The organism is Siphonobacter curvatus (assembly GCF_002943425.1).
In the GTDB taxonomy this organism is placed as follows: Bacteria; Bacteroidota; Bacteroidia; order Cytophagales; family Spirosomataceae; genus Siphonobacter; species Siphonobacter curvatus.
Genome location: NZ_PTRA01000004.1, coordinates 173,015 through 391,412, shown reverse-complemented (window position 1 = coordinate 391,412; position 218,398 = coordinate 173,015). Strand labels below are relative to the sequence as shown.

General features: G+C 47.6%; 156 protein-coding genes and 1 tRNA gene (1 of these 157 only partly in view). 111 read left to right on the top strand and 46 right to left on the bottom strand.

Translation table 11 applies throughout. From position 1 onward, the window contains the following. Positions 1-237 (top strand): ATP-binding protein (locus tag C5O19_RS20165; protein ID WP_133163407.1); only part of this gene is annotated, 237 nt, incomplete at its 5' end. A gap of 217 nt (positions 238-454) precedes the next feature. Next, the gene (locus C5O19_RS20160; RefSeq protein ID WP_104715178.1) at positions 455-2,410 is read left to right on the top strand and encodes a sialate O-acetylesterase; all 1,956 of its coding nucleotides are present in this window, start codon (positions 455-457) and stop codon (positions 2,408-2,410) included. A 129-nt stretch (positions 2,411-2,539) separates the two neighbouring features. On the opposite strand, the gene C5O19_RS20155 is transcribed toward C5O19_RS20160, so the two are convergent. The 3 genes from C5O19_RS20155 to C5O19_RS20145 form a co-directional block, all read right to left on the bottom strand. Continuing rightward, the gene (locus C5O19_RS20155; protein WP_104715177.1) at positions 2,540-5,290 is read right to left on the bottom strand and encodes a M14 family metallopeptidase; all 2,751 of its coding nucleotides are present in this window, start codon (positions 5,288-5,290) and stop codon (positions 2,540-2,542) included. A gap of 268 nt (positions 5,291-5,558) precedes the next feature. Next, on the bottom strand, positions 5,559-6,584 hold the full coding sequence (locus C5O19_RS20150) for an aldo/keto reductase (RefSeq protein ID WP_104715176.1): 1,026 nt from the start codon (positions 6,582-6,584) through the stop codon (positions 5,559-5,561). 151 nt (positions 6,585-6,735) lie between these two features. Continuing rightward, complete coding sequence (locus C5O19_RS20145) at positions 6,736-7,200, bottom strand: MarR family winged helix-turn-helix transcriptional regulator (protein WP_104715175.1); 465 nt, start codon at positions 7,198-7,200, stop codon at positions 6,736-6,738. Positions 7,201-7,679: 479 nt separating this feature from the next. On the opposite strand from C5O19_RS20145, the gene C5O19_RS20140 reads away from it, so the two are divergent. The 11 genes from C5O19_RS20140 to C5O19_RS20090 all read left to right on the top strand — a co-directional run bounded on the left by C5O19_RS20140 (position 7,680) and on the right by C5O19_RS20090 (position 18,328). Then, on the top strand, positions 7,680-8,642 hold the full coding sequence (locus C5O19_RS20140) for a TIGR03885 family FMN-dependent LLM class oxidoreductase (protein WP_104715174.1): 963 nt from the start codon (positions 7,680-7,682) through the stop codon (positions 8,640-8,642). Positions 8,643-9,150: 508 nt separating this feature from the next. Continuing rightward, entirely contained in the window at positions 9,151-10,269 is a 1,119-nt protein-coding gene (locus C5O19_RS20135; RefSeq protein ID WP_104715173.1) for an NAD(P)/FAD-dependent oxidoreductase, read from the top strand. Beyond that, positions 10,250-10,969 carry a methyltransferase domain-containing protein gene (locus C5O19_RS20130; RefSeq protein WP_104715172.1) on the top strand — a complete coding sequence of 240 codons (720 nt, stop codon included), beginning with the start codon at positions 10,250-10,252 and terminating at the stop codon, positions 10,967-10,969. The genes C5O19_RS20135 and C5O19_RS20130 overlap by 20 nt, the downstream gene beginning before the upstream one ends. Beyond that, on the top strand, positions 10,960-12,012 hold the full coding sequence (locus C5O19_RS20125) for a type III polyketide synthase (RefSeq protein WP_104715171.1): 1,053 nt from the start codon (positions 10,960-10,962) through the stop codon (positions 12,010-12,012). Before C5O19_RS20130 ends, C5O19_RS20125 begins: the two co-directional genes overlap by 10 nt. A gap of 17 nt (positions 12,013-12,029) precedes the next feature. Then, entirely contained in the window at positions 12,030-12,467 is a 438-nt protein-coding gene (locus C5O19_RS20120; protein ID WP_104715170.1) for a 3-hydroxyacyl-ACP dehydratase FabZ family protein, read from the top strand. Then, complete coding sequence (locus C5O19_RS20115; RefSeq protein ID WP_104715169.1) at positions 12,460-13,728, top strand: beta-ketoacyl-[acyl-carrier-protein] synthase family protein; 1,269 nt, start codon at positions 12,460-12,462, stop codon at positions 13,726-13,728. Before C5O19_RS20120 ends, C5O19_RS20115 begins: the two co-directional genes overlap by 8 nt. Next, positions 13,725-13,976: an acyl carrier protein gene (locus C5O19_RS20110; protein ID WP_102202727.1), complete on the top strand. Its 252-nt coding sequence runs from the start codon at positions 13,725-13,727 to the stop codon at positions 13,974-13,976. The genes C5O19_RS20115 and C5O19_RS20110 overlap by 4 nt, the downstream gene beginning before the upstream one ends. Further along, entirely contained in the window at positions 13,969-14,529 is a 561-nt protein-coding gene (locus C5O19_RS20105; protein WP_104715168.1) for a 4'-phosphopantetheinyl transferase family protein, read from the top strand. The genes C5O19_RS20110 and C5O19_RS20105 overlap by 8 nt, the downstream gene beginning before the upstream one ends. A 79-nt stretch (positions 14,530-14,608) precedes the next feature. Then, a complete protein-coding gene (locus tag C5O19_RS20100) occupies positions 14,609-15,067 on the top strand; it encodes a (2Fe-2S)-binding protein (protein WP_104715167.1) in 459 nt (152 codons plus the stop codon). 4 nt (positions 15,068-15,071) lie between these two features. After that, complete coding sequence (locus C5O19_RS20095) at positions 15,072-17,222, top strand: xanthine dehydrogenase family protein molybdopterin-binding subunit (RefSeq protein WP_104715166.1); 2,151 nt, start codon at positions 15,072-15,074, stop codon at positions 17,220-17,222. Between the two features lie 74 nt (positions 17,223-17,296). Next, positions 17,297-18,328 carry a PDDEXK nuclease domain-containing protein gene (locus C5O19_RS20090; RefSeq protein WP_104715165.1) on the top strand — a complete coding sequence of 344 codons (1,032 nt, stop codon included), beginning with the start codon at positions 17,297-17,299 and terminating at the stop codon, positions 18,326-18,328. A gap of 18 nt (positions 18,329-18,346) precedes the next feature. Here C5O19_RS20090 and C5O19_RS20085 read toward each other — a convergent pair whose 3' ends face one another. Continuing rightward, positions 18,347-19,108 (bottom strand): ThuA domain-containing protein, encoded by a 762-nt coding sequence (locus tag C5O19_RS20085; RefSeq protein ID WP_104715164.1) that lies wholly within the window; start codon positions 19,106-19,108, stop codon positions 18,347-18,349. Between the two features lie 193 nt (positions 19,109-19,301). Continuing rightward, positions 19,302-19,787, bottom strand: a complete 486-nt coding sequence (locus tag C5O19_RS20080) for a hypothetical protein (RefSeq protein WP_104715163.1) — start codon at positions 19,785-19,787, stop codon at positions 19,302-19,304. Between the two features lie 400 nt (positions 19,788-20,187). Here C5O19_RS20080 and C5O19_RS20075 point away from each other — a divergent pair, with 400 nt between their 5' ends. From C5O19_RS20075 to C5O19_RS20055, 5 genes are all read left to right on the top strand, one after another. Then, positions 20,188-23,079: a ligand-binding sensor domain-containing protein gene (locus C5O19_RS20075; protein ID WP_104715162.1), complete on the top strand. Its 2,892-nt coding sequence runs from the start codon at positions 20,188-20,190 to the stop codon at positions 23,077-23,079. Between the two features lie 335 nt (positions 23,080-23,414). Further along, positions 23,415-26,531 (top strand): SusC/RagA family TonB-linked outer membrane protein, encoded by a 3,117-nt coding sequence (locus C5O19_RS20070; protein WP_104715161.1) that lies wholly within the window; start codon positions 23,415-23,417, stop codon positions 26,529-26,531. Positions 26,532-26,605: 74 nt separating this feature from the next. Continuing rightward, on the top strand, positions 26,606-28,141 hold the full coding sequence (locus C5O19_RS20065) for a RagB/SusD family nutrient uptake outer membrane protein (RefSeq protein WP_104715160.1): 1,536 nt from the start codon (positions 26,606-26,608) through the stop codon (positions 28,139-28,141). Between the two features lie 53 nt (positions 28,142-28,194). After that, positions 28,195-29,049 carry a glycoside hydrolase family 16 protein gene (locus tag C5O19_RS20060; protein WP_104715159.1) on the top strand — a complete coding sequence of 285 codons (855 nt, stop codon included), beginning with the start codon at positions 28,195-28,197 and terminating at the stop codon, positions 29,047-29,049. A gap of 36 nt (positions 29,050-29,085) precedes the next feature. Then, complete coding sequence (locus C5O19_RS20055) at positions 29,086-30,822, top strand: cellulase family glycosylhydrolase (RefSeq protein ID WP_104715158.1); 1,737 nt, start codon at positions 29,086-29,088, stop codon at positions 30,820-30,822. Between the two features lie 59 nt (positions 30,823-30,881). Here the strand turns inward: C5O19_RS20055 and C5O19_RS20050 are convergent, their stop codons facing one another. Further along, entirely contained in the window at positions 30,882-31,304 is a 423-nt protein-coding gene (locus C5O19_RS20050) for a DoxX family protein (protein WP_094814418.1), read from the bottom strand. Positions 31,305-31,687: 383 nt separating this feature from the next. Between C5O19_RS20050 and C5O19_RS20045 the strand changes: the two genes are divergently transcribed. From C5O19_RS20045 to C5O19_RS19990, 9 genes are all read left to right on the top strand, one after another. Continuing rightward, positions 31,688-32,557: an SMP-30/gluconolactonase/LRE family protein gene (locus C5O19_RS20045; protein ID WP_243406457.1), complete on the top strand. Its 870-nt coding sequence runs from the start codon at positions 31,688-31,690 to the stop codon at positions 32,555-32,557. A 587-nt stretch (positions 32,558-33,144) separates the two neighbouring features. Beyond that, entirely contained in the window at positions 33,145-34,089 is a 945-nt protein-coding gene (locus C5O19_RS20035) for an AraC family transcriptional regulator (protein ID WP_104715155.1), read from the top strand. Between the two features lie 271 nt (positions 34,090-34,360). Continuing rightward, complete coding sequence (locus C5O19_RS20030; RefSeq protein WP_104715154.1) at positions 34,361-35,206, top strand: aldo/keto reductase; 846 nt, start codon at positions 34,361-34,363, stop codon at positions 35,204-35,206. Positions 35,207-35,365: 159 nt separating this feature from the next. Beyond that, positions 35,366-36,967: an alpha-amylase family glycosyl hydrolase gene (locus tag C5O19_RS20025; RefSeq protein WP_104715199.1), complete on the top strand. Its 1,602-nt coding sequence runs from the start codon at positions 35,366-35,368 to the stop codon at positions 36,965-36,967. A gap of 55 nt (positions 36,968-37,022) precedes the next feature. Beyond that, complete coding sequence (locus C5O19_RS20020; RefSeq protein WP_104715153.1) at positions 37,023-38,111, top strand: AI-2E family transporter; 1,089 nt, start codon at positions 37,023-37,025, stop codon at positions 38,109-38,111. Between the two features lie 84 nt (positions 38,112-38,195). Continuing rightward, positions 38,196-38,747, top strand: coding sequence for a pyridoxamine 5'-phosphate oxidase family protein (locus C5O19_RS20015; RefSeq protein ID WP_104715152.1), 552 nt, complete (start codon positions 38,196-38,198; stop codon positions 38,745-38,747). A 751-nt stretch (positions 38,748-39,498) separates the two neighbouring features. Further along, a complete protein-coding gene (locus C5O19_RS20005; RefSeq protein WP_104715150.1) occupies positions 39,499-42,723 on the top strand; it encodes a S41 family peptidase in 3,225 nt (1,074 codons plus the stop codon). A 661-nt stretch (positions 42,724-43,384) separates the two neighbouring features. After that, complete coding sequence (locus tag C5O19_RS20000; RefSeq protein WP_104715149.1) at positions 43,385-44,233, top strand: hypothetical protein; 849 nt, start codon at positions 43,385-43,387, stop codon at positions 44,231-44,233. Between the two features lie 645 nt (positions 44,234-44,878). Further along, complete coding sequence (locus C5O19_RS19990; RefSeq protein ID WP_104715147.1) at positions 44,879-45,274, top strand: hypothetical protein; 396 nt, start codon at positions 44,879-44,881, stop codon at positions 45,272-45,274. Positions 45,275-45,426: 152 nt separating this feature from the next. Here the strand turns inward: C5O19_RS19990 and C5O19_RS19985 are convergent, their stop codons facing one another. Continuing rightward, positions 45,427-45,891, bottom strand: a complete 465-nt coding sequence (locus C5O19_RS19985) for a hypothetical protein (RefSeq protein ID WP_104715146.1) — start codon at positions 45,889-45,891, stop codon at positions 45,427-45,429. A 223-nt stretch (positions 45,892-46,114) separates the two neighbouring features. Between C5O19_RS19985 and C5O19_RS19980 the strand changes: the two genes are divergently transcribed. The 6 genes from C5O19_RS19980 (at position 46,115) to C5O19_RS19955 (ending at position 53,133) form a co-directional block, all read left to right on the top strand. Beyond that, entirely contained in the window at positions 46,115-46,480 is a 366-nt protein-coding gene (locus C5O19_RS19980; protein WP_104715145.1) for a DUF2200 domain-containing protein, read from the top strand. A gap of 122 nt (positions 46,481-46,602) precedes the next feature. Further along, the gene (locus C5O19_RS19975) at positions 46,603-47,421 is read left to right on the top strand and encodes an alpha/beta hydrolase (RefSeq protein ID WP_104715198.1); all 819 of its coding nucleotides are present in this window, start codon (positions 46,603-46,605) and stop codon (positions 47,419-47,421) included. Between the two features lie 224 nt (positions 47,422-47,645). Continuing rightward, positions 47,646-48,191 carry a cupin domain-containing protein gene (locus C5O19_RS19970; protein WP_104715144.1) on the top strand — a complete coding sequence of 182 codons (546 nt, stop codon included), beginning with the start codon at positions 47,646-47,648 and terminating at the stop codon, positions 48,189-48,191. Between the two features lie 226 nt (positions 48,192-48,417). Further along, complete coding sequence (fdhD, locus tag C5O19_RS19965) at positions 48,418-49,287, top strand: formate dehydrogenase accessory sulfurtransferase FdhD (RefSeq protein WP_104715143.1); 870 nt, start codon at positions 48,418-48,420, stop codon at positions 49,285-49,287. Between the two features lie 215 nt (positions 49,288-49,502). Further along, positions 49,503-51,866 carry an FdhF/YdeP family oxidoreductase gene (locus C5O19_RS19960; protein ID WP_104715142.1) on the top strand — a complete coding sequence of 788 codons (2,364 nt, stop codon included), beginning with the start codon at positions 49,503-49,505 and terminating at the stop codon, positions 51,864-51,866. A gap of 787 nt (positions 51,867-52,653) precedes the next feature. Beyond that, the gene (locus C5O19_RS19955) at positions 52,654-53,133 is read left to right on the top strand and encodes a hypothetical protein (protein WP_104715141.1); all 480 of its coding nucleotides are present in this window, start codon (positions 52,654-52,656) and stop codon (positions 53,131-53,133) included. 507 nt (positions 53,134-53,640) lie between these two features. On the opposite strand, the gene C5O19_RS26555 is transcribed toward C5O19_RS19955, so the two are convergent. From C5O19_RS26555 to C5O19_RS19940, 4 genes are all read right to left on the bottom strand, one after another. Next, positions 53,641-53,808, bottom strand: coding sequence for an integrase core domain-containing protein (locus C5O19_RS26555; RefSeq protein ID WP_108724068.1), 168 nt, complete (start codon positions 53,806-53,808; stop codon positions 53,641-53,643). Positions 53,809-54,375: 567 nt separating this feature from the next. Continuing rightward, positions 54,376-55,236, bottom strand: coding sequence for an SDR family oxidoreductase (locus C5O19_RS19950; RefSeq protein ID WP_104715140.1), 861 nt, complete (start codon positions 55,234-55,236; stop codon positions 54,376-54,378). Positions 55,237-55,313: 77 nt separating this feature from the next. Continuing rightward, a complete protein-coding gene (locus C5O19_RS19945) occupies positions 55,314-55,883 on the bottom strand; it encodes a Crp/Fnr family transcriptional regulator (protein WP_104715139.1) in 570 nt (189 codons plus the stop codon). Positions 55,884-56,736: 853 nt separating this feature from the next. Next, the gene (locus C5O19_RS19940; protein ID WP_104715138.1) at positions 56,737-57,633 is read right to left on the bottom strand and encodes a helix-turn-helix domain-containing protein; all 897 of its coding nucleotides are present in this window, start codon (positions 57,631-57,633) and stop codon (positions 56,737-56,739) included. A gap of 167 nt (positions 57,634-57,800) precedes the next feature. On the opposite strand from C5O19_RS19940, the gene C5O19_RS19935 reads away from it, so the two are divergent. Both C5O19_RS19935 and C5O19_RS19930 read left to right on the top strand, forming a co-directional pair. Beyond that, positions 57,801-58,787: an aldo/keto reductase gene (locus C5O19_RS19935; protein WP_104715137.1), complete on the top strand. Its 987-nt coding sequence runs from the start codon at positions 57,801-57,803 to the stop codon at positions 58,785-58,787. Between the two features lie 174 nt (positions 58,788-58,961). Continuing rightward, on the top strand, positions 58,962-59,762 hold the full coding sequence (locus tag C5O19_RS19930; RefSeq protein ID WP_104715136.1) for an aldo/keto reductase: 801 nt from the start codon (positions 58,962-58,964) through the stop codon (positions 59,760-59,762). Between the two features lie 156 nt (positions 59,763-59,918). On the opposite strand, the gene C5O19_RS19925 is transcribed toward C5O19_RS19930, so the two are convergent. Beyond that, a tRNA-Met gene (locus tag C5O19_RS19925) sits at positions 59,919-59,991 on the bottom strand. Between the two features lie 189 nt (positions 59,992-60,180). Here C5O19_RS19925 and C5O19_RS19920 point away from each other — a divergent pair. The 5 genes from C5O19_RS19920 to C5O19_RS19900 all read left to right on the top strand — a co-directional run bounded on the left by C5O19_RS19920 (position 60,181) and on the right by C5O19_RS19900 (position 68,067). Continuing rightward, positions 60,181-60,894, top strand: a complete 714-nt coding sequence (locus tag C5O19_RS19920; protein WP_104715135.1) for a hypothetical protein — start codon at positions 60,181-60,183, stop codon at positions 60,892-60,894. Positions 60,895-61,199: 305 nt separating this feature from the next. Continuing rightward, the gene (locus C5O19_RS19915) at positions 61,200-62,126 is read left to right on the top strand and encodes an SRPBCC family protein (RefSeq protein WP_104715134.1); all 927 of its coding nucleotides are present in this window, start codon (positions 61,200-61,202) and stop codon (positions 62,124-62,126) included. Between the two features lie 171 nt (positions 62,127-62,297). Further along, positions 62,298-63,089, top strand: a complete 792-nt coding sequence (locus C5O19_RS19910; protein WP_104715133.1) for a glucose 1-dehydrogenase — start codon at positions 62,298-62,300, stop codon at positions 63,087-63,089. Positions 63,090-63,375: 286 nt separating this feature from the next. After that, positions 63,376-66,549, top strand: a complete 3,174-nt coding sequence (locus C5O19_RS19905) for a SusC/RagA family TonB-linked outer membrane protein (RefSeq protein WP_104715132.1) — start codon at positions 63,376-63,378, stop codon at positions 66,547-66,549. 27 nt (positions 66,550-66,576) lie between these two features. Beyond that, complete coding sequence (locus tag C5O19_RS19900) at positions 66,577-68,067, top strand: RagB/SusD family nutrient uptake outer membrane protein (protein ID WP_207766476.1); 1,491 nt, start codon at positions 66,577-66,579, stop codon at positions 68,065-68,067. Positions 68,068-68,209: 142 nt separating this feature from the next. On the opposite strand, the gene C5O19_RS19895 is transcribed toward C5O19_RS19900, so the two are convergent. Further along, positions 68,210-69,103 (bottom strand): NmrA family NAD(P)-binding protein, encoded by an 894-nt coding sequence (locus C5O19_RS19895; RefSeq protein WP_104715131.1) that lies wholly within the window; start codon positions 69,101-69,103, stop codon positions 68,210-68,212. 78 nt (positions 69,104-69,181) lie between these two features. On the opposite strand from C5O19_RS19895, the gene C5O19_RS19890 reads away from it, so the two are divergent. Continuing rightward, positions 69,182-69,553, top strand: coding sequence for a winged helix-turn-helix transcriptional regulator (locus C5O19_RS19890; protein WP_104715130.1), 372 nt, complete (start codon positions 69,182-69,184; stop codon positions 69,551-69,553). Positions 69,554-70,437: 884 nt separating this feature from the next. Here C5O19_RS19890 and C5O19_RS19885 read toward each other — a convergent pair. Then, positions 70,438-71,220: a hypothetical protein gene (locus C5O19_RS19885; protein WP_165796078.1), complete on the bottom strand. Its 783-nt coding sequence runs from the start codon at positions 71,218-71,220 to the stop codon at positions 70,438-70,440. Between the two features lie 247 nt (positions 71,221-71,467). On the opposite strand from C5O19_RS19885, the gene C5O19_RS26480 reads away from it, so the two are divergent. After that, positions 71,468-71,617, top strand: a complete 150-nt coding sequence (locus tag C5O19_RS26480) for a hypothetical protein (RefSeq protein WP_317046513.1) — start codon at positions 71,468-71,470, stop codon at positions 71,615-71,617. 1,189 nt (positions 71,618-72,806) lie between these two features. Here C5O19_RS26480 and C5O19_RS19875 read toward each other — a convergent pair. The 5 genes from C5O19_RS19875 to C5O19_RS19855 all read right to left on the bottom strand — a co-directional run bounded on the left by C5O19_RS19875 (position 72,807) and on the right by C5O19_RS19855 (position 85,482). After that, positions 72,807-73,925, bottom strand: coding sequence for a DNA cytosine methyltransferase (locus tag C5O19_RS19875; RefSeq protein ID WP_133163404.1), 1,119 nt, complete (start codon positions 73,923-73,925; stop codon positions 72,807-72,809). A gap of 1 nt (position 73,926) precedes the next feature. Next, entirely contained in the window at positions 73,927-75,015 is a 1,089-nt protein-coding gene (locus tag C5O19_RS19870; protein WP_104715127.1) for a PD-(D/E)XK nuclease family protein, read from the bottom strand. Further along, positions 75,015-81,161, bottom strand: a complete 6,147-nt coding sequence (locus C5O19_RS19865; RefSeq protein WP_104715126.1) for a DEAD/DEAH box helicase — start codon at positions 81,159-81,161, stop codon at positions 75,015-75,017. The genes C5O19_RS19870 and C5O19_RS19865 overlap by 1 nt, the downstream gene beginning before the upstream one ends. A 12-nt stretch (positions 81,162-81,173) precedes the next feature. Next, on the bottom strand, positions 81,174-84,005 hold the full coding sequence (locus C5O19_RS19860; protein WP_104715125.1) for a hypothetical protein: 2,832 nt from the start codon (positions 84,003-84,005) through the stop codon (positions 81,174-81,176). Positions 84,006-84,987: 982 nt separating this feature from the next. Beyond that, positions 84,988-85,482 (bottom strand): hypothetical protein, encoded by a 495-nt coding sequence (locus C5O19_RS19855; protein ID WP_165796077.1) that lies wholly within the window; start codon positions 85,480-85,482, stop codon positions 84,988-84,990. A 1,608-nt stretch (positions 85,483-87,090) separates the two neighbouring features. On the opposite strand from C5O19_RS19855, the gene C5O19_RS19845 reads away from it, so the two are divergent. The 6 genes from C5O19_RS19845 to C5O19_RS19820 all read left to right on the top strand — a co-directional run bounded on the left by C5O19_RS19845 (position 87,091) and on the right by C5O19_RS19820 (position 93,238). After that, positions 87,091-87,435 (top strand): helix-turn-helix domain-containing protein, encoded by a 345-nt coding sequence (locus C5O19_RS19845; RefSeq protein ID WP_165796076.1) that lies wholly within the window; start codon positions 87,091-87,093, stop codon positions 87,433-87,435. A gap of 22 nt (positions 87,436-87,457) precedes the next feature. Further along, positions 87,458-88,210 carry an ImmA/IrrE family metallo-endopeptidase gene (locus C5O19_RS19840; RefSeq protein ID WP_165796075.1) on the top strand — a complete coding sequence of 251 codons (753 nt, stop codon included), beginning with the start codon at positions 87,458-87,460 and terminating at the stop codon, positions 88,208-88,210. Continuing rightward, positions 88,197-88,727, top strand: a complete 531-nt coding sequence (locus C5O19_RS19835) for a hypothetical protein (protein WP_104715120.1) — start codon at positions 88,197-88,199, stop codon at positions 88,725-88,727. The genes C5O19_RS19840 and C5O19_RS19835 overlap by 14 nt, the downstream gene beginning before the upstream one ends. A 301-nt stretch (positions 88,728-89,028) precedes the next feature. After that, a complete protein-coding gene (locus C5O19_RS19830) occupies positions 89,029-90,144 on the top strand; it encodes a ComEC/Rec2 family competence protein (RefSeq protein ID WP_104715119.1) in 1,116 nt (371 codons plus the stop codon). Between the two features lie 4 nt (positions 90,145-90,148). Continuing rightward, a complete protein-coding gene (locus C5O19_RS19825) occupies positions 90,149-92,500 on the top strand; it encodes a ThiF family adenylyltransferase (RefSeq protein WP_104715118.1) in 2,352 nt (783 codons plus the stop codon). Positions 92,501-92,536: 36 nt separating this feature from the next. Further along, on the top strand, positions 92,537-93,238 hold the full coding sequence (locus C5O19_RS19820) for a hypothetical protein (protein WP_133163403.1): 702 nt from the start codon (positions 92,537-92,539) through the stop codon (positions 93,236-93,238). Between the two features lie 1,309 nt (positions 93,239-94,547). On the opposite strand, the gene C5O19_RS19815 is transcribed toward C5O19_RS19820, so the two are convergent. Then, positions 94,548-96,404, bottom strand: coding sequence for a DUF2075 domain-containing protein (locus C5O19_RS19815; RefSeq protein WP_104715116.1), 1,857 nt, complete (start codon positions 96,402-96,404; stop codon positions 94,548-94,550). A 9-nt stretch (positions 96,405-96,413) separates the two neighbouring features. Next, positions 96,414-96,752 carry a nucleotide pyrophosphohydrolase gene (locus tag C5O19_RS19810; RefSeq protein ID WP_104715115.1) on the bottom strand — a complete coding sequence of 113 codons (339 nt, stop codon included), beginning with the start codon at positions 96,750-96,752 and terminating at the stop codon, positions 96,414-96,416. An 865-nt stretch (positions 96,753-97,617) separates the two neighbouring features. Here C5O19_RS19810 and C5O19_RS19805 point away from each other — a divergent pair. The 3 genes from C5O19_RS19805 (at position 97,618) to C5O19_RS19795 (ending at position 101,572) form a co-directional block, all read left to right on the top strand. After that, a complete protein-coding gene (locus C5O19_RS19805) occupies positions 97,618-98,772 on the top strand; it encodes a helix-turn-helix domain-containing protein (protein WP_104715114.1) in 1,155 nt (384 codons plus the stop codon). A 57-nt stretch (positions 98,773-98,829) separates the two neighbouring features. After that, the gene (locus C5O19_RS19800) at positions 98,830-100,185 is read left to right on the top strand and encodes a serine hydrolase (protein WP_104715113.1); all 1,356 of its coding nucleotides are present in this window, start codon (positions 98,830-98,832) and stop codon (positions 100,183-100,185) included. A 721-nt stretch (positions 100,186-100,906) separates the two neighbouring features. After that, the gene (locus C5O19_RS19795) at positions 100,907-101,572 is read left to right on the top strand and encodes a hypothetical protein (RefSeq protein ID WP_104715112.1); all 666 of its coding nucleotides are present in this window, start codon (positions 100,907-100,909) and stop codon (positions 101,570-101,572) included. A gap of 1,406 nt (positions 101,573-102,978) precedes the next feature. Here C5O19_RS19795 and C5O19_RS19790 read toward each other — a convergent pair. Next, a complete protein-coding gene (locus C5O19_RS19790; protein WP_104715111.1) occupies positions 102,979-103,257 on the bottom strand; it encodes a hypothetical protein in 279 nt (92 codons plus the stop codon). 770 nt (positions 103,258-104,027) lie between these two features. On the opposite strand from C5O19_RS19790, the gene C5O19_RS19785 reads away from it, so the two are divergent. After that, a complete protein-coding gene (locus tag C5O19_RS19785; protein ID WP_104715110.1) occupies positions 104,028-106,262 on the top strand; it encodes a sialate O-acetylesterase in 2,235 nt (744 codons plus the stop codon). A gap of 437 nt (positions 106,263-106,699) precedes the next feature. Here C5O19_RS19785 and C5O19_RS19780 read toward each other — a convergent pair whose 3' ends face one another. Beyond that, positions 106,700-107,812, bottom strand: coding sequence for a Fic family protein (locus C5O19_RS19780; protein ID WP_104715109.1), 1,113 nt, complete (start codon positions 107,810-107,812; stop codon positions 106,700-106,702). An 819-nt stretch (positions 107,813-108,631) separates the two neighbouring features. On the opposite strand from C5O19_RS19780, the gene C5O19_RS19775 reads away from it, so the two are divergent. From C5O19_RS19775 to C5O19_RS19765, 3 genes are all read left to right on the top strand, one after another. Beyond that, positions 108,632-109,759, top strand: a complete 1,128-nt coding sequence (locus tag C5O19_RS19775; protein ID WP_104715108.1) for an acyltransferase — start codon at positions 108,632-108,634, stop codon at positions 109,757-109,759. A gap of 52 nt (positions 109,760-109,811) precedes the next feature. Next, a complete protein-coding gene (locus tag C5O19_RS19770; RefSeq protein ID WP_104715107.1) occupies positions 109,812-110,348 on the top strand; it encodes a pyridoxamine 5'-phosphate oxidase family protein in 537 nt (178 codons plus the stop codon). 164 nt (positions 110,349-110,512) lie between these two features. Then, entirely contained in the window at positions 110,513-112,039 is a 1,527-nt protein-coding gene (locus C5O19_RS19765; protein ID WP_104715106.1) for a carbohydrate-binding domain-containing protein, read from the top strand. A 60-nt stretch (positions 112,040-112,099) separates the two neighbouring features. Here C5O19_RS19765 and C5O19_RS19760 read toward each other — a convergent pair whose 3' ends face one another. Next, positions 112,100-113,080 (bottom strand): GlxA family transcriptional regulator, encoded by a 981-nt coding sequence (locus C5O19_RS19760; RefSeq protein WP_104715196.1) that lies wholly within the window; start codon positions 113,078-113,080, stop codon positions 112,100-112,102. A gap of 217 nt (positions 113,081-113,297) precedes the next feature. Between C5O19_RS19760 and C5O19_RS19755 the strand changes: the two genes are divergently transcribed. The 7 genes from C5O19_RS19755 (at position 113,298) to C5O19_RS19725 (ending at position 124,935) form a co-directional block, all read left to right on the top strand. Continuing rightward, positions 113,298-113,726 carry a VOC family protein gene (locus C5O19_RS19755; RefSeq protein ID WP_104715105.1) on the top strand — a complete coding sequence of 143 codons (429 nt, stop codon included), beginning with the start codon at positions 113,298-113,300 and terminating at the stop codon, positions 113,724-113,726. Between the two features lie 456 nt (positions 113,727-114,182). Continuing rightward, positions 114,183-114,770: an RNA polymerase sigma factor gene (locus C5O19_RS19750; protein ID WP_104715104.1), complete on the top strand. Its 588-nt coding sequence runs from the start codon at positions 114,183-114,185 to the stop codon at positions 114,768-114,770. A 118-nt stretch (positions 114,771-114,888) separates the two neighbouring features. After that, positions 114,889-115,827, top strand: coding sequence for a FecR family protein (locus C5O19_RS19745; RefSeq protein WP_104715103.1), 939 nt, complete (start codon positions 114,889-114,891; stop codon positions 115,825-115,827). A gap of 253 nt (positions 115,828-116,080) precedes the next feature. Then, positions 116,081-119,611, top strand: a complete 3,531-nt coding sequence (locus C5O19_RS19740) for a SusC/RagA family TonB-linked outer membrane protein (RefSeq protein ID WP_104715102.1) — start codon at positions 116,081-116,083, stop codon at positions 119,609-119,611. 22 nt (positions 119,612-119,633) lie between these two features. Further along, entirely contained in the window at positions 119,634-121,238 is a 1,605-nt protein-coding gene (locus C5O19_RS19735; protein ID WP_104715101.1) for a SusD/RagB family nutrient-binding outer membrane lipoprotein, read from the top strand. A gap of 223 nt (positions 121,239-121,461) precedes the next feature. Then, the gene (locus tag C5O19_RS19730; RefSeq protein WP_243406453.1) at positions 121,462-122,100 is read left to right on the top strand and encodes a hypothetical protein; all 639 of its coding nucleotides are present in this window, start codon (positions 121,462-121,464) and stop codon (positions 122,098-122,100) included. A gap of 69 nt (positions 122,101-122,169) precedes the next feature. Next, positions 122,170-124,935, top strand: coding sequence for a M14 family metallopeptidase (locus C5O19_RS19725; RefSeq protein ID WP_104715099.1), 2,766 nt, complete (start codon positions 122,170-122,172; stop codon positions 124,933-124,935). Positions 124,936-125,164: 229 nt separating this feature from the next. Here C5O19_RS19725 and C5O19_RS19720 read toward each other — a convergent pair whose 3' ends face one another. Further along, complete coding sequence (locus tag C5O19_RS19720) at positions 125,165-125,989, bottom strand: AraC family transcriptional regulator (RefSeq protein ID WP_104715098.1); 825 nt, start codon at positions 125,987-125,989, stop codon at positions 125,165-125,167. A gap of 205 nt (positions 125,990-126,194) precedes the next feature. Beyond that, positions 126,195-128,645, bottom strand: a complete 2,451-nt coding sequence (locus C5O19_RS19715; RefSeq protein ID WP_104715097.1) for a phosphocholine-specific phospholipase C — start codon at positions 128,643-128,645, stop codon at positions 126,195-126,197. Between the two features lie 138 nt (positions 128,646-128,783). Between C5O19_RS19715 and C5O19_RS19710 the strand changes: the two genes are divergently transcribed. The 15 genes from C5O19_RS19710 to C5O19_RS19640 all read left to right on the top strand — a co-directional run bounded on the left by C5O19_RS19710 (position 128,784) and on the right by C5O19_RS19640 (position 149,469). Next, complete coding sequence (locus tag C5O19_RS19710) at positions 128,784-129,554, top strand: DUF72 domain-containing protein (RefSeq protein WP_243406452.1); 771 nt, start codon at positions 128,784-128,786, stop codon at positions 129,552-129,554. 43 nt (positions 129,555-129,597) lie between these two features. Continuing rightward, a complete protein-coding gene (locus tag C5O19_RS19705) occupies positions 129,598-130,281 on the top strand; it encodes a 3-keto-disaccharide hydrolase (RefSeq protein ID WP_104715096.1) in 684 nt (227 codons plus the stop codon). Between the two features lie 34 nt (positions 130,282-130,315). Beyond that, positions 130,316-131,275, top strand: coding sequence for a Kelch repeat-containing protein (locus tag C5O19_RS19700; protein WP_104715095.1), 960 nt, complete (start codon positions 130,316-130,318; stop codon positions 131,273-131,275). Between the two features lie 569 nt (positions 131,276-131,844). Beyond that, a complete protein-coding gene (locus tag C5O19_RS19695) occupies positions 131,845-132,786 on the top strand; it encodes a bifunctional helix-turn-helix transcriptional regulator/GNAT family N-acetyltransferase (RefSeq protein WP_104715094.1) in 942 nt (313 codons plus the stop codon). 65 nt (positions 132,787-132,851) lie between these two features. Continuing rightward, entirely contained in the window at positions 132,852-133,361 is a 510-nt protein-coding gene (locus C5O19_RS19690) for a GNAT family N-acetyltransferase (RefSeq protein WP_104715093.1), read from the top strand. Positions 133,362-133,533: 172 nt separating this feature from the next. Then, positions 133,534-135,675, top strand: a complete 2,142-nt coding sequence (locus C5O19_RS19685; RefSeq protein WP_104715092.1) for an outer membrane protein assembly factor BamB family protein — start codon at positions 133,534-133,536, stop codon at positions 135,673-135,675. 417 nt (positions 135,676-136,092) lie between these two features. Continuing rightward, positions 136,093-137,100 carry a glycoside hydrolase family 5 protein gene (locus tag C5O19_RS19680; RefSeq protein ID WP_104715091.1) on the top strand — a complete coding sequence of 336 codons (1,008 nt, stop codon included), beginning with the start codon at positions 136,093-136,095 and terminating at the stop codon, positions 137,098-137,100. A gap of 53 nt (positions 137,101-137,153) precedes the next feature. Further along, a complete protein-coding gene (locus tag C5O19_RS19675) occupies positions 137,154-140,345 on the top strand; it encodes a SusC/RagA family TonB-linked outer membrane protein (protein ID WP_104715090.1) in 3,192 nt (1,063 codons plus the stop codon). 15 nt (positions 140,346-140,360) lie between these two features. After that, entirely contained in the window at positions 140,361-142,046 is a 1,686-nt protein-coding gene (locus tag C5O19_RS19670; protein WP_104715089.1) for a RagB/SusD family nutrient uptake outer membrane protein, read from the top strand. A 168-nt stretch (positions 142,047-142,214) separates the two neighbouring features. After that, a complete protein-coding gene (locus C5O19_RS19665) occupies positions 142,215-143,072 on the top strand; it encodes a sugar phosphate isomerase/epimerase family protein (protein WP_104715088.1) in 858 nt (285 codons plus the stop codon). 3 nt (positions 143,073-143,075) lie between these two features. Next, complete coding sequence (locus C5O19_RS19660; RefSeq protein WP_104715087.1) at positions 143,076-144,236, top strand: Gfo/Idh/MocA family protein; 1,161 nt, start codon at positions 143,076-143,078, stop codon at positions 144,234-144,236. Between the two features lie 16 nt (positions 144,237-144,252). Next, positions 144,253-145,146: a phytanoyl-CoA dioxygenase family protein gene (locus tag C5O19_RS19655; RefSeq protein ID WP_104715086.1), complete on the top strand. Its 894-nt coding sequence runs from the start codon at positions 144,253-144,255 to the stop codon at positions 145,144-145,146. An 18-nt stretch (positions 145,147-145,164) separates the two neighbouring features. Continuing rightward, positions 145,165-146,061 carry a sugar phosphate isomerase/epimerase family protein gene (locus C5O19_RS19650; RefSeq protein ID WP_104715085.1) on the top strand — a complete coding sequence of 299 codons (897 nt, stop codon included), beginning with the start codon at positions 145,165-145,167 and terminating at the stop codon, positions 146,059-146,061. Between the two features lie 79 nt (positions 146,062-146,140). Next, a complete protein-coding gene (locus C5O19_RS19645) occupies positions 146,141-147,499 on the top strand; it encodes a glycoside hydrolase family 140 protein (protein WP_104715084.1) in 1,359 nt (452 codons plus the stop codon). An 11-nt stretch (positions 147,500-147,510) separates the two neighbouring features. Continuing rightward, on the top strand, positions 147,511-149,469 hold the full coding sequence (locus C5O19_RS19640; RefSeq protein ID WP_104715083.1) for a sialate O-acetylesterase: 1,959 nt from the start codon (positions 147,511-147,513) through the stop codon (positions 149,467-149,469). A 318-nt stretch (positions 149,470-149,787) separates the two neighbouring features. On the opposite strand, the gene C5O19_RS19635 is transcribed toward C5O19_RS19640, so the two are convergent. Further along, positions 149,788-150,810 (bottom strand): LacI family DNA-binding transcriptional regulator, encoded by a 1,023-nt coding sequence (locus tag C5O19_RS19635; protein ID WP_262509735.1) that lies wholly within the window; start codon positions 150,808-150,810, stop codon positions 149,788-149,790. 430 nt (positions 150,811-151,240) lie between these two features. On the opposite strand from C5O19_RS19635, the gene C5O19_RS19630 reads away from it, so the two are divergent. The 6 genes from C5O19_RS19630 (at position 151,241) to C5O19_RS19605 (ending at position 161,095) form a co-directional block, all read left to right on the top strand. Further along, positions 151,241-151,942 (top strand): response regulator transcription factor, encoded by a 702-nt coding sequence (locus C5O19_RS19630; RefSeq protein WP_243406451.1) that lies wholly within the window; start codon positions 151,241-151,243, stop codon positions 151,940-151,942. A gap of 43 nt (positions 151,943-151,985) precedes the next feature. Next, positions 151,986-153,716, top strand: coding sequence for a sensor histidine kinase (locus C5O19_RS19625; RefSeq protein WP_104715081.1), 1,731 nt, complete (start codon positions 151,986-151,988; stop codon positions 153,714-153,716). A gap of 512 nt (positions 153,717-154,228) precedes the next feature. Further along, positions 154,229-157,360 carry a SusC/RagA family TonB-linked outer membrane protein gene (locus C5O19_RS19620; RefSeq protein ID WP_104715080.1) on the top strand — a complete coding sequence of 1,044 codons (3,132 nt, stop codon included), beginning with the start codon at positions 154,229-154,231 and terminating at the stop codon, positions 157,358-157,360. A 23-nt stretch (positions 157,361-157,383) separates the two neighbouring features. Then, entirely contained in the window at positions 157,384-158,949 is a 1,566-nt protein-coding gene (locus tag C5O19_RS19615; protein ID WP_104715079.1) for a RagB/SusD family nutrient uptake outer membrane protein, read from the top strand. A gap of 19 nt (positions 158,950-158,968) precedes the next feature. Then, on the top strand, positions 158,969-160,042 hold the full coding sequence (locus tag C5O19_RS19610) for an IPT/TIG domain-containing protein (RefSeq protein ID WP_104715078.1): 1,074 nt from the start codon (positions 158,969-158,971) through the stop codon (positions 160,040-160,042). Between the two features lie 69 nt (positions 160,043-160,111). Further along, positions 160,112-161,095 (top strand): glycoside hydrolase family 5 protein, encoded by a 984-nt coding sequence (locus C5O19_RS19605; RefSeq protein ID WP_207766474.1) that lies wholly within the window; start codon positions 160,112-160,114, stop codon positions 161,093-161,095. 83 nt (positions 161,096-161,178) lie between these two features. On the opposite strand, the gene C5O19_RS19600 is transcribed toward C5O19_RS19605, so the two are convergent. Then, positions 161,179-161,505, bottom strand: coding sequence for a hypothetical protein (locus tag C5O19_RS19600; RefSeq protein WP_104715077.1), 327 nt, complete (start codon positions 161,503-161,505; stop codon positions 161,179-161,181). 290 nt (positions 161,506-161,795) lie between these two features. Here C5O19_RS19600 and C5O19_RS19595 point away from each other — a divergent pair, with 290 nt between their 5' ends. The 4 genes from C5O19_RS19595 (at position 161,796) to C5O19_RS19580 (ending at position 168,786) form a co-directional block, all read left to right on the top strand. Beyond that, complete coding sequence (locus tag C5O19_RS19595; RefSeq protein WP_104715076.1) at positions 161,796-162,929, top strand: sensor histidine kinase; 1,134 nt, start codon at positions 161,796-161,798, stop codon at positions 162,927-162,929. Between the two features lie 20 nt (positions 162,930-162,949). After that, positions 162,950-163,675, top strand: coding sequence for a LytR/AlgR family response regulator transcription factor (locus tag C5O19_RS19590; protein WP_104715075.1), 726 nt, complete (start codon positions 162,950-162,952; stop codon positions 163,673-163,675). 419 nt (positions 163,676-164,094) lie between these two features. After that, a complete protein-coding gene (locus tag C5O19_RS19585; RefSeq protein WP_243406450.1) occupies positions 164,095-166,449 on the top strand; it encodes a mechanosensitive ion channel domain-containing protein in 2,355 nt (784 codons plus the stop codon). A 579-nt stretch (positions 166,450-167,028) separates the two neighbouring features. After that, a complete protein-coding gene (locus C5O19_RS19580) occupies positions 167,029-168,786 on the top strand; it encodes an SGNH/GDSL hydrolase family protein (RefSeq protein ID WP_104715074.1) in 1,758 nt (585 codons plus the stop codon). Between the two features lie 123 nt (positions 168,787-168,909). On the opposite strand, the gene C5O19_RS19575 is transcribed toward C5O19_RS19580, so the two are convergent. Beyond that, complete coding sequence (locus C5O19_RS19575) at positions 168,910-169,752, bottom strand: winged helix-turn-helix domain-containing protein (RefSeq protein WP_104715073.1); 843 nt, start codon at positions 169,750-169,752, stop codon at positions 168,910-168,912. 266 nt (positions 169,753-170,018) lie between these two features. Between C5O19_RS19575 and C5O19_RS19570 the strand changes: the two genes are divergently transcribed. The 3 genes from C5O19_RS19570 (at position 170,019) to C5O19_RS19560 (ending at position 173,147) form a co-directional block, all read left to right on the top strand. After that, positions 170,019-171,116 (top strand): ligand-binding sensor domain-containing protein, encoded by a 1,098-nt coding sequence (locus tag C5O19_RS19570; RefSeq protein WP_243406449.1) that lies wholly within the window; start codon positions 170,019-170,021, stop codon positions 171,114-171,116. A 197-nt stretch (positions 171,117-171,313) separates the two neighbouring features. Continuing rightward, positions 171,314-172,183, top strand: a complete 870-nt coding sequence (locus C5O19_RS19565; protein ID WP_104715072.1) for an alpha/beta hydrolase — start codon at positions 171,314-171,316, stop codon at positions 172,181-172,183. A gap of 124 nt (positions 172,184-172,307) precedes the next feature. Beyond that, positions 172,308-173,147: a ThuA domain-containing protein gene (locus C5O19_RS19560; protein ID WP_104715071.1), complete on the top strand. Its 840-nt coding sequence runs from the start codon at positions 172,308-172,310 to the stop codon at positions 173,145-173,147. A 55-nt stretch (positions 173,148-173,202) separates the two neighbouring features. Here C5O19_RS19560 and C5O19_RS19555 read toward each other — a convergent pair whose 3' ends face one another. Beyond that, the gene (locus C5O19_RS19555; protein WP_104715070.1) at positions 173,203-173,895 is read right to left on the bottom strand and encodes an HAD family hydrolase; all 693 of its coding nucleotides are present in this window, start codon (positions 173,893-173,895) and stop codon (positions 173,203-173,205) included. Positions 173,896-173,998: 103 nt separating this feature from the next. Further along, positions 173,999-176,284 (bottom strand): GH92 family glycosyl hydrolase, encoded by a 2,286-nt coding sequence (locus C5O19_RS19550; RefSeq protein ID WP_104715069.1) that lies wholly within the window; start codon positions 176,282-176,284, stop codon positions 173,999-174,001. Between the two features lie 172 nt (positions 176,285-176,456). Here C5O19_RS19550 and C5O19_RS19545 point away from each other — a divergent pair, with 172 nt between their 5' ends. After that, a complete protein-coding gene (locus tag C5O19_RS19545) occupies positions 176,457-177,116 on the top strand; it encodes a DUF6766 family protein (RefSeq protein ID WP_104715068.1) in 660 nt (219 codons plus the stop codon). Here C5O19_RS19545 and C5O19_RS19540 read toward each other — a convergent pair. The 3 genes from C5O19_RS19540 to C5O19_RS19530 form a co-directional block, all read right to left on the bottom strand. Further along, positions 177,113-177,952, bottom strand: a complete 840-nt coding sequence (locus tag C5O19_RS19540; RefSeq protein WP_104715067.1) for a DUF1206 domain-containing protein — start codon at positions 177,950-177,952, stop codon at positions 177,113-177,115. The genes C5O19_RS19545 and C5O19_RS19540 overlap by 4 nt on opposite strands. A gap of 90 nt (positions 177,953-178,042) precedes the next feature. Beyond that, complete coding sequence (locus C5O19_RS19535) at positions 178,043-178,921, bottom strand: YsnF/AvaK domain-containing protein (RefSeq protein ID WP_104715066.1); 879 nt, start codon at positions 178,919-178,921, stop codon at positions 178,043-178,045. A 49-nt stretch (positions 178,922-178,970) separates the two neighbouring features. Beyond that, positions 178,971-179,381, bottom strand: a complete 411-nt coding sequence (locus C5O19_RS19530) for a YsnF/AvaK domain-containing protein (protein WP_104715190.1) — start codon at positions 179,379-179,381, stop codon at positions 178,971-178,973. Positions 179,382-179,863: 482 nt separating this feature from the next. On the opposite strand from C5O19_RS19530, the gene C5O19_RS19525 reads away from it, so the two are divergent. The 4 genes from C5O19_RS19525 to C5O19_RS19510 all read left to right on the top strand — a co-directional run bounded on the left by C5O19_RS19525 (position 179,864) and on the right by C5O19_RS19510 (position 183,666). After that, positions 179,864-181,060: a glycosyltransferase gene (locus C5O19_RS19525; RefSeq protein ID WP_104715065.1), complete on the top strand. Its 1,197-nt coding sequence runs from the start codon at positions 179,864-179,866 to the stop codon at positions 181,058-181,060. Between the two features lie 262 nt (positions 181,061-181,322). Continuing rightward, positions 181,323-182,111, top strand: coding sequence for an SDR family NAD(P)-dependent oxidoreductase (locus C5O19_RS19520; protein WP_104715064.1), 789 nt, complete (start codon positions 181,323-181,325; stop codon positions 182,109-182,111). Continuing rightward, positions 182,108-183,112 carry an NAD-dependent epimerase/dehydratase family protein gene (locus C5O19_RS19515; RefSeq protein ID WP_104715063.1) on the top strand — a complete coding sequence of 335 codons (1,005 nt, stop codon included), beginning with the start codon at positions 182,108-182,110 and terminating at the stop codon, positions 183,110-183,112. Before C5O19_RS19520 ends, C5O19_RS19515 begins: the two co-directional genes overlap by 4 nt. 11 nt (positions 183,113-183,123) lie before the next feature. After that, positions 183,124-183,666 (top strand): DUF4833 domain-containing protein, encoded by a 543-nt coding sequence (locus C5O19_RS19510; RefSeq protein WP_104715062.1) that lies wholly within the window; start codon positions 183,124-183,126, stop codon positions 183,664-183,666. A 198-nt stretch (positions 183,667-183,864) separates the two neighbouring features. Here the strand turns inward: C5O19_RS19510 and C5O19_RS19505 are convergent, their stop codons facing one another. From C5O19_RS19505 to C5O19_RS19470, 8 genes are all read right to left on the bottom strand, one after another. After that, positions 183,865-185,763: an STN and carboxypeptidase regulatory-like domain-containing protein gene (locus C5O19_RS19505; protein WP_104715061.1), complete on the bottom strand. Its 1,899-nt coding sequence runs from the start codon at positions 185,761-185,763 to the stop codon at positions 183,865-183,867. 36 nt (positions 185,764-185,799) lie between these two features. Then, complete coding sequence (locus C5O19_RS19500; protein WP_104715060.1) at positions 185,800-186,804, bottom strand: FecR domain-containing protein; 1,005 nt, start codon at positions 186,802-186,804, stop codon at positions 185,800-185,802. A gap of 28 nt (positions 186,805-186,832) precedes the next feature. Further along, positions 186,833-187,447: an RNA polymerase sigma-70 factor gene (locus tag C5O19_RS19495; protein ID WP_104715059.1), complete on the bottom strand. Its 615-nt coding sequence runs from the start codon at positions 187,445-187,447 to the stop codon at positions 186,833-186,835. A gap of 268 nt (positions 187,448-187,715) precedes the next feature. Next, on the bottom strand, positions 187,716-189,056 hold the full coding sequence (locus C5O19_RS19490) for a DEAD/DEAH box helicase (protein WP_104715189.1): 1,341 nt from the start codon (positions 189,054-189,056) through the stop codon (positions 187,716-187,718). A 138-nt stretch (positions 189,057-189,194) separates the two neighbouring features. Continuing rightward, a complete protein-coding gene (locus C5O19_RS19485; protein WP_094811591.1) occupies positions 189,195-189,767 on the bottom strand; it encodes a YceI family protein in 573 nt (190 codons plus the stop codon). Positions 189,768-189,815: 48 nt separating this feature from the next. Next, complete coding sequence (locus C5O19_RS19480; RefSeq protein WP_104715058.1) at positions 189,816-190,358, bottom strand: YceI family protein; 543 nt, start codon at positions 190,356-190,358, stop codon at positions 189,816-189,818. A gap of 76 nt (positions 190,359-190,434) precedes the next feature. Then, positions 190,435-191,034, bottom strand: a complete 600-nt coding sequence (locus C5O19_RS19475) for a TetR/AcrR family transcriptional regulator (protein WP_104715057.1) — start codon at positions 191,032-191,034, stop codon at positions 190,435-190,437. A gap of 900 nt (positions 191,035-191,934) precedes the next feature. After that, positions 191,935-192,564, bottom strand: coding sequence for an MCP four helix bundle domain-containing protein (locus tag C5O19_RS19470; RefSeq protein ID WP_104715056.1), 630 nt, complete (start codon positions 192,562-192,564; stop codon positions 191,935-191,937). A 386-nt stretch (positions 192,565-192,950) separates the two neighbouring features. On the opposite strand from C5O19_RS19470, the gene C5O19_RS19465 reads away from it, so the two are divergent. Then, entirely contained in the window at positions 192,951-193,385 is a 435-nt protein-coding gene (locus C5O19_RS19465; RefSeq protein ID WP_104715055.1) for a RidA family protein, read from the top strand. A 186-nt stretch (positions 193,386-193,571) separates the two neighbouring features. On the opposite strand, the gene C5O19_RS19460 is transcribed toward C5O19_RS19465, so the two are convergent. Continuing rightward, complete coding sequence (locus tag C5O19_RS19460) at positions 193,572-194,672, bottom strand: LamG domain-containing protein (RefSeq protein WP_133163401.1); 1,101 nt, start codon at positions 194,670-194,672, stop codon at positions 193,572-193,574. A 329-nt stretch (positions 194,673-195,001) separates the two neighbouring features. Between C5O19_RS19460 and C5O19_RS19455 the strand changes: the two genes are divergently transcribed. Beyond that, complete coding sequence (locus C5O19_RS19455; protein ID WP_104715053.1) at positions 195,002-196,297, top strand: hypothetical protein; 1,296 nt, start codon at positions 195,002-195,004, stop codon at positions 196,295-196,297. A 46-nt stretch (positions 196,298-196,343) separates the two neighbouring features. Here the strand turns inward: C5O19_RS19455 and C5O19_RS19450 are convergent, their stop codons facing one another. Continuing rightward, a complete protein-coding gene (locus C5O19_RS19450) occupies positions 196,344-198,998 on the bottom strand; it encodes an outer membrane beta-barrel protein (protein WP_104715052.1) in 2,655 nt (884 codons plus the stop codon). 593 nt (positions 198,999-199,591) lie between these two features. Here C5O19_RS19450 and C5O19_RS19445 point away from each other — a divergent pair. Then, complete coding sequence (locus tag C5O19_RS19445; protein WP_104715051.1) at positions 199,592-200,626, top strand: OmpA family protein; 1,035 nt, start codon at positions 199,592-199,594, stop codon at positions 200,624-200,626. Between the two features lie 76 nt (positions 200,627-200,702). On the opposite strand, the gene C5O19_RS19440 is transcribed toward C5O19_RS19445, so the two are convergent. Both C5O19_RS19440 and C5O19_RS19435 read right to left on the bottom strand, forming a co-directional pair. Next, the gene (locus C5O19_RS19440; protein WP_165796074.1) at positions 200,703-201,203 is read right to left on the bottom strand and encodes a thioredoxin-like domain-containing protein; all 501 of its coding nucleotides are present in this window, start codon (positions 201,201-201,203) and stop codon (positions 200,703-200,705) included. Positions 201,204-201,205: 2 nt separating this feature from the next. Next, positions 201,206-202,408, bottom strand: coding sequence for an ROK family transcriptional regulator (locus C5O19_RS19435; RefSeq protein ID WP_104715049.1), 1,203 nt, complete (start codon positions 202,406-202,408; stop codon positions 201,206-201,208). A gap of 223 nt (positions 202,409-202,631) precedes the next feature. Here C5O19_RS19435 and C5O19_RS19430 point away from each other — a divergent pair, with 223 nt between their 5' ends. From C5O19_RS19430 to C5O19_RS19370, 13 genes are all read left to right on the top strand, one after another. Continuing rightward, positions 202,632-205,940: a SusC/RagA family TonB-linked outer membrane protein gene (locus C5O19_RS19430; RefSeq protein WP_104715048.1), complete on the top strand. Its 3,309-nt coding sequence runs from the start codon at positions 202,632-202,634 to the stop codon at positions 205,938-205,940. A 33-nt stretch (positions 205,941-205,973) separates the two neighbouring features. Beyond that, positions 205,974-207,683, top strand: coding sequence for a SusD/RagB family nutrient-binding outer membrane lipoprotein (locus C5O19_RS19425; protein WP_104715047.1), 1,710 nt, complete (start codon positions 205,974-205,976; stop codon positions 207,681-207,683). A gap of 90 nt (positions 207,684-207,773) precedes the next feature. Beyond that, complete coding sequence (locus tag C5O19_RS19420) at positions 207,774-209,105, top strand: c-type cytochrome (RefSeq protein WP_207766472.1); 1,332 nt, start codon at positions 207,774-207,776, stop codon at positions 209,103-209,105. 160 nt (positions 209,106-209,265) lie between these two features. Continuing rightward, complete coding sequence (locus C5O19_RS19415; protein ID WP_104715046.1) at positions 209,266-212,631, top strand: VCBS repeat-containing protein; 3,366 nt, start codon at positions 209,266-209,268, stop codon at positions 212,629-212,631. Further along, the gene (locus C5O19_RS19410) at positions 212,628-213,947 is read left to right on the top strand and encodes a vanadium-dependent haloperoxidase (protein WP_104715045.1); all 1,320 of its coding nucleotides are present in this window, start codon (positions 212,628-212,630) and stop codon (positions 213,945-213,947) included. The genes C5O19_RS19415 and C5O19_RS19410 overlap by 4 nt, the downstream gene beginning before the upstream one ends. A 43-nt stretch (positions 213,948-213,990) precedes the next feature. Continuing rightward, positions 213,991-214,893, top strand: coding sequence for a serine hydrolase (locus C5O19_RS19405; protein ID WP_104715188.1), 903 nt, complete (start codon positions 213,991-213,993; stop codon positions 214,891-214,893). 55 nt (positions 214,894-214,948) lie between these two features. After that, on the top strand, positions 214,949-215,149 hold the full coding sequence (locus C5O19_RS19400) for a hypothetical protein (protein ID WP_104715044.1): 201 nt from the start codon (positions 214,949-214,951) through the stop codon (positions 215,147-215,149). 118 nt (positions 215,150-215,267) lie between these two features. After that, complete coding sequence (locus tag C5O19_RS19395; RefSeq protein ID WP_104715043.1) at positions 215,268-215,690, top strand: hypothetical protein; 423 nt, start codon at positions 215,268-215,270, stop codon at positions 215,688-215,690. A gap of 58 nt (positions 215,691-215,748) precedes the next feature. Beyond that, a complete protein-coding gene (gene rpiA, locus C5O19_RS19390) occupies positions 215,749-216,426 on the top strand; it encodes a ribose-5-phosphate isomerase RpiA (protein WP_104715042.1) in 678 nt (225 codons plus the stop codon). A gap of 80 nt (positions 216,427-216,506) precedes the next feature. Beyond that, complete coding sequence (locus C5O19_RS19385) at positions 216,507-217,445, top strand: ring-cleaving dioxygenase (protein WP_104715041.1); 939 nt, start codon at positions 216,507-216,509, stop codon at positions 217,443-217,445. Between the two features lie 3 nt (positions 217,446-217,448). Next, positions 217,449-218,069: an alpha/beta hydrolase gene (locus C5O19_RS19380; RefSeq protein ID WP_104715040.1), complete on the top strand. Its 621-nt coding sequence runs from the start codon at positions 217,449-217,451 to the stop codon at positions 218,067-218,069. A gap of 11 nt (positions 218,070-218,080) precedes the next feature. Continuing rightward, complete coding sequence (locus tag C5O19_RS19375; RefSeq protein WP_102202943.1) at positions 218,081-218,371, top strand: GNAT family N-acetyltransferase; 291 nt, start codon at positions 218,081-218,083, stop codon at positions 218,369-218,371. A gap of 1 nt (position 218,372) precedes the next feature. Continuing rightward, a protein-coding gene (locus C5O19_RS19370) for a cupin domain-containing protein (RefSeq protein WP_094811690.1) crosses the window boundary here: on the top strand, positions 218,373-218,398 show its beginning. The gene runs 331 nt beyond the window's last position; 26 of the gene's 357 nt are visible here — the first part of the coding sequence; it begins with the start codon at positions 218,373-218,375; its stop codon lies off the right edge, out of view.

Sequence of the window (218,398 nt, the reverse complement as noted above, 5' to 3'; positions counted from 1 at the left end):
CTTCGCTTTGAAGTGCAGGACACGGGCATTGGCATTCCCGAGGAGTCGTTAAAGCAGATTTTTGAGGAGTACTCCCAGGCTTCACTTGACACGACCCGCAAGTTCAAGGGCACGGGGCTGGGCTTGGCCATTGTGCATTTGCTGCTGAGTCTGCACCAGAGTCAGATTTTTGTGGAAAGTCAGCAGGATCAGGGCTCCCGCTTTTACTTTGACATTGCCTTTCCGAAGGCCGTTTAATCGTATTTGGAAAACGATACTACCATTAATAACCCGGAAGCTTTCGGGTTATTTTTTTATTCCTTAAACGGTTAAATGTCTTTACGCGTACTAATCTTTTCCCATCAAAATCGCATACGTAGTCGTAGAGGTAGTGGAAGCCATGTGAACTTCTTCTATTTTTGAAAACTTGCTTCCAAAGGGAAGAAGCCTATACCATTTACTCGACCATTATTTTATGTCACGGCTGCTTATTGTTCTGCTGTTATGCCTAGCAAACATCGGTTTTAGTCAGGTTCGGCTCAACCGTTTATTCTCCGATCACGTCGTACTTCAACGCCAAAAGCCGATCCCGGTCTGGGGCTGGGCCCAACCCAAAGAAACGGTTAAAGTGACGCTGGCTGGACAAACGCAATCCGTACGGGCGGCGGCTGACGGAAGCTGGAAAGTTCTTTTTAAGCCCCTGCAGGCGGGCGGGCCGCATACGCTGAGTGCCCAGGCCAAATCAGGACGGATCGCGGTCAACGATGTACTGATTGGTGAAGTATGGCTGTGTTCGGGCCAGTCGAATATCGAATGGCCCGTGGCCCAATCCAATCGGTTTGCTGAGGAAAAGATAAACGCTGATTTTCCGCAGATTCGTCATTTCAAGGTTGAACACGAAGTTAGCCTAGAGCCAAAAACGGATCTTACGCAGGGGGAATGGCAAGTTAGCTCTCCCGAAACGGTGGGCGGTTTTACGGCCATTGGCTTTTTCTTTGCCCGTGAGTTATACCAAAAGCTGAAAGTCCCCATTGGTCTGGTTCACTCGTCCTGGGGTGGCTCTCAAATTGAAGGCTGGATCAGCAAAGAAGGCATGGCGGGGAATCCAGAATTTCAGGCTTACGCCCAGCGGTTGCCCAAAACCTGGGAAGAAGCCGATGCCCAACACGATCAGAAGCTAAGAAAACAATTGTTCAAGCGGGAAGGCGTACAACCCAGTCGGGCCGATGAGGAAGCCTATCTCAAGCCTGGTTACGATTTCTCGTCCTGGCATAGTACCGATAATCCCATTGGTCAGTGGGACTGGAAGGGGATCTGGGCGTTTCGGGGGCAGGGCTATATGGCCCGCGTGATTGAGCTGCCTGCCGAGGCCCGTACGCAGGAAACAACGCTGGTGCTTGCGGAAAACGATAGTCCGAACGACATGTATATTAACGGTACACTGGTCTCGAAAGGCGTGTTGAAGGGCGTACGTTCCATCAAAATTCCGGCGGGTACCTGGCAGGAAGGAGCGAACCGCCTCGTTATCAAATTTGGTAATCTGGTCCACCTGCCCTGGTTCGGGCTCGGATTGGAAGGCTCAACCAGCGATTTGTATGTTCAGGTAGGAAATCAGAAAATCAGCCTGTACGACCAATGGAAACTGATGCCTTCGTTTGCCGAACCGCATACCTACGTTCATTTGAGTAACAATGTGGCGACGAGTTTATACAATGCCATGATTGCTCCGCTGGTACCTTTCGGAATGCGGGGAACGCTCTGGTATCAGGGTGAAACCAATGCGGGGCGGGCCTATCAGTATCGGGAAGCTTTTCCTTTGCTGATCACAGACTGGCGGAAAAAATGGCAGGATGAGTTCTCCTTCTATTTCGTCCAGCTTTCCAGTTATGGAGCCGAGCAAAACAGCAATCAGGGTAGTAACTGGGCTGAACTGCGGGAAGCCCAGACGATGACGCTACGGCTGCCGAAAACGGGAATGGCCGTCACGACCGATGTGGGGAATCCCAAAGATATTCACCCAACCAATAAACAGGATGTAGGTCACCGTCTGGCATCAGAGGCTCTGGTGCAGGACTTTAACCAGCCAGCCAACCCCCGTTCGCCGCTGTTTACCAACGTTCAAATGAACGGCAACCAGGCGGTTATTTCCTTCAAATACGCGGATTCAGGTTTAGAGATCCGGGACAAATACGGGTATTTAAAAGGATTTGAAGTGGCCGGCGACGATCACGTATTCTATTACGCCAAAGCCGAAATAAAAGGCAACACGGTGGTCGTCAGCCACCCCAAAGGACAGAAAATCGCGTCGGTTCGCTACGGCTGGGCGGATTCACCGGTGGATGCCAATCTGTATGGTGCAGACGGTTTCCCAGTAAGCCCCTTCCGAACGGATGACTGGCCGGGGGGGACCGTGAAAGCGAAGTTTGAATGAATGGGGGGCGGATTTTAATCCGTTCCGATTCTTAAAGTTGGGTTTTAACCCAATCCAATGCTTAAGCAAAAATCCCGGTCGTTTTATACGACCGGGATTTTTGCTTGATAAAGAGATCCTATGCAATACCTACTTCAAACCATACAACTGATTAAACAGCAGTTTGAAGGTACCCTGAGCCTGAGCCCGGAAGGTAATTTCAGGACCGAAAGCATACAGCGTTCCTTTGCCCACTGGAGCTTCAAAGGCCGTTACGCCGCCCTGAAGGTAGGACTGTCCCCAAGCCCAGCCACTGCGGAGCGGCTTGTTAGAAGCAAACCAGGCGAGTGGTTTTACCGTACCCTTGGCAATAGCATCCGGAGCCAAATTAAATACAGGACTTGAATCAAAGTAGACATCCGAGAGGTTCGACATACCCCAGGTCGCCTGTTGGGTCGAATCCAGATTTACCTGAAGAATACTGCCGGGAATGAAGTATTTCTCGTTCGGTAGGGAACGCTCGGTTCCGCTGGCCGTCATTTCCACCAGTGCATTTTTTACGGGTAAATCCAGGTGATACGCCAAATTGGTACTCGTACCAATCGTAACCACTTTACCACCATTTTCCAGGAATTTCTTGAGTTGCGGAATCGATTTCTCGGGCGTGATCCGACCCAGCGTCGAGCGGTATTCCGCCGGAATCTCGTCGGCTTTGGGTTCCCGCATCATGTAGCCACCGTATTCGCCAGCACCTGACGTCCGTACGGCCGGAATCGCCCGCGTCACGAAGATGATCACGTCATATTTCTTGTTCAGATCACCGCCGTCAATTTCCTGAGCGAAGAGTAACTTCATGGGGAAATGGTACTGCTCCATCATCCAGCGTACCCAGCCCGAAGGCATCGATCCACCGTAGGTATCCCATAAAGCAATTCGCATGGGGGACACTTTCACCAGCGAACCCGTCGGCTTCTTGCTAACCCCCGCTACGTCAAGTCCCAGGTCTTTTACCGACTTGTCCAGCAACTGCTTGGCTTTGGCTGAAGCCGGAACAAAGAAGGTACCCGCTTCTTTACCCGAAATACCCTGTGGCAAACGATACACGTCAACCCCGGCCTGTAACAAATCATTAACGGCGATGAATGAATAGTTCTCCTTCGCACTCAGGGTATAACCCGCCGCCGCCGAAGCTGCCAGCTTACCTGGAGCTTTAACTAACTCACCGTAGGGCAGAGCTTTAAAAGGACCGTCGAATCCATCCAGAATCCGATCAAATTTAATACCCATCTGGAAGGCCAATGTCCAACCCGCTGCATCGTAGGGACGGATCGGAGGGCCACCGGGATACTGGAAATCATTGGGGTGGTCTTGTGGTTCAAACATATCCAGCACGTGCGGACGGAACGACTGAGCCGTCTTCACAATGTATGAACCCGCTGGGTATTTCTTACCCGCAACTGTAAAGTCAGCCGTAGCCTGATGAATCTGAATACCCGTGCGAATCAGAGCATTGACAAACGTTGTAGCGTTTGAAAACCCTTCCTGATCGGCGGGGATAATAAAGCCACGGGGATCGCGAAGCGTTGGGTTTTTGAAAACGTTATCGTAATACTTCATCGGTACGCCGCCTTCCGAACGACCTTCGGAACGACCACCTTCTTTTTTCTGATCGGCCTGATACGCCTGCGTCAGGGCATCTACGCGTTTGGGCAACAGCGACCAGTAGTCCTTACTACCCCGATCGATGGAGTTTTTGCCCATTTTGTAAATGTTGTACAAAAGCTCATCGGCGTGTCGCGAAGCGTAATCCAGTACGGCATAGTTCAACGAAACCGAATAATCAATGGATTGCTTGAAGTGCCATTTTTGCGGCGTAACGGGCAGAGGCGTATTCCCATTCGGAATCAGACGATTGGGTACCAACGGGACTTCCGCTGGTGTTGGGTTACCGATCATTTCCGTCAGCAGACCAATCATGTTGTGGAAGTGCGTCGTTGTCCGCAGACCGCCGTTGTACCAGGTCGAAAACACCGATCCGCCGAGACGCGTAAATCCGGGTTTATCTTCCACGTTCAGCCGGTTAATCATCGAAGCTCCTACGGCGTCGATCCCCGTAATCATCAGCGGATCAAAAACGTAGTTGAAGGGATCACGGTACGGAGGCCCCGCCACGACCGCACCCGCCGGGGCCGTCTGGTGGTGGTTGTACATGATTTGCGGAATCCATTCCACGAACAACTGCCGACCAATGTTCTGCGATTCTTTCATGTTTTGAATGAAGAAATCGCGGTTGTTATCGTGACCTACGTACTTCTGATATAGCCGGGGCAAGCCGCTTTGCGAGCGTTTCTCGGGCATTTTTTCCCGCATATACCAATTGCCCACCAGTTCATGGCCGTCGGGATTGGCGTGCGTGAGGAGGATCACGGTTTTATCCAGAATCCGCATCGTTTCGGGATCTTTCCGATTGACGAGGTTCCAGGCCGTTTCGATGAGTTGCATCGTACCCACGGTTTCCGTTGAGTGAAGTCCGCCATCAATCCAGACCACGGCTTTTCCTTCGTTCGCCAACGCATGAGCCTGCTCTTCGCTGAGACCTTCGGCCCGGGCCATCTTCGTAGAGATTTCCTTATACCGATCCAGTTTTTTCAGGTTTTCCGGCGACGAAACGATCAGCATATACTGATGCCGACCTTCTTCAGTCATTCCAATGTCGACGAGTTTAACCCGATCCGAGGCGGCTAGTTTTTTGAAGTACGCTTCGGTTTGCGTGTAGTTCGACAGGTGGTAGTCATCGCCAATCGTGAAGCCGAAATGCTCTTTGGGCGAAGGAATGGTTTGTGCCTGAGCGAGCGTGACCGCCAGTAAAAATGCACTACCCAGTAAAAATTTACGGATCATAGATGAAAAGGAATGTTGGGAAAAAAGCAATGGGAAAGGAATTCGTCAGCAAACCGTACAAAAGTTCGTTTTTTTACTATTCGCCAAAGAAAGATTGGTTAGAATCCCGTTTTGCCCAAGACAAGATAGGGCTTCAGTAGCGTTAGGCAAGCGAAATACGCCAAACCGCTTTATTGTATCTACTAAATCCCGGTTTTGAGGGGTTGTATCCGGACTTTGAAAAGCAATGATCCGTACCCGCGAACGGATACGGATCGTCCCGGAAGAATCATACGGGCAATGGATTCAGTTGTGGTGATTTTCGCTGGTGCCAGTACGGATACACGGGATATCGATCACTGGCAGCATCGAGTTTCTTGACTTGCTCCGGGGACAAATTCCAACCCACAGACGCCAGGTTTTGCTGGAGTTGTTCGGGCGTACGGGCTCCGATGACGATGTTACAAACGGTGGGTCGCTGTAAGAGCCAGTTTAGAGCAACCTGAGCGACCGATTTTTCGGTTTCAGCGGCTACCTCGTCGAGTACATCGAGCAGATTATATAGAAAATCATCGGGAATGGTTGGTCCTTCACCACCGCCCTGAGCAAGGCGGCTATCGGCGGGGAGGGGATTATCCCGGCGGTACTTACCACCCAGTCGCCCGGCGGATAGCGGACTCCAGACGATGGTGCCAATCTTCTGATCGATACCCAGCGGCATGAGTTCCCACTCAAATTCCCGACTGATCAGGGAATAATGGGCCTGATGAGCCACGTATTTCGACCAGCCGTAGCGTTCCGAAACGGAGAGCGATTTCATTAAATGCCAACCCGAAAAATTGGAACAGGCAATGTACCGAACCTTCCCACTTTCAACGAGATCATTCAACGCGTGCAGCGTTTCCTCTACTGGCGTATGGGCGTCAAAGCCGTGCATGTGGTAAATATCGATATAATCAGTACGCAGCCGACGCAGACTGTCTTCGCAGGCCTTGACTAGATGATACCGCGAGGAGCCGAAGTCGTTCGGGCCATCGCCCATTTTGAACGTGGCTTTCGTAGAAATCAGTGCCTGATGCCGAATACCCGACAAGGCCTGTCCTAGAATTTCCTCGGACATGCCCCGGGAGTAAACGTTAGCCGTATCAAAGAGGGTGACTCCTGCGTCGAGGCAAAGGTTTACCATCCGACTGGCTTCTTCCAGTTGGGTATTACCCCAGGCCTTGAAAAACTCAGTTCCGCCGCCAAACGTAGCCGTACCAAAACTCAGGACGGGGATTTTAAAACCAGTGTTTCCTAAGGTTCTGTATTCCATACAGGTTTTGAATAAGAGGTAGAAAAAAGGACCAGCCCTGACCTTCAAGGTTGAAAGAAAGGGCTGGTAAAGCTGAGAAAATTATCGTACAATGGAATTGTTAAGGGCTTTCAAAGCGGATTTTACTAACAAAAGTCACGGGATACGTTACTCAACGGGAGTAGTTGAGTAATAGCTGCAACGTTTGCCGGAGGTCTTCGTTTTTATCCTTAAATAGATTAAAAAACTGTTCTTCAAAGGCTTCTACGCTCTGAATCGCCTTTTCCAGGGTATCTTTTCCTTTGGGTGTCAGTTCCAGGGCTTTGGCCCGCGTATCCGTCGTATGTTCGGTACGGGATATGAATCCCTTTTTTTCTAACGTTCGAACCACTGTTGAGGTAGTCATCGGATCGATTCGGGTGTGTTCGGAGAGATCAACCTGCGTAACCTGCTCTTTAAACTGATTATTCCAGTAGACGCTGGCCAGTAAAGAGAACTGGCAATGGGTAAGTCCGAAAGGATCCAGGTGGTTTTTCAACTCCCGCTGCCAAAGATTACTGACTTTCCAGAGTAAAAAGCCATTGCTATCTTCAGACATACTGAAGGTATTGATACTCACATGGGTTTCATTTTCCATACGAAGAAAGAATACTAACTGTATACAAATTTGAGATACGTCTACGAGTCGTTCAGACGGAGCCGTAAACGCTGAAAAAGAAAGAGTACGGGAGGACGATTCAAGAATCTTCGTTATGCTACCAGATTCAAGACCGGAAGCCTGCTCCTTCAGAAACGGGCTCGATACAGAAAACTCGCCCAACGTCGCGGAGGGAATGACTCCGGGTTAGGTACTCATGAAGTAGTTTCATAGGATTAGATAAAGAGGTCATTTTAAGACCCGGTTTCAGGCAGCGAACCCTTAGTTGCTACGGAGAGGTCTTAACGAACAAATATCCTTAATGTTAATGGAATAAAGGAAGTGGGGAAGAATGGGAATAACCGTTTTTTAATCCCGTTTTTAGATTTCGATAATTTAGTCTTTCTCTGGGTGGCATAAAACTTTCACCAGAAGGATGCTTTACACGCGTTGTATCACCCACTAATCTGTTTGTATCCATGCTTAAACTAGGCTACCACTGCTCTCACGAACAATTCAAACCCAGTGAACTATTAACGTTTGCTCAACGGGCTGAACAGGCTGGCTTTACTGCCGCTCTGTCTTCTGATCACTTTCATCCCTGGACGACCCGTCAGGGGCAAAGCGGTTTTGCCTGGTCCTGGCTCGGAGCGGCCATGCAGGCTACTTCGCTTAGCTACGGCATAGTGAATGCTCCCGGTCAGCGGTACCACCCGGCCATCATTGCTCAGGCGGCGGCTACGCTGGCGGAGATGTTTCCCGAACGATTCTGGATTTCGGTGGGCTCCGGTCAGGCTCTGAATGAACTCATTACCGGTGACGGCTGGCCCATGAAAGCCGAACGAAATGCCCGTCTGAAAGAATGCGTTGATATTATGCGGGCTTTGTGGGCGGGTGAAACCGTAACGCACAAAGGCTTGGTGACGGTGGAAGAGGCAAAGCTATACAGTCGACCGAAAGTAAACCCGCTCATTTTCGGAGCGGCGATTACGCCGCAAACGGCCCAGTGGATCGGCGGCTGGGCCGATGGGCTGATTACGGTTTCCCAGCCGAAGGCCCAGCTTCAAAAAGTGGTTGATGCGTTCCGGCGGGGTGGGGGTGAAGGCAAGCCCATGCATTTGAAAATTCAGATTTCTTATGCTCGTACGCAACAGGAAGCCAAACAATTGGCCTACGAACAATGGCGAAGTAACGTATTACCCAATACGGTACTTACCGAAATCCGGAATCCTGAACAGTTCGATGCCTTGGGCGATCAGGTGAACCCGGCGGTAGTGGAAGAAATGATTAATATTTCGGCGGATATTCAGCAGCATATCGCCTGGCTGGAAGAGTACCGGTCGCTGGGATTTGAACAACTACTCATTCATAATGTCAACCGCGAACAGGAACTTTTCATCGATACGTTTGGAGAAAAGATAATCCCGCAAGTTCAGGGGTAGTTTCCAGTTTCCAAAGGTATAAACTCGTAAAGGCACCGGGACAGATTGTCCGTAGCCAATGCTACGGACTTTTTTAATTAATAGGCTTTGCCTACTGGGCTGGACGCACCCCCGCATTGCATACGGGGCTATGGCTATTGAACCCCTTTGGGATTGGCGGGTTTGCCAGGGGTAGCTACAACTGGCAAAGTAATGAGAATGGGGTTACATCGTACAAACAAACATTCATTAGTCCATAGCAACCCATTGAAAATCGAAGCCTGCTTAGTATTGGAAGGAATGTACTTGGTTTAAGGAAAACGTATTACCTGTGAACTTTACCGATTCTCGTTAGTCCACCTACTAGCTTACTGCGTATGAAAGTAGCAGCAAAAGCCAGAGTCTGAGCGGTGATCCGTTCGAAGAAGACGAACCGAAGTGCCTTTTTAATTTAGAGATAGTGAAACAATTTTTCCGAAAAGCTCTTTATCGGTATACAACAAGCTCCTAAATCCTCGAAGCCCGTACGATGCCCACACAAACGGATATACTCATTGCTGGCGGGGGCCTGGCCGGACTCACGGCGGGGTTGCATCTGGCTCGGCAGGGGTTTGGGGTGGTTGTGCTTGAAAAGCAGCCGTACCCGCAACATAAGGTGTGCGGAGAATACATTTCCAACGAGGTGCGTCCGTATCTGACTTCGCTGGGAATTGAAGTGGATACGTTGAACCCGGCCCGAATTTCGAAATTTTTACTGACTACGCTGGAAGGAAAGTCCTTACGCAGTGCTCTGCCGTTGGGTGGTTTCGGCGTTAGTCGTTATCGGCTGGACGCCTATCTGTATCAGCAGGCTCGTAAGGCGGGGGTACAAATCGAACAGGCTCACGTACAGCGGATTGACTTTGACGGAAATCGCTTTACCGTCACTACTTCAGAAGACTATCTGTATGAAGCTCCGGTCGTTATTGCGGCGTACGGAAAACGCTCCCGGCTGGATTCGCAAACACCCCTTTCGCCCTGGATGGCCGTGAAGGCTCATTACCGGGTTCCCTTTCCGGATGATCTGGTATCCCTGCATACCTTCCGGGGCGGTTATTGCGGTATATCGCAGGTGGAAGACGAAGTAGTGAATGCTTGTTATCTGGTACAGGCGGAAGTCTTTAAGCCTTATAAAAATCCGGAAACGTTTCAGCAACAGGTGCTTTCGCAAAACCCCTTTCTTCGGGATTTCTTTGAACGAGCCGAGCCGCTTTTTGATAAACCATTAGCAATTAGCCAAATATCATTTGCGTCTAAACCAGCCGTCGAGAATCACGTCTTACGCTGTGGCGATACGGCTGGCCTCATTCATCCCTTGTGTGGAAATGGAATGGCCATGGCGATCCACAGTGCCAAACTGGCGGCGGAAGCCATTACGGCCTTTTTCCATCACGCCGACCGATCGAAGCTCGAAGCGGAGTATACCCGTCAATGGAACCAGAATTTTAGAAACCGACTCACGGCCGGACGTCTTGTACAGTCCCTGTTACAGCGACCCGTACTGACTTCGCTGGTGATGAAATCCGCTCCGCTTTTCGCTGGACTGCTTCCTGCTATCGTCCGGCAAACGCACGGCAAACCCTTTTCGTATGCCCCTGAATACTCGTAATCGCAGCCGTGAACCCGAAGTGATGGATGATTTTTCGCTGGAAGGTGAAGAATTGCGGGATACCCTGGACGAAATCGCTGCCATCAATCGCTGGCTGGGTGGCAACGCGGTTACGCTGAACGGTGTCAAACAGCTACTTCGGGAGGTAGATCCTCAGCAAACAGTGACCATCCTGGATATAGGTTGTGGCAATGGCGATATGTGCCGGGCCGTAGCCGACTGGGGTCGAAAAACGGGCCAGTCTCTACAAATCATCGGGGTGGATGCCAATGCTTTTACCATCGATCACGCTCAGCAGTGTTCGTTGGATTATTCCGAAATTTCCTATGAAGTACTGGATGTGTTTAGCTCTGATTTCCAAGCTCTGAATTATGATGTGGTGTTAGCCACGCTGACCCTCCATCATTTCAGTGACACTGAAATTCGGTATCTGTTGAACCTGTTTAACGCTCAGGCCCGAATCGGTGTAGTAGTGAATGACCTGCATCGCAGTACCTGGGCTTACCGCCTGTTTGAACTCGTCTGCTGGGCGTTCCGACTGCATCCCATGACCCGACAGGACGGACTTATTTCCATCCTGCGGGGCTTTAAAAAATCAGAACTCGAAGCCTTTTCCAAACAGGTTTGCTTTGCTTCGGTTCGTATCACCTGGAAGTGGGCGTTCCGCTACCAATGGATTTTGAAAAACGTATGCCTGTAACCATTACCACGGTAGCCAAAGCCTCCCCGCCGCATTCCAGGGCTACTAAAGAGATTATGCCTTTTCTGGAAACCTGGCTGGCTGGTCAGGAACCTCGTTTTCAGCGAAAAGTCGTAAAAATTTTCGAAAACGCGGCGGTCGATCAGCGGTACTCCATCATGGACCCGGAAGAGGTATTTACCCGTACGTCTTTTGAAGAGAAAAATCTGATTTATCGGCGGGAAGTCGTCAAGCTGGGTGAAACCGTTGTCAGTCAGGCACTGGCTCAGGCGGGTTGGCAGGCAACCGATCTGGACTTTCTCATTACGGTGAGCTGCACGGGCATGATGATTCCGTCGGTAGATGCTTTTTTGATCAATAGCCTTCAGATGCGGCAGGATATTGTACGCCTGCCCGTCACCGAAATGGGTTGTGTGGCGGGGGTATCCGGACTGATTTACGCAAAGAATTTCCTGAAAGCTAATCCTGGCAAACGGGCGGCAGTACTGGCTATCGAAGCTCCAACGGCAACCTTCCAGCTCGATGATTTTTCGATGGCAAACATCGTCAGTGCGGCCATTTTCGGCGACGGTGCGGCCTGCGTACTCGTGTCTTCGCACCCTGACGACACAGGCCCCGAAATCATCGATGAAGAGATGTATCACTTCTACGATGCCATCGACATCATGGGCTTTGACCTGACCAATTCCGGCCTGCAGATGGTACTCGATAAAGCGGTACCCGAAACCATTGCTGCTCATTTCTCGGCCATTGTCGAGCCTTTTCTGGCTAAAAACGGGCTGACGCTCGGTGACGTTTCACACCTGATTTTTCACCCCGGTGGTAAGAAAATCGTGGAGACGGTAGAAGAGCTATTCAGTGCCTGGAATAAAAACCTGGATGATACGAAAGAGGTGTTGCGTCAATTCGGTAATATGTCGAGTGCCACGGTTCTTTACGTGCTCGAACGGTTCCTGCAAAAACAGCCCGAAAAAGGCTCCATTGGGCTGATGCTAAGTTTTGGTCCCGGTTTTACAGCCCAGCGGGTCCTGCTTCGCTGGTAAATTGAAACAATTGATTCATGAAATCCGAGGAAATTCTGGCCCTGCTGCCGTACCAGACGCCTTTTTTATTCGTAGATGCCTTGCAACACGTGGACGAAAACGGCGTGGAAGGGACCTACACGTTCCCGGCTGATTCGTATTTTTATAAGGGTCACTTCAAGGATTTACCCGTGACGCCCGGCGTCATTCTGACCGAAGTGATGGCTCAGATTGGGGTGGTATGCCTGGGTATTTTTTTAGTAGCCTCGGTACAGGGCATTCAAATGGCTCTGTCATCCGTTCAGATTGACTTTTTCATACCCGTGTATCCCGGAGAAACCGTAACCGTTCGTTCAAAGAAAGACTATTTTCGTTTTCATAAATTAAAGTGTCAGGTACAACTGTTCAACAGTGGGGGCGAGTTAGTAGCCCGGGGCAGCATTGCGGGCATGATTAAACCAGAGGCTTATGCGTAAACGCGTCATTATTACGGGTTTGGGGGTCGCTGCTCCCAATGGCGTAGGGATCCCGGCTTTTACGCAGGCCTTGCAGGCGGGGGAGAGCGGCGTCCGCTTTCAACCCCAGCTAGCTGAGTTGAAATTCTCCTGTCAGATCGGCGGTATACCGCCCGTCACCGAGGAACAGAAACAACAGTACTTCAGCGAATTGCAGTTAAAACAGCTCAATAGTAGCGGCATTCTCTACGGTGTCATGGCCGGCGTTGAAGCCTGGCGAAAGGCTGGTTTGCCCGAACAACCGACTGAACCGGACTGGGACAGCGGCATTGTCTTTGGTACGGGGATGTTGGGCGTAGACAAATTTCGGGAAGCCATTTATAAAGTAGATGAAGGGCAGGTACGGCGACTGGGCAGTTCGGTCGTGACGCAAACCATGGCCAGCGGCATCAGTGCCTATTTGGGTGGTATGCTGGGTTGCGGGAATCAGACGACAACCAATTCTTCCGCCTGTGCCACGGGCACGGAAGCCATTCTCTGGGCCTACGACCGCATTGCCAGCGGTCAGGCCCAGCGGATGCTGGCGGGCAGTTGCAACGATCACGGACCCTACATCTGGGGCGGGTTTGACGCCATGCGGGTGATGACTTATCAGCACAATGACTCACCCGAACGCGGCTCCCGACCGCTGAGTGCTACGGCCAGCGGTTTTGTACCCGGCAGTGGAGCGGGTGCTTTAGTACTCGAATCGCTGGAAAGTGCCCTGGCCCGGAATGCGGCGATTTACGGTGAAGTACTCGGCGGCCATGTCAATGCCGGTGGGCAGCGGGGCGGTGGTTCTATGACGGCTCCCAATCCCACGGCCGTACGCCGCTGCATTGAACAGGCATTGGCTCACGCAGGGGTATCTCCGGAAGCCGTGGATTTGATCGATGGCCACTTAACGGCGACAACGAAAGATTCCGCCGAAATTCTGGCCTGGACGCAGGCCTTAGGGCGAGGCGGGGCGGATTTTCCGTACATCAATTCCCTGAAAGGCATGATCGGCCATTGCCTGAGTGCTGCCGGAGCCATTGAAAGTGTAGCGGCGGTGCTCGAACTGAGTGAAGGCTTTATCTATCCGTCCCGGAACAGCGAAGACCTACATCCCGACATTACCGCCTTGATTGATTCCGAAAAAATTCCTCAGCAATCTATTTCAAAAGCTATTCAGGTGATTGCTAAAGCTAATTTTGGCTTTGGTGATGTAAACGCCTGTGTCCTATTCAAAAAATACGTATGAACGAAGCCCAATTGATCGAAAGTCTGAAAGAGATTATTAAACCTTACGTACAGGACGAAGAAGCCTTTGCTCAGCTTTCCCCGGAGTCAAATTTTATTAAAGACCTGAAAATCAATTCGGCTAATCTGGTGGATATTGTGCTGGACGTGGAAGAAGCCTATCAAATTGAAATCGACAACGAATCCATGGAACGCATGCAAACCGTCGGAGCTGCTATGGATATTATCCGGGAAAAAGTCAGTGATTGATCTGGTCGATCTGGCTCAGGCCCGGCGGGACAGTAACTGGCAACGCCGGGGCTTTCTCGATAAGGTTTTTCTGCCGGATGAGCAGCAACGCATTCGTACGGCCTCCGATCCCGACCGCATGGTCTGGACGCTCTGGAGTATGAAGGAAAGTGTGTACAAGCAGCATCCCACCGCTGGGCGTGCCTTCGTGCCTTTGCTGATTCACTGTTTTGAACTGGATAGGGATAGCGGACTGGGACGGGTGAGCTACCAGCAGAGCTGCCTGTACACCCAAACCCAGTATACTCAGCGATACATCCTGACCCTGGCTAGTACGGCCCCGGTATTCGACCGGGCCCGGGTACTTGGCTTGGCCGAATCCTCGTACGCATCTCAGCACGCGGCTCTGCGGCAGGCCATTCGATCGGAAGCGGCCTTGCGTTACGGCGATGGTGCACTCGTCAAGGATGCCGATGGGGCGCCCTACTGGCAACAGACCACAACGGGACTAAACATTCCCCTCGGTATATCTCACCACGGCCATTACGGGGCGTTTGTACTGCCCACTGTCTAACCTTTCATCCCAAAGCGTTCTTCCCCCAAAACAATCCCCTAGTACCAACGTTAGAGCAAGCATACCAGTTTGCGAAACGATGGAAGCTACCCTACACTTACGCGTCAACGGACAGTCGCATCGCCTCACCGTTGACCCGGCTACTCCTTTATTGTACGTCTTACGCAATCACTTACAGCTCAACGGTCCCAAGTACGGTTGCGGGCTTCAGCAATGCGGAGCTTGTATGGTGCTCCTGGATGGGAAAGCTCAACCAAGTTGCCTGATTGCCGTCGAGACGGTACAGAAACAGGAAATCACAACCCTGGAAGGAATCGCTCAGGGCACGCAACTCCATCCGGTCCAGCAGGCTTTCATTGACGAACAGGCCGCCCAGTGCGGGTACTGCCTCAATGGCATGATCCTGTCGGCGGTATCCCTGCTCAACGAAAATCCCAAACCCGACGAAGCCGCGATTCGGGAAGGACTCGAGCGCGTACTCTGCCGTTGCGGCACGCAAAGCCGTATCCTGCGGGCCGTTAAACGAGCCAGTCACTAAGCCTATGCATACGTCACGAAGAGATTTTCTGAAAACGATGGGTACGCTGACGATTGGGTTCACGCTACCGTCCTGGGTACCCGAAGCGGATGAACTGCCGGGCAGCCTGCAACGAGATCCCCGCATTCGGGCCTGGCTGGAGATACTGGAGAATGGTCAGATTCGCGTTTTTACCGGGAAAATGGAACTCGGACAGGGGATTCGCACCGCCGTGGCCCAGGTAGCTGCCGAAGAGCTGAATCTGCCGCTGAGTCAGGTAGAAGTAGTAATGGCCGATACCGACCGTACGCCCGATGAAAGTTACACGGCTGGCAGTGCATCCATCGAAAACAGTGCCATGGCCGTTCGGTACGCAGCAGCGGCAGCTCGGCAAAAACTGCTTGAACTGGCGGCGAAGCAATGGCGGAAGCCGGTAGAGGAACTTCAGTTTGCCGCGGGTACCATTCGATGGAAGAATAAGCAGATTAGCTGGAAGGAACTCCTCAACGGAAAGCAATTACAGGATGAGGTACGAGGGAATGTAGCCCTTAAACCCAAGGAAGAGTATCAACTGGTGGGTAAACCCATGCCGCGTCCCGAAATCAACCGGATGGTACGGGCAGAAACCTGGTTCATTCAGGATTTACGATTGCCCGGCATGGTACACGCCCGCATGGTGCGACCGCCTTCGTATGGGGCCCGCCTTGAAAAACTCGATGAGTCAAACGTACGAAAACAGATTCCGGGGATTCAGAAAGTAGTCGTACAGGGAAGTTTGGTCGGCGTGATCGCTACCGAAGAGTTTCAGGCCATGCAAGCCCAATGGACCTTGCAGGAAAGTGTTCGCTGGACGGACGTACAACCCTTACCGACGGGTACGGCACTCGTTTCTTACCTGAAGTCCCTGCCCGCCCGCATTGAACGCGTGCACGAAAAAGGGCAACCGACCGGACCTACTACGATCAAGGCTCAGTACTTCAAGCCCTATCTGATGCACGGCTCCATTGGCCCTTCGTGTGCCCTAGCCTGGTATCAGAAAGGGACGCTGCGGGTATGGTCGCACAGTCAGGGTGTATTTCCGCTGCGTGAAACGCTGCATCGGTTGCTGAAGCTGCCCCTGGATCGGATTCATGTTATCGGTATGGCGGGTTCGGGTTGTTACGGGCACAACGGAGCCGACGATGTAGCCGCCGAAGCCGCCTGGCTGGCGATGGCGTATCCGGAACATCCGATTCGTCTGCAATGGTCCCGCGATGAAGAACACGCCTGGGAACCTTACGGCAGTGCCATGATTCTGGAAGCCGAAGCTCGCCTGAGTACTACGGGTCGGATTGAGCAGTGGAATTACACCCTCTGGTCGGATACGTATACGGCCCGGCCCGGTGGTGATCCAGCGAATCTGCTCCTGGCCCGTTACCTTGATCCGCCGATCCCTAAAAAACCGGCATCCAGTATTAATGGTGGTACCATTCGTAATTCTGAACCGTACTACCGTATCCCTGACGTAGCCGTGGACGCTCATCAGTTCGAAGGTCCTTTGCGGGTTTCTTCCCTGCGGGCTCTGGGAGCGTTCGGGAATGTCTTTGCCATTGAATCGTTCATGGATGAACTGGCCGAAAAAGCGGAGAAAGACCCCTTTGAGTTTCGAATCATGCACCTGGAAGACGAGCGGGCCATTGCTGTACTGCGTCGTTTACAAGAATTGATTCAAAACGAGCGGATAAAGCCCAAAGAAGGCGTAGGCATTGCGTTTGCCCGCTATAAAAACACGGCGGCCTACTGTGCCGTAGCGGCCCGCGTACGCATCACCGGCGATCAGATTCAGGTCATGAATTTGTGGAGCGTGATTGACGCCGGTGAAGTCATCAACCCGGACGGTCTTAAAAATCAGACGGAAGGTGGACTGATTCAGGCCGCGAGCTGGACGCTGAAAGAACAGGTACAGTTCGATGCCCAGCAGATTACGAGTCGGGATTGGGTTTCGTATCCAATTTTCCGCATGAGTGAAATACCGGAAGTGGAGGTAGTCGTGATCGATCGCCCCCAGGAACCAGTGCTGGGAGCCGGTGAAGCGGTGCAGGGACCCACGGCGGCGGCTCTGGCCAATGCTCTGTATCGGGCTAGTGGCAAACGCGTACGGGACTTGCCTTTAGTACCCGCAAAACTCAAAAGCTGAAAGGGGACCATGCCCTAATTTTTTGATGAATTTTTAGGGATAAAGTACTGATTTTAGGCGTTAATTTTGAACGCATGTCGACACTCCCCAGCAACTACGGTTCTTTACTGGCCGAACTTCGTAATGAAATCAGCAACTCCCGCTTGCGGGCGGTACTAGCTGCCAATGCCGAGTTATTGTACCTGTATTGGCGAATTGGTCATACCATTCTTTCCCAGCAGGAAGCAAAAGGTTGGGGTTCGAAAGTAGTGGATCAACTGGCGGAAGATTTGCGGAGCGCATTTCCGGATATGCAGGGCCTTTCCAAGCGGAATCTGTTGTATATGCGAAAATTTGCCGATCTGTATCCCGATTTTCTAATTGTGCAACCGTCCGTTGCACAATTACCCTGGAGTCATTACGTCATCTTAATGGATAAAGTAAAATCCCGGGAAGAACGGGAATTTTACACGCAGAAAGCCTTGGAAAACGGTTGGTCACGCGATGTATTGAGTATGCAGATCAAATCCAGTCTGTATGAGCGGCAGGGTAAGGCCATCAGTAATTTCGAAGCCCGCTTACCAGCTATTCAGTCGGACTTGGCTCAACAGCTAACCAAAGATCCGTACATCTTCGACTTTCTTACCCTGCGGGAAGATTATCAGGAAAAAGACCTCGAAAACGCCCTGACCGAGCACATTACGAAGTTTTTACTGGAATTGGGAGCTGGTTTTGCCTTTCTGGGGAAACAGTATCACTTGGAAGTAGACGGGCAAGATTTCTATATCGACTTGCTGTTTTACCACGTCAAACTTCGTTGCTATGTTGTCGTCGAACTAAAGACGGGAAAGTTTGTCCCAGAGTTTGCCGGGAAACTGAATTTCTACCTTTCTGTTGTAGACGATCAGCTAAAAAGCGAATTCGATCAGCCCAGCATCGGTCTGTTGATTTGCCAAGAGAAGAATAAAGTGGTGGCAGAATACTCGTTGAAAGACATCAATAAACCCATTGGCATCTCAGCGTACGAACTTACCGAGTCCATTCCCAGCGATCTCAAAGGAACCTTACCCAGTATTGAAGACATCGAGCAGGAATTGTTGAAAAGCCATGCGTCAAACGAGGAATAGGGCAGGAAGAGAAAAGAATCAGCGGGTTTGCGACGCCCACAGGACTGCATTTCTGAAAACTGTAGTGAAAGCCTGATTTTGAAATAAGTCCGGATGGTGACCCATGAAAATATACACGTTACGGGCTTTCATTTTTTCGTTTGACCAGATTACGGGATGATCGCCCATTTTAATCTTCGAGTCAGGTTTATAGCTTGACTCATCCACGGCCGCCAGCACCTTCACGCGGGGACGCGGACTTCGATTGTACGTATACCATTCTTCATGAGCTACCTCAAAGCTCGCCGGTACGCCTTTCATGACCGGATGCAGACCCGTTTCTACCCGAACCGTGGCCGTAGCAAAATCAGGGATGTAGTTCTTATATACAATCCCGCCCATAAACTCCGAAAACCAGGGCCACATTGGGTACCCGTCAAACTCGCCAAGTAAAGTTGCGTGATGAAAGCCAATCCAGCCACCTTTGCCCTTTTCGATGTAGGTGGTAAATGCCTTTTTTGCCGGTTCCGTCCAGCGATAGGGCGGATAGTTGAGTTGAATGATCAGAGCGTGTTGGGCCAGAAAAGCATCCGTAATCGGCTGGGTGTCCTCCAGATAATCAACGCTGAAGGCCTGCTGCGTCGCCAGTTGAGCCAGCCAGGTTTTCGCCGCCGCTACAAAAGGGGCATGTACACCGCCGTCTTTTTCGGCGAGTACCGCTACTCGAAAAAGTTTGGATTGGGCTTGTATCCAATTACTGGAAACGGCGAGAAAGCAGCAAAGCAAAATCAGTTTTTTCATACCGGAGCAGCGGAAGGCTTATGCAACAGGCAAACGTAGGCAAATCACGAACGGAAATATATACATGAGCAGCTAAATCTTTTCAGAATGAGGGAGGATTCAAATTTTTGTAGCCATTAGACTCCCTAAAACAAAAAAGGGTACCACTCGTGAGCGGTACCCATAGGTATGCAAGGGGGGAGTTAGTCTATTCTTAAAGATTCACTTTGGAGCAAGAAGGACGAGCCGTTTGAGCGTAAACCGTTTCCAATGAATGATCTAATAAAACCAGGGACACAAATCCATTTTTAGAATTCCACTGGCACGTGGCTGCCTGAAGGTCGGCGTTGTAAGAACTTTCTTTCGAGCAGGCACCCTGCTGTTTGATTAATTGCTCCTTCAGCGTATCGAATTCACTTTTGTCTTGGATTTTATATTCAATAGACACCAAGTAAAGCTCATTGTTTTTAAAATACCCTTTCACTACGGCGTCCCGGCCTTTCAGGCGAAGCTGGTAGGTAATGCAATCTTCAGAAACGCTTTTATGGAGCGACTGACCCGGTTGAGCCAAAGCTGTTTCCATGGTTTGTTGCGTTATACCGAAGTTAAGTCCCAGGGGTAACGCAGACTTCACGGGAGTTGTAGCCCAACCTAGCGTTGTGAAACTCAGAAGCAGGAGAAGGAGTAAAAAACGTTTCATACAAAGTTTAAGTTAAGGGGTGTTGAGTTAATTGTTTGAAACATCAAAAGACTATTGTCTTTTGATGTTTCAAACATGCTTCTAAAAGAAACCAGGGGGGCTATTCTTTCGATGATTGGTTGCTTTTAGCCGATAAAGTGAACGATAGTAGGGGAGGTAAAAAAAAGAGCGAGTCAGAAAATCAGTAGAATGAGATGAAATGGAAGGCTAGGTGTTCATAAAATGGCAATAAAACCCACTGACATTCGTAGCATTCAGACGAGGAGTTTTATTAATTTTGGAAGTTTAAAGGATGATTTTTCATCATCTCTTGATTGAATAGACGAAACACTAGGAATGCGGAGGCGGAAAGATAGGACCCGATTTGTCTGGAAAGGCTCCGACCCACTTGCCTTAACTTATGAAACATATTTTGTGTCTAGTACTGAGCATAGTCTTCTTCAGTCAGAGTCATGCTCAGCACCAACTGGCTTCGCCCCAAATTATCCATTACAGTACGACCGAATACAAAGCCGGCATGCAAAACTGGGATGTAGCTCAGGATCAGCAGGGGATTATGTACTTTGGTAACAATGAAGGCTTACTCACGTTCAATGGACGTTTCTGGAATACCTATCCGCTGGCTAATCATACGGCAGTTCGGTCTTTGAAGATTGATACTCAGAATCGGATTTACGTAGGAGGCCTCGGAGAAATCGGCTACTTTTTTCCTAATGCGAATGGCGTCCTGACCTATCATTCGCTGATGCCCTTGCTGCATTCAAAAGATCGGAATTTCAGCGATGTCTGGCACATTTGCATCCGTGGCGAGGAAGTGTTTTTTCAGTCGCTTCGACAGATTATGCGTTTGTATAGGGGCAAAATAACGGTGTACAAATCTACCCGTGCCTGGTCTTTTCTGGGGATGGCCCAGGAGCAATTGTACGCTCAAGACCGGGAGAAAGGGCTGTTTCGCTACGAACGCGGAACTTGGGTACTGCAATCATCCGAAGAACCCCTGCAAAAATTGGGGGTTACTTCGCTGCGATCCTACGGAAGGGACACGTTATTAGTAACCACCCTAGAACGAGGCGTCTTTCTTTTGCACGGTCCAAAAATCGAACGGAAGGCTACAGCCCTGGATGCCATTTTCAATTCAGACCGCATCTACTGTTCCGCTCAGGTAGGCCAGGAGACGTACGCCTTTGGAACAACCTCTGCGGGATTGTACCTGATGAATCGGGCTGGAAAAGCTCTCCAAAAGTACACGAGTGCGGAAGGGTTACAAAACTCCAATGTGCGGGCAATCTGGCTGGATCGTAATCAGAACTTGTGGCTGGCACTCGACGACGGCATTGATTTTATTGCCATCAACAGTCCCATTCAATACCTGTACCCCAGTGGCAATAAACATACGACGGGTTATGCTCTCTACAAGCAAGGCCGGACACTGTATGCAGGTACATCGAACGGGTTATTTCGGGCCACGCTCGAAGGTTCTACGCAGGATTTAAGCCGGGCTCAGGGGACCTTTACAGAAATCCCAGCTGCCAAAGGGCAAGTCTGGCGATTAGGTGAACTGCGGGGAAAACTATACATGGGTCACGAAAATGGATTCTTTCAAATCGAACAGGACCAGGTAAAACCCGTCTATCATTTTCCAGGAACCTGGTTGTGGGTACCCTTTTCAGGTACAGACTACCTGGTGGGTACGTACGACGGTTTACGACACCTACGGTATGAAAACGGCTCAGTGAACGGAATTCAGGATTTGAAAGGGTTGAAAGAATCCCTCCGCTTTGTCTACGCCGATAGCGTCCGGCGTACCATTTGGGCTTCCCATCCCAGTCGGGGTGTGTTTCGGATGCAGTGGTCGCCCGGCCAGACAGCGTTGCAACAAATTCGCCTCTATACCCAGCAGGATGGACTTCCGTCGAGTCTGTACAATTATGTGTACGCGGTCAAAAATCGGCTGGTGGTTAGTACCGAACGGGGCATTTATGAATTTAATGAGGCTCAAAATCGCTTTGTGCCTTCCAGCCTGTTTCAGCCCATTTTGGGAAATCTGGCCGTTCAGTATTTGAAAGAGGATGCTCAGGGGAATATCTGGTTTGTGAGTCATAAACGGCTCGGTGTGATTGACTTTCAGCCTCGAAATGGACAGAAATTCCGGATCGTATACTTCCCTGAGTTAACGGATAAACTGGTGGGTGGCTTCGAATCCCTGTACCCCGTCGATCCGCAAAACATCTTCGTCGGTAGTCACAAGGGCTTCATTCACATCAATTACGAGCAGTATCGCACGCAGGTGAGCAAACCGCTCATTCTGCTCAGTGAAATCAAGGCAAGCGGCGACAGTGTTGTCTTCGGGGGCTATTTTGTAGAGCAGGGAAAAGTAAAGGCTACGCAAGATTCCCAGCAACGCCTGCAACTATCGGCGGGCATGAACTCGCTGCATTTTGCCTATGCCTCACCCCTGGAATACGAGACGAATACCACGGAATACAGTTATCGACTGCAGGGGGAAACCGAGGAATGGTCGGCCTGGAGTACGAAAAGCGAGAAGGATTACACCAACTTGCCCTGGGGAGCGTACACCTTTCAGGTCAAAGCCCGGAACAATCAGGGGAACGAGTCGGCGATACTTTCCTATCAATTATACATTGAACCCGCCTGGTACGAAAGCTACTGGAGTTATCTGGTATACGCTTTACTGGCGGCCGGGCTGGTTTATTATCTCTTTCACTGGCAGAAACGCAAGCATCGGTCGGAACAAAAGCAGTTAACGTATCTCCATCAATTGGAACTGGACCGGGCGGAGAAAGAGTTGGTACGCCTGCAGAATGAACAGCTGGAAGCGGATGTCGACTTCAAAAACCGCGAACTGGCGGCGATGACCATGCAACTCGTGCAACGGGGAGAGGTACTCGTCAAAGTGAAAGAAGTGGTATCCACACTGGCGAAAAAACAGGATACGAAAGACAGTGCCGTAAGTTTTAGGCAGGTGCTACGCCTGATTCGGGATGTTGAAAGCAAGGATGCGGATTGGGGACAATTCACCCTTCACTTCAATACCGTTCATGACGATTTCTTCCATTTGTTAAAAGACCGCTACCCGGAACTCACGCCCAATGACCTAAAATTATGTGCGTATCTAAAGATGAATCTGTCTTCCAAAGAGATCGCCCGCTTAATGAATGTAACGGTCAAAGCCATTGAAATTGGCCGCTATCGGCTTCGTAAAAAACTACTGCTGTCCACGGAAGTCAATTTGTATGAATTTCTGGTTGACCTGGCCAAAGAAAGCAAATGAGGCTTGTAGTACGGACCACTGATTACAACACGTACGTTGTGATTTTCCAGAAATAGAGAGGTAGAAAAGCTTTGAAAACCGGGTCAAGTAGTTCTATAAATTATCAATATAGTTATAAAACAATTCTTCTTTACAACGTATTTATTATCAGAATATTACAAAAGGAGTGTAGTGGTTAAGTAGAGGAAGTAAGCGTAAAAAAAGTAGTAAAAATCAGAAGTTGTAGAGCTTATGTAGGGGTAGTGAAAAAGCCGAATCCCTTATACGTCCTTCTACTTTTGAGCCTGCTTTGCACAATTACTTTATTAGTTCTACTCAAACCATATTCATCTCAGATGAGGAGAAAATTTACAGGATTAGTCTGGGTTTTATGCCTGCTAACAAGTTCGATAGGAGCGTGGGCTCAAGGGCTCACCGTGACGGGGAAAGTAACCGCCAAGTCTGATGGATCCGCCTTGGTGGGCGTATCCGTGCAGGTACAGGGTACAACGACCGGTACAACGACAGACGCCGCCGGGAACTTTAAGATTTCCGTGCCAGGCTCTGCGTCTGTACTGGTATTTAGTCAGGTGGGCATGTTACGCCAAACGATTACGGTAGGTAACCAGACGCAACTAGCCGTAACGCTGGAAGAGGAAGCGGGTAATCTCAACGAAGTCGTAGTTGTAGGCTACGGAGCTCAAAAGAAAAGTGTGGTTACGGGGGCCATTTCCAGTGTCAAGTCTTCGGATCTGGCGACGATGCCCATCACGCGTCTGGAAGAAGCGTTACAGGGACGGGCTTCTGGTCTAACCATCGCGTCGAGTTCTGGTCAGCCCGGTTCCGGTTCTTCGGTACGGGTGCGGGGGATTACCACTCTAAACAATAACGATCCTTTATGGGTCGTGGATGGTGTCGTCATCGACAACGGCGGCATTGGGTATCTGAACCAGTCGGACATTGAATCCATTGAAGTACTGAAAGACGCCGCTTCGCAGGCCATTTACGGAGCACGGGCAGCCGCTGGGGTAATCCTGGTAACGACGAAAAAAGGCAAAGCCGGTAGCATTCAGGTCAATTATAACGGTTTCTACGGCGTGTCGTCGCCCGCTAAAAAACTGGATCTACTCAATGCTACGCAATACGCCACCATCCGCAACGAAGCTTCGGTAAACGCTGGTGGACAGCCCGTATACGCTAATCCGGCCGCTTTGGGTCAAGGTACGGACTGGCAATCTATCATTTTCAACAACAACGCTCGCCGCCAGCAACACGAACTGAGTCTGAGTGGGGGTAGTGAAAAATCGACGTTCTACCTCTCGCTGGGTTATATTGATCAGGAAGGTATCGTAGCCACGGATATTTCCAAATACAAGCGTCTGAACCTGCGTTTAAACTCGACGCACAAGATTGCCAAATGGCTCAACTTCGGACAGAACCTGGGTTACGCCCGGGATAAATCCATTGGTCTGGGTAATACCAACAGTGAATTCGGTGGTCCGCTGAGCTCGGTAATCAACCTTGATCCCCTGACGCCGACGGTCGTAACCGATCCTGCTGTAGCGGGAGCCGCTCCGTATACCAACATTGGCATCCGCCGCGACGCAAATGGCAACCCGTACGGTATTTCACAATCCGTGGCTCAGGAAATCACCAACCCACTCGCGTATATTCAAACCCGTTTGGGTAACAACAGCTGGGCGGATAACTTTGTAGGTAACGCATATCTGGAAGCTGAACCAATCAAAGGACTGAAAGTACGTTCTACGCTGGGGGCAAAACTTTCCTTCTGGGGCAGTGAAAACTTCTCGCCACTAGCCTGGCTGAACGCTACGACAATTACTTCGCAAACCTCGTTCAACCGATCCAATAACCGTCGGCTGGATTGGAACCTGGAAAATACCCTTTCGTATACCCGCGAATTCGGTGCCCATAACGTCTCTGTACTCTTAGGTCAGGGAGCGTACCAGGATAACAATACGCAGATGACGAGCGTCACCTTCTATAACATCCCCGCCGATCGTTTTGAAGATGCTTCGCTCAACTACAAGCGTCCGACCGACCAGCGGTCATCCGATGGTTCGGAAGGAGCCTTGCACAAAGTGAGTTCGCTTTTTGCCCGTATTAACTATAACTACAACGAAAAATACCTGGTGCAGGGGCTGATTCGTCGCGATGGTTCATCGCGTTTCGGTGCCAACAATAAATACGGTATTTTCCCTTCATTGTCGCTGGGCTGGGTACTTTCCCGCGAAAACTTCTTCCCCTCCCAAAGTGTAGTGAATTTCTTCAAGCTGCGGGGTGGCTACGGCATTGTGGGTAACGATGCCATCGGTGACTTTGCCTACCTTTCAACAATCGGTAGCGGACGCAATTACACCTTTGGTACTTCGGGTAGCTACATCATCGGCTACAGCCCCAACGCTCCGGCCAACCCGGACCTGAAATGGGAACAAACCAGTCAGACCAACATTGGTTTCGATGCCACGCTGCTCAACAACGTCAGTGTGACGCTGGAGTGGTTCAAGAAAGTGACCACGGATGTATTGCAGAATCCCCGGATTCCTCAGTACGTAGGAGCCATTTCGAACCCGGCCGCCAACGTAGCCGATATTTCGAACCAGGGGGTTGAACTGGAATTGGGATACAACAAGAAATTCGGTGATTTCAATCTGTCTCTGAACGGGAACGTATCCTACATCAAAAACAAAGTGACCAACCTGGGTCGCGGGGTGGAATATCTGTCGGGCGGACAAAGCTTCCAGGCCAGTAGTTATCCCATCACCCGCACAGCGGTAGGTCAACCGATCAACTCATTCTTTGGCTTCCAGACGATGGGTATTTTCCAGACGATTGAAGACGTAAATAGCTACAAGAGTACGGATGGTACCGTCATTCAGCCAGGTGCCAAACCAGGCGATTTCCGCTGGGCCGATTTGAACGGCGACGGAAAAATCACGGACCTCGACCGTACCTTCCTGGGCAATCCAACGCCAACGATCACGTACGGTTTCACGCTTAATGCCGCCTACAAGGCTTTCGATCTGGTCTTCTTTGGTCAGGGAGCTGCGGGTAACAAAATCTTCCAGGGCTTACGCCGTCTGGATATTCAGAATGCCAACTGGCAAACCAAGGTACTGGATCGCTGGACCGGACCCGGAACGACGAATAGCTATCCCCGGATTGTGAGCGGTGACCCAAACAAAAACTTCCTGAATCCTTCTGATTTCTACCTGGAAGACGGCGGTTACTTCCGGATCAAAACCCTGCAATTGGGCTATTCGCTGCCCAAAGCGGTGATTTCGAAAGTGGGTATGCAACGGGCCCGTATTTACCTGATGAGTCAAAACCTGCTGACTTTCACCAAGTACACGGGCTATGATCCGGAAATTGGTGGCGGTGTACTGAGCATCGACCGTGGGATTTATCCCCAGGCTCGTTCCTTCATGCTGGGCTTAAATGTTGGATTTTAATGACTTTGGAACCGTCGCTGGAGTCCTCTCCAGAAAAGAAATCTCCGGCGACATTCCCTTCTTTTTGTAAACACATGAAACGAAATTATAGATCACTGGGCGTACTCCTAACGGCGGGTTTGCTCTTCTTAAGTTCCTGTTCGGACAGCTTCCTGGAAGTAAAACCTCGCGGTACCGATCTGGAAACCAACTATTACCGGAATCAGCAGGAAGCCTTTAACGGGCTGGTGGCAGTGTATGACGTTGTCGGATGGCAGGGGGGCGGTTATGTCACGAAAGTGGGAGCCGTCAATGCCGCTTCCGATGATCATTATGCCGGTGGTGGTGGTCCGAGCGACGTAACCGATTACCAGGTATTTTCCAACTACACGCTGACGCCAGCAGTAGGCCCGCAGGGTGAACTCTGGCGGAAAGGATTTTCGGGCGTATTCCGGGCCAACACGCTGCTGCAAAAGTTACCCAGCGTGCCCATGGACGAAAACCTGAAAAACCGCTACGCAGCGGAAGCCAAGTTTTTGCGGGCGTACTTCTATTTCGATCTGGTACGGCTCTTCAAGAATGTTCCCTTGCTGACGAAGACCGTTTCTACGAGTGAGATGTACGATGTACTACAGGCTCCTCCGGCCGATGTCTACAAGCAAATTGAACAGGATTTAACCGAGGCCATGGCCGTTCTACCCGTCACGGTACCCGTGGCTACGGAAGCGGGTCGGGCTACGCAGGGAGCCGCCCATGCTCTGCTTGGGAAGGTATATCTGCAGCAGGAAAAATTTGGTCAGGCCGCTCAAGAGCTGGCTCTGGTAAATGGTACGCCCGGCGGTGCGAATACGTATGGGTACAAGCTGTTGAGCAATTTCGGCGATCTGTTCAAAACCAAGAATAAATTCAACAGCGAGTCCATTTTTGAGATTTCATTCACCAATACTTCCGCCGGAACCTGGGATTGTATCTCCTGTACCGAAGGAAACGTGCTAAACATCATGATTGGTCCCCGGGGCTACAAGCCCCTGAAAGAAGGTGCTCCGGATTACGTATCGGGTTGGAGCTTCCTGGTGGTGACGCCGGATTTGTTCAATGCCATTCATTTTGATCCGCGTAATCAGGCAACGATTGCTAACTTAGACAGTCTGGAGAAAAACGGTATTGCGAGTTACGAAAAAGGGTACATGAACACGGGGTATTTCCTAAACAAACTCGCGGCTCGTCAGGCAGATCGGCCGACGGGAGCGGGTGCACCCGAATTGAATTACCCCCAGAACATCTACGAAATCCGTCTGGCCGATACCTACCTGATGGAAGCCGAAGCACTGGTTCGGGGCGGCGGAGACCAGGTACGGGCGGCGGCTCTGCTGAACGCCGTACGCGATCGGGCCTATCAGGACAACCTGCACCGCGTACCGGCAACGCTTGACAACATCATGCGGGAGCGTCGGGTGGAATTGGCTGGCGAAGGCCACCGCTGGTTTGACCTGGTTCGCTGGGGTACGGCGGCGAAAGTACTGGCCTCTAAAGGCTTTGTTGCGGGCCGAAATGAGGTATTGCCGATTCCATTATTGGAAATGGAGAACACCAAGATCGAGCAGAATAAAGAGTGGGGCGGAACGAAATAATCGGACAATCGGCGGAGGCATTTTAGTCTCCGCTGATTTATTGAACCTTGCGTATGAAATTGTTAACGGTTTCCTGTACCGCCTTACTCGCTCTCAGCTTTGGGGCTTGTTCGGGTCAGAAAACGCCGGTCAGTCCGGCTCCACCGGTCACCAGCGGTCCCAAGGACCTGAGCTGGACTTTTGAAAAAACGCCGGTTTGGGCAGATGAATTTGACTACACGGGATTACCCGATGCCAAGAAATGGGGCTACGATCTGGGCGGTAGTGGCTGGGGTAACAACGAGCTACAGTACTACACGGATAGCGAAAACAATGCCCGCGTCGCCAACGGAAAACTGACCATTACGGCCCGCAAGGAAAGTAAGGAAGGGAAAGACTACACCTCGGCTCGACTGGTGAGTAAAGGCAAGGGCGATTTTCTGTACGGACGTTTTGAGATCAACGCCAAGCTTCCGGCGGGACGAGGTACCTGGCCTGCCATCTGGATGTTACCCACCGACTGGGCCTACGGCGGCTGGCCAAATTCGGGCGAAATCGACATCATGGAACACGTGGGATACGACCCCAATGTAGTTCACATTACGACGCATACCCTGGCGTACTACTTCAAAATAAACACTCAAAAAACGGCTACCCGTACCATCGACCGGGCTACGGAGGATTTTCACCGATACCGCGTGGACTGGACGCCCTACGCCATCCGTGGGTACATTGACGACGAGTTCATCTTCGAATTTGTCAACGAAGGCAAAGGTTCCGCCGTATGGCCGTTCGATAAACGTTTTCATCTCCTGCTCAACGTAGCCGTCGGTGGCGACTGGGGCGGTGCCAAGGGCGTTGATCCCACTATTTTTCCGGCGGCGATGGAAGTGGATTACGTCCGCGTCTATAAAATGATCGAAAAATAAAGCGTAGCCTCTACCGCCTGTTTTACCATTGAACCAATGATTTTTAGAAAAAGAATACGGCTGCTCGTTGGAGTGGCACTGGCGACTTTGTGCTCACTAACAGCCAGTGGTCAGGGGTATTTGAAAGCCCAGGGTACCCAACTGGTTGATCGAGCGGGCAAAAAGATCATCCTGCGGGGGATGGGGTTGGGGGGATGGATGCTGCAGGAAGGGTACATGTTCCGGTTGAGTAACCTGGGGCAACAGTACCGTATCAAAGCCGCTATCAGCGAGCTTATCGGACCGGAGAAGACGGAAGCCTTTTACGCCCGCTGGCTCAACAACCATACCCGAAAAATTGACATTGATTCCATGGCTGCCTGGGGATTCAATTCCATCCGGCTGCCGATGCACTACAACCTCTATACCTTACCGACGGAGCAGGAGCCGGTGACTGGTCAGCATACCTGGCTGGAAACGGGCTTTGCTCTAACGGACAGCCTGCTGAACTGGTGTGAGGCTAATCAGGTCTACCTGATTCTCGACTTGCACGCTACGCCGGGTGGACAGGGCAATGACCTGGCCATTTCGGACCGCGACCCAAGTAAACCTTCCCTGTGGCAGAGCAAAGCGAATCAGCAAAAAACCATAGCCCTGTGGCGGAAGCTGGCCGAGCGGTACGCAAACCATCCCTGGATTGGCGGGTATGACATCATCAACGAACCCAACTGGGGCTTCGAAGATCCGAAAGACGTCCGGGGTACGGCCGAGAAGAAGAATATTCCGTTACGGAAACTGATGGTCGAGATTACGCAGGCCATTCGTGAAGTGGATAAAAATCACCTGATCATCATCGAAGGCAACGGGTTCGGTAATAACTACGAAGGTATTCTACCCACCTGGGATTCCAACATGGCCCTGAGTTTTCACAAGTACGGAAACTTCAATAATCAGGAAGCCATTCAGAAGTTTCTTACGCTGCGGGATACTTATAAAGTGCCCATCTGGCTGGGTGAGTCGGGGGAAAATTCGAATACCTGGTTCACGGATGCCATTAGCCTGATGGAACGCCACGACATCGGCTGGTGCTGGTGGCAGGAAAAGAAGATGGGAATCAACAATCCCCTGGAAATCAAAGTTACGCCGGGTTATGAACAACTCCTGGCGTACTGGTCCGGTAAGGGAGCGAAACCTTCCGCTGCGGAAGCCGAACGAATTCTGAATGAATTGCTGGAAAATCTCAAACTGGAGAATAACCGCTTTCATCCAGATGTAGTGGACGCCCTATTTAGACAGGTACAGTCCAGCCAGACGCGACCTTTTGCCACCCATCAACTCAGGAAAAATACGGTGATTAAAGCCGTGGATTTCGATCTGGGTCGTCAGCGGTCCGCGTACTTCGATACGGACTCCGCCAGCTATCATTACACACCCGGCGTCAATACCGTCGGCAACCGGGGTCGCCAGTACCGCAACGACGGTGTGGATATTGAACGGGAAGGAGACCGATACTACATCAGTCATAGCGAAGCGGGCGAATGGTTGCAGTATACAGTTCAGGCCGAAAAAGCGGGTACGTATCAACTGTCTTTTCGGGTGGCTTCACCCGGTGGAACACTTTCAGTAGACGTCAATGGCAAACGCGTCGTAAAAGCAATGCCGCTGGGAAACCAGGGCGAAGCTTGGAGCTTAACACCCACTCAGTCCATTCGGCTGAATCGGGGTGTAAATACCCTGCGGGTGTACGTAGATAAAGGCGGTTTTAAACTGGAATCACTACATTTTAATAGGTAATGTTCAATAGAATCCGCAACAAACGGCAGGGAAACCCCTGCCGTTTGTGTTTAATAGGATTAAGCGAGTTTACGCATGTCAGTCGAATACCTTAGTTCAAGCGACTTTCCCCGCATACGGTCCCGCTTTTTTCCCAGAACATACAAACCCAACAGCAAAGCAAGCATCACCAGGGGCATCAGTATAAGCGACATAGCATCACCTACATACGCCCGGGAAGCTGCTGCTCCGATAAAATTGATGGTGAAGCCCGCAAAGGCCCATTCCTTCAGCGTGGGATACCAGGGCTGGATGAGGCCAATCGCTCCGAGTACTTTGGCCATTCCAAAAATACTGAGCACGTACAAGGGGTAGCCCAGATGCCGCATGACTTCCTGACCGGCTTCGGCTCGCATCAGGCCGCCTATGCCATCCATGAACATCAGAAGGGCAAAGGGAACGGTCAGAGTCCAGTACCATAGATTGATCGTTTTCGGTTTCATCGTAATTGAATGAGAGGTGAACGGAAGAGAATAGTACGGGTAAGAATATGCCGTTTAATGCGTAAGATTGCTGGCCTTTTACAGGCCCTGCTGAATCTTTTTTAACAGATACGTATGCCGTTGCGTAGGGACCCGATAAAAAAGAAGTAGCTCCCAACGAAATTCTACGTCATTTGCTGCTGGTTCTGAAGAAGTTCCTGGATGTTCATCCTTTAGGTGCGATGATCAATACAAAAGTAATGTAGCCTTGGCTAGAACGAGGTGTGTAAGTCCGGCATTCAGCGGGTGAGATTGCGACATTTAAGAGCTCACCGTTTTTTTTATACATTCACAAGAAGTCTAACCATAAACGCTACCATATGAAACGAATGCTTGCCGTACTGATGCTGGCCGGAATTCCGGGGTTTAGTCAAATCAGCCCGCGGGCTGATTCCGTAACGAGTCCGGGTGCCGCCTTGAAACTGGTTGCTAAACAGTTCAGCTTTACGGAAGGCCCCGCCGCCGATAAAAAAGGGAATGTGTATTTCACGGATCAACCCAACGATAAGATATGGAAGGTGGATACGGAAGGTAAACTTTCCTTGTTCATGGATAAAACGGGTCGCTCGAATGGACTGTATTTCGATGCTAAGGGGAATCTGATTTCCTGTGCGGATGAAAATAATGAGATCTGGTCCATTAGTCCGGACAAAAAAGTGACGGTACTACTGACCCGTGAACCCGGAAAACGATTGAATGGTCCTAACGATTTGTGGATTACGCCCAAAGGGGATCTTTACTTCACCGATCCTTATTACCAGCGGGATTACTGGGAGCGAAAAAAGCCTGAACTGCCGGGACAGTACGTCTACTTCCTGCCCAAGGGAAAAAAAGAAGCTCAATTAGTGGATAGTACGGTAGTAAAACCCAACGGAATCATTGGAACACCCGATGGAAAACATCTATACGTGGCGGACATTCAGGCGAATAAAACGTACCAGTACGATATTGCTGCCGATGGACGATTGAACAATCGACGGCTGTTTACGGCTCAGGGGTCCGATGGCATGACTATCGATGAACGGGGAAACATCTATCTGACGGGTAAGGGTGTCAGGGTGTATAATCCGCAGGGAACGCTGATCCAGACTATTCCGGTACCGGCGGGTTGGGTAGGAAATGTGTGTTTCGGTGGAAAAGATCGCCGTACCCTGTTCATCACGGCTTCCGAAGCGGTATATACGATGGACATGCAAGTGAAAGGGGCGAAATAAGCAGTAGTCATTTAACGATCCGTGCTGCTTACTGGTACTATTTTCTTTAATTAGTTAATTGCTGATGTTTAGGTAGATGTATCCCTTCGTCTTTACTTAGAATAGAGTATGAGTGGGGTAAAATTCTGAAAATCAATTAAAGCATAGTGTTTAACTCTAACTTCCTAAAAGTTGCTTCACTTTTGGGAAGTTATTTTTTTTGTTAATTACCTGAAAGTTAGTGTTTTATGTAAAATGGACAAAATGTCCTTTATGATTGAAATACAGAAAACGAAGAGTCTAGTCATTACTGGTTATTGCAAGCGGTATGGTTCGCAATAGCAGCCTTTACTCTTAATGCAGAACTTTGGTTTGTTTCATAGACATGAAGTAGAACGGTACACGCTCTGGCTTTTAAATAAAGGTTCTGTTACCAATAACCTACAGAATTTCCCGAAGGCGGAAACTTTTCATTTTCCTTTTTCCGTTCAAACCTTTATCAGACGTTTGCTACTGAAGCTATTTCAGCGGCAGGGCTGAAATTCCCCTAAAATCTTCGGATTTTCGAATACCCGTTTTACCTCATCCTGACCTTTTCCCTATCGCCGATGGAACACAAAACCCTGGATACGCGAACCATTGATACTTTACGGGATGTGCCGGAGTTGATACCCGTGATTCGGGACAACTTTCAGACCTTACCCGTCCGGATTATTAACCGGGCTGAAAATCCCTGCCGGAATTACCTGTCTCCCAACCGTCGGGAATTTTATAAAATCCTCTTAGTTACTGAGGGATCGGGCGTGCTGACCATTGGTACGCATACCTATTATCTGGATGACCCGACCATTATTTTTATTCACCCTAGTGATATCATTTCCTGGCAAAAACGCTCGTGTAACGCGGGCGGCTATTCCTGTAACTTTCAAAAGACGCTGCTCGATCATCACCCGCTACTGAAAGCTACGCTGGACAAGTACACCCTGTTTCTCGACAAGAAAAAGAGCGTTATCCGATTGAATCCGCAACAGGTGGCCGTTCTGAATCCACTGTTTCAACGCATGCTGGAAGAGGAGCGGTCCGGCCAGAAACTCAACGAAGATGTCATTCAGGCATACTTGCAACTAGTGATGATTGAATGTGCCCGAATCGCTGATTTTCCCGAGCCGAATCACGTGTCGGAAGAGTACAAACACGTGCACGAGTTTTTCCATTTACTAGAGAAGGAAACGGCTCATATCAATTATACGCAACCCATTGCCATCAAAACGGCGAAGGAGTTCGCGGCCAATCTTTCGGTGCACCCTAACTACCTGAATGCCTTACTCAAAAAATACACGGGGCAGAACGTGAGTACGCACATTCGAAATCGATTGCTCGAAGAAGCGAAATCGCTTTTACTCCAGACGAACTGGAATTTACAGGATATCGGCTATAGCATCGGGTTTGCCGATCAGCCGAACTTTAGTCTGTTTTTTAAGAAAAATACGGGAATCACGCCCGCCGAGTTCCGCCGCAGTTCACACCAGTTGCAGCGGCAGACGATGGCGTAGTTTATTTTTTAGGCATTTGCCTTCGTCTCGCACCCTTGTTTCCCGTATTGCCTATGGGATTATAAAGTATTGAACCCCTTCGGGAGTAGCCTGTCCAACCCTGAAGGGGTCAACTTCATCAAATAGGGGCACAAACCTTTGATCTTCATACAAAGGCCTTTGGTTTTACTAAAAGCGGTACTGGTCAAATGATTGACCTTTGTTAAACCTTAGTCACCACGCATGGCATGAGATTCTTATGAAGATTTTCGTTTGAAACCAATGAATGACCATGTCAACACAAACCAATTCCCTGACTTATGATTTGGGCGGAGATCTGACGATCAACCGTCTGGGATACGGAGCCATGCAACTCACCGGCTTTGGTGTGTTTGGCGAAGTAGCCGACCGCGAAAATGCAAAAAAAGTACTTCAGGCCGCCGTGGCTGGGGGTGTCAACTTCATTGATACGGCCGAAGCCTACGGACCTAAATACAACGAAACCCTGATTGCCGAAGCCCTGCAACCCTATGCCTCCGGTCTGGTGATCGCGACCAAAGGGGGCTTTAACCGCCCGGGACCCAACAAGTGGGTACCCAACGGCGATCCCAAATACATTCAGGAAAATATCGAAGGAAGTTTACAACGGCTCAACGTCGATACCATCGATCTCTGGCAGTTGCACCGCTTTGACCCTAAAATCCCCGTCGAAGAGACGCTGGCTCCGGTAGCCGAAGCCGTCAAAGCTGGTAAAATCAAGTACGTGGGCCTGAGTGAAGTAGATGTCAAACAGATTGAACAAGCTGAAAAAGTAGTACCGATCGTGTCCGTGCAGAACCTGTATAACCTCGGCAACCGGCAATGGGAATCCGTACTCGACTATACCGTGGAACGGGGTATGGCCTTCATCCCCTGGTTTCCGCTGGCATCCGGCCCGGATAAATTGAAGGATAAAATTCAGCAGATTGCTGAAGCTCATCAGGCTACCACGGCCCAGATTGCCCTGGCCTGGTTGCTGAAACGTGCACCGAATATTCTGCTCATTCCCGGTACCAGTTCCATTGAGCACTTGCAGGAAAACCTGAAGGCCGCCGATATTGAACTATCCGATGAGGAGTTCGAACAACTTTCAATGTAGCGTATAAAGAATACCCTACGAACCGCCGAAATCACCTCAAGGTGATTTCGGCGGTTGTGTTTTTTTAGAAAAAGTACAACGTATAAACAGAATGGTCTTCTGATCGTTTCCCTGATACAAGCACGTTTCTCACCCATTGCGGGACTCTTTGAATCAGCTATGGAAAACAGCTCGACTACGCAACGTTGGTGGCAACGGGGAATTATTTATCAGGTATACATCAAATCTTTTCAGGATAGTAACGCCGATGGGGTAGGCGATCTACGAGGCCTGATTCAGCGACTGGATTACTTCCAATGGCTGGGTGTTACGGCCCTTTGGTTATCGCCGTTCTATCCTTCGCCCCACTATGATTTTGGCTATGACGTTTCGGACTATACGGCCATCGATCCCGAAGCAGGCACGTTTGCCGATTTTGAGGCACTGGTAGCAGAAGCTCATCAGCGTCAACTGAAAATAATTCTGGATTTAGTGCCCAACCATACCTCTGACGAACATCCCTGGTTTAAGGAATCCCGCTCTTCCCGCGAAAATCCGAAACATGATTGGTATATCTGGAAAGAACCCCGGGCCAATCAGTATCCGCCGAACAACTGGCTTAGCGAATTCGGTGGAGCGGCCTGGGAATGGGAGCCTGCTGTTGGAAAATACTACTACCATGCCTTCGGGAAACGTCAGCCGGATTTGAATTGGCGGAATCCGGAAGTACAGCAGGAAATGCTCCGGATCATGCGATTCTGGCTGGATCGCGGAGCCGATGGTTTTCGCATCGATGCCTTCTGGCACCTCATTAAAGATGAACACTGGCGGGATAATCCGCGTAACGCCGCTTTTACGCCTGATATGCCGGAAGATGAACAATTGCAAACGGCGTATTCGGCCCATCAGCCGGAAATCTATGACATTGTTCGCAAGATGCGGGATTTAATCGACGCATACGAGGAACGGTTAATGCTCGTGGAAGTGAATCTGCCTACGCCTGAAACTGTATTTTATCACGGTATCCAGGGCGAAGGGGCTCACCTGTCCATGAATAGCCGATTGCTGGTGTTACCCTGGAAGAGTAGTGAAATCGCCCGAGCCATTGATGAGTACGAAGGGCTACTACCTCCGCAGGCCTGGCCCAACTGGGTGATGGCCAACCACGATCAGCGACGCATCGCCAGTCGGGTAGGAGCCCCTCAGGCCCGCGTAGCGGCGATGTTAGTACTGACGCTTCGGGGAACGCCCACGCTGTATTACGGCGATGAAATCGGCATGACCCAGACCGAAATCCCGGTAGCCGAACGAAAAGACCCGCAGCCGCTGGTGAAAGAACGCCAGTACTTCATGCGTGATTCCGTTCGGACGAATATGCTCTGGAATGCCAGTATCTACGGTGGTTTCAGTGAAGTAACGCCCTGGATCAGAGCCAGTACGTTTGAAAGTGACGTAGAAACGCAGCAACAGGATCCGGATTCGATTCTTTGGCTGTACAAACAACTGATCACTCTGCGACAACGCGAACCGGCTCTGCACAGCGGCGTGTACATTCCGGTATTTTCCAATGAGCAGGCCTTGCTCTATGCTCGTCGCTGGCAAGGGCGGGATCACTTCCTGGTTGCCCTGAATCTGAGTGATGAACCCGTTTACGTTCACACGGGAGCGTATGCGTTCAAAGGGCACGTGGAGCTGGCTACTTCTACCAGTCTGGAAGGGCAGTGGAAAGATAATTCCCTAACGCTGGATAAACATGCGGGTGTGATCATCCGGCTGGAATGAACCGCTGGCACTGTTTTCTAGCAGTTTATTTTTTTACCTTCAACCGTATTGTCCGATGCAAGCACTCGTAAAGCCCACCCGCTTTCTGATTTTTCTATTTCTTCTGTTTGGAGCTTTATTCCTGGCTAAACCCGTGCTGGTGCCGCTGGTCATTGCCGGGTTACTGGCTATGCTGTTTCTGCCGCTCAGTACCCGCTTTGAACGAAAGGGGATGAGTCGGGGACCCGCCGCCCTGCTTTGTATTTTTATCTTTCTGCTGGTCATTGCCGGACTGGCCTTTCTGATTCAGTGGCAACTGTCCGATCTCATCAAAGACATGAGCGGCATTGATCAGAAGATTACCGATATGGTCAGTAAGGCCAAACAATACGTCAGTCAGACCTTGGGAATTGATGCTAAGAAGCAAGAGCAGATGTTGAAAGAACAGCAGTCGTCCAGTTCAGGACAGCTTTCTTCCGTGGTGACGGGTGTGCTAAATGGAGTCATGGGAATGGCCGTGGATACCATACTGATGCTGGTGTACCTGTTTTTGTTGATGCTGTTTCGGGGACATATTAAAACATTCATCCTCAAACTAACACCCGCTGACGATCAGTTCGAAGCCCGTACCATCATCTCCAAAACCAGCGAAGTGGCTCAGAAATACCTCATGGGGCTGGCCAGTATGATTGTCATGCTGTGGGTACTCTACGGAATTGGCTTTAGCATCGTAGGAGTTAAACACGCGATCTTTCTGGCGATCCTATGCGGTATCCTTGAAATCATTCCATTTGTCGGCAACCTAATGGGGACGGGCTTAACCATTCTCATCACGCTGGCTCAGAGCGGGGATAGCAACGCAATTATCGGGATTGTCATCGTCTACGCCCTGGTACAGTTTATCCAAACCTATTTGCTCGAACCGCTCATCGTGGGCAGTGGCGTAAATATCAACCCGTTATTTACCATCTTTATTATCGTCGTGGGCGAAACCGTCTGGGGCATACCGGGCATGATTCTGGCCTTGCCGCTACTGGGTATCGTCAAGATTATCTGCGATCATATTGAGCCGTTGAAACCGTACGGATTCCTGATTGGCGAAGAACCCAAGAAAAAAGAGTCTAACTTCATGGATAAAGTCAAAGGCTGGTTCGGCAAGAAGTAAATCAGGAGCAGATGAGAAAGCAATACGTGGCAAAAGAATACTACTTTTGCCACGTATCGTTTCGGGCTTTTCTTATTCAAGATTATGGGCAAATTCTATTCCGTGATTCCTGATGCACAGCAGGCATTTATCAAAAAACAACATATTTTCTTCGTCGCCACCGCACCTTTGAGCGGTGATGGCCGGGTTAATCTTTCACCGAAAGGACTGGATTGTTTTCGCGTACTATCCGAAAACCAGGTGGCCTACATGGATTTGATCAGTAGCGGCAACGAAACCTCCGCCCATACCCTGGAAAACGGACGTATTACCTTCATGTTCTGCTCGTTTGAAGGCTCCCCGCTGATCCTCAAACTGTACGGCAAAGGTCACGCCGTATTGCCCGGCACTGAGGAGTGGGAAAGCCTTACTCCGCAGTTTACGATTTATCCCAGTACGCGTCAGCTGATTGTCGCCGACATCGATTTGGTACAGACTTCCTGCGGTTTTGGCGTACCCCTGTACGATTACGTCGGCGAACGCGACATTCATTTTCAATGGGCTGAGAAAAAAGGAGAAGACGGATTAGCGGAATATGTACAAAAAAACAACCTTAAAAGTCTGGATGGGTTAGTGACAGATTTGGGGTTACTGTAGGGAGATTTTGAGTGGTTTGTGAATGGGTTTGAAATAAGTGCGTTATATACCTAGACTGGGTTTGGTATTCAGATGGGGCTGTTCGGTAGCCCATGAACCTTCCAGGCTGGACCTCTCCGTAACTGCCTGGCTTAGCCTCAGGCCACCGCATTGGTCCCACCATGGAATGGGCGAGACAGGTTACTCCGTTGCCACCATGGAATGGCTCATGGGCGGGAGAGGTTTGCTTCTTCTGACATCTTTTGAAAGGTATTAGTTGTTAAATGCAACCTAATACCCTCACGGACGGCCTAAACCCGATCCCTGTCCGTATCGCATTCCATGCGGGGCATCCCATGCCGGAATTCCATTCCGGGAATCGCATTCTGGGGCTCAAGCCGCCTTCCATTCCATGGTGGTTTCATCCGCACCGCGTTGGCCTTGAGCAGGATGAAAAGAGCGGTGGGCGTGCCGGCATGGAATGCCCCGCCCCACATGGAAGGAATGTATACGGACTAAAAAACCAACCGTCTCTAAAGGAAGAAATACTGATCTTTAAGACCAAGTGCAGTAAGTATCTGCATGGAAAGCCTATGCTGTACTTACAGGAACTAAACTAAAACCCCTTCATTCAAAATAGCCTATTGCCAAATCTCATACAAACAAAACTTTCATAAAAACACCCCACCTAAGCTTACATCAACTCAAAATCCCTAAAAACAAACGAAGAAAACCCTTATCTTGCCTGTTTGTCTCAAACTAACATTCTCCCGTGAAAAAGATTATTACCGCCTTACTGCTGGCCAGTTGGGCATTGGTTTCGCAGGCCCAGCAAACGCCTTCCTGGCTGCGATATCCGGCCCTTTCGCCCGATGGAAAAACAATAGTATTCACCTACAAAGGTGATCTCTGGAAAGTGGCCGCTACGGGTGGTGTCGCCACACCGCTGACGTTCCACGAAGCTCATGACTTCATGCCTGTATGGTCCCGCGATAGCAAAACCATCGCCTTTGCGTCGGATCGTTACGGAAACTTCGATGTCTTTACCATTGCCGTCGACGGCGGGGAGGCCAAACGCCTGACGTATCACTCGGCGGCCGAGTACCCCTACGAGTTTACGCCGGATGGGAAGCAGGTCGTGTTTGGTTCTGCCCGCATGGACGTGGCCAGCAACCGCCAGTTCCCGACGGGATCACAACCGGAATTGTACAAAGTCTCCCTACAGGGGGGGCGCGTCGAGCAGCTCTTCACGACGCCCGCTGAGGACGTAAAATTCAGTAAAGACGGCAACAAGCTGGTGTACCACGATAAAAAAGGCGGCGAAAACGCCTGGCGGAAGCACCACGTTTCCTCCATTACGCGGGACATCTGGGTGTACGATGCCAAAGCTAAGAAGCACACCAAACTCACCACCTTTGCTGGGGAGGATCGGAATCCGATTTTCGCCGATAACGATAAAAGTCTGGTATACCTGAGCGAAGGCAACGGCTCCTTCAACGTCTACAAACTTTCGCTGGACAATCCGACGCAGCCGCAGGCCCTGACTTCCTTCAAAAAACACCCCGTGCGGTTTTTGAGTCAGGCTCAGAACGGTACGCTGTGTTTTAGCTACGACGGTGATCTGTATACGATGCAACCCAGCGGTAAACCGCAAAAGCTCAGTATTAGCATCGCCGCCGATGCCCGTAGCAATAATGAAAAGGTACTGCCCGTCAGCGGTGGTGTTCGCGGTATGGCTGTATCACCCAATGGCAAAGAAGTTGCTTTCTTGTTCCGGGGGGAAGTATTCGTCAGCTCCCTCGAAGGGGGTATTACCAAACGTATTACCAACACCCCCGAGCAGGAAACCGACGTCAGCTTCTCGCCCGATGGCAAAGCATTGCTGTACGCGTCCGAACGCGGCAATACCTGGAAAATTTACGAAACCCGGATTACCCGTAAGGAAGAACCCTATTTCTACGCTTCCACGCTGATCAAGGAAACACCGATCATCGACAACAGCAAGGAAAACTACGAGCCGGAGTATTCGCCCGACGGCAAAGAAATCGCCTTTATCGAAAACCGAATGACGCTGAAGGTATACAACATCGCCTCCAAGCAGACCCGTAGTATTCTTACCGATAAGGAGTTATTCTCGATGCGGGATAATGACCAGTACTTCCAGTGGAGTCCCGACAGTAAATGGTTCTTGTTTGATTACAGCATGCCGGGCATCGCCGCCGGAGAAATCGGTATCGTAGAAGCGAGCGGTAAGGGCAAGGTACGCAACCTGACCGAAAGCGGCTTCCAGGATTTCCGGGCCAAGTGGGTTATGGGTGGTAAAGCCATGCTTTGGTTCAGCAACCGCGACGGTCTGCGGGCAGCGGCCATGAGCGGCGGCGGTACCTCAGACGTATACGCGATGTTCTTTACGCAGGAAGCCTTTGACAAGTTTAAACTGAGCAAAGAAGAGGCGGCTCTGGCGAAGGACATCGACGAGAAAAACGCGAAAGCCGATACCACCAAGAAGAAAGACGCCAAAGTTGCCAAGAAAGACAGCGTTAAAAATATCCTGATTGAGTGGGAAGGACTGGCGGATCGGAAGGCGAAACTGACCATCCACTCGGCTTCGCTGGCCGATGCCCTGATCAGCAAAGACGGTGAAACGCTGTATTACCTCGCCCGTTTTGAGAAAGGCTATAACTTGTGGTCGACGAATCTGCGTACCAAAGAAACTAAAATGCTGATTCCGCTGAACTCCGGCGGTGGCTCAATGGTGTGGGACAAAGACCAGAAGAACATTTTCCTGAATACGGACGGTCGCATTGTGAAAATTGATCCGGCTACCTCGAAACAGGAAGGCATCAACGTCAGCGGTGAAATGATGCTGAATACGCTGGCCGAGCGGCAGTTTATGTTCGAGCACGTGTGGCGTCGCACCAAAGAGACCTTCTACACGGGCGGTTATCACGGCATCAACTGGGACAGCTATAAGCCCGATTACGAGAAGTACCTGCCGCACATCAGCAACAACTACGAATTTTCGGAAATGCTAAGTGAATTGCTGGGTGAGCTGAACGTGTCGCATAGTGGTTCTTCGTACGGAAGCTTCAACGCCAATGCCGATCAGACGGCGTCGCTGGGTATTTTCTACGATCCGAATTTTAGCGGAAACGGCATCAAGGTGGAAGAAGTGCTTGCCAACGGTCCCCTGTCGAAGGCGAATCTGAACGTAAAACCCGGCATGATCATCGAGGCTATCGACGGCGAAACGATTACGCCCGCCCGCGACCTGGCCCAGTACCTGAACCGCAAGGCGGGTAAGAATACCTTGCTGACGGTGGTAGACGGCAAAGAACGTCGCGAAATCATTGTGAAGCCCGTATCGCTGGGTGAGGAGAGTGCGCTGCTGTACCGTCGCTGGGTGAAACGCAATCAGGATGAAGTGGAACGCCTAAGCAAGGGTCAACTGGGGTACGTGCACATTCCGGGGATGAACGACGGAGCGTACCGCATGACCTACGAGGAAGTGATGGGCAAGTATGCCGATAAGAAAGGGATTGTTATTGATACCCGCTTCAACGGCGGCGGCGACCTGGTGGCCGATCTAGCGATGTTCCTCTCGGGTAAAAAGTTCATGGATTACACCACGGATACCCGCAGTAACGGCTACGAACCCAACTTCCGCTGGACGAAGCCCAGCATTTCACTGGCCAACGAAGCGAATTATTCTGACGGTCACTGCTACGCCTTTACCGTGCAGGAAATGAAGCTGGGCAAACTGGTCGGTCAGCCCGTACCGGGCACCTGTACCTTCGCGGGTTGGGAATCCCTGCAGGACAACAGCGTTCGCTGGGGCGTACCGCCGCTGGGCGTAAAAGCCATGAACGGCAAATACCTCGAAAACTGGCAAACCGAACCCGACATCAAAGTCTGGAACGACTACGAGCAGGTAAGCACCGGCAAAGATCAGCAGCTGGAAAAGGCGGTTGAGGTGTTGCTGGGTGAGGTGAAGTAAATTATTTGATTGAATTTTTTATTGCCCTGGCTTCTGTGTGGAGCCAGGGTTTTTTTATATTAGCTAACGGCTTTGTTGCATGGCAAGAGTAGCATGAGAAAGTCACGGAGTTATGGCGTTGGGTCGTTCGTTACGGACAGCTATTCAGACAAGTTAAATGTAGTAAATTTCTGAACAGCATGTAACCGTACGTTTATCGCTAGGCAGGCTCAGCGGCTACTGAAAAGGGAAATCAGTGGAAGTAGCAAAAATGGTCTAGTTCAGCCGTTGTCGTATGCCTTTGGAGGAGTATGGCAGATATTAAAAAATATCAAAGTTACGTTCTCAAACTACTCCACAATAGAAGAAGAAGTATCCCGATACCTATCTATGGTTTTCAAAATTTTGTCAGTAGTATCCTCTTTAAATCTAATGCATTCAAGCAAAGTGGTCTGGAATAGTTGACAGGTATTAGCTAAGGTAACAAATCAGGCACGACCCTTGCAGAGTCGTAACCCTGGTACATAGGTAAACGCGCCTTTACTTGTGAACAAAAAGGACCAATGAAACCGCTTTCGTTTCAAGCAAGAGCGTTTATGTAAGAAACGTCGTTCACCATAGTTTGCTGAATGATGCGTAGATTGGTTTCCTTAAGTATCCCAATGTACCAATCCACTTCCTGATGACTAATCTACAAGCACTCAGCCGTTTCTACCTTACCCTGGTTCCTTTTTTAGCCGCCGCTGTAGCTTTAGCAATCGGGCACAGCAAACCCCAACTCTATCTACCCATCTGGCTAGTTCATGCCCTGCTGATGGTCATTGCCGTTAGGCATTTGGGAAAGAATTGCCTAACCAGCCTCGATCCTCAGCAACGGCAACGAGGTGCCATTGCTTTACTGGTGATTATCCCTTGGACCTTTTTTACCGTTTTTGCGGGCATGGGACCTCCGCCCACTTCCATTGCCGACTGGGTGGCCACCGCTACGGAACAACAGATTCGTTATGCATTGTTAATAGCGGGAGGAATTTCAATCACGGCTGGATTTGCGTTACTGGCTAACCAACTTCGACAAAGCGGTGAGAAGACGTACGGCTTACTGGGCTTACTGGCTATGGGTATAGCACTCCCTTTATTTATCCTCAACATGGCGTATTGGGGCAGCTTTTTAGTCGAATCGTTCACCCACTTTTCAGGGGTCTCCATGGCCAAACGACCCGATTGGTATTTGGCCATGCGAGCCCTGTTTACCTGGATAAGTGGGGTGGAGGTTGCCCTGTTTTATCTGGCTACTGCTGGTTTTGCACAAGCACTGCAATCAATTGGCTGGTTCAAGGCCCGAGCTTGCCGGCTTTATCTGATCTTCAGCCTGGCCGGTGCATTGCTGAGTGTGTTGCCCCCTTTTTCGATTGAACCCCTGGTGATTGCCACCTACTTAGTATCTATTCCTGCTTTCCCCTTCATTATGCCCTATTTGATGGGGCTTCATTTATTGAACTTGGCTAATCGTACCCTTCCTATAGTTCAGTAAGGCGAATCTATTATACGCTGTTTTGTCTCATAGCGGAGAGGGTTTCGTGAGCATCTTTATCTTGATTTGTTGAAGTGGGTTATAGTAGTCAACCTAATTGTGATTAGTCAACAGTAATGAAGGAGCAAAAACTGTATGAGTTTGTTGATCGAAAACTAGAAAAACTAGCCATGCTCCTAAGTATCGAGGAGGGACTATTGGGCCTATATCAACTGTTTGAAAATATAAATCACCTTTCCTTTCTAACAATCGCTGATAAGTACTCAATCATTTATGATCTGCTCATTGAAGTTTTATGGCAAGAACTGGCTATATTAGAGGAATTCACTGATCCCCAACTCACCACAAAAGTTAAGGACGTAGATTTGATCGATATTTCATTGATCTTAGACAATCCCAGGTCCTGGAATGTAACGCTCGACCTACCTACTCGCTCTATCTGACCTTGAAAGGTGAGAAATATTTGGACAGTCGTTCTAAAGAGCTGAAGCAACTCGAGGAAAGGTATAAACGGCATTAATTAGTACATTTACCAGCTTGATGAAAGCATTTATATGGCATAAATCAGGTAGTTATACGCTAAAGCTAGTTGGTCTAGCTTAATAAATTTAACCTTTTCTTGACGATACACTACTACTTTATCTTATGAAAGAATTATTGGTTAGTACTCTTCTTATAGCAGCTAGCTTAACGACTACTGCTCAGATAAAAAACCCACTAGCTAATACTGCCTGGCAAGGTACTGTCCATACGAGCAAAGTCGTGGATGTTGTTCTTCGCTATGGAGTAGACACGATGACTATGTATACGGTAGCGGACAAGCAGTTGCTCGAAACGATGACCTATACAATGAAGGGAGATTCGCTGATTTGGAAAAAAATAAGTGGAACTAGTCCCTGTGACACCCAAGCTATTGGGATTTATCAAGTGATAATCAAAAATGAGGAGATGGTATTGAAAGTACTTAAAGATGATTGCCCATTACGAGCAGGTTCATTACTTCCAAAGCCATTCAGGAAAATACCTTACAGTAGTAAATAGATTATACCTTTAGACTTGATTTTCCGTAATTTCCCTTTTTTCTCTTGGCTTGTACAACCGATCGAAATATAACACAGTAAGACTAAATAGAGACTATAATTCATCGCCTATTTCTGTTGTAGAAGTGCATAAATGTTAACCTAGTCTCAATTTTAATTTCCCGCGTTCAGCTTCCAAGGTAAGCGAATTTCAAACTCAACTTGAACTAAAGGAATTCCGTTTGGGAAGTAGGCTAAGTCGTTATTAGGCCAAAAACCAATTTTAGCTGTTTCAGTGAGGGAAGTTAACTCGAACTGATAGCCGCCGGTTGGTAAGAGCCGAGCAGAAGTTTTGCCCTTCATTATCCTACCAGCGAAGTGAAACCAACTGTTGTACAGGTATTGGCCCTTTTCTACCTCTCCGTATTCAACCACTTCTACTTCCTTGTGATAATCAATACCCACTTCCTCGAAGAATACGACTACTTCTGGTGGATAAATGCCCTCTTGTTGAAGGAGGAAGTTCAGACAATAGTTACATCCACAGGTTTGAGCACCCCCCTTATCTATGGCATCATAAACGTCTTTAGTAATTCGTCTATCGACCTCAAACTCCCAATCTTTAAAGTGAATCAACATCCTACTTTTGTTATATAATCAGTTCTATGTTAAGCTATAAATCATTATTGAGGAAAAGTGTTTACAAGTTGATAAGATAATTTCTGTTATCGACATAAACTATAATGCGCTGATATTCATCGATTTATTTGCAACATTCCTTTTAAAAGATAGTATACTATTTAGGTAAACTTAGTTGGAATAATTATAAGCGACTTAATTTTATCATTTTGAAAATGATCTCATGAACAATTCAGCTACCCACGATCAGCGTATCGCCACTATGACATTCTCGTCCGTATACCCGCATTACGTAACGAAAGTAGAAAAGAAAGGCCGCACTCAGGAAGAATTGCATCAGGTCATTGAATGGCTGACAGGATTTGATGATCAGAAAATTCAGGCTCTGATCCATGAAAAAGTATCCTTTGAATCTTTTTTCGAACAAGCCACCCTCAATCCTGACGCTTATCTGATTACCGGAACTATTTGTGGCTATCGGATTGAAGACATTGAAAACCCGCTCACTCGTCAGGTTCGGTATCTGGATAAACTCGTGGACGAATTAGCGAAAGGTCGTGCCCTAGAAAAGATTTTGCGGAATAGCTAGGCAAGGCGATAAAAGGTTCCAAGCGTTAAGTTCTTAGTACATCACTCGAAACAAAGCTTATCATTGCATTTATTTTACCGTTTGAAATGACAGTATAGAAAATGTTAATGGGCAAAAAAAACATGAAATTCATTTATTATAATTTACTAGTTATACTTGTAGTACTTACAAGTTTTTCAAAAGCATCAAAGCCAGACGATCCAATTCCAGAACACGAAACCTTTAAAATTCACTCTAAAAAAGTTGGAGAAGAAAGGACCATTAATGTATGGCTACCCGCAAATTATAAAACAAACACTGATTCATTGCCGGTAATGTATATGGCAGACGGAGGAATACAAGAAGACTTTCCTCATCTTGCTAATACGTTGGCTAAATTGATCCAGGAGAATAAAATAAAGCCTTTAATTCTAGTAGGAATTGAAAATACGCAACGAAGAAGGGATTTGACTGGTTTTACTGAAGTAGAAAAAGATAAAGAAATCGCCCCAGTGGTTGGAGGTTCAGAAAAATTTAGAGCTTTCATAAAAGAGGAACTTTTCCCCGAAATAAACAAACGGTACAGAGTAACACCTAGAAAAAGTATTATCGGCGAATCTTTAGCAGGACTATTTGTAGTAGAAACATTCTTTCTTACGCCTGACCTATTCAATCATTATATTGCGTTTGACCCTTCTCTTTGGTGGAATAATCACTATTTAATCAAAACTACAGAAAAGTATTTAAACGATTTTTCTAAAACAGAGAAACGGATTTGGTTTGCGGGTTCAAATACAGAAGGCATTTCACAATATACCGATGAGTTGGCAAAAATCTTCCAGAAAAAAAATCTCTCAACAGTACAATGGAATTATTCACCCGAGCCAAAAGAAAAACACAACACCATTTTTAGAGCGACAAAAGAAAAAGCAATTATTTGGACATTAAATAAAACGGAATAAAAGCTGAACATACATTCTGATTTTACCGCCGTTGTTAGTGTTTAGCAAAGCATCACTAGTAACGGCGGGTCTGTTCTTGACGCTAACCGAAACATTCCTTGACGCAAGGAAATTTTTATTAATAATGTATATAAATTACATACCTTACTAGGTATTGCTTAAAATAAAGGAGCTAATAGTCTAGCTATCTCCTAAGAAAAGATTTATTAATTCATAAATTGAATATGAAAAGAACTATCTACAATCCTGCACTAAAGGAAACCATTGTATTCGTGACTACTTCTGAAGAAACTTCTGGGGCGTACTCTGAACTTGAAATTTCTCTGGAACCGGGTGGTGGGAATCCCATGCATTATCACAAAGCGTATACGGAACTATTTACCGCACAGGAAGGCATATTGGGCATGGAATTGAAGCACGGGAAGAAGATATTTTTGAAGCCGGGAGAATCGTATTTAGTAAAAAAAGGAGAAAATCACCGGTTCTTTAATCAGAACGACCATCCTATTACGTTCACCAACAAGGTAGTGCCTGGTTCTACGGGTTTGGAGAATACACTAAGAATTCTGTGTGGCTTAGCTCAGGATGGACAGTATTCAAAGGCGAATATTCCCAGGAATATCTATCATATGGGAATAGGTGCGGTGATGAGCGATATGCGGTTGACGGGTCTGGCAGGACTCCTCACTACGCCCTTGGTTAGAGTGCTGGCTTACCTGGGACGTAAGAAGGGTATAGAAGAAGCTCTGATTCAAAAGTATTGTGTATAACCCTAAGTAATGCTCCCGCCATTATTGGTGTCTAGTGAAGCGTCACCAGCAACTTTGCCAGGTGAATCCTCTATTACTGCGTTTGTTGGTACTTTAGGTTTACATCCGCTCTTTCTTTCCTTTCACGATTCCTTTTAAGTTCTATAGAAGTAACCTGCTGAGTTAGGCTTATATCCATCGGGTGAGCAGCAGACAACAAAACCCCAGGGTTAGCGGTTTTATTGGCATGAAAGCCCATACCTTGAAACAGAACTCCGTGCGAACGATCGAAATCGTCAAAGTGACGGAGAACGAGCGTTTTCCTTATACCGATGCGGTTTCCGTGGAAGAGCCGTTGGAAATCAGAATTTCCTATGAGGATCAGGCCACACCGATCACCAAAAACATATCCGTAACGATGCGGACGCCGGGCGACGATGCGGAGCTGGCCCTTGGATTCTTATTTACGGAAGGCATTCTTTCGGATTCGCAGCAGATCCGGAGTGTTGATCATGCTCGGGCGGCATGTTCCCGTAATGCTGAGAATGTGATCATCGTTGAGCTTGCCGCGGGTTTTGTGCCCCAACTGATGCATGCCGATCGGAATTTTTATACTACTTCCAGCTGTGGCGTTTGTGGCAAAGGCTCCATCGCTTCCATCCGAACGGTCAGTGCCTTTCAAAAACTGGACCAAAAGCCGCAGCTCATTCGTCTCGAAACGATTTATCAGCTCGCTGAAAAATTACAAACCTTCCAGAGCAATTTCAGTGCTACCGGTGGCATCCACGCGTCAGGACTTTTTGATTTTGAGGGTAATCTGCTGGCCCTGCGGGAAGATGTCGGAAGGCACAATGCCCTGGATAAACTCATTGGAAATGCTTTGCTTACCGGGCAAATACCGCTCAGGGATCGTATTTTGGTACTAAGCGGCAGAGCCAGCTTCGAGCTGATTCAAAAAGCAGCCATGGCCGGTATTTCGGTGGTAGCAGCGATCGGAGCTCCTTCGAGTTTAGCCGTGGATCTGGCCAAGGAATTTGATATTACTTTACTGGGATTTATGCGTCATAATCGATTCAATATGTATCATGCTGGAAGCCCTTTTCAAATCGGAGAATAGCATGCGATCGCTTGAATAAACCGTATCCTGGCAACCATACATCGTGTGATTGATAGTAAATGGAATGGGGTTAACTACTGGAAAATTGATTCAGAAAGGAATTCTTACTGGTGAAAGGTTACTAGTTAGCCGAGAGCTTTTATCCGTATCTCTACCCCCGCAGAAGACCAGAGTACTAGTGCCCAAACGTAACTATCCTCTTTAATGAAAGCCTTATGAAAACGAATGAAAATGATAAAAAGATAGCTGATCCTACCAGTCTATTGCCTGCCGCAGAACCTCCGCATCAGTTATTGGATTTAAAACACAAATCACCTAAAAGCTGGGCCGCCGGTGCTCCGGCCGTCAAGCATTCGGTGGAGCAGTTGGTAAAAAATGATTCGGTACTTCGGGGTGGAAAAGCGTTGTTTGCCATGAATCAGTTTGGCGGCTTCGATTGCCCCAGCTGTGCCTGGCCCGATCCCGATGATGAGCGTTCCCGATTGGGCGAGTACTGCGAAAGCGGAGCCAAAGCACTCGCCGAGGAAGCCACTTCCAAGAAGATTGGGGCAGACTTTTTCAAAGAAAATTCATTATACGACTTGTCCCAACGGTCTGATTATGAAATTAGTCAGTTGGGTCGAATCGCAGAACCAATGTATTTGCCCCAGGGCGGAACGCATTACCAGCCCATCAGCTGGGAAAGGGCCTTCGCTAAAATTGCTGAAAAGTTAAACGGTCTGGCTTCCCCCAACGAGGCCATCTTCTATACCTCGGGAAGAACGAGTAACGAGGCCACCTGGGTCTATCAATTATTCGCCCGCGAATTCGGTACCAATAACTTCCCGGATTGCTCCAATATGTGTCACGAAACCTCTGGCTACGCCCTGACCCGGTGCATTGGTATTGGCAAAGGGACCGTGAAGCTGGAAGATTTCTACGATTCTGAACTCATCATCATCATCGGACAAAATCCGGGTACCAACTCTCCGCGGATGCTTTCGGCCTTAGCTCGAGGGAAGAAAAATGGAGCGAAGATTATGGCCATCAATCCGCTACCGGAAGCCGGTTTGATGGGCTTTAAAGATCCGCAAAGTCCGAGTGCCCTGCTCAGGAAACCGCTCGAATTGTCCGATTTGTATCTTCCCGTTAAAATCAACGGAGACATGGCCCTGCTGAAAGCCCTGCAAATACTGTTGCTGGAAGAGGAAGCCAAAAATCCCGGGAAAGTGCTCGATCATGAATTCATCGCGAATAAAACGGCAGGTTTTGACGACCTGGCGGAGGAGTTAAAGCAGTATGATCTAAATTTTCTTTCGGAGGCCTGTGGCGTTTCGATTGAAAAACTGAGGGAAGCGGCCCAAATGATTGCCGCCCGAAAACGAATTCTGATTGCCTGGGGAATGGGAATCACGCAGCAGCACAATGGCGTGGAAATGATCTACAACATCGTGAATCTGTTGCTGATGAAAGGCAGTATCGGAATCAAAGGGGGAGGTGTGTGTCCCGTGCGTGGTCATAGCAATGTGCAGGGCAACCGAACCTTACTGATCAATCACCATCCGACTAAAGAGCAACTGGACAAACTGGAATCCTTTTACGGGTTTAACGTTCCCAGAGCGGGTGGTTACGATGTGGTGAAGGCCCTGAAAGCCATGCACGAGGAGAAGGTGAAATTTATGTTCTGCATGGGCGGAAATTTCCTATCCGCCGCTCCCGATACTACCTATTCCGCCGAAGCAATGCGAAAGCTGGAAATGTCCGTAATCGTTTCCATCAAGCTGAATCGAAACCACTTGGTTCACGGCAAAGAAGCCTTGATCCTTCCGGTAATTTCCCGAAGTGAAAAAGACCTAGTAAATGGAGAGCTGCAACACGTGAGTACGGAAAACTCAATGGGCGTAATCGAGTCGTCACGTGGCGTACTGGAACCCATTTCGGAACACCTGATCAATGAAACGCACGTGGCTTGTCGAATGGCGAAAGCGGTTTTGGGTGAACGTTCCGTGATTGATTGGGACCGTTTTATGAACAGTTATGACGCCATTCGTGAGGATGTGGAGCAGTGTATTCCGGGCTTTGAAAGGTATAATGAACGCGTCGTGCAAAAGGGTGGGTTTTATCTGCCGAACGCCGCCAGAGATGGAAAATTTAACAGCGAACCGTACCCGGGAAAAGCAGCGTTTAACGTAACCCCAATTCCGGATAATACGCTGGCCGACGACGAATATCTGATGGGAACGACCCGAACACATGATCAATTCAATACCGTTATTTATGGTTTAGACGATCGATACCGCGGGATTTTCAATGAACGGAGAGTGGTGATGATGAACGAAAAAGATATGGCGAAAGCCGGACTCAAAGAAGGCGATAAAGTGGATTTGTTCAATTACGATGATGGAATCGAGCGTGTTGCTCCATTATTTATCGTTGTAAAATATTCGATTCCGCAAAAAAGTACGATGACGTATTTCCCGGAAGCCAATGTTTTGGTATCCATTAACAATGTGGTAAAAGGGGCGAATATGCCGGCATCCAAGTATGTTAAGATTAATATTCGTAGGCATAAGCCTGAACTGGATAAGACGATAGGTTAGTAGGCAAGGAAAGCAGCTGAACCCTATCTTTTGAAATCTGCCCCTAGCAGATTTCAAAAGATAGGGTTCAGCTGCTTTAAACGTTACTTGAAAATGATAATTTTCTACTTTCTTCACTTACAGATCAAAACTTTCCCAGAAAAACGTACGAATAATGCATTACTATCAGCGACTGACTTTCGCTGATCCTGCAAAGTGCATTCGCAATCGTATACCGCTGTACTCCACATCTTCGTAAAGGACCGTACTAGTAGTCAGCTGCGTTTACCAGGATTACTGAAGCTACTTTGTCTATTACTACAACCCATTCCTAAGGCCAGATTAACTCAATCTGAGATGGTTTATGCAAAGAACTTTGTATTTCAAAGTATATACATTTATCTTTATTGCGATAAGTGGCTATTAGAGTATTAGTTATGTCTGCCATAACCCAAAATGAAGTGGAGATTTATAGGGAAGGGGGGCTCTATACCTTCATAGCTAGCGTGTACTCGAAAAAGAAGCGACCTACGAACTTATGGGATAGGACGAATGGATAGGATAAGAAGTTATACAACACATCATTTAGCGGTAATGACCTGTAAGAACCTATTATTGTTCACTAACCTGTTTGAAAGTAAAGAGAATTATAGGCTTGGAGTGAAAATTATCTTTCTAAAAAACTAGCATCTGCTAACTATTCGAATTGAATAAAATTTATAAATAAGAACATTTACATGTTGTGAAAATAAACGTTCTATTGATTCATTAGGTATGACTATATTATTCTAATTATATTTTCACTTCGATGGAAAGTATTGTCGTCTTTTTAATCCCCTTGAGTATTCTTTATTTATTTAGTATTCCTGTCTATTATCTAATCCAAAGCTTGTTGAAGAAACGGATTACAAATAAAAAAATACGAATATTAATACTTTGGTTATTGACGATTGTATTTACGCCTGTATTTTTTATAAGCTGTATCGTCCTATTTTTTATGGTTATAAATTATTATCCTAAACATGCTTTTACAGCCAATAGGTGGGCTACAGAAAAAGATACGCGTTATGAAATAGAGGATGATCTTATCGATAGTAAATTATTAATCGGAAAATCAAAGGCGGAGGTTATTCAACTAGTAGGATTGGAGGGTAATGATATAAAAAGTGATTCTTGGAGGTACTTTACGGGAAGAAAGCCAGGTTTAAATTTTAGGTCCTCCGTATTAAAAGTAGATTATAAAGCTGGAAAAGTGAAAAAAGCGGAAAGGGTAGTACTTGCGGATTAATAAACTTATATGGTATAAGAAACCTTTACGTTGGCCCGAACAGGCGATGGCTGCAACACCGTTGGATACGTATTAGGACGGGGTGCTCGATTGCCGTGAGGAAGCGAATGGTCTGGATCCTAATAATGCGGAGGATCGCAATACGATTCATAAGAGCGGATATACTAGGCTCGAAATCTATCTGAATACGTTGTAATTCAGCCAGATAGGTATAAAATAAAAAGCCGATCAGTGATCATCGGCTTTTCTAGTAGCGGGAACAGGACTCGAACCTGTGACCCTTGGGTTATGAGCCTAACCAACACGGGTTTGATTTATTTCAAAAAGTGGTTTTCTGGTTAAAATAAGCGTTTTTTTGTCTTTCTATAAGCCTATATTGATACACGTTAAACCATAAAAATGTTTAAGGTATATAAGTTCCTGCCAATAAGGATAAGGGCGTATGGCAACCATAAAGTTAGTTCTTTGTATCATCCTAAAATAAGATGACAATTAGTTAGATAAGATTTATAGCCTTAGAGATATTCTCGAAGGCTTTTTATGCACATCATTAGGAGTCAACCTATTTAGGCTTAGGTGAGGCCTTTTGTTGTTATAAATTTCAACCGATTCCTTGATGGGCAATTCCAGCTCTATACTGGTATTAAAGCATTTCGATAAAGAACTCGCTCGAATTGATTAAATTTCATAGCATCAAATATGAATTTTGGCCCATTAGGCTGTTCCCAAATTCATTGCATGAGGTATAATGCTTGGTTCTATAACTCAGTATTAAAGCAAAAGTGAGTTATAGAAAATCTTTTTATAACTCACATTATCGCATGAAGGGACTAGGGTTATGCTTTGGGGAGCTTTTCGGCAATGCCAGATTGGCATTACCTTAACTTTCAAGATACGTTTAATCAGAGCTCTGTGCATGAGGGATTTAGGGGCAGAAAGAGCTCAGTATTATTAGAACAGGTGTAGTTAATTCCTTGCTTAATGTTAAGCCAAGAAAATAGGATAATGCGGGGGGGTAACTAATATCCTTGAGCTTTTATCTTGCCTCCATGCAACTCCTATTTTGGAGCCAATCGCATCGACCTATCTCAATACGCTAAAACACCAGGTTGCTGCGAATAATTCAAGATGCCTTATCAATGCGTTTATTGAAAAGTTAAATCTTTAGATAAAGCGCCCAACTAGTAACAAAAAGAACGGCAGTAGCCCACGCTACTGCCGTTCCAGTTAGATCCATTCCGCTTACAATAACTCACCCATCCCGAATACCGTCAATCCTTTGGCAAATTGTTCGGCTACGGCCTGGTTGGCGGCGTTGATGTAGGGGCCGGTGATCGGGTCAACCACGGTGCGTAAGGGCCGGGTGCCTTTGGGTGTTTCGATGAGTCTTACAATGGCGTCGGCCACGTCTTGCGGGTTAGGGTTTTTGGCCTGCATCTCTCCTCCCAAAGCAGCTATCATTTTATTAGGTATTTCTGCAATAGCGCCGTATCCCTCAAAGACACCCTGATCCGATGCGGGGTTATTCTTTTGTTGCATTTCGGTAGGAAAAGCGCCCGGCTCCACGATGGACACGTCAATGCCTAGACGCTTGACCTCGTAATGAAGGCCTTCGCTGATCCCTTCCAGTGCAAATTTGGAGGCGGCATAAATGGTAGCGAACGGGAAGGATACCCGGCCAAAGCCGCTGGTCACGTTAATGATTAGTCCATCGGCCTGTTTTCGCATGGCGGGCAGCACCTGTTTGATCAGTCGCCATGGGGCATAAACATTGATATCAAAAGTGGTGTGCACATCGGCGGTGGTAAAGCTCTCGGCCACACCGGTCATGCCGTAACCGGCGTTGTTGACCAGGACATCAATAGCGCCTTCTTTGGCCAAAATGGTTTCAACGGCCTGCTTCACGCTCTGCTCGTCGGTGAGGGTAACGTCCAAAACCGTTACGTTTGCAATGGCCGCAAGAGCCTGGGCTTTATCGGCGTTACGTCCCTGGGTATCGCGCATGGTGGCGTATACCTGGTGCCCTAAAGCGGCCACGCTGTGAGCAGTAAGCCAGCCAAAACCACTATTTGTTCCCGTTATCAATACAATCTTCTTGCTCATCTTTCTTCGTTTTAAATGAATAAGCAAAGGTTGAAAACGGCAACAAGAAAATTTTTATCATATGGTAAAAAGCACCGTTAGCGGATATTACGGCGTATACGGCTCAACGATTGCTGGGTGATACCCAGGTACGAGGCCACGTGCGAAAGTGGGATGCGATTAACCAGGTTGGGGAACGCCTCAATGAACGAAAGATAACGCGTGGTAGCGTCCTCAGAAACCAGGGGACTGCGCCGCTCCATGGCCAGGGTCAAGCACTTTTTTACCATGTTGGCCTTCATCATTTCCCAGCCCACAATGGTGTTGGATATCTCGTCCCAGGCCTTTTTATTGAAAACTAGTACTTTACAGTCAGTAACGGCCTGTACATATTCCGACGCTACGATCTGCGATTCGAACTTCTGGTTATCGACGACAAAGTTGCCTTCGTCCACAAAATAATTAGTGATTTCTTCTCCCTTGTTATTATAATAGCAAAAGCGGAATACCCCTTCCAAGACGAACGCCACGTATCGGGGCACCTTTCCGGCTTCGGACAGGTAATCCTCTTTTTTGAATTCGAGCATTTCAACCTTGCTTAGCAAGAACTCGATCTGCTGTTTGTTCAAATCACCAAATTGCAGGATAAAATTTATGAGCGCTTCCATCCGGTAAAGGTAGTATACAGCGCGAAGCCCTCATTTAACATAGGGTAAAAAGGGAGTGGGCTGGTGGCCAGGGATCAAAATATTGAAATGACACTGAGCCCCCGGTCAAGTGATTTAAAGAAAAGATCTCGATTCTCAAATAGCTCTACCGGATCGGACGTCTTCACGGTATTGACGGCTGACAATGATGTTCCGTTCATCGGGGATGGTGATTTGCTTGCTTCTCATTACGACATATTACGACAGTTTCGCGACAATTTTAGTCGATACAGGTCCAATTGAAGGAAGCCATGTAATATCTTTCTGATGCTCAAAGCAGTTCCTAGACATAGGTATCAAAACTTCACCTTACCGCCCAGAGAGATGAAAAAGGAAATTTTTTTCATACGCATACCAACGTATACACATGCACCAAAATGGGCTCCGCTTTCCTCTTTTGTTAGCTGATTTCTCATCTAAGGCTTCCACTCACCAGGCCTTTTGCTCCCTCTTCTACACGCTCTAACTAAAAGGAGAAGCACATTCCATAGGGGGCTGTACTGATACGCTCTTAAGTACGCCCCAGCTTCTATGATCTCATTTCTATTTCAGCGAGTTGTAAACGGTTGTTCATTGATAGTTCTCGGGACTAGACTATTAATCCACATGCCGGCTATGGCCGAACTTGCTGTTGTTGCCCAGAAAAATTCGCAATTTCAGGGCTAAGGCTACTGTTCCATATTATACCTTCATAACCGCTCGCCTCTTTTCGCTTCCATAATCCTGAATGGATGCATCTGCCTGGTAACCATATCATCCGCGTGAAAGTCGATAACGCAGTTTATGGCAAAATCGCTAAAGGAAGCAAGTTCGTTCAATTCAACATCCGGTAGTCATTTGGGGTAGTGCCTGTTTTTTGTTTGAATAAGCGAGTGAAATTTTGCGGGTATTTAAAGCCTAATTCGTAGGCTATTTCGCTCACTGATTTATCCACGTCCAGTAGCCTCTCTTTGGCTATATCTAACACTTTTGATTGAATGTATTCCTGAGCTGACCTACTGGTTTCTTTCTTGATCAAATCGCCAAAATAATTGGAGGATAAATGTAGGGCCCTGGCGCAATAAGCTACCGAAGGAAAGCCCACAAGCTGCGGCTGATCAGATGAAAAATAATCTTTCAATAATCTTTCAAACCGTTCCAGGACTCCCCTGTTTGCATTTTCCCGGATCATGAACTGGCGGTCATAAAAGCGGGTACAATAATTGAGCAGTAACTCGATGTTGGATGCAATCAGTACTTTGCTGTGTTTGTCTAGATTCTGATCGAGTTCATATTCAATTTTTGCGAAGCAATCCGTTACAATCGCCTGCTCTTTATCGGAGAGGTGAAGCGCTTCATGTACATCATAAGAAAAGAAAGAATAATTCTGAATATGTTTACCCAACGGAGTGCCATTTATCAGGTCGGGATGAAAGAGCAAGATCCAGCCTTTGCCCGTACCTGGCTCAACGGCGGGCTCGACCGCTATCACCTGTCCGGGTGCAACAAATATCATACTGCCTGCCTGGTAATCATAGTGGCTTCTGCCATAGCGTAATTGGCCATTATCCCCTTCTTTCAGACTTACTGCATACAAACCAAAGTTGAATGATTTGGCGGGCATGGGCTGCGCTTTTGCGAGGTTAATTACCGCAACCAGAGGGTGTTCTGTCTTGACACCGCGGATGTTATTGTATTGCGCGATGCTACCAATTCTTACAATCTCCTTCATACCTACAAATTTAGAACTCTTTAACGCTACAAAAATACAGCGTCCTGCAAGCCATTTCCCGAGCTGCTATTGCAATCAGTAATAGTGCTATAAGAACCCGTAATCGGGATATAAAACGGCACGACCATTCTGCACAATTTTGCAGCATAAATCATATAATGTAGAAAATGAAAAAACGAACCTTAGGAACCTCGGGATTCGAAGTGTCCGAGCTCGGTTTTGGCTGCATGGGATTAAGCCATGGGTACGCTAACCAGCCTGACCGTAAGGAAGCCATTCGCGTGTTACGCGATGCCGTAGAACAGGGTATCACTTTCTTTGATACTGCGGAGGTCTATGGCCCCTATACCAACGAAGAAATCGTCGGTGAGGCTCTGGAGCCGTTTAAGGGAGAGGTGGTGATCGCCACCAAATTTGGATTCAAGAATGGGTCGAATGCTGCACTCGACAGTCGCCCGGAGACCATACGTAAAGTGGTAGACGCCTCCCTCAGGCGCTTGCGCATCGATACGATTGATCTGCTCTACCAGCACCGTGTGGACCCGACCGTACCCATTGAGGAGGTTGCTGGTACGGTGAAAGATCTCATTGCCACAGGTAAGGTAAAGCACTTCGGGCTGTCAGAGGCCGGGGCCGTAACTATCCGTAAAGCCCACGCGGTGCAACCGGTGACGGCGCTGCAGAGCGAGTATTCACTTTGGTGGCGCGAACCCGAAGAAAAGGTTTTTCCTGTACTGGAAGAACTTGGGATCGGTTTTGTGCCCTTCAGCCCACTCGGTAGAGGATTTCTGACTGGAAAAATGACTGCCGACACGCAGTTTGCAAAAGAGGATGGCAGGAGTTACTTCCCACGCTTTCAGAAAGAAAATATGGAAGCCAATCAAGCCTTTGTAGATATTCTCGACCGGGTTGCCAAAGTGAAAGGCGCCTCCACTGCACAGGTAGCGCTCGCCTGGATTCTTGCACAAAAGCCATGGATCGTTCCTATCCCGGGTACCACAAAATCGGAACGCTTGAAGGAAAATATAGGCGCAGGGGTTTTGAAACTTTCTCCACTCGAGCTAAGCACTATCAGTGAGGCTGCAGATAGCATTGAAGCCAAGGGCGGGCGGTATCCGGAAAGCTTGGACCAGGTGATAGACAGGGAAGCATAGCCATTGGTGCGATCCAAGTGATGCAGTTTCCATCTAGGTAGCCAGTGCTATGCATAGAGCCGGCTACCTAGATGGCAGCGGAGCTGCACTATCAACAAACCTGGATAATTCGTAACCCCAAGGAACGTGGTTCGGCATACCTTCACTAATAACAAAAGAGATCGATCTAACGTAATGAACCTAACCTTAAATAACGGCGTCCAAATGCCGCTTCTCGGTTTTGGCACTTACTTGCTTAAAGACGGTTTAGTCTGTGAGCAGCGTGTACTAAATGCTTTAACTATTGGTTACCGACTGATCGATACCGCTGCAGCCTACTATAATGAGCAATCTGTGGGCAAGGCAATAAAAAAAAGCAATGTCAAACGGGAGGAAATTTTTGTGACCACAAAATTTTTGCCAGCGGTTCCGGGCTATGAAAAAGCAAAGCGCGCCTGTGAAGCATCACTAAAAAATATGGGTCTTGACTATATTGATCTTTACTTGATTCATCTTCCCCAAGGAGATATAAATTCCTCCTGGGATGCAATGATAGACTTATATAAAGAAGGTAAGTTAAGGGCGATAGGGGTAAGTAATTTCAATTTAAACGAGATTCAGGATTTAGCGAAGCATCATAGTGTGATACCAGCGGTCAATCAGGTAGAGACCCACCCATTTTCCCAAAAGAAAGAGATGCAGGAAGCTTTAAAATCTCAAGGTATCCAGTTGGAGTCATGGGCACCCTTTGCCCAGGGTAAAAACAATCTATTTAATAATGAGCTGCTAAAAGCGTTTTCAAAAAAGTATAACAAGAGCGTTGCCCAAGTGGTGCTGCGATGGTTAATTCAAAGAGAAGTTGTGGTCATCCCCAAATCAGCAAATCTGAAAAGGATACATGAGAATTTTGCGGTATTCGACTTTGCATTGTCTGCTGAGGATATGGCAATGATCCAATTGCTGGATAAGGGCCAGGGACTCATTTACAATGTCTAACCCCGTTTTAATGGGTGTGAAAACATGAGCAAGCACTAGAAGTAGCAAACGCTTCTGTAGGTATCAAAGAAACCAAGCTAAAACATGTGGCCAAAAAGTGCAAGGGAACAATGAAAAAGGCAGCCACATAAAAATGTGGCTGCCTAATTTTTAGAGTAGCGGGAACAGGACTCGAACCTGTGACCTTTGGGTTATGAGCCCAACGAGCTGCCAACTGCTCCATCCCGCGGTGTTTTGTGATACAAAGGTAAACACTTTTTCTCGAATAGCTAATTTTTTTTTACTATTTATGAAAATACTTTTTCTGCGAGCCAAGGCGAAACGGCTTTGGTAGGCGAAGCAGATAGATAATTTACATTTATACTTTGAAATACAAAGAACTTTGAAATATATTTGAAGTAGCTTATTTTACAACTTCATGGGTATCGCTTCTAAACTCGATCACTTGCATTATCAGGCTCGTAGAAACCGATGGCTACAGTACTTTGCTGTTTTCAATCGCATCGGACTGGCTGCTGGATTTCTGCCTTCGGGCTTCGTAAAAATCATGGGGGAACGCTTCACCACTTTATCCAATAATCATCCGATGGGCCGTTATTTGGAGGCTTTTCACCATACGGGTTTTTATTATCCTTTTGTGGGGGGGATGCAAATGCTGGCCGCTATTATGCTATTAATTCCTCAGACGGCTACGCTTGGGGCCGTTATCTATTTTCCAATCATCCTGAATATCTGTATACTTTCCCTGGGCGTATGTTTTGATGGATCGCTCCTCTCTTCACCTTTAATGGTACTAGCTAATCTATACCTGCTTTGCTGGGATTATCATAAACTTAAATACCTGTTGCCTTTTCATTCCGCGAGTCTTCGTCAGGAATTGCCTCAATCCGGGGAGCGGCTCAACCGCTTTCCGGTAAAGTTTTTTGCAGGGGTAGTACTGGGCATTGGACTTGTGATGGTAAGCATCCGGTTTGGATATACCATCAAACCTCATAATACGATCACTGATTGCGTACGACAATGTGCGGATAGTGCTAATCCGGAGGCTTGTCAGCAGTATTGTGATTGCATTCACACGCAGGGTCAGCCCTATGAAAAGTGTGTGGAAATGTATCGAAAGGCAATACAATGAAAGATATGGTTGAATAAGGGGTCGAGCTTAGGGCTGTGTTTTCGAATCGGGTGTTACCAATCGCCCGTGTCTATTCCCCCATGATCCGTAATTAAGAATTGCATGATACTGCTCAGACCTTTCAGGACGAATAGCGAAGTAGGCTAGAAAAGTTTTAGGTTGAATTTGAAGATGCGTATCGGTTTCAAAACTTAATGGATTCATAACGGTACAGAGCCTTGTGCTGAGAGAAAGGCTGGTACATTTGCGGGCAATCTGCATTATAGGGGTCCTCTATCCCTTGTTCATCAACCATTACCTAATTCATGAAAGCTATTCTGGCGGACCGCAGTTTTCGCATTTCTATTCTGGTTACGCTTCTTTTTCTCAGTACGGGTATTGCGTTTCTCTTCCTGGGCCTGGTTAATTACAGCTGGGTTCTCTTTATCCTGTTACCCGTTGTTTTAGGAATTGCTATCGGGGCCATGCCCAACAAAAAGTACCTGCTCTGGGGGGCAATCGGCACAACCGTGATCGTGCTGCTAGCCCTGTACACACCCGGTTTATCGGGCTTACTTTGCATTGTCATGACCCTGCCTCTGATCGTGCCCTTGATTTTCTTTGGCTACGTGCTATCGCATCTGGTCAAGCGGTATGATCGGATGAAAAGCACCGATCGGGTATCGGTCCTGTTGCTTCCCCTGATTCCGTTCCTGATTGCCGCCCCTGCGGAACACTTTCTAAAGACGGATCAAGAAGCCATTATTGAAGTACGGACGGAGCAAGTCTTCCCTTACACGCCCGAACAGGTGTACGACGCCATCAAATCCGTCGATACGCTTGATGCCGAAAAGCCGTTTTTGATGCATTTTGATTTACCGATTCCCGTGAAATGTGTCCTGGAAAAAGAAGCAGTCGGGGGACTACGGACCTGTTATTTCAAGGGCGGTAAACTCAGTAATGCCGACTTTGGAGGAGGCACGATCGTTGAGAAAATCACTGAACTAGAGCGAGGCAAAGTACTGAAAATGGACGTTATTGATTACAATCTCATTGGCCGTAAATGGCTGGGTTTCAAAGAAGCCATCTATTACTTCGACGCCGTAGAGGGTAAGGCCTGTAAATTAACCCGAATTACCACCTATACGTCCGTACTGACGCCCCGCTGGTACTGGGAACCCCTGGAAAAACTCGGGATCCGTCAGGAACATGATTACGTATTTGCTAACCTCACGAAAGACCTCAAACGTTAGTAAAGTGAGACAGCTCTGGCTAGACCTCTCTGGTTCTCAAGGTTAAGGAATCTAGCATACGATCCGTATACTTGTAAGGTTAAATTATATGTAGATACAGATAATTTTCAAAAGATCTAAACCTTTCTGCTGGTAAGAGGGTTATTTAGTAAGTACAATTACTATAATGATATGAAAAAGCTAGAAAACAAAGTAATCGTCATAACGGGTGCAGGCATGGGTCTAGGCCTGGCTACTGCCCTGGAAGCGGCCAAAGAAGGAGCCTTCCTATCGTTAGTGGATTATAATGCTGAAGCCTTGGAAAAGGCCCAGCAGCAGATTAAAGAAAGCTATCCGGAAGCGAAAGTGCTGACCGTCGTAGCGGACGTTTCGAGCGAAGAGGCCGTCAAAAATTATGTTGAGGAAACCGTAAATGCATACGGTCGGATCGACGGTTTTTATAATAATGCAGGTATTGAGGGGCGTCAGGCTTCACTGACGGATTACGATCTGAACGTATTCCAGAAGGTGATCGACATCAACCTGATGGGTGCGTATTATGGGCTACGTTACATCATTCCGGTCATGCAAAAGCAGGAGTACGGACGCATTGTGAACGTGGCTTCCGTCGGAGGTATCCGGGGTGTGATGAACCAAACGCCTTACGTTGCTACCAAACACGCCGTTAGTGGCATCACCAAGAATGCCGCACTCGAATACGGTCGGTTTGGTATCCTGACCAACGCCATTGCTCCGGGAGCTATTCTGACGCCGATGGTAGCTGAGGCCTTCCGTCAAATTAATGCTGAAGATCCGAAAAAGGCCGAAGCCGAATACGCATCGTTTAACCCCACCAAACGGCTGGGTCAGCCCGAAGACGTAGCCAAGCTGGTCGTTTTCCTATTGAGCGAAGATTGTGGCTATGTGAATGGCCAAACCATCGCCATTGATGGGGGACAGTCGAATGCTTATGGCTTCGTATAAAGTTCATAGTTAACGCGTGGATTCCACTTTGTAAAAATCCCGTCAACGCTGGTTGACGGGATTTTTGCTTAATAGCTATCTCAAACTATAGGTAGTATGTATTAACTATTTCATATTAAAGATATGCATGGTTTTTGGAAAAAGACAAAATTTAATATTATTTTAATATATAAACTTAATATAAGATTTTTCTAATAACTTATTTGGCAGATTTTTATTTACCTGCAAGTAAACCTAGTTTTAAGGCTCTTTCGGATTCCTTAACCACTATAAATTTACTTGTTCTATGAGTAAATCTCTACTCAGCTTTCTGTTGCTATTTCTGACAGGGGGCGTTCTCTATGCACAAACTATTGTAAAAGGGGTTGTTACCTCTTCACAGGAAGGGGTACCTCTACCGGGAGTCAGCGTGGCCGTGAAGGGCACTACTACCGGAACCGTTACCAATGCCGAAGGACGTTATACGTTAAGTGTCCCCAGAGGACAGACGATTCTGGTCTTCAGTAACATCGGTTTTACCAAGTCCGAAATCGACATTACCAACAAAACCACGGTTGATGTCATCCTACAGGAAGAATCGCAGGTACTCAATGAAGTAATGGTTGTGGGTTACGGTACCGTCAGTAAGGAAACGCACGTCGGATCGTCCGCTCAGGTTAAAGCCATCGACATTGCCAAGCGGCCCGTATCCAATGCCCTCAACGCACTCGTGGGAGCGGCTCCGGGCGTTCAGACCAGCCAGTCGGGCGGGGCACCGGGTTCGGCCCCTACCATTCGCGTTCGGGGATTCGGCTCGATTTCGGCCTCCAACTCTGCCCTGTACGTGGTAGATGGCGTGCCTTTCAACATGAATACCAGCAGTCTTAATCCGGACGATATTGAGTCAATCAACGTGCTCAAAGATGCCTCTACAACGGCCATCTATGGATCAAGGGGAGCCAATGGGGTCATTCTGATTACAACGAAGAAAGGAAAGAATAATCGCAATAATCTGAATTTCAACGCATCCGTCGGTACCATTTCCCGGGGTTTGCCCGAATACGAAACGGTTTCGGCTCAGGAATACTACCCCCTGATGTGGGAAGTACAGCGGAACACCCTGCAATACGGTTCGCTGAGAATTCCACAAGAAGTAGCCGGAAGCATTGCTGCTGGTCAGACTACTCAATATCTGGGAAGAAACTATACGGGCATCTACGATCTGTTGAAGTACAATCCCTTCAATGTGGCGAATAATCAGATTGTTGATGCGAATGGGGTATTGAATCCCAATGCCCAGTTGCTGTATCCCGAAGATCTGAATTGGGTCAAAGCCATTCAGCGGGGTGGACAGAGCCGTCAGAATTACAACATCTCCTACGACGGAGGAGCGAATAAATCCGATTACTTCGCCTCGGTTGGGTATACGAAAGAACAAGGCTATTTACTGAAATCTGATTTTGAGCGTTTTACGGCTCGCGTTAATATGAATACGCAGCCAACCAAATGGTTTAAAACGGGTATTAACCTGAACGGAAGTTACAGCCGGTCTAATACCGACGCTGGGACGGGCGGAACATCTTTCATTAATCCCTTCTACATCACTCGTTTCATGGGGCCGATTTATCCGGTTTACAAACATGATCCGGCCACGGGAGCCTATGTGCTGGACAAAGACGGCAACAAAGTATACGATATGGGCGACAGTCGTCCTTTCTCCAGTGGCCGTCACGCCGTTTGGGAAAATGAGCTGAATGACCGGAAGGAAGAGACGGGCATTATCGGTGGCCGGGCCTATGCCACGATCAACATCTTACCCAGTTTAAAAGCTACGTCCAACATCAGCTTTGATTTGCAGGATCGCCACCGTCGTACCTACGATAACCCCATTATTGGCGATGGTGCGCCGGCGGGACGTTCGTATCACTACCTGTACCGGACCATGAGCAGTACGTTCAACCAGTTGCTGGAGTACGATAAATCCTTCGGCAAGCACAACCTGAATGTATTGGGCGGCCACGAAAGTTATACCTACAAATATAACTACATGGTCGGAGCCCGGGCGGGTATCATCGTCGATGGTATTACGGAACTACCCAACTTCGCCACGGTACTCAACGTTTCCTCGCGGGAAGATAACTACGGGATTGAAAGTTACTTCGCCCGGGCCAGTTACGATTTCGACAAGAAATATGTACTCAATGCGTCGATCCGGCGGGATGGGAACTCCAAGTTTTACAAAGACGTACGCTGGGCTACGTTCTGGTCGTTGGGAGCGGCTTACAACATCGAAAAAGAGGACTTCCTGAAAAATATCAACTGGTTGAGTATGCTGAAACTGCGGGCCTCGTACGGCGTGGTCGGTAACGAAGACTTGGGCGATCTCGGCTATTATCCCTACCAGGGTTTGTATGAATTAGCTCGTAACAACAACGCCGAGCCGGGTTTCACGCAGGCTTCTATTGCCAACTACCAGTTGACCTGGGAGACGGCTAAGAACTTCGACGTAGGGGTAGACTTCAGCGTATTACGGAACCGGGTATCAGGTAGCGTGGAGTTTTTTAACCGGGCTACCGACGGACTAATCTTTAGCGTACCCCTGGCCCTGGCTAATGGCGGTACGACCAGTGGAGAGTTTGAAGTAAACCGCAACATCGGTAGTTTGTACAACCGGGGGGTGGAACTTCAACTGACGGGCGAGGTAGTTCGGACGCAGGATTTCCGCTACGCCGTAACGCTCAACCTAACGTCCTTCAAGAACAAGATCACCAAGATGCCCGAAAGTCAGCCCTTGATTCAGACGGGTACGAAAGCCTACAGTGTCGGTCATTCCATCTATGATTTCTACATGCGGGAATTCCACGGGATTGATTCGGAAACGGGTTTAGCGATGTACAAAACCAATACCCTGACGACTAACGCAAAAATCGTGGGTGCGGATACCCTAACGCGTGTGATTTCAGAAGCGAATTATCGCTATACCGGCTTTTCGTCGATTCCCAAGTTCTACGGCTCCATGAATCATAACCTCTCCTACAAAGGCGTTTCGCTGAGTTTTGTGCTGACGTTCCAGGTGGGAGGCAAAGTATATGATAACGCGTATCGTCAGTTGATGCACGGCGGCACGTACGGTACGGCTCTGCATAAAGATGCGTTCAAACGCTGGCAGAAACCCGGTGATATAACTGAGGTGCCTCGTTTCGATAACGGCGATGTGGCGAACCTGACTGGCGAAAGCACCCGCTTCCTGACGGATGCGTCTTTCCTGCAGCTCAACAACATTACCCTGGGCTATACACTGCCCGTGAGCTGGTTATCAGGTATCGGAGCCAAATCGGCCAGCCTGTATTTCGCGGGAGAAAATCTGGCGCTGTTCTCAACTCGTCGCGGTATGAACGTAACGGGATCGTTCAACGGAACGGTTGACAATACCTACAACTTTAACCGCGTGTTGTCCATCGGAGCCCGCCTGGGATTTTAGTAAACCACTTAACAGAAGCATTGAATCATGAAAAATATAGTAAAAAGTGGAATGATGGGCGTGCTGGCACTGAGCTTGTTAGCCTCCTGTAATAAAGATTTTCTGGAGAAAAAACCCACCGATCAGGTATTGACGGATGATGCGTTTACCTCGACGAAGAATGCCTGGGCGGCTCTCAACGGGATTCACCGGATTCTGTACTCCCAGATTTTTGGTACGCAGGTACAGGGGGGACAGTCGGGAAATATGATGTATATGGACATCATGGGGGAGGACGTTGTGTTTCCCAATGCCTCCAACAACGGTTTGCTCAATGAGTACCGCTGGATCAATCACCGGAATCCGTCGAGTAGTAGTTCCTTCTACAATTACACGTTTTACTACGTCATCATTGGCAACGTAAACATGCTGCTGGCTGGTATCGATAACGCCGAAGGTCCGGAAGCCGATAAAAAAGCCATCAAGGCGGAGGCATTGACGTACCGGGCCTGGGCGTATTTTCAGGCGGTGCAGTTGTACGGCGAACGTTACGTAGCCGGACAGCCGAACAGTGGTCTGGGCATTCCGCTGGTATTAGAACCCAAAACGACGCCGACGCCCCGGAACACAGTAGCGGAAGTATACACCCAGATCCATAAGGACCTGACGGAAGCGATTGGACTGTTCGATGGCTATACCCGCACCAACAAATCGCACTTTGATATTAACGTAGCGAAAGGCATCAAGGCTCGCGTAGCACTGACCCAGCAGGATTACGCGACGGCGGCTCAGTTCGCGAAAGAGGCCCGGGCCCGGTTTACGCTCATGACGAATGAAGATTATCTGTCGGGTTTTAACAACTACAGCAATCCGGAATGGATGTGGTCTTCCCGCATTGTGGCCGATCAGACGAATTACTTTTATTCGTTTTTCGCGTACATGTCCAACAATTACAACTCGACGGCCATCCGTTCGGCCCCGAAACTGATTTTTTCTGCCTTGTACGACAAAATTTCCGCAACGGATATTCGCAAAAAACTCTGGGATCCAACGGGTAAAAATACGGCAGAATTCCCCCTGCCCGCTTCTAACTTCCAGCGGTATGCCTACCATTCCAAGAAATTCCGCGTAGCGGATCCTTCCCTGAGTATTGGAGACGTACCCTACATGCGGGTGGCAGAAATGTATTTGATCGAAGCCGAAGCCCTGGCCCGGCAGGGAAAAAATGCTGAGGCCGCCGATGTGCTGTATCCATTGGCCGTTAATCGCGATCCGCAATACGTGAAATCCACAAAAACGGGGGATGCTTTAATTGAAGAAATCATGACGCAACGCCGGATGGAGCTTTGGGGCGAAGGCTTCCGTTTTTACGATTTGAAACGTACCAATGCTCCCCTGAACCGAAACGGTGGAAACCACAATGCGGCCTATAACAACGGTGTATTCGAGGTGCCCGCCGGAGACATTCGCTGGCAGTTTCTGATTCCACAGGATGAGATCAACAACTCCAACGGGGTTGTTGTGCAGAATCCGCAATAAGTGAAGCAGTTCTAAGACAAAACCCCCGTAAGAGAAAGCTTACGGGGGTTTTGCATATCTAAATCAAGGGTTTCGATAAACAGATTCCCCGGATTTTAAGCTGGGTAAACTCAATCGCTGGCAATTCACAACTCTTAGAACTTTATCCCTGTTGATAAGCTCCCGCAAACTCTCTGGCGAAGTCCTCTAGTTTCACGGCTCCCAGGGTAGCCGGGCGGTTTTGCCAGTAATCTTTTTGTAATTTTCCCTCCCCAATGGCTTTGCCCATTTGCACGTACAAATCCGCGAAACCTTCGGGTAAGCCAGCACTAATCATACCTTGTTTGGAATCTTCGTCGCTAAACGGTACCCAGGGCGTGGACTCCTTACCAACGGCCTTGCCCAATACTTCCGCAATTTCAGTTGGATGGCGTTCATCACTGGCGATGTACTGAATGCTGTAACCGGTGAAGGAAAGGTCCAAGAGTTGTTGCGTGGCTACTGTAGCAATGTCGTCCGTATGCGTAAGGACCAGTTTTTCGTCCGTATCCCCAAAGTTATTACCCGCGATACCCGCGTTACGAATCAGCTCAATCTGGCTAAACAGGTTATAGAAAAAGTACGAAGGCCGGAGCACTTTCACGTTCAGTTGAGTAAGGGTTTCCAGCTTTTCCTCGAGATAGGCGATGCCATCGATGGGACCGGCTCCGTGGCGTAAATCCGCTCCAATGCTGCTCAACAGTACCACATGCGTAACCGGACTCGCCGCTAGAACGTTTATGTACACATTTGCTATCGTTCGCTGATAGCTGGGATAATCCGCTATCGAAAAATCACTCGGCACCATCAAATACACAGCATCGGCTTTCTGAAACGTAGTTTGCAGAAAGGCTTCGTCGGCGACGGATCCAATGGCGGCCGTAGCTCCAAGCTCTTCGATAGCGGATTTCTTGTCGGGATTGCTGCTGATAACCGTAACGTGATGTCCAGCTTTGACTAGATTCTGGGTGAGGGGCCGGCTGATGTGGCCAAGTGAGCCCGTGATTATATAATTCATCGTGCGTTTGTTTTTAGTGGGAGCAAAGGTATCTTTGTACTTACTTTTTGACAAGTACTTACCCTAAAGTATGTACCCATGACGCAAATCAAAGTAGCTTCGACGTATAATGCCAATCGGGAAATCGTTTTGCAAGAATGCCCAGTCACCTATGTAATGAGTAAAATTGGCGGGCACTGGAAACCGATCATTCTGTATCACCTGCTGGAAGGAAGCAAGCGGTACAGCGAGATCCGAAAAGCCATGCCGCACATTACTGAGAAAATGCTTATCCAGCATTTAAAACAACTGGAAGCGGATGGACTGCTCATTCGGACTGCTCAGGCCGTAGTACCGCCCGTGGTTACTTACACGCTAACCGAAGCGGGCCAGGAATTAAAAGGGGTTATTCATGCGATGGCCGAATGGGCTGGAAAAGATAAAGAGCGTTGCCAGGCCAAGTCCCGTTAACGCAATAGAGGCCTATGGAGTTCTAGTAACGCCCTGGGTTTTCGGTCTCCCTCTTTTCGTGTTAAAGGATTACCTAGCAGGAGACTAGGGCAAGAAAAGTGTCTCCGGCATGGTTACTCTTCCCCTGAGGGGCTAAAGCCCCTTTGTTAGCGGCTAGACACCTACCCAGAAAATGTGTTGTTCCTTTTTTCTTTAAGTGCGTATAAGGATTCAATATAGTCTTCAATTACTTAGGGCAAGCTATTTGAAACTGGTGGGTAATGGAGCCGTACTAAACGCAGTAGGCTAGGCTTATTTGAAGCCTTACTATTTACAAAGAAGGTGGGTAGGATCATAGGCAGGACAGCGACGCCTATGATCCTTGCTGCAGAAAGTTAAGATTTCTGCTCGCTAAGCATTAGATCAATGTATGCTAATTCGTCCGTTAAATCTAGTAAGAGCGCGTGACTATAGCCGCACTTAACCCGTTTAATCGGGCACAAAATCCCTAGGTTTAATACCAACTTTTCTGTAAGCAAGCGGGAATGCCGCTGGAGCGTCCTATTGGAAATTCTGTGAGTATAATCTTCTGATTATCAATTATTTATATTCTTTATCTGTTTCGTAGAAATTAAGTAAAACTTAACATGTTGTGATAAGGTATTGATAATCAATGTCCTAATCTTAATCTTTTCTTAACTATGGCTGAAGAAAAGTCAAACACGTTACCCTTAGCGCGGCATTTAAAGACTTTGAAAGGTTAGCCGCTAGCTATAAGCAGTATCATAAAGCGCTGCTGAATAAAAGGAAGACCCCGTCGGGCTAGACCCAGTTAGAATAGACCCCACGCAAGCACCCTTTGATGCGAAGCCGACGGATTCAGCGCAAAGCGAATCCCTGGACTTTTAAACCGCAGCAGCCTTGGGAGCGGTGACAAAGAGAAGATAGCAGGCTTCTAAAAGCCGGGTGAGCTGCTGCGAAAAGGGCAGAATCAGCTCGGGCTCTACAATGGTCGTAAAGCTCTCTTGAGAGAATCCCGCCCGCAGAAGATCGTGCAAAAGCGTTTGCCACTCCTCTTGAGAGAAGCTTTCACAGCAGTCTTTAAGGACCAGCAGGGGATTCTGCCATTCGGCCGGGCTTAAATGCAGCGGAAAGTCTTCTACCTGTTTGAGACGCGTTTCAATTCCAGCCAGAGCGGAAGGTACATTTATCGTGGGAGAGGGGAGAAGCTCTGCTTCTAAACCGTGGGCTTCGTAGAGCTCAAAGGCGGCCTTTGTGAAAGCGAGTAGCTGATCGTGGAGAAAGAGCAGATTAGCCGGACGCTCACAGACCTCATCCGTAGCCATGGCCGTAGCGAGCCAATCTTCCAGCTCTGCTCTTAGGTCTGCTACGTAGTTCAAGTCAAAGAAGTCCTCAAAGGAGGGGTGGTGAGTGGCAGGTGAAAGAGGAGTGGTACTTGGTTGCTCCAAGCTAGGTTCCATGAGAGGCGCACTTTCATTGGGCTGATTACCCTTGGCTGAGGTCTTCTCAGCCAAGAGCAGGTGACTAGCTTCGAGATGGCAGCACAGCTGCTCAAAAAAGTAAACCAGGGTAGAAGCGGGTGCCTGGCAGTGATAACCGTCCGCGTTTCCTTTCAAAGCCCCCGGAGAGGAGCTTCCAAAGCAGAAAGCGGCATTTGGGGATCTCATAGCCGCCCCAGAAGCTTTCCAGGAAGGCCCTGGGATCCTGTTTTTCGGTTTCATCCAGCCAGACGGGTAGGCTGTTTGAATCAATATAGCTTGTTTTTCGCATGGCAGAAAAGAGACGTTTTTTAACCATGGAGGAAAACTAGTCAGTCGGGCGCTTCTAAACTATGCCAGTAGGGGATAGTTTAGAAGCAGAGAATGCGTAATTTAGCTACTTGGAAGTCTTTCACCCACCATAGCTACCTTTGCCATGCAACCAACGAAAAGTCACATGCCCATCCACCACGGAAGAAATGTCAAGCGGTTTCGGGAGATGCTCGGTCTCAAGCAGGAGGGCCTGGCCTATGAGCTGGGCGAGGAGTGGACCCAGAAGCGGGTTTCACTTTTAGAGCAGAAGTAAGTCATTGAGCAGGAACTGCTGGATCAGATTGCCGAGGTATTGAAGGTACCTGCCGAGGCCATCAAGAACTTTGATGAAGAAACCGCTATCTATAATATTCAACACAACTATGAAGGGTCTAATAATCAAGGAGCTATCATAGGACATCAAGTTAACTTTAACCCATTGGACAAGCTCATAGAGGTCATGGATGAGAACAAAAAGCTCTATGAGCGACTGTTAGAGTCAGAAAAAGATAAAGTTGCTTTGTTAAGCGAATTGCTCAAAGGGAAAAGCTGACGGCAAGGACTTACATAGTATAAGTATGCTCCAATACGAAAACCCAATCGATCTAAAAGTGCGAATCGTGGCTGTGGAAGCACATACGGACTTTTTAGAACCAACGTAGTCGCTGCAAATGCATGTTAAAAAAATGATTTACGTCTTTTTCATACTACCCAATCTCAGCTTGAGTAAGTGAACTTTGATGGCTTTGGCAGGGCCTCATTAGCCATTGGTCGTAGGAATGGAAGTATTTTAAATTAAATGTCACTCCCCATTATCCGTGTTTATTTCTTCTAGAAGTGATATCTTGGTGAAATGACTTGGTTCCGTTCATTCGGCAGAACCGTCAGGTAGAGGTGGACCTTCACCGGATTCAAGATTTTAAAGCCGATCCACTAATTAAACAGCAGCTAAAAAATACAACATGATGAGATGTCTCTACGTCGATCACCTGCGATGAGACAGTTGATCTGGAAAGTGTATTATGATGACTACCTAACCCTCGTAGCAACTAGCTGGATCATTCGCCGGGGTAGCCTTCAGAGACATTATGAAAGATGATAGTATCTGCCATTAGAATCCAAGCTCCTATTCACCCAATAATCGGAGCTGTTGGAAGACACATACTAGGTAATGATTTACCAAGAGGGCGCCATCAAAGTAGCCCATAATTTTGCGGGGACTAAGTTTTCGAAGCCGATGTACTACGTAGGGTCATATCAGACAAATAGCGATTCAGAGCCGAGGTCTAGCGGACTGAGATTAAATTCAAAGCTAATTACTAGAAGCAAGGATAGATTCAATATTATTGTAATAACAGGCAAATAATAAAGTTGAAAACAAATAAAGTAAGTATTTAAAAGTAAAATATGAATGTTTTAAACACTCAATGTAATTATTGGTAGCAGATTTATATGCTTACTTATCATTTAAGTGAGGACCTAGTCATAAACAAATCGAGCGTTTGCCAAACTGATTTGGCAATAGCTTGCCCAAGCGCCACTGGTACACCATTGCCAATTAGCTTAAATTTCTTAGAGTAGTTACCCTTTGTAGTAAAAATATATGCATCTGGAACGGATTGAAGTCTCAATGCTTCACGTACAGATAGTCGACGATGAAGATAAGGATGTAGATGAACCTCGTTATTGCCATAACAGGTTGTTGGGCTAAATTGACCACGATGCAATCGACGAAATGACGATCTACTCATGTCACCTTCTAAAGTATTCTCTACTTTTTGCTGTGATGAATGTAGAGCAAAATACTCATTAGCATTTGGGATATCATTTTCATTATCAATCAAATACGGCCCAGTACATAGCATCGGTGGTGGAGTTTCCCTATCCTTGTTTTTACAGCGATTATTACGAGGCCAATTGTAAGTCTGGAGGGCATTTGGAAAAGGTCGATTTTGTAACATTGTAGTCCGTAAAAAATGTGCAGCTTGTTCATCGGAAATATGTGTTCTATTAAATCCGATAATGAATACTCGTTCTCGGTGTTGTGGTACACCAAAATCAAGTGCGTTCACTTGTATGGGTGCTGCAACTATGAATCTAGTACGTAAGTACGCAATTAGCTCATTTAACATTGGTTGATTACGGGGTGACATAATTCCTTTTACGTTTTCAATAACGAAAAAGGCAGGCATCAATTCCATAATGCGTTCAATGAATATAATCGTTAATCGCCCTCTATCACCATTAAAGCCCATCTGACTACCCCGAACACTAAAATCGGGGCATGGGGGGCCACCTATAATACCAAAAATATTTTGGAAGCCTATTTGTTGGCGCGCTTCATTAAGAATATTGATAGATGAAATTGTTTCAATCGATTGCTGATTTGTGATTTGACAATTTGCTCCGTGCCAAGCTGACATTCCTTCAGCATATAATTTGCAAATAGAAGCATCTATTTCATTTGTCCAGATAACTTTAAACAATTGATCTGTTTCAAAGCCAATATCCATAAAGCCACCTCCTGTAAAAAAGGACAAAACAGGAATCGGGAAGGGTAGTGAGGATTTTATTTTACGCAATTTAGTAAGGTGTAACCTCAAAAATTGATGAGGATGTAGTGAAGGATAGAAGACTAACTTTTATAGATCTCAAATTAAATAATCTATATTCATAATCTATTTGTAATTTTTCTGCGTCAATAGCTAAAATACCTACAATTCGGGTAGTGCCATTGAAATTGGTCAAGGATATTGAATAGTTGCCATTGAGTAATTTATTTATAGCTGTCAATCGTCCAAATAAATCAACAAATCCAGTTCTTTTATTAACCGGTTGATAAAAATTACAAGCTGGTCTGACTGAGCACCACTGGCAAACATCAATATTAATTGGTTTTAAAGCATCTATCTGATTTGTATGTATAAGCTGATTTACTTTGCTTAATTGTTCGTCAAGGTTTTGAGCATACTCTACACATTGTTCCAATGTAAAGCTAAGATTAACAACACTTCCCGTTAAAGTTTCTACACAAATACCAATAGGAAGCTTTCCCGTCGCTTCATAGTATAAATAAGCATACAGTTTGAGTTGATTTTCATAACTTATTTTTAATGAACGTTCTCCATTATCATGTTTATCATAAATAGATCCACTTTTAAAGTCAACCAATACATCACCATCTGGTCTATGAAGTATAGCATCTATCTTGCCCTGTATCTTGAAGCGTTTAGAGGTAAACTCTCTTTCTACTTCTATATAATTATGGGACTTGAGAGTTGGGGTAGTTGAAGAGTATCCGTTTGTTAAAGAGGTTGTAGACTCAATTTTGCGTATCGCTAATTCTCGCTTAACGCCAAAGTTTCTAACCTGGTTGTCAAAAGGAGTTAAAAAGTCATATCCACGTTTTTGACAACTTTCTTCAGCTTGGTGCACAATATTATCGACAAATCGCTCAACGTCATGTCGATTAGTAAAAGACTGTTTAACAGATAATTCAAACGCTTTGTGAATAGCAGTTCCAAACTCCATCGTGGCTGATGGTGGGAGAAAATGCTTTTTTGTAGATCTACGAACTATTATTTGATAAGCGCATTGCATTATTGTTGTAGCGTTGCTGGGTGTAATATGAGGAATAGGCTCAGGTTTAACAGGAATAATGGTTTGTATCATTAAACTTGGAGTTCTTTATAGCACCAACCCATGCGTCGGAGCAAATCAAAGGTATTTACAAAATGGACGTGACCTTCTGTTTGAGTGGCCTTTACCTCTAAATCGGCTAAAACTCCAGCCAGCCAGTCCTTTCCTTTATAGTCATTTATACGCCAGAATGGATGGACTACGGCTATCCAATCAGATTGTTTTCTGTTTTTAGATAAACGAATAACAGGTAGCCTCTGAATTTCAACGGATTCTCCGTTTGGCAGCATTTCTAATAAGTTATCCCGTAGAGTTGTTGCAGTTTCTAGCCAATCGATCAGTTCTGGCGTTTCAAACTGCCCATCAGTACCTACAGTAAAAGACTCATCCTGCATTAATCTCAATAGCGCTAGTCCTAAACGCCAGTCCAATATACTGTGATAATTCATATTACTATATACTTTTAGGCATTCGTAACACGCACTATCACAGGCGAGAATTTGTTCTTTTTTTAATCCTTTACGGTGATTTTCGGATTTTATTTTACCCGTATATCCCTCCGTTTTATTTGGATTAACTATATCATCCAGAATTTCACTATAATTACTATAGAGGTAGCGAATAAAGCCAGATCCATTAGCAAGCTCATCAGCTAGAGTAATTCGAGCGCAAAAAGCCTGATTTCCGTTAATCGTGTATGGTAGCGAAACTCGACTTATGTCGGCAATATCAATTTCTTTAGGATCTACATCTAATTTATCAGCAAGGGTACGTTGTAACAAAAAAGCTGCTGAAAAATAGGCTGCTTTTATACCAGCTGCATTAATGCGAAACATATCCAAATTTAGTGTTATAGGCACCGTCTTTGGAGATAATTGTAACAGTTCGGTTCGCTTGCCAACCCCTAAGGCAATACCATTTTCTAAAGCTATTGGGTCTTCTTTGGAATTGGTTAACTGTACTCGGTAACCATTAGGAGATTCTAAAAATCCTTGAATATCTGGTTCTAAATCAGCAGTCAACCATTGGAGATCAAACTTAAATGCTTGTGTCTGAAACGGAAATGTATTGCTTGTGGTATAAAACTTGCCTTTGAAACGTTGACCACCATTATCATTGATGCGCCAGGTTAAATCCTGTTCACTAATACTAAGTAGAGTGTTCCCAACTCGCTCGGGGGCAATCTTCCCATCATTCAACTGTGCCAAAACTGGTGGGCGAGACACTTGTATATCTGTAAATTCTCGATCGTCACGACCAGCAGTCAAGTCTGTTCGAAAAGCACGAGGAGTGCGAATGTTAAGAGGTTCAATGTCACTACCACAGTTCAAACACATCATTTCAGTGATGGGCATTAGTTGCGTGTATGTATAGCCGCAGAGCTGGCAGTTCACCATCCATCGGTTTACAGAGAAGACGTTCTTTACTAGATCGTTGATTGGTTCAAAGGTTTGGTTCAATAATTTTTTTTGCCCACTCCGGTCCCCTTTCTTCAAACCGTAATAATAATTACTTGTGAAGCCAATCACAGTATGAATCGCTTTATCTTTTGTTTTCTGGCTACCAGGAGCAAATTCGTATAAGGATTGTTCAGAAGATCGGTCAATTGTTAATGGCTCGTAGTCATCTTCATTCTTATGCACACCATGAAACAAATTTTTCTGCTCAGTTGGCATACCAAACATGGGCAGAAAACCACCAATAGCAAGTCGTTCCGCAAGCGGTTCTGCATCTATCTCTTCATTAGCAATGGTTTCATCCAACTGCTTTAACAAACCATCCTTATTTGTAGCCCACCAAATAAGTTGGGAAAGCTCACTATCTGGCCCGCTCCACAGCATTTTTACTATAGTTTCGATAGACGATGAATTAGTGTTTATCCAGGTGGCTATATGAGACTGATAATGGTTTAACCAATTATCTGCGGCTCCAAAATTACCATGTACATTGATAGGTAAACGTTCATCGCTAGTCAAAAGCTGCGTCTCAGCAAATGCTTGACGAAGAACCTCCTTAGCAATCATACGTCGTGCAATACGTGGCTGATCCATACTTAGAAAAGGCGTTGGTGGTGGATCTCCCGTGATTCGATGAGGATACTTGAAATAATGTTCATCATGACTTCGGCCCCTGCAAAATGTTAAAATTACCGAATAGGCCTGGCCACGTCGACCAGCTCGGCCTACACGCTGCTGATAGTTAAATCGTTGAGGGGGCATATTGGCCAGCATCACGGCTTGTAGTGAACCAATGTCAACTCCTACCTCAAGTGTGGTAGTAACACTCAGTAAGTCAATCATCTTGACATTCCGGTACTGTTTCTCTTCATTGACAATGATATTCCGAAAATGGCGTTGACGTTCGAAAGGGTTGTCTGTCTGCCCCGTCATTTCCTCACAATGAAGTCGCAACGGGTTACGTTGTTCAACAGCTGCATGAAAAGACAAATAGTTATCTGGCCAAAGTTGCTCGCAAGTTGTATCTGAGTCAGTGGGTAAATGAGAGAACGAGTATGTACAGACACCCGCTGATGGATGTAAATGCCGCCTTAGACCACGCTGACTACTCCAAACTGGATCATCTGATGCAGCTGCTTTTAAAAATAAGCTTTGTATAATGATAGAAGTACCTGATATAGGGTCAGCATCAATAATTCCAAGCACCTTAAGCGTTTCATGTATGGCATCACCTAAACTAAAATCGATTATGTTGTGAATTTTAGCAACTTCAGAGATGTATTTTTTAACAAGTTTTGGAAAACTTTGATAATCGATCAAGCTGTGTTTTTGGCCATCGAATAGGTCAGCATGATTGTGTTTGTACGCTTCACACAATAATCGAATAGTGCTGTTAACTGCTTGCAAGAATATTAGACTATTTAATGGTAAGCTATTGGCCTTTTGCTTAATAATTTCAGGGTAATCTTGAGGGCTATCGGGGGTGGAGATTGCTGATAGATACCCCAAACCAGCAGATTCTAAAGAATAGAATAAGCTGCCAAAAAAGATTTGAGCTAACTCGTCATAGGTGCTAGTACTAATATCTCGCTGGAAATCTCTATCTGCGTTTGCCTTCCATCGAAGCTCGTTAAAATCAATAACCTCTGTCCAATTGGTCTTTGTCCCATCGCGTTTTGTTGCCCATTGAACAGAAAGATCATTACCACCTGGGTTCACTCCTAATTTAACCAGTTCCTTTACCAGTGGAGCCATCTCCGTCTGATCATTAGCTACTTCGACAAGGTTACGAACTGGTATCGTTTGACCAATCAAACTGGCTAATTCACGCTGGGCATGTTCAGCTTTATTGCGTTTAACCTGATTAGTACTAGTTAGGAATTTGGTTTCATCAATGAAATCTTCAATCTGATCGAATCGCAATTGGTTAATTCTCTTTAATTTCTGAACGGCATTTTGATCCTGATTCTGTATCGCGTTGAATATTTCTCGACCTAATAATATTTCCTGTCTGAGGTATCGGACTAATAATTCACGAAGCAAATCCGTAAAGTGGGTTCGCTCAATGCCATTTGCTATTTGTGCTGCATCTTCGCGACTATCAGAGAAAACGACTAATTTGCGTTGCCTTTCATCACTAGATAATTGGTACAACAATTCTTTAGCTAAAGTTTGACTAGCTTTCGCAAAACCCGTTCGAAATCCTCTTACTGAACTTAACTTACGTTTTTTGCTAGCTGCGTTATGCTTTTGGTGAGTTATGCCACAAGCGGGGCAAACGCTGGGCATAGCTCGATGTGTAGATTGGAGATCATTTTGGACATCTCTATCTGGTCGATAAATATTGTCAGACCTTTGCGCATTAGTAGATATTTTGAACATATACCCACTAATCCAATTATCTGGATTCTCATGAGCATCTGTATGCTCGTTCTTAACCTCACCTGTTTTGACATTTAGCGAAGCTTTTTTCCACTGAGCTGTATAATCAGACTGGTTACAATTTCCTATAGCGGCTTGCCGCCAATAGGGCTTTTCATTTCTTATATTTTCGGAAATAAATTTTTGATTATGTGTTCCTCTACCTTCAGGCCAGAATACGGCATATTCTTGGTATGACCGGCTTTCAAGTAGCTTATTTACAGTTCTGCTAGGAGCCTTATCAATATCAGCACTTACCGCTAGCATTTCGCAGTAAAATTCACTGTTTACCGGGGAGGGTAGGCGGCTACCACCTAAGAAAAGTGTACCACAGTTGTCGCAGTACAACAGTTCTAAGACTCGGTTTCCCTCTGGGGACAAAATATGCGAATGACCAAATAGCCTTCCTATAGGCCGAGTTGGATCAAAAAACTCACTTGCTTGTTCTTTCGGATTAATTGAAGCCCATAAACCTTCAATGTTACGGATGAAATAATGCACCCGAAAGCGTGGCAAATTGATCGCTGTGAACTGGTTAGTAAATGGCTGCTCATCTAATAACCCTCGTAATAGTAACACACCACGCACAGCTAGCTTTTGAACATCAGAATTTAAAGTCCGACTGAACAATTGGTCAGCAAAACTTGGAAAAGCTGATGTGCCATTGAGGTCGGTTAATGCGACTGCGCGCGAATGCCCTTTAACATTGCATGCGGCTTGAAGCCGTTCTTTAAGTTGTAAAGACGGACTCACCAGAACATCTAATAGTTGCTTTATGCCTACACTTGAAGTTATGGAAATTCCTGCCCAATCCGCAAGTTGTTTTGCCACCTGTTCAGCTATACTATTGAAACTAGATTGACTTTTAATCTCTTCAACAGTAAGCCTAGATTGTATTAAGCTATCAAAAGCTTCCGTTATTGCTATAAATGGCTCGGAGGGTAATGAATTAGTAAAATTAGCAGGTGAATCAATTTCTATTTTGTTGCTGATAATTTCAAAATCTCGTTCGGTAGTGCCGAAAAAGTCGCGAAGAAATTGCTGACTTTCAGCTTTTTTTTCTCCATCATCGATTGAAGCACTAGAGGCTAAAATACGGAGTTGAGGATGATTAGGCGAGAGTCCTAAACGATCAAGAAAAAGTCTCATTAAGTAAGCTACTTCAGTACCTTCAGTGCCTCGATATAGATGTAATTCATCTACTATTAAATGAAAAATATTGTTACTGTCAGAAGCTAGCCAATCCCGAGTTTTATCAAAAATAGGTGAATCTATTTCCCGCATAAGCATTATACTTAGCATGGAAAAATTAGTAATCAGGATATCTGGTGGGCTGCATTGCATGTCAAATCGACTTCTCATTTCAGCTCCATCCAGCCGAGGAAAAAACGACCTCAGTTCATGTGGATTTTCATCAGCTAGTTTTTCATGAAGAATATACTCCTCTATTTTTTGAGCAGCATCGTCTATTGACCGTAGCTGCTCCCGCAAACTCTTTAATTTCGCTGTGTTGACTAAACACTGACCGTTTTCATCAATTTTCTGTAGGTCACCGGCTATAGGCGTACTACTATTGTATCGACCAAAATATAGACGATTGCCGTGTGTGGTTTCCGCTAGCCAAGTTCGCACTTCATCTGAATCTAGTGCTCGTCTAAGACGGGTCATTTGATCTTCAATCAGCGCATTCATTGGATAGAGAATTAATGCTCGCATAGCAGCTGGACGAACTTGGCTATTTTCATTACCCCGCTGTTGAGCTCTAGGGCTTAGCATAAACGTAGTCTTATCAACGCATAAGCTATTGCTTAGTCCGCCTTCGGCCGAGCTTTTCCACCAAGTGTTTTGGTCATAAGTGTTGACAGGCGGAAATTGAGCTAGTTCCTTTGACAACTGTGCAAACAAAGGCAATAGAAATGATTCCGTCTTTCCAGAACCAGTTCCTGTTGTAATGACGCAGTGTTTCTCGCCTAGCAGGGCTGTCTTAAGCATGTGTGTCTGATGCTTATACAACTCATTTGTATTAGGAAATAATCCCTTACTAACTAATTGTTGAAAGATTGTTTGCTGTCTATCCGAAAGTGTTGGAAGATCATCACTCGTTAATTGAGAAACAGTTTTACGACTTTTTGTATAATCAGGCAGTGATTCAATCCAGGGTTCACGATAAAATAACCCTTCATTTTGTAACAAACTGTTTCGTTCAGATTCTACACTTGCAAATCGAGTGCGAAAAGCGGTTCTGACATATTTGATAAAATTTTCCCGTATGGTATCAAAGGCAAATATAGGATCAATCATAATCAAACGTTGTTATTGGCCCAACCGGGTTAAAAAGTTATTGGCTAATAAATTACCAGAATGCTCATACCGATTGTACTTTATGGATTTACTACTGTGAATATCAGTTCGCCGTATTACATCGGGAGCTTTACCACTCATCAAAGTAAAGGCCCGAGCAAAGTGCTGGGGTAGTGGTAGACTAAAGGGGATAAGTAAATCCCCTGTTTGGGCATCCACTTGAACGACATGACGGTTTAATTTATGCAAATAATAATAGGAACTCCATCGTCGATCAACACGATAACTCTGCCCCTCTTTCCATAAGTATACTCGGCGGTCCCATTTCTTAAGTTTGTATTCAACTAAAGCGAATTCTGGATCAAACGTGGATACTTCACCACTAAAATTCAATGTTTCTATTTTAAACGGGTAGGCGCAATAGCTCATTAGTGTTGCGTCTTCTGGGGTGGCTAAGATTTGTAATTCATACTCCGATAAGCTGGCTGATAGGCTTAACAGACCGAACTGAGGTAGATTTGATATATCATAAGGTATATTGAGTTGAGCCGCTACTTGTTCAATCGCCTTTTGTCCGCAAAGTGATTCAGCGGGCCCATCTGCAATAAGTATGATTGCAGATGGAAGAAGGTAATTCTGATAGCGGGAGGGATGATTTTCAACGCTAATCGACACATTGAATTGATCAGCTACCTCTCGTAATAAGGCTATCAATTCGTTTGATCGGAACCCTGTTAATAATGCTCGTCGTCCTCGTCTAGCTGGTAAAGGTATTAATCGAGAAGAATTAATCCATATTTTATTATGAACATCGTCGTACTCAATATGCCCTAAGGCTCTCATCATTTCTAACGAGCGTCTCTTATATTGACCCGTTGAAAGCCCGTCATCGCCATGAAAACGCTTAGAGGAAAATAATTCAAATGCCGTTGAAAACTGCTGTATAGAGGATTCTTTACGAGCAGACAAATAATTTAGCAATTCATCGAATGGCTTATCTGATGAATTAATTAAATAAGCTGGTTTTGAAGCACTTACAGCATATCCCGGTAGAAAATTCCATAAATAGCTTTCTTGATACGCATATTCAACACCTGTTGTTAGTAAACCTTGTTCATATTTGTCAGCGTTATTTTTTTTACAAAGCTCACCCATTTTGTTCCAACAAGGCAAATCGTCTTTATCCGTAGACAGGGTTATTGATTCGGCAAAGCAATAGCTAATTGTAGTCTTTACTGCTTCGTCGACAATTTGAAGTTGGAATCGTACGTCTAAGGGAAAATCGTTTGGAAAGCAAAATACAGTATTCTCTGGTTCGTGTCGATGCAGATTGATTGTCCTTTCATTCTCTAGTAGAGCTTGCAACTTTTCCTGTCCCGTTTCCCCTATGATTGTAACTTTTGGAAGTTCAAGAGCATAATATACACCATAGCTTAATTTTAAGCCTCCAACTAGTTCGATTCGCTTATCTATAGGAAAAGTTAGATGGGAAAGCCAAGATAGAGGCTGTGAAGCTCGGCTGAACTTAAAAAGCGAATAGCCATGCGGGATACCATCTAATTCACGTTCGGTCACTTCTTTAAAGAGACCTTCAGAGAAGTGCTTTTTCCATAGCTCAAATTTTACTTTGTCTTTGGATAAATGTGCACGGTCATAAAGGAGATACATTTCCGATTGATTACGAGCAATTACATCCGTTTCGATCCAAGTATTACCATTTAAACCGACGCTATTTCCCCGGGTAAAAAGCCATACTCTATGTGATCGTTTGACTGTACGGGCTTTCCATCGATTAGCTGGGCTAGATAATGAATACCCATCCTGATTAAATGGTATAAACATTTCGTTAGACCAACCGTCAGTTACCTCTTGACAACTAACTTCTTCTTGGCCAGGTACTTCAAATCGTAGGCTTTCGGGATAGTCTAAATTTGCTTTGGACTTGAAGCGATAATTAAGTTTTAATATAAAATTAGTGTGTTGGGGATCTTTAAATGTTAAACGTAAACCTCCAATTGTCCACCCAGATGTCGCAGAATCCAAGTTACTCTCGCCATTCCAATTTTCTTGGTTTTGTTGAATGGTACCTCGAATGAACTGGCCTAGTTCATCTTTATCAATCGAGATCAATTCTTTAGTTTTATCAGATAGTGCTAATTCGTTCCCATATTTAATGAGTAACTCTTTAATTACGCTACTGGATAATATTTGGTCGGGTATGAGTTCTGCTTTTTCAAATAATTTAGGAAGCTGTTGAAAGAGACGTGGTTGTATTAAACATTGAGAAAATGCTTTACCTACGTATATATAATAGTTACTAGCAAAATTTTTAGAATCGAATATTCCCATTTCTCCTTGCTTTATCCGCAATGCCCAATCACTTAAATTTTCCCAAGCTTTGTTCCAATTCATCCTTTTGTCCTGCCTTTGTACATATGGGAGACTATGTTGAGCAAAGAACTTATTTGCTCTATCATGGTAATTGTTGCCATTAATTGAGAAATCAAATGTTTCTTCAGTCAGTGGTAATACCGATGTAACTAGTAATGTTAAGCAAGGTGGATAATTTGATTTAATAAGTTTCCTAGTAACTGGATCTCTACTTTCCCAACTACCAGATCCCAATGTTGTTTCAATTTTTTCAATCAAGCTTGAGTTTCTTCCTCCTTGTGATTGGATGGCCCTTACAAAATCTTGCCATACTTCGTTTCTAGACAAGTCAGTATTTTGTATGCCTAAATTGATAATTTGATCTTTATTTAATGCAATATATATTGGCAAACCTGCTTTGTTTCTGTTAAAGAGATAATTCCCAATTATATTGTTCCATTCGTAATAATGCATATCTAAAAAAATTAATTAGGAACACTAATAGTGAAATATTATTTTTTTGATTTATGTTTAATATTGTTTATCGTAAATTTAATAATATTGTAATTATCTGTATTGCTAAGTGATTTTGTATGTAAAAAATAGTTTAAAAATAAATTATAAATGATATTTTATTTATGATTTAAATATTGTAAAAACCCAATTAGTTTTTTTAATTACCGTTAAACTAGAATATATATTCTTAATTAATAACTATGAACTTAATTAATATAATAAATGATCTCGAAATTCGATAAACTCTCTTTTGCTCATGGCCTCGATATTTATACCTTCTTTATGTTTTAAGAATGTATTGGTTAATATACCTCACAATATTTAATTTTATATATTCTAGGCATATACCCTATAATGTTGAAATAGTTTATACTTATGCAAGTTTTTTTTGCTTAAATTAATAATAAATTTTCATTGTTTGTATAATATATTAAACAATGAATGATTCTAAATCAATTTACACCTTGACAAGTTTAACACTATACTATCTACGATTTCAATTAATCTATTATCAAATTTTCCGTCCCTCAATGCTTCATTATTTAAACATTGAGGTCCCAAGCTTATCTGACAATGAGAATCGATCCTATTTCTTAAACTGACTTCAAAGCAGCTCACGATGGTGAAAAGCTCCTGCGAAAACCTTAAGTTAAGTCGGTACAATGTCATTGCTTTTTTGGTATCTCCTTGACAGGCAAGTTTATATCGACTCATCCGCTCAACGGACATCACACGTTCAAACTCTTGAAATTTCATTGTAAACTATTACTTGTATTTGCTTAAAAATAATGATATATTTACATATATGCTATTCCCGATAGCCCCTGAATTCTCTTCAAGCTATCTGGTTTTTGTTTTAAAGGCCTCAAAATACGCTAGGTAAATCCATTCCGTAATTTTCTTACTCCTATACTTTACCTAGCAAGTGTACCTCAAGAGATTATCGATTCCAAGAAAAGAATTTACGACTCCGTTCTAATTGCTGCTGCTGCTCCACTGATGGCTGGGGCTGAGACAAAGCCAATATGGCAAAGTAGGTTAGACAGAGCCGTTTAAATAGAGCCTTACTATAGCCATCCACATCAGTTTTGAAGTCATGGTAGATGAACCGATGCAAACGTGGCTGTAGAAGTCGGAGTTTTCGACTGCCTCTTGCTTGCTCAAGAAAATTTCCTCCTAAGCGATAACTGTACGCCCATCCTTCTACTGGTTTAGCTCCAACAAATAAGTGGGTGTGTGCCACAAGTAGATCGTTTTCATAGCCCATCTGCTTCATAAGTTGAATATCTGACCAGGTAGACCCTGCATAGTCAGGATTGATGTGAATCTGTAAACCCATACCGTGAAAAACATTCGTTAGACTTTTCAAGTGTATCTCCAGGGTTGGCACATCTTGGAGCCCCCAAGAATCAAAGTCAGAAGTAGAAGAAATCAAAGGTTCGGAATGACCTAGTTCTAAGGTCTCGAAAAAGAAGGGGAACATAGAAAGAAAGGGAGGGCGAAAGGGAAAGAATTGAATAAATGAGCAAGAGATGCTGAGTAACCCTACATAATAATTTACTGAATAACGTTAGCAAAAGCAAGCATTGACAAAAATATTTAATATTTTTTATCATAATAACTTGTCAACGTTTAATTTGTACGTTGATTTTCAATACTTTAATATAAGGCAAAGTTTTTAAAGCTAAATCTAGCACTCGTACAATCTGAAAGCTATCTGCATCTGAGGGGGAAGCCATTGGCATTAGGCTGACTAGCCGTACTACTTTGCGTGTAGTCTGCTCCGTTTCGTCAGCAGGAGTACCTAACACAAAGCCCCGTTTCTCTATCTCAGCCAGGGCTTTCTTGGTTCGATCAGCAATTAGCTCGTGTTGGTCCATCGTTGCCAGAATACTAGTGATTCACTTACGAGCTTCAGGTATATCGCAGCATATAAAATTGACCTCAGATCTTGAAGGGTTAAGCTTGTAGCTGAGCTGCTACTATTCCCTAATTCAATGTGCATTAAGCTAGTCAAAATATCACCTTTAAACTTTGTATAATTTACAACAGCCTATTTCTGGCTTCGAATTCAAGACCTTGGCTCCCCTACTTTACCGCAAAGTGTTGAAAGTGAATTTTTAATTAGTAAATTATTTTATAATATAAATATCGTAGCCGATAAATTTTTGAAAAGTGAGATGGAGTACATTTTGTTAAGGAATATGGGTTGGCAAAGCAAAATATATATATCTTATCAGTTATATATATATGAATATATCTTATACATAATAAATATTTATATTTATTTACCTTATAGCGTTTTATAAAGGAATCTTTGTAAAATGCTATAGAGCTTAGTGTATTAATGCTTACCCCTGTAGAATGCCCAATTAATGAAATAATTTAAAATATGTGTAACTCTTTTCGTCATACTAATGGTCTAAACTGTTAAGCAGGGGAGGTCGAGTCTTGGTCTCGAAGCCCAGAAACAAACTGTCGAAACATTTTTCGAATTAGTATGTGAGGTTTAGTCTAGTTTCACCGATATCTAATCTGGTAAGAAAAATGACAGGCCCCATGTTCTAGCGACTATCACTTACTGTAAGGTTTATGGAACCACCTTGCTCATTGAGAAACGGGATCGGTTGACTCGGAATATCCCCTTTGTCATTACGCTTCGAGACTCGGGAGTAGACTTCGCATATTGTGATATGCCGGAAGCTAATTTCCTAACCATTGGTATCTTGGCATGAGGGCTCAGTACGAACGGCAGCTAATGGCGGATCGAACCGAGAAAGCCCTGGCTGAGATAGAGAAACGGGGCTTTGTCTTAGGCACTGTGGCAAACAGAACGAAGCAGGCTAGACGCAAGGGTACTCTAGAAGGTTAACTCAATGCTTAGGCGGATCAAAACAACTACAAGCCGGACGCTTTGAGATTGTGCAGGTGCAACGAGTAGAAAAGCTGATCACTTCGCAATTATTTATGTTACATAAATGAAACTTTCATTTGCAAAATTTGATTATATTTGTAACAAGCCTTAACACATATATCTATGGACATGCTTAAAGTCTTAGGCAATAATATTGCTTACCTCCGTGGTGTCACAGGACTTTCGCAGCAAGACTTGTCGAGTTACCTGAAAATTAATCGGGTTGAGCTAAGCTATTATGAAAATGGTCAACGCTCCATACCTATGACTAAGCTTCGGATGCTCGCGGATTTGGTGGGTATCGAACCTATGAGTCTGTATGATGAGTCTTTTGCTAAACGCCCTTTGCAGACCGCTTTCGCATTCCGGTCAAATGGCTTTGAAGTGAGCGATTTAGAAACTATTGCTGATTTTCAACGTATTGCTCGGAATTATCTTCGTTTCAAGCGTTTATCAGAAAACTTATCAAATTGACTTAGTAAAGACAATAATGGGTATGAATTTCTTAGAGCGTGAAATGATGCTGGCGGCTCAGCGGTTTCGACAGGAGCAGGGTTTAAGTGCGACCGAACCTGTAGCACTGCGTAATCTGCTGGCTAAGCTGGATGTGCTGACTTTATTTCGTCCATTAGGCAGTGATTTTTCTGGAATGGCGATGTTGCGAGATGATCATCGTTTTATGCTTATTAATAGTACACATTCCGTTGGCCGTCAAAATTTTTCAATTGGACATGAATTGTATCACCTTTTTATTCAAAAGCGGCAGCAAGCCATGGTCAGTTTTGCTGGACGTTTTCCTGAGAAAGATTTAGATGAGCTGCGAGCCGACTGGTTTGCAGCTCATTTGCTTTTACCAGAGCATGGAGTCTATGAGCAAATTCCTAAAAGCGAGTATGCTCGAGATTCTTTGTCAACGGCTACGTTTCTGCACATCCAACACTTATATGAGTGCTCGCGGCCTGCCTTGCTGAGAACGCTTAAAAGATTGGGGCTTATTGGTTCAGCAGGCTATGATCGATTATATAAAGATGCCTATGAACAGCTGGCTAACTATGGATATACAAATTATCTGTACCGATTACATTCAGCTTCTGAGCCAGGCAACAATTACATGATAGGCGAATATGGAGAACTAGCTAAGGCCTTATATGATCATGAATTGATTTCAGAAACTGATTATGATGGGGCTCTGCAAGATTCTGGGGTGTTAGATCCTTTAAATGTTAATAACCTAGATGAAGAAGGATGATTTTGCAGGAAAGCGGATTTTACTGGATGCAGATGTAGTCAGTCATTTTATCAAAGGGCAAGGTTGGTCTTTTTTGATACAGCTCTTTAAGGGCCAACTTTATATGCTTGATAACGTAGAAAGTGAACTGATGCGAAATCGCGATCAAAGTTTTACGGGTCAGGTTAGTAGCCTTCTATCTACTGAAATCCAGTTGATGGTGTTTCCAACGCAGAACCCTATGGTAGTTAAGGAATATCAGCTTTTAACGCTGACTAGAGGGGATGGAGAAGCGGCTTGTATGGCTGTAGCCCGTCATTTCAATGATGTCATTGCCAGCAGTAACCTTAAAGATATTCGGCTCTATTGCCAGCAGCATCAAATTGTCTATCTTACTACGATGGACCTATTGCTAATTGCTTACAATGAGCAGGTTATGACAGAAGGTGACTGCGATCACTTTATAAACTTAGTACTTGCTCAACGGAGCCGACTGCCTTGTAAAACCTGGAAAGACTATTTAGCTATGATTAAATAATATACAGAAGTTGAAAGTAGTAACTATAAGCTACCATAAGATACTAGCGTAGTTAAAATAAGGGTCAGATGCCGGCAAGCTTTCCTGACCCTCGATTTCAGACCGCTTGTTCGTCGTGGGGACGATGATACCGTTAAGTAAACGGTACCGGGGAGTCTGTTGCGTTTGTAAAACGGCTGGCAAAGCTAATTGTTTTGCTTACTTATTTCCAAACGCTTTCCCTTGGGTTATTTCTCCCGGTTCAATAGAGTCAGTACCGATCTATAAGAAACTGACCTAAAACTAATGTAACCATAAGAAAATGGCCAATGTAGCCCAAGAAGTCATCAAGCCTACGCAGGCGGGTATTTTCCGCAGTGTGTATCTCTACACTGGACAAGGGGAGACCACCCTGCTGGTGATCCCAACAGGTCCTAATGTTGAAGATTATCAATACGTTTTAGTGGATTGTGATCAAGACAAAGAGTCCGATGAAATTGAACTGATCAGTTTATTTAAAGATCTTTTCACGGATGGTCAGAAGATTGATGTATATATCAATACACACCCTCATGCAGACCATACAGCTGGTATTAAGGATTTATACGATGAGATAGGAATCACTGAAGTATGGCATTCCAATCATAAAGCTTCGGGGAAAGACGAAGGAGCTTATAAAGAGCTTAAATATGTCCTTGATAAAGTAGGGAAATCGAATGAATACCATCTCAAAGGGACAAATGATGTCAATAAGCTAAGAAAGAGCGATAAAGCAGAGACCGAAGTTGTAAAGAAAATTGGCAATGTAGATTATATCGTACTCTCCCCAGCCGAATACGTATGTGATGATATTGATGGAGAAGATGAAAAAGCGAGGTATCGCCGCATTCATGAACAATGTGGAGTCATACGCTTTGGGTACGGAAGCGATCCAAAGCACATCATGATGACTGGGGATTCGGATAAAAAGGCTTGGAAAGAACATATAACAGATTATCATAAAGATCATTTGACTGCTATTGTTTTGAGTGCAAGTCATCACGGATCAAGAACCTTTTTTAAAGAAAATGAAGACGATGAAGATGTGTATGAAGAGCATATAAAGTTCATCGAACCTACGTATCTTATCATCAGTGCTCCTAAGCAGGCAGATAGTCCGCATGATCATCCACACGATGATGCCATGGAGCTCTATAAAAAGTATGTCGATCCGGATAATATTCTTCACTTGGGCGAAAATCTAGAATCCGTCATTATAGATATTGATTCTTCAGGTCAAATGGATGTTCGGCTAGATAAGCGATTGGTCGAAACCTATGGTAGAAAGAAGAGTGATTCGGATCAAAAACGAGATACTTCAGATTCTAAAAAGGCTATTGGTTTTGGAGTACATGTAGGCTCATCCGGTACAAAGATTGATAACAAACCTATGGGTTAAACAAATGGAAAGCTGGTTTAAGCGACATCCCGAATACTTATCGGAGGAAAGTATTCGGCTCAGGAGAGATAGTAACTACCGAGAGCACCATCAGGCTTTGAACCAAGTATTCTTGTCGTGCGGGGAAATCCTCGTACGGCAAGATCGGGTTTATCGTTATCCAATTCTGATTGTTTACCCGGAGGCAACGCCTTATGCTTTGCCCAGTATCTATTTATTAAAGGAATTACTTTCTTTAAAAGAGCTTGATGAGTTGGCTACTCAAAATTTTGATGAAATCGGAGAACTGTTGACTGATAAGGTTAAGTTCTACAACCATCGCCATCAAATGGCCAATGGAGCCTTATGTATACTGGAAAACGATCACCTGGAAACGGGTTCTTCGTTTTATCATGCGGATCAGCTACTATGCCGGGTACGTGACTGGTTAGGTGGGATTACGTCTGGACATTTTCCTCCGGATAGTTCAGAGGTTGAATTATTTGCTCACCTAAGGAGCTTGTCAGTAGACACTGAATTCCTCTATTCAAGCGATTACTTAGAAGAATCTCTCTTTCAAGGTTATTTTTATGCTGGACTCTTGGCACATCGTAAACAAAGTAAGCTATATAATACTGAACATCGTACTTTTTATGGTTTTGCGTTAAATGGAGAAGACTCAACGGGAATTTTGCAATTACGGTCAGTTGAGAGATGGAAATCTTTATTACCTGTAGGCATTGAAAAAGCTGAAGACTTAGAAAGTAAAAAAGAGGTTGTTCAATCGGCTATTGATGAAAGACGATTCTTAAGGGGATATTGGTTTTCCATTCAAAAAGAACCACAACCTTTTGATGGGTTAACAGGCTTTCTTAGTATAATCGGTGAAGGTAGTCAAGAGGTTGGGCTGGCAAGACTGCATAGAATCATATCTACTGATATTAAAAACTTACCAGAAGAACTTCTGATTGCTATCCGATTCCCTAACCGTCGAAATATCTTGGAGTGGCAGCTTTTCAAAGTCAAGAAAAACAAAGAGGGTAGGGGTATTATTTTTGGAAATTCGCTAGAAGACTTTAGCGAAACCTTGTTAGCCAATTATAAGGTAGTTGAAGTTGTTCATTCTGAGCTATTTAGTGATCAATCGTTTCATCAAAGAAATGCGACTAGAGCAAATCGTTCTCAGTTACAAAATCAAGCTGTTGTTATTCTTGGTTGCGGGTCATTAGGTAGCGAAGTAGCGGACATGGTAGCCAAAGCAGGGGTTGAAGATATCGTTTTGGTCGATAAGGAAACATTTAAAGCTCACAATGCAGTCCGGCATTTAGCTAGTTTAAAATACATTGCTGTAGCAAAAGTGTTAGCTGTATCAGATATAATTCACTATCATAATCCTTTTGTTACCACATATCCAATTCCGTTAAATTTACTGGATACATCAATCCTTCCTTTTTTCGATAATTCAGCTGTAGGTATTTCAACGATTGCTGATGACAATGTCGAAGGCTTTTTAAATGAACAAGCAGTCACCAATGGTCGGGCCGTTTTCTATAGCCGAGCTTTGAGGGGAGGAAAAGCAGCCCGACTTTTTAGAGTAATACCCGGCAGGGATGCCTGCTTTCACTGCTTATCACTTTACTCGGCCGAAGAGAATCCAGTAGTTACGAAGGTTAGAGCTGATCCGAGTTTACCAACTTTAACTAATGAGTGTAACAACCCCGTTAGGCCAGCAAGCAGTGCGGATCTTAAGCTAATTTCGTCTCTAACCGGAAGATTATTACTTGATTACCTGCAAGAACGTTTACCAATGGATCAAAATCATTGGATCTGGAGTACAGAAGCCGACGTTCCATTCCCAGGCACTCAACCCTTTAGCCTGACAAGCTCATTCATTGCTCCCCATCCTGCTTGTCCCTACTGCCTTTCGCTTTTAAAAAAGCGTGTACAATGCTCGTCAGCCATTTTAGATTTCATGCGGACAGAAACTCAACTAGCCCCTGAAATAGAGACAGGGGGAATATTACTGGGGCGTTTAACTAATAATGCGATTACAATTGAAGCGGCTTCTGGCCCTGGACCGGCTGCAAAGAAAGAAGCCCGTTATTTTGAGCGTGATGTAAACTTTTGTCAGGAATTTTTAGATCAACAGTTTAATGAGTTCGGGCATGTCTACGTAGGAGAATGGCATTATCATCCTAGTTCTGATAACCGGCCTAGCAGCTTTGATTTAAAAAGCTTAGAAGCAATAGCCAGCAGTTCTCAATACAATACTGAAAACCCGGTAATGATCATTTTGTCATCTGAGGGACTGCCCGCTTGTAGTGTGCATTCTAGAAATCAAGACTACTATAGTGTTGATTTACAGCTAACTAATTAATCTGATTTCATAAGTAAATATGACCTCATAATTACCATGAAAATTAATAGCTATTATTGGCGAGCTCAATATCTTCCGGCATTGCTAACCAGCTTTCCGATTATGATGCTTCTAGATATCTATCTATGTCAGATAAACTGGTGGCGACCTTCTGAGAAGGTGATGAACTTGACTGAAGTTGCATCAGCATCAATCGGATTGGGAATCTCCTTTCTTCTAATTCAAATAAATGCCTATATCTCTAAGACAATTTATCAACCTACGATTGAGAAACTACCTTCAACAAATCTGTTACTTATTAGTAATCCTAAATTAGGTAAGCTGATTAAGAAACAGTTACATCAAAGAATTTTTGAAGATTTTGGAATTCGACTCCTAAGTGAGAAACAAGAAGCCAATGATCCTATTGAGGCAAGAAAGACCATTGCTTCAGCAGTTGCTCGTATACGAGATAAAATGCGTTCTGAACCTTTCGTCTGTCGCCGGTTAACCTCTTATGGCTTTGTTCGAAATTTGGCTGGGGGTAGCATAGTTGCAGCAACAATATTGATTTTTATAGTCATATATCAATTTAAAACCAATGGGGGGCACCTAAAAATTTCGGTGGCATTTTTTATGATGTACCTCCTGTCTGCATTATTAGCTCCTTTCATGATTCGTCATTCAGGACAAGAATATGCTGAAACACTCATTGAACAATACTTAGCTACGCCTCCTGTTAATAGTAAAACTGCATAGATATGTAGGTCAATATTGCATTAACTATTATCAAGAGTTTAATTTTAGATAGACAAACTATTTCAGAATTTAGTAGTAAATATGTTCTTTCTAAGAATCTCAAAGTTTTTTACATGTTTTAAACGCACCTCAGTAAAAGGTTAATCTTGATACTTACATAACGAGCCGATATATTTGTCAAACAAGCAGCAAATGAAGAGATGTAGCCTATTTCAAACGATACTGGTTAGTAGCCTTTCGAAATAGGCTATTCTTTGTAGCGTACAAGCCCTTGTATTTATGTAAAATAAATATAAGGATTAATTAACCTGAATGAGTTTCAATGAGGTTCTTAGCCGTTCTTGCCAGCTTCCCCCAAAAGTAAATCTTCAGAAGCATTACCAATAATTTTTTCCGGCCATCTTGATCTTTTCAATGTATTCTCCTGTATATACATACAATTTATTGGGACATGACAACCCCCATCGGTAAACCGAAAGTAATTCTCACTTATAGGAGTAAGCAGCGGTTCGATCGCTATCGGATTAGGGCTTAATGAGCGTTAATTTATGCGGTACTGGTAGGCAATACCCAAATGACGAGTAAGGCTACTGTTTATTTCAACTCTTTTACGGGCTGGTTGGGTGCTTTTTGACCGAAGGTTTATAGAGCACAAATAGCGTTGACAGGATGTGTCTTGAACCCATGAAAGTGAGCCAGTGAAAAGTAGAGTAAAAAACTTAAATTTTACTAGTAAAAAAGGGAAATGAAACAAGTCAAATTCACCGAATCGCAGATCGTGGCGATTTTTAAACAACAGGATGGTGGGCAAACCGCATGGGCGGTCCCACGTCGCTCAGATCACCCGTGAGCACGGCATTAGTGCCGCAATGGAATTTAAGCCATTCCATGCTCACGGGTAATCTGGATAATGGTCTGACCGTTTTGCTGCTTAAGAATGGCCACGATGGCAGCGGCCAACCGTCTGGGCCTCATTAAATCGATTCTTTTTCATGTTCCTTTCCTGTTATGAAAATATAATCGGAAAGCTCTATTTATTCAATCATCACTTTTAGGGGAAGCAGACAATCATTAGCAAAACTTCTTCCCATAAGTTCAAGGTGTCTTCCAAATAGTGGGTGTTGCTAAGTAATCTCCTTATTTAATTGAAGTACTAGAGAATCCTTTTGGCTTACTGGAATCTCCCCAAGGTTCTAACCAAATTCGCTCTTCTAACCGCTTTTTCTGTTGCATGATCAATCTTTAGGCTAATAGGCCCCTTATACTTCTATGTTAATACAGCTCAGCAAAAGCTTTTTTACAAGGCGTCTTAAATAAGGTGGCTTTTAAAATACGCTTCAACTCGTTTGTCCACGAAATAGACATAACATCCTCTGATACCTCTGGTCATCAGCGTTCGATACGTATTTTTAATGATCTCTTCTACTAATTGTTGATTGTCCGGATCTTCTTTCAAAAGCTTCTTATATCCTTTAATTGAGGCATCAGACTTAGCTCTTTTTTCAGGTTTGGCATATAGGTGCCCTTGCTCATCAATTCCTAAATCTTCTCCTACAATCACGCCTATATAGTCAACCTCTAGTCCCTGGCAGGTATGAATACAGCCAATTTCATTCACAGAGTTGGGAGCAATAATCCATAAACTACCGTCAGTAGTCAGATTCCATCGCATCTTAAAATCGAATTCAGGCAGAATAACATCGTAGGCTTGAGGATTTTTTTTACTATCCCATTCCCAGCAGTACCCCGCCACCATTCGAGCTTTGTTGCTGTAGTGATTTTGAAGTTCGATTGCTTGCCGAAGCTCATTTGGGTTATCAAAGATTCGAAAGTCGTAGCCTAGGTCCGAAATCGAGTCGTTGGCAGTTTCCCTGATCTGTAGTACCTGGTCCAGCCAGGCCAGATAGCCATCTGATCCACTGCATCTGAATTGGGAGCTTAGCTCCAGCGTAGTAACCTGGGCGTTCGCAGCAGAAGCCCATCTGGCAATTTCTTCTTCCGATCCTATGTCTTTGAGGTGAATACGCTGGTTTTCATCTAAGAAAAAGATGGAACACTCCGCCGTATTAATAATTTCTTTGACCTGATTCTCGCCGAGATTACTGAAAAGACCTGATTTTTCGTTGAGCCTATGAGCCTCATCAACGATTAACACGTTTAATGAATTAGCTTTTTTATCAGTGAAGGAGCCGGAGCCCAGAAAGAGATTGGATATTTCCGAAGCGCGTAGGGTACCCGTTAACTTACTTTCATAAACCTTTCTCGGAGCAGAATTTTTAGAGGTGTATAAAGCACTAAACCGCTCTTGAATTAAACTCACTAAGAGATTAATTGCAATAACAGATTTGCCTGTACCCGGACCACCTTTGACAATCAGTACTTGTTTGGTGCGACTCCTGGCCACACGAGCCAGGCTCAGGGCCGTCTCATACACCAGCTTTTGCTCATCAATTAGAATGAATTCTGGTTTACCCTTCATCATGGACGCAAGGCTGTCGGCCAGATTCTTAGAGGGCTTGATTTGGCTTTCTTCAATGCGGTGAAGAAGGTTGGCCGTATCACCATATCGAATAAAAGACTTTATAAAGGCTCTTAACTGGGTAAGATCGGTCTTCAGAAATACCGGAGCCTTATCGATATACGTCTGATAAAAGGCATGGGTTATCACTTCATCCTTTTTGTAGTTATGAAGAAAGGCACACGGATGGAGTGGAATATTTTCTGCGTACACGGTCTCGTTAAAGCTTTTCAAGAGACTGGCATAGGACCAGGCCTGATACGAGGGGTGACTGGTTTCGGCTATACCACCGCTAAACCGGGTTTTTACTATCCCATCTTTTTGCGTTAACTCCGCGGTCTCCCAACGTTTTAACTCCACGAGCACGACTAGATCCTGATGATTTTCGCTTTGACCCGTAAGGATAACGTCGATTCGCTTAGAGGTCATAGGTATTTGGTACTCAATAGCTACGCCACAGTCATCCGGAATAGTAGAGTCACTGAGAACCATGTTCATGTGCAATAAGGAATCACGCCATGACTGGACTTCACTTTTACTGGTTGAACGATTGAGACGCTGCTCAAAAAAATGTAAGATAATCTCTTCGATATTGCCTGTCTCGATATCCGCTTTAAAGCTCAGCTTGTTAGCCTGGTAAATGATCATAGGGGTGGATTAATCTAATTCATTGTACTTTTTAGCCGTACCCCGTGCTTTTTCAACGGGATACTTCTGAGCATTGAGCGTAATTTTGTCCTCAATAATCTGCTTAACGTCAAGCTGATATTTTTCTGCCAGCAATAAACAATAGCAAAGCACATCAGCTAACTCCTCTTTCAATTTTGCTACTTTTACTTCTTCGGGCTGTTTCCAGAGGAAAAGCTCATTCAGCTCCGCAGCTTCAATGGAAAGGGCTAAAGCCAGGTCTTTCGCATTGTGATACTGAGCCCAATCGCGCTCATCTCTAAACTCTATCAGTTTAGCTGTAAGAAATGAAATGGAGTCTAATTTCATAATACATTCATTTTAGCTTAAATATATGGTTAAAGTTAAGTACAGTAAATAGCCGATACGAGAGATTAAATTATATATTCCTGTAATAACTGCTCTAGCCTGTACGGGTCCGTTAAAATTCATAGAGTAAATTTTAGGAGTACCTTAGGCCTAAGGCAAGCTAAGAAATGGTAACAGCCTGTTTCCCTGAAAACCAGTACTTACCTATAGAAAGATTGTTTAAAAAGGATAAATCGCTACGGTGCTACTGCCCGCTTTCTTTAAAAGGGGTCGATATAGGGCTTTGGCTTCTTTGTTTATTAAAGGAACATGAAAAAGCATCGATTCAGTGCGCCTCTGATTATTGCAGTGCGTTGCTGCGCCTACCCTTAAAGGCAATTAAATGCTCAAACAATCTTCAGTTTAATCAGTAAGCGTAGGATTGGTTCTTCAGGGACACTCATCCTACTTTTTTACTGTTGGAACTCTCCGCCGTTTCTGGCAATGATCAGGGGCAGGAAGGTGGTAGCGCTGAACCTGACGAAACGATCCTCGCGCCGTAGGGTCGTCAGGTTGCGTATTGGATTGGTAAACCAAAATCTTTCAGCAGGCAGTGCCTAATCAATCATTCAGGGTATCGCGCAGTATAGGGATTGCAACAGACGCTGCGCTGAGGAGTAGACATCTTTTCATACAACTTCTTTACCTGAAGGTAATGTTTCCTGTCAAGGTCTAGAATAACTAACAGAGCAATAACTCCGTAAGATAAGCGGTTCTATAATCACTATCTATGGAATGAACATTAAAAACCGGATGGGTTGTAGTAGTTCTGATTAAATAGCGAGAATCGTTAGGTCATCGTCTTTACGGACCTTACCTTTCTGCCATGACGATTTCACCCTTGGATTTATTGGTGATGCTAGGTTCGCTTCAAGGCTTTATTCTAGCTATGGTCTTGGCTTACACGAACGCAGGAAGCCGCCTGGCAAACCAGTTGCTGGCCGGGCTACTTGGCCTGATGGCTTTGGCAAGTTTAGGCGTAAGTATTCCAATGACTCACCGCTGGGTAGGCTTGCTACTTGATTTCGTACCTTTTTATAACCTGATGCTGATCGGGCCACTGTTGTTTTTCTACGTAAAAGCCGTGCTTGATCCAGCGTTTCGTCTGGGTAAATCAGAGTGGCGACAGTTTGCCTGGGTCGTACTCGATTGGGGGGCTAAGTTGATGGGCTGGATTTTCTTAGCTGGCTTGTGTTCAGGTCTTTTTCAGCGGGAGCAAGGTCCTGCCTGGGGACATCTCATGAATCAGTATGAAACCTATGCTGATTGGCCACGCTGGTGTTCGGTGTCATTTTATCTGTTTTTATCAAGGCAGTCGCTGAACCAGCATGCTTTACAGCAGTCAGGAACTGAACCAGGTACTATCCGCTGGCTGCAAAAGGTGCTAAACTTTTTTTTGGTATTTCAGGGCGTTTGGCTTTTGCATTTACTGTCTACGCTACTGCCATCCATGCGTTCAGCGGTTTTGGACCAATTCGGCTGGTATCCCATCTATCTTCCCCTGGCTATACTGATTTACTACCTGGGTCTTACCGGCTATGTACGAACGCGTCGTCCCTTTGCCTCCATGGTTCGGAAACCCAGCTCGACTTCTATGGGGGAGGAGATGGCTCAATTGATAAGCAATGACCTAATCAAGGCCATGCGAGAAGATAAGCTTTATCTGGACCCGGAATTAACGCTTCAAAAAGTGAGTCAGCATACCAATCAGCCAGCCAAAGCTATATCATTCGTACTTAATCAGCACCAGCAAAAATCGTTTAATGCCTTTGTCAACGAATACCGGATTGAAGCGTTTAAGCAGCACCTGAGCCAGGGCTCTTTCCAGCAGCTAACGCTAACGGGACTTGCTTTCGAATGCGGGTTTAACTCCCAGTCTACCTTTCAGCGAACGTTTAAGCAGTTAACGGGTCTCAGCCCCAAAGAATACCAGAAGCTTCAGTGCACTGAAAAGGAAAGTAACGCTCAAATCCAGATTTGAGTAGACTAGCGTTCTGATTTACGCCTATTTGGGCGTACAATCAAATACAACGTTTGTATGAAACACGTCCTTCTTCTGGCCGCTAGTCTACTTATTTTCTGCTTTGCATTAAGTGCTCAACCCCTTCAAGCGCTCCCTGAAAAGGTGGATGACTACTTACTCTCTGCCCACCGGGCCTACCGCTTTAATGGCGTTGCCCTGATTGCCCAGGGCGGGCGGGTCATTTTGCATAAGGCGTATGGGCTTTCGAATGTGAACACGCAAATGCGTAATGATACGTCCACCCGTTTTCCGATTTTATCAATTACCAAGTCATTTACAGCGGCGCTGGTTTTAAAACTTCAGGAGCAGGGAAAACTTTCCGTGGAGGACACGTTGAGTCAGTATGTGCCTGACTTTCCCAACGCAAATCGGATTACGCTACGGCATCTGCTCACCCATACCTCGGGTCTATTTAATTATACTGAGTTAATTGGTGAAGAAGACTCGGCCATCGTAGGCCATCCTATTTCCAGACAGTTCTTTTTCGAGGTGATAAAGGATAAACCCTTAAGCTTTACTCCTGGGAAGCAATTTAGCTATAACAACACTGGATATTACCTGTTGGGTTTAGTGGTGGAAAAGGTTACCGGCACGCCGTATGAGCAGGCGATGCGGGAGCTGATCTTTAAGCCCCTGCGTATGAATCATTCGGGGTTTGACTTTTTAAACCTACCGGCGGAGTCTAAGGCTTTTGGCTATGATACCCTTACGGGGGCAAGTTATTCAGCCTACCCTCATCCCGATTCAACCGTATTGTTTGCCGCTGGCGGCATTTATAGTACGACCCGGGATTTGTTTTCCTGGGGTAGGGCAGTGGCTACGCACAGGCTTTTGAGTGAAAGTACCTGGAAGCGGGCTTTTAAGGAAGGGTACGGCTGGCAAACCGGAACGTATGAACGCAAAGCCTATATCCGACATTCAGGGGGTTATCCAGGTTTTATGGCTGAATTCGTTTATTATCCGGGGGAAGATCTTACCCTGATTTTGTTAAATAACTTTGGTACCTATACGGATGGTTTATTCCCCCTGATTATGGACCTGTCTAGCCTGGTATTTGGTAAACCCTATGATTTATGGCGGGAACGAAAGGAAGTGAAACTGGATCAGAAAGCGCTCGAATCCTACGTAGGTACTTACCGTTTAAATAAAAAGTATGCAATCGATATAGTAGTAAGACAGGGGCGTCTTTATGCCCTGGGGCAGGCGTCCAGTCAAATGCCGGTGTTAGCCTTACATGCGACGAGCCCCGAAGATTTTTTTGTATGGACCTTTAACACCTATCTCACGTTTAAAAAAGATACCTCCGGAAAAGTAATAGCTTTTCTTCTTCGGGAACACGGCAAGGATAGTACTTGGAAAAAAGTAAAATGAATGGGCCTGCGTCTAGTCGGGGTCTCCGTTAAATATAAAGTACGAGGAATAACACTATAGGCAAAGGTGGGTGTAAGTTAGACAAATCTCTACCCGATGCTAAGTTATGGGCTGCCGCAAAGCCGTCCTTAGGTATGATTGGATGACTTCGTTATGCCAAACGTGAACTAATTCAAGGTTTATGAAGGCGCCACGGCTAAAGATGTACGGGTAACTGGTTTTACTAAACAGGGTACTCTCAACGTATTAAAACCAGAATCGCCCCAAAACAGCAGCCACAACTAAGAGCATGATGTTCTAATTTTTTTCTTTTGCTCTCCTTAGGCTTTGGATCGGTCTGTTCTTCAAAGGAAGAACAAAGACCTCCCATGAAGGAAATCTGCCCATTGGGCCAGGGCATCCCAGTTGGCCAGGTTGGGTATGCTGTTGTAGTTGACTTTCCACCAGATCCGCTTTAGCGTGCATAGACTCAGGAGTACACCTGTTTTTTAAAGAGGTCTTCACTTAAGGTTTCATAACCCTGAGATTGCCAGGCAGGGTTTTCCTCCAATCGATCTTGCTTTCGGTGCGTGCTCGGTATGTTAGTGTAAAAATCTGATTATCAGTTATCGTAATGCCCTGTTCAAACTTGAATAGATTTGAACAGGCTTTGAATGTAAGCTTTGAACCTGTTCACTTTCCTTTGAGCGACAATGTTAATCACACCAAGTTTTAACAACCAATGCTTACGATGAACCGATTTAGTAAAGGGACCATGAGTCTGATATTGATGTCTTATGTTTTCAGTGCTTTTGGCCAAAGGGTAACCCGGATACCCTTAGAAAAAGAGAACCTGCGTCCGGTAAACCGGGAAATACAACTTGCTTTTGACAAGCATAAAGGTAGCGTGGTGCAGGTCAATGCTTTGAAGAACCCAGGGGTGGTCTGGATAAATGATCTGCATTTTAAGAGCGGCAGTATTGAATTCGATGTGAAAGGAAAGGATGTTTTGCAGGAGAGTTTTGTAGGCATTGCTTTTCATGGCAGGAATGACCATAGCTATGAAGCGGTTTATTTCAGGCCCTTTAATTTCAATGCGAAAGATAGCCTGAGAAAAGTACATGCGGTGCAATATATGGCCTTGCCAAATTATGACTGGCCTTATTTAAGGAAGACGTTTCCCGGGAAATACGAAGCCCCGGTAAAATCCTTTGTAGATCCTGATGCCTGGTTTCATGTGAAAGTGGCGGTAGCCGACCAGCTTATCCAAGTTTTCATGAACGGTGATCCGTCACCAATGCTCAAAATTTCGCCCCTCGAAAAATCCTTTAACGGAAAGGTAGGCTTTTGGGTGGGTCATGAATCAGACGGGACTTTCTCAAATCTAGTGATCACTGGGGCCCATTAGTTAAAAGGGGAAGGCTTACAGCTCTTTGTTCTTTGAACAGTCTCATCAAAAGACACTAGGTGATCAAAGCCCATTGTGCAACAACTCGTTGCACAATGGGCGGATTAGGTGGATGGCGTAATTAGTGAAAGGCATTTCAAAATAAGTAAAAATGAATAAAACTCAGGTAAGATTTGACGTTGCTTGTTTAGAGTCATTTCAGCCTGAGCCGCAGAACAACCCGCTTGCTGTAACTCTTCAATTGAAGTGCGTTTGATAGGAGTATAGGTATGAAGATGTAGACACGTCATAATCGCTAGTCGATTTCCTCCGACTAGATCATTGCTACAGCCACTTACCAAGAAAGCTGACGTTTATGAATAGATAATTATTCAAAAACTTTTCTTCAAAGATGCTATTTCTAGCTAGTTGCCTACATAGGTTAGTGTATAGATGGCGTATTATTCTTCCTCAATCAAATTTATACTGTCTTTGTTAATAAATTAAAACCAAGAATCTCCTTCTGCTACCAACACTGTATGATTTTTCTTTTCCTACCAGTCCATTATCAATTTTCTTGTAATAGACAATTTGTCTTCGTTTACTTATCCGTTGATTAAAGATACCCATGAGGCCCGTAGTTGCATTAGAGGCCTCCTGGAAAGCCGACTCGTTAATTGTATAAACTCCATTTTAAGAGCTGATCGAAGATTATTGGAATCCAGACCACTGTCAGAATTTACTAGATTTTAAAAATCTATTTCATCAATAACAGCGTCTCTTTAATTAGATTATCAATTACTATATCTTTCAAGGACCTAAGGGGCCTCTTTTAAGGTTATTTACGCGAGAAGGTGACGACGCTCCATTGAGGCAAATAGATATAGATTTGACCATTAGGCTGCGCCCAAGGTTCATAATAGGCATTTCCAGCCCCGTCCCAACCGCCAAAGGCATTATCCTGTGAACATAAGAGCTGACTCCATTGCCCTTTTCGGTACATCCAAAATGGTGCAAAGCATTATCATCAGGCCCTGGGTGGTTATAAACTACATCAATGATCACCGCTAATCCATGTTCGTAGGCGGCGTTAATGAAATGAGCTAAGTTGAAAGGGGAGCCATAAGAGGATTCCTGAGCAAAAATGAGGCTGGGTTGTTACCACAAAAGCGGACCTGAGCGTACTCATGGATCGGTAAGAGTTGAATGCCTGTAAACCCCATTTCCTTGATGTAAGAAAACTTACTTTCAATAGCTTGATAAAATAGACCAAGGTTTATTAAGGTGATCCTCTCACCCGGCAAAGGTGCCTACATGGAGTTCATAGATACTAAAGTCTTCAAAACGAGGAGTTTGGAAAGGATGCCATTCGGTCAATGTCTCTCCTGGAATAACAGAAGCATTTCGGCTACTCGGGTCTCCTCGGGTTAGTTCGGAACATCACGAGCCGCCGGGGCCAAACACTCAACGATAGTGCCATTGGGTAGAATAAGTTGATGGCAGTAGAGCTGCCAAGGTTTGTTGTCAGCAACGGTAATGCGCCAATAGCTCTTTTCATAAACGAGTGCTCTTTCAAGGAGCGTATCACTCGTTTCGTTTGCCCAATACGGCCCTTGCTCAATTAATACGGAAACTTTTTGAGCGTGAGGGGCCCAAACCCGAAAGTAGTAGCCACTATCCACATTCCATACCCCAATTCGTTCCATGAGCTTCAGGGGCTTCAAAGGTTTAATTAGCCAGCAATCAAATCAACAATCGAAAATCATTCAATACCTGTTCATGAGTAAAGATGAACCTAGTGAATTCGTGACGATTGATGTACCTTTTTGTAGATACATCCGATAAGGGGTGATCATTTCTTTTTCAGCGCCTATCAACAGGTTTTCTGCGGCAGGATGCAAAAAGATGAAGTCGTCCTTGTAGGAATATCGATGGAGGAATTCTAAAATAAAAGCCTTTTAACAGTAAAAGAAAACAATGGCTTTCCTAGTTAAAATCAATACCCTTATTTTAATCAATTAATTAAAGATAATAATCTGATTAGCTATCAGATTCAATTAATGCTAAAAGAATTGATATATACAATACTTTTGCTTTACAAATTTAAAAGTAATGTATAACAGGTATAAATACCTGAATGCTTTTATCCGTATTTATACGCTTTGGATCGCTCCATAAATTGGCAAATATTGTGCCTAATCCACGGTCTATCTTCTTTCATTAATGTTAGCTGGAAAGTAATTATTGATTTTGTCCAAAAGTTTTCGTTTAGTTAGGCAACGATAGCCTATAATTCATGTTGTAATTACACACCCTTACTGAAGTAAAAGGGTGGTCTGAATTATCTACCGAACGTTAAGTCGATTAGTCATAGTTGATGAAAGCATTGAATAGGCAATTTGTCGTCATATTAGGCAATAGATGTCGTTGAAAAGTTTTTAGTATAGTACCTATTTCATCTTAATCTCTAAATTTTATGAAAAAACAACTACCTCTTCGTTGGCAAGCTAAACTTGCCTTTCTTTTCTTTGTGTTGCTTTTACTGCACACCTCGGTTGGCTACCTTCAAGCCCAACAAATTCTTTGGCCCACCAATACGGGCGATGGCACCGTTTCCATGGTGTTTCAAAGAGATGCGTCTAATAAAGCCTCGGTTCGCTTTATTGTGGCCTCTGCTAACGGGGCTACTATTAACTCGTGCCAGGTTCGTTATAGAAAGTACACGCTCAATGGTTCATTGGAATCAAGTTATGTAGATCCACGGCCTGGTTCTGCCTCTTTAAATAACGGGTATCTTAATGGGGTTAGCTTTAACGGGATTAATTCATCTTGCCAAGTAAGCTTCACCTTAGACATCAAGGGAGGCATGTATCAGATGGAAGCCCTGGTCAACGGAAGTCAGACTTGGCGGGATTTTGGTGTGGGAGAAGTGTTTGCAATTGCTGGTCAATCCAATGCAGCTGGCTATGCTAAAGATAATAATGGCGAAGCCGAAGTTACAGCACCCAAATTTGTTCAATACAATAATACTAAAACTCAGTTTGATGGTAACGACCCAGGCTCTGCTAGTGTGGGACGGAAATATTATAAATATTACTGGGGCAAACTGGGTTCACAATTAGCAACGGCCCTTAATGTTCCCATCGCTTTTTATCAAGCCGCTTGGTCGGGTACGGCAGTACACACCTGGTATTTAAGTAGCATAGGTACGCCAACGGCCTATCCTAGTGGCTATCCTTATCAAAATTTGAAATCTGTTCTTCAAACTACAAAAAATCAAGTTGGACTTCGAGGGGTTCTCTGGCATCAGGGGGAAACGTATGATTATATGACGGGTTACAACTATAATGATGAGTTAGATGCATTGATTCAACAATCTAGAAACGATGCGGGAGCCGATATCCCTTGGGTTATTGCACGGGCTTCCTATATTGGCGGCAATCCGCAACCCGCTATAATCGATTCGCAAAATCGATTATTGACTCCTTATTTTTACGCCAATGTCTTCGAGATGCATCCGAAAGCTTTTGGTGATAATACGGCAAATGTTTACTACAAGACAAATATCTTTTCAGGCCCTGAAACCGATGGATTTACGGGAGCTAACCGATTACCAGATCAGACCCATTTAAGTGTACAAGGACAAGGACAAGTAGCTAATGCCTGGTATACCGCTTTGACTCAAACTTACGGCGGGCAAAACTTCTTTAGCTATCCTACGGCTTTGCTTAATACTCAGGCCACTACGGTGAATTCCACTACTTGCGATCCATCCAACTGTAATCTTTCCAGTGCTGTCTTAATTGGAAGTTGGAACGGGTATGCCGTAGAACTTAGACAATTGGGAGCCTATAGAGCGCTCGTTACGGTTGTACCGGGAGGTCCTAATGGAGCCAACAAATACTTCCCACGAGGTAAAAATTACTGGAATAGTATAAATCGTAATGCGGGCACGGATGCCTATTACAATTGCATCAACGTTGGAGAAACCGGGTACGGAGGATTGGTCTTCCCTTCGGAAGTAACCCTGCCCGCTGGTTATGCTGAGGGCTATGAACAAGATGGAGCACGCTACTTTTATCAAAGCAATCAACCCATTGATATCTGTGAACTTAATCAGCCTCAAACTATTGGTACCTGGAGTGGCTATACCGTTCAACTCCGTAAGTTTGATGGGTATAAGGTACTTGTTACCGTAGTGCCGGGAGGGCCCAATGGGGCTGTTAAATACTTTGCACGGGGTAAAAATTACTGGAATAGTATAAACCGTAATGCCGGTACGGATGCCTATTACAATTGCATCAACGTCGGAGAAACCGGTTTTGGAGGCTTAGTACTACCCTTTGATGTCAATTATATTCCTGCAGGTTATTTAAAAGGCACCGAAAACGACGGGGCTATTTATTATTATCAATCTAGCGGGGGACGACTTGCTGCCTCAGAAGTTACGATTGAAGCTGTAGAGCCTATGGTGATAGCTCCGAACCCTTCTACGGGTACTTTTACCGTTCAAGTGAACGTGGCTAATGAACAACCTGCTGAACTTATTGTCAGAAATCTCCAAGGAATGGTGTGGTTTAGAAAACCATTTATTGGAAAAGGCAAGCAGAGTCATGCGGTAGTTTTAGGATCTTCCGCAAAAGGTATGGCCTTCGTAAGTCTAGAAACGAATGGGAAGATGATCACCAGTAAAGTGATTATTCTGCCTTAAATTAATCATGTATCGAAATCTTCTACAACAATAGAAGTCACCTTTATAATCTGGTCATGAGTTATAGGTTTTAAGGTTGGTTACTAAGTGTATAATTAAACAGAGATCAGAAATAACTTTCCAATCAAATAGGCCGTCTCATCTTGAGACGGCCTATTTATTTCACTTCGTAGATTGTTAAAATTTCGATTGGTTCTTGTCAGTGATGATCACAATTGTCTAACCGCAGAGATTGGAAGAGAGGCTTATGCTGTCCTCTTTATTGTGCTGCTGGCAGCTCTAACTTGATTTGTATTGAGAACCATTGAGTTGACTTTCACGACGAAGAGATAAGAGTTTCGTTCGTATCTTCTGGGGTTATAGTGAATCGTTCGGGTCACGACTGGCCAGGAAGAGATATAATGATCATCTAATGGGACACCTACTAGTTACTTTAGTCAGCGTGTCTCTCGCAAATCTATTAGTTGATAATGTGTACTGCGGCCCCCGCCTTCTTCCTTAATCAATATGCCCTGGCTTTCCAGATTTTGAATATCCCGTAGGGCCGTGTCGGTGGATACCTTCGTTAGCTTCGCCCATTTTGACGTATTCAACTTTCCTTCAAACCCATCCAACAATTTGTTAAGCATGAGCTTTTGACGATCGTTGATGCTTTTACCGGAAAAAAAGGTCCAATACTGAGCTTTAGCGAGTACGGTATTCAGCGTCTCTTCAGCCGTTAGCAAGGCTCGCTCCAGACAGGATAGAAACCACTTGAGCCAGTCTGTTATATCCAAGGTTCCTTTTTGAGTCTGTTCCAGCGTCTGGTAATACGCTTTACGCTCTTTCTGAATCTGGGAGGACATGCTGTAAAAGCGTTGCGTACTTTCATCGGAGCGCGCCAGGAGTAGGTCGGTTAAGGCTCGGGCGATACGTCCATTGCCGTCGTCAAAGGGGTGAATGGTTACAAACCATACGTGAGCGATGGCCGCTTTTAGAACGGGGTCCAGGGGTAAATGCTGGTTAAACCAAGTGAGAAAAGCCTGCATCTGCTCAGGTAGCTTTTCTGCCGCCGGAGCTTCAAAATGAACCACTTCTCTACCCATAGCTCCAGACACGACCTGCATAGGACCCGTGAGCGAAGTTCGCCAGTTTCCAACGGTGATGGAATACATGCCACTGCGTCCCGTAGGAAACAAAGCGGCGTGCCAGCCAAACAGGCGATCAGGCGTTAAGGGTTGCTCATAATGCCGGGTGGCATCGAGTAGCATGTCAACAACGCCGTCCACGTGCCGATCCGAAGGAACCGAATTGCCGATGTCCAGGCCCAACTTACGAGCGATGGAGGAACGCACCTGGTCCGGGTTTAGCAATTCGCCTTCAATTTCACTGGTTTTCAAAACATCCTGCGTCAGCGTTTTAAACTCCGCCTCCTCCTGTAAAGAAAAGCCCAGACTGATCATTCGGCCCGTTAGTTTCCCCTGTTTATGACGCACGGAAGCCAGGAGCGAAGCAATGACCTCAGTCTTCCAGGTAAAAGCAGGCCACTGAGGCTGTTCATGAATATACATATTATTCACCGCATGATGTGCGGTGAATATAGCTGCTATTCACCGCATTGTCAACTCCATGTAGTCAGAGCATGAGTGACTCATGGAAGGATAAATAGTAGAATAGTGAACGCAATGAAGTATACGCTGAACGCTAGGAGAAGACACAAGTCGAAGGAGCTAATCGCGTAATTGATTAAAAAATGGGACTTTTAAAAGAGGGAACTGTTGTGCCAAGCCTCCTATGTATATCTATAAGTAATTGATAGTTAGTGTTTTATAGGAAAAGTTTATTCGTTGTCGGCGATTTCAATGCTCTTACAGCAAAGGTATCGGTGCAGGAGTAAAGACGGAAGGCTTTCATAAAACCCACTTGCCAGTCTTCATGGGAGGTATTTTGTTCGCCAGCGAGAAGTAGCCGCAACAATGGGTCACACTATTTTTATCCCTTCTATATAATCTAGCATTAAAAATCGATAACCAAAGCTGCTTAAGCAAAAGCGTAGTTGTGCTGTTGGGTCATCTCGCTCGGTTAGAACAATTTAGTAGGCATGGCTTCTGATGAATTAGGGAGCAACGACTTGATTACTATCTTTCCCTTCAGAGTAGTGGCAGCAACGATTCACCCTAGGGGGAACTACGGATGGTGAAGTTAAAATAATGCGGAGGAAGGAGCTTTTTCTGCCCTGTTTATTAGGATTTCGTATCTTAATTTGCAGGCTGTCTCAGAATGGACAAAGGCCAAGCTACTGCTATAGACCAAGCGATAGTTGTCTTTTTTAATCGGACTGCTCCATTTCATTTAAATGGATATCGCCACCTCCCTTACTAAACCTAACTATGAAAGAAACCATTGGCTGGGTAGACCGGCTTCGGGTACTGGCCTGTTTTTTAGTGATTTTGTCCCACTGCTGCGATCCCTTTGTCGCCAAGTTTGATGCCGACCGCGAATCTTTTCTAACGGGCGTAGCCATCGGCAGTTTAGTCCGGCCCTGCGTCCCCTTGTTTGTGATGTTGACGGGCGTTCTACTATTCCCCGTAACCAATAGTGTAAGCGAATTCTACAAAAAACGGATCGGACGGATCCTGATACCCCTGGTGTTCTGGTCGCTCGTACTGCCCATCCTTTTTTATGTGTATCTCAACTTCATCAACCCCGGAACCATGAATCCGGCGATTGATAAAACCGATCATACCTGGCCCGCGACCGTACGCAAGCTCTACACCTTTGTCTTCAATTTCAACTTCGCCACCATTCCGTTGTGGTATCTGTACATGCTAATCGGCCTGTATTTAATCATGCCGATTTTCAGCGTTTGGCTACAGCAGGCGTCTAAAAAAGACGTGGAAGTTGTCTTGAAAGTCTGGGCTATATCCCTGGTACTCCCTTACATGAAAATGGTAGCTCCGGTACTGGGCTATGCGGGCAATTACGGCAACAAGGGAATTTTGGGGGTATGCGACTGGAACGATTACGGTACCTTTTATTACCTATCGGGATTTATCGGATATCTGGTGCTGGCGTATTATCTGGTTAGGTATCCATTAAACTGGACCTGGAATCGAACGTTAGCTATTGGCATTCCCCTGTTTCTGGTTGGCTATGCCAGTACGGCGGGTGGGTACGTGCTCATGCAACAATCGTTTCCCGGCAATTACGCCTATCTGGAAATTGTTTGGTATTTCGCCGGTATCAACGTTTTCCTCATGACATTCCCCCTATTTCTCTTCGTTCAGAAAGCAAAAGCCAGCCCTTCCGCCGGGTGGTCACGTCTGGCCTATCTGACGTTTGGGATGTATTTGTGCCATTTCATTTTTGTGGATGTCATGTATGATCTTTTGGGTGCTCTGGGTTCATGGCCACCGGTGATACACATTCTGGGGATGGCCCTTTCGGTTTTTGGCATAAGTTATCTGATTGCCCGGCTTATGGATCAGTTCTCGCTGACCCGACGATTCATTCGGTAAGGGACTGGAACAGTCTTTGTAAGGTTAGGCGAACAGATAAAACGCTAATATCATGGATAGTATCAATCAACAGCAACCTGAAAAGAATAAGGAAGATTTAGCAGGGAACGAGGCCGGAAAGAAAATCAACGAACTGGCCGAAAAAAACAGCACCTGTCATTTCTGTACCCGAATCACGAGCGGTCAACCGCTGAAAGTACGCCCGATGTCCGTACAGGAAGTCGATGAATCGGGCAACTTCTGGTTCCTGAGTGCCGATGACAGTAACAAAAACGCGGATATTCAGGCCGACCCCTACGTTCACCTATTATTCCAAGGCTCTGCCCATTCTGATTTCCTGAGCGTATACGGTCGGGCAACCATTTCTAAAGACAAGGAAAAAATCAAAGAACTCTGGAATCCCATTTTAAAAGCCTGGTTTACCGAAGGTGAAGACGATCCCCGCATTACGGTTATTCAGGTAGCCGCTCAGGAAGGTTATTACTGGGACAACAAACACGGTAATGCCGTGGCTATGGTCAAAACAGCCGTAGGAGCCCTGGTGGGTAAGACACTGGACGATTCGATTGAAGGAAAACTGAAAGTTTAATAATTGGATAATATACCCGAGAAACGTCCGGCAAGAGCTTCTTGTCGGACGTTTCTTGTTTAAAATAACCACAGTTCATAATGAGGTTTGCAACACGCCTGTTCCGTACTGCGTAAAGGTTACAAAAAGCTCGGAGAGAGCAACACCAAACGGAACGTAAGCGTATGAACCTTATTTTTGGCCGCGCGTGGGCGGGTCGGCTCCCATTTTTGATCTTTAGTACGCTGACGATGGCGTGTTCCAAGGACAACACCGAGATCACAACGAACACTGGTAACGCAGTAACCATCGACAGTGTCGCTACCACTTCCACTAGTCCCGAAGGTAACACCGACCGGGCCGTCAATGCCGAGGATCTGCTGGCTAATGCCACTTTTTCCTCGGTAGTTAGCATTGCATTTGGATCGAGTGTTACTATCTCTAATCCGTTGGCGGGGAAGGGGGTAGAGGTCACAGAAAGTAACGGCGATGTGATCATCACCTCTACCGTTGCAGAAGTGGCTTACATACTGAGTGGTGTCAATAACAATGGTTCAGTGAAAATTTACAGCGATAAAAAATTCAAGCTTACCCTGAATGGCCTGACGCTAACGAATACGGATGGTCCGGCTTTGAATATCCAATCCAGCAAACGAGCGTTTATTGTACTGGCCGATCAGACTACCAATATCCTGACCGATGGTGCAACGTACGCTGCCAACGCTACGGAAGATCAAAAAGCTACTCTGTTTAGTGAAGGACAGCTGATCTTCAGTGGCCAGGGAAGCCTGAGTGTGCAGGGAAATTACAAACACGCCATTTGTAGTGATGATTATGTCCGCATTATCAGTGGAACCCTCTCCATACCCAGTGCAGTATCGGATGGCATTCACACCAATGAAGCGTTCATTGCCGACGGCGGGACCGTAACCATGACGACGAAGGGTGACGGGATTCAGTGTGAAGAGGGCTACGTCGTCATCAACGACGGGACTTTTACCATCAACGTGGCCGACAAGGGAATTGCGGCGTCTTATGATACCGATACCAGCATCGACCCGTACCTGACGATCAATGGCGGAACGATCAACATCACTTCAACGGCGGGGGAGGGTATTGAAAGCAAAAGCGTACTAACCATCAATAGTGGCAACATTTCGGTAAAAACCTTCGATGATGGATTGAATGCAGGTACCTTCATTTACATCAATGGTGGGACCGTTTATGCGAACAGTTCGTCGAACGATGGAATAGATTCCAACGGCAAGCTGACCGTAACGGGTGGAAAAGTAGTATCCATTGGAGCCGCCGCCCCCGAAGAAGGTTTTGATTGCGACCGAAATACGTTTAAAATCACCGGTGGCATCCTGGTCGGTATGGGCGGAGCGACGAGTACGCCAACGGCTTCCGTCAGTACGCAGCCTTCTGTCATTATGGGCGGCGGTTCAGCTAATCAACTGTTGCATATTGAATCGAATGAGGGAGCAGAGGTACTGACACTTCAACTTCCCAAAACCTTCACAACGCTGTTGTTTTCCAGTCCAAAGCTTAAAATGGGTCAGTCGTACCGGGTATATAGCGGAGGGAGTATAGACGCGAGCACTACTTTTAACGGGCTTTATACGAGCGGAACGTATACAGTGGGGACCCAATCCGGCAGTTTTACGGCGAGTACAATGGTAACGAATGCTGGCGGAAACACGGGACGGTAACAACGCAAGTCCCCTTGAACTTTTTCGAAGTTCAAGGGGACTATAAGCAGACGAATCTACTTACAAAGCCGCCGCCTGTTTGTTGTATTTGTTGCGATAATCGAGAGGCGTCATGCCCGTTGTCTTCTTAAAAATCACCCGAAAGGCTTTCGTATCCGAGTAGCCCACGTCGTACATCACTTCGTTGATGTTTTTACGGCTCACTTCAAAACTCTTCTTGGCAGCTTCGATTTTGACCCGCTGCATGTATTCATTAACTGTATTCCCCGTCGCCTTTTTGAAGCGTCGTTCCAGACTGCGGCGGTTGATGGCCAGCCGATCCGATAATTGTTCGACGGTGATGCGTTCCGTAAAATTAGATTCGATAAAGTCCTGAGCTTTGCGTACCAGTGCATCCTCGTGATCTTTCTGTCCCTGAAACATCATGAACGAAGACTGACTGATCCGGTCAATTTCAATCGCAAAAACTTTGGCCGAAAGAATGGCCAGTTCGCGACCCGCGTACTTTTCGATCAGGTGTAAAATCAGGTTTTGGTACGAGAAAGCTCCACCGCTGGAGTAAATGCCCTGTTCGTCCGTAATAATTTTTTCGGTTAACAGCTCGACATCCGGAAACATTCGGCGGAAATCATTAGCCGCCATCCAGTGCGTAGCACACTTACGCCCCCGTAACAAGCCCGTCGAAGCCAAGATGAATGCTCCCATACACAGACTGGCCACCTCCGCACCCTGTTGATACTGCTGCGTAATCCAGGGAATGAAGCGTTTATTTTTTTCTACCGCCTCTTCAATATTGCCATCTACTGCCGGTATGATGATGAGATCCGTATGCGTGATTTCCTCCAGCAAGTGATCGGCGTGGACGGTAAAAAGGCCGCCACTCACGGGTGTTTCCCGGCAGAGACCTACCAGCTGTACCTTAAACAGGGGCGGCTGTCCCTGCATTTTCACGAATGCGTTCACCTGGGTTAACAGTTGGCGAGAGCCCTCCAGACTTCCTAAAATAGCCCCTTGCGGCACCAGAATAGAGATATGCTTCATGGGAGTAAAACTAGGGAAAAAACCTGTCGCAATCAACCCTACAGATGGACGGATTTACACCCCGCTCGTCAATGGAGGAGACGCTACTTTTGCCCCGAAACTGCTCGGGAAAAGAAATTAACGTTACTCGTTGGATGACCGGTTCTTTGGCGATACACGGCTGCTTTCCCCAGTTGGTCTGAATTAAATTCCTTTCCTTATTTAATGTTCCTTACGTATGTTCACGGCACATCCCTATCTCAACTTTCCCGGTACTACCGAAGAAGCCTTCCGCTTTTACCAAAGCGTATTTGGTGGCGAATTTCTGACGTTAATACGCTTTAAAGACACGACTGAAGTCACAAACGTCCCCGAAAATGAGCAGCATAAGTTGATGCACATCGCCTTGCCGCTGGGCAAGGGTGGCGTCATTCTGATGGGTACGGATGTGCTCGATTCCATGTGTCATACCCTGGTTCCGGGTAATCAGATTTCCCTTACGCTCACGCCGGATAGCCAAGCCGAAGCCCAGCGATTGTTCGAGGGGCTTTCCGTGGGAGGTAAGGTAAGCGTACCCCTGGAGCCTTCGTCCTGGGGTACAATCTTTGGCATGCTAACCGACGCCTATGGCATTCAATGGATGATCGACTATACACCGGAATCCTAATCAGATGTACCATTCCACAGCCCAGAGGACGTCCAATAAGTCTTCTGGGCTATTTTTATTACGACTATGGAGACTAATCATTCGACGATACTGAGAAAAAGGAGTAAGCACAACGATAAAAACCAAGTAGTAGTCATACTCTCGTCTGCTTCGGTATGCCCGGCAAAGCAAAAAAATACGCTTAAAATCGTTTCAAATAATTCTTTGATTTCTACGAATTCCTTGCTTAATTAGCTCTTCCCCTCAGGCAAGAGCCGCAGCTTTCCTTTGGCATTGTACGCATTCAGTACCTTAATTCTTTACGTTACCGGAGTCCGTTGAAAATCCTTCCCCAGCGTAGGCGGCTCCCGTGTAAACGTACGAGCAAACGTAGTCTAGTTCCTTCTCAAAGGATCTAGGTTATGGCAGTTGTCTAGTTTTCGATTGCAACGACTTACTTAACCAATACTTCTACTTATGCGTCTCCTGACTGAAGAAGTACTGCTGCAGCTCGCCTCCGAAGGCCATGCAAATGCCTTTGCGGAATTGCATGACCGCTACCGGCCGCTTCTGTACCGTTTTGTGTATTCCATCGTGAAATCGTCGGATGTAACGAAAGACATTTGTCAGGAAGTATTTCTGCGGATTTGGGAAGATCGGGGTCGGCTACCGGAAATCAGTGCCTTCAAATCGTATCTGCTGACAGCTGGTAAAAACCTGAGTCTCAACGTTCTGAAAAAAGTCTTATCGGAAGAAAAAAACCTCAGCTCCTTCGTTAAAACGTATGAACAAACCTCATCATCCGTAGATGATGAATGGCAGACGATTGAATACCAGCGGTTTATTCAATCGGTACTAGCCACCTTACCGAATCAGAGTCGGCGGGTTTTTGAACTGTGCCGTCAACAGGGACTTTCCTACGAAGAAGTCGCCGCTGAACTGGGCGTTTCCCGCAACATCATCAAAAAACACATGGTACGTTCGATGAAAGTATTGAAAATCGCCGTCGAAAAAGACCTGGGCATCACATTCAGCGTGCTGGCAACGGTTCTTTTCGAAGGATAAAAAGGAACGGTATCCCAATTATTTTAACGGGTAAGGGGACCTTTCGGGTGCTCTTCACTTGTCTTACCCCCGCAACCTCAACCTCCGAAGCGGAGATCAACCCTCTTATTGCTTATTCATGGAAGAAAACAAGGTCTTACGCCAGAAGCTCGTCGAGCGATACATACAGTCGAAAGCCAGTTTGCCGGAACTGGAAACCTTCATCGAACTCTATAAACAAGGTGAGCTGGAACAGGTGCTGGATGAATACCTCGAACAGCAGATCGAAGCCAGCGAGTCCGTCACCTTCCGTCCGAAACCCACGCGAGTAAAAACACTTTGGGCCGCCTGTCTTACGCTGGCCCTGGTCAGTGGGGGAGTCTTCTACGCCCGTCCGTACTTTCGCTCGCCCGTACCCACCCATTACACGCAGGTACGTACGCAGAATCAGGGCATTCGGAAAGTCAGTCTGTCGGATGGCTCAGTGATCTGGTTGAATCGAAACAGTAGCTTGCGGTACGCTGATCCCTGGCAGGGTGATACCCGTGAAGTGCAAATGCAGACCGGAGAAGCGTATTTTCAGGTGGCCAAGAATAGAAAACATCCCCGGTTCATTGTCCGAACGCCCGATCAACTGACGGTAGAGGTAAAAGGCACGCAATTCAATGTACGCACGCAAAAGGGTAGTACCCGTGTTTTTCTTGAAGAAGGAAAAGTGGCCCTCAAGAAAGAACAGCAAGTCGCCGAACTTTCCCCCGGACAATTAGCCACCTATGACCAACAACGCCTTACCGTTCAGTCCGCGAAAGGAGACGTATGGCTGGCCTGGAAGAATGAACTGTTCGTGTTTGACGATGCTACGCTTACCGAAATTGCCCGTGTACTGGAGGCATATTATGACATCCATGTCGTGATTCAGGATCATCTCGATCATCTTAAATTCACCGGCAAACTTTCGCAAAAGAATCTAGGGCAGGTACTGAAAATTCTGGCCCGTACCCTCGATGTGGAAATTATCCAGCGAAAAGGGTTGGTGACCATTCGCGAAGCCAGTGGGACGGCCGTTCCGGCTGAATAAAAAACGTCTAGGTATCACAAAGGCCGTTGCAGTACTACGCTGTAACGGCCTTTTTCTATCGTATCTAAAGATTGGCCTTCGAAATAATATTTTGCCTTTTTGGGTTTTATCAAAATTTGTATTATATAAACAAAGATTATAACCTATTAAATAAAATGAAAAATCTTTAATGACAGGGGGACCTTAGTCCGGGGGTATGGTTGTCTTACCGCTGAAGTACGACCATTCTCATTTCGCAAACCATTGGCTACCTATGGGATTACTACTACGAAGGAAGAGCAGCGGATTAGTCGGATTACTGATAACCGGAATCGTTTGTTCGGCTGCGGGACAAACCCCGGCGTACTTTGCCCGAGCGGAGGCCGAAAGGGAAGAGCGGCCCCGGCCCGCCACCCCGGCTACGAAAGGGCTAACGGAAGTTTTTCAGCAATTGGAAAAGAAGTACCATGTACAGTTTGCCTACCAGAAGAAGCTGGTGCAGGACAAACGTATACAGGCAACCGTTGGTGCTGGCAAACGTAGTCTGGAGGAAAATCTGCAGCAGGTACTCTCACCCCTAAACCTAACGTATGAAAAAATTGGCGAGACCTATATCATTTCCGAGCGGATTCGGGAATCGGTGGAGTCTAAAAAAACTTCGAAAGCAGAAATTAAAGTAAAAGGGAAAGTTACGGCCAAAGACGGTAGTGAATTGCCCGGCGTAAACGTGCGAGTGAAAGGAACGGGCATCGGAGCCGTAACGAATGGCCAGGGCGAATACCTGATTACGGCCCCCAGCGAGACCAGCGTTCTGGTGTTTTCGTTTATTGGCTACACGAGTCAGGAAATTGCCGTAGCGGGCAAAACCACTATTGACGTTATCCTGGAAAATGAGACCAAACAATTGACGGAAGTAGTGGTGACGGCCGCTGGTATCGAACGGAAGGCCAACGCTTTAGGGTACTCAGTCAGTACGCTCAGCACGACCGATCTAGCCCAGAAAAACGAACCTGATCCCGTACGGGCCCTAGCCGGAAAAGTAGCCGGGGTCAACGTCCAGGGTGGGGGCGGTGTGGCGGGCGGGGCCACGAATATTACGATTCGGGGAAATTCGTCGCTGGGAAATAATAACCAGCCGCTGTACGTCGTCGATGGGGTACCCTTCGATAATTCGACGTTTGCCCCGGTAACCGGCAACAACCAAACGCAGAGCAACCAGAGTACGGCCAGTCGGGCCTTCGACATTGACCCCAACAACATCCAGAGTATGACCGTACTGAAAGGAGCCGCCGCGGCGGCCCTCTACGGATCGCGGGCGGCGAACGGGGCCATCATCATTACCACGAAAGCTTCAGCCAAGAAGAGCCGGAAGGGTACAGAAATCACGTACAACACCTCTTATTCCGCCGAAACGATCGCCGGATTGCCCGAGTATCAGCAATTGTACGGGCAGGGAACCAACGGCGATTACCGAAGTGCCGTGTATGGTTCATCGGGTTCGGCCTACAGTACGCGGGCGACGATTCCGCATCCGCTGGCCCGGGCTGGTTTTTCAGCCGCCGATTTTCCGCAGTTCTATGAAGCCGATGGCGTTACGCCCGTGCAGGTACCGTACCGCTCGTACGCGGGAAAAAACCAGCGGGATTTCTTTCGCACCGGCTCCGTTTACGAAAATGCGTTGACGGTGAATAGTGGTAGCGAAAAAGGAAACTTTACGGTGGGCCTGAGCCGTACGACCAACCAGGGTATTGTTCCGGGTAATGAGATTGCCCGTACGTCCATCAACGTTGGTGGAAATGCCCGGCTGGATAACAAATTTTACGTGCGTGGAACCATCAATTACGTCATGACGGATCAGAAATCGCCTCCGATTGGCGGGAGCGGTTCGATCATGAGTACGATGTATTATTTGCCGACGAGCTATGATCTGACGGGTTATCCCTACGAAAATCCCAACACCGGAGCCAATGTGTACGATTACGCGGGGGTTGACAATCCCTACTGGTCTATCCGACACAGTCCGGCGACCAGTAACGTGGACCGGTATTACGGAAACTTTGTACTCGGTTTTGACCCCTTAAGCTGGCTGAACATTCAGAATACGGCGGGTTTCAACGCCTACACGGATCGTCGGGTGAGTGTACTGGGCAAGGGCTCATCAGTATACGCCAACGGTACCATCAATACGGATAATATCTACCGACAGGAACTAGATAATACCTTGCTGGTGACGATCACGAAAACCATTAAGCAGGATTTTTCATTGCGGGCCATTTTCGGCAATAACATCAACCAGCGGATGACCGACCGCTCGGCCTTTGTCGGTACCAATATCATCACGGCTGGGATCAATAACATCAACAATACCTCGACGATTACCCTGGGAAGCCTGCCTAATAACCGGGCGATGATCCGGCAGCGGTTTTACGCGTTCTTTACGGATATTACGCTGGATTACAAGGGCTTTGCTTCGCTGAATATTGTGGGGCGGAATGACGTATCCTCCACGCTGCCGCCGGAAAATCGCAGCTACCTATACGGGGGTGTAAATGGTTCGTTCATCTTTACCGAAGCCTTCGGACTCAATAGTCCCATTTTGAATTTTGGTAAAGTTCGCGTGGGCTATACGCAGGTGGGGAATGAAGCTCAGCCGTACCAGACCGTAAATGTGTTTAACGCCAACGCGAGTGCGGGGGATCTGGACGCTCCCTTTTCCAATCCGGTCCAATCCAATGTGAGTACGATGACGCTGGGTGACGTGTTATCCAACGCCCGGTTGAAGCCGGAGTTCATCACGGAATTTGAAGCCGGTACTGAGCTACAGTTCTTTAACAACCGCCTTTCCATTGATTTGACGTATTACCACAAACGTAGTACCTCGCAGATTTTTACCGTAAAGTCCGCGCCATCGACGGGTTTCACGGATCGCATCATTAATCTTGGCCAAACCTCCAACAAGGGAATTGAGCTGGGAATCAGTGCAACGCCCGTATCGTTAGCTTCGGGTTTCCGCTGGAATATCAACGCCAACTTCACCCGTAACCGGAATAATGTGGATGATCTGGGGGGCTTTGCTCAATTGGTGTACGGAAACAATATCCACATTGCCGGACAACCCTACGGGCAGATATACGGCAGTCGATACGCCCGCGATAGCGAGGGGAACATTCTGGTGAATCCCCAGACGGCTAAGCCCATTGCGGCCGCTACGAGCGGACCCATTGGTAATCCCAATCCCAAATTCATTGTGGGCCTGAACAACAGCTTTTCCTACAAACGCATCACGTTTGATGTACTCTTCGACTGGAAACAGGGTGGAGCGATTTACTCGACCAACATCGGGAATGCTCTGTCGCGGGGCGTAACCCGCGATACGGAAAACCGCGAAACGCTCTGGGTTGGACCGGGTGTACTAGGCAACGTGAATACGCTGGAACCCATCCTGGATGAAAGCGGCAACAAAATTCCCAACAACACAGCCCTGACGGTCATCGACTACTTCTTCAGTGGTGGCTACGGTCCGGGAGGAATTGGCGAGGGCTACGTGTTCGACGCGACCGTATTTCGGTTGCGGGAGCTGTCGCTGGGCTATCAGCTGCCCTCCAATATCCTGCAAAAAACGCCCTTTGGCTCCGTATCCATTTCCCTGAGCGGCCGAAATCTCTGGTACAAGGCTCCTAACACCCCGAAGTACATGAATTACGATCCGGAAGTAAGTACGGGAGCGGCCAATAACGCGGGTTTCGATTCACTCGGCGTACCCACCACCCGCCGATTCGGTGTTAACCTGAGAGCCAGTTTTTAACGTAATGCAAACCACAGGTATCATGAACGGAACGCATCGTCCTATCTCGTTTTTAGTCGCTTTTGTATTGATCCTCACGACGAGTGCCTGCAAGAAATTTGTTGACATTAATGGCGACCCTAATAACCCGACGGAACCAAACCTGAGTCTGTTACTATCGGGTACGCAGGTATCGATTGCGGGCAATTTTACGGGCATCAACAGTGGAGGGTCGGCCGTGGTTCAGCACTGGGGCTCGGGGAACCTGAACCGCTGGGATCAGTCGGGAGGTACTTTTTCTTCGTCCTGGTCCGGCTTCTACACCGGGGCCATTCCCGATTTGGAAACGATCATTAAAACCGGTACTGAGCAGCAGCAGTGGGGCTACGTCAGCATTGCGAAACTACAGAAAGCCTATCTCTACAGCATCATGGTGGACGTATGGGGCGACATTCCCTATACGCAGGCGGGTGGAAGCTATACCGACCCGGTTTTTGATAAGGGACAGGATATTTACAACAGCCTCTTCACGCTGATTGACGAAGCCCTGGCTGACATGGAAAAAGGCTTTACGGTTACCAGCAGTGCTGATTTGTTTTACCAGGGCTCGAAGGAACGCTGGCAACGCATGGCTTACTCGCTGAAACTGAAAATGTTCAATCAGATTCGTCTAGTTGACCCGGCCCGGGCCGAGCAGGGCATTCGGACGCTGCTTAGCAGCGGTGTCCCGCTCATGACGGAGAATGCTCATGATTTCACCTTCCGCTATGGTAGCAATGTGACGCCCAACTCCCGCCATCCCTGGTACATCAACTCCTACAATACCAGTCGGAGTGGTTATATGAGTATGACCTTAATTAACCGCCTCAAGCAACAGGATGATCCTCGTTTGCGGTATTACATATTCCGGATGCGGTCCAATGCTGGTCTGGCCAACGCCACCAACGGCGATGGGTACTACGGACGGTATCCGGGCGATGGAGCGGCTTCCCCCGCCGACCACAGTACGCGGGCTATTTCTGGCATTTATCCCGCCGCGGGTTTGTACGACAACGGGACCATTGCGACATTGACTTCCGCCAATCAGTTGTTGAACAACGAAGGAGCCAGTGCCGGTACAACGGCCAATTCTTTCCGGATTGCCTTGTTTACGTCGGGCGATGGAACGGGAGCGGGTATTCTGCCGCTGATTACCAATGCCATGGTCAACTTCATCCGGGCGGAAGCGGCCCTGACGCTGAATACGGGCGAAGATGCCCGCAAACTGTTGCTTGATGCCGTAACGGCTCAACTCACGAGCGTCAGTACGCTTTCGGCCAGTAATAAAGGAAACGCCATTCCGGCCGCTACCATCACGGGCTTTATTACCCGCTTGGGCCAGCAGTACGATGCCGCTGATGCCGCGGGGAAGATGCAATTACTGATGATGCAAAAATGGATTGCCCTGTACGGCAACGGCGTTGAAGCCTACAACGATTACCGCCGGACGGGTCTACCGCAGCTCGAAGATCTGGTGTCGCCCCTGGATACGTTCCCCTTCCGCTTCTACTATTCCGAAACAGAAATGACCTCCAATGCTTCGGTGATCGCCAATCGGGATGCCGTGCAACGGGCTCAGCAGCTAACGCCGGTGTTTTGGGATAAGTAGGGTTTGAAAGGCTTATTGGGCTAAAATAAGCTGATCCTATAATAGGTTGATCTTTTGGTCCGCATGGAATGCTTAGGGGCTACTAGTCAGCCGTCGCTCAAGGACAAGTCCCGATCTATTTACAAGGACCTATTTAGAAAACGAAGCAAACCCCTAACGACCCTTCATTTGACGCTTTTATAAACCGCTGAAACGTTTAAACTCCAGTAATAAACGGCATTTGATGAAACCATATTCTATGAACAAATACCTGATTTACGCAATCCTGACGACGCTCGCGGCTTTGGCTTCCTGCAAAACCGTCGATTACGATTGGGAAAACTATACGACTACGGCCACGCCCAAGGCTACGCTGAATCTGCAAACATCCGCTTTGCCGACGGTGCAGACGGCCAAGGTTTCCTTTTTCAACCTGAAAGATCCCAACTTCGCTACCAGTCAAGTATTCGAATGGACCCTGGATGCGAATAACATTGGGGATAGCCCGGTACAATCCATTGATGTATACGTGAGCTATAACAAGCGGGAATCGAGTCCGCCGGCGTATCCCATTACGCTATCCCTGGCCGGGGTACAGCCCACGGAACGGCAGTTTCCCTTACCGAGTACGGTGGCCAAAACGGATATTTTGTACGAATCGGTTACGCAGTTTCCCAAGACCTACCGCTTCACCCCGACGCAACTGGCTCAGATTACCAACACCGACCTGAGTAAGGTGGCCGTTAATGATTATTTTCTCTTCAAGTTCATCCTGACGATGCAGAATGGAAAACGCATCGTCCAGTTTCAGGACAATGCCTGCGACGAATCCCGGGGGGAACCCTGTGACTGCCGGATCGGTGTACGCTTCAAAAACCAGTAAATGAGTACCTATTCTTCAAAGCTTGTACCAAACGCTAAACAATCAACGCATCTAATTGATCACTAGCCTATGTTTAAACGTCTGATTTTCATTTTGGTTTGCGTAAGCGTGCACGTGAGCTGGGCTCAGGTGCCGACGCCTAAAGAACATTTTGGTTTTGCCATTGGCGACGATTATCACTTGGCCAATTACACGCAAACGGAGGCGTATTTCAAGAAAGTGGCTCAGGCCGTACCCAATCTGGTGAAGCTACAGGTTATTGGCAAGACTGAAGAAGGCCGCGATCAGATCATGATGATTGTAACGTCCGCGGACAACCATAAAAAGCTGGATCGGTATAAGGAAATCTCTACCAAAATGGCTCGTGCCGAAGGGCTGAGTGAGGAGCAAGCCCGGGCGATGGCCGCGGAAGGAAAAGCCATTGTCTGGATCGACGGCGGTATTCACTCGACGGAAATGGTCGCTACGCATCAGCTCATCGAAACATTGTATCAGGTCACAACCCGTACCGATGCCGAAACCAAGCGAATTCTGGATAATGTGGTGATTCTCTTTACGCACATCAATCCCGACGGGCAGGAACTGGTGGCCAACTGGTACATGCGGGAAAAAGATCCAACAAAACGCAAAATGGAAACCATTCCCCGGCTGTACCATAAGTACATCGGTCACGACAACAACCGTGATTATTTCATGCTCAACATGAAAGAATCGCAAAACGTAGGTCGGCAGTTATTCGTGGAATGGATTCCGCAAATCATGTACAACCACCACCAACGGGGTCCGGCGGGGTCGGTTTTAGCGGGTCCACCGTACCGCGATCCCTTCAACTACGTCTTTGATCCGATGATGGTAACGGGTATTGACGCCCTGGGTGCGGCGATGTACAACCGCCTGAACGCCGAGAAAAAGCCCGGCTTTACCCGCCTGAATGGATCAAGCTTTTCAACCTGGTACAACGGTGGATTACGGACGACGACTCACTTTCACAACATGATTGGTTTGCTGACGGAAATCATCGGCGGCCCAACGCCCGAAGAGGTACCGCTAGTACCTAGTCGATTGATCCCCAATAACAATACGCCCAACCCCGTCACGCCGCAGAAGTGGCATTTCAAGCAATCCATCGACTATTCGGTTTCGCTGAACTTCGCCGTACTGGATTACGCCGCCCGCAACAGCGATCACCTGCTGTATAACATTTATTCGATGGGGAAAAACTCCATCGAGCGGGGCAGCTCCGATTACTGGACGCCGTACCCTAAACGTATTGAAGCGATTAATACGGCCTACCAGGCCGACCAGGCCAAGACCCGTGGGGCTCGCGGGGGCGGTGTAGCGGCCGCTGCCGCAGACCCCATGGGTTGGGGGTCGCGGAGTGCGGGTATGCCGCTTAAATTTTATGAAAGCGTCATGCGGGATCCGCTCTTACGGGACCCGCGGGGATACATCATTCCTGCCAACCAGGCCGATTTTGCTACGGCCACCAAATTCGTCAATGCCCTCATCCGTACCGGCATTGGTGTAGAAAAAGCAACGGCAGATTTCACCGTTGCCGGGAAGAAGTATCCAGCGGGTTCGTTCATTGTGAAAACGGCTCAGGCCTTCCGCCCGCACATCATTGACATGTTTGAACCCCAAAACTACCCCAACGACTTCCAGTATCCCGGTGGCCCTCCAATTCGTCCGTACGATGCCGCCGGATGGACGCTGGCGTATCAGATGGGCGTCACGTTTGACCGCATGCTGGAAGGCTTCGACGGCCCGTTCCAACGCCTGCCCTACGGAGAATTACAAACGATTCCAGCCAAAGTAGCCGCGGGTTCCGGGGGGTACGTGCTAAGTACGAAAATGAATGACGCGTTCCTGGCCGTGAATGATCTTCAGAAAGCGGGTGTGGAAGTATTCCGAATTACACAAGGATCGGAGATGGGCAATTTTTACGTACCCGCCAGTGCCAAAGCCAAGGCGACGCTGGATCAGGTTGCTCAAAGTGCTGGACTTCGAGTGACGGGGCTTTCCAAAAAACCGACGCAGGCGATGGAAAAAGTAAAACCCCTACGCGTTGCCTTGTGGGATACGTACGGCGGCTCGATGCCCTCAGGCTGGGTACGCTGGTTGATGGAGCAATATCATTTTCCCTGTAACGTCGTTTATTCGAAGGAGATTGACGCGGGTAATTTGAAGAACAAGTATGACGTCATCGTATTCGTAACCCGGGCCATTCCAGTGTATCGCGGAGCGGATAATGATCCCTACGCCGCTTTCCGGACGGAAACGAAAGAAGAGGAGATTCCGTCTGAGTTTCATCCTACCATGGGACGGATTACGGCTAACCAATCCATCGCTCCACTGAAAGCGTTCCTCGAAGCAGGCGGAAAAGTAGTCACGATTGGTTCGAGCACGAACCTGGCCTATCACCTCGGGTTACCGGTACGCAGTGCCTTGTCCGAGCTGACCGCTACGGGTGAGGAACGGGAATTACCCAGCGGCAAGTACTACGTACCCGGCAGTATTCTGCGGGTCAGTGTCGATTCTACAGCGAAAGCCAGCTGGGGATTGCCCGGTCAGGCCGATGTGTATTTTGACAATAGCCCCGTCTTTCATCTGAGTTCGGAAGCCGTTGCCAAAGGTCAATTGACGCCGTTAGCGTGGTTTCCCAACAATAAACCTTTACGCAGTGGCTGGGCCTGGGGTGAAGCCTATCTGCAGGATGGCGTAGCCGCGTTTGAAGCCAAAGTGGGTCAAGGAAAACTGTACGCCTTCGGACCCGAAATTACGTTCCGGGCTCAGTCGCACGGAACCTTCAAATGGTTATTTAATCAATTATACTAAACACCGTTTTTACGATCGAAAGGCTTCAATTCCGCAAGGGTTGGAGCCTTTTTTATTGCGTTCATTCTGTTGGAAGCATCGGCACAGGAGGTAATAAGTGTGTCGTTTCCCCGCAGGGCATACGGGGTTACTGACGCTGAGCACCTTCGGGGTTGAGGGATACGACTGAAAAGGGAAACCACTGGTTCAAGCTTTTAAGCTTGGCTAATAAATCTCCTGGAAAATAGTTCTAATCCCTACTGCTACAAAACGCATCGCTGAGTTTCAGAAATTGCCGGGGCGAAACGCCTGTGTAGTACTGGAAATCTTTGATGAGATGACTTTGATCGTGATAGCCGTACTGTTCAATCAATTCAAACCAGTTGACGGATGCCTCTGAGCGATTCGTCAGCGTATGCAGGACTTCCTTAAAACGAAGAAACCGCAGCAATTCTTTCGGCGAATAACCCACGTATTTTTTGAAGCGTAACTGTACGGTACGCTCAGTGCGGTTCGTTTCTGCGGCGATGATTTTTACCGGACTTACCACGGGCGAATGAAAAGCCGCTGCGTGCGTGAGTAAAGGCACCGCTTCAGCTTCGTCGGGAGCCAGGCGTGAAACGAGATAAGAATTAAGGTATTCAAGCCGCTGGTGAGTATCGGGAAACGAAGCCAGGGTCTGCCAAAGCTCTTCGAGTTGCTGGGTTTGGGCCAGAAGCTTCGATTCAGACCATTCTTCCAGATTCAGGTTTTGCATCGATTGAGCCAGGAGCCGATAAAAACCGTTATGGGTAAAATTAATAATCAGAAGATCGGCGTTGGCCCGCAACTCATACGTCAGCATATGACGTAACGGACCCAGAATAAAAATTTTCTGAATGGATCGATCCAACTGGTTGCCAAACGAAAATCGTATCGGTGGACCGAAATTGAACGCCAGCATCATTTCCAGCGACGGAGACAGATGATAGACCTGCGGATCAAACCCCGATGGCGTCTGAATTTCGTAGTAATGACCGATCAGGTCGGTCAGTTCAGGGGCGGCAGTCATGCGGCGTCCGATCGATTCCATCATTCGAGCAGGTGTAAAATCCGAAGGTACGGAGAAATCGCTTTACTCTATTTGCTGGTTTGCTCTGGCAATAATAGCTCTTATGTGTTTCTCTGTATGGCCACGTAACTCCGAAGGGATTTCATGTAATTTTCCCCGTATGAAATGCAGGGAAAATGGAAACCTGCATCCGTTGCTTTAGTTCGCTGAATTCATGTTTTAATGCCTGTTAACCCAGCAAAGGATCCGTATACCCCGCCTTCCCCGTTTCTACCCGGCCCGCGTACCGATACACCGAATCACTCCCTTTTACACTGAGATCATACCACTGATGACTTTTCTGTAAATCAATCACCAGTTCCGTTCGATCACCCGGTTGTCCGGCCCGGGCCAGCGTTTTCGAAATAGCCTGATTTCCGTACGACTCATCGGTAATGCTTACGGGGCAATCTTGCGTAGGGTTGAGGTTTTGAATACGTAGCACGAGTTGGCCCGTATACTGCTTCTGTCGGTTTCGTTGGTAGTCGCAGGAAACCTGAATGGTCCCCCCGCTGAATTCCCGGTAAAAACCGTTCGGACCATATATCTTGAGCTGAGCCGTAGTCGGAAAGGAATCCCGCAAGGTATCACCCGCCGCTACCGTGTACGAGCGGATTTTCAAAGCACCTTCGCTTTGTTCGTGCACCTGAAAAGGAGCACCCGTAGACCCTTTCAATTCGTTTTTCGCCGAAAGAACGAGCTGAAGGCCTTGCTTCGAAGGCACTACATCGGCGTAAAGCTCGTAGGGCAGGGCACACGAAGGGCGTATCCCTTTTTCCTGCTGGGGTAAGACGGTAGCGGGTTGACGAAGGTCTTCCGTAGATAAGGCTTTGTAACCCGTCGGCAGTGGCTTGAACTGCGCCTGGTGAATGGACTGAACGAAGGGATCGCGGGATACGAAGGTGGGAAGCGTCATTTTTTCTCCCGCGTACGGACGAAAGGCCGAAGTCAGATCCCCGCATACGGTCCGTCGCCAATCGCTGATGTTGGTTTCCCTAAGCGTTTTGCCGCGTTTATGACTCACAAATTTTTCCAGGAACTGTACGACGGACGTATGATCGAATACCTCCGAACACACGTACCCACCCCGGCTCCAGGGCGAGGCAATCACCAGCGGTACGCGGAAACCCAGGCCAATCGGGCCCGTCCGACCGTGCTCCTTACGGGAGGCTTCCTGCTCGGCTGTCACGAATTCCAGTCGGGTGTCGATACCCGCACTCGTCCGGCCACTTTCGGGCTGATCGGGATGGGCGGGAATGAAGGGTGGTACGTGATCAAAGTAGCCGTCGTTTTCGTCGTACGCCAGTATAAAAATAGTCTTCTTCCAGACTTCCGGGTCCTGCGTGAGAATGTCGAGCATTTCCGAAAGGTACCAGGCCCCGTACCAGGGAGCACTCGGGTGGTCGGAGAAGTTTTCCGGAGCCACTACCCAGGAAACCGTCGGTAGCGTTTTGTTCTTGACATCGCTGCGAAACTGATGCAGAACATCGCCCTTCGGGACGCGGACACTACGTCGTTGCCCCGCTTCCTCATAGCTCAGTGTCGTCAGTTGGTGGTAGTCCGGATCATTAACATTCGTGGTGTACGCCCGCTGATGCAGATTTTTTTCTTTCGCTGAAAGCTTGGCAAAGGCCTCGGGCGTGTAGTTCTTCAGGTCAGACTGAAACGTTTGCAGTCGTTTTTTATAGGAATTCAGCGTGCGTTTCGTCTTTTCGTAGCTAGGATCGCTCGTTGCCAGTTTACGCAGACTTTCTTCCAGCGTCTTTATTTTCTCCGGTAAAACCGTTACCTGTTTTTGAATATAGGTGCGGTAGGCCGGATGAAAACGTACGCGGAATTGCGAAAACCACTCCAGCGGATTGTCGGTGAAATTGGCCAGCCAGCTATCTTCCTCGCCTTCCAGGCCCGTCGAAAGGCTAATCTCATTCTGGTATACTTTCCAGGAAATCCCTTCGTCCTCCAGACGTTCGGGAAAAGTTTTCCAGCTTACTTCATCCTCGTAATCAACGTTTTCGTTTCGAACATTGGCCTGAGCTTTCGGGTTGCGAGGATCGCGGAGGGTGCCCGTCCAGAGGTACAAGCGATTGGGTGTAGTACCCGTCAGCGACGAACAGAAATTTTGATCACAAACCGTAAAGGCATCCGCCAGCGCGTAATAAAAGGGTAAATCTTCGCGGTTGTAATAGCCGAGCGTGAGGGGCATATCGGCGTAATCCTTGTGCCCCGATTTCTTAGCTTCCAGCCAACCATCCATGCGACCGCCATGAAACGCATCCACCTGATTTTCCCAGGAATGTGGCAGCGAACTCATCCAGGTAGCCTTGGTATCTTTAATGTTCAGCCGGAATGGAGCGTACGTTTCCCCCTTCGCATTGGTTTGAAACCAAACTTTTTTATGATTGGGCTGCTCCATCGCCCGTGGATCGTTGAAACCCCGTACGCCTTGAAGCGTACCGTACGTATGGTCAAACGAACGGTTTTCCTGCATGAGAATCACCACATGCTCGGCATCCAGAAACGTAGTGCCGGCTTCGGGATCGATGGCAAAAGCTTTCTGAATGGAAGCGGGCAGTAAACCCGCCAGTCCGGCTGCACTGGATAATAATGCTGCTTTTTTTAGAAAATCTCTTCTGGAATCCATGGATGAATCAGGCAGGTAAAATGGGGAAACGAATTTTCGAACGCTGGTAATGAAAGAATACCTACAAAACTGGCGAACACTTGGCTTACGTGCCAAATTATTTTTTTGTTACCAGCCGGTAAAACTGAATTAAACCGAATGGAAGGTTTTTCGTTACTACCCTATACGTTGACTGTATGGATGATTATGAAGAACGTTCACGTGGGTACCTGCGGTTTTAACGGTACCAAAACCGAATACGTTGAGAAGCTTTCCTGTGTGGAAGTTCAACATACGTTTTATCAGCCTCCGCAGCTGCGTACGCTCGAACGCTGGCGGCAGGAAGTACCCGCCCCTTTCGAGTTTACACTGAAAGCCTGGCAGCTCATTACGCACGAAGCGAAAAGTCCGACCTACAAACGACTCAAACGAAAACTCACGGATCAGGAGAAACAAGAGGCGGGTGCCTTTCGCCCTACGGCCATTGTCGAAGAGGCCTGGCAAACGACCCGTGCCTGTGCGGAGGCCCTGGGGGCTCGCGTGGTGCTGTTTCAATGTCCGGCCAGCTTTCGGCAAACGCCGGAAAACGTGCATCAGTTGCAACGTTTTTTTTCGGAACTCGATCGGGGTACGCTACATCTGGCCTGGGAACCCCGGGGCGATTGGGAATGGGATGTGGTGGAAGGGTTGTGCGAGGACCTGAACCTTTGGCACGCGGTTGATCCTTTTGTTCAACAGACAACAACGCCCGAAACCACGTACTTTCGCTTGCACGGAAGGGACGGCTGGCGGTACAAGTACGAGAAGCAGGAACTACGGGAGCTGAAGGAGCTGCTGCCCGAAGAAGGACAGGCCTATGTTTTTTTCAATAATAGACACATGATCGAAGATGCCCAGACTTTTGAGCAAATCCTGAACGAAGAACCCTAGAAGCGAGTACCTTTGAATTATACTCTAAATCCTGTTTTAACGCATGAAAAAAGTAATCCTTGGCCTGCTTATGCTGGCTGTATGTACGGCTTCCAAGCCCAAGCCCACCTGGATCTATTTGTTCGACGGCAAATCAACCGCCGCTCTGCGAGGATACCGGATGCAAACCTTCCCAACGGATGCCTGGAAAGTGGAAGAAGGGGCCTTGGTAACGCAAACGGGCGTACCGAACATTGATTTGGTGACGAAGGAATCATTCAAGGATTTCGAGCTGGCCTTTCAGTGGAAAGTGTCGGAAGCGGGTAACAGCGGCGTTTTTTATTACATGAAAGAAGATGCCGCCAGTCAGGCCGGGAACGGAAACAGTCCAAACTGGCTGGACAATTTCGAAATGCAGATTCTTGACGACATCAATTTTAATGACAAAGAGCCCAAACGCTCGGCGGGTTCTCTGTACGATCTGATTACGCCTACGAACAAAAAGCTTCGGCCCGTAGGAACGTATAACGATGCCCGGCTCATCGTTAATAAAAATCACGTGGAGCACTGGCTGAATGGTGAAAAAGTGGTGACCTATGAAATTGGTTCGAAGGATTTACAGGAGCTGATCCGGAAGAGCAAGTTTTCGAGTAATCCCAAGTTTGCCACCTCTACGGATGGACTACTCATGTTTCAGCACCACGGGCAAAAAGTCTGGTTACGGGACATTAAGATTCGGCGTTTGTAGTCTTTTTCGGTTCACACTCCTCATGGATCTACCTATGAAAATGCTATACAGTGGAGCTTTGATGCTGCTGGGACTAGCGGCTCAGGCTCAGGAATGGCAGTCCGTACCCACGCAAAATACGTGTGCAACGCGTCACGAAAGTGCGGCAACGCTGGTTGGGGATAGTTTGTACGCCATCGGTGGCCGCGGGACGCGACCCCTGGAGGCCCTTAACCTAAATACGCTAATCTGGCAACGCCTGCCGTCGCCACCTCTGGAGATGCATCATTTTCAGGCGATCACCTACAACGGTGAAATCTACGTGCTGGGAGCCTTTGAAGGAAAATTCCCCCACGAGACGCCCATCCCCAACATCTATATCTATAACCCTACGAAAGGGGAGTGGCGAAAAGGGCCGGCGATTCCCAAGGATCGGCTACGGGGTTCCACGGGCGTGGTGGTATACCGAAATAAAATCTATATGAGCTGCGGCATCATGGATGGGCATTACGACGGACACGTAGCCTGGCTGGATGAGTACGATCCGAAGACGGATACCTGGAAAAAACTCGCCGACGCTCCCCGTACCCGCGACCACATTGCGGCGGCGGTCGTGGGAGACAAGATGTATCTGGCGGGTGGTCGGAACTCCACGGCCCGGATTAACAAAGTTCTGGAAACAACCATTGCCGAAGTGGATGTATACGACTTCAAAAAAGGCACGTGGGAGACCCTACCCGCTACCTCCAACATTCCCACGCAACGGGCGGGTGGTACGGCCGTAACGCACCAGGGCAAGGTTTGGGTGATCGGCGGCGAAAGTCCGCAGTTACTGGCTCACAACGAAGCAGAAATTCTGGACCCCAAAACTAATACCTGGACGAAAGGTCCTACGCTAAAAAAAGGACGTCATGCGACGCAGGCGGTGGTTTATAAAGGAAAAATTTACATCGGAGCAGGTTCGGCTAATCACGGCGGTGGTCCGGAGCTGAATGATCTGGAAGTGTTGAAGTGAAGGTTTGAAGAACTGTGTTTGAAGTGGTTTGAGGTTTAATAGCGGAATGCCTGGGTGGTTTGGGTTCCGTACGTGGTTATTCAGGTTGAGCTCTTCCAGGGTTGAGCTGTGGTGATTATACGGGTGCAGGTTTCCAAATCCGTATTCATCCTGGGTCAAATTTCAACGCTAGCTTCCCCAGCAAGAATCACTATAGAAAATCGATCGCATCAACGGGGCGGGTGGTCCCTAGCATTCGCTACGGACGCAGCAGTTGGTAGGCTGAGCCTACCGGACTGGATGATATGAAGGGCATGCTAGACTATTGGAATTAAACACTCGAATTGTTTCAAAGAATCAGTAAAATTAAGACGGCAAATAGGCAATGGGTTACACAAAAACGCGGTAGAAGCTCGCGATTTCATAGCTTGGAATCCCACCTTTCCCATTAACTAAAAACAAACTCCGAAGAAGTTCAATCATAAATAGCCCGGGGTGCAACCCCGCGTACCAATACCTTTCTTACATAAATTTGGATTCAATCGCATTCTTGTAATAAATTGCGTAAGTAATTACGTAACTTATTAAACATGGATATCATTTTACAACTGGGACCCTTAGCCTTCGTCAGCCGGATGCGACGACTGGCCGAATCCGTGAATCTGCACGCCCGGGCGGTTTATCAGCAATACGGACTGGATTTTGATCCCAAGTGTTTTCCCGTATTCTGGACGCTTTGTGAAGTAGGTCCTATGGGCATCAGCGAGTTAGCGGAACACATTGGCTTCTCCCATCCGGGCGTCATTCAACTGGCCAAACAACTGGAACAGGACGGACTCATTATATCCGGGAAATCGGATGCGGATAAACGCAAGCGAATCCTGAAGCTATCTGACAAAGGAGAGGCTTTGCGTCCCGAATTTCAGAAAGTCTGGGCTCATATTCAGGCCGTCAATACCCGACTAATTGCCGAGCGGCGGCACAACCTGCTTTGGGCGGTAGAGGAAATCGAAGGCGTACTCGCCCAGCAGGACTATCTCAGCATCTTTAAAGACTATCTCAAAACTCAGCAGCTGGAAGAAGTGGAAATTCTGGATTACGATCCGGCCTATGCTCCGTACTTCAAATCCCTGAATCAGACCTGGATCGAGCAGTACTTTCGGCTTGAACCCCACGATCTCGAACAGCTCGATCATCCCGAACACATTCTGCAAAAGGGTGGCGTCATTCTCTTTGCCCGCTACCAACAGGAAATTGTGGGTACCGTAGCTCTGGTGCAGGAGAAACCCGGCGACTTTGAAATGGTCAAGATGGCCGTTTCACCGCAGGTACAGGGGCGGCAGATTGGTAAAAAACTAGGACAGGCCATTTTACAGAAAGCCCGCGAAGCCGGAGCCGCCCAGGTATGGCTGGAATCGAATACGCGATTGGTACCCGCCATCGAACTTTACAAAAAACTAGGCTTCTATAAAGTCGCCATGACCGCCACCCCCTACGAGCGAGCCGATATCCGCATGCAATGCGACTTATAAAGCCTATGCACCAACCTGCCCATGGGCAGTATCACCCCCAACAACAATTAACCAATAACTAAAAAATGCTTATCCGTCTCGCTACCGAATCCGACCTGTCCGCTCTGGTAACCTTACTGCAACGCGTGGTTCCCCTCATGCAAGCTTCCGGCAACCTGCAATGGGATGAGTCGTACCCCAATGCCGAGGTATTTCGCGAAGACATTCGGCTAGGTCAGCTCTGGGTGGCCGAGTACGAAGGTAGTATCGCGGGCGTAGCGGCCCTAACCACTGACCAGGATGCCGAGTATGCCCAACTGGGCTGGGATCTGTCCGAGCCCGCCATCGTCACGCACCGACTGGCGGTACACCCCGATTTTCAAGGAAAAGGGATTGCCCAGCGATTACTGGAACAGGCTGAACAACTAGCCATCGAACGGAACATTGAAGTATTACGGGTGGATACTAACACCCATAACCAGGCTACGCAGCGACTCTTTCCCAAATTAGGCTACCGCTATGCCGGCGAACTCTCGCTGGGTTTTCGGCCCAATCTACGCTTTGTCGGTTTTGAAAAGCGACTAACCAGGAACTAGCTTATAATGGTTCTAAAAAAAGGCATATTCCATCAAATTTTAATGAAATTAATTCCCGGATAAATTATTCTTTATACCTTTGGTGTACGTACACTATTGCATTTTGTGTTTCCTGTTTTATCAGGTTGTAACAACGCATGAAGTGACGACCCATTGATACGCACGCCTCTGTATGAAAAAGGTTCGCCCCCTGATCCTTTCCCGTTTGCCGGTAACATCCCGGTGGTTTGTTTTGGTGAGTATAAGCCTCGTAGCGGGCGTGGTTGCCTGTAAACGTATGACGCAGACCACCACGGCTTCGCTGGACTGGCCCATCACGGGTGGTGATTCCGGCGTAACCCGTTTTGCGGCAGCAGACCAGATCACGAAACAAAACGTATCCCGGCTGAAAGTAGCCTGGACGTATCACTCGGGCAACAAGGCAGGTAACATTCAGGGCAATCCATTAATTGTAGACGGCGTAATGTACATAACAACGCCCGCTCAGGAAATCATTGCAGTGAATGCCACCAACGGTCAGGAAATTTGGCGGCACAATCCGGCCCGGGCGGGTGAAAAATTCGGCGGTATCAACCGGGGCATTGCTTACTGGAACGAAGGAAACGAACAACGGATTCTCTTTACCGCCAATCATTACCTGCTGGCCATTGACGCCCGCACCGGAAAAACCATTGAAAGCTTCGGAACGGGCGGTCGCCTGGATTTGAACGAGGGTCATATGCGACCCGCGTCGGATATGAAAATTACGGCTCCGGCTTCGCCCGTCATTTATAAAGATCTGGTGATCGTGGGTTCGATGAGCTGGAGTGCTCCGGCCAACGTCAGCGGTTTTGACGTGCGTACGGGCAAAAAACGCTGGACGTTCTACACCATACCCCAACCCGGCCAACTCGGCTACGAGAGCTGGGGTGACCCGGATTTCTGGAAGGATGGGGCAGGCGTGAACGTCTGGGGTGGTTTGTCAGTAGACCCTAAAAATGGCATGGTGTATTTCGCCACGGGTCAGCCTAAAAATGATTTCTACCGTCCGGGTAAAGAAGGCTCACAACTGTACGGCAACTGCATTGTTGCCCTGAATGCCAACACGGGCCAACATGCCTGGCATTATCAGGTCATTCACCGCGATTTGTGGGATCTCGATTTACCCTGTGCTCCCATTCTGGCCGATTTTAACTACAAAGGCAAACCCGTACCCGGCGTGGTGCAGTTAACCAAAACGGGGAATGTGTTTTTATTCAATCGATTAACGGGAGAATTGTTGTCGGACGTAGAAGAGCGGCCCGTACCGCCATCTACCTTACTCGACGAACAGGCCTACCCGACGCAGCCGTACGTTCGCTGGCCGCAGCCCTTTTCCAAACAAGTGGTTACGCGGAATGATTTGACGGACCGTACGCCCGAAGCTCACGCCGATGCCCTCGCCCGGTTTGAAAAGGCGGACACGGGCTGGTACGTACCACCAACCCAGAAAGGCGTGATTTACTACGGCATTCACGGGGGAGCGGAATGGAGCGGCGGAGCTTACGATCCGACAAGCGGAAATTTGTACGTGAACGCCAATGAGCTGGCCTGGCACATTACCATGATCGATATTAACGCCAAGGAAAAATCGGCTGAAGCTTTTGCCCAGCATCCGGGTCGGCGGGTGTATCTGGAGAAGGGTTGCGTCGGTTGCCACGGCTCCGAGCGACAGGGAAATGGTGGTATTCCGGCTTTAACGAGCCTTTCTAAGAAGTATAAGAAGCCGGATGTAGTTCAAATTGTGAAAAATGGACGGGGTGCCATGCCCGCTTTTTCCCAGATTTCAGAAGACGAAGTACAGGCTCTGGCGGAGTTTCTGCTGGATATGGAAAGCCAGACGGCCGTGAAGCAAAGCAATCAGAAACCCGTATACCGGGCGATGAATTATACCAAATTTCTGGATAAGGAAAATTATCCCGCTACCAAAGCCCCCTGGGGTACACTTAATGCCATTAATCTGCATACGGGTGAACTCGTCTGGAAAAAACCGCTGGGTGAATACCCCGAACTAACGGCGAAGGGTATTCCGGTAACCGGACGCGAGAACTTCGGCGGCTGTATCGTCACGAAAGGCGGACTCGTGTTCATTGCCGCTACGGGTGATGAGAAATTCCGGGCTTTCGATAAAGACACGGGTGAACTACTGTGGGAAACGACCTTGCCCTTTGGTGGGTACGCCACCCCGAGTACCTATGTGGTCCATGGCAAACAGTACGTCGTGATCGCGGCTACGGGTGGCGGGAAGTTGGGTACCAAGACGGGCGATGCGTATGTCGCCTTTGCCCTGGAGTAATTTTACAGAAGTAATGAGTATCGTTCGCCTTCGACCTCTTTTGATCCAATTTTTTAAATAAATAAGTATACATTTTGTTGGTAGATTCAGAAATGGAAAGTACTTTTGAATAAGATAGTTAACGTACACTATTTCACAACACCAGCGTACTTAGTCAAACCAGAGTCAGCCATTCCATACCAGCGAAAGATGAAAAGCTAAGCTCTTACGGAGTGGAACGGCAAGGATTTTACCTGAATTTTTTAACGAGCAAATACGGTAACTGCCTCTGTGTCTTAAACTGATATTTTCGAGAATTCCGAATGTACGATCAGTTCACAGCCTTCGATTAAAGTCTGTAAAATAATGACGTATAGACAGTAAGGTTATCAAGTGAAGTACACTACCTCTAAATCTATTTCATTCAATAAACCTCGTATGCGTAAAGCTTTACTAGGCGTGTGTTTTGCGTTGGCTAGCTGGTCCGCGTACAGTCAGAAAAACCCCGTAGCGTATGGCGTAAATTTGGCTGGAGCGGATTTTGGGTCCACGATGCCGGGAGAATTCGACAAAACCTATACGTACCCCCGGCCTTCCGAGCTGGATTATTTCAAAGCCAAAGGATTGACCCTGATTCGGTTACCGTTTAAATGGGAGCGGATTCAGCCCCAGTTAAACGGACCGCTCGATGCCCGGGAGCTTTCTCGCATCAAACAGGTCATCAAGCAGGCCCAGCAACGAAAACTCTGGGTTATTCTGGATTTGCATAATTACGGTCGTCGGCAGATGGATGGGACTGAGTATCTGATTGGTTCCGAAAGAGTTTCAATCCAACACATCGGCGATCTCTGGCAAAAGCTGGCTCAGGCCTGTCGGTCGTACTCAAACATTTGGGGCTACGGTCTGATGAACGAACCGCACGATTTGCGAGCGGATACGCCCTGGTTTTCCATCGCCCAGCACTGCATTACGCAGATTCGGAAAACGGATCCCAAAACCGCCATTCTCGTGGGTGGCGATCAGTGGAGTTCGGGCGAACGCTGGTTACGGGCCAGTGACACGCTCAAGTACCTGAAAGATCCTTCCCGACACCTGATTTTTGAAGCTCACGTGTATTTCGATAAAGACGGTTCGGGAACGTACAAACACGATTACATAACAGAAGAAGCTTCGGCTCAGAAAGGAATCGAGCGGGTAAGACCCTTTGTCAACTGGCTGAAAGCGAATCACTTTCAGGGACTTGTCGGTGAATACGGCGTGCCGGATACGGACCCTCGCTGGCTCGAAACCCTCGATCAGTTCCTGGCGTATCTCCGCGAAAACCAGGTGAGCGGTACCTACTGGGCCGCGGGCCCCTGGTGGGGAGACTACACGCTCGCCGTAAGCCCCCGGCAGGGTGCCGATCGCCCACAAATGAAAATACTGGAAAAATACCCAACGCTTTAATCCTGACTCCCACGCATACTACTTGTTACCCGTTCATTTTAAACCTAATATCTATGAAACAATACTATCTATTGTTGCTAGCTTTCTTGTGCCTGGCGGTGACCTCAGAAGGCTGGACTCAGACTACCACCGTCAAAGGCGTGGCTCGGGCCAAAGACACGGGCGAAGTACTTCCGGGCGTCAGTATCCTCGTCAAAGGAACGACCTCGGGAACGGTCACCAATGCCGTGGGGGTGTACAGCCTATCCGTACCCGATGCCAACGCTACACTGATTTTTTCTTTTGTTGGCTACACGCCGCAGGAAATAGCCCTAGCGGGACGTACAACGCTGGACGTTGAGCTGGAATCAGACGACAAAAAACTCAATGAAGTCGTTGTTATTGGCTACGGGCAAGTGAACCGCCGGGACCTTACCGGTTCGGTATCGACCGTGAAAGGACAGGATTTGTTACGCAACATTCCCGTAAGCGTCAACCAAAGTTTACAGGGACAAATTGCGGGCGTAAACGTCAACAAAGGCGACGGTGCTCCAGGTGGTGGCATCAGCATGACCATTCGCGGAGCCAACTCTTTCACGGGTAGCGAACCGCTGTACGTCATCGACGGTATTCCGTTCACCTCCGCCGCTACGCCCGCCGGAGCCGAGGGTTCCATGCAAACCATCAATGTACTGGCCAACATGAACCCGCAGGACATCGAGAGCATCGAAGTACTCAAGGATGCCTCCGCCACCGCCATTTACGGTTCGCGGGGAGCCAACGGAGTGGTATTGATCACGACGAAAAAAGGCAAAGCCGGAAAAGATCGCGTAGAATTCACCACCAACCTGAGTCTGGGCCGGGTATCAAAACGCATTCCGATGCTGAATGGCTATCAGTACGCACTGTTTCAAAACGAAGCTTACGCTAACGCTAGTAAGTACATCGGCACGACGTTGGAAGTGCCTTTTCCGGGGAAAATTGGCCGCGACCCGGTATTGGGTGAAAACACGTACCTGCCCGGACCGGAAGACTACCGTGACGGTTTACCCGAAGGCACCCAGTATCCGGCTGGTTTCAAAGGTACCAACTGGCAGGATGAGGTATTCCGCCCCGCCGTTACGCAGGATTATACGCTGTCGGTTTCGGGTGGGAATGATCGCGGCACGTACCTGATTTCGGGAAATTACCTGGATCAGCAGGGTGTATTGCTCAACTCCGGTTTCAAACGGTACAGTCTGCAATTCAACCTCGAACGCAAAATTGGTAAATTACTGACGATCGGTACGAGCAACAACATTGCCTACACGACCTATCAATTAGGAAAAACCAATACGTCCGGGGCTCAGCCCAGTTTGATCAGTTCGACGATCTTCTTCCCGTCTACGTACCCGGTGAACGATCCGAATTCGGCCTTCCGGGAATCGCTGATCAATACGTCCAATCTGGCCAATCCGTACAAAACCACGCAGTCGGCCCGTGATTTTACGTACTCGACCCGCGTGTACACCACGGCGTTTGCTCAACTGAACTTTACGCCCGCCCTGAATTTCCGGCAACGCATGGGGTATAACTACAACCTCAACTCGCGGGAGATTTACTACGGACGCGATCTGAACGAAGGCCGCACGCCCGTCAATGGCTTCGGCATGGTGAGCGATAATAACTACTCGCAGTTGACGATGGAGTCGATTCTGACCTACATCAAAACGTTCGGTACGAAGCACAACATCAACGCCGTAGCCGCTTACACCTACGAAAAAGGCGTTTCCGAGTACAAAACGATGTCGGCCACGGGTTTCCCAACGGACCTTACCAAAAACTTTAACCTCCGAGCAGGTCTGCGTCCTTCACCGCTGCAAAACGGTCGGAACGACAACGCGCTGATGTCGGTACTGGGTCGGGTTAACTATAGCTACGACGGCAAATACCTCTTCACGGCTTCCTTCCGCCGTGATGGTTCCAGCAAATTTGCCATCCGCAACAAGTGGGCTAACTTTGCCTCGTTTGCTCTGGCCTGGAACGCGGGCGAAGAAGAATTCATCCGGAATTTGGGGGTATTCTCGACGCTGAAAGTGCGGACGAGTGTGGGACAAACGGGTAATCAGGGCATCGGACCTTACGGCAGTATCTACGCCACGACGATTGCCAACGTACCTTTTGGTGGATCCGAACAGAGTGGTTTTGCGGTGGATAACGGTCGCGGTCTGGTTGATCCAAACATCAAGTGGGAAACGACCACGCAGTATGATTTCGGCGTTGATTTTGGTTTCATGAATAACCGTTTCAATGTAACCGTCGATCTGTACAAGAAGCATACGAAAGACCTGCTCCAAACCATCCAGATTGCCCCCAGCAACGGCTTCAATACCATGCTGACCAATTACGGAACGGTGGAAAACAAAGGCTTGGAAATTACGGCGGTGGGAACACTGGTGCAGCAGAATGCCTTCAAGTGGGATTTGAACGCCAATATTTCCTTCAACCGAAACAAGATCATGGATCTGCCCGCCGACCAGTTTGCTCAGCGGTTGTACTACTCCTACGATAACATCTTCATCCAGCGGAATGGATACCCCATCGGCACGATCTACGGACTGGTAGAAGACGGTTACTACGACGACATTGCCGAAGTACGGGCCGATCCGCAGTTTGCCAACTGGTCAGAAACGCAGCTTCGTTCGAAACTGGGCGAGATCAAGTACAAAAACATGGATAACAATCCGGCCAGTATCAGCGAGAGTACCGACCGTACGATCATCGGTAATACCAACCCGGATTTTACCTACGGTTTTACGAACAACTTTTCCTACAAAGGTTTCAACCTCAGTATCTTCTTCCAGGGCGTACAGGGGGGCAATATCGTCAACACCAACCTGCTGAAAGTACGGATGAACCAGTTGGGCAACGTACCGCAGTGGGCCTACGATACCCGCTGGACGGAAGACAACAAAGCCGATGCCAAATGGCCCCGGGCCGATGCTTCGCAGGTACGGGTGATGTTATTCTCGGATCGGTATCTGGAGGATGCTTCTTACCTGCGACTGAAAACGGTCAACCTGGGGTATACCTTCAAGACGCCGGTGAAATACGTGGAATCACTGAATGTATACGGTAGCCTGGGCAACCTGCTGACCTTCTCGAAGTACAGCTGGTACGATCCCGACGTGAACTCCTTCGGGGGCGATGCCTCCCGCCGGGGCGTGGATATGAACTCGTATCCCAATAACCGAACCATTACGCTGGGCTTCAAAGCTTCCTTTTAATCCTCCGAACTTTCTATGAAAAAGATACATATAGCATTAGTAGCCCTGGTACTGTCCAGCACGTCCTGCAAGGATGCTTTGAAAGAAACGCCGTATGATTTCGTTGGTCCCGATCAGGTAGGAACGACTACCGAAGCTGACGCCAAGCTCTGGGTCAATGGCGTACTGAATACCTTGAACAGCGGCTCCTTTTTTCAGTATGCCGTCTATAACCGTCCGCTGGAAGTGGACGCCGACGATGTAACCGGCAAGGATTACGCATTCCAGGCGATGGGAGCGGGGAACTTCCAGTCTACCTCCGACATCAACACCTTCTGGGGCGGACCTTATACCCTGATCGAACGCTGCAATTTCGCCATTACGAAAGTCAGCCAGATCACGATTGACGATGCTTCGAAAAACAACGCCCTCGGTCAATTGTACTTCCTTAGGGGCTGGGCGTATTACATGCTCGTTCGGGCGTACGGACCCATCCCCATCTTCAAAAAATCCGTAACCGAAGGCGAAAACACGAACCAGCCCCGGGCCTCCGTACCTGACGTGTACGCCCACATCATCGAAAACCTGAAAATGGCCGAGACGATGCTGTACACCCGCACCAACGCCCGCTACGAAACGGGTCGGCTGAGTCAGGAAGCGGCAAAAACCTTACTGGCTAAAGTCTACGTAACGATGGCTTCCGGAGCCCTAAAGGGAGCCCAGGTCACCGTACTGGGTGGCCGGCAACGGGAGACGGTCAACGGCGTCGTGCGTCGCATCCAGCCGACGGCCACTACCTACACCAAGAGCGTGGTAGCGGGTCACGAATCCTTTGACGCCGCTCAGTACTTCAAACTGGCCCGCGATAAAGCCAAGGAAGTAATTGACATGCAAAAAGCCGGTTCACCCATCGATCTGTTCCCGCGGTACATGGATACCTGGGCTATTGGCAACCGCAACAAGGGCGAGCACCTCTGGCAGATGAACGCCATCACGGGATCGGAGATTTTCGGTAACTTCCTGTCGTACCATTACGTAGGGTATCTGATGGCGAACGGTTCCATCGACGGGGCCCTGTACGCCATGTCGGACCACTGGTACGAACTCTTCGAGGAAAAAGACCAGCGAATTACCGAAGGCGTACAGCACCGCTGGCGGATGTTCAGTAACGCCGCCTGGCATTACTACCCCGCTAAAGACAGTCTGAAAGTGAAAAACAGTGGGACTGTACCCACGGCGGAAGGTTACCAGCCTACGGATGTTTATTCCGCCGACCAGTTTCATACGGCCAAGCTGAGCAAGTACGCTCAGGTCTCTGACCGGACGGTACAGCGTTCGGATATGCCCTTTCCGTTCCTGCGGTACGCCGAAACCTTACTAATTTTTGCCGAAGCCGAAAACGAAGTCAACGGTCCAACGGCTGATGCCTACGAGGCTCTTAACAAAGTACGTCGTCGCAGTGGAGCCAGCGATGCTGCCAACCTCAATCAGCAGCAATTGCGTTCCTTCATCTTGCAGGAACGTCAACGCGAACTGGCCCTGGAAGGACACCGGGCCTGGGATATTCGCCGCTGGGGCATCTACCTGCAAGTCATGAATGCCATTGATATTGACGCCAATAACATCATCAAACGTCGTCAGGAGAAACATTTGTTGTTGCCGCTGCCGCTGAACGAAATCAACGGAAATACGGCCATCAATGAAAACAATCCGGGCTGGTAAGTTTCAGTAGGGTGGAGTCATAATTCCTTCGGGAACGGGACTGGTCCGAGACCGCCGACCGGACCAGTGTTGACACCGCCCTACTCAAATTCCTGATTTCTCTGGGTCGAGCTGGTATTTTTTCAGCTATTTGCGAAAAAGAGTACCTAAACCACTAATCAACGTTTTATGAAAGTTGGCATCGACAGCTACTGTTACCACCGCCTGTTTGGCGAAGTATACGCCGGACAAAATCAGCCCGACAAAATCCTGACGTTTGAAGATTTTCTGACGAAAACGGAAACGCTGGGCATTGACGGGGTATCCCTCGAATCGTGCTTCATCCCCAAATTCGACAAGGCGTATCTCGAGGGTGTCAAAGCCCATCTCGACCGCACGGGCCTCGACCGTGTGTATGCCTGGGGTCATCCCGACGGGCTGGAAGGCGGCAAGAACGAGCGGGCGTTTGAGGAAATGATCGAGCACATCGAATACGCCCAGCAGATTGGAGCCCCAGTGATGCGAGTCGTCGGCAGTAGTCTGATGTTTCGCTTTGAGCCGCACGGTCCGCAGCTCGAAAAGCTGACCCGAATGTTTTCCGAAGCCACAAAAATAGCCGAGCGATACGGCGTGAAACTGGCCGTTGAAAACCACATTGATTACAACTCAGACGAAATTCTGCAACTGATTCAGGGCGTAAACTCGCCGTATTTTGGCGTGAATTTCGACTCCGGAAATTTTCTGCGGGTGCTCGATGATCCCATCCAGGCGATGGAGAAACTGGCCCCGTACGTATTCGCCACGCACATCAAAGACCTGAAACCGGTCAAAGGCGTGCCCGTTAACGAGTGGTATTTCTTTTCCTGCGTACCCACGGGCGAGGGCCTGATTCCCAACGAACGCCTCGCCGAGCTTTTAAGTCAGCATAACTATCAGGGCTTCCTAGCAGTGGAGGTCGATTTTCTGCACCCCGATTATACCGACCGGGAAGAAGAAGTCGTCAAACAAAGCATACAGGCGCTCCGTTCACTGACTAAAACGCTCTAACGCATGGAAAAACAACTCAACGTCGGTATCGTCGGTACCAAGTTCATGGGCAAGGCCCACAGCAACGCCTGGAAAAAAGCACCGTTATTTTTTGATGTATCGGCTCAACCGATCCTGAAAGTCGCCTGCGGACGGCACGAAGCTTCCCTCAAGGAATTTGCCCAACAGTGGGGATGGCAGGAAACGGAGACGGACTGGAAGAAACTCGTCGCCCGTCCCGACATCGATATTATTGACATTGCTCTGCCCCAACAATTACACTATGAAGTGGCTTTAGCGGCGGCGAAGGAAGGCAAACACATTTTCTGCGAAAAACCGCTGGCGATGAATAGTCAGCAGGCGGAAGAGATGCTGAAGGTATGCGAAGACCATAAGGTTGTTCATTACCTCAACCACAACTACCGCCGTACGCCCGCCGTTGCTCTGGCCAAACGCATGATCGACGAAGGCAAAATCGGCCGGATTTTTCACTGGCGGTGTGCCTATCAGCAGGACTGGATTGTAGACCCCAGTTTTCCGCTTACTTGGCAACTCCGCAAAGAAACCGCTCAGGCCGGACCCCAGTGGGATTTGAACTCGCACGCAGTGGATCTGGCTCATTTTCTCATAGGCGACATCGCGACGGTTTCGGCCCTAACGACCAACTTCATCAAGGAACGCCCGCTGGCCGATGAATCAACTTCGGGCAATCTTAAAGCTGAAAGCAAGGGTGACGCAAAAGGAGAGGTAACCGTCGAAGATGCCGCCCTGATGCTCGTTCAGTTTGCCAATGGAGCCATCGGTTCATTTGAAGCGACGCGATTTGCAACGGGTAAGAAAAACGGTCTGACGTTCGAAATCTACGGCAGTAAGGGCAGTCTGCTGTTCGATCTGGAACGGATGAACGAATTGCAGTACTACTCCCGCGAAGACGCTGAAGGGTACCAGGGTTTCCGGACCATTTTGGCGACCGATGGCTCGCATCCCTACATGCAGCACTGGTGGCCCGCCGGGCACATCATCGGCTATGAACACGCCTTCGTGCACGCCGTGGTGGATTTTATTGACGCGATTGAAACCAAACAAACCATTACACCCAATTTCTCGGATGGCCTGAAGATTCTTCGGGTACTCGAGGCCGGACTTACCTCCGCCGAAAGGCACCAGCAAGTGATTATCAGTTAAACCAAACCCTAGTACTATGGAATCCTCTAACAAAGAAAAATTTGAACGCGACGGCTTTGTAATCGTCGATGTATTGACACCACAGGAAATCGATGATTTCCGCGAAGTGATGGATGCCTTGATCAGTCCAAAAATTCAATCGGCTGATACAGAGAAGCGTAGTTCATCCTTTCAACACTTAGGGGATGAAATCAAGGACTTTGGCAAAGAGGCCCGGCAGTACTACTTCCACCTGCTTACCAAGCCGGGTACGGAGTCGATTCACCACGCCTTTCACCACCCCGTGATTCTGAAGACGGTGGAAGAGCTGCTCGGGCCGAATCTAATTGTCAATAACGCTTCGATTCTGGCTGCGAATGAAGGGACGGAATACTCGCTGGGCTGGCACCGCGACATCATCCAGATTCCGCAGAATGAAATTGAAGACTGGCTGTTCTCGCCCGAACGCTTTCACAACAGCGTACAGATTAACCTGCCGCTGGTAGATGAAAACTCGCTTTGGGTGGTTCCCGGCAGCCACAACCGGCCCAATACGCCGCAAGAAGACGAAGCCTTTCGGGGATCGAAACATTACGCCCCCGTGGGGGTTGAAATGCCCGGCGGCATTCCCGTGCCTTTGAAAGCGGGTCAGGCGGTTTTGTACAACAATAATCTGATTCACCGGGGGTTCACGGAAAAAATGAAGATTCCCCGTCGGACCTTACACATGGGCTATCACAGTGCAAACTTCCCGCCGACCTGGCATTTTTACCTGCTCAACGGCGATCTGCTGACGCCCCAGTACCTCGACACGCTTAGTCCGACGATGCGACGCATGATGGAAGAGTACCTTGAATGCCGTCGCCAGTATCCTGATATGAGTCAGACCTGGAAGTGGTCGTACAATTTTCCCAATGAACTCGCCGTGTAAGGGCGTATGGTTTTTCCTATGAGACGTTTTCTTTTCTTCCCGCTTCTGGCCCTGCTCTTTCTTTCCGCTAAATCCGCAATGGCTCAGCGAAAAGCGAAAAGTATCTACGCCCGCGACAATCTGGTGGCCTGGTGTATTGTGCCGTTTGATACTAAAAACCGGGGTCCGGTCGAACGGGCCGAAATGCTCAACCAGCTGGGCATTACCAAACTCGCCTACGATTGGCGGGAAAAACACATCCCGACCTTCGACGAAGAGTTTGAGGCCTGCCGGAAACACCATATAAAGTTTGAGGCTTTCTGGCTGTACTCTGGACCCAATCCGGAAGAGGACAAGGGCCTACAGGCCGTATTCGAAGTCCTGAAACGTCAGAAAGCGAAGATGCAAATCTGGTGCATGATTGGCGGCATCAAAGGCCTAGACGCCATGAGCGAGGAAGAAAAGATCAAAGCTGTTGCCCGGCCCGTTGAGTACATTGCCGATCGGGCCGCGGAGCTAGGCTGTACGGTTGGATTGTACAACCACGGCGGCTGGTTTGGCGAACCCGAAAATCAGTTGAAAATCATTGCGTACCTCAAAAAGCCTAACCTCGGAATCGTGTATAACTTCCACCACGCGGAAGAACACATCGAACGGTTCCCGGTTTTCTTCCCGAAAATGCTTCCGCACCTGATGGCCCTGAATCTGGCGGGACTGAAAAAGGGAAATCCCGTGAAAGTCGTGCCCATTGGTCAGGGTGACGCCGAAGCCGGGATGATGCGAATCGTCCAGCAAAGCAAATACCGCGGACCCATCGGGATCATCAATGAAGATACCGCACCAGATGCGGAAGTGGGCCTTCGGCTAAATATGGACGGACTCCAGAAAATTCTTAAATCCTGGGGAGATACCGCTACGCTTAAAACCTACCAGTAAGCCTTTTTAACTTCCCGAAACTTTTAGCGTTTTGGGAAGTTTTTTAGTTTTAGTACCATCTGCTTCGGCATCCTGACTTATGCGTTTTCGTTTTCTATTTGCCTTCTTCTTTCTCTCCCTGCTCGCTCACGCCCAAACGGACTTACGCGTGAGTGACAACAAACGTTTCCTGGTTTACCAAAACGGTAAACCCTTCTTTTACCTGGGTGATACAGCCTGGGAATTGTTCCACCGCCTCAACCGGGCGGATGCCAAAAAATACCTGAAAAACCGGAAGAAAAAAGGCTTTACCGTGATTCAGGCCGTAGTACTGGCCGAGCACGATGGCCTGCGGGATCCCAATGCTTACGGACAGGTTCCTTTTCAGAATACCGATCCGAGCCAGCCGAATGAGGCCTATTTCGCTCATGTGGATTACATCCTGAAGCAGGCGGACCGCCTGGGTTTGCACGTAGCCTTACTGCCAACCTGGGGGGATAAACTGCATAAAGACAAGTGGGGCATCGGGCCGGAAATTTTCAACGAGAAATCAATCTACGCTTACGGTAAATACCTCGGCGAACGCTATAAACATCGCAGAAACATCATTTGGGTGATCGGGGGTGATCGCAATCCCCGGAAAGGGTCGGCGGACGTAGAGGTTTGGCGGGCTCTGGCGAAAGGCGTGACGGAAGGCGTAGGTGGGGCGGACAAGGCCTTGATGACGTTCCATCCGCAGACGAGTTCTTCCACCTGGTTTCACACCGACGACTGGCTGGATTTTAATCTATTCCAGACGGGACATTGTGCGGACAGCAAGGTATGGGAACAGATTTCGCAGGATTACCGGCTGGCACCCGTAAAACCTACGATGGACGGTGAACCCTTGTACGAAGAAATTCCGGTGTGTTTCGACCTGAAAAAAAACGGTTACGCCGATCCAAATGACGTACGCCGGAAAGCGTACCAAAGTCTCTTTGCCGGGGCTCATGGGTTTACCTACGGCTGTAACAACATCTGGCAAATGTATGTACCGGGTCGTAAAGGCTACATTGATCCTACCAAACCCTGGTACGAGTCGCTCGACTTGCCCGCCGCCCAGACGATGCCCTACGTTCGCAAGCTTATGGAGTCGCGTCCGTATCTGGATCGAATTCCGGACCAAACCTTGGTTCCCGGTACAAATTCCAACGATCCCAAAAAACGGATTCAGGCCACGCGGGGTAGCGATTACGCCTTTGTGTATGCTTCTTCGGGACAACCCTTTCAGGTACAAATGGGTATCATTTCCGGTAAAGAGGTAAAAGCGTCCTGGTACAATCCCCGAACCGGCAAGGCTCAGAAAGCGGAGACGCTGCCCAATACCGGTGTTCAAACCTTTACCCCCCCCAGTCAAGGCAACGATCAGGATTGGGTGCTGGTACTGGATGACGCTTCGCGGTCGTTCCGTTCTTTGTAAATGCATCTGGAATGAAAAAGCTTCTCCTTTGCTTACTGGGGCTGGTAAGTCTTTCCGTTTCGGGTCAGGTACGGCTGGCTCGCCTGTTTGCTGATCACGTAGTCCTGCAACGGCAGAAACCCATTCCCGTATGGGGCTGGGCTCAGCCGAAGGAGAAAGTGACAGTGGTACTGGCGGGCAGGACCCAAACGGCCAAAGCAGACGCCCAGGGCAAATGGATGGTCCGCTTTCCGGCGATGGAAGCGGGCGGACCGTATGAACTACGCGTTTTTGCCAAATCGGGTAACACGTCCATCAGCGACGTGTTGCTGGGGGAAGTATGGCTTTGCTCGGGCCAGTCGAATATGGAATGGGCGGTAGACCGTGCCCAGCAGTTTGAAACCGAACGCAAAGATGCCAACTACCCGCAGATTCGCCAGTTCCGGGTAGCCAATGAGCTGGATCTAAGGCCGCACCCGGATTTGGAAACGGGTGAGTGGCAGGTCTGTTCACCCCAGACGGTGGGCGGCTTTACGGCGGTTGGCTTTTTCTTCGCTCGGGAAGTCTATCAGAAACTGAATGTACCCATTGGTCTGCTGCATTCGTCCTGGGGTGGTTCCGACATCGAGGGCTGGATCAGTAAAGAAGCCTTGCTTTCGGATCCCGAACTTCGGGAAAATGCCCAACGCCTGCCCGCTACCTGGGCCGAGGCGGATTCGATGAGTGAACGGAATTTCCGGCAGAAATTTTATGGCCGTGCCACCTACGTTCCTACGGCGGCGGATGAACAGAAATTCCTCAGTTCTGACGTAGACTTTTCGAAGTGGGTTCCGCTGTATGATCCGATTGGTCAATGGTACTACCGGGGACTGTTTGCTTTCAAAGGCAATGGTTATATGGGCCGGATCGTCCAGATACCTGCCGCAATGGCCAGTCAGCCGACTACGCTGGTGTTGGCCGATAATGACAGTCCGACGGACGTGTACCTCAACGGGAAAAAGATTGCGGAGGGCGTCGTAAAAGGGATTCGGGAAATCAAATTACCCGCTCATACCTGGAAATCGGGAGCAAATCAGCTCGTGATGAAACTCCAGAAGCGGACGAATCCCGAATGGTTTGGACTGGGCTTGCTGGGTAGCCTTCAACACCTGTACGTAGCCAGTGAAACCGACAAAATCAGTTTGGTTACGGACTGGAAAATTATGCCTTCACTGGCCGAACCGCACGGGTTTGTACCCATGCTGAATCGCCTGCCGACGACGCTTTACAATACCAAACTGGCCCCGCTGATTCCGTTTGGTATTCGGGGTGTTTTGTGGTATCAGGGTGAAAACAACGCCGATCGGGCTTATCAGTACCGCCGGAGTTTTCCCCTGCTGATCAACGACTGGCGGCAAGGCTGGAGCGAAACGTTGCCCTTCTATTTCGTACAACTTTCGAGCTTTGGCACCGATCAGAGTAGCAACCAGGGAAGTGCCTGGGCAGAGCTACGGGAAGCCCAGACGATGACGCTGCAACTGCCGAAAACCGGAATGGCCGTTACGACGGACATTGGCAATGCCACCGACATTCACCCCACCAACAAGCAGGACGTGGGCCATCGACTGGCAATACAAGCCCTGCATTTTGAGTACGGACAACCCATGGCGTATAGCTCACCCCTGCTGGATACGGTGCATTTTCAGGGAAGTAAAGCCGTACTCCGTTTTAAATTCGCGGAGCATGGGCTGATCGTAAAAGACAAATACGGTTACGTCAAAGGCTTCGAGATCGCTGGTGCCGACCGGGTTTTCCATTATGCCCAGGCTCAGATCAAAGGCAATACCATCGAAGTGTCTCATCCCAGCGTCCTGCAACCCCAGGCCGTTCGTTACGCCTGGTCCGACGCTCCCATCGAAGCCAACGTCTTCAATACCGAAGGCCTCCCCCTAAACTCCTTCCGCACCGACCAATGGCCAGGAGTGACGGAAAAGCGGAAGTATGAGCGGTAAATTGGTTGTTTGTTTTGAGTTGCTGATTATTAGAAATTCGGCACGGACGACATAAAACCAAATCCCGTCCTATCACATGCCATGTCGGAATGTTCAAGCTGCCTAGCTCCTCGGTAATGCGGTAGCCCTGAACAAGAGCAGGCCAGCAGCGAGCGTGCCCGCATGGGATGCCCCGCATGGGATGCCCCGCATGCGATGCCCGGCATGGAAAGCACACGGACTAAATGACCCGCCAACTTAGCGGAACCAATAATACTAACTACCCGTAATACTAATTGATAAACAAGGTATACCGCCTAAAAGAGTAAAAAATGAATCTTACTTCACATGATACTTCAAATTCGACTTCATCACGATATCAATCGGCAGATAATAGCTTTCCGGTAAATCTTTCTTGAGCAGAATACTTTGGGATAAAAGCTTGATTCCTTCGTAAGCCTGCATTTTGGGTTGCTGACTGATGAGAAAATGAATCGTACCATTTCCCAGGAAATGAATGGTTTCGGGAATAACGTCGTAGCCGATAAGCCGATAATCCGTAAATCCCTGCTGTTCGAGCACCTGAGCGACGTGTTGCACGCCGTTGATCGTAAAAATACCATTCAAGTTCGGCGTCTGCCGGATTACCTCAGCTAATTGCTGGGCAATTTCCTGCGAAAAACCGCGACGAGATTCGAACCTGATAAGCTCAGTAGTCAGGGAAGTTTCCCGGAAAAAAGCCAGGAAGCCCTCTTCCCGTTTAGCGAACTGTAGGTGGTTATCGTGTTCCTGTACAATGTTGGCTAACAGGATCGTACCGTCAGAGGGGATGCAATAAGAAAGCAGTTCGGCCGCCAGATAGCCACTATCATAAGCGTTTTGTCCGATGTAACGGACACCAGTTTCATCCGGCAGATTCGTATCAAATAACAGGCAGGGCACCTGACTCTTTTGACAGTGCCGGAGCAAACGAATGGCTTCCTCGTAAAATACGGGTACCATAAAGACGCCGTCAACCGTATCGGCCATGATTTCGTTAACCCGCTCCCGAAAGGAATCTTCGCTATTTTGATCGAAATAAAACACCTTGGTCGTGACTTCCAGTTGCCGGATTTCCTTCTCCGCCTGTTCAACGCCTAGTATGTGATCATGCCAGAAAGGAATTTCTTTGGTAGCCTGTGGAAGCAGTACCGCTACCACGTATTCTTTCGTGGATTTCAGGCGACTGGCCAACAGGTTAGGCTGGTAGTTCAGCTCTTCAATGGCCTTGAGAATACGTTCCCGCGTTTCCTGGGATACGCCACCGCGGTTGTGTAACACACGATCGACAGGGCCAATGGAAACATTGGCGTGCCGGGCGATATCCTTGATTCCGATCTGTTTATCCTTGTGTTTGATAAGCTGAAGATTTTTATCAAAGTTAATACATTCTGGGTTAGGATGATGGGAAGCTTTCAGGTTTAATCCATTAATTTCGAGGTTTGAAAATCAGGGTATCAGACGTAGTCAAAGGCCTTTGAGAATCATGAAATAATTCTTGTACGACGCCCGTCCGCTTCCGATGGGTTAGGGTAAAACTACCACATCAATCGAAGCTTTACAAAAGATCGGTCTTAGGGTATACCCTAGATTTTTTAGGATAAAGGGTTTTCCCTAATCAACGTATATGTAATTAATCCTATTTTTGCTGAACAAATTTCTATTGGGTAGGAAGCTTTAGTGATCACAACGCTGACTCATCGATAGTCCCCTAAAAAACTTAACCTAATAAACAATTATTTCATAATGGCTCATGCCCTTAACACTGCCTCTGCCCCGGGAGTTTTCGCCTCTACCTCAACCCAAGGCCTCTAAAGCGATGATACGGGTATTGATTGCCGATGATCACAACGTATTTGTTGAGGGAATTGAATCCTTAATTTCGGGTTCCGCCAACATTCAGGTTACGGAACGGTGCTATACCAGTGCTTCGGTACTGGAGCGACTCGAAACGACCGCCGTGGATGTGGTTTTACTGGACATTTCTTTTCCCCAAATCGAAGACGGACTGAGTCTATGCGAAGCCATTACGCGGCAGTATCCGGCGTGTCAGGTGATTGCACTGACCATGCACGATGATGCCAGTCTGATCAAGCGAGTAGTCAAGAAAGGAGCCCGGGGGTATCTCTTAAAAAATACCACGAAGCTGGAATTGCTCGAAGCGATTGAACGCGTGTACCAGGGAAAGCAATATTTTAACGATACCATTACCCAGATTTTACTGACGAACGGCAAGACCCGGAAAGCCGGAAATGTACGCCTGAACCTGACGCCCCGCGAATCGGAAGTACTAGCTCTCATTGCTCAGGGACTAACGACTCAACAAATGGCTACGCAACTGTTTGTCAGTGTGAAAGCAGTTGAGTTTCACCGAAGTAGCTTATTGCTCAAGTTTGATGTACCCAACACGGCGTTGCTGATTAAAACGGCGATGGAAATGCAGTATATTGATTGATATACGAAAGAAAAGAAGGATTGAAGCCGCTTTACTAACGCAAATGAAATTGTTTCGGGTAACGTTCCTACTGGCTTGGGTCACTTTACTAGGCCCAGTATCGAAGGGCTGGGCATTGGCCGAAACACCCGTGATTGATAGTTTGAACCAGCGGGTCCGTACACTGGTAGAACAGCAACACTGGAAAGCCGCCGCTCAGGTTAGTGAACGCATTGGGAGCTTGTACCACCAACAATACGGCTACAATCAGTATACCATCGAAGCGTATTTTAACAGCCTAACGTACTACCACCGTGTTGGAGATTCGGTAGGGTATTACAACGTGCATATTTTGATCGGTGATTACTATACGCATGATTATTTCATGCAAAATCACGCAGAACAGTACCTGAAGCGAGCCCTGCGTTTTTTTGAGCGAACGAAGAACACCACCAAAATTATTGAGTGTCACCTGGATTTGGCCAATATCATCCAGAATAAGGAACCGATTCCGAAAACACTGTTTACCGAGTTACGCCGGACGGAACGACTGAGCGAGCAAACCAAACAAGCCTATTTTCAAGCCTATGCCCTGAACTTACTGGCTACGACGTATTCCCGGACCAAACAACCCGACTCGGCCCGGTACTTTGCGACCCGCAGCCTGAAGATGGCCCGGGAGCAGAACATTAGCTGGCTGATTGCCCTCAATCTTTTTTACCTGGGCATTACCGAACAGTTTAAAGATCGATCCGAGGCGGCCATTCAGTATTATCAGAAAAGTTATCGCATTGCTGATTCCGTAAATAATGTTTCCATGTTACGGGAGCTGACGCGACACGCGGCGGAAAGCTATGCCCATCAGGATAAGTACAAGGAGGCGTATGAATCCTTATTGCAATCACTGGCTTACACCCAGGAGTTCTATTATTCGGAGCAGACGAAAAGTATTCGATTACAGGAGCTGGACAGTCAGATCAAGACGTTAGCGGTGGAAAAGGCGTTAGTCAAGGAGCAAAGTCAGCATCAGCGTACGATCAATTCCATGCTGGTGATCGGACTGTTTATTAGTATCGTGGGCGTAGGGACGCTGATTTATATGCGACGTCAGCAAAAACTCATTGCCCAACAACAGGCCGTGATTGCCCAGCAGCAAATTCGGGAGCTGGAGCTTAAATCGCTACGGGCCATGATGGAAGGACAGGAGGGCGAACGCAGCCGCATTGCCCGCGATCTGCACGACGGACTGGGAATTCAGCTTTCGCGGATCAAGCTGTTTGTGGAGGCTCATCAAGAAGCTTTGCCCGCGTCGGTACGAGAGCCACTGAACCAGTTTTTGGATGAAGCCTGTACGGAAACACGATTGATTTCCAATGATTTACGCCCCTATGCATTGTCAACCTTCGGATTGATTCCGGCATTGGAAGATTTAACGCAAAAGCTGAATCTGGTCAATCAAACGAATGTGATTTTTGAGCATTACGGTGAAACACCCGTCTTAAGCGACGAAGCTTCGGTAATGCTGTACCGGGTGATTCAGGAGTTAATGAACAACGCCCTAAAACACGCCGATGCAAATACCATTACCCTGCAGATGATGATCAGTGAAGCGACGGCTTTGATTAGTGTAGACGACGACGGATGCGGTTTTGCGGAACCCTCCCGAACGGGCAACGGCATCACTAATATTCAGTCACGTATAGATTACCTCGGTGGGCAGGTGATGTGGCAGAGCGAAGCGGGCAAAGGGACGTCAGTTATGATTTCGCTACCGCTTAAATCAAGTGCAACTTAGGTTGTAATTGTATGTCCAGACTAGGTTTGGTCCCGCAGAGTGGCCGACTAGTAGCCATTGAGCCTTCCAGGCCGGACCTCTCCATAACTGTCTAGCTTAGCTCAGGCCACCGCGTTGCTCCCACCAGGGGGTGGCCCCCATGGAATGGTTTCATCCGCAAAGCGGTGGCCCAGAGCAGGATGAAAAGAGCGCTGGGCGTTCCAGCATGGGATGCCCCGCATAGGATGCCCCGCATGGAATGCATACGGACTAAAAGATCAGCCTTCTTAGCGGGACGAAAAACGCACGTAAAAGAAAAATATCTATCTCAAAAAAAACATATGCATCTATTTCTATTCCTCTAACCCCGTTTCCCATGTCTACCTACCCCTGCGTTAGCTAACCGATTTCCGGGCTTTTATGCGTGTATTCGGGTGTTCTGAATACACTTCTCGTACTCGTCCTCTACGGGTATGCGGGAACGCATACGCTCTAAACTCTCTACTACAGTCGCTTTCCTAATTCAATTTCTCATGATCAAACAATTATTGTTTCTATTTCTCTGGATAGGGGCTTGCCTGAGTGCCTTCGCTCAGCAGCGAACCATCCGTGGCGTCGTTTCGGATGCTCAGGGTACCACGCTGCCCGGAGCTTCCGTCTACGTCAAGGGCCTGCAACTGGGTACCACCACCGATGTGAATGGTCGCTTCACGATCAATGTACCCGCAGATGCCAAGGCCTTAACGGTTTCGTACGTAGGCATGCAAAACCAGGACATAGAGCTGGGCACAAAAACCGATCTTAGCATCACCCTCCAGTCCAATGACCGAAATTTTGATGAAGTCGTTGTCATCGGTTACGGAACGGCCAAACGCTCGGACGTTACCTCTTCTATCACGACCATTAAAGCTACGGAGTTGAAAGACATTCCAGCGGCGGGCGTCGATCAGCTCCTGCAGGGAAAAGCGGCTGGGGTAACGGTAACCAGCAACGGCGGTCAGCCCGGTGGCGGCGTATCGGTGAAGGTACGTGGCGTCACGTCCATCAACAGTAATGACCCCCTATTCGTGATCGACGGCGTTCCCTTCGTAAATGGTAATACTTCTGCCAGTTCAGGTTATGCCGGGCTGGGGGGTGGTGACGGTCAGACGGGGAACAGCGTCATGGCCATGCTAAACCCCAACGATATTGAATCGATTGACGTACTGAAAGATGCCTCCGCTCAGGCCATTTACGGCTCCCAGGCGGCTAACGGCGTTATTCTGGTGACAACCAAAAAAGGAAAGTCGGGCGAGGGAAAAATCAACTACGAAATGTACACTGGCGTATCGGAAGTGGCCAAACGGCTGGATCTGATGGATTTGCGAGATTTTGCCCGGTATCAGAATGAGGTACTGCCCATCATCGGCAATCCCGTATCCGACGAATTCCGCGATCCTTCCATTCTCGGCAAAGGTACGGATTGGCAGGAAGCCATGTTTCAGCGGGGGAAAATTCAGAACCATCAGCTGAGCTTCTCGGGCGGTCGCGAAAAAACTACGTACTACTTTTCACTAAACTATTTCGACAACAAAGGCATCCTGCTGGGTTCGGACTTCAAGCGATATTCCACCCGTTTCAGTCTGGACAATCAGTTAAAAAGCTGGGCTAAAGTCGGCTTAAGTGCCAACGTTTCGCGGAGTATTCAGAACGTGTCGCTAGCCGATGCCGCCGAAGGTACCATCTGGTGGGGAGCTTCGACCAGCCCGCTAATTCCGGTAAAAAACCTGGACGGTAGCTGGGGTGGTGGTCAAACCATTGGCGGGGTGCAGTACAACAACGCCAACCTAGTCGGCAACAGCCAGTTCCGGGGCAATACCAAAACGACGAATACGGTTTTCGGTAGCTTATACGCGGAGATCCAGTTGATGAAAGATTTGAGTTTACGTAATGAAGTATCCTACTCGCTTGGTCAGGATAACAACGTGGCCTTTCAAAAAGCGGGGAACGTGGGCGGCACGTCCTTCCGCAGCAAACTCATCGATTCGCGTTCGGACAGCTATTATTACTCCCTCACCAACTACCTGAATTACAACAAATACATTGGCAAACACGGTATTCAGCTGACGGTCGGTCATCAGGCTCAGTCGTCGTATTACCAGTCCATTTCGGGGTCAAAAGTGGATTTACAGGCCGATATTTTTGACCTCAACACGGGTAGCTCCGACCAGACAACCTGGGGTTTAGGCGGCGGTAAGGGACACTGGGCGATGGAATCGTACTTTGCCCGGGCTAATTATACCTACGGTGACCGGTACTCCATCTCGGCCAGTTTCCGGGCGGACGGTTCCTCTAACTTCGGTCCGAACAATCGCTGGGGGAATTTCCCAGGCGTATCGGCGGGCTGGACCATCTCGAACGAATCCTTCGCCAAAGGAGCCATGGCTAAAGTCGTCAATCACCTGAAACTGCGGGTCGGTTACGGAGCCGTGGGTAATCAGAACTTCCCCGGTGGAGCTCCAAACCCCGCCTACGTGGGAGCGGTGCAGTTTTTCTCCGGACCCGTGGGCTTTGGTACGTCCAACATGATCAACGGAATTCCAAACCCGAACCTGAAGTGGGAATCGGTGAAAACGACCAACGTGGGTCTGGATATTGGCTTCCTGAACGGCCGCATCGACGCAACCATCGATGCCTATAAAAAGGTAACGTCCGACATGATTATCTTCCTGACGGGTCCGAACCTGATTGGTGTAGGGGATCAGTGGGATGACTTGAAAGCTCCGCTGGGTAATGCCGGACAAATGACGAATACGGGCGTGGATCTGGGCATTACCTCAACCAACATCCGCAACGATAATTTTACCTGGAAAACCAACGCCGTACTGACGCAGTTTACCAATACCTACGACAAGGCCGCCAGTGCCGCTTCGGCCCTCGACGGAAAGGTATACTACAACAACTACCTCGTTACGCATACCACCCCCGGACGCCCCGTGGGTTCCTTCTGGGGTTTGGTAACGGATGGACTGTTCCGTAACCAGTCTGATCTGGATAACAGCCTGCCGCAGTTTGGCTACAAGGTGAACCAGAACGAAACCTGGCTGGGTGACATTCGCTTTAAGGATATCAACGGCGACAAGAAAATCGACGCGGGCGATATGACCTTCATTGGTAGTCCGCTACCCAAGTTTACCTGGGGTTTGACTAACTCATTCACGTACAAGGGAATCGATCTGTCGATTTTCCTGCAGGGAAGTCAGGGAGCGAAAGCTTTCAATTTCCTCCGCTGGCAACTGGAAGGTTTGAACAGTGCCTGGTCGAATCAGATGCGTACGGTGAATGACCGCTATACGGAAAGCAATCCGAACGGTTCTTTACCCCGTTTCACGGTGACGAACAAAAATAACATCGCCATGTCGGATCGCTACGTGGAAGATGCTTCGTACGCCCGGATTCAGAACATTACGCTGGGCTACCGCCTGCCGACCGCTTTCCTGAGTAAAATCAAAGTAAGCAACCTGCGGATTTACGGTTCGGTGCAAAACCTGAAAACCTTTACCCGCTATTCTGGCTACGATCCGGAAATCGGAGCCTTCAATAATAGCATCAAGCTCATGAATGTGGATATGGGCCATTATCCCAACCCCCGGACCTTTACCCTGGGAGCGAACCTGCAATTCTAAGCCAATCCTTACTTGATCAAGCAATGAAGCGTACCTTTTTATACTGCGGTTTAGCGGCCTCGCTGCTAACGGCCTGCAACAAAGAATTCATCGATCGTCCTTCTTTATCGGGAACGACGACGGGCAATTACTACAACAACGCCGAAGAAGTACGAGGAGCCACGAGTACCCTCTACAGCGGTCTGCCCTGGCGGAACTACGAAAGCCGGGCTCAGGATGCCATTGGCGACGTCATGAGCGGTAACATGTTCACGTATACCGACGTGGAATACCTCAACTTCACTTTGTCTTCGGCATCCGAACGCATTGGAGCGGCCTGGGGAGCGTTTTATAAAATCATCGGTTACTCGAACGTAATGATCAAAACGTTCGAGGAGAAAAAAGCCGCTGGTGGTGGAGCCGCGTATCTGGATCCGGCCATTGCCGAGTGCCATTTCATTCGCGGGACGGTGTATTTCTACATTGCCCGTACCTGGGGACATGCCCCCATCATTACCGATCCGGGAGAAACGGCTCTGTCGGGAAACTTCAACATTCCCCGTTACCTGCAATCCGACGTACTCCGCTTTGCTTTGGAAGAATTGAAGCTGGCCGAAGCCGGCTTGCCCGAGTCCGACGTACCGGGCCGCCTGACCAAGTATTCGGCCAAAGGCATGATGTCAAAACTGTACCTCTATCAGAAGGACTACGCCAATGCGAAAGCCAAGGCCGAGGAGGTGATGAATTCGGGTAAATACAATCTGGTGAGCGATTACAACGGGATGTTCACCAAGAGCAGCATGAATAACAACGAGGAATGTCTGTTCAGCATCCAGCACCAGCTTTCGGGCGATCCCTGGGGTACGGGCAACCTGAAAAACCCCGACCGGGGAGCGGCGAACCTACGTACGGCTGAGGCTGACGCCTGGGAAATGTACGTTCCTTCGCTGGATCTATTGAAAGAATACGAGTTTGGGGATTTACGCCGGAAATGGTCGGTGATGGAACACGGCTGGACGAATCCGAACTGGAAACCCCAACGCGTGAATGCTCCCAAGTACAACGCGTTCATGGCGAACGGATTTAAGTACGATACCCTGGTATCGGCGGATGAAGGCGGTAACCTGAACGCCACCCGTTCCAACATCGCTAAATACTTCGCGGGTCCGGGTAAAAGCTTCGGTAGCGATGCCGTACTGGGTCAGAACTCCGGCAACAATGTAGTACTGCTTCGCTACGCGGATATTCTGCTCATCTATGCCGAGGCTACGCTGGCCGGAGCTGCCTCCACGACTGACGCGAAAGCTCTGGCGGCCCTGAACAAGGTACGGGCCCGGGCGGGACTCTCACCCCGAACGTCGTTTACCATTGACGATATTCTGCACGAACGCCGCGTGGAATTTGCCTTCGAAGGCGATTACTGGTACGACATCCAGCGGCAGGGCTTTGCCAAGGCGAAAGCGATGATTCAGAAGCAGAACCGGGGTACGGCCACGGGAGCCAATTACATCACCACGTTTACCGAGGATAAGATGTACCTGCCCATTCCGGCGGGCGAGATTATCCAGGACCCTGAGTTAGCCAAAGATCCCGTACCCTATTACAAATAAGCTGGAAGGAACCTAAGCAATGAACATACCTACTTTTTTTACCCGGGCGACTTTGCCCTTACTGATGCTGGGAGCGGGCTTCGTACTGAATGCCTGCACTGAAGACACCGATGGAAGACCGCAGATAAAACCCGGTAATCCCGTGGTGTCCGCCATTACCCCCGACTCCGCTTCGGGCGGTTCGGTAGTAACCCTGAAAGGAACCGGACTGGGTGATATGCGGGCGATTGTTTTTGAGAAACAAAGTGTAGCGGCGGGTTTTCAGCCGACACTGAATACAGAAAATGCTCTCATTTTCCGCGTACCCGATGAAGCAGCGGGTGGGGTACAGAATATTACGTTTACGAACAGCGAAGGCCGGACGGTAACCGTACCCTTCCGGGTGCTGGCCTACCCGACGATTACGGACGTTTCCAATTACAATTTCACCAAAGGAACAACCGTAACACTGACGGGTAATAACCTCGAAGACGTCACGGCGGTGAAACTTTCGGGTACCACCATCGCGGCTAAAATCGTATCCAAAGAGAAAAAGAAACTCGTGCTCGAAATGCCCACGACGACCGTGGGCCGGGCCACGCTGGATATTACCAATACCACGGGTCTGATGAAGACTACTCAGGAATTCGTCAATGTGGAGCAGGCATATCCTATCTTCCTGGATGCGTACGCGACGGGGGTAACCGATGCCTCCTGGGGGGATGCGGCGGCGATCAGCACGAAAGAATTCAAGTCGGGAACAGCTTCAGTGGGTAAAAACTTCCAGAAAGGCAATTGGCACCTGATCGGGTTTTCGATGCCGGGCCTCGCGTATTCGTCTGCGTACACTTACGTTTCGGGCTATATCAAGGGAGCGTCCGCTGATTACACGTTGTACCTGACGACGGATGCTGCCTCCGTAGGTTTTGGAGAATACATCGAGAAAAACAAAATCGACGTGAAAGCCAACACCTGGACGTACTTCAAAATCAAGTTGTCGGATATGGATTTCTGGTCGGCGGGTAAAACGCTCAAACAGATCGGCTTCCGGATCAAAGGCCCCGACAAACAAGACGAGACGTTCTACTTCGACGATCTGATTCTGGTTAAGTAAAGATTTTTCCCATTTGCCCTCCTGCTGCTTTTCTGTGAAAAGCCAGCATGAGGGTTTATTTTGTAGCGTATGCACGTATTCAATCGTATTGGTCTGGCCGGCATGCTTTGGTTAGGACTCAGCATTCCTTTATTTAGTCAAACCCCCGTGCAAAAGCACGGAGCCCTTCGGGTCGAAGGAAATCAGATCGTCGATAAAAATGGCCAGCCGCCCCAATTGCGGGGGATTAGTTTTTCCTGGAGTGTCTGGGGTGGACGGAAGTACTACAACACGGACGTCGTAGATCATTTATGTAAGGATTTTCAAACCACCCTGTTGCGGGCTTCCATGGCGGTACAACCCGATTCGGGCTATCTGCAACAGCCGGAAGCACAAATGGCTCTGATTACCCGCGTCGTGGATCAGGCGATCAAAAATGGGGTGTATATTTTGATTGACTGGCATGATCACAATGCCGAACAACATTTGCAGGAATCCAAGGCTTTCTTTCGGGCGATGGCTCAGCGGTACGCGGGTAATCCACAGGTAATCTACGAAATCTGGAATGAACCTGAGCGGCAGACCTGGCCGGTGATCAAGGCGTACTCGGAGGAAGTGATCCGGGAAATCCGGACCTATGATCCGAAGAATCTGATCATCGTAGGCAGTCCCCACTGGGATCAGGACGTGGATGTGGCTGCCGCTGACCCGATCAAAGGGCAAACGAATCTAGCGTACTCCTTCCACTTTTACGCCAGTGAACCCTACCACCAGGATGGCTTGCGGGCCAAGGCGGAAAAGGCCATGCAACTGGGTCTCCCATTAATGGTGACGGAATGGGGTGTGGGCGAGTCTTCGGGCGACGGTAAATTTGATCGGGAACAAAACCGAATCTGGCTCAACTGGATGGAAAAGCATCGACTAAGCTGGGTGAACTGGAATATCACCGACAAGAAAGAAACGACGGCCCTCTTGCAACCTGGTGCTCCAACGAATGGGAAATGGACCAGAGAACACCTGACACCAGCGGGCCTTTACATCAAAAACGAGCTCATCCAGTTACAGACCCATTAACTAGTTAAAAGTAAGAAGTGCAGATGGAGAAAAAGCTCGTTCACTGAACGAGCTTTTTGCTTACTTATGATGAGGTAATGTACTTAATTCTTCTTGAAAGCCACTTTTACGTAGTTCTCAGATTCGGGCAGGGAGGGTAGGGTACGAGAGCGATTCAGAACCTGGATCAAGGTTGCATCGAGTCGTTTGACTACTTTTTTTCGACTGATATTTAGCCGAAGATCTTCGAGTTTTTCCTCGTAAATCAAGGTTCCATTTTCCGCGTAGAAGCGAACGATGGAGCCTTGTTTCGTACGAAGGTTGTCTTCTACTACCCAAAAGCCCGTTTTAGGCTGCAATTCCTTTTTCTGAGCTTGAGCGGCTGTGCCAAGTAGGGCTAAAAAGAACAGGGTTGCTAGTTGCTTTTTCATGACGATTATAAATGAAGGTTGATAGCTGATGGATTAGTCGTTGATGGACGGTTCAAAAATAACAGCGTGAAAATGGTCTAGAGGAGGAAATAGCCCGGTAGCTGCTTTCGTAGGTCAGAGAGCAGCGTTTGAGTCTACGGAGCGTATTCATCGTCGGTAAAAGTCATTCAGCGACGGAAGCCCGTCGTTCGTAGAAAAATCGGTTCACTGGGCGGAATTCCACTGGCATTCAGCTAAATTTCAGAGAAACCCGTGCAACGAAAAACGCATTTAGGAATCTTTAGTTGACCATGAAATCTACCTTCGGCTATCATTTCATTTTTTCTACCAAACCCCAGGACCGGATCCGGCGGCACTTGCTGCTCTGGATGAGCTGGATTCTGTTTTCTACCCTGATTTACCTACCCGTGAACATGCGGGGCGTGGAAACACCGGATATGCAGGTGTTTCTGTTGACCCTGATCGAAGCCATTTGTTTTACCATTTTTTCGCACGCGGTGTTTGCCTATCTGCTGGCTTACTGGCTGATACCCCGCTTTTTCTACACGAAACAATTTGGATTTTTTCTGTTGGGTTTTATTGGAATCATCATTGTTCAGGCGGTAGGGGCCTTTGCCGTGGGCGAACTGGTGCTACGGCATTACCGGGCCATCATTAAGTTTCCGTTTCGAAGCCACAGTATTTTACTCGGATTACTCGCGGGTGTACGGGGTGGTACCACGATTGGCGGATTCGTAGCGGCCATCGTCATTATGAAGAACTTAGTGAAGCAGCAGGAAGCGTTTGGTCAGGTACAACGGGAGAAACTCGGAGCTGAACTACAGTTACTCAAATCGCAGCTGCACCCGCACTTCCTGTTTAATACACTGAATAATCTGTATGCCTTAACGCTGAAAAACTCCCCGCGTTCGCCGGAGATCGTTCTCAAACTTTCGTCCCTGCTTCGGTACATGCTCTATGAATGCAATGCCGAGGAAGTACCGCTGGAAAAGGAAATTCACTTTTTAAAGCATTATATCGAGCTGGAACAATTGCGATACGGTGACCGGCTGGACGTTTCCCTGCAAATTAGTGGAGACTACACCAGCAAAAATATTGCACCGCTGTTGCTCATTCCTTTTCTGGAAAATAGTTTCAAACACGGCACTAGTACCCAGCTCGATCAGGCCTGGATTAGTCTGGATCTGTACGTGCAGGATGATCAGTTGTTTTTTAAACTCATCAATAGCCGTGATGTGGAGGAGATGCCTCCCGGTATGGGTGGAATCGGCCTGCAAAACGTTCGCAAACGTCTGGATTTGCTGTATCCGAACACCCATGAATTACGATGTGTGGAAACCGAAGACACCTTTCTGATTATACTTAATCTGGCACTCCATTCGAGCGTAACCCGGGTGGAAACCAAAAGCACCGTTCCTATTTAACCTTCTGTCGCCTTCTGTCTATGACTCGCTGTTTATTAGTAGATGATGAACCCCCCGCCCTGGAAATTCTGGAATCGTATCTGGAAGGACTGGATGGCTTTGAAGTGGTGGCATCCTGCTCCAACGCTATCCAGGCGTTTCGGATTTTGCAGGAAAAACCCGTGGATGTACTCTTTCTCGACATACACATGCCGAAATTACTGGGTACGGATTTGCTGCGAAGTCTGCCCCATCCGCCTCAGGTAATTTTTACAACGGCTCACCCCGAGTTTGCGGTGGATGCCTTCGACCTCGCTGCGGTGGATTACTTACTCAAACCCATTGCCTTCGACCGCTTCTTACGGGCAGTGGCCAAAGTAGAACGGCCGGATCAGAAACCGCTGCCTCTACCGGTGGAGAAAGAGCAGAGTGTAACCAGTCAGGATGCCTTTTTGTACTTTCGGGCCGATCGAAAAATGGTGAAAGTGTTTTTGAAGAATATTCTGTACATCGAAAGCCTGAAAGATTATGTCAAGGTAATTACGCAAAACGAAAAGCCGCTGGTGGTCAAACAATCCATGAGTGCTCTGGAAGAAACCCTGCCCCAGCGGGAGTTCCTGCGGATTCATCGTTCGTACCTCGTGGCTATCGACAAGATCAAGGCCTATACGCCCACGCATCTGGAAGTAGCCGGGCTGGAATTACCCATCGGTCGCCTCTATCAGAAAGAGGTAAGCCGGGTCTTAACCTCGTCTGCCTTGACGTAAAAGAAGGGGTATAGCGTTGAATGGAGCATCCCGAAGGTATAGCCTTTCGGGATTTTTTTTTGAAGGACTGGAAACGTTTCCACGAAACGGATGCTGGCGTTACAGCGAAAAATCGTTAAGCTTAATTTGAAACGGGAAGGAAGGAGTCGAAAGCTTCAGAATTAGAGTCTATCTCGTATAACGAGCGGATTTACAGGTTCAGACAAATATTAAAACGTAAATATTTTAGCAAATTTTATGAGTGGGAATTAACGCTAATTACTGGGGAAAAGCTGGCAACCCCCTCTGCCGGAACAATAATTTTGCGAAAACACATCGCCCGCCAGCGTACAGTAGGTACCCAAAAGCTGCTGTGACGCTATTCTCCGGGTAGCAATTAGCTACCCCATCGAGATTCATTCATTTATACCGTATTGCTTATGATGAAGTTAGTGCATCTTTTTTTCCTGAAACCACAAAAAAGTTATTGGCTAGGCCTACTCCTGTTGCTGAGTACACTTCCGGTGTTGGCTCAAGAGCAGGTACCCATACTGGCCGACTCGGCTCATGCCATTCCGGATACATTACTTTTCAAAATTCAGAAGGCCCAGGCGGCCATTACGGAAATTAACGCCGCCAACAAGAAAGAGTACGGTGTTAATCGCATTCGTGAGGGATTGGAAGAGGCGGAAGCTTCCATTAATCCGATTAAAGCGGATCTGGCTACTTCGGGTTCGACTCTGCACGCGAAAGATTTACAGAGTTACGGCCTTATTTTAAAAGATGCTCAGACCCGGCTAACGGCCTGGCAAAATAGTTTGTCCAAGGCCAGTAACGATTTGCAAAAACGGGCTAATCAGGTCATCGGTCTAAGTCAGGACTCCCTGCTTACGGTAACGGAAACGGATGTTGCCGAGAAACAACTCTATACCGCTCAGCTGACCGAACTGAAAATCCGTTTACAACGCTCGGGCGAGCGGACTACGGCCAAACTCGATACCATCAGTCGCTTGCTGGCTAACGTGTCCGCTCTAAGTCTGACCGTTACGGACCTGCAAAATCAGGTGCAGGAGCAGCTCCGAACCTCCGGCGAAAACGTGTATTCCAAGGAGTCGCCCTACCTCTGGGAAGCTCCTAATCGGGTGGATCGAACCAACGTCGAGCGAATTGTCAGTTCGTCTTACCAGGGCCAGAAAAAAATCCTGAGCTATTTTCTCAATTCGGCCTGGGATAACCGCGTGTTACTGTTGCTAACGGCGGCGGCCTTTTTCATCTGGGTATATTCAAACTTTAAAAAGGCCCGTAAGCTCGAACTGCGGCAAAAACTGGGGGACTTAAAATTTCAGCACATCACTCCCGTGCCGATTCTGGCCACCCTTATTGTACTGTTCAACCTGCCACCGCTGTTTGAGCCAGATTCACCCTCGCTTTACATTGAGCTGACCCAGTTTTGCCTGTTGGTTTGCTTAACCATCAGTCTAAAAAATATTGTCAAGGGAGAGGACCGCAAGCACTGGCTCATGTTGGTAGGCTTGTATATGACGCTGATTGTCGTCAATACACTACTGAATGATTCGCTCTACTTACGCCTGGGCTTGTTGGCCTTGAATGGTACGTTCCTGTATCTCGGGATGCTTATTTACCGCAAGCTCAAGCAAACGCCGGTGAAGGAACGATTGATTAAACCGGTGGTTATTCTTTACCTGGTTTTGAATGCACTGGCGATTCTCCTGAACATTTTTGGCCGGGTAAGTCTGGCGAAAGTATACAGTATGACAGCCGTCATTGGCTTGATTCAGATGGTGGGATTGGATGTATTTATTCAGATTCTTTCCGATGCCCTTGAATTACAGATCAAGCTAAGTGCCTGCTCCGAAGGGATCTTCTCCCGGGTAAGCATTCCGCGTTCCAGAGCTGCCTTCCGACGAGCGATGACGGTGGTTGCCATCATTCTATGGGTACTGGTATTTTTTATAAATCTGGGTGTTGCAGGGGGTGTCTTCGCTCTCTTGCAACAAATACTGACCAAGACCCGGACATTTGGTAGCGTGACCTTCACCCTGGGGAATATCCTGCTGTTTGGTGTCATCGTTTATGTAGCGAATCTGCTGCAGAAGCATATCGGTGTACTGTTCGGCGAATCGAGCGTTACGTTTGACAACAAGACCGAACGTAAAAGCTCCAAGCTGGTACTGATTCGATTGGTGATCCTGATTCTGGGGGTATTGATGGCCATTACGGCTTCAGGGATTCCGATGGACCGACTGACGGTCGTACTGGGGGCTCTTTCGGTCGGGATTGGTCTGGGGATGCAAAATATCGTGAACAACTTCGTATCCGGTATCATCCTGATTTTTGAAAAACCCTTCCAGATTGGGGATTACGTAGAACTGGCCGATAAGAAGGGGAAAGTACAGGACATCGGTATTCGTTCCAGCAAAATGCTGACCCCGCAGGGATCGGTCGTCGTCATTCCCAACGGTGATTTATTGTCGGGTCGTTTGGTGAACTGGACGCTGAGTAATTCGTACCTGAAAACGGAGCTTACGTTCAAGGTAAATGCCGACGCCGATCTGGAGAAGGTGACTAAAATTGTGGAAACCGAAATCGGCAAGCTAAACGATTCCCTGAAAAACATCCCGCCCGAAGTGCTGGTCAACGCCATTGCCGCCGACAGTATCGAACTGAAAATACTGGCTTGGGTGACGAATATTTATGTCGAGGCAAACTTCAAAAGCCAATTGCTTACCCGGCTGATGGTACGATTTAGGGAAGCGGAGATTAAAGTCATGTGATGGGTAAGTTTTGTTTTAGGAAGATGGGCTGACATGCTAAGATAAATGTTCTTTTCGTTGATAATCAGACTCCAAGCAACTAGTTTCGAGTAACTAGTATCAAAGGGTTAGTATTTCGTTCCCTATACAAGGTTGGTTTTTAATCCCTATGCATCCCATGCCCCGCATGGAATGCATAGGGACGGGGATTGGGTTTACGTCGTCCATGAAGAAATCTGTAAATGCCAAACGACTTCCAACTTAAAACCATCAATAAATAATTATTGTCAGAAAATGACAACCCTCCCGCCCGTGAGCCTTCCAGGCTGGGCCATTCCATTAGGGCAACGGAGTAACCTGTCTTGCCCATTCCATGGGGGCCATTCCATGGTGGCCATTCCATGGTGGAGCAATGCGGTGGCCTTGAGCTAAGCTAGGCAGTTACGGAGAGTTCCAGCCTGGAAGGCTCATGGGCCACTAGCCCGCTACTAAGCAGGACCATACCCAGTCTAGGCTAGGAGAGTCTGTTTAGGTTACGACAATCTTTCAAGACTTGGAAAGAACAAAGCCTTTTATATTTACGGCTCTAACCTCTTCCGTATGCTTAAGAAAGGATTGCCGTTAACTCTTGTTCTGTTTTTTCAAGTACTCTGTCTCGCAGCTCAGTCTTCTTTGGTTTGGTGGAATCCCGCCCGTCATGCGTTTCCCGTCATCGAGGGGCAAGCTTGGACCCAGGAATTAAAGCAACCTTATGATCGATTGCCGGGCCGGGCTGAAAAGCAGGTACGCCCGGCCGTATGGAATCTGTCGCGTCAATCGGCAGGACTGTTCATTCGCTTCAAATCCAACAGTGATCAGATTACCATTCGTTACCAGATCAAAGGCAATCAGGCCTTGCCGCACATGCCTGCTACGGGTGTGAGTGGTGTCGATTTGTACGCTCGCAGTCCCCACGGCGATTTCTGGTGGTGCAACGGGAAGTACGCTTTTGGTGATACGATTACGTATCGGTACACCAGCTTGCAAACGAGTGAAAAAGGCCAGGAGTATCGTCTGTATTTGCCGTTGTATACGTCGGTTCAGTGGCTGGAAGTCGGAATACCGGAAGGAAAAACACTCACACCACTGGCTTTGCGTCCTGAAAAACCGATTGTCGTTTACGGAACTTCGATTGCTCAGGGAGCCTGTGCCTCCCGACCGGGCATGGCCTGGACGGCCCAGTTGGAACGGCAAATGGACCACCCCTTACTGAACCTGGGATTTTCCGGCAATGGAAAACTGGAGCCCGAACTGATCAACCTGATTAGTGAAATCGATGCTCGCCTCTACGTACTCGACTGCCTACCGAATCTGATTAGTACGACCGATGTAAAACCAGCGGAAGTCAAAAAGCGAATTCTCCAGTCCGTTCGTACGCTCCGACAAAAACGACCAACCGTACCCATTTTACTCGTCGAACACGCGGGGTATACGGATGGACATAGCAATCCCGTACGGGCCGCTTTGGTGACGGAAGTGAATACCGTCATGCAGGAGGCGTACGCGGAGTTGAAGGCGGAGATGAAAGGTTCGGTGTATCTGCTCACGAAAACCGCCCTGAACCTGAATCCCGATGCCATGGTAGATGGTACGCACCCTTCGGATCTGGGCATGCAGCAGTACGCGCAGGCCTACGAACGGATCATCCGGTCCATTCTGAACGAACCCGTGGGCACCCTTTCTACGACGATCCCCAAAAGTCAGTCCCGGGATTTTTACGACTTCGAAACGCGTCACCGTGACGTGCTGGAACGGCTCAAAACCCACCCGCCGCGAATCGTTTTTCTGGGCAACTCCATTACGCACTTCTGGGGCGGCGAGCCCAAAACTAAAATCGTGCAGGGAGCTTCGAGTTGGAATCGGCTGATGGAGCCACGAAAAGTACAGAACCTTGGCTTCGGCTGGGATCGGATCGAAAACGTACTCTGGCGGGTATATCACGGTCAACTCGACGGCTATCAGGCCAAACAGGTACTGGTAATGATCGGTACTAACAATCTGGAAGGAAATACGGATGAGGAAATTACCGACGGACTGGTTTTTCTGATGAAAGCCATTCAAAGTCGACAGCCACAGGCCGAATTAGTATGGATCGGCATTTTGCCCCGGCGAGGTCAGGAAGAACGCGTACATCGCCTCAATCAGCACTTTGCCCAGCGGTCGGGTGAACTCAATATCCGCTTCCTGCAACCCGGCACTAACCTCTTACAACCCGATGGGAAAATCAACGAAGCCTGGTTTACCGATGGGTTACACCCCAACGAACAGGGCTACGAACGGCTGGCCGAAAAACTCGAACCGTTTTTAGTGCGCCGTTAGATGGTTTCGTTCTTTTGGGTAAAATGAGCCGTCTTACGAAACGCTGCTTTCGTGAGACGGCTCATTTTATATGTAATCTAATTTCCCAAGGTGATTAGTACGGGTAGCTGCCTAAAGCTAGACTTAACCATGAGGCGAGTCAATTTCCAGCTTGTATCCTCTGCCGTGACTATTCACAAGGCGTACCGTGGGGGCGGGTTGTAGCTTTTTTCGCAGTCGGGATACAAATACATCCAGGCTACGCCCTACGAATACGCCTTCGTCCTCCCAAACCTGTTCCATAAGCTGGCTCCGATCAATCACCGTATTGGGAGCACCAACGAATACGTTCAGTAGTTTGGACTCTTTGGCCGAAAGCTCAATGCGTTCATCGCCCAAGTGTAGCATCTGCGTTTCGCGGCAAAAGGTAAGCGGGCCTAAGTGTACTAACGTCGTGGGTATTACAGGTTTGGCCGGAGCAGGCCTTTCCCGTCTGAATAAACGCCAGCCGAACCCGACTAGTAAAATCGGCAGAAGAAGCCAGGCAAACGGTAGAGTATTAGTTATGGAAGCCGCCTGGACGGGTGGTTCAGCAAACTTGATTTGGATGCTGTAGGTCCCTGGGGGTGGTGTTCGGCTTAAACAGGCAACCGATTTTCGATGGAATGGTTGACGGACTTCATAGCTATAAACTACGGTGTTTGACTGCTCCTGTTTGATTTCTACCAGATAATCCAGTTCTGATACATGACGTTGGATGATCTCAATCAGGGATGCGGGTGTGAAGGCAAAGGGACGCTCAAACCGGATCCGGAATGTGCGATCATCCACCGCTTCAATGGGCCATACCCAGGACGTAGAATCGCCCGAGGCCAACAATACTTCGTGACCGATCTTCCGCATGGTCACCAACATCTTTCCCCCCTCGCTGTAACCAGGCAGACGGATAAATAGCAGAAGTAACAGGGTAAGTATTACGTGTCTCATCGATCAAAAATAGGCCTCAAGAGGGGATGAATTTCAGGTTTTACATTTCGTTAACACTTTTTTACAGGCGATTAACGCTTGTCACATCCTCACGCGGTAGGTTTGGGAAGGCTGAACACAAAATAAGTTCTTATGCGCTTGGCATGCAGAGATAATGTACTCAGCTCGTATCCGGTAAACGGTTCAGTAGTTAAACGATCAGCGGTGCCCGGCCCATCAGGTATTGGAACGGATGTAAACGAAATTTTCTACTACTAGTTAAAAAAATGATGCACTACTCCCGCGTATATGCTTTACTGTTACTCGCTGTTTTTCTCATTTCCTGTGGACAAAATCAAAGAGGAGTAGAGGGTGTCAAGTCCGAAACCCAGGACACCGTTACAGCCTACGGACCTACCACTATGGTTCGTAATGTAAGAAAAGGTAGCAATGGCACCATTTTGATTGCGGCTGCACGGGGTGGTGTGTTTCGGTACGATTCTACACGGGTCGTTGAAAAACGTTTTACAAATCTCACTACTAGGATAGGCTCACACCGGTTCTGGGATGTCCTGGAAGATCGGCAGGGAAACCTTTGGTTCGCTTCCACCGATGCAGGGGTGTATCGATTTAATGGAAAATCTTTTCAGCATTTCACTACCGAAGAGGGACTTGCCAATAATGCAGTTACGTCTATGTATGAAGATAAAGCCGGCATCCTTTGGTTTGCTACGGGAGGAGGCGTAAGTCGTTATGACCCCAGTCAGGCCGATGGGCAATCGTTTCGAAATTTTACTACGAAAGAAGGACTTCCCAACAACAACATCACGACGATCATGCAAGACAAAACCGGGAAGTTGTGGATCGGTACCCGAGGCGAGGCCTGTTTTTACGATGGAAAAACATTTACCGTGCCTAGAACGAAAGAGGGGAAAGCCTTTACTAACGTTTGGGGTATCACCGAAGATAGACACGGTAATATTTGGTTTGGGGCAACAATCATCAAAGCGAAAAAAGGGGCTACGCTGGTCGTTAGTGTTGGTCTTTGGCACTATGACGGGAGCACCTTTACCAAAATAAATCAGCGTGGTGCGTCGGCGATTATCGAAGATAGAAAAGGAAATCTCTGGACGACCGGTGACGTACAGCCCAATGGGGTCGGGGCCTGGAAATTGCTCCGGTATGATCAGAAGTCCCTGTCCAATCAAAAGCCCACGGTAACTGAAATCATGTCGATAGAAAAAATGCTTTGTGGGATTCTGGAAGCTGAGGATGGAAGTATCTGGTTTGGCTCGATACACGGGGTGTACCGGTATGACGGAAAAACCATTACGGATTTTAAAAATAAAGCAGGTCAGGACTCGTTGAAAAAGCTTCAACAGTAGGTTAAGAAAACGAGTACTTCAGATCCTTTAGAAATTATGAACTCACGCCTGACTTCACAACAATTAAAAAAGGGGAATTTTCTTAATCGTAAGCTGATCTTACGATGGTTAAGAGTCCACTATTAATTTTCCTCTACGTAATTCAGGAAAAATGGTTCAAATGACGAATTTTGTGCGTTTCTGTAGAAGTACGCCGTATGAAAAAGTTATTAGTTCTTCTTTTCCTTAGTCTAAGTATTCAGTCATACGCTCAGCGGGGAAGCCTCCGTGAGAGCCTTTCCCTATCCAGTACAACGTTGGGCCGTCCGGTGCAGTATAGTTTGTTTTTGCCCAAAGGGTACGAAGCAGGCAGTCGAAAATATCCGGTCTTGTACCTATTGCACGGTTTCGGCGATGACGAAACGGGCTGGACCCAGATGGGCGACGTGGAAACGATTGCGAGTCAGGCGATGGCTTCCGGACAGGTTCCACCCATGATCATCGTGATGCCCGATGCCGGTAAAAGCTGGTACGTGAACAGTGCGGATGGCAAGAACCGCTACGAAGATTTCTTTGTAAACGAGCTGATTCCCCACATTGATTCTAGCTATCGAACCCGTACGAGCAAACAGTTTCGGGCTATTGCGGGTTTGTCGATGGGCGGATACGGTACATTATTGCTGGCCAGCAAACACACCGAACTTTTCTCAGCGGCGGCTCCGCTGAGTGCGGCGGTTTTCACGGATGCCGAGGTAGTGGCCATGCCCGAAGCCGACTGGAAACGCCGCTTCACCAACGTATATCCTACGCAGCAAAAAGGGAAAGAACGATTGAGCAAGGACTGGAATCAGAACTCCATTTTTAAAATCCTGGAAACTACGTCGCCTGACGCACTAAAATCCGTTCGCTTTTACGTAGATTGCGGCGATGACGATCACCTGATCAAGGGAAACATGAGTCTGCACGCGGCGATGCTGGATCGGAATATTCCACATCAGTTTCGGGTACGTGATGGGGGCCATACCTGGATCTACTGGCGAACGGCTTTACCAGAAGTACTAAACTTTGTCAGCCAGGGCTTTCACTAAAAAACCATTGCTGTAGCATTAACGTATATCGGTTATGGTTGCTTTACAATTCGTAGCCGTGCATTCCTCAAACAAATTCTGATTTAACGCCACCCGTATTCCTAAAAGTCGTTTATTTACTTCCATGAACACGATCAAGTCACTGAGTCTGACGATCCGGTATGCCATGCTACTCGTATTGTTTAGCATCCTGACGTTTACTGCACAGGCTCAGCAATTTAAAGTCATCGCCTTTTACACGGCTAAGAATGATCCTGCCCATGTAAGCTTCGTGCATGAAGCCAATCGCTGGTTTACCAAAGTAGCTAAACAACACGCGTTTACGTACGATTCGACCAGCAACTGGGCTAACCTTAATGCTGGTTTTCTGGCCAATTATAAGGTAGTGATTTTCTTGGATACCCGTCCGGAAGCCCCGGCTCAGCGAAAGGCTTTTCAAACGTACATGGAAAAAGGCGGAGCGTGGCTGGGCTTTCACTTTTCGGCGTTTGCCCTGACGCCTTCGAAGTATCCCCAGAACTGGCCCTGGTACCACCAGCAGTTTTTAGGTTCGGGTGAATACAATAGCAATACCTGGCGACCCACGGAGGCAGTATTAAAAGTAGAAAATGCGGAACATCCGGCGACTAAAAACCTGCCCAAAACCTTTACCTCCTCGCCCAACGAGTGGTACAGCTGGAAGAATGACCTACGGAAAAATCCGAATATTCAGATTTTGCTCTCCATCGATCCGGAAAGCTTTCCCTTAGGAACGGGCCCGAAACCCAATGAAATCTGGAAAAGCGGCTATTATCCGGTCGTGTGGACAAACAAGAAATACAAAATGCTCTACGTCAACATGGGCCATAACGACCTGGATTACGAGCACAAAACGAACGAAGAACTTTCCTTCACGTTCGAAAACGAAATTCAGAATCAGCTCATCCTGGATGGGTTATTCTGGTTAGGCGGACGGACAAAATAGACTAATCGACTAATAAAAAAGGACCTTCCTACGAAGGTCCTTTTTTATTAGTCGATTATAGTGAAGTAATACAGGCCACGCATTCGTTGAGGTGCTTAGCGGTTCGGAAATTGGGGTGTTCCAAGGTATGTTCGATCTGTTCGTGCAGCCACGTCGTATGGTATGGGACATGAATGGCGTGTCCACCAATGTTCAGCACGGGTAATACATCCGATTTAATTGAATTGCCAATCATCATGAATTCCTCGGGCTTGATGTCAAGGTGCTTGATGAGTTTCAGGTAATCGGCCTCCTTCTTGTCACTCATGATTTCGATGTGGTGAAAGAAATGCTCCAGTCCGGACTTTTTAAGTTTCCGTTCCTGATCCAGTAAATCCCCCTTTGTGGCTACGACTAATCGGTAGGAATCTTTGAGCGAGGCCAGCGTTTCCTGCACGCCGTCCAACAGTTCAATGGGCTTTTGTAGTAATTCTTTGCCGTATTCAATGGCTTTGGCGATCACTTCAGGCCGGACGTTATAATCCGTAACCGTCAGTGCCGTTTCAATCATCGACAGCATGAAACCCTTCACGCCATAGCCGTACACGGATAGGTTATTGATTTCTGTTTTGAAAAGCTCCTGAGAAACGGTGTGATGCGGTAGGAAATCCTCCAGTAACGCACAGAATTTTCGCTCGGTTTCCTGAAAGTACGGTTCATTTACCCAGAGGGTATCGTCGGCATCGAAGGCAATTACTTTTAATGACATGGCAATACGCGTAGTAATACAGTTAGATCGTTTCAAAAATAAACGATTGCCACACCAGAAAAAAATCGGGGCTCATTCGTTCACGGATGAGCCCCGATTCCGATTATTTCCGAGCAGGTTTCGTGGACATGTAGAAAGTCAGCTTTCCGCCTTTCAGCACATCCGCGTGGCTAAGCTGCCAGTTGGTGACGGGCTTACCGTTTAGCAGCACTTTCTCTACGTATACGTGTTTGTCGCTTTGGTTGATGGCTTCAATGGTGAAGCTCTGGCCGTTTTCCAGTTGAATTTTGGCATTCTTTACCAGCGGGCTACCCAGGGCATACACCTCCGATCCCGGAGCGACGGGATAGAAACCCATCGATGAAAACAGGTACCATGCACTCATCTGACCGCAGTCGTCGTTACCGCCAAGGCCGTCGGAAGTGGGCTTGTACTGCATGTTCAGAATCATCCGTACGCGGGCCTGCGTCTTCCAGGGCTGTCCGGCCCAGTTGTACAGATAAGCCACGTGGTGAGCCGGTTCATTGCCGTGAATGTATCCACCAATAATTCCTTCGCGGGTGATGTCTTCCGTTTCGGCGAAAAACTGATCGGGCAGGTGCATGGAAAATAGCGTATCGAGTCGGGCCGCGAAGATTTTTGCCCCCCCCATAGCCTGCATCAGAGCCTGCGGGTCCTGGGGTACAAAGAAGCTGAAATTCCAGCTATTGCCTTCAATGAAGCCCTGTCCGTGCGTACTGAGCAGATCAAAGTCTTTTTTAAAGGAACCATCTGCCAGACGGGGACGCATGAATCGAATGGAGTTGTCAAAGACGTTTTTCCAATTCTGAGCACGTTTCTGATACGTTTCGTAGACATCCGACCGTCCGAGTTTCTTCGCCAGCTGAGCAATGGCCCAGTCGTCGTAGGCGTACTCCAGCGTGTTCGATACGGAAGTGCCGTTTTGTTCCGCCGGAATATATCCCCGGTCGATATAGGCTCCAATGCCTTCGTAATCGCGGTGATTGGAGGTGGCGATACAGGCCTCCAGGGCTTTCATGGGATCGCCCTTGTACACGCCTTTAATGATGGCATCGGACAATACCGAAACGCTGTGATACCCGCTCATGCACCAGTTGTCGTTGGCGTAATGCGACCAGACGGGTAGCATTTTCAGCGTACTCTGGTCGTAATGCTTCATCATTGAAGCCACCATGTCGTTGTTACGACTAGGCTGTACCAGGTTGAAGAAGGGGTGCAAAGCCCGATAGGTATCCCACAAAGAAAAAGTCGTGTAGTTGGTGAAGCCTTCGGCTTTATGAACATCCTGATCGAGGCCTTTGTACTGGCCATTAACGTCCATGTAAACCGTTGGGTTAATGAAGGTGTGGTACAGTGAGGTATAGAAATTGATTTTCTCGTTTTCCGAAGCTTCGATCTGGATTTTATTCAGTTCCTGATTCCACTGCAACTGAGCCTGTTTTTTGTACCCATCAAAATTCCAGTGAGTCGCTTCCGCCCGCATGTTTTCCAGGGCATTTTGCTGACTAACGGGCGAGAGTGCCATTTTCACCTTAATCTTTTCACCTTCTTGCGTATCAAAATCGAAGTGCATCCGAAGACGTTTCCCAGCGATTTCAGGGAAATTATGATTCTGATCAAACTTCCGCCAGAAACCCCGGTACACCTGCGGCTTATCGAAGTTCTGCTGACCGTAGGATTTGAAAGGCTTGGAGAAGGTCATGGCGAAATACTCGGTCCGGGTACGAGCCCAGCCGTTGGTATGACGGTACCCCGTCACCAGCGTATCGTTCACCACCCGGATGTAGGTCCAGACTACTTTTTCGTCGTAGTTATAAATCCCCGCCATCATATCCAGAATGATGTGCGAAGCGTCCGATTTTGAAAACGTATATTGATGTACGCCCACGCGGTTGGTGGCTGTCAATTCGGCGAGGATGTTGTCGTCATCCAGCTTCACCCGGTAGTATCCAGCCTCGGCTACTTCATTGTCGTGAGAGAAGGCTGAACGAAAACCAGTTTTGGTATCGGAAGCCACGCCGGGATTCAACTGAAGCCGTCCCTGCGTAGGCATCACCAGAAAATCGCCCAAATCCGAGTGACCCGTCCCGCTGAAATGCGTATGACTGAAACCCACAATGGTTTTGTCTTCGTACTTGTAGCCCGCACAGTATCGGTACACATCACCATTGTACTTGCCATTGCGTTCGTAAGAAATGGTATCCGTATCCGGACTCAATTGAACGGCTCCGAAGGGTACCGTGGCTCCCGGAAAGGTGTGACCCATTTTTTCGGTACCAATCAGGGGGCGAACGTAGGGGACCAGATTCTGTTGAGCGTAGGAAAGAAAGAAAAGGAATTGAAATGCAAGGGTTAATAAACCTTTCATCGAGCTTTTTTTTGCCCGAATATACGTCAGAAACAGATTCAGGTACGTAGAAAGGCCAAAAGGGATGGTTATTAAGAATACAAGGTACCCTTTTTGCCGTAAGTTGAGCTAAAAAATTGGCATTCTTTTTTATTGCCTTCTTGCGGAGTCTAAACTGTTACTTCAGCCACCTATGAAAAAGTTTTTTCGGGAAAATGGATTATCGTTAATCCTGGCCCTTATTACTCTCCTTACCTTATTCGCACACCTGCTTACGGGATGGCAGGATTTAAATAATGAACGACAGGATTTTGGCCAAAACCCACTTACGCTGGGCCAATACTTCGGTAGTGGCCATTGCATAGAATCAGTCTTCGAAAACTGGGAAAGCGAATTTCTCCAGATGGCCTTGTATGTGTTGCTAACGGTATCGTTGTACCAGAAGGGCTCGTCTGAGTCCAAAAGCCTGACCGAAGAAGAGGAAGTAGACCGGGAGCCTTCACCGACCCGTCCGGGAGCACCGTGGCCCGTCCGAAAAGGGGGTATACTACTCAAGTTGTATCAGAATTCCCTAAGTCTGGCTTTTTTCGTACTCTTTGGACTATCGTTTGTGTTACACGCCATCGGTGGGGTACAGGCTCATAATGAAGAGCAGCAACTACAAGGGAAAGCTGACTTTATGAGCTTAGGTGAATTTCTGGGATCGAGTGAATTCTGGTTTCAATCTTTTCAAAACTGGCAGAGTGAGTTTCTATCGGTGTTTTCTATCGTCGTTCTGTCCATTTTTCTTCGGCAAAAAGGTTCACCCGAATCCAAACCCGTTGATGCTCCGCATCAGGAGACGGGCAATTAACAGGCCTGCGAAGACGTCGTTTTGATGGGGAAACACCGGGCCATGGCCAGCATAAATAGAGCCATACAGGTTAAGCCTATAGCGGTAGCCATCTGAATCCACTGGCCGCCGGGAAAAGCTTGCAGTGATTTAATGAGGTCATCCATATTCATGACCCAGTGCGGGTTTTCTTTCCAGGCCCCTTTAATCAGGTACCAACTTGTGGAGGCCAGTATGCCACCCACGGTCAGAAAGCCCACTAGATTACACACCCAAAGAAAGCCATGGAGCCATGTAGGGAAAGCCTCTTTATTCAAACTCTTGTAGACAGTGCCTGAAATGCCTTTGTACATCTGTAATCCTGCCCAAAGCATGAGAAAAACACCCACGAGGATAATGAGCCAGTCGCCGCCTTTGACCATTAATACCTTGGAAACCCAAAGCTGCTTCTGATTTTGATCATCTGCATGCCCCATTAAAAGTTTTACTGCCGTTATCCCCAGACTCGTATACGTAAGGCCGCTGAGGAAGTAATTCAGCCGGTAAATCCAGCCCAGTACACCCTTGCCCTTCTTATACGGATCAAAATAGATTTCAGTCATTCGCCAGACGGTGTGGCCCGCTAAGGATAGGGCCATTAAGACCAATACAAACGCTCCTACGTCGGTTTTGATGAATTCTTGCAAAACGGCTTTTCGTCCGGGATCCGGGCCTCGTTGCCCCAGGGCAAATTGGATGGCAAAGAGGGCTACGCAGCCGTATAAAATTCCTTTGGTTAAATAACTAAGTCGGGTTAAGCTGGCAACGGTTTGTTCCCACGTACGCGGACTCGTTTTCGTTTGGGCAATGGCTTCCATACTTCGGGTTTAAGGTTCACTGGACCCAAAAAAGGCTAACACGTTTGGTTAGCCTTTTTTGAATTAATCCTGTACATCATTTGTAGGCTGTTAGAGATTACGAGACACCCCACGTTCATTCGTATTCAACGTGTCAACGTCTACTTCCGTATGACGGACCGTATCACGGACGGTTTCTACGTGTTCATCCACTTCTTTGCCTAAGGTAACTTCTTCCACGACCCGGGCTTCTTTCGAGACAACGGGTACTTCGGCGTGTTCAACCACATCGATCTGGCCTTCCTGGAACGTTGCAAAATCCGCATCAGTTGCCGGACGGTCCACGGGTGTGCGATTGACTACCACGCGTTCTTGACGCAGACGGACGTTTTCTTCGACCGATCGTTCTACGATACGGCTGCGGAGGCGGGCTCCCCCGGTTTCAATACTACGTTTACCTACCTGCAGGTTTTCTTCGATGACCTTGGCAGAAGCGGCCTGATTGTCGGCAGTAAATTCATCTCTGGCAATGTCAGAGGTCGCATGATGCGGTAAAGAATCAACCGTTAAGGAATCTTCCGTAGGTTGATAGTCAGCTGGATAAGGCGTTGAACCGGTAGCCGTTGTGGCTACGTAACCATATTCATTGGCTTTTTCGTCGATATCCACGGCTCCGTGTTCATCCAGAATATCCGATGCCAGACGAGCCTGTACATCCGATGCATTGTGTACCGTGACAATCGAACCCCGACGGGCTACGTGTGAATATTTGTCGGCATCGTCGGTATCACTACCAAAAAGCGACTTAAAGAAATTGCCGATGCCTGTATCGTTATCGCTTTCGTGTGTGGTGGTCGTAGCGTCTACGCTACCCGTAGCTGAAGCTGAAATATCTACGTTTTCTTCTAAAAATCCGCGTTGGATGAGTTGAGCAGCAGCCGTTTGTGCTTGCAGGGCCGTATCAAATAGGCCAATAACAGTCTTTGACATGTTTCTTACATTTGGGTTGTGATGGAATCCTTTCCGATGAATACGAAACCTATGCTTCCGGACCGGTACTACGCGTGATTACAATTTCTTCCTGTCGCAGCGTGACGGGCTGGTGAGTAGTGGTCTGTACTTCTTCTTTGGTGATACGCACTTCTTCCACCAGTACCAGGCGTTTAACAAGGATTTCCTTCACCACCGGCACAATCATGGTTTCACCTTCGTACCGTACCGCTGGAGGCGTATCGATGTATTGGTTGATGGGTACGCGTTCTACCTTTACCTGTTGCTGCGTAAGGGGAAGTTCCACGCGTTCTTCGTGTTCATGCACGCGTTTACTCACGGTTACGCGACCCGTTTCTTCCAGCTGCGTATCAACCTTCAGCTGTTCTTCAATCACCGGCAAAACCACGGGACACGGGCCGGATTCATTCGTTACAGAAGGATCAGTGTTCGTATTCATCAGTTCTACTAGGGGTAAATTTCGTTCCATTGGCCGTCGTAGAAGACTATACGTTCCATTTTAAGAAATTAACACCCCAAATTTTACCTTCTTAGGGAGCGGGCTTCACAGCCTGAAAGAAATTTCGGTAAAACATTTAGTATCAGCCACGTTTCACTAGTGTCAGACCAAACGTTTCGAACGCTGGTATTTTTTACTCAGTCTACTGAGGCAAAGTGGTGAGCCACTGATTAACTCTGTAGCCCGGCTAGAGGAAACCTTTCTACACATTCTCATTTATGAGGCTTTGAAAGGGTCGTCGATGGTCTAAAATGCCTAATGAATGCGGCTGGCTATACTTTTTAGCATACTCATTTACAGTGACTTGGGCAGTAAACGTAAAGTAAGATTTTATGCTTAGCGAAATCTCTCTAAATGCATAAATCACACTACACAATTACCAACGGTCTATAGCGTATAGCCATTCCAATAATTTTAAACGTATGAAACTTCAAGAAAAAGAAGTTGCTTCCACTGCCTCTTCTACAACCACCTGGACCGAACCTATTGGTACGACCGTTACTCCACCGACCTCTGTCAATCCAAAAAACTTAGTATGCTTCTCCCATTTGCGTTGGAATTTTGTTTACCAGCGACCCCAACATTTACTAAGCCGTGCCAGTAAGGAATGGCAGGTGTGGTTTCTGGAAGAACCCGTATTTAAAGAGGGACCCATTCGGCTGGAAAAACACGAAATACAATCCCAACTTTGCGTACTCGTACCCTGTATGCCGCACGGCTTAAAGCCCGAGGAAGTAATCGCTCAGCAAAAGCGATTGATTGACGAGTTCATCGCTAGCGAAGGTATCACCTCTTATGTGGCCTGGTACTATACACCCATGGCCCTTGCGTTCAGTCCAGAGGTTAAACCAGCGGTAACCGTTTACGATTGCATGGATGAGTTAAGTGCCTTTCTGGGGGCTCCCCGCCAACTGATTGATCTGGAGCAACGGTTGCTTCAACAGGCAGATGTGGTATTTACGGGCGGACATAGTTTGTACGAGGCCAAACGCGATAAGCACGCACACACCTACGCCTTCCCCAGCAGTATTGATTTTCTTCATTTCAGTCAGTCTCGTAAACCACAACCCGATCCGGACGATCAGCGGCAATTTGCCCATCCCCGTATCGGTTTTTGCGGCGTGATTGACGAACGATTTGATATTGAATTAGTCAGAGAATTGGCTCAGCGTCGCCCCGACTGGCAATTCATTTTCTTGGGACCCGTCGTGAAAATCAATCCGGCGAGTTTGCCGAAGGCTCCCAATGTCCATTATTTGGGTATGAAGTCGTATCAGGAAATTCCCCGGTACTTTGCTCATTGGGATGCGGCCATTTTACCTTTTGCGATTTGCCCGGCTACGCGATACATCAGTCCCACCAAAACGCCGGAGTATCTGGCATCGGGCTTACCCGTGGTTTCCACGCCGATTCACGACGTAATCCGAAACTACGGAAGCCGCAACTGGGTACACATTGCCGATACTGCCGAACGCTTTGAAGCGGCCCTGGAGCAGGCTCTGGCCGACAAAGGCATGACGCATCGGAAAGAAGTAGATACCTTTTTAAATGAAAATTCCTGGGATCGGGTTTGGAACGAAATGGCAGGTTTGATGAAGCTTCACGCTCAACCTGCCTAAGACAAACGTTTCACCCCTGTTCATGAAACTTTGGCGACGGGCTAGGTAGTAGCTCTTGCCAGGTATAAGGTCACGTGAGCGTACTAATCCCACGCTGAATGTTCAGCGTGGGGTTTTGTTTGTAAAGGCCTGATTGTTAGAGGTCAGAGACAATGCGGTTACAGCAAATGCAATTTTGTATTTAAAATTTTCAGGGCCTCGTAGGGGGAAGTCTGGACTGAACTGTCCTAGTAACGTTCAATCGAGACCATCCATAGAAGCCATGAAAAAGTATGTATTGATTACCGGAGCGAGTTTAGGATTAGGGAAGGCCCTGGCCCTGGAGCTAGCCAGCCAGGGCCGGGACTTAATCCTGGTTGCCCTGCCCCAGGAAGGACTTCCTCAGTTCGCCCAAATGCTTTCCGAAACGTATAGTGTAACCGTACGAACCTACGAAACTAATCTAATGCAGGCGGAGAACATTCGCCAGCTCATTCGCTGGCTGGAGGTCTCCGGATTTTGGGTCGATTTCCTCATTAATAACGCGGGTATTGGCGGTTCGAAAGCGTTCGATACGGCTGAGTTAGAGCAGATCGAAAATATCATTCAGTTGAATGTAACGGGAACGGCACTCTTGACCCGATTGCTATTACCCTTTCTGCTGAAATTTCCCAAGTCCTATATTCTCAATGTTTCCAGTCTGGCCGCATTTACCCCCATTCCCTACAAAACCGTATATCCGGCATCCAAGGCATTTATATATTCGTTTTCCCTTAGCCTGCGGGCGGAGCTGAGTGCGAAAGGCGTACAGGTCAGCGTATTGCATCCGGGGCCGATGCCTACGTCAGCGGAAAACCTGAATCGTTTACAAAAACATGGTTGGCTGGGCCAACTGAGTTGCTTATCCGTCGAAGCGGTTGCCCAGATTGCTTTAAAACAGGTACGCCGTGGCCAATCGATTATTATTCCGGGAAAACTAAATAAAGTAGGGTACTGGGCTGCCCGCTGGATTCCTTGGTCCTGGCGAGAACCCCTTCTGGTATCCATGCTTCGAAAAGAAATCTCCGCATGAAAATCTTACTCACGGGTGCTACGGGACTGCTGGGCTGTCATATCGCCGGAGCTTTGTTACGGCAGGGGTATGCTGTAAAGGCTATGTACCGTTCTCTGCCCCAAGCGATCAGTCAGTTACCCTGGTATTATCAGGTAGAGTGGGTACCGGGGCAGATTACATCGTTGCCAGATCTGGAAAAAGCAGCTTACGATTGTCAGGGAATCGTTCACGCGGCCGCTCGCACGGAGCCGTATCCGTCGAACGTTGAGGCTTATTTTGACGCCAATGTTTTAGCTACACGTCAGATTCTGGAAGTAACGCGTCGCCTGTCCATGCAACGACTGGTGTATGTAAGTACAGCGGCTATTTATCAGCCGGGAACGTATGAGAATCCAGCTACTGAAGAAAGTCCTTTCGCTTTTGACTTGATGCCGTCGGGCTACATTGCCAGCAAGTATCAGGCTCAGCAGGAAGTGCTCGAAGCTGTAGCAAAAGGAGTTCCCGCCGTCATTGTCAATCCCAACTTTTTGCTGGGACCCTACGATTTCAAACCCAGCTCGGGAGCATTGATCAGTTATGTATTAAAGAATCGACGCGTCTTTTTTCCGGGCAGTGGGGGTAAGAATTTTATCGACGTACGGGACGCGGCGGACGCTACCGTACAAGCTCTGCAAAAGGGTCGAATTGGAGAAAGTTATTTACTGGCAGCTACCAACGTACCATACGAAGCTTTCTTTAAAACCGTAGCGAGTCTACTTCCCGAAAAACGCTCCCTGATTCCTATCCCTGGCGGACTCATGCGTTCAGCGGGGCGACTAGGAACATTTGCTGAACGGTTATTGGGTCATCCGCTGCGACTCAATTACATCAACACCGTACTCGTTACCCAGGACAATTACTACAGTGGTCAGCGAGCCCGGCAGGAACTGGGACTGATGAGTACTCCCTTTCAGGATTCCGTTCGTGATACGATCCATTGGTTTCAAGGGAAATCCTTCGTTAACACTTTTCAAACGTAAATCCATAAGCCATGAAAACATTCATTTCTTTTCTCCTCGTACTCGGTTTGATTCTTCATAGTTTCGCTCAGGCCACGACGATCGTTCCAGGCAAAGCGACTCATTCAGCGAAAACAGCATCGCGGCAGTTGTTTTATTTGCAACGCAGCAAAGATGCCAATACGGTAGTTTACGAAGCCAACGAATCGGCGGACCGAAAGTTGAACCCGAGTAAGCCCGTCGAAGTATACTGGATTCGCTACGCCGAGCAGGGGCAACGGGAAGATCTCTCCCGCATCCAATGGCAGCTGGCCTACGGCTATACGCACCAGCCGATTGCCGGTGAATCCTACGAGGTACGACTGAATGCCTTTCCTGAACGCGTCTTAAAGGTCCAGTACCATCAGGGGAAAGTGGTGGCTATGACGACGATTAGTGGGCAGCGGGCCTGTCTGCAAAAAGTCTTCGTACAACTGGATCCCAAAGCCCGGTTGGTACCCAAAGTCAAGTACGTTGAAATGTTCGGCGTGGAACCGGAAAGCGGGCGAGCTGTCTACGAACGCATCATTCCCTAAAATCCCCGAGTTTTACCGTTCAGCGGTGTAATCCTCAAACTGTACGTAGTCTACGCGACCCTGGCGTCCCTTCATTACGTTCACGAATGGGTGAACCTCTGGAAAGAAGCTCGACGCAGTAAAACATTCGGCAGGCGTTTGCCATCCTTTTTGGTCCTCCCTGAGCTGCTGACCGGAAGTGACGTATGGGAAGGGACGTTACTTCCGGTTGCATAGGCGTAGCCCGGCGTGGAATCCTATCCATCCTTGTACTGAGAAATCTGGGAAGAGGGTATAAGCTGAAAAAGCGGGTAGACTATACGTGGGCCGGGTTTCGTGCTGACTGTCCGCATCAAACGAAGACAAATTGAATGTTGGCCCCACGGCTAAGGCTAGTCCGCGGCTGATTTTCTTTTCCAATGCCAGCTCAAATCGGCCCATGAAGCGGCCTTCATCAAAGCTTTGCCAGTGGGCGGGTAGGCGGAAGTTCGTAGTATAATCCACATTCAGCAGCCAGCTTTTTTTCAAGTTTATAGCCGTTCCGAAGCCGTAACCAAAACTCCAGGCGGGTTGTGGTTCGGCGTCGAGATTGGAACCTATGGTCAGAATGTTGTAAAAGCCCCGGTGGCCCGTTTTAAACGTCAGGTTGGCCCGACTGGCTTCATTGGTGGAAATTTCCAGTCGACGATATCCATTTCGGTGCACGTAACTGAAGAGGCCATAAGGGGCCTTTTCGGCGTATCCGGCGATATTGAGCAAGCCAATCTGATGGCCACCCGTGATGTGTCGACTGTAATTCAACGCACTACTGAGTTGCCAGCCGTTCAGGTCGCTGAGTGCAATGTTTAAAACACCCGCCAATTGGACGCCCGTTGCCGGACCTATCCGAATGTTACCCACACCCGCGACCTGCATACCCAGACTTTCGCCCCCAATCAGGTTTGCTACGCCTCCGAGTTGTACACCGTGATGCAGGCTACCAATCATAAGGTTTCCGATTCCGGCTAGTTGTACGCCCGAGAGATCGCCTCCTATGATGTTTCCGATTCCCGCACCCTGGAAACCCCGCACATCGCGGCGGATGATGTTACCCATACCGGCAAGTTGCGTACCTTCCACCCGTTCGCCTACCAGGTTCGCCATACCTGCTACCTGCACACCGTGGACATTGCCGCGTACTACGTTGCCTAAACCCCCAATTTCTACCTCATTCACGCCCAGCGAATAGCCCAGCAGCACGTTATACGACAAATCATTGATGGCCCGGGCACTCAGCGTTGCATTGCTTCCCACAAAAGGCAGTACCGAAACCTGGGTCTGACGGTACAGGGTGTCGCCGGATAGGTTACTGTCATGAATGGCCGATTTCGTGGACATCAGCCAGTCGGTAAATCTGTTTTTACTACGTTTCCAAAGCGAAATGCGGGATCTTGGTACGGAATCCGGTGAACTAAGTTGTATAACCTGTGGCGTAGCAACGGTTCGTCGGGTACTGGTGTCGGTTGACTGTCGGATGGGTAAAGGTGGCAGAGTACGGGTGATGACGAACGGAACCAGACGTATGTTCAGGGTATGACTTTGCCGGGAACGTACCCGGATCGTTTCCCCCACGTAATGCTGTTTCCGAACTTCGAGTAAAAGCTGCGGAAGACTAGTGGATAATTTGATCCGGTAAAAGCCGTAGGCGTCGGTAAGGGCGGCGGTGAAGGTCGTTTTTTCGTAGACGGAAACCTGAGTAATTTTGTGGCCCGTGTGTTCGTCGGTAATGTATCCTTCGAGGTAAAAATGTTTGGGCATTTCCTCGGCATCCGGCTCCGGACTGGCCCGAAGAACGATGTGATTACCCCGGGAATGGTACTGAAGGGTGCCTTTGAATAACTGATCCAGCGCTTCGCGTACACTGACGTTGGTGGCTCGCAGGGTCACCAATCGGTTTTCGGAGATAAGGGCAGAGTGATACGAAAAGTTGAAATTTCCCCGCTGACTAAGTAAGTGGAGCACCCGGGGGAGGCGTTCGTTGTGAACATCCAGAGAAACGAGCCGCTCCAGCGGGGGTACTTCCCCCCAGGCCGGCGTACAGCCCCAGGCGACTAGCAGGACAAAAAGCAGGCGAATCATTTTCAGAAGATTGAAGGAAGGCGAAGGCCGGGCTGCTTAAGGCGAGCAACCCGTACCTTCAAAAATGAACTGCGTACCCTGGCGACTAATAGTCAGTCCGTGCGAGTCGGCGATAGCCTGAAGAAGATTCTCCAGGGAATCTTTCGTACGGTCGAACGCGATCGTGGTGGGGCAGTTTCGAAGGGATTCGTTCCCAAGCTGCACATCGGCCTGGTACACTTCATGGATCATCTGTACCACTTCACCGAGTGTTGCGTTATCAAAAACCGCTTTACCCGTTTGGTAAGTAAATACATTCGGGTCGAGGCGTTCAGTTTTCTGCATGGTAGCCGCCTGGGCGTCAAACGTGGCCTGTTGATCTTTGATGAGCGTCACTTCCGTATTGCGGGCTTTGAATACAACCTTCCCTGTTCGCACGGCTACCCGTACATTCGGATCATAGGCCCGCACGCTAAACGAGGTACCCACCACCTGCACGGTTGTCTGACTGGCCTGAATACGGAATGGTTTCTCTTTATTCGGCGTAATATCAAAAAAGGCTTCCCCCGTCAATACCACCGAACGGGAATCGTCGGCAAAGGTTTCGGGATATTCGAGCTTGCTGTTACGATTCAGCCACACTTTGCTGCCATCCGGCAATTCATGTACCGTAGACTGATCCGTAGCCGTAAAAGCCAGTTGCGGTACGGAAGCATTTGGCTGGAGCGTCCAGAATAACCAGCCCAGTCCTACCACAAGTACTACGGCCGCAGCAATGGAAGTACGCCAGGGATTAAAGCGGCGGATTGGGGTGTCAGCTACTGGGGCGGGTTCCTGAATTCGGTTTCGTAATTTTTCCCAGGCCGCATCCGCATCGACGGGCGGGCGGGTTTGAAGGGTTCGGCTCGTTTCCCAGATTTTTTCGAAACGCTGCATTTCCCGTTCGGCATCTGGTTCGCTGAGCCACTTCTGAACCCGCTGGGTTTCTTCCTCATTGGTTTCGCCCGCCAAGTATTTGCCAATGAGCCCATCCTCAATGGGTTCGTGAGAATCACTATCCATGGCTTAAGCCCGTGTTTTAGAGTACAAGTTAATCATATGCATGAATGCCTAACAGGATGAACAAAGGCAGGTACTCAGACAGCTCGACGCGTAAGATCCGTAACGCCTTACCAATCTGATTTTCAACCGTTTTTACGGATAAACCCAGCCGATCGGCAATTTCCTGGTACTTCAGTTCTTCAAAGCGGTTCATCGTAAAAATGAGCCGACATTGTTCGGGAAGCCGCTCGATGGCCGCCTGCAGGCGTTCGGATAACTCGGAAGCCATCAACGCTTGAGCCGGAGCTTCCGAGGCGTTGGCTTCGGCAAACTTATACTGCTGGTATTCCGCCTGAATGGCCAGATGTTTGATACGATTCAGGCAACGATTGTGTACCGCCCGATACAGGTACGATTTCAGCGAGGTTTCAATCGTTAGCGACTGTCGCTTTTCCCAGATCGTTACAAACACGCTTTGCACGATTTCTTCCGCGTCTTCCCAATCTTTGAGAAAGGAAAACCCGTACTGACAGAGCGAAGCGTAATAATGCCGGAAGAGCATTTCATAGGTACGTTCATCGCCCTGCTGGATGGATCGCAGGATATCCTGATCGGTTAAGGAACGATCTTCTGGTTTTGCAAACGGATTAGACCTACCATTCATTACTGGGCCTTTCGGAGTTATGACAACTGAAAACGGTTATACCCTACGGATCGAAGAAAAAAAACAGGAATGAAGTACCCGCCTGGGTAAAACCGGAATTGAGACCAGGATGATTGTTCCGCGAAAACCGTTGCATCTGGTCCGCCGGACGGCATCATCCCCATCGAAAGGTACGGGAAGATACCCGCCGGGGAACGTATGATACGAATGAACTGCGTCTTTCCGGGTTTCAGCAGTAGGGGGCGGGGACTGAATTGTACCCCGTCTCTTACCGTGGTTTATTGTTTTTGCGGGTTTTCTTAATGGGTTTACCGTATTTTTTCATCATCTCTTCCGCGTGATTTCGTCGTACGTTCACCTTTTGGTTTTTCGCACTTTTTTCGTGAAAAGCGGGTCCAACCGTTTCCTGAGGGGGCAGTTTAACCGGTACGATCTTGTGAACGACTTTGGGGATTTCCTCCGAAATAAGATCCTGCGTAATGACGAGGTCCTCGGGCAGGGGACGTTCGGGAATGGGAACCCCCATCAGGGTTTCAATGGCCTGCCGATATTCCGTTTCTGCGGGGGTGACAAAGGTCAAAGCAACGCCTTTTTGATCCGCCCGGCCCGTACGGCCAATGCGGTGGATATACGTTTCTGGAAGTTCAGGGACGTCGAGGTTGATGACGTGGGATACTTCCGAAATATCAAGGCCACGGGCAATCAAATCGGTAGCAATCAGGATGCGTAACTGACCGTCTTTGAAGGCCTGTACAGTATTGAAACGATAATTCTGGGCTTTGTTGGAGTGAATGACGCCGACCTGTTCGGGAAATTGCTCCTCGAGTTTTTCGAACAGACGGTCAGCCAGCGTTTTGGTCGCGATAAACACGAGTACTTTCCGCAGACTTTCATCGTGCTGAAGGAGATATTCCAGCAGGTTTACTTTCGTTAAAAAGTTGGGGACCGGATAGGCCGACTGTTCAATATTATCCAGCGGCGTACCAACGGGCGAAGATTCCACGAAAACGGGACTGGTAAAGTGCGTCTGAATCAGCGTGTCTACCTCTTCCGTCATGGTGGCGGAGAATAATAGGTTCTGTCGTTTCGCGGGGAGTGAATCGAGGATGGTCGTTAGCTGCGAACGGAAGCCCAGATTCATCATTTCGTCCACTTCGTCAATCACCAGTCGCTTGATTGTTTTGGTTTTCAGCGTACCCGTTGAAATTAAATCGATCAGGCGGCCGGGCGTTGCTACCAGCACATCCACTTCTTTTTTGAGTTCGGCCACGTGCGTTTTCAAATTCACGCCACCGTATACACCCAGTACCGCAAGGGTTTGGTACTTACTTAGTTTTTCCACCGCTTCCACGACCTGTACCACCAACTCACGCGTCGGTACCAAAATTAAAATCTGGGGCAGGCGATCTTTTGAAAATTGATAGTTCCGAAGTAAGGGGAGAAGGTAGGCGAATGTTTTCCCCGTACCCGTTTGTGCTAGCCCGCAAACATCTTTTCCCGACATCACGACTGAAAAAACCTTTTCCTGGATGGGTGTGGGCGTGGTATAACCCAGGTCTTCCAGTGCGTTTAAAAGCGGTTTGTGTAGGTTTAATTCTTCGAATGTCATGGCTTGTTTACGTTTGTTGGCAGGTCCTTCGCTGCGGATGAAGGTACAAAAGTACGAAAAGCTGGGCAGTAGCCTCCCGGTTAAACGCAAGAAACCCGACTCATAAAGCCGGGTTTCCTGGAGTTGAAAGAGAATAGCTTATTGTTTGCCAAATTCTCCGTCAGCGGTAATCATTACTTCTTCGCTAAGCATATTAGCGGGAAATTTCGAGCCAATACCGAAATCACTACGCTTGATCGTGCCCGTAGCCCGGAAGCCAGCCGCCTGTTTCTTATTATTCGGATTTGTAATCGTTCCGCGGTACCACAAATCCAACGTCACGGGCTTGGTAACGCCATGAAGCGTCAGATTACCCATCAGTTTGTATTTGTCAGCCCCATCTTTTTTGAGCGAGGTGCTCTTAAACGTCAGGGTCGGGTACTGGGCAGCGTCGAAGAAATCCGGTGATTTCAGGTGAGCGTCGCGTTTTTCTACACCGGTATTGATGGAAGCCGTCTGGCCCGTGAACTCAAACGTGGCATCGCTAAAATCCTCTTTCGTGGCCGTAACGGTAGCATCAAAATCCGTAAACGCTCCGGATACGGTTGAAATGCCCGTGTGGGTTACGTCAAATTTCAGCTGAGCGTGATTCTTGTCCACCTTCCAGGTAGACTGAGCCATACTGGCAAGTGAGAAAGCCGTGAACAGCAGCGATAAAGCTAGTTTTTTCATTGTATTGGTTTACGTTAGTGCGTTGGCCAAAGGTATAAAAAATCTGAATTAAGCCTGCGGAGCCAATTGAATGTTCGCAATCAATTTGATGTCTTCGCCCAAAGCCAGACCACCCGTTTCCGTTAACGCGTTGTAAGTCAGGCCAAATTCTTTCCGATTCACTACGCCGGTTACTTCAAAACCAATCTTAGTATTTCCGTACGCGTCCTTGGCAGATCCACCGTATTCAGCGGTTACTTCCACGGGTTTGGTAATGCCTTTCATCGTCAGGTTACCCGTCAATTTATACACATCGCCTTTAACTTTCTGGAAAGATGTAGATAGGAAGGAAATGTGTGGATAGGTTTCAGCGTCAAAAAAATCAGCCGATTTCAGGTGCTCGTCGCGTTGGGCCTGATTGGTATCGATGCTGTTCACGTCGAGTGAGAAGTGAATTTCAGCTCCCGAAAAATCGCTGAAATCATCGTTAGTAGTCGCTCCACCGGTAAAGTTGTTAAATGAACCCGTTACCGTAGAAATCACCAGGTGCTTTACTTTAAACTGAACTTCGGAGTGCAGGGGGTCTACAGCCCATTTCGTAAGCGTTGACATAGAAAGAAAGTTAAAAAATGGATGAAAAAGTTACTATGATATAAAAACTAACACTGTTAACTAATAAACAAAAAAATTAATTCAGCGATTGGATAAATCCGTTTACGGCATCTTCCAGTACCTGATCGTGCCAGCCATTGGGGCCTTGCTGTGATTCAATCATTTGAATGCTTACTAATCCGTGTAAGATCGACCAGTAAGTATGAAATTTCAGGAAGTCATTCGTTGCCGGATGCTGGCTCTGGGCAATGGCTTCGCCAATAACCTGAAGCAAGACCTGACTAAAAGCCTGCATTTCCTCGACCTGATTGACGGTTTCACAGGCGGGCATGCCCATTCCGTACATGAGCTGATAATAATGCTTGTGCTCGAAAGCAAACTTCGAATACGCCCGGGCCATATCCATGAGCTGCTGCGAGGGGAGGGGAGAAACCGTCCGTGCAGCCTGCAATTCCTGGGTCAGTAAAGCAAAACCTTGTTTAATGAATTCCAGAAGGATTGCTTCCTTATTATCAAAGTGCTGGTAAATGACCGGAATACTGTATTCAATGGCATCCGCAATTTTGCGGATTGAAAGAGCCTGCCAGCCTTCCCGTTCTACCAGTTGCCAGGCCGCTAGCAAGATGCTACTTCTGACTTCCTGTTTCTGCCGTATTTTCCGCTCAACAATACCCAATGACTTTCTGATAAATTTTCTAACGGTGTTAACTAGATAGAGATGTATTAAGTTCGGTAGGTATGGGTATATAATCACTCTAAAACTGTAATATGTATTTTAGATTATTATAACGTTTATAAAACGTTATAATAATTATTTTACGAATTTGATAGGTGCTTTGTAATAGGCTATGGCTTTATAGTATCTACCTATAATTAATCTATTTTACAAATATCTATTTGTTTGTTCTATTGAAACTAACCCTATTTCCATGCCAAATGTACCTGCCTATTGCATGCTTTTCTATCCTACTATTTGGGTTTCGTTGATGTATAGGTAGGCAAGTGTCGTAGGCATGCTTTTAAGAAACATGCCTACGACAGACCTATGCTAAATCTCACCATAAACTCTACCAATTAGCAATATCTTACTTACATTGATTAAGAAAGAGTCAAACCTATCACCTCATAAGTCGCACCAGCAAATCGTGCATCTTTCACTCATTACCTACTTGCAATTTCTGAATAGATCATGCTAATACTTTTCCCTACATTCATGAATAGAATAGGAGAGTTCATCTGTAAGCTGGCGTTATACTGAAAATATTGTTTAACATAACTTAAATTATAAAACAATTACGTGTATCATTTCATATAGTAACCTAGATAATCCTTAGATGAAAGATTTTCTAATTCTCATATGCTTGTTAGCATGTTCGTCTCTACTTGCCTGAATACAGAGGTAGAAATGAACAAGCCTTACGTCAGTGCAAGGGGTAATCGGATCAATGTTTACTATCTAGAATGAAGATGTACTTTTCGTCCGAATTAAAGTAAAAGGTACGCTGCCTTTTAAAGAGCAACGTACCTTTTACTACTCACTACGAAGGTACAAACAAATCTATCGGCCGGAGCTAGATCAAAGCTTCCAGAATAACAGTAATGAGATCACCAGTACGAGGCCGATTTGTAAGGCCGTTAATACATAAATGTAGTTTGACTGGCCATTGGATTGGTTGAGCAATTCCTCACCTACCTTCAATTGCAAAGCCGACAAATCGGCTAGTGATTGGTTCACCTGGCTGAATGCCGCATTACCAGTGCCAACGAAGAGAATTTGCTGAGCCTGCGGTGTATTGGCCAAGTTTTTAATTAAATCTTTTTCTAACTGGGTATAAATTTCCAGCCGTTGTTTAAGCAATTCAAATTGCTCTGCTTCTCTATGAGTCAAATTCGTAGCAACGAACTCAGTCATCAGTGAATCAATCTGCCGGTTGGAACGATCCAGAGCAAAGGCTACGGAACTAGGCTGCGGATTGGTTTTGCTGAGTACATAGGATTCGAGCTGAAGCCGTTTATTATATACTTGCGAGGTCAATTTAGCAATAATGGCCGTTGGTACTAGGCGATCTTTGTAAATAGAAGCCGACGTTTGCTGAATTTGAGAAACGCTACGACGGCTAAGAAAGATACTAGTCAAGGTTAGTCCCAACAGACTGGCAATCAATAAAGAGTTTCTGAGAATTGGTTTATTACGAGGTTTTTCCATGGCATAAATAAAGCTAATGATGGTAGTCTGGCAGAGACCAAGTGGAAAGCAAAGAATCCACTCACCAATCAAAACGGGACAAAATATGAGTTATAATTAGTTAAGCTTGATGGCCAATATAAGAAATAGCAAACAAATAATGAGTAAAATGCTACTATTTGCTGCCAATTTATGGGTCGAGGCCATAAAAATGACTCCTTCGCAAAAACACGCCTGAACTTGATTATTTTGTAGAGAAAAGACCTAGTGAACCGCACGTCGTACTTGCTTTGAATAAGCTGCTTAAATATGAATTCAAGCGAATGTGATGAATAATTCAAAGCAAAAGTTCCTAGTTTTGAGAGTCTTACCTAAAGCCGTTCGTTCAGTAAATCATTACATCAACCATGAAAATCGTACTGTCTCTGTTTTTTGCCTGTATGTATTTTAGCTGCTATTCTCAAAGCCATGACATTACTAAAGAAAAATGGCATTGGGGTAACCCTTCGAAACAGGATACCACTGCCGGGTACGCACAAGTACTGAAGGTGGATAACGTTCTATACATTTCTGGTGCCGTAACCACTAAGATTACACCCGAAGGGATACGACAAGTATATGAAGCTTTAGAAAAATCCCTAAAAAGCTACGGGGCTACTTTTCAAAATGTGGTAAAAGAGAATTTATATACAACGGACCTTGAAGCCATGAAAACGTATAACTCCGTAAGAAAAGCATTCTATAAAGGAGATTTTCCGGCAGCGACTTGGGTTCAGGTATCGAGGCTTTACATGATTGATGCAAAACTGGAAGTTGAGTTAGTAGCTCATTTGCCTAAATAATTCAGCGAAGGTATTTTTCTGTGAAGCGGATCAAAGAAAGAGTGAGGAGTGCGAAGTCTGCTCTTCTAGTTCCAACCATTTCGTCTATAGAGCTTCCCAAATAATAGTCTGCCTAGAGAAAGGATAAAGCCCTATCCTTTCTCTAGGCAACTGATTTACCCAAAAATCATACGGTGAACCCTACTTTCATTTTACTTTCAGCCCCGTTGGATCAGGAATTAACCCTTTTAGTCCCCAGCCCCCAAAGTCTTCGGCGATAGCCAGCCAGAGTTCGTTCGTGCCTTTTTTCAACCTCAGGTAAAGCTCATCAAAATAGCCGATCGTACCCAGAAACCGGTAATCACGGGAGAGAAACACGTCCTGACCACCGTATATCAATTGCCCGTTGAGATACACCTTGACCCGGTCACTAAATCCAAATTGAAACTTCTTAATTTGAGCCTGGTCCGCGATCAAGGTCACTTTCGCAAAAACAGTATTAGTCATGCTATCCAGCGGATGCAGGCGGGATACGTTGATTAGTCCCGACGGCTCGCAAGCCATCGTTTGCCAGCTTAATCGACGTGTTAATTCGGGGGGAAGATCATAGCGATTATTTAGGTGTTTCTCAGCGAAAGGACTCGAAACTTGCCAGGTTAACACGGTACCCGGAGTCGGAGAAGCTTGAGGTTTGAATGGACCTCTCAAGGGAGCCGTCTCACTTTTGGTGTAACGAAAATTGGCAAACCGGACCGAAGTGGTGGATTCGTTAGTCAGACTAATTCGTCCTGCTGTTCCTTGTTGTTTTAGAGCATGAATAATCAAATCCGGTTTGGTTGCATTTGCCAGGTACACCTCCGCCGTTGAACCCTGAACGATCAATTTAATGGGCACCCACTCCTTGAAAGGATACGTAACGGCGGTAGAATAGCCATCGCCGTAGTACAATTGCCAGGCTCCCTCGCCCTTGAAGACGGGTGTATATTGAATGGCATCGGGATTACCCAGTTGGTGGGGACGTAGATAAACTAGTTCAAAGTTGTTCTGATCCTGTACCCGAAACCCAAAACCAGGAAAGTAACGATGTTGCGATAGAGCCATATCAAATTCAATAATGCCGTTTTTAAACGTACTGTCTTTCAGGTACACATTGCCTTCGGTAAGCTCGATACACGCCTGTCCACGGTAGGTTTCATGGGCTATTTTCCCGGCAAACATCCAATGGGTTGTATCAAAAGGAACGGTTGTTTGGGCCCATGCATTGGTAACGACAAAGCATACCCCTAAAAGAAGCATTCGTAATTTCATCAGGTTAGATCAGGTTTGGTTTATTAAAAATGCATTGACTACCCTACTCTGCCCGGAAAGTTCCTGATGGGCTAGCTGGCTGCTGTCACTCTTCATTAATCGGACCTTGTCTATCCAAGTACGAGTCTTAACCAGAGGCTTGCTACGTAAACTTCTTAACTGGATAGGATGAATAACCGAACTCCGTAATCCCAGTTGATGATGAAGAAAGCCAGCCCTTCATTAGGTATTGTTTTTATATTTATGCGGTACGAAATTGAATTGGAAAGGAAAAACAAGCCATTCAAACTTGTTCAAGTGCCGTTCAAAAACGTTCAGGTACGCAGTCTATGAGAATTGACCAGGAAAGAGAATGGCTAGCCCGGTGCCGACAGTTAATCGAAGAAAACGTAGACTGGGGTTCTGCCGAAAGCTGGTCCACGCAGGATTTCGAACGACTCAGTGAAGAGATCGCTGACAAAACAGCCGTATCCTTGAGTGTGACTACGCTCAAGCGGGTATGGGGAAGGGTGAAGTATGATTCGGCACCAACGGCGACAACGTTGAACACCTTGGCCAGGTTTATAGGCTATACCAGTTGGCAACACTTTAAAAGCACCACAAAGTCCCTATCTTCCGAAGTCCCTTCACCCAGGATTGATTCGCTGAAAGCTAAGAGCAATCGGTACGTTTGGTTCAGTACAGGATGGTTCATCATAGCAGGGGCATTCGTAGGTTTGCTTGGCACAGGTGCATTCTTCCTACGAGATACAAAACAACAACTGCTTTCCTCTGCTGATTTTTCGTTCAGTAGTACGTACGTGGCTACAGGCATTCCCAATTCAGTATTATTTCACTACCACGCCGAAGCCTCCCCTACCGATTCCGTTTTTATCCAGCAATCCTGGGATCCGAGTCGGCGTCAGCGGGTTCCCAAAAACGGCCACGTACACACAGCCCTTTACTATCAGCCGGGCTACTTTCGGGCCAAACTGATCGTTGGGGATCAAATAGTACGAGAACAAGATCTGCTTATCCCGTCCCAAGGTTGGCATGTAGCTGTACTGCAGGAACCCGTTCCGGTGTATTTTAAGGCAGAGCCGCTCATAAAATCAGGTCGCTTGAGCTTACCCGTAGCACGCATTCAGCAGCAATCGATTTCTATGCAGCCGGTGCCCCCTACAGTTCAATACCGATACGTAAAGGAATTGGAGGGGCTTCGTAGTGATCATTTTCGATTCGAAACGCGGGTCAAGAGTGACTACCAACAGGGTTCTGCCATTTGTCAACGGCTAGAAATCATGATTTTGTGCAAGAACGAGTATTTCGCCATACCGCTGTCGGCGAAAGGTTGCGTTGGCGACTTGTCACTGGAGCTGGCGGGACATACGGTGGATGCTACTCATACCGATTTATCCGGACTGGGAGCCGATCTCTCCCAATGGGTCGATGTTCGTTGCGAAGTACGGCAGCGACACGCCAGCGTATTTGTAGCGGGTCAAAAAGTCTACGAGACTGACTTACCTAGTGAAGGGAAAGGTATTGTCGGGGTTGGTTATGAATTTGCAGGAACGGGATCTGTGGATTTTGTGCGGTTTTCTCAGCTTGACGGTACCGTAGTTTTTAAGGAAGATTTCAACAAATAATCATTCCTTTTCAACCTTGCTCTTTGCAAGCAGAGACTGTTTTAAATTAGTGAGTGCCGCCCCCAAAGTCGCGGAAGTGGTAAATGCAGCTTACCAGAAAGTACCGCGATAAAACTCGGTTTTGTCGTTCCTCGGTGTACAACTCCGTAACATTTCGGCTGACGTTGGTATTCTGCTTGAGCAAATCAAAAACGGACCATTGGATCTCCGCCTGTTGCTTTTTCAAAAACTTTTGACTTAAAGCAACATTCCAAAGGGTGTATCGCTGAGCGGGACCGGCCGTATTGCCACCGTAACTCTGGTAGGTTGCATCGGTACTAAACCGGAGGTGAAAATTCCATTCGTAGTAGAAAGTCCCTGAAATGGAAGTATTCACAAAGGAGGTATTTCGCTGACTTTGCAGGGAGTAGCGGGCTGCCTGATACGTAAGCGTCGATCGAAGGTTGTAGCCAAGTTGCTGCTCGAACGATGAGTTGAGCTGAAGCTCCGGACTTATCATCACGGTATTCAACTGGTTGATCTGATCGTTAACGAAGGTAAGGCTCCGATTGTACGTAAGCGATGAGCCCGTACTGAGGTGTAGTTTCAGTCCTTGAAGCTGCCGGCCGTAGTTTACATTACCTGACAACAAATAATGTCCATTGGTATTAATAGGCAACGTGGTTTGAACGCCCTGTTGATCAAAATGTACGGACTCCACAATCTTGTTCGTTACCTGATTAGCATTGACATTCAGAAAGAAATTTTCGAAGGTCGTAGGATTGAAGGCATTGTAATTGAAGTTAAGTGAATGCGTAAACTCTTGCCTCAGATTAGGATTACCCCGTTGAATCAATAAAGGATTCGTATTGTTGGCGACGGGCTGTAATTGATCTACACTCGGAGCCTGGGTTTGACCCTGGTAATTAACCCGAAAGTAACGATCGTTTTTCAGGTTGATGCTCATCATCGCAACGGGCAACAGACTAATGAACTCCTTGCTAATGGTCCGGTTCAGGGAGATACTCTTCAACTGAGCTCGCTGTACGTCTAAGCCAAGATTAAACAAATTTTTCCCTTGATTTCGCTGAAAGAGCAAACCCGCTGCGTGGCTGGGGTAACTGGACCGAAAGCGATTGGAAAGCGAGTCGTTCCGCCGATCGTACTGCTGACTCGTTTCGTTAAAATCGCGTACTTCCCGATTGGAAACTCCCGGGTTACTCTGAAACTGATAATGAAATTCAAGCCGGTTCGCTTGCGAAAGCGGCTCACTGAATGCGGCATTGATCTGATGGCGAGTCGACCGTGTCAACTGTTCATTTTGCTGGTTCACTACTAAATTCTGTCGTTTGCCAAAATATTCATTGACCGATCGAGTGAGCCCGCTATTCTGCTGCCGATTCAGAAAAAAAGTATAGTTTACCAGCAAATTTCTTCCCTTTTTTAGAAAATTCCGGTTCAAACTGACATTCGTTGAACCGCTGATTCCGGTACCGTCGCTCGTATTCTCTGTGCGACTCTCATTGATCGGATTTGTGAAATCGGTACCCCTTGGAAAGGTTTGTGAATAGCGGTCGGAACGGTTACGGGATTGCTGGAGCAAAAACGATGCATACACGCGCAAACTCGTCAACGAGTCTATTTCCTGATTAAAATGCATGTTCAGCGTATGGCTCCCGTTTTCGGCGTCAGACCGACTTGATTCACGCAAAAGATAAGACGTATCGGGTAAGGCGTAGGTTCGCAGGCTTTGTTGCTCATTACGGGACTTAACGCGATTACCGCGATAGCTCAGGCCCAAATTCGTACGTTTACCCCAACGATCTTGATAGTTCAAACCACCGAGTAGCGTTCGGTTGATGGAACTACTACTGCCGGGACCATTATTCGTATTATTGATTTGAGCGATGACGGAAATCTGTTTGGCCTCCTGAAAACGGTTCAGATTCAGCCGGGCCGAATAACGGGGGGTACCTCCGCTCTGATCCGGACCACCGCTTAGTTCCTGATCGCCGAAAAGTCCTTTTCTACGGTCTTTCTTAGTAACGATATTGATGGTCTTATTCCGGGTACCATCATCCATTCCGGAAAGTTGAGTCTTGTCCGATTTCTGATCAATCAGCTGAATTTTCTCCACCAGATCAACGGGAAGATTTTTCGTAGCCATTTTAGGATCACCGTCAAAAAAAGGTTTCCCATCCACTAAAATTTGAGCGACCTCCCGCCCTTGTGCTTTGATATTACCCTCTTTATCAACCGTGATGCCGGGCAGTTTACTAAGAAGTTTTTCAACGACGGCACTAGGTTCCGTCTGAAAGGCTTGTGGGTTGTATTCGATCGTATCTTTTTTGACCGTCACGGGTGGAAGTTGCCGCCGAATGACTACCTCCGCCAAATCGCGGGCGTTGGCTTGTAAACGGATGGGGTCGAGTTGATGGGTTGAGTTGGATACCCGCAGCGAAATACTACGCATCTGATAACCAACGTACGTAACGATGAGCCAATAGCGGCCTTTAGCAACGGCTGGTAAAAGAAATTGACCGGACTCGTTACTACGGGTTCCTTTGATTAGTACCGAATCAGGAAAAGAAAACAAAGTGATACTGGCATCCGATAAAACCGCGTGACTGGTAGAGTCCTGAATTTGACCCTTGATCTGCACCTGTCCACTCGCCCATTGCCAAGCTCCACAGATCAATCCCAAAACAAAAAGCAGTCGCATGGTTTACCAAATAAACTTTCTACACGTTGCCAACCTTTGACAAAGATGGTAAATGCTTTTGATTGAATACAGGAATTTTCATGCCTTGATTTAAATGGCTAACTAAGTAAATTTTCCTAGTTCAAGCTTACCGAATCAAAAGTAACTATCCACTTTCTTTAAGTAAATAGGCTTAGGGTCACGCGGGTACAGATACCTTACGTCTTAGGGAGAAGCCGTTTGTCTTTATTTTATTAAATAGAGAGCCGTGAGTCCGGCTATGTTTCAAAGAAAGAAAATCCTATAAAACCGTTTGACATTTCCTGTAAAAATGAATCAGTATTCAGAAAAAGCAACGATTTGTATCCATCAGGTCTTATCCTAAACCTTCAAAACATGGACTCTGCATGCCTGTCTCATGAACCGTCTGTCCATATTATTGGCAGAACACCTTCCCTATTTGCCGTAGATCAGCTTACGTTTGCGTTCATAATTAAGTAATGACCAATTTACAGCCATTAAAAAAATTCGGCTGTCGGACTATTTAATTCAACGCTGCCGACATTCTCACCCTTTCTTAAATTCACTAACATACGTTAAACGTACCATTGACTATGATTAGACCCTTCAAATCACTGCTTACACTGGCTTGCTTTTGTTTTGTTCTGGCAAGCACCTCTTGCCAAAATGCCAGCAAAGAAGATCAAAAAGCGAAGGATACCGCACAATCCACTGAAGCGGAACAAAAAACGGAGATTCCCCAGGCAGAGGCTTCCCAACCTTTTGATATTAATACCATTCCGGTATCTACCCATCCGCTCGAAGCCTTTCCCTTTTTCAGTCTTCCTAAGGGCTTAGTCGAACAAAATAAACCTGTACAGCGAAGTTATGATAAGCTATTTTTTGCTATCAACGGCGTTATGACTCCGCTAGAAGGAAAAGTATGGAAGAGCTACATCGTCACAAAGCCGGGTAGTACCGAAGAGTGGTCACAGCCCTATTTTGAAAAAAGCTATGACGATGCGATTACCAAAGTGGGTGGCGTCAAGATCTTCGATGGCGAAATTACGAAGGCCGAGTACGAACGTTACCATAATCAGGCTTCCTACTTAGGTGAGGATGGCTCGATTGGGTATGATGGCGAAAACATAAAAGTATATGTCATTCACCGAGCAGATGGTGGCGACATCTACATCCAGCTCAGCGGAAACAGTGCTTCCGGTAAACTCAATATCCTGCAAAAGGAAGCTTTTAAGCAAACCATCACTCTGTTGAAAGCCGATCAAATCCAAAGCCAGTTGGCTGAAAAAGGGAAAGCGGTCCTCTACATCAACTTTGATGTCGATAAAGCTACGTTGAAGCCCGAAGGCCAAGAAGCAGTACAGGAAATCGAAAAGGTACTGAAAAGTGATAAAGGACTCAAAATCAGCATTGAAGGTCACACGGATGATACCGGCAATGCCGATCACAATAAAAAGTTATCGGAAGATCGGGTTAAAACCGTACTTAAGGAATTAATCGCAGCCGGTACTGACCAATCCCGATTGAAAGCCGTCGGATACGGAGCCCAAAAACCTTTGGTACCGAATGATTCAGAAGAAAATAGAGCAAAGAATCGACGCGTAGAACTAGTGAAAATAAACGAGTAGAGGCAAGAAGGATTCGGGGAGGGGCTTTATGCCCCTCCTTGGCGTTAGAAAGGCCTGGTACTTTTTTCAAAACTAGCTAATCGTTAATCAAACAGCCTACTGCTTTGGTATAGGCAAGTGGTACAGGTTTGCCCTGCAGGCTGTACTCGAGTGCTTCTTTTAAATAGTGCCGTTGCGGAGCGGTTCGGTACGAACCCAGTTTGTAGAATTGATCGTCAATACTTCCCTGATATAATACCTGATCAGTAGCCGAAAGAAGTACTACTTCGGGTGTTGTGGTCACTTTATAGCGACGTACAAATTGATGCTTAGGATCAAGCCGATGCGGTAAGCTGAGCTTGTATTCGTGTTGAAAAGCCTTGACCTGAGATTCCTTAAGCTGAGCCGTTGGATAAATGAGCTCGAACGAAACACTGCCCTGGTATTCATCGGCTAGCTTCTGAACCCGCGGCGTTATTTTCTGACAAATCGGGCATTCCGTATCGGTAAAGAGCAGCACCCGCAATTTACCGGCGGGCGGCTGGGCGTTGGAAGGCCCCAGCCACAGTATAAAAAAATGAAGTACCCAGACGTACATTTCTACAAGAGATTTAAAATATTTTCCATGACGTAAGCATGTGTGCCCATCCATTTAGCATTGCCGTCAAGCCTGGTGACTTCCACTCGGATTTTATCTAGGAAAGCTCCCATGCAATAGGTTTCGATGGCTTCTTGTATTGGCTTTGTAATTAACTCACCCGCTTGAGCAAGAATGCCGTCGATGATAATTATTTCGGGATTGAGAATGGTAATGGCGGTAGCCAGCCCTTTGCCCAATTGAAAGCCGGTATCGTACATCACCTGACTCACTAAGGGATCCTGCCAGTGGGCCAGCTCCAGTACGCGATCAATCGTTAACCCTGCTATTTCCTGTTCAGGATACGCGTCGTTCTGCTTCATTAGCTTCTGAATTCTACGCACAACCGAAGGTGCCGAGGTGATGGTATCGAGGCAACCAATTTTTCCACAGTAACAACGTTGACCGTCCGCTTCCACTTGGATATGCCCCAGCTCACCGGCAAAGCCAGAAGCTCCCTGAAATACTTCTCCGTTTAGCACAATACCCAGACCTACTCCCCAGTCGATGTTCAGTGAAAACATATGCCGGCTCCCCTGCCCCCTTCCAAAACGACTTTCCCCCAGAACGGTAGCCTTCGTATCATTAATCAGAAACACCGGAAGAGAAAACTGATGTTTAATCCATTCCTTGAATGATACACCCGTGATGTTAAGCTTGGGATAGGTTAGATTCTTGCCCGTTTGTTCATCAATGAGGCCCGGCATTGCGATGCCAATAGCCATTACCGTTCCTTCCGGAAAAGGAATAATGGCAAACGTTTCCATCACGAAAGACTTCAGCGTCTCTAAATAGCTTTCAGAATTTTCGAGCGGAACAGGAGCCTCATGCTTGAATACTACTTCGTGTCTGGTATCAATAACCAGCAGACTAAGTCCATGCGTATTGATGTCAAGTACTACCACCCGATGAAAGTCAGGGTTCAGACTATACGCCGTAGGTCGCCGGCCATTATTACCCGTTACGGTTCCTACGGTTTGAATCCAGTTTTCCTGGATTAATTGTTCTACTAATTCAGTAACGGAGGGTACACTGGTATGGACCCCTTTAGCTAATTGCGAGAGCGTACAAACCCCTTGCTGGTAAATTAACCAAAGGGCCTGCTGAAGCCGTCGCTTCTTCTTATAAACCACGACGGAGGCATCCTGAACTTCTTCTTCAAACATAGTTGACAGCACTTAATTACTTAAGTATAGACCATTTATGTAAAAAAAACTCTACATATTTAATATGTTATATTTATTATATATATATTACAAATAGTTTTTAAATTATTTATTTAAGTAAAGTACTAAAATGCTTTTCATCTATTATCATTGCAAGACCAATTGCCATAGAATCTATGGCATAGGACAGAATTACGTTTCATTCATTTTTTAACCATTGTTCATGAAACAATTACTACTCTTCATTTTCCTGTTTACAACCAGCCTGGCGGCATGGGCTCAGACAGGAAGTTTGACCGGTACCGTCAAAGATGACAAAGGTGCTGCCGTTCCGGGTGCCTCCGTGGTAGTCAAAGGAACCACGACTGGTACGACCACCGACGTAGATGGTAAATTCCGTCTAAGCCTGAACCAGGCCAATCCTACGCTCGTCATTTCGGCGATCGGATATTTGCGTCAGGAAGTGTCTATTGCCAACCAATCTGAAATTACCATTACCCTTCAGGAAGACGCGAAAGCCCTGACGGAAGTTGTGGTAACCGGCTTCGGGGTAAAGCAGGAAGCTCGTAAACTTTCCTACGCTGCTCAGGAAGTAAAAGGTACGGATCTGGAACGTGCTAACTCGGCTAACCTAGTGAATGCTTTACAGGGTAAAGTGGCCGGGGTACAAATCGATCAGGGTTCCGGTGGACCGATGTCCTCTTCCCGTATCCGGATTCGGGGTAATGCTTCGCTTAACCCGAATACCCAGCCTTTGTTCGTAATTGATGGAGTCTTAGTGCGTCCGACTACGACGGGAGCCGATTCTTGGGGAGCCTCTCAGGATTTCGGTAACATTATGAAAAACTTCAACGCCGACAACGTAGAGTCTATGTCGGTTCTAAAAGGGGCTGCGGCCAGTGCCTTATACGGTTCGGATGCTTTAAATGGCGTGGTGATTATCACGACTAAACAAGGTCGCCAACAAAAAGGTCTTGGTGTAAACTTTAACCATACGACTTCTCTTGAAACTGCCTACCGTTTCGTAGACGTGCAGAACGAATACGGTGCTGGCATCTCTCCTAATTTTGCTAAAGGAGCAGATGGCGTAGACCAAGTTGTCAATAACAGCAGTAGCTGGCCGTATTCTTTCGGTCCGAAATTGGATGGCCGTATGGTACGTGACCTGGATGGTCGTATGGTTCCCTGGGTAGCCAATAACCCGCTTGACTTTTTCCAGACGGGTAAATTTATCAATAACAACTTGTCCGTAGAAGGAGCAAATGATCGGGGTTCATTCCGGGTTTCGTATTCTAATTTGTACAATACGACGATCATGCCAGCCGGTGCTGAAATGAAGCGGAATAACTTCAACGTTCGGGCTACGCAGAAATTAGGTAAATTGTTCAATCTGGACGTTTCGGCGGATTATACCATCAACGATAACTTAAATCCCATTCGTCAGGGCGGTACATTCAACCCCGTATTCCGTTTCGTGTATGGTCGTCCGCGGAGTTTTGATATTGACTACTGGGTAAACAACTACGAATCTCCAACGGGTGGCCGTAAAATCAACGCCGCTGATCCGTATAACATTTCTCCGTTCCTTTGGCAAACGTTCCACTATAATACCAGTCGTAATGAGCGTATTTTCCGTGGTAATATCGATTTGAATATGAATTTTACGCCATGGCTGACGGGTCTATTACGGGCGAACATTCAGAACGAATTATATGCTACTGAAAATAAATACGAGGGAGATAACGCTGGCTTTAATGGAGAATACTCGCAATACTCACTGGCCAATAATCAATCCCGCATCCAAGGAGTAGTTACCTTAAATCGTGATCTTAGCTCAAGCGTACACCTGAACTTATCAGCAGGGGGTGAAACCAACCGCTTCCTCGGCGGCCGGGATTACCGAATCAGTACGAATGGTGGCCTTCGGGTACCAGGTCAATTTGCCTTAACTAACTCCGTTGACCCTGTAGTAGCCGACATTAACCGTCGTTTGACGCCATCTAGCCGTAAAGATGCTATTTATACGTACGGCGATGTATCATTCAAAGACCAATTATTTGTAAACTTCACGGCACGTCAGGAATTTTCATCAACGCTAAAATACGCAGATGGAACGGGTGAGAAAGGGTACTTCTATCCTTCCCTGGGAGCATCTTGGGATTTCACGCAGAGCTTTAAAAGCCTGGCTAGTACGCTTTCATTTGGTAAACTTCGGGCCAGTTATGGTTTTACAGGGGGTGATTTTGAGCCCTGGAAGCTCAACCGGGACGGTTTCTATTCAGCCGGTTCCATCTTTACAGGTGTGAATGCACAAGGTGAAAGATATCAGATTCAGCGGTACGGATTTAGCGATAACATTTTACCGAATCGGAATATTAAAAACCGTTTAGCTCGGGAATGGGAATTAGGAGCTGATGTACGCTTTTTCAACAATCGTTTAAGTCTGGATGTTGCCGTTTATAATAAGCTGACTACCAATGAAATCTTCACACTACCCGTTGCTCAGGAATCAGGAGCTACTTCGCGAGTGGTAAATGCGGGTCGAATTCTAAACCGTGGGGTTGAATTTATTTTGAGTGGTACTCCCATCAAAGGCAATAATTTCCAGTGGACGACTTCGTTTAACTTTAGCCGTAACCGGAATAAAATCCTTGAACTGGCCGATGGTATTGATACCTATGAGTTGAGCCTTGCTTTTGGTAACGACGTCCGTTCGGTAGCTAAAGCTGGGGGTGACTATGGAACTATTGTTTCTGCTTACGCTTATGCTCGGGATCCACAGGGACGTAAATTGATCGGTGCTGCCAGTGGAACTACTGGAGGGTACCTTACCTACTTGCGTAGTACTGCTGCCGGTCAGGGATCGAAAGAGTTAGGGACTATGATGGAGAACTTCCTATTAAGCAACGTCAATAACTTCCGGTACAAAAACTTCTCAGCTACGCTTCAGCTGGATTCCAAAATTGGGGGTGTGATGGCGTCATCTACCCATGCGTACGGCTCTGCTTTCGGTAGCTTTAAGAACAGCTTGTTTGGTCGTGATGCCGAACACGGCGGTATTGCTTTTACCGACAATCAAGGCGTACAACGTAATGATGGAATTATTCCCGAAGGCGTACTCGCTGCTGGCGTAAAAGCGACCATTGATGGAACCCAAGTAGATTTAGGTGGTATGACTTATCAGGAGGCTGTCGAAAAAGGCTATCTTAAACCAATTCCTGCATACGCTTACTATGATAACCTTTCTAACTGGGGTTCCGGTATTCGGGAATATTCCGTATTTGAAAACTCTTGGGTTGCTGTACGCGAAGCCTCCATCGGATACGATGTTCCGTCTTCATTGTTGAATCGAATCAAAGTTCAATCGCTGCGGGTGAGTATTGTAGGTCGTAACCTGGGCTACCTGTACCGAACCGCTAAAGATGGTATTAACCCGCAAGGTCTTTTGAGTAACCGGGCAGGCGAGTTTGCCGAATACGGTGGATTACCTTTCAGTCGTAATATCGGCGTATCGGTAAACGTAGGACTATAATTTGAGGACTAGATTATTCTTGACATAACTAACATGATTACTCCCTATAAAAAATACGTCTCAGGCATATTACTGGCAACTACGTTATTCATGACGGGTTGTAAGGATCAATCATTCGTTGATTTCAACACTGATCCTGAAGCTCTGACGGAAGTGCCGCCTGCTAATCAGCTCCTGAATGCAATCATTGGCGTTCATGACCGTGATTTTGAAGCCTTCTATGACAATTATCAGCGGATCATGCCGTGGATGCAGTACTCAACGGGCTTAAATGGAAACGGTCAGAACTTTACTCAGGTTTACGATAACTTTGCCAATCGTTATGGTGCCCTATACACGACCGTCGGCAATGCAGTGACCGATATAGAAAAGCAGATAGAAAAAATGCCGGCTGAAGAGCAGGCTCGATACGTACATCTGATTCGCATGGGTCGCGTTATTAAAGCCTATTATGCTTTTTACGTGAGTGACATTTACGGTAGCATTCCTTACTCAGAAGCTATTCAGGGTCGTTACGGTGGAACCTTAACTCCCAAATACGATACGCAGCAGACCCTATTCAATACACTTGATGAGGAGTTAAAGGAAGCGATCTCAGTTTTAAAAACTACCCCGTCCTCTCCTCAAATTACGCTGGGTAACTTAGATCAGTACTATGGTGGCGACGCAAAAAAATGGGTGAAAGCAGCGAATGCACTACGCCTCAAAATTGCCATGCGGATGGCTAAAGTAGATGCTGCCAAAATGCGAACAATTGTACAGGAAGTGCTCGCCTCGCCCGTTGAAGATCTCATGAGTAGCAACGCAGATGGCTGGGTATTCGTTGCGGCGGCTTCCTTTACCAGTGGAGGAAACTGGAACCCTGCAGGGCTTCGGGCCTCTAAACCTGTGGTCGATTTTATGTGGGATACCCAAGATCCACGTCTGGATGCTTTCTTTACTAAAAACAACTATTCACAGGCAAATATTGACTTATTAATTGCCTCCAATCCTAGCCAATTACCTGCAGGTACTAAAGAACCCGCTCGGCGTTACGTCGGTAGCTTTACTAGTCCTGATGCAGCTCAGACTCAACAAAACGTTCAGCGTTTTTACACGCCTCGCTTTGTAACCGTTAACGGAAATCGTACGGCAGTTGATACTCTTTCGTACATCCAACCCCGGTTGTTTCAGGCTTCATATTCAGTTAATGGTACCGTTGGTACGGGTCGTAACTACTTCCCCGTCATTACATACGCTGATTTTTGCTTTATGCGGGCTGAGTTAGCGGCTCAAACAATAACAGCTGAGAACGCAAAAACGTGGTATGAATCGGGCGTTATGGCTTCTTTAGAATGGTATGACGTTTTAGCTCAAAACGCATTAGTAACGGACTATACGGCAATGACGACTGCCGAAAAAGCAGCGTATCTGGCTCATCCCAAAGTAGCATTCTCCTCGGCTAAAGCGATGGATTTGATTGCTAGTCAGGAATATATCCACTTCCTGCGTCAACCAAGCGAAGGATGGGCTACCTGGAAACGTACGGGATTCCCGAATGCAAATTCAACCCTGGCTCTGCCCGCTCTGATTTCTAACGGAGCTACGCTAACGGTACCCCGCCGGGCACCGCTGGGATTGCCCGCTCCAACGGAGCCCAATTACACCAACCGGAAGGCTGCTTATGATGAGATGGCCAAACTCCCCGGTTTTGGAACTGACCCTCAGGATGCTACGGGCCGCGTTTGGTGGGATCGTCCGTAAGCGATTCGATTTGTATACTTTCCTGATTATTGTTAATTTAGGAACCCAACCCACCGATCGGTTCGGTGGGTTGTTTTTTTACCATTACGTATGAAAGCTTACCTAGTATACGGTTTAATCGTAGCCTGGACTTTGCTCGGAACACGGGCGGGTTTCGCTCAAAAAGCTACTTTCTACCGCGACGTACAACCCCTCATTCACACCAATTGTGCCGTCTGCCACCGTCCCGGCGAGGCGGCTCCTTTCTCACTGATTTCGTACGAAGACGTTAGCAAACGTTCCAAGTTCATCCGAAAAGTCATTAACTCGGGTTATATGCCTCCCTGGCGGGCGGATGATCATTATGTTGATTTTGCCAACAAACGTAGTCTGACGCCTGAACAGATTAAAACGATTACCGACTGGATTGACAATGACATGCCGAAGGGCAAAGTGAACACGGAAGCGGAAACAGCCCTGCAAAAACGAACGCAGGCCGGCACGGCGTATCATCGCGTTCCTGATCTGACGCTCTCGATGCCCAAACCTTTTCTGCAAAAAGGCGACGGCGTGGAACGGTTCATGGTGTTTAAAATTCCCTTCGAACTAGCGGAGGCAATGAATGTGGAAGCCCTGGAATTTACTTCTTCTAATAAGAAAGTCATTCACCACGCCAACTTCGCCATCCACCCGGTAGAAGACCCCGCCATTAGCCTGACCCAAAGCATTGAGCAGGTCGATTTAAATTCAGCCGATTCCTGGCGGTACCAGGAATGGATGCCCTACAAAAAGAAAATGACCTATTACGGCGGCTGGATTCCCGGAGCCTCTCCCGAAAGTTATCCGAAAGGCATGGGCTGGGTCATGCCCAAACGTGGCGTCGTTTTGTTAACTGTCCACTTCGCTCCGACGAGTAGAGACGAAGAAACCGTTAGTGGCGTGAATTTCTTCTTCAAAAAAGAGCCAATTCGTCGTACCGTCAACGTGATTAGTCTGGGTTCGGGAGGAATTGGTGAAAAGGAGATCACCCCGCCCCTGTTCCTGTTTGGGGGCGATGTGAAAACCTGTAGTCTGAAAGTTGCCTACCGCAACAAGCCCATTACGCTGCTGTACGCCTGGCCCCACATGCACCAGATCGGCAAAGAATTTACGGCGTATGCCACCAAGGCCGAAGGCGATACCCTGCCACTGGTCCACATTCCGCAGTGGGACTTTCGCTGGCAGGAATTGTATCGTTACAAAAAACCGGTCATTGTTCCCACCGGATCAACGGTACACGTCATTGGAAAATACGATAACACGGATGAAAATCCGATGAACCCCTTTAAACCTGCCAAACTCATTACTTCCGATGGAAACATGCGAAGTGATCAGGAAATGATGACGCTCATTCTGGTGTACATCACCTACGAGCCCGGCGACGAAAACCTTGCGTTTGATTGATTCCAACCGTGAATCCTTTGGTTTCAATCGAACATGCGGGGCTATGGTTCTGGTACGTTCAGGCATTCTATTCTTTGTTACCAGTTTTTATACCCTGCAGAAATTCTATACGCTCGTTAAACCTAAAACTGCTTCATTTTAACCCTCCTTGACTAATCGTATGAACCCTTCCAAGTTAGGGCTGGGCCTTCTGATCGGAATGGCCCTGCCTCTTTGGCTGGCTTTCCACGGTACGCCTCCACTATTATTTGTGAAAATCCCAGCTAATCAGTCTGGCGTAACCTTTACCAATGAAATCCGGGAAACGGATTCCCTGCACATTTTCCGCTACGAATACCTCTACAATGGCAATGGCGTAGGCGTAGGCGATTTCGACGGTGATGGATTACCTGACTTGTTTTTCTCCGGCAATACCGTAGCTCATAGATTGTACCTGAACCGGGGCAACTGGAAATTTAGCGACATCACCGCACAGGCGGGGGTAGCCGGAAATGGTACCTGGGGAACCGGCGTCAGTATAGTGGACATCAACGCCGATGGGCGACCCGATATTTACGTCTGCCATTCCGGGAAATTTGGGCCGGAGCAACTGGTGAACGAACTATTTATCAATGAAGGTCTCAAAGATGGTGTCCCTCATTTCACCGAGCAGGCTAAAAAATACGGACTGGATTTACCCGGCACCCAAACGACTCAGGCGGCTTTCTTTGATTACGACCGCGACGGCGATCTTGATGTCTTCATTCTTAATCACTCCAACCATACCTTCAATCCGCTGCTTAATACGCGGCAACTGCGTAATACGCCCGACAAACGATTCGGAAATTTACTGCTTCGTAATGAGGACGGCCGTTTTACCGACTTAACGCTGGGCGAAGGTATTCTGAACAATCCCATCAATTTTGGACTGGGCGTGGGTGTGAGTGACCTGAATAACGACGGATGGCCCGATTTGTACACCACCAGCGACTATACCGAACAGGACTGCCTGTACATCAATCAGCACGACGCCTCAGGAAAACATACGGGTTTTAAAGAAACGATTCGTTCCAGTATGGCCCATACATCGAAGTTCTCGATGGGCTGCGATCTGGCGGATTTCAATAACGATACGCTACCAGATGTTGTAACACTGGACATGTTACCGGCGGACAATCATCGGCAGAAAATGCTGAAAGGAGCCGACGAATACGACACCTATAAACTACTGATTGACAGCGGTTACGTCCGTCAGCAAATGCGTAACATGCTGCAACTGAACCAGGGTACTGATCCGCGGGGCCAATTGCAATTCAGTGAAATCGGTCAGCTTTCGGGCGTGGCTGCCACCGACTGGAGCTGGTCAGCCTTACTGGCTGATTTTGACAATGACGGCTGGAAAGACCTGTTCATTTCGAATGGTTATCTCCGGGATTTTACGGATATGGATTTTATGAAGTACACCGTTGCCGAAACCAAACTTAAGGAAGCGGCTCGTGGCAATCTAAATTTTCAGACCCTGGATTTGGTCAAACAAATGCCCTCTAATCGACTGATTAACTACATTTTTCGAAATAACCATGATTTAACGTTTACCGATCAATCTCAGGCTTGGGGCCTGACAACACCCGCCGTATCCGGTGCCAGTGCTTACGCCGATTTCGACGGTGATGGCGATCTGGACTTGGTCATCTGTCATCAAAACGAACCGGTTTCTCTGTACCAAAACCAAACTAACACGCAGCCCAAGCACTACCTCCGCGTACGCCTCAAGGGCGAATCCGGCAATACGCAAGCTCTGGGAGCGAAGGTCATTCTGGAAACTAAGACCGGCAAGCAGTTACAGATGGTTTCGCCCGTTCGGGGATACCAGGCTTCCGTTGAAACGATTCTTCATTTTGGTCTGGGTGACGAAAGTCAGATAACCAGACTGACCATATATTGGCCCAACGGCAAAACCAGTACACTTCGTAATCCGAAAGCCGATCAGCTCCTAGTAATTGACGAAAAGGATACGGAGAGAGCATTACCTCAACCGCAGCCCGGGGCTCAACCCTGGTTCCGTCCGCTTCGTACGGCTACGCTGCTCCCTTACAAACACCGCGAAAATGACTTTGTCGATTTTAAAGTTGAAGTACTCATTCCCTACCAACTTTCGCGGCTGGGTCCGGCGATGACGAAAGGGGATGTGAACGGCGATGGACTTGAGGACCTTTTTCTGGGCGGAGCCGTGGATCAAAGCGGAGAGCTTTGGTTACAACAGGCCAATGGCAGTTTCGTACGGGCAACGTCCCAACCCTGGCGATCCGATGCCGCCAGCGAAGATGTAAATGCCATTTTCTTTGACGCCGACCAGGATTCAGACTTGGATTTGTACATCGTTAGCGGTGGAAATGAGTACGAATCCGCCTCGCCCGAGTACCAGGATCGACTCTACCTTAATGACGGAAAAGGCAATTTCAGCCGGGCCCCGGCGGGGGTACTGCCCATCATGCGGGATAGCAAAATGGCCCTGGCCGTAGCGGATATGGATGGCGACGGCGACCTCGACGTATTTGTGGGTGGTCGGGGTAAAGCTGGGAGCTTCCCTTTCGCCTCGTCCAGTTATCTGCTACGTAACGATACGCCCAAAGGAGGTACACCTCGTTTTACTGATGTAACGGACGCCATAGCTCCCGCCTGTAGGCAAATCGGCATGGTACAGGCGGCGGCCTGGGGTGATGTAAATGGCGATCGGCAACCGGATCTGGTTCTGGCCGGGGACTGGATGCCCGTCAGTATACTCCTTCAGAAAAACGGGACCTTACAAAATCAAACGGAATCGCTGGGCCTCACGGCGAGTACTGGGTGCTGGGCTTCCTTACAACTGGCGGACCTGGAAGGTGACGGTGATTTGGACATTCTGGCCGGAAATGCGGGTCGGAATACGCTTTTCCAACCCCGCCCCGAACAGCCCATGCGAGTCGTGGCCGGGGATATTGATGGTGACGGCATCATTGACCCGATCTGGACGTATTACGTACAGGGAAAATCGTACCCGGCCGCCTCCCGCGATGAGTTACTGGATCAGGTAGTACCCTTGCGAAAAAAATTCACCCGGTACCATCAGTACGCCGATGCTACGGTTGAAAATTTATTCAGTAAAGCAGCTTTATCCCAGGCGAAAGTGGTAGAAGCCCGGGAAATGTCTTCTGGTATTTTCTTTAACGAAAACGGCACCTTTCGTTTTACTCCTTTTCCTGTGGAAGCCCAGTTCTCCCGCGTGAGTACTATGTTACTGGCCGACTGGAATAAAGATGGCAAACCGGATATTCTTTTGGCCGGTAACTTTTCGCCGTACCGGGTGCAGCACGGCCCCTGCGACGCCAGTTTTGGGCTTATTCTTCAGGACGATGGAAAAGGTCAGTTTCGGGCTGTTCCCCCGCGGGAGTCGGGTTTATGGCTCGGCGGCGACGTACGGCAGGGCTTACTCGTCCCGACGTCTACGGGTCAACAACGCTTGTATTTCACCGTCAATGACGGTTCCCTTCTTGGCTACGAACGATGAAAAATATACGTTTAATTTTAGTATTTCTGAGCAGTATATTAGGTCAGCAAAGTTTCGGTAAAGATACGCGTGAAGCCTTCGAACGTGGTCTTTTCCACCGGGCTCAGGATGCTCTGACACGAGTAATCGTCAGTGATATTTTCTCGCCCCCCGTGGCTTCGCGTATTTACGTATACGCTCACGTGGCCGCCTACGAAACGCTGATCCAATTTAAGCCTACAGCCTATCAGTCAATGACGGGCCAATTACGGGGGCTTTCACTGAGTCCGATTCAAAAAACGTCTCATGCCCAGGCCGGACTAGCTGCGACAGAAGCTTTACTGGTGGTAGGACGAAGTCTGGTTTTTTCGGAACAGGCTCTGGAAGAGGAAGCCGCTTTACTCTGGAAACAGGCACAGCAACAGGGTTATACTACGGAGGAAATCCGAGCCTCGAAAGTGATGGGTCAGCAAATGGCTCAGCAAATTATGGCCTGGGCGGGTACGGATCAGTACAAGCAGACGCGTTCCCTTCGTCGGTATACCCCGCTCAAAAAAGAAGGTTCGTGGTTGCCTACACCGCCGGGGTATCTGCCCGCCGTGGAGCCGTACTGGGGCCGCATTAAACCGATGGTTCTGGATTCGTCTTCACAGTACCACTTGTCGGCACCTCCGGCCTATAGTATTTCTCCCGAAAGTGCTTTTTACCGTTCCGCTCAGGAAGTATTACAATTGGGCCTGAATTTGACCGAAGAGCAACGACTCATTGCCAATTACTGGGACTGTAACCCCTTTTTTTTGCACACGCAGGGTCACATGAATTTTGGCAGTAAGAAGCTTTCGCCCAATGGTCACTGGATGTCCATTGTCGGTCAGGTGGCTCGTCAGCGAAACGCGGATCTGTATCACACCAGTGCGGCTTACGTACTGACCGCTCTCGCTATGTTCGACGGCTTCATCACTTGCTGGCAGGATAAGTATGTATACCATGTCATTCGGCCCGAAACGTACATCAACGCTCACATCAACGAAAGTTGGAAACCGATTTTGCAAACGCCGCCCTTTCCCGAATACCCCAGTGGGCACAGCGTTATTTCTTCCGCCGCTGCCGTGATCCTAAACCAGGTCTTTGGACCCCAGATAGCTTTTCATGACAGTACGGAAGTTCCGTACGGTTTACCCGTACGTCATTTCGCCTCCTTCACCCAGGCGGCTCAGGAAGCGGCGATTAGTCGCCTCTACGGCGGTATTCATTACCGGGAAGCCATCGAAAATGGTCAAAAGCAGGGCCTGGCAGTGGGACAGGCCGTATTGCGGAAAGTAAAGTGGAAAAAATAGCAGTACTTTGCTGATTCATTGGCTAATCAAATTCTATTCTTTCATGTCTAGACTTTTCCTATTTCTTCTCTTTTTAACTACGAGTTTCGCCCAGGCCCAGAAAACGGATACCCGTCTGCAAAAACAACTTGAGACGCTGGTAAAGGACTTTCATGGGGATCTGGGAATTTACGTAGAAGACCTGAAAACCCATTCCGTAGTAGCCATTCGGGCCGATACGATTTTTCCAACGGCCAGTATCGTAAAGGTTCCTATTTTACTGGGCATCATGGATAAGATCCAGCGGGGGCAGCTGGACTATCACCAGTCAGTAACGTTGACGGATTCCCTCCGCTACAAAGCCAGCGACGAAGCCGATCTGGTCAATGCGATGAAAACGGGGGAGAAAATCGAAATCAGTCGCCTGCTCTTACTCATGCTTAGCACCAGCGATAATACAGCCAGTTTGTGGTTACAGGGGCTAGCGGGTGGTGGGCTGCGAATCAATCAGCTACTGGATAGTCTGGGCTATGAGGTGACGCGGGTCAATAGTCGTACGCCGGGTCGCGAAGCCATTCGCAATCAATACGGCTGGGGACAAACAACGCCCCGGGAAATGGCCCGCCTGTTTACGGCTATTTCCGAACGAAAAATCATTAGCCCGTCCACCAGTGAGAAAATGCTTCGCCTGCTGGGTCGTCAGTACTGGGATCAGTACGCCTTATCGCAAATTCCTCCGGACGTATTTGTAGCGGATAAACACGGCTGCGTCAACCAAAGCCGGAGTGAAGTATTCTACGTGGCCGGACCGCACCCTTACGTTTGTGCCATTTTCACCAAGAATAATCAGGATCAAAGCTGGGAAGCCAGTAACGAGGCCTGGACGCTGACGCGAAAGATTTCCGTCCTTCTCTGGAAGTATTACAATCCCCGTTCGACCTGGGTGCCGGATTCCAAAAACTGGTAACTAAGCCCTGGCCCACGTTTTTATGCCTGTAGGCTAAACCGATGTGAATACTCGTATGGAAACACTACAAATTGGCGATCAGGTCATTCATAAACCCGAAGAAGGCCACGAACTCATCAATGACGGACAGGCCATGGAAGTACTCCAACTGGAAGGCAACACGGTAGTTTGCCAAACGGAAAACGGGCCTCGATCCATTCCAGCTTCGGAAATTATCAAAGGAACCACCGTTATCAAAGGGTATGTGGGGGGCTGAACCTTCACCCTATAAAAAAGGCTGATCCTAGCGATCAGCCTTTTTTGTTTTTAAACGTACAAGCCTATACGAATCCGTTGTAAGTTTAAGGCTTCACTTTAATCGAACCTTTAGTTGCATGAGTTTGGCCTTAGTAAAGGGGTTAATTGCCTTTTCCGGCATCGCCTTAACCCTGGGTGGCTGGTATTTCGACGCCATCAAAAAACCGTATACGCATTTATTTAGTCCGCACTGGCTGCCCCATGCCCGGTTTCACAGTGCCCTGTGGCTCTTTTCCATTACGCTGGCCAACTTGGGTTCGCTGTTTCTGCTCTACGGAAACTTTGCCGAACGCGACACCCAACTGGCCATTTATATGGCGGCATTTTTACCTGGACTCTTTTATCTGTCGTTTTTCCCTTCTCTTCTCTTTCGCAATGCCTCTGCCTGGGATGATGGTGAAAAACCCTTTCTCTTCACCGCTCCGCAGGTACTGGTTTCTATGGTAATGCTACTCGTGCTGGGTGTAGCCCTTTGGATGGATGCTCAACTTCGCTCCTAAGCTTTTGCTTGGAAATAGCCTCTCGCCGCCTTTCTTTGCTTTCCTAATCCGATATGCTATGACTCCGAATTTAGATAGAGAAAAACAACTTGCCGCCCAGCAGGCCGTTCAGTATATTCAAAATGATCAGATCGTAGGTTTAGGAACGGGCTCCTCAGCTGTACACGCCGTGCAGGCCATTGGTCGGCTGGTACAGGAGGGGTTACGGATTCAGGGCGTTCCGACGTCGATTCGTACGAAGGAACTAGCGGAGTCGCTAAACATTCCCTTACTGGACATCAACGAAGTGGAAGCCATTGACCTAACCATCGACGGAGCCGATGAATTCACTACGGATCTTATGTTGATTAAAGGCGGGGGTGGAGCCTTGTTACGCGAGAAAATCGTTGCCTCGCTCACGCGTCGTCAGATCATTATCACGGACTCTTCCAAGAAAGTAGAGAAACTAGGCAAGTTTAAGCTTCCCATTGAAGTGATTCCCTTCGCTTCGCATTACGTGATGAACCAGCTGAACCAGCGAGGCGGTAAGGGCGTGATTCGAACGTCAGGCGATAAACCTTTCCTGACCGATCAGGGCAATTACATCGTGGATACGGATTTTGGATTGATCGATGATCCCGCCGCTCTGGCTCATGAACTCAAAACGATTGAAGGACTCGTCGGTCATGGTCTGTTTATTAACCTGACTCATGAAGTCATCATGGGTATGGGTGATACCACGCAAAGCTTCCGCTGAGCATTCCGCGTTTTCTTGTCCTAGTTCAATGTTTTGGGGGTACGGTCCGCTCTACCTTTGATCCATCAAATAACAAGAACATGGAAACATCAATCAAAGGTTTGCATCATATTACGGCCATCGCTGGCGACGCTCAACGCAACTACGACTTTTACACGCGTGCCTTGGGTTTACGACTGGTAAAGAAAACCGTGAATTTCGACGATCCGGAAACCTACCACTTTTACTACGGCGACGAACAGGGCACGCCCGGTACCATCTTAACGTTTTTTCCCTGGGGAACTAAAGTGCCCCGTGGACGCCGGGGAGCGGGTCAGGTAACGGAGATCGCTTATTCCGTACCCGAAGGCAGTCTGGACTTCTGGCAAAAACGTTTTGAAAAACTACACGTTACGCAGAGTCCGATTGCTGAAAAATTTGGCGAATCGTACCTGACGGTTCTGGACCCAGATGGCTTGAAACTGGAACTGACCGTCGCTAAAACGCCCGATCTGCGGGCTCCCTGGGAAACCTCCGAGGTGACGGCGGATTACGCCACGCGGGGCTTTCACGCGATTACCATTACGACGGCGAATAGCCAGGCTACAGCTAAAATTCTGACGGAACTCTTCGGGTACCAGTTACACGAACAGGAACAGAACCGATACCGCTTTGTAACGGCGGCTGTACCCAACGCAGCGATTGTCGACTTGCTGGAAATTCCCGGCGAAAAATCCGGCTATACGGCGGGTGGTTCGGTCCATCACGTGGCCTTCCGGGTGAGCAACGAGGAGATTTTGATGGCATTCCGGAAGAAAATTATCGAGGCGGGCCATCAGATTACGGAGAAAATTGACCGTAACTACTTTTACTCGCTGTATTTCCGCGAACCGGGCGGTGTATTGTTCGAACTCGCTACTGACAATCCCGGCTTTGCTACCGACGAAACGGTGGCCGAACTGGGTATGGGTCTTAAACTGCCCGCTCAATACGAGCCTTTCCGTTCTGAACTTGAACACGTACTTCCTCAATTACACTAAGCCATGTATACGCATCAAAAACAAGTTTTCACCAGCGGCACGCCCATCCAGGAAGCCAAAAAAGCAATCATCATGATTCACGGTCGGGGTGGTTCGGCGGAAGATATCGCTTCCCTTAGTCGCCACCTCCACCTCGACGGGATGGCCATTTACGCTCCGCAAGCCACGCGGCATAGCTGGTATCCCTACAGTTTTCTGGCCCCGGTAGAAGAAAATCAACCCGCCCTGGATTCGGCACTGGATTCGATCGATCAGGTGGTTAATGATTTGGTTGAGGCGGGTATTACTACGGAAAACATCTACTTTCTGGGGTTTTCGCAGGGAGCCTGTCTGACGCTGGAATATACGGCCCGCCACGCCAAACGTTACGGCGGCATCATTGCACTAACGGGAGGCCTCATTGGCGAAACACTGGCAACGGATAACTATCAGGGTGATTTTGCCGGTACGCCGGTATTCATCTCCACGGGCAATCCCGACCCACACGTACCCGTTTCGCGGGTGGAAGAAAGCGTTTCGATTTTGGAAGATTTGAATGCCTCGGTTACCTCCCGTATTTATCCGGGCCGCATGCACACCATTTCACCCGATGAAATCAATTTAGTCAATCAACACATTCTCTAATACCTACGACGATGGACTTTTCCAGCATTCCGCTCCACAACAATGTGCCCATTCACAATTATGAAATGGTGATCAATGGGCATCGGGCTTTCATCGATTACCTCGAAAAAGGGAGTAAGATTTACCTGATTCACACGGAAGTCCCCAGCGAACTGGAGGGCATGGGCGTAGCCTCGGCTTTGGTAACGCGGGTGCTGGAAGACATTGAGTCGAGGGGATTAGCTTTGGTACCGCTGTGTCCGTACGTACAGGCGTATCTGAAGCGGCACCCCGACTGGAATCGTCTGGTTCAACCCAAATAACATGGAAACATTTCAGGTGACGAAGGT

What these genes read in the sequence shown, in the direction of transcription:
- C5O19_RS19740 (WP_104715102.1), top strand. Translation starts at nt 116,081, where the DNA reads ATGGGATTACTACTACGAAGGAAGAGCAGCGGATTAGTCGGATTACTG.
- C5O19_RS20030 (WP_104715154.1), top strand. Translation starts at nt 34,361, where the DNA reads ATGTCAACACAAACCAATTCCCTGACTTATGATTTGGGCGGAGATCTG.
- C5O19_RS19860 (WP_104715125.1), bottom strand. Translation starts at nt 84,005, where the DNA reads ATGCATTATTACGAATGGAACAATATAATTGGGAATTATCTCTTTAAC.
- C5O19_RS19495 (WP_104715059.1), bottom strand. Translation starts at nt 187,447, where the DNA reads ATGAATGGTAGGTCTAATCCGTTTGCAAAACCAGAAGATCGTTCCTTA.
- C5O19_RS20070 (WP_104715161.1), top strand. Translation starts at nt 23,415, where the DNA reads ATGAGGAGAAAATTTACAGGATTAGTCTGGGTTTTATGCCTGCTAACA.
- C5O19_RS19510 (WP_104715062.1), top strand. Translation starts at nt 183,124, where the DNA reads ATGAAAACATTCATTTCTTTTCTCCTCGTACTCGGTTTGATTCTTCAT.
- C5O19_RS19985 (WP_104715146.1), bottom strand. Translation starts at nt 45,891, where the DNA reads ATGTTGATTCACTTTAAAGATTGGGAGTTTGAGGTCGATAGACGAATT.
- C5O19_RS20150 (WP_104715176.1), bottom strand. Translation starts at nt 6,584, where the DNA reads ATGGAATACAGAACCTTAGGAAACACTGGTTTTAAAATCCCCGTCCTG.
- C5O19_RS19765 (WP_104715106.1), top strand. Translation starts at nt 110,513, where the DNA reads ATGAACCTTATTTTTGGCCGCGCGTGGGCGGGTCGGCTCCCATTTTTG.
- C5O19_RS19825 (WP_104715118.1), top strand. Translation starts at nt 90,149, where the DNA reads ATGGAAAGCTGGTTTAAGCGACATCCCGAATACTTATCGGAGGAAAGT.
- C5O19_RS19400 (WP_104715044.1), top strand. Translation starts at nt 214,949, where the DNA reads ATGGAAACACTACAAATTGGCGATCAGGTCATTCATAAACCCGAAGAA.
- C5O19_RS19590 (WP_104715075.1), top strand. Translation starts at nt 162,950, where the DNA reads ATGACTCGCTGTTTATTAGTAGATGATGAACCCCCCGCCCTGGAAATT.
- C5O19_RS19915 (WP_104715134.1), top strand. Translation starts at nt 61,200, where the DNA reads ATGAAAGCTATTCTGGCGGACCGCAGTTTTCGCATTTCTATTCTGGTT.
- C5O19_RS19610 (WP_104715078.1), top strand. Translation starts at nt 158,969, where the DNA reads ATGAACATACCTACTTTTTTTACCCGGGCGACTTTGCCCTTACTGATG.
- C5O19_RS19895 (WP_104715131.1), bottom strand. Translation starts at nt 69,103, where the DNA reads ATGAATTATATAATCACGGGCTCACTTGGCCACATCAGCCGGCCCCTC.
- C5O19_RS19500 (WP_104715060.1), bottom strand. Translation starts at nt 186,804, where the DNA reads ATGGATAGTGATTCTCACGAACCCATTGAGGATGGGCTCATTGGCAAA.
- C5O19_RS19615 (WP_104715079.1), top strand. Translation starts at nt 157,384, where the DNA reads ATGAAGCGTACCTTTTTATACTGCGGTTTAGCGGCCTCGCTGCTAACG.
- C5O19_RS19885 (WP_165796078.1), bottom strand. Translation starts at nt 71,220, where the DNA reads ATGAGATCCCCAAATGCCGCTTTCTGCTTTGGAAGCTCCTCTCCGGGG.
- C5O19_RS19565 (WP_104715072.1), top strand. Translation starts at nt 171,314, where the DNA reads ATGAAAAAGTTATTAGTTCTTCTTTTCCTTAGTCTAAGTATTCAGTCA.
- C5O19_RS19745 (WP_104715103.1), top strand. Translation starts at nt 114,889, where the DNA reads ATGGAAGAAAACAAGGTCTTACGCCAGAAGCTCGTCGAGCGATACATA.
- C5O19_RS19645 (WP_104715084.1), top strand. Translation starts at nt 146,141, where the DNA reads ATGCGTTTTCGTTTTCTATTTGCCTTCTTCTTTCTCTCCCTGCTCGCT.
- C5O19_RS19595 (WP_104715076.1), top strand. Translation starts at nt 161,796, where the DNA reads ATGAAATCTACCTTCGGCTATCATTTCATTTTTTCTACCAAACCCCAG.
- C5O19_RS19750 (WP_104715104.1), top strand. Translation starts at nt 114,183, where the DNA reads ATGCGTCTCCTGACTGAAGAAGTACTGCTGCAGCTCGCCTCCGAAGGC.
- C5O19_RS19935 (WP_104715137.1), top strand. Translation starts at nt 57,801, where the DNA reads ATGAAAAAACGAACCTTAGGAACCTCGGGATTCGAAGTGTCCGAGCTC.
- C5O19_RS19900 (WP_207766476.1), top strand. Translation starts at nt 66,577, where the DNA reads ATGAAAAATATAGTAAAAAGTGGAATGATGGGCGTGCTGGCACTGAGC.
- C5O19_RS20125 (WP_104715171.1), top strand. Translation starts at nt 10,960, where the DNA reads ATGCCTGTAACCATTACCACGGTAGCCAAAGCCTCCCCGCCGCATTCC.
- C5O19_RS19685 (WP_104715092.1), top strand. Translation starts at nt 133,534, where the DNA reads ATGAAAAAGGTTCGCCCCCTGATCCTTTCCCGTTTGCCGGTAACATCC.
- C5O19_RS19945 (WP_104715139.1), bottom strand. Translation starts at nt 55,883, where the DNA reads ATGGAAGCGCTCATAAATTTTATCCTGCAATTTGGTGATTTGAACAAA.
- C5O19_RS19485 (WP_094811591.1), bottom strand. Translation starts at nt 189,767, where the DNA reads ATGAAAAAACTAGCTTTATCGCTGCTGTTCACGGCTTTCTCACTTGCC.
- C5O19_RS19550 (WP_104715069.1), bottom strand. Translation starts at nt 176,284, where the DNA reads ATGAAAGGTTTATTAACCCTTGCATTTCAATTCCTTTTCTTTCTTTCC.
- C5O19_RS19795 (WP_104715112.1), top strand. Translation starts at nt 100,907, where the DNA reads ATGCTTACGATGAACCGATTTAGTAAAGGGACCATGAGTCTGATATTG.
- C5O19_RS20025 (WP_104715199.1), top strand. Translation starts at nt 35,366, where the DNA reads ATGGAAAACAGCTCGACTACGCAACGTTGGTGGCAACGGGGAATTATT.
- C5O19_RS20055 (WP_104715158.1), top strand. Translation starts at nt 29,086, where the DNA reads ATGATTTTTAGAAAAAGAATACGGCTGCTCGTTGGAGTGGCACTGGCG.
- C5O19_RS19990 (WP_104715147.1), top strand. Translation starts at nt 44,879, where the DNA reads ATGAAAGAATTATTGGTTAGTACTCTTCTTATAGCAGCTAGCTTAACG.
- C5O19_RS19630 (WP_243406451.1), top strand. Translation starts at nt 151,241, where the DNA reads ATGCCCTTAACACTGCCTCTGCCCCGGGAGTTTTCGCCTCTACCTCAA.
- fdhD (WP_104715143.1), top strand. Translation starts at nt 48,418, where the DNA reads ATGAAAGCCCATACCTTGAAACAGAACTCCGTGCGAACGATCGAAATC.
- C5O19_RS19890 (WP_104715130.1), top strand. Translation starts at nt 69,182, where the DNA reads ATGACGCAAATCAAAGTAGCTTCGACGTATAATGCCAATCGGGAAATC.
- C5O19_RS19525 (WP_104715065.1), top strand. Translation starts at nt 179,864, where the DNA reads ATGAAACTTCAAGAAAAAGAAGTTGCTTCCACTGCCTCTTCTACAACC.
- C5O19_RS19545 (WP_104715068.1), top strand. Translation starts at nt 176,457, where the DNA reads ATGAAAAAGTTTTTTCGGGAAAATGGATTATCGTTAATCCTGGCCCTT.
- C5O19_RS19755 (WP_104715105.1), top strand. Translation starts at nt 113,298, where the DNA reads ATGTTCACGGCACATCCCTATCTCAACTTTCCCGGTACTACCGAAGAA.
- C5O19_RS19930 (WP_104715136.1), top strand. Translation starts at nt 58,962, where the DNA reads ATGAACCTAACCTTAAATAACGGCGTCCAAATGCCGCTTCTCGGTTTT.
- C5O19_RS19665 (WP_104715088.1), top strand. Translation starts at nt 142,215, where the DNA reads ATGAAAGTTGGCATCGACAGCTACTGTTACCACCGCCTGTTTGGCGAA.
- C5O19_RS19385 (WP_104715041.1), top strand. Translation starts at nt 216,507, where the DNA reads ATGGAAACATCAATCAAAGGTTTGCATCATATTACGGCCATCGCTGGC.
- C5O19_RS19600 (WP_104715077.1), bottom strand. Translation starts at nt 161,505, where the DNA reads ATGAAAAAGCAACTAGCAACCCTGTTCTTTTTAGCCCTACTTGGCACA.
- C5O19_RS19540 (WP_104715067.1), bottom strand. Translation starts at nt 177,952, where the DNA reads ATGGAAGCCATTGCCCAAACGAAAACGAGTCCGCGTACGTGGGAACAA.
- C5O19_RS20100 (WP_104715167.1), top strand. Translation starts at nt 14,609, where the DNA reads ATGGAAGCTACCCTACACTTACGCGTCAACGGACAGTCGCATCGCCTC.
- C5O19_RS20140 (WP_104715174.1), top strand. Translation starts at nt 7,680, where the DNA reads ATGCTTAAACTAGGCTACCACTGCTCTCACGAACAATTCAAACCCAGT.
- C5O19_RS20120 (WP_104715170.1), top strand. Translation starts at nt 12,030, where the DNA reads ATGAAATCCGAGGAAATTCTGGCCCTGCTGCCGTACCAGACGCCTTTT.
- C5O19_RS19715 (WP_104715097.1), bottom strand. Translation starts at nt 128,645, where the DNA reads ATGGATTCCAGAAGAGATTTTCTAAAAAAAGCAGCATTATTATCCAGT.
- C5O19_RS19760 (WP_104715196.1), bottom strand. Translation starts at nt 113,080, where the DNA reads ATGAAGCATATCTCTATTCTGGTGCCGCAAGGGGCTATTTTAGGAAGT.
- C5O19_RS19830 (WP_104715119.1), top strand. Translation starts at nt 89,029, where the DNA reads ATGGCCAATGTAGCCCAAGAAGTCATCAAGCCTACGCAGGCGGGTATT.
- C5O19_RS19670 (WP_104715089.1), top strand. Translation starts at nt 140,361, where the DNA reads ATGAAAAAGATACATATAGCATTAGTAGCCCTGGTACTGTCCAGCACG.
- C5O19_RS19570 (WP_243406449.1), top strand. Translation starts at nt 170,019, where the DNA reads ATGATGCACTACTCCCGCGTATATGCTTTACTGTTACTCGCTGTTTTT.
- C5O19_RS19415 (WP_104715046.1), top strand. Translation starts at nt 209,266, where the DNA reads ATGAACCCTTCCAAGTTAGGGCTGGGCCTTCTGATCGGAATGGCCCTG.
- C5O19_RS19800 (WP_104715113.1), top strand. Translation starts at nt 98,830, where the DNA reads ATGAAACACGTCCTTCTTCTGGCCGCTAGTCTACTTATTTTCTGCTTT.
- C5O19_RS19725 (WP_104715099.1), top strand. Translation starts at nt 122,170, where the DNA reads ATGTTTAAACGTCTGATTTTCATTTTGGTTTGCGTAAGCGTGCACGTG.
- C5O19_RS19445 (WP_104715051.1), top strand. Translation starts at nt 199,592, where the DNA reads ATGATTAGACCCTTCAAATCACTGCTTACACTGGCTTGCTTTTGTTTT.
- C5O19_RS19620 (WP_104715080.1), top strand. Translation starts at nt 154,229, where the DNA reads ATGATCAAACAATTATTGTTTCTATTTCTCTGGATAGGGGCTTGCCTG.
- C5O19_RS20115 (WP_104715169.1), top strand. Translation starts at nt 12,460, where the DNA reads ATGCGTAAACGCGTCATTATTACGGGTTTGGGGGTCGCTGCTCCCAAT.
- C5O19_RS19575 (WP_104715073.1), bottom strand. Translation starts at nt 169,752, where the DNA reads ATGAGACACGTAATACTTACCCTGTTACTTCTGCTATTTATCCGTCTG.
- C5O19_RS19955 (WP_104715141.1), top strand. Translation starts at nt 52,654, where the DNA reads ATGGAAAGTATTGTCGTCTTTTTAATCCCCTTGAGTATTCTTTATTTA.
- C5O19_RS19840 (WP_165796075.1), top strand. Translation starts at nt 87,458, where the DNA reads ATGAATTTCTTAGAGCGTGAAATGATGCTGGCGGCTCAGCGGTTTCGA.
- C5O19_RS19375 (WP_102202943.1), top strand. Translation starts at nt 218,081, where the DNA reads ATGGACTTTTCCAGCATTCCGCTCCACAACAATGTGCCCATTCACAAT.
- C5O19_RS19940 (WP_104715138.1), bottom strand. Translation starts at nt 57,633, where the DNA reads ATGAAGGAGATTGTAAGAATTGGTAGCATCGCGCAATACAATAACATC.
- C5O19_RS19870 (WP_104715127.1), bottom strand. Translation starts at nt 75,015, where the DNA reads ATGATACAAACCATTATTCCTGTTAAACCTGAGCCTATTCCTCATATT.
- C5O19_RS19515 (WP_104715063.1), top strand. Translation starts at nt 182,108, where the DNA reads ATGAAAATCTTACTCACGGGTGCTACGGGACTGCTGGGCTGTCATATC.
- C5O19_RS19950 (WP_104715140.1), bottom strand. Translation starts at nt 55,236, where the DNA reads ATGAGCAAGAAGATTGTATTGATAACGGGAACAAATAGTGGTTTTGGC.
- C5O19_RS19430 (WP_104715048.1), top strand. Translation starts at nt 202,632, where the DNA reads ATGAAACAATTACTACTCTTCATTTTCCTGTTTACAACCAGCCTGGCG.
- C5O19_RS19865 (WP_104715126.1), bottom strand. Translation starts at nt 81,161, where the DNA reads ATGATTGATCCTATATTTGCCTTTGATACCATACGGGAAAATTTTATC.
- C5O19_RS20000 (WP_104715149.1), top strand. Translation starts at nt 43,385, where the DNA reads ATGACTAATCTACAAGCACTCAGCCGTTTCTACCTTACCCTGGTTCCT.
- C5O19_RS19960 (WP_104715142.1), top strand. Translation starts at nt 49,503, where the DNA reads ATGAAAACGAATGAAAATGATAAAAAGATAGCTGATCCTACCAGTCTA.
- C5O19_RS19720 (WP_104715098.1), bottom strand. Translation starts at nt 125,989, where the DNA reads ATGATGGAATCGATCGGACGCCGCATGACTGCCGCCCCTGAACTGACC.
- C5O19_RS19790 (WP_104715111.1), bottom strand. Translation starts at nt 103,257, where the DNA reads ATGGAACGAATTGGGGTATGGAATGTGGATAGTGGCTACTACTTTCGG.
- C5O19_RS19980 (WP_104715145.1), top strand. Translation starts at nt 46,115, where the DNA reads ATGAACAATTCAGCTACCCACGATCAGCGTATCGCCACTATGACATTC.
- C5O19_RS19530 (WP_104715190.1), bottom strand. Translation starts at nt 179,381, where the DNA reads ATGAATACGAACACTGATCCTTCTGTAACGAATGAATCCGGCCCGTGT.
- C5O19_RS20160 (WP_104715178.1), top strand. Translation starts at nt 455, where the DNA reads ATGTCACGGCTGCTTATTGTTCTGCTGTTATGCCTAGCAAACATCGGT.
- C5O19_RS19785 (WP_104715110.1), top strand. Translation starts at nt 104,028, where the DNA reads ATGAAAAAACAACTACCTCTTCGTTGGCAAGCTAAACTTGCCTTTCTT.
- C5O19_RS19695 (WP_104715094.1), top strand. Translation starts at nt 131,845, where the DNA reads ATGGATATCATTTTACAACTGGGACCCTTAGCCTTCGTCAGCCGGATG.
- C5O19_RS19465 (WP_104715055.1), top strand. Translation starts at nt 192,951, where the DNA reads ATGAAAATCGTACTGTCTCTGTTTTTTGCCTGTATGTATTTTAGCTGC.
- C5O19_RS20015 (WP_104715152.1), top strand. Translation starts at nt 38,196, where the DNA reads ATGGGCAAATTCTATTCCGTGATTCCTGATGCACAGCAGGCATTTATC.
- C5O19_RS19395 (WP_104715043.1), top strand. Translation starts at nt 215,268, where the DNA reads ATGAGTTTGGCCTTAGTAAAGGGGTTAATTGCCTTTTCCGGCATCGCC.
- C5O19_RS20110 (WP_102202727.1), top strand. Translation starts at nt 13,725, where the DNA reads ATGAACGAAGCCCAATTGATCGAAAGTCTGAAAGAGATTATTAAACCT.
- C5O19_RS19835 (WP_104715120.1), top strand. Translation starts at nt 88,197, where the DNA reads ATGAAGAAGGATGATTTTGCAGGAAAGCGGATTTTACTGGATGCAGAT.
- C5O19_RS20130 (WP_104715172.1), top strand. Translation starts at nt 10,250, where the DNA reads ATGCCCCTGAATACTCGTAATCGCAGCCGTGAACCCGAAGTGATGGAT.
- C5O19_RS20020 (WP_104715153.1), top strand. Translation starts at nt 37,023, where the DNA reads ATGCAAGCACTCGTAAAGCCCACCCGCTTTCTGATTTTTCTATTTCTT.
- C5O19_RS19690 (WP_104715093.1), top strand. Translation starts at nt 132,852, where the DNA reads ATGCTTATCCGTCTCGCTACCGAATCCGACCTGTCCGCTCTGGTAACC.
- C5O19_RS20080 (WP_104715163.1), bottom strand. Translation starts at nt 19,787, where the DNA reads ATGAAACGTTTTTTACTCCTTCTCCTGCTTCTGAGTTTCACAACGCTA.
- C5O19_RS20050 (WP_094814418.1), bottom strand. Translation starts at nt 31,304, where the DNA reads ATGAAACCGAAAACGATCAATCTATGGTACTGGACTCTGACCGTTCCC.
- C5O19_RS19585 (WP_243406450.1), top strand. Translation starts at nt 164,095, where the DNA reads ATGATGAAGTTAGTGCATCTTTTTTTCCTGAAACCACAAAAAAGTTAT.
- C5O19_RS19735 (WP_104715101.1), top strand. Translation starts at nt 119,634, where the DNA reads ATGAACGGAACGCATCGTCCTATCTCGTTTTTAGTCGCTTTTGTATTG.
- C5O19_RS20065 (WP_104715160.1), top strand. Translation starts at nt 26,606, where the DNA reads ATGAAACGAAATTATAGATCACTGGGCGTACTCCTAACGGCGGGTTTG.
- C5O19_RS19435 (WP_104715049.1), bottom strand. Translation starts at nt 202,408, where the DNA reads ATGTTTGAAGAAGAAGTTCAGGATGCCTCCGTCGTGGTTTATAAGAAG.
- C5O19_RS19650 (WP_104715085.1), top strand. Translation starts at nt 145,165, where the DNA reads ATGAGACGTTTTCTTTTCTTCCCGCTTCTGGCCCTGCTCTTTCTTTCC.
- C5O19_RS20095 (WP_104715166.1), top strand. Translation starts at nt 15,072, where the DNA reads ATGCATACGTCACGAAGAGATTTTCTGAAAACGATGGGTACGCTGACG.
- C5O19_RS20060 (WP_104715159.1), top strand. Translation starts at nt 28,195, where the DNA reads ATGAAATTGTTAACGGTTTCCTGTACCGCCTTACTCGCTCTCAGCTTT.
- C5O19_RS19730 (WP_243406453.1), top strand. Translation starts at nt 121,462, where the DNA reads ATGAAACCATATTCTATGAACAAATACCTGATTTACGCAATCCTGACG.
- C5O19_RS20090 (WP_104715165.1), top strand. Translation starts at nt 17,297, where the DNA reads ATGTCGACACTCCCCAGCAACTACGGTTCTTTACTGGCCGAACTTCGT.
- C5O19_RS19420 (WP_207766472.1), top strand. Translation starts at nt 207,774, where the DNA reads ATGAAAGCTTACCTAGTATACGGTTTAATCGTAGCCTGGACTTTGCTC.
- C5O19_RS19780 (WP_104715109.1), bottom strand. Translation starts at nt 107,812, where the DNA reads ATGTATATTCATGAACAGCCTCAGTGGCCTGCTTTTACCTGGAAGACT.
- C5O19_RS19580 (WP_104715074.1), top strand. Translation starts at nt 167,029, where the DNA reads ATGCTTAAGAAAGGATTGCCGTTAACTCTTGTTCTGTTTTTTCAAGTA.
- C5O19_RS19770 (WP_104715107.1), top strand. Translation starts at nt 109,812, where the DNA reads ATGGATAGTATCAATCAACAGCAACCTGAAAAGAATAAGGAAGATTTA.
- C5O19_RS19490 (WP_104715189.1), bottom strand. Translation starts at nt 189,056, where the DNA reads ATGACATTCGAAGAATTAAACCTACACAAACCGCTTTTAAACGCACTG.
- C5O19_RS19480 (WP_104715058.1), bottom strand. Translation starts at nt 190,358, where the DNA reads ATGTCAACGCTTACGAAATGGGCTGTAGACCCCCTGCACTCCGAAGTT.
- C5O19_RS20085 (WP_104715164.1), bottom strand. Translation starts at nt 19,108, where the DNA reads ATGAAAAAACTGATTTTGCTTTGCTGCTTTCTCGCCGTTTCCAGTAAT.
- C5O19_RS19440 (WP_165796074.1), bottom strand. Translation starts at nt 201,203, where the DNA reads ATGTACGTCTGGGTACTTCATTTTTTTATACTGTGGCTGGGGCCTTCC.
- C5O19_RS20155 (WP_104715177.1), bottom strand. Translation starts at nt 5,290, where the DNA reads ATGATCCGTAAATTTTTACTGGGTAGTGCATTTTTACTGGCGGTCACG.
- C5O19_RS19845 (WP_165796076.1), top strand. Translation starts at nt 87,091, where the DNA reads ATGCTTAAAGTCTTAGGCAATAATATTGCTTACCTCCGTGGTGTCACA.
- C5O19_RS19975 (WP_104715198.1), top strand. Translation starts at nt 46,603, where the DNA reads ATGAAATTCATTTATTATAATTTACTAGTTATACTTGTAGTACTTACA.
- C5O19_RS26480 (WP_317046513.1), top strand. Translation starts at nt 71,468, where the DNA reads ATGCAACCAACGAAAAGTCACATGCCCATCCACCACGGAAGAAATGTC.
- C5O19_RS19710 (WP_243406452.1), top strand. Translation starts at nt 128,784, where the DNA reads ATGGAAGGTTTTTCGTTACTACCCTATACGTTGACTGTATGGATGATT.
- C5O19_RS19680 (WP_104715091.1), top strand. Translation starts at nt 136,093, where the DNA reads ATGCGTAAAGCTTTACTAGGCGTGTGTTTTGCGTTGGCTAGCTGGTCC.
- C5O19_RS19555 (WP_104715070.1), bottom strand. Translation starts at nt 173,895, where the DNA reads ATGTCATTAAAAGTAATTGCCTTCGATGCCGACGATACCCTCTGGGTA.
- C5O19_RS19505 (WP_104715061.1), bottom strand. Translation starts at nt 185,763, where the DNA reads ATGATTCGCCTGCTTTTTGTCCTGCTAGTCGCCTGGGGCTGTACGCCG.
- C5O19_RS19920 (WP_104715135.1), top strand. Translation starts at nt 60,181, where the DNA reads ATGGGTATCGCTTCTAAACTCGATCACTTGCATTATCAGGCTCGTAGA.
- C5O19_RS19775 (WP_104715108.1), top strand. Translation starts at nt 108,632, where the DNA reads ATGAAAGAAACCATTGGCTGGGTAGACCGGCTTCGGGTACTGGCCTGT.
- C5O19_RS19805 (WP_104715114.1), top strand. Translation starts at nt 97,618, where the DNA reads ATGACGATTTCACCCTTGGATTTATTGGTGATGCTAGGTTCGCTTCAA.
- C5O19_RS19535 (WP_104715066.1), bottom strand. Translation starts at nt 178,921, where the DNA reads ATGTCAAAGACTGTTATTGGCCTATTTGATACGGCCCTGCAAGCACAA.
- C5O19_RS19905 (WP_104715132.1), top strand. Translation starts at nt 63,376, where the DNA reads ATGAGTAAATCTCTACTCAGCTTTCTGTTGCTATTTCTGACAGGGGGC.
- C5O19_RS19675 (WP_104715090.1), top strand. Translation starts at nt 137,154, where the DNA reads ATGAAACAATACTATCTATTGTTGCTAGCTTTCTTGTGCCTGGCGGTG.
- C5O19_RS19910 (WP_104715133.1), top strand. Translation starts at nt 62,298, where the DNA reads ATGAAAAAGCTAGAAAACAAAGTAATCGTCATAACGGGTGCAGGCATG.
- C5O19_RS20135 (WP_104715173.1), top strand. Translation starts at nt 9,151, where the DNA reads ATGCCCACACAAACGGATATACTCATTGCTGGCGGGGGCCTGGCCGGA.
- rpiA (WP_104715042.1), top strand. Translation starts at nt 215,749, where the DNA reads ATGACTCCGAATTTAGATAGAGAAAAACAACTTGCCGCCCAGCAGGCC.
- C5O19_RS19450 (WP_104715052.1), bottom strand. Translation starts at nt 198,998, where the DNA reads ATGCGACTGCTTTTTGTTTTGGGATTGATCTGTGGAGCTTGGCAATGG.
- C5O19_RS19820 (WP_133163403.1), top strand. Translation starts at nt 92,537, where the DNA reads ATGAAAATTAATAGCTATTATTGGCGAGCTCAATATCTTCCGGCATTG.
- C5O19_RS19625 (WP_104715081.1), top strand. Translation starts at nt 151,986, where the DNA reads ATGAAATTGTTTCGGGTAACGTTCCTACTGGCTTGGGTCACTTTACTA.
- C5O19_RS19460 (WP_133163401.1), bottom strand. Translation starts at nt 194,672, where the DNA reads ATGAAATTACGAATGCTTCTTTTAGGGGTATGCTTTGTCGTTACCAAT.
- C5O19_RS19700 (WP_104715095.1), top strand. Translation starts at nt 130,316, where the DNA reads ATGAAAATGCTATACAGTGGAGCTTTGATGCTGCTGGGACTAGCGGCT.
- C5O19_RS19605 (WP_207766474.1), top strand. Translation starts at nt 160,112, where the DNA reads ATGCACGTATTCAATCGTATTGGTCTGGCCGGCATGCTTTGGTTAGGA.
- C5O19_RS19425 (WP_104715047.1), top strand. Translation starts at nt 205,974, where the DNA reads ATGATTACTCCCTATAAAAAATACGTCTCAGGCATATTACTGGCAACT.
- C5O19_RS19520 (WP_104715064.1), top strand. Translation starts at nt 181,323, where the DNA reads ATGAAAAAGTATGTATTGATTACCGGAGCGAGTTTAGGATTAGGGAAG.
- C5O19_RS19410 (WP_104715045.1), top strand. Translation starts at nt 212,628, where the DNA reads ATGAAAAATATACGTTTAATTTTAGTATTTCTGAGCAGTATATTAGGT.
- C5O19_RS20075 (WP_104715162.1), top strand. Translation starts at nt 20,188, where the DNA reads ATGAAACATATTTTGTGTCTAGTACTGAGCATAGTCTTCTTCAGTCAG.
- C5O19_RS19380 (WP_104715040.1), top strand. Translation starts at nt 217,449, where the DNA reads ATGTATACGCATCAAAAACAAGTTTTCACCAGCGGCACGCCCATCCAG.
- C5O19_RS19660 (WP_104715087.1), top strand. Translation starts at nt 143,076, where the DNA reads ATGGAAAAACAACTCAACGTCGGTATCGTCGGTACCAAGTTCATGGGC.
- C5O19_RS19455 (WP_104715053.1), top strand. Translation starts at nt 195,002, where the DNA reads ATGAGAATTGACCAGGAAAGAGAATGGCTAGCCCGGTGCCGACAGTTA.
- C5O19_RS20045 (WP_243406457.1), top strand. Translation starts at nt 31,688, where the DNA reads ATGCTGGCCGGAATTCCGGGGTTTAGTCAAATCAGCCCGCGGGCTGAT.
- C5O19_RS19470 (WP_104715056.1), bottom strand. Translation starts at nt 192,564, where the DNA reads ATGGAAAAACCTCGTAATAAACCAATTCTCAGAAACTCTTTATTGATT.
- C5O19_RS19405 (WP_104715188.1), top strand. Translation starts at nt 213,991, where the DNA reads ATGTCTAGACTTTTCCTATTTCTTCTCTTTTTAACTACGAGTTTCGCC.
- C5O19_RS20035 (WP_104715155.1), top strand. Translation starts at nt 33,145, where the DNA reads ATGGAACACAAAACCCTGGATACGCGAACCATTGATACTTTACGGGAT.
- C5O19_RS19655 (WP_104715086.1), top strand. Translation starts at nt 144,253, where the DNA reads ATGGAATCCTCTAACAAAGAAAAATTTGAACGCGACGGCTTTGTAATC.
- C5O19_RS20145 (WP_104715175.1), bottom strand. Translation starts at nt 7,200, where the DNA reads ATGGAAAATGAAACCCATGTGAGTATCAATACCTTCAGTATGTCTGAA.
- C5O19_RS19970 (WP_104715144.1), top strand. Translation starts at nt 47,646, where the DNA reads ATGAAAAGAACTATCTACAATCCTGCACTAAAGGAAACCATTGTATTC.
- C5O19_RS19560 (WP_104715071.1), top strand. Translation starts at nt 172,308, where the DNA reads ATGAACACGATCAAGTCACTGAGTCTGACGATCCGGTATGCCATGCTA.
- C5O19_RS19810 (WP_104715115.1), bottom strand. Translation starts at nt 96,752, where the DNA reads ATGAAATTAGACTCCATTTCATTTCTTACAGCTAAACTGATAGAGTTT.
- C5O19_RS19705 (WP_104715096.1), top strand. Translation starts at nt 129,598, where the DNA reads ATGAAAAAAGTAATCCTTGGCCTGCTTATGCTGGCTGTATGTACGGCT.
- C5O19_RS19815 (WP_104715116.1), bottom strand. Translation starts at nt 96,404, where the DNA reads ATGATCATTTACCAGGCTAACAAGCTGAGCTTTAAAGCGGATATCGAG.
- C5O19_RS19640 (WP_104715083.1), top strand. Translation starts at nt 147,511, where the DNA reads ATGAAAAAGCTTCTCCTTTGCTTACTGGGGCTGGTAAGTCTTTCCGTT.